Genomic DNA, 230,686 nt, shown 5'->3' on the forward strand with positions numbered 1-230,686 from the left:
GAAAATTTATGAAGCAAATTATCATTATTCTTTAGCTTCAAATTTTCCGCACCTCGCCATTTATAGTTTAGTCATTTTGGTTATTTGGCTTCCCATCTTTAATACCTATTATCTAGTAGAAAACAATACCTTAATTATTAGGAGTTTAGTGTTTCGATGGAAAATTAATATTAATGATATTACTCGCATAGAACCTACTCATAATCCACTTTCCTCTCCAGCATTATCGCTAGATCGGCTTAAAATTTATTATATGAAAGATGGCAGAGTGGCTACAGTAATGATCTCGCCAAAAGATAAAGAGGGTTTCTTAAATATGCTACGCAATAATCCTAACGCTAAGTATTAATGTGTCGTTGATAAATAGAGTCTTTTAAATGTCTAGAAAACACTAGTTATGTATTAAAATTTTGAAAATATAGACGGTAATCCTTAGTTTGGTTAAATAAATAAACTATAAGTCTTTCTTCTAAAGCATTACTCTGTGCTTATTGCGAAAAAATAAGAAATGGAGATAAAAGATGCTTACACGTTTTTTAATGCCAATTTTAGGCACTACAGTTGTAGTTCTTGTGGCAGGATGTGCTTCATCCTCTCAATATCCAATTACTGATAGTTATGGGCCAGACCCAAAACTTCCTGAACCTAAATCAAGCCTATTACCAACCGTTAATATAGCCCCAGCAGAAGGCTGGCCGAGTGGGGTAATGCCAAAACCAGCAGAAGGTTTAAAGGTTAAAGCATTTGCCAAAGGACTTGAGCACCCGCGTTGGCTTTATGTGTTACCAAATGGCGATGTATTAGTTGCTGAAACAGATGCACCGCCTAAACCAGAAGACAGCAAAGGTATTAAAGGTAAAATCATGTCTTTTGTGATGAGACGAGCAGGCTCATCTCATCCAAGTGCAAACCGTATTAGCTTACTTCGTGACACTAATGGAGACGGCGTCGCTGACCAGAAAACGGTATTTCTTCAAAACTTAAATTCTCCATTTGGTATGGCATTGGTCGGTAACAACTTATATATCGCTAATACGGATGCACTGGTGCGTTTTCCTTACCAAGAAGGAGAAACTCAAATTACAGCCAGTGGAACCAAAGTATTGGACTTACCGGGTGGTGCCTTAAACCATCATTGGACAAAAAATGTAATTGCTAACCCAGCTGGAACCAAGCTGTACATTACCGTTGGTTCTAACAGTAACGTTGCTGAAAATGGTTTAGATCAAGAAAAAGGTCGTGCACAAATTACAGAGTTTGATATTGCAAGTGGTCAGTCACGCCCATTTGCAACAGGACTGCGTAATCCTAATGGTATGGCTTGGCAACCTCAAAGCGGTAAACTTTGGACGGTGGTTAATGAACGTGATGAAATTGGGAGTGACCTAGTACCCGATTATATGACATCGGTTCAAGACGGTGCTTTTTATGGCTGGCCTTACAGCTACTATGGCCAACATGTTGATGTGCGAGTAAAACCGCAAAATCCGGAAATGGTTGCTCGTGCAATTAAACCCGACTATGCGCTAGGCAACCATACGGCTTCTTTAGGCCTCACATTTTATACAGCCGAACTCATGCCGCAATTTAGAGGAGGGGCATTGATTGGTCAGCATGGTTCTTGGAACCGTAAGCCTCACAGTGGTTATAAAGTCATTTTTGTACCATTTAGAAGTGGGCAACCCTCAGGTCCACCGCAAGATATTTTGACTGGATTCCTCAGCGATAAAGGCAAAGCATATGGGCGTCCGGTGGGTGTGGCAATTGATTTCTCAGGTGCTGTGTTAGTTGCAGATGATGTGGGTAATACGATCTGGCGCGTTTCACCAGTTGCTGAGACGACTTATGAGACTCCATATAAAAAATAAATGGTCTAAATCTCATTTCATGACTTCATTATTTTTATCTTATTTCAACAGTATGAGATAAATAAATATTTTGAAATAACTAACTAATTTGCCTGAATTTTAGTGAATTAGTTAGTTTTCTTTATCTATCTATTTTTAGTCTGAGTTAAATCTGGTTCTTTTTACAATTTATTATTAAATTTTGATAGCATTCGCGTTATACACAATAAGAACTGTATATGAATTATGACTGATCAATTAAGAGCAAAATTTGAGAATTTAGAGCTTAACGCAGGTTTAGGGAAAATTAGCGCCTTTATTTCCATGTCACTCAGCTTACTTTGTCTGTTTGGTGCATTATGTTTTTTATTTCCCAGTGTATTAACCACTCCAGAACTCCGTCCTCTTTACGCAAAACACTATCACCTTTTTTATTATGGCCTGATCACAGGCATTGTTATTAGTGCTGGTTTCGGTGCTTTTAGTGCCATTATCCGTCAAAACAGATATGGGTTTTACGGGCTGTGTTTTTCACTTGTGGCAGCGGTTTTGGGTTGTGGTGTTATTGAGGCACCTGTTTTACCAAGTGTACCGTTTTATGCAGGTATCGATTATTTTGTACTAACTTTATTTATTTTAGCGTTCATTTTTATTCCACTTGAAGGCTTTTTTGCTAAGAATCCTGAACAAAAAATATTAAGAGTAGGATGGGTGACCGATATGAAATATTTCATGGTCAGTCATATTGGGATTCAATTATTCAGCTTTTTAACGGTTATGCCAATTCAATATTGGATTACACATTTGCCCGATAATCCAATTGTACCTTATGTACAAGCTCAGCCAATTTCGCTGCAATTTATTGAATTACTTATTGTGGTCGATTTTACGGTGTATTGGTTACATCGTGCCATGCATGAGGTTAATTTCTTATGGCGCTTTCATGCGATTCATCATTCGACTGAATATATGGATTGGTTAGCATCTTCTCGTTTGCATGTCATTGAAGTGCTCATGACCCGTTTTATTGCGACTTTACCGATTTTCCTGTTAGGTTTTCATACTTCAGCTGTTTTTGCTTATTTAATCTTTATTTCATTTCACGCTATTTTTATTCATTCCAATGTGCGTTTTCGTTTTCCATATTTGCGCTGGATTATCGCTACACCAGAATTCCACCATTGGCATCACTCTTCAGAAAAACCAGCCATTGATAAAAATTACGCTGCTTTTATTCCTCTATATGATGTCATCTTCAAAAGTGTATATATGCCAAATCATTTGGCAAGCGTGTATGGCACGGTAGGTTATAAAATTCCAAATAGTTTTATAAAACAATTTACATGGCCATTTAAAAAGTATGTAAAGCGGTTTTTAAAACCTTGGCGTGATCAATGAAATAAAAAATAGCCTCAATAGAGGCTGTTTTTTAATCCTTATTTACTTTTAAAGTTTTTAAAAATCAGAAGAAGGGCAACAAGCGATAGTAAGATAATAAAACAAATATAATTATTTGCTGTATGCATGAGTCCAACTTTTCCAACAAAATAGCCAGCTAAAATTGCAGGAATACTAAATGCCAAGTAACTTTCAACAAAAAATGCAGCCATAAGACCTGCACGTTCTTCTGGTAAAGCTAGAGGCATTACTGTGCGGATTGCGCCCATAAAAGCTGTACCAAAACCCACTCCCGTAATAATAGAACCGAGAAATAAAACTACTGCACTTGTAAGATTAATTGCTAAAAATAAAACAGTTGAACCAATAGCAATTGAAAGAGTACCTGTTAATAAAATACGGTAATTTGTCGACTTCCTAAGCGTTAATATACCGGCTGCACCTGAGAGTGCTAGCGCCATGAAGGTGATTCCGTTTAACCACGCTGAAGATGTCTCGAAAATTTTTGCCAGTAAAGAGGGCATAAGTGATAAGAAGAAACCACTGACCATCCAAAGAGCAATATTAATTGGACTAATACTCAATAAAGCGCTTTTTGTTTGTGGCGGAATAGCCATATTGGGTTTTAAAGAGGCAAGTGCACCCGATCTTTTCTGGGCTGTCTCTGGAGTAAAAAAACTTAAAATGAGTTCACAAATAAGAAGAAGACACAAGAATTCAAAAACAAGCTGTAATGGTTGGGCAGAGAATTGCAAAATAGAACAAGTTAGAAATATACCAACAGCCATGCCGACCATTGGTGCGATACTATTAATAAGCGAACCCTGAAGCTTACTAAAATCTAAAATTGCTGCGCCTATAGCCGAGACAGCAAGCCCTGTTGCAATTCCTTGTAAGCCCCGTGCAATAAATAACATCGAAACATCTGAAGCAAATAAGAAAAAGTTCATCGAAATAATTTGCAGAAAAATGGCTGCAATAATGACAGGACGGCGTCCAATATAGTCAGATAAAGAACCAATAATCAGTAATGAACCCAGCAGAGTAAAAGCATAAGTTGCAAAAATTAAAGTCAAAGTGACAGGTGAAAATTGCCAAAGCTGTTGGTATAGACGATAAAGTGGAGTCGGTGCACTAGACGCCGCCATAAAAGTCATGAGCGTGATTGTATTGAGTGTCAATGCACTTGCACTATCTAACTGAAAAACTGATCCAGACCGTTTTGAACTTGAATTGTTCATATAAGATGAATAACATAAAAGCGAATATTTAGCTTTTATACATTATTTTTACACTAAAGCAAATCCTTAGCTTTAGTGTATTTTGTATGTAGATATAAATATCTATAAATTTTTTGATCCCTTTACAGAGTTTATAAATGGCAAAAGTTGTTACTGGCTTACGTCCTGGTGGTCGTAGTGAAAGAATTCAAACTGCGGTGCATCAAGCGGTAAAAGAGCTTCAAAAAACCTTTGAACAGAGCCAAATTACTATACCGATGATTGCTCATGAGGCAGGAGTAACACCTTCAACAATTTACCGCCGTTGGGGGGATATTAATCAGCTATTTTCAGATGTAGCCCTAAATGAACTTAAACCTGATATGGAACCAAAAGATTTAGGTTCATTTCAGCGGGATATTACTGCATGGATTGAACAATATTTTGAGGAGTATTCTTCTGAAGTAGGGCAAACATTACTACGGGATGTACTATATACAACTGATTCTTCAAATGCTCGAAAATGTGAAACTCTAATTATGCAGCAACTCGATATTATTCAAGAAAGAGCTAAATCGCGTAATGAACCTACTATAAGTAATGAAGAAATTATCGAGACTGTTATTGCACCTATGCTATTTCGAATTTTATTCACTGATCGAGCTTTAAGCCTAGACTATGTTCATAGTTTATTAGCACAGTTATTTAAAGCACATTCTGATTTTATTTAATAGAAAACAGCATGTGAATCTAACTGTTTTTTAAAATAGTTAAAATCTTATGTTGATTATAAAATCATATATCAATTTTGCTTATTATTTTTAAATTAAATCCTCATAATTTATAATTTATATGTTTTTTATAAAATCATTTATTTAATAAATGATAGTGCTCTAAGGCATAATTAAGTATCTATAGCTGTTTTTGTGCCTAATTTTAATTAAAATATTTAACTTAAATAATAACTTATGGATAATTTTTGTTGGATCCTTAATTTAAAAAAGGGGAGAATGAACATGATATTTATATGATTTATTACATGATTATTGAATTTTACATTTTTTAAATTTATAACACAGCCTGTTTTTTATTCTTTACAATGGCTTTTCCTTGATAAGGCGGCTTGTGGTGCGCGCTTTATATTTTATTTTTTTATCCCCATCGAAAAGGTATTTAGATAATGGATTTCAATACCCTTGACCAAGAAACGGTACAGAAAAAGCAGAAGTTTCACCAAATTTTGTATGTACAGGTCATCTTTGCAATTATTTTGGGCATTTTAATTGGTCATTTTTACCCAGAACTTGGCGAAAGTTTAAAACCGCTTGGTGATGCATTCATCAAGATCGTTAAAATGATTATTGCTCCCGTCATCTTTTTAACTGTTGTTACAGGCATTGCCAGTATGACAAACATGAGTCGAGTTGGCCGTGTAACTGGTAAAGCTATGCTTTATTTTCTTACCTTCTCAAGCTTGGCGCTTGTGGTTGGTATGGTTGTGGCAAATATTATTCAACCGGGTAAAGGTCTCAATATTGACCCAGCTACTTTAGTCAACGATAAAGTCAATACTTACGTTGAAAAAGCGCATGCGACAAATATTACCGACTTTTTTATGAATATTATCCCGCAAACGTTAGTCAGCCCTCTTGCTGGTGGTGAGATTTTGCAGGTTCTATTTGTAGCGGTGTTATTCGGTATTTCGTTAGCTGCATTGGGCGACCGTGCACGTCCGATTACTGATTTCTTAAATAACTTAACAGCGCCTGTTTTCTACCTTGTTGGTATGTTAATGAAGCTTGCTCCAATTGGTGCTTTTGGTGCAATGGCTTTTACTATTGGTGCATATGGAATCGAATCGATTGGTAATTTATTACTGTTAATTATGACGTTCTATATTACGGCAGTGTTATTTGTCATAGTGATCTTAGGGGCGGTAGCTCGTTATAACGGCTTCTCAATTATTCACTTAATTCGCTATATCAAAGATGAACTTTGGTTAGTTTTAGGGACCAGTTCTTCTGAAGCAGCTTTACCATCTTTAATGGATAAAATGCAAAAAGCTGGTTGTGAAAAATCGGTGGTAGGTTTGGTTATTCCAACAGGTTATTCATTTAACCTTGATGGTACAAATATTTACATGACTATGGCGGCTTTGTTTATTGCACAAGCATGTAATGTAGACTTATCAATTACTGAGCAAATTGCGTTGCTTCTTGTTGCAATGGTAAGTTCAAAAGGTGCAGCAGGGGTGACAGGTGCAGGCTTTATTACTCTGGCTGCCACTTTATCGGTTGTACCCGCTGTTCCTGTAGCAGGTATGGCCTTAATTCTTGGTATTGACCGTTTTATGTCTGAATGTCGTGCATTAACAAATTTGGTTGGTAATGCTTGCGCAACAATTGTTGTAGCACGATGGGATAAAGCTTTAGATAAAGATCTTTTAGACAAAGCTTTAAAGAACCCTAAAGCAGAATAATCTTATAAAAAATCTGTAGCTGAGGGCAATTTGGGAGAGTAGCCCTGCTACAGATTTTTTGTTTAATATCTAACAATATATTTTAATTAAACCAATCTAAAGTTTTGCAATATTACTTATCTTTCAAAAAAGACAATACTGTAATTAAAATCGAGTCGTAAAAATTATGCTTTTAAGTGATCCTCAAACTCTTCACCTAATTGCATCGCTAATGAATTACCTGCTAAATCACAGGTCACTAAACCATATTCTTTTTTAAAACTAAAAGTAAAACCTTTTCCATCAGCAAGATTTTTAACTGAATACCCTAACTTTTCTAACCAAATACGAAACGCAATCAAATTTTTAGCTTTAACAACCTTTTTCACGTGAGAACTCCTTCTATCCGTGGCATTACATCTCATTTATTAATAGGGTTTTAATTAGATTTTTTAAAGGGGGAAAACTTTGTTTTATTTTGCAACTTGTAAAAAAAGTAAAATAGAGAAAGAAATATTTTTAATTTTATAAAAATATGAAGGTGTTATGTAACTAAAAAATAAGATTTTTTTTAGTTAAGGTGTTGTTTGTTTGAGCATTGTTTAGAAAATATGGAATGAATAATATTTTTTAAATAAGGACGAAATTAAAATAAAGTAAATGTAAAAAATAATTACGATCAACAACCCTATGCAAAAAAGATACAGTTTTTTAAATGAAACTGTATCTTTGTATAAGAAGCTTAATTTTAAAAATTATCTTTAAGTGACCGTAGATGAGCAAAGTCTTCAGCGCTTTCTGCACGAAGAAAAGGATTGGTTGCTAATTCGAGTTCAATGGTACTTGGTAGAGTGATTGATCCTTTATTACGTAGCTCACGGACTTCTTCAACTCGTTCAGATAAGGCGTGGTTATGTGGCTCTACCGTTAAGGCAAATTCGGCATTTGAAAGGGTGTATTCATGCGTACAATAAACTTTGGTTTGTGTTGGTAATGCTGCTAAACGACTAAGTGAGTGATACATTTGTTCAGCCGTACCTTCAAATAATCGACCACATCCCATTGCAAACAAAGTGTCACCGCAGAATACAGCTTCTAACTCTTCAATAAAATACACAATGTGCCCTAAGGTGTGACCTGGGGTCGCAATAATCTCTACTTTTAATTCATTAAACTTTAGATGGTCATTGTGCTGTAAGGGGTGAGTAATTCCCGGAATCTTTGTGAGCTCATCACGTGGACCATAGACATTAATATTTTGGGCAGCCGATAAATCCGCAACACCACCGATATGGTCTTTATGCCAATGAGTGAGCCAGATTTGTTTTAAAGTGAGTTGATGATTTTGACAAAATTGAGTCACAAGATCAGCTTCTGTTGGATCAACTGCAACAGCTTCTTGGGTTTCCGTGTCTTCTAAAATCCAGATATAGTTTTGGAGGGCATTTTGTACATCAATAAAATGAATTCTATAACGCATTGTTTTATCCTAAAACCAAATCCAAAGAGTAAGTAATCACTATTTTTGATAATAACAGAAAATGGTATTAATCCACTCACTCAACCTTTTTATGAGAATGACTTATATGAAACAAAAAAGCCCCCATTTCGGGAGCTTTTTATATAAATAATTTAACGGATCTTAGAGAGCCAGTTACCTAGCGTCTGTACAATCTGTACTAAGAGCAATAGGATAATCACTGTTAAAATCACAACGCTTGTATCAAAACGTTGGTAACCATAAGAAATCGCTAAATCACCAATACCACCTGCGCCAACTGCACCAGCCATTGCTGTTGCGCCAATTAGGCTAATTGTTGCTGTGGTCAAGTTTAAGATGAGCGAACTGCGTGCTTCTGGCAAAATAAAGCGATAGATAATTTGCCAAGGTGTAGCACCCATAGCCTGAGCAGATTCAATAATTCCTTCATTTACTTCAAGTAATGAAGTTTCAATCAGACGTCCCATATATGGACCAACGTAAATCGTTAAAGGAACGATCGCTGCCCAAGTACCAATTGAAGTGCCTACCAATAGCTTGGTAAGAGGAATAACTGCAATAAGTAAAATAATAAATGGGAGAGAGCGTAGCGCATTTACAATTGGATTGAGCAAATGGTAAATAAATTTATTTGGTAGAATGCCTTCTGGGCGAGTTACAAGCAGAATAACACCTTGGATGAAACCCCAAATACCACCAAATAAAAGCGCAAAAAACACCATATGAAATGTTTCTTGCAATGCTGTTACAAACTGATCTATTGAAAGGGAACTGTGCCAGAAAGGCTGAGTAAGTTCAGTTAACCACTGTACGATTAAATCTCTCATACTTGATCTCCTGATTGAACTACACTCACTTCATTTTTTTCTAAAAACTCGATAGCCTGTTTAATCAACTGAGGCTCACCTAAAAGTTGCACAAACATTTGACCAATGACAGTACCGTTAATTTCAGTCATGTTGGCGAATAAGATATTTAAACTAATATCAAATTGTTTAATCAGTGACTGAATTACAGGTTCTTGAGCAGAACGGCCCAAAAACTGTAAACAGTAGATGCTATGGTGATGCTGATTTTCGAGTTGATTTAAAATATTCACAGGCAACTGTTGATGTAACACAGTTTGAATAAAGTTTTTAGTCGTCGGATGTTGAGGATTACTAAAGATGTCAATCGTTGAGCCTTGCTCAATCACTTTACCAGCTTCCATCACAGCTACATGATCACAAACAGTTTCAATGACATCCATTTCATGGGTCACCATAACGATTGTGATTTTTTGCTCTTGATTGATTTTCTTGAGTAACTCTAAAACAGACTTGGTTGTTTGCGGGTCTAGGGCAGAGGTTGCTTCATCACACAAAAGAATTTTTGGATGATTTGCCAAAGCACGAGCAATACCGACACGTTGCTTTTGGCCGCCAGAAAGTTCATCAGGATAAGCATCTTTTTTATGCTTAAGATCAATGAACTCCAATAACTCAATTAAGCGCTTTTCACGTTCTGCTTTATTGTAATTCAGCAGACGCATTGGCATTTCGATATTTTGAGCAACCGTTTTGGTTTGTAGCAAATTGAAGTGCTGAAAAATCATACCAATATTTGCACGTTCCTGACGTAATGAACGCGCATCCAAAGCAGTGAAGTCCTTTTGATTAATGATAACCTGACCTTCATTTGGTCGTTCAAGTAAGTTAATCAGGCGGATTAAAGTACTTTTACCTGCACCACTATAGCCAATAATACCAAAAATACTCCCTTCAGGAATTTCCAAATTAATTTGGTCCAGAGCTCGTATGGTTTGGCCTTTAAGCTGATAGTGCTTTGAAATGTTTTTAAATTGAATCATGTCGTCAAAAACTATGCTGAAAAGAAAAAACAGGCAAAGAGTTTTTGCCTGTTTCGCGTTGCAGCTATTATATTACTATTTAGCTTCTGAGAGATAGCTGATTGGTTTGTCTACGTCAACTTTTGTTCCACCAAAGTGTTCTTCAACGTATTTTTTAACAGCTGCATTGTGGTAAAGCTTACCAACTTTTTGCAAGACAGGATCATTTTTACGTGATTCAGTAGTTGCTAGAACGTTTACACTAATTTTTGAGATTTGATCAATAGGTTCATAGAACATAGAATCTTTGAGTACGTTTAAACCTCCCTCGAGTGCTATGGTATTATTTAATACAACTGCATCAAATTCATTTTTAAGACGTAATGCAGTTTCCATTTTGATTGGTTTGATGTTGATCTTTTTGGGATTTTCGATAACATCAATTGGACTGCCCTGAATAGGATTAAAGTCAGCTTTAAGCTTGATTAAGCCAGCAGTTTGTAACAAGAGTAGCGCACGAGATTCGCTGGCAGCATCATCCGGGATTGAAATAATTGCACCTTCAGGAAGTTCTTCAATTTTTTTGTATTTACTTGAATAAATCCCCATTGGCTCAATATAAGTGGTAGAAACCGCTGCAATCTTATCGGGGTTTGAATTATTAAATGCAGTAAGATAAGAATAAGCTTGAAATGCGTTCAGATCTACTTCTTTATTTGCAATTGCAGTATTCATTGAAACGGAGTCTGAGAAGTTTTTTACTTCTAACTTCAGTCCAGCAGCTTGGGTTTCAGGTAAAGTTGCGATATAACGCCAAATGTCAGCATCCGAACCTGTAGAGGCAATTACTACCTTTTGTACTTTAGAGCTATCATTGTTTTGTTCGGCTTGTTGAGCATTTTCTTCTTTACTGCATGCTGTCAATAATACTACTGACATACTTAAAAAAAGACTGATCAGCTTTTTCATTTAAAAAAGTCCTGATTAAGATATAGAACAATAAGGATTGATCTATATCAATATGAAAAGAGAGGAGTTGGAATTACAACTAGTCTAAACTCTGTTATCTTTTTCTGGGGTTCCATAATTTGCTTGCATATTTTGGCTATAACAGAGGGTAATTGTTTAATAAACAAAAACTGTTTCCCCAAACAGTTCATCCCCAACAGTAGCCAAACGAGCATTCATAAATTTAGAATATTAAAAAACTCTCTACAGGCATAATTTGTAGAGCAAGTCTTTATGGAATTTATTAAAACAGCAGTGTCTGATGACAGTTACAACTTTGTGCTAATGATAGCAATAAAAATGTAGTTGATATAGAGGGCTTTTTTCTATTTGTAGATATCTTAATTAATCTTATAAAAAAATTTATATCATTTTCTTATAGTGTGGCAAAAAATAAAAAAGCTCCCTAAATAGGAAGCTTTTTTATTAACTTTTATTCAGCTTTTTCTCGTGCAATTGCTCGATAGCCAATGTCACTACGATATTGCATACCTGTAAAGGTTACTTGTCCGCATACTTCAAGTGCATTAATTTGTGCTTCAAGTACGCTGTCGCCTAGTGCGGTTACACAAAGAACTCGACCACCAGAAGTCACGATGTGACCATCTTCACGAGTTGCAGTGCCTGCATGGAAGATTTTAGTATCTTCTGGTGATTGTCCAATACCAGAAATTACATCGCCTTTACGTACACTATCAGGATAACCTTCGGCTGCAAGTACGATACCGATTGACTTACGTTCATCCCATTCAGCTTCTTTTGGTAAGTTGCCGGCAATACCAGCTTCTACCAATTCAACAAGAGATGACTTTAAGCGCATCATGATTGGTTGAGTTTCAGGATCACCAAAACGACAGTTGAACTCGATTACACGTGGTTGACCTTGTTCATCAATCATTAAGCCAGCATATAAGAAACCAGTGTAGACATGTCCGTCAGCAGCCATACCTTCAACAGTTGGACGCATGATTTCAGTCATAACACGTTCGAAAATTTCAGAAGTTACCACTGGAGCAGGAGAGTAAGCACCCATACCGCCAGTATTAGGGCCTTGGTCCCCTTCAAAAATACGCTTGTGATCTTGTGAAGTTGCCATTGGTAAAATGTTTTTACCATCAATCATACAAATGAAAGAAGCTTCTTCACCTGCGAGGAACTGTTCAATTACAACACGTGAACCAGCATCACCAAATTTGTTGCCTGCAAGCATGTCATCAATTGCAGCAAAAGCTTCTTCGTTGGTCATGGCAACGATTACACCTTTACCAGCAGCGAGACCATCTGCCTTAATTACAATTGGTGCACCATTTTTTTCAACATAAGCTTTAGCTGCATCAACTTCTGTAAATACTTCGTAAAAAGCAGTTGGAATGTTATGACGCTTTAAAAAATGTTTAGCGAATGCTTTTGAGCCTTCAAGCTGTGCAGCATATTGAGTCGGTCCCCAAATTTTTAGACCTGCTTCGCGAGCAGCATCTACCACACCATTCACTAAAGGTGCTTCTGGACCCACAATAATAAGTTCAACATTATTTTCTTTAGCAAAGGCGATAATTGCTGGGTTGTCTAAAATATCAAGCTGAACATTAACGCACTTGTCTTCAGTTGCAGTTCCCGCATTACCAGGTGCAACAAAAACTTTAGTAACTTTGGTATCTTGCGCGATTTTCCATGCTAAAGCATGTTCACGACCACCACTACCTAAAACTAAAATATTCATTTTTAATTTGTTCCTTAACTTTAATCCTTTTCATCCCCCTCTATCCATCAAGGTGGAGTTTAGCTCCATTATTGTGGAAAACCCTCCTGAATAAAAGGAGGGTTAGGGAGGACTAAATTTAAATTAGTGGCGGAAATGGCGCATACCAGTGAAGACCATTGCAATACCAGCTTCGTCTGCTGCTGCGATTACTTCTTCATCACGCATAGAACCACCTGGTTGAATAATGCATTTAATACCAGCTTTAGCCGCATTATCAATACCGTCACGGAACGGGAAGAATGCATCAGAAGCCATTACCGCACCTTCAACAACTAAACCAGCATGTTCAGCTTTAATTGCAGCAATACGAGCTGAGTTAACACGGCTCATTTGACCTGCACCTACACCAATAGTTTGGCGGTTTTTAGCATAAACAATTGCGTTTGATTTTACATATTTCGCAACTTTCCATGCGAAAATAAGGTCATCAATTTCTTGCTCAGTCGGCGCACGCTTAGTGACTACTTTAAGATCATCTTTAGTGATCATACCTAAATCTTGATCTTGAACAAGTAAGCCGCCATTAACACGTTTGTAGTCAAGTTGCGGTGCGCGTGCATCAATTGCAGGTAACTCGCCACATACTAAAACACGTACGTTTTTCTTAGCGCCAGTTACTTCAAGTACGCCATCAGCGATACTTGGAGCAATAATCACTTCAACGAATTGACGCTCTACAATTGCTTGAGCAGTTGCAACATCTAATTCACGGTTGAATGCAATGATACCGCCGAAAGCAGATTCAGGGTCAGTCGCATAAGCTAAATCATAAGCAGCTTTAATGCCGTCTAAAGAAACAGCAACACCACAAGGATTAGCATGTTTTACAATGACACAAGCAGGTTTTGCGAATGATTTAACACATTCAAGTGCTGCATCTGTATCTGCAATGTTGTTATAAGACAATTCTTTGCCTTGTAACTGTTTTGCAGTAGAAACTGATGCTTCTTTTGCATTTGCTTCAACATAGAAAGCAGCAGATTGATGTGGGTTTTCACCGTAACGTAAATCTTGTGCTTTGTTCAATTGAGTATTGAACGTACGAGGGAATAAGTCAGCTTCGCCTTCGGTCTTACCAACGCGAGCGCCTAAGTAAGAAGCGATCATGCCGTCGTATTGAGCTGTATGTTCAAATGCTTTAACAGCTAAATCAAAACGCGTTTCATAAGAAAGTGAACCAGCTGTTTTTAATTCATTGATTACAGTGTCGTAATCGGAAGCATTAACTACAATACCTACTGAAGCATGGTTTTTAGCAGCCGCACGAACCATTGTAGGACCACCGATGTCGATATTTTCGATTGCATCAGGAAGAGTACAGTCAGGTTTTGCAACAGTTGCAGCAAATGGATAAAGGTTTACAACAACAAGATCAATCGGATCAATGTTGTGTTCTTCCATAACTGCTTCGTCTAAACCACGACGAGCAAGAATACCGCCATGAATTTTTGGATGTAAAGTCTTAACACGGCCATCCATCATTTCAGGGAAGCCAGTATGTTCAGATACTTCAACAACCGCGATATTATTATCTTTAAGCAACTTATATGTGCCGCCTGTAGATAATAGTTCTACCCCTAAAGCTGCAAGGTTTTGAGCAAATTCGACAATTCCTGTCTTATCAGATACAGAAATCAAAGCACGTTTAATAGTCATGATGTTTAATTCAACAATTTCAAGTCTACGGATTAAAACCAATAAGCATAAAAAAATGCCCACGACGTCGTGAGCATTTTATCATTTATTCACTCATTAAACCGTGAGCTTTTAACTTTTTACGTAAAGTGCCACGGTTGAGTCCAAGAATTTCTGCAGCACGTGTTTGATTACCACGTGTATATTCAAGAACTACAGATAAAAGAGGTTTCTCCATTTCTGCTAGCACCATGTCATATACCTGAGATGGTTGCTCACCTTGCAATTGTGCAAAATAATGACGAACTGCGCGATCCACGTGGATGCGAAGAGCAACATCAGATTGTGCAGTAAAAATAGGAGATTTGCTATTCATGCGAGTTAATCCGAAAATCAAATACTAACTTGGGTAAAGTAGTATATAAATGTGGTCTAAAAATACGGAGTCCTGTTTTAGATCCTAAAACAGTGACTCTAAAACATAAGAACAATTAGCTTGCCATATTTCTTCGTATTGAATAAAAAATAAGCGTAACAATAATTAAATATTTGTTACAGCCCCCTCAAAAACAAAAAAAGTTAGGCTATGTGCTTAAAGTAGAAAAGCACACATGCTTAACAGTATTTTTTTTGGATTGAGAGCGAGGAGTATATGAGTCAAAGCTTTCGTGGCGCGTATAATACCATTGTCTAGGAAAAAGTGAGCAAATTAACTGCATTTTTTTTTGTTTTTTTTTCACTTTTTTTACATTTTAGGGGTGGACAATTTCTAATCGATAATTTACTAGCCTTTTTTTGCTTTTGTTTAGCTCAAATTGAAATCGAAAAGGAGTATTGGATGGAATGCGTTGAATACCCCTTAAGTTTTCAACTAGATATTGTTGAGGAGTTAATATGATTTCCTCTGTTTTGTCTGGCTCTGTTGCAAAAATCAACTTTAGATTAGGAAGTTCAATACTTTTATCATTCTGGTTGAGCAATATGCCTGAGAACTGAGTATGGTCTGCATTAATTCTGCGAACTTTTAACTTTTCTATATAGATAAGTTGATAAAGTTCGGCTGATTTATTGCAGTGCAGTATTTGACAAACATAATTAAATGCATGGCTGACGGTTGGGCTTGCATGCATGAGTTTAGGATTAAACCAAAGAATTTGAAAAGTAAAAACTAAAATTAAAATAAGGTTGGCAGAAATCCATAGCGTGTAGTACAGCCAACTATGCTTTTTATTGTTGTCTTGTTCTTGTGATGATGCCTGCTCAGCTAAATTAAGATTTGGTAGAGCATTAATAGGTTCGTTGTGAAAGTAATTTAAGTTGTTGAGATAGGTTAAAAGATCAATATTAGAATTCTCAACTTTTTGATCAAATATATCTAATACGTGAGAATGCGTCATATACTTTGTTTGCATTGAACCATTAGCTAAAGTATTGGAATTGACCATAACTGGCTGTTCAATATTAATCAGATTGGTTAGTGCATTAAAGTTTGAATCACATTTAGGACAACAAACCATACCCTGAGCAACAGTCAATTGAGTAAGAGATACTTTATAGACTGTTAAACACTTAGGGCAGCGGGTTTGTTTTTCATTCATGAGTTAAAATCTCAATTTATTTTTTACGTTTTCCTGAAATGCGACACCAGTTTTCTTCGCGTTTTTCGACATCTAATATATCAAAAAATTCAGAATAAACACCTGAAACATCAGCAACTTGCTCTTCGATTACGCCGGCAAGTGCAAACTCGCCCTCAGATTTAGTTAAATTTGCAAACTCAGACGCAAGTGCCATCAATGGGCCAGCTAAAATGTTTGCAACTAAAACGTCTGCTTGTTGAGGTTTGAATTCTTGATCGAATTCTTCAGGGAGACCTACATATAGTCGATCTAATACCCCATTAAGTTCAGCATTTTGTTTTGTTGCTAAAACAGCTTGCGGATCAATATCAGTGGCATATACTTTTTTAGCGCCTAATAATAAAGCGGCTACACCTAAAATGCCTGAACCACAACCATAATCAATTACGATTTTATCTTTAACGTCAGTTTTGCCCAACCATTGTAAGCATAGGAACGTACTTGCATGGTTACCTGTACCAAATGCAAGACCTGGATCTAGCTTAATATTAGTTGCTTCTGCTTCTGGAGGTTCTAGCCATTCAGGTACGATCCAGAACTTTTCCCCAATTTGGATTGGCTCATAATAATCCATCCATGCGCGTTCCCACACTTGATCTTCAAGTTCTTCATGACGCATAGGAACATCTGGAAGTTGAGCTTTTAAGAAAGCTTCTAAAGTGTCGACATCAATTGGGTCTTGTTCGTCTTGTTGATAGATGCCAGTCACAATAACTTTGTTCCATAAAGGTGTTTCACCCGGTAATGGTTCAAGTAAAGCCTGATCTTCAGCATCATCCAGCGTTACGCTTACCGCACCTAGAGACATTAAAAGTGTTTCTGTGAACTCAACTTGTTCTTGATCAACGGTAATGTGTATTTGTAACCACTTCACGAAAAGGACCTAAAAATTTTATTTAAAGGCGTATTGTAGCGGACTAGACCATTTTAAAAAAGAAAGCGGCCCATCTTTAATGGACCGTCTTTGAAAATACTGATGAGATATAGCGGAAAATAAATGACTTCTTCTATACCTATATTAAAACAGATTAAGGAGCAGGGGCCTTGAATTGTAACTTGCCATTTTCGTTTGGTTGGCAAGTACCGTTAAAGGTCACACCGTTGTGATTGTAAGAAACCCATTCACCTTGCTGTTTTTTTGCACAGACTCGAATTTGTTTTTGCATTTCGGCTTTGCTCGTGTCAGCAGCATGGGTAAAAGTTACGCCTGAAAAACAAATTAGAGATGCAGTTAAGATTTTTAACATGGTCGTTTTCATTTTGTATTCCTTCTCGTTGCGTTAATTTTAAAGTCATAGAAGTGCTGTACATTTTTTATTCTAAGATGAAATAATTTTAAAAACATTCACTTTGTATTGAATTCATGAAACAAAATGTCAAATCATGTGGCATAGCGTAAATTATGTGAAGACAATTTTGTAATTATGTACATCAATAAGCAGATAATTTTGCTATAATGTTCCGTCTTTTTTTTCTGGTGTTTTTGTACTCATGCACTATCCTAAAGTTTATGATGTTATCGTTATCGGTGGCGGTCACGCAGGTACGGAAGCGGCCCTTGCTGCTGCGCGTATGGGACGACAGACTTTGCTTTTGACCCATAACATTGAGACTTTGGGCCAAATGAGTTGTAACCCAGCAATTGGTGGTATTGGTAAGTCGCATTTAGTACGCGAAATTGATGCTCTTGGTGGCGCAATGGCTTTAGCTGCCGATAAAGGCGGTATTCAGTTCCGTATTTTAAACTCGCGTAAAGGTGCTGCAGTACGTGCAACACGTGCTCAGGCGGACCGCGTGCGTTATAAAGCTGCTATTCGTGATACTTTGGAAAATCAAGCAAATCTTGACATTTTCCAGCAAGCAGCTGATGACCTGATTGTTGAAGGCGATACCGTTAAAGGTGTTGTTACCCAAATGGGTATCCGCTTTGATGCTAAAACAGTTGTGCTGACTACAGGTACATTCTTGGGTGGTGTAATCCACGTTGGTTTAGAAAAATCAAGCGGTGGTCGTGCGGGGGATCCTCCTTCTATTGCACTTGCTCAACGTTTACGTGAATTAAAATTACCAGTGGGACGTTTAAAAACGGGTACTCCACCACGTATTGATGCACGTTCAGTTGATTTTTCAGTCATGATTCCACAGCCGGGTGATTTTCCATCTCCGGTGATGTCATTCATGGGTGATGCTTCTATGCATCCTGAACAAGTAAACTGTTATATCACGCATACAAATGAAAAAACCCACGACATTATTCGTGGTGGTTTAGACCGTTCACCAATGTACACTGGTGTTATTGAAGGTGTAGGTCCGCGTTACTGTCCATCAATCGAAGATAAGATTCACCGTTTCGCTGATAAAGACTCACATCAAGTATTCTTGGAGCCAGAAGGTCTAGATACACACGAGCTTTATCCAAACGGTATTTCAACTTCACTTCCATTTGATGTGCAGTTTGAACTTGTTCGCTCTATTCGTGGTATGGAAAATGCGCATATTTTGCGTCCAGGCTATGCGATTGAATACGATTATTTCAACCCGCAAGCTTTGAAATTTACCCTCGAAACTAAAGCGATTAATGGCTTGTATTTCGCTGGTCAAATTAATGGTACAACAGGTTACGAAGAAGCTGGTGCTCAAGGTTTACTTGCAGGTTTAAATGCTGCACGCCGTGCGTGGGAGCAAGAAGAGTGGACACCTAAACGTGACCAAGCTTATATGGGTGTGCTAGTTGATGACCTCATCACGTTAGGTACTAAAGAACCGTACCGTATGTTTACTTCACGTGCTGAATATCGTTTGATGTTACGTGAAGATAATGCGGATCAGCGCTTAACTTCTATTGGTCGTGAACTTGGTTTGGTTGATGATGTACGTTGGGCTGCTTATTGCGAAAAAATGGAAGCGGTTGAACGTGAAACCTCTCGTCTACAACATTTATGGGCAGCACCAAATAACCCTATGGGTAAAAAATTCGTTGAAATGACGGGTGCTGATTTGAGTAAGGAATGTAGTGCGATTGATTTGCTTAAGCGTCCTAATATCACCTTTGGTCAAATTGCTGAACTTACTGGTTCTGAAGTTTCAGAACCAGTGGGTGAGCAAATTGAAATTGCTGTGAAATATGAAGGTTACATTAACCGCCAGCATGAAGATGTTGCTCAATTAAAACGTCTTGAAGAAACCAAAATACCTGCCGATTTTGACTATGATGTAGTGTCAGGCTTATCACGTGAAATTACACAGAAGTTAAAAACAGTTCTTCCAGAAACTTTAGCTCAAGCAAGCCGTATTCCTGGTGTTACGCCAGCTGCCGTTCAGCTTGTAATGATCACAATTCGTAAGAACAATATGATTAAGAAAACAGCTTAATTATTTAAATGTAAAAAAGCCCAGTTAAGACTGGGCTTTTTTATTTCTGTTCAAAAAATATATGGAAACTTCCTAAGGAAGAAAAGAGATTTCGCTTCCTTTTTTTCTTATTTCACATATTTTGAGTCGCCAGTTATATTAAATTCACGTTCAAACAAGAGGGCTTTAATGATGACAATGAAATCAATTCGCTACAATGGATATGAAATGGCATGCCAAAGCTCATGTTCAAAATAGCGCAAAAGAAAGAGCAGGTCAGTTTTGGTGGGGGAGAACATCTTGATCTGAAAACAAGTAAAAATATAAGAACAATATAAAATTAAGAAAATTACAATTCAAAATCTAAAGAGAACCTTATGGTTCTCTTTTTTTATATCTATTTACTCTCAGTTTCAATTTCTCGCACAGCATTGTGTACTTGTACTGGTTCAATATGGAGTAATTTCTTACCAAAACTACGTAACCACCATACCAATTGAGATGTAAAAGGTACAGTTGCTGTGACTTCTACAATATTTTCCTCAAGTGGAGTAATTGTTTGATCTTTACTTAACTGACTTTCATAAAAAGTTTTAGCAGTTTGCTCTGTCATGGTTAAGGTGAGCTGAATTGATTCAGTTGGCTGGTTGTAGTCCACTCTAAAGCCTAAAGCACCTGAATCAATATAATGATCAATATCAAAATTAACAGGATGTAGTGCTCGACTGTCTAATACTTTTGCTGATTTAAAACGGTGCAGAGCAAAAGTTTGAACTTCAGTTTTGTCATGTCGTGTGCAAATTAAATAAATTACTGCACCTTTTTGTACCAATGCTAAAGGATTTAAGATATACGTTCGGTCTTCACCCTGATTGACTCGTGCTCGATAAATGCATTCTATTTGCTTGTCTTGGAGCAAGCCTTCATAAATTGCTTGTTGAGCATTTCGATCGACTACAGGTGGAATAAGAGGTTGACTTGCAGGAACAATACGTACACGGTTAATCCACTGTCTCACATTATTTTGAGTAGAAAGACTTCGTTTGGCTAAATCAAACCATGGTCCCATCTCATCAAGCAGGCTTGGAGGGAGTAAGTGCTTAAGGTGTTCCTCAACCATCATAAAGGTTACTGCTTGAGAACTTGTCATGTGAGGTAAGCTTTGAATAGGAGCATCCGATTGCCACCGCCACCCTTGAGGCACGGCTTTATTGCTCTCTATCGGGAAGCGTTGAGCAATTTGATTTAAGTCACGTTGAATAGTCCTTAAACTAATATCAATACCTTCACGTTCAAGCATTTCTTGTAATTCTCGAGTTCCGATCCATTTACCGGTCGGTAGGCGAGATAAAATCTGCCATTGGCGATATAAACTATTCGAAGTTTCTTTTTCTATTACAGACATAAGCGTAATACATCTATATCCAATTGCTTTGGTGTCAACACAATAAAAAATCTTTACAGATTTAGCAAGTTTGTCAGTTTCGGTTTATAGCCCGTTGCGCAAACGATGTTAATATTTAGAAGAAAGTTAGAACAATAATGCCGTAAAAGTACTATAGATATATAAGTGGCACTGAAATTGCTTATTTAAAAATGAAATATAGATAAATGATAAGACGAGGTGGTTATGTCAGAACAAGAGCATGAATTACATATTGATAATGATTTTTTTATACAAGAGCAGACAACAACGGCACTCATTAACCCAACCTCTTTTTTAGAACATATTTCTGTGCAAACTAATCTCTTTGAGCAACTCAAATCACAGTTCTTTAATGAGATGCTTGATGATGTAACGTCAAATGGAGCAGCTTCTAAAAAGATTGAACAATGGTTGAGCATCCGTACTTTAGATGAGCTAAAGGAGCTAAATACCCAAGCAAAACAACATTTTCTTTACCATGGGATCACTTTTAATGTTTATGGTGATAAAGAAGGGACGGAACGCACTATCCCATTTGATTTAATTCCAAGAGTAATCGAAAAAAAACAATGGGAAAAGATTGCCTCAGGCTGTGCGCAACGTGTTAAAGCATTAAATTATTTCCTGGACGATATTTATCATGGACAACATATTTTAAAAGAGCAAATTATCCCTGAAGAACAAATTATGGGGAATGATGCTTTCCAGCCTCATATGCTTAAACATTCTTTAAAGGGGAAAATTTATTCACAAATTAGTGGAATTGATATTATTCGTGACGATGAAGGGGAGTTTTTTGTATTAGAAGATAACTTGAGAACACCTTCCGGTGTGTCTTATATGATTGAAAGCCGAAATATTAGCCAGAAATTAATGCCTGAGCTATGTACAGCCAATAATTTACAAGGAATTGAGCATTATCCAAAACTTTTAAAAGAAATATTGCAAGAGAATTCACCTGCCGATCAACCTTTTATCGTGGTACTAACACCAGGACGTTTTAATAGTGCTTATTATGAGCATGCTTTTTTAGCGCGTGAAATGGATGTGCCCTTAGTTACAAATCGTGATTTATTTGTAGAAAATGATCAAGTTTTTGTCAAAACTATTCGTGGGCGTCAAAAAGTAGACGTAATTTACCGCCGTTTAGATGATGATTTTCTAGATCCTTTAGCATTTCGACCAGATAGTGCTTTAGGTGTTGCAGGACTTATGTCTGCTTATTTGCAAAAAAATGTTGTGATTGCAAATGCACCTGGAACTGGTGTGGCCGATGATAAATCTATTTATCCTTATGTAGATCAAATGATTCAATATTATCTGGATGAAACACCAATTCTAAAAAATGTACCTACTTATCAGTGCCGTAAGGAAGAACACTTAGATTATGTACTCTCTAATCTTGATCAATTAGTCGTTAAAGAAGCACAAGGTTCAGGCGGATATGGCATGTTGATTGGGCCTAAAGCAAGCTCATGCGAAATTGATGACTTTAGAAAAAAATTAATTGCTATGCCACATATGTATATTGCACAGCCTACATTAGCTTTATCCGTTGCTCCAACTTTAACGACAGGCGGCGTAGCTGAGCGTCATATTGACTTACGTCCATTTGTATTAAGTTCACCTTATCGTACCGAGATTGTACCTGGTGGCTTAACCCGAGTTGCAATGCAAGCTGGCTCCTTGGTCGTAAATTCATCTCAAGGTGGCGGTATAAAAGATACATGGGTTGTCGAAACGTTACATTCCTGATTGTGGGTTAAAGAGGAACTTTATGGTTTTACTCAATTCGAGTGCGCATCAAATATATTGGTTGGGCCGATATTTGATGCGAGTTAAATTTGCAGCCTCTCATTTACCCTTTACAGAAGATGAGAAAGCAACAAAATTTGCAGCAGCATTTGGTTTGGTTATAGAAAATGCAGAATTACTAAATCACTATATGTTAGACAAGAAGCAAACATTTTCATTACTGAACCAGCTCATTATTGCTAAAGATAATATTCAGGAACTAAGAGGTATTTTGTCATCACATGCTTATGCAGAATTAAATAATGTTATTAATACACTTCAACCTCAACCTGATGCATTAAGTAAAGCTGTCGAACAATGCACACAAATACTAGAAGCAGAACATGAGGATGTACGTTTATTTTTGCATTTAGGCCAAAAAATAGAGCAATTTGATATAGAGCTGCGTTTTGGAGAAGATTTATCTGTTCTTGTATTAGAACTAGATTTGGTGGTGCAACAGCTTGCTAATTTGAATTGGGAAAATATAGATGAAAATTGGCAAGTATTAAAGCAGCAACTTACTTGGGATGCTTACTATACTTTTACACAGCAGTTAGAAAATATGTTTGAGGGCTGATTATGAAATTGATGGTTAATCATCAAACGCATTATAGCTATACTGAAACTGCTCGGAACAGCATTCAGTATATTAAAATGATGCCTCAAACATCACCGCATCAACATGTTATAAATTGGGCAATTAGCGTGCCGGGTGATAAGACAATAAAGAGAGATATATTTAACAATGTATGGATGACGGCTAGTCAGCGTTATCCATATCAACATCTGACATTTATGGCTCAAGGCATTGTTGAGCTTCAAAATGTAGAATTGGGTTGTGTTGATCTCTCTACACCTACAAATTTGTTTTTGCAGATGACAGGTGCAACTCGATGTGATTCGGAAATGTTGGACTTTGCCAAAAATATTGTAGTGGCTAAGGACCGACAGCATATTGCGTTATTAAGCGAATATATCTTGCAAAAAATACTTTACCAACCTGAAAGTACTTCGGTTCAGACAACTGCGATTGAAGCATTTCATGCAGGTCAAGGAGTATGTCAAGATCATGCTCACATTTTAATTGCGATGTGTCGTGCGCTACAATTACCTGCACGTTATGTCTCTGGTTATCTATTTGATCAAAACTATCCGCACCTTGCCAGTCACGCTTGGGCGGAGGTATTTTTAGAAAATCAGTGGTATTGTTTTGATGTAAGCAATCAATTGTTTACACCCAAACATCACATCTACCTTGCTGTAGGACGTGACTATCTCGATGTGGCACCTATTCGTGGCGTAAGAGAGCAAGGTGGAGTTGAGAACATGATGTCTGTGGTTCAAGTGTTGGCATGTTGAATGTAAAGAGAATGAAATGACCTATTGTTGTGCGCTAAGATTGGAACAAGGTTTAGTGTTTATTAGTGACACGAGGACCAATGCAGGAGTTGACCATATTTCTGTGTTCCGAAAACTGCATACTTTCGGCGTTACCGGAGAACGTTTTATTGCCTTGCAAACTGCAGGTAACTTAGCAACAACACAAGCTGTTATAGGTCATTTACAAAATGCCCTTACTTTGCAGCAAGAGCCTAACCTATATAGTGTTAATACGATGTTTGAGGCGGCTGAACTGATTGGTAAAACCTTAAAAACTGTTTTAGAGGATATTAGTTCGGACACCCAAGAACAAATGAATTATGCCTGTAGTATTTTGGTAGGTGGGCAGATTAAAGGTGGGGATATGCAACTCTATAATGTCTATCCACAAGGCAATTTTATTTGTGCAACTACAGATACACCTTATTTTCAAATAGGTGAAAGTAAATATGGAAAGCCTATTCTGGATCGAGCTTTATATTATGCAATGCCACTAGACGATGCATTACGTTGTAGCCTGATTTCTTTTGATTCAACTTTGCGTTCAAATGTTTCTGTTGGCTTACCACTTGATGCATTGGTCTACATTAAAGATAGCTTTGTTATTCCCATGGGAAAACGAATTACTGAAGATGATCCTTATTTCTCACAGATTAGTAAACAATGGTCAGATACTCTTCGTCGGGGATTACAGGAAATGCCAAAGCCTACAGATGATTACTGGCGATAAATTTTGCGTGTTTAAATAAAAAAATCCAAGCATGCTTGGATTTTTTTTTATATTTATTATTTAACTGCTTTTACGAGTGGGGCGATTACTTAAGCGACAGAGTAATTCATATCCTATCGTTCCGTTTGCATCCGCAACATCATCAACTAAGCGATGTGGACCCCAGAGTTCAACTGGAGTGCCTAATTTTACTTGCATGCCTGTCACGTCGATTGCAATCATATCCATGCTCACTTTTCCTACAACTGCACAGAGATGTTTATCAATAGCGACATAGTTTTGTTTAACATAAGCTCGTGGATAACCATCACCGTAACCTATAGAAACAATCGCGATATCCATTGCTTGCTTGGCGCAAAAAGTAGAGCCGTAACCGACATGTTCATTAGTTTGAATATGATTAAGTGCAATCACTTCTGCTGAGAAAGTCATCACTGGTTTTAAGTCAAGATCATAGACTGTTTGATCTGCAAAAGGTGAGGCGCCGTAAAGCATGATACCCGGACGAACATAATCAAAATGTAACTCTGGCCATTTATAAATGGCAGCTGAGTTACAGCAAGAAGCTAAAACTGGATCACAAGCTTGTTTAACTTGTAGAAATTGTTGTTTTTGTTGCTCGTTAAGTGGATGGTCTACATCTGCATTTGCGAAATGCATCGCAAGTACACAAGTAAATCCTTCAGATTTTAAAGTTTTAATAACTTCAATAATTTCTGGATTTTTAAAACCTAGACGATTCATGCCGCTGTTAAGCTTAACCCAGACTTTTAAACCTTGGTTGATGTACGCTTGTTTGTGTTTAATCAACCATTCAAACTGTTGTTGATGGTGAATGACACATTCAAATTTTTGTTTAATTGCAATTGGCATTTCATCTTCAGAAAATACCCCTTCAATTAAAGTAACAGGCTGCTGAAATCCGAGTTCACGAATTTCCAAACCTTCTTGTAGGCAGGCGACACCAAAGGCATCTGATGCATTTAAGGCTGCTAAACAGTCTTTGATTCCATGTCCATAAGCATTAGCTTTTACCATACTTACAATTTTTGAATTTGTTGCGAGTTGTTTGACACGGTTTAAGTTATATTGAAGTGCATTGCGGTCAATATAAACTGTTGCTTGGCGCACCCTCATTTACTCCTTTGGGCTAGAGATAGAGCTTATTCTTCATCATCATATTGGCTGTAATACTCAGGAGAGAGATTACTAAATCGAGTATATTGACCTTCAAAAGCAAGACGAACTGAACCAATTGGACCGTTACGCTGCTTACCAATAATAATTTCTGCAGTGCCGGCTTCTTTTGACTCTTTGTTATAAACCTCATCACGGTAAATAAACATAATTAAGTCGGCATCCTGCTCGATCGCACCGGATTCACGTAAGTCGGACATTACAGGACGTTTATTTGGACGGTTTTCCAGACTTCGGTTAAGCTGAGAAAGTGCGATAACAGGGCATTGCATTTCTTTCGCTAACGCTTTTAAGCTACGCGAAATTTCTGAAATCTCGCCTACACGGTTATCACCCATGCCTGGAACTTTCATGAGCTGCAAGTAATCGACCATGATGCAACCAATTTTACCATCATGCATTTTGGCTACTCGGCGAGCACGGGCACGAAGTTCAGTTGGAGGTAGGGCAGATGAGTCATCAATATACAAATGCATTTGTTGAAGCTGCAAAATTGTGCCAGTTACTTTGGTCCATTCATCTGCATCGAGGTTACCAGAGCGTAAATGTCCTTGATGGACTTTACCCATTGCGGAAATAAGACGCATCGCAATCGAGTCCGCTGGCATCTCCATTGAAAATACCAGAGCAGGTAACTTGTTATATTGCAAAACACTCTCAACCAAATTCATGGCAAATGTAGTTTTACCCATCGATGGACGTGCAGCAACAATAATTAAGTCACCAGGTTGCATACCAGATGTTTTATTATCAAGTTCTAAGAAGCCAGTCGTTAAACCTGTAATATTGCCATCTAATTTTGAAAGCTCATCAAGCTTACTAATTACGTCTGCGGTAACAGAACTAATAGATTTAGGACCAGCATCTTTTTTATTATTATTGTGCTGTTCAGCTAAAGAGAAAATACTTGTTTCAGCCAAGTCTAAAATTTCACTAACACCGCGACCTTTTGTGTCATAAGCATTTTGTAAAATTTCAGTACTAACTTTAATCATGCTACGTAGGGTAGAAAATTCTTTAATTTTCGTAGCATAAGTTTCTAAGTTATAGAAACTTGAAGGTGAGTCAGCCATAAGCTGCATTAAATATTCTTCGCCACCGATAGCATCAAGTAAATTTTGTTTTAAGAGCCAGTCACTTACTAAGACAGCATCATAAGGTGAGTTTTCTTGTGCTAATTTCTCGATTGCACGAAAAATATATTTATGACGAGTCGCGTAAAAATCATTTTCTTTTAGTACATCGTTGACTTGCTCAAAAGATTCAGCAACTGTCATCAAAGCAGCCAGAACAGCTTGCTCAATGGCTAAGTTGTGCGGGGGAGTGCGAAACTCTTTAAGTTGGCTTGATTCACTCGTTTTATTTTCTGTTGGAGATGAAAGCGCTAAAGAAGTGGCATTCGCCTGAGACATAATTAGACCTGATGATAAAGAAGAGTGTACACAACGAGGCTCTAAAGCCGAGAACTATCTTAAAACAAAATTAAATAAACTACCTAATTAAAAAACCAATTAAACTAAAGAACTGATCAGGAATTAATATATCTTATTTTAAAATTTGAAACATAAAAAAAGAGCATGCAAAAGCATGCTCTTTTTTTGATGAGAAATTACTCAGATACGATAGTAACGAGAACTTCTGCAACAACATCATGGTGCAATTGGATTGCGATGTTGAATTCACCAGTGTGACGAAGCGCGCCATTTGGTAAACGAACTTCTGCACGGTCAACTGTAAGACCAGCATTCGTTAATGCGTCAGCGATGTCACGAGTACCGATAGAACCGAACAGTTTACCTTCGTCACCAGCTTTAGCAGTGATAACGATGTTAACTTCGTTCAATTGTTCAGCACGTGCTTGAGCAGCAGCTAAAACTTCAGCTTCTTGCTTCTCAAGTTCAGCACGACGAGCTTCAAAAGCAGCAGTGTTAGCTTCAGTAGCTGCAACTGCTTTACCTTGAGGGATAAGGAAGTTACGGCCGTAACCAGCTTTAACTGATACTTTATCGCCTAATTTACCAAGGTTCTTAATGCGTTGTAATAAGATAACGTCCACAGATCACCTCACTTATGGTTGTCAGTGTACGGAATCAAAGACAAATAGCGAGCTTGTTTGATAGCAAGTGCTAATTGACGTTGATAACGAGCTTTAGTACCAGTGATACGGCTAGGAACAATCTTGCCGTTTTCAGTGATGTACTGTTTTAAAGTGTCGATATCTTTGTAGTCGATGTACGCAACATTCTCAGCTGTAAAGCGGCAGAACTTGCGACGACGGTAAAAACGTGCCATTGATGTTCTCCTTATTCAGCTTCTTGAGCAACTTGCTGTGCTTCTTCGCGTTGAGCTTTACGCGCACGCTTTTCTTCAGCACTCTTAGCAAGCAATGACTCTTCAGTGATTGCGTGTTCACGACGGATGATAAGGTTACGAATGATCGCGTCGTTATAACGGAATAATTCTTCTAACTCATCAAGCGTAGTTTGACCACATTCAACATTCATAAGAATGTAGTGCGCTTTGTGAATTTTGTTAATTGGGTAAGCCAATTGACGACGGCCCCAATCTTCTAAACGGTGAATTTGACCTTCAGCTTCTTTGATCTGAGAGATATAGCGTTCAACCATACCTACAACTTGATCGCTTTGGTCTGGGTGTACCAAAAGTACGATTTCGTAATGACGCATTGTCAGCTCCTTACGGTTTAAACAGCCCCTAATAAAAAATTAGAAGCAAGGAGTCATAACTTAATAAGTTATGCCGCAAAATTTGCGAAGGCTGAATTATAGGTAAAAGTTCGACTAAAAACAAATCTTTTGATCAGAAAAGTAAAACTTCTTTACTATAAAGAGGAAATCCTCTCTTGTTTAAAAGAGAGGAAGATTTGGAGCAGGGGATTGATAGGTAAAGCTAAAGCTTAAACTTAACAGGGTAATTAATATGACCGAGTACAGGAAAAAACGTTTAGCCCACAATTGATCATTTTCGGCTTTAAATCCAATAACTGATAAATATAACCAATATGCAGTCAGAGCATTAAAGGTAATTAAAAAGAATACATTGGTATAGCCAAAACAATATAACCCATTCAAAACAGCTGCAAATAATAGGATATAGATTACACATTCAATTTTCGTACGATAAATAGAACGTGCTACAGGCAAAATTGGAATTCCCGCATTTTTGTAATCATCAAAACGATAAATTGCAATTGCCCAAGAGTGAGGCATTTGCCATAAAGCGTATGCTAAAAACAAAAGCAAGGCTGCCACATCAAATTGATGAGTTACTGCTGTATAACCAATAACAGGAGGGCTCGCCCCGGAGATACTACCAATGACGGTTTGATGGATTGAGGTGCGTTTGGTCCACAAGCTATAAAAACCGACATAGACAATAAAACCAATCATTGCAAACAAAAATGCGTAACCATTTACACCAAACCATAAAATGCTAAAACCAATTACCCCAAGCACTAATGCATATATCAGCGCAACAATAGGAGAGATTGTTTTTTTTACAAGTGCACGGTTTTGTGTGCGCTGCATCTTTGTATCAATATCTTGATCTATAACATTATTAACCACGCAACCAGAGGCCACAACTAAAGTTGTTCCAAGTAAGGTGAGAAGTAATAATGAGATGTCTATAGAGCCTTGGGCGGCTAAGAAAAAGCCGCCCAAGGTGGTAATGAAATTACCGAAGAGAATTCCTGGTTTAGTCAGGAATAGATATTTTTTCAACATGACAATCAGTTTAGATCATCATATTGTAGTGAAGGTAATTCATAATCCACACAGAACCGATTAAAAGCACGGCGATACATAGGATTGTGTAGATGAATGCAATCATATTCCAACGTTGTTCAGATGATGTATTCATGTGTAAGAAGTACACAAGTTGTACAAGAACCTGAGCAACCGCAGTGATTGCAATCACTGTAACTAAAAGACCACGACTGAAACCACCCGCCATCACCATTCCGAAAGGAATGATGGTGAGGATAACAGAAAGGATAAATCCAACAGTGTATTGCTTAAAGTTACCGTGTGACGCACCAGCAGCATTATGCTCATGACTACTCATTAGAGAACTCCCAGTAAGTAAACGACGCTGAATACACAGATCCAAACGATGTCAAGGAAGTGCCAGAACAAGCTTAAGCAAGCAAGACGACGTGTATTCGGTAAAGTCAAACCTTTAGTCTTGATTTGATACATTAATACAAGCATCCACACTAAACCAGAAGTTACGTGGATACCGTGTGTACCAACCAAAGTAAAGAACGATGATAAGAATGCACTGTGAGTTGGACCGTGGCCTTCATGTACAAGGTGATGGAACTCATAGACTTCCATTCCAATGAACGATGCACCAAAAAGGAATGTAATAAATAACCAAGTGATAACTTGATTTACATTCTTTTTATAAGATGCAAGTACAGCAAAACCAAACGTTACCGATGAAATCAATAAGGCAAATGTTTCAGTTAACACGAAGCCTAATGAGTCATGGAATAGGTCATATGCACTTGGAGTTCCTGGTGGCACATGGCTGCTTAATACAGCGAACGCAATGAAGAGTGATCCGAAAAGAATCAAGTCACTCATCAAGTATGTCCAGAAACCAAAAACCGTTAAATCAGTATCATCATGTTCATGATGACCGTCATGGCCGTGGTTGTCGTGATGAAGTACTTCAGCCATTTCCTTAGTCCTTCTTCAAGTGTTTTTCAAGTAAAGCATAGCGTTCGTTTTCAATACGCTCAACTTCAGCAGCAGGAACGTAGTAGTCAACATTCTTAGTGAATGAGCTTACGATCAAGCTAACAACAGCTGCAACGAATGAAACAACAACGAGCCACCAAATATGCCAGATGAGTGCAAAGCCAAGAAGAGTAATGAACATTGCAATGACAAAACCAGCAGCACGATCGGTCGGCATGTGGATGTCTTCATATTTAGTGTTACGTGCGTATGCTACACCATTTTCTTTGTCAGTCCAGAAACGGTCGATACCGCTTGCATCTGGTTCATGCGCAAAGTTATAGAATGGGGCAGGAGAAGAGGTTGCCCATTCAAGCGTACGAGCATCCCATGGGTCGCCAGTAAGGTCCATGTTGTCTTTACGTTGTAAGAAGCCAACGATGATTTGCATTAAGAAACATGCAATACCAATCGCAACAAGAACAGCACCAAATAATGCAATTGCAAGGTACGGATCCCATTCAGGGTTGTCATATGTATTCAGACGACGAGTCATACCCATGAAACCAAGGATATAAAGTGGCATGAATGCAAAATAGAAACCGAAGAACCAGAACCAGAACGCAGCTTTACCCCACGCTTCGTTGAGCTTCCAACCAAACATTTTTGGCCAGTAGTAAATGATGCCGGCAAACATACCAAACACCACACCACCGATAATTACGTTATGGAAGTGAGCGATCAAGAATAGTGAGTTGTGTACCAAGAAGTCCGCAGGTGGAACAGCCATAAGTACACCAGTTAAACCACCGATACCGAATGTTACAAGGAAGCCAAGCGTCCATAACATTGGAGTAGTAAAGGTGATGCGACCTTTATACATGGTGAATAACCAAGAGAAGATTTTCACACCAGTAGGAATCGCAATAACCATGGTCATGATACCGAAGAACGCGTTAACGTTCGCACCAGCACCCATGGTGAAGAAGTGGTGAAGCCATACAACAAACGCAAGAACAGTAATCGCGATAGTTGCATACACCATAGACTTGTAACCGAACAACGCTTTACGCGAGAAGGTTGCAACGATTTCTGAGTATAGACCAAATGCTGGTAATACCAAGATATATACTTCAGGGTGACCCCATGTCCAGATCAAGTTCACATAAAGCATTGGGCTACCGCCAAGCTCATTTGTGAAGAAATGGAAACCGAAGTAACGGTCAAGTGTAAGCATTGCAAGAGTACCTGTTAATACAGGGAATGATGCAATGATTAATACAGCCGTACAAAGTGAAGTCCACGTGAAAATAGGCATGTCCATTAACTTCATGCCAGGCGCACGCATTTTGATGATGGTAACAAAGAAGTTAACACCAGATAAAAGCGTACCTAGACCAGAAACCTGAAGTGCCCAGATATAGTAGTCGACACCTACACCAGGAGAATATTGAATGCCAGATAGAGGAGGGTAAGCCATCCAACCAGTCGCAGCAAATTCACCTAATACAAGTGAAAGCATCATCAAACCAGCAGCACCAGCGAATAACCAGAAGCTTAAAGAGTTCAATAATGGGAAAGCAACATCACGAGCACCAATCTGTAAAGGTACAGAGATGTTCATCATACCAACAACGAGACCCATTGCTACGAAGAAGATCATGATTACACCGTGTGCGGTGAAGATCTGGTCGTAGTGGTCAGGATGTAGATAACCTTCGCCGCCGCCTTTAGCGAGGAAAAGTTGTAAACGCATCATGATCGCATCGGCGAAACCACGCAGAAGCATGACAACAGATACGATGATATACATGATACCAATCTTTTTATGGTCTACCGTAATAAACCACTCATTCCACAAATATCCCCATTTTTTGAAATAGGTGATACCGCCAAGCACTGCAATTGCACCAATTGCCATAAGGACCATGGTGACAAGTACGATTGGCTCTGTCGGGATAGAGTCCCAACCCAGTTTACCAAAAATCATATCCATGTCTTATTCCCCTTGAGCAGCGTGTTCAGCTGCAGCATGAGTGTCAGCTGTTGCGTGTTCAGCAGAGTGGTCAACACCATGATAGTTACTCATATAGTGGTTGATAATTGTTTCAAACAATTTAGGCTCAACAGTAGAGTAATAAGTCACAGGGTGTGGCTTAGTCGGGAACGGTTTCATAGCTTCAGCTTCAGCAACTGCTTTTTCATCACCAGCAGCTTTAGCACGATTTACTAAATGCTCGATCTGATGCTTAGAACGGTTACCATCACGTAAGGTTGCCAATTCAGCTTGGTCAAGCGTAGTTTTTTGAACTGCTTCTGGGTTAATGGTTGAACCATTACCTGCTTTAACCGCTGCTACCCATTCGTTGAATTGTTGCTCTGTAACACTATGCGCCTTGAAACGCATTTGAGAGAAACCGTAACCTGAGTAGTTAGAAGAGAAACCACGATATACACCAGTTTCATTTGCTAATAAATGAAGGTGAGTTTGCATACCTGCCATTGCATAAATCTGGCCGCCTAACTGTGGAATGAAGAATGAGTTCATTGTAAAGTTAGAAGTGATTTTAAAGCTTAACGGAGTTTTTTCAGGGAAACGTACTTCGTTAACTGTTGCAATGTTTTGTTCAGGATAAATAAAGATCCACTTAAACTGTTCAGCAATAACTTGAATAGTTAAAGGTGCTTTATCTGATTCTAAAGGACGGTATGGGTCATACTTGTGGGAACCCCACCAAGTTAACCAAGCTAAAATACCAATAATAATGACAGGGATACCCCATACTACAACTTCAATTGCAGTTGAGTGTGCCCATGTAGGTTTATAGTCTGCATCTTTATTTGACGCGCGATATTTCCAACCAAACCATAATGCCATGATGATTGAAGGAATCACCACAAGTAACATTAAATAGATCGCAGTCATCATAAGGTCACTTTGACCTTGACCAACTGGACCTTTAGAGTTTAGAAGTACCATATCACCACCACACCCAGTCAAAAGTGCGGCAAGCGTTGATAAAGACAATACAGCTAAAATCGTTTGTCTCATTTTACAACCTCGGTGAAGAGTCCCATTCCCTAATTAAATATGGGATAGCGATTAAAGTGTCGCATGATTGAGAACGCTAATCCTTAAATTTAGACTTCTCAATTATATGACACCGCTACGTTGTAGGGCATTATGCCTCATATCGACAAACTAAGCTATACATAAAGTAGGCTGAAATAATTGTTTTAAAACCCGATTTTTTTTGTAGGGTATCTAATTTCAATAGAGCTTTTATTTAAATATCAACTCACTATAGAAAAAAGGAGGCAGGGCGCCTCCTCTTTTTTTAGACATTAAATGAATGAGTCATTCACTATCATTTGATCACTTTTGTTCTTGCAATTTTGTCATGTAAAGCTTGTCGCTTTTGTCCTAATGCAAAAGCATAGTCAATAATTGTACTGATCGGCATAAACAGTAAGTTTAATATGATAAAAACAATACTTCTTAATAAGAAGATGCGAGTTAAATTAACCTTGCTATTGTCCTCAGCATCTACAATTTTAATTCCAACGATTTTCTTACCTATACTCTGACCAAACTTTGTTAAAAGAACGGCTTGAATTGCAAGCATAATAACGACGTAAAGAAGCATTGAATGCCAAGCTTCTATTGGAATTAAAGTAAAAAGTTGCTGTTGCAATTCTGCAGCTTTAGTCGATGCGACTTCGGCAGATTGCATCTGTTTTTGTAGCTCGAATAATTGCTTATATTGAGCTTCATTAAAGAAAAAAGAAGGAATTGCAGCGATTGGTAACCAAAGCAATAAATCAATAATTTTTGCTAAAGCCCGAGCTGGAATAGACGCAAGTTCATGAACTTTAGGTTCTACACGAATTTGACGAATAGTTTCATTAGTTGATGTATTCGTATTTATTGTAGGTACAGAATAACCGATAGGTTGATATACAAGTTTACCTTGGGTTAATTCTCCTAAAGCTTTCCATTCTGTCATGCCTTCATGCCAAGCTAAATCAGTTAATAAAATTTGTTGGCTAGCCAACATTTGATTTACTTGTTCTAAAGTATAAGGCCCAGCTTGTTGATTATTACGTGCCAAGTAAATTTGCATAAATAAAAATTCTCTATTCTAAAGATGAAAAAAGACCCACGGATGGGCCTTTTTTTATAACATATTAGATTTGCTTGATTTTTTCTTCAGCAAGGAAGAACCATGTATCTAAAACTGAGTCTGGGTTAAGAGAGACAGATTCAATACCTTGTTCCATTAACCATTTTGCAAGATCTGGATGGTCTGAAGGACCTTGACCACAGATACCTACATATTTACCTGCTTTACGGCAAGCATGGATTGCCATTGAAAGAAGTGCTTTAACAGCTGCATCACGTTCATCAAATAAGTGTGAAACAATACCTGAGTCACGGTCAAGACCTAACGTTAACTGAGTTAAGTCATTAGAACCAATAGAGAAACCATCGAAGTGTTCTAAGAATTGTTCAGCTAACAGGGCGTTAGTTGGTAATTCACACATCATGATTACTTTTAAACCGTTCTCGCCACGTTTCAAGCCATTTTGTGCAAGTAATTCAATAACGCGTTTCGCTTCAGATACGGTACGTACAAAAGGAATCATGATTTGAATATTGGTGAGACCCATTTCATCACGAACTTTCTTAAGTGCGCGGCATTCTAGTTCGAAACAATCACGGAAGTTATCAGATACATAACGGCTTGCACCACGGAAACCGAGCATCGGATTTTCTTCTTCAGGCTCGTATAACTTACCACCAATTAAGTTTGCATATTCATTTGACTTGAAGTCAGACATACGAACGATAACTGGCTTGTCACCAAATGCAGCAGCAAGAGTCGCAATACCTTCAACCAATTTTTCAACATAGAAATCCACAGGTGAAGCATAACCCGCTGTACGAGTTAAAACGGCAGCGCGAGTTTCACGAGGTAGGCTGTCAATGTTGAGTAGAGCTTTAGGATGCACACCGATCATACGGTTAATGATGAACTCAAGACGAGCAAGGCCGATACCTTCGTTTGGAATTTGAGCAAAGTCAAATGCACGGTCAGGGTTACCTACGTTCATCATAATTTTGAACGAAAGCTTAGGCATAGATTCAATTGAGTTGCGTTGAACTTCGAAATCTAATGCACCTTCGTAAATGAAACCTGTATCACCTTCGGCACAAGAAACAGTCACTTCTTGACCATCAGTTAATACTTCTGTTGCGTTACCACAGCCTACAATCGCTGGTACGCCAAGTTCACGTGCAATAATTGCTGCGTGACATGTACGACCACCACGGTTAGTGATAATTGCAGCAGCACGTTTCATTACCGGTTCCCAATCAGGATCGGTCATATCAGATACAAGAACGTCGCCTTCTTGAACTTTGTCCATTTCTTTAATTGAGTTAACAATACGGACTTTACCAGAACCAATACGTTGACCAATTGAACGACCTTCACAAAGAACAGTACCTCTTTGTTTAAGAAGGTAGCGTTCCATAGTACCTACATTTTGGCGGCTTTTTACAGTTTCAGGACGAGCTTGAACAATATAAATTTGACCATCATCACCGTCTTTTGCCCATTCGATATCCATTGGCGCACCATAATGCTGCTCAATGATAAGCGCTTGTTTAGCTAACTCTTGTAATTCATGGTCATTTAATGCGAATTGTTGACGATCTTGTTTTTCAACATCAACAACAACAACAGATTTACCCGCAGAACCTTCTTCACCATAAATCATTTTTTGGTGTTTAGAGCCAAGGTTACGACGTAAAACAGAATGTCTTCCTGCATTTAATAATGGTTTAGATAGGTAAAACTCATCTGGGTTAACGGCACCTTGTACAACCATTTCACCTAAACCGTAAGATGCAGTGATAAATACAACATCACGGAAACCAGATTCTGTATCAAGTGTAAACATTACACCCGCAGCGCCAGTTTCAGAACGAACCATACGCTGAACACCCGCAGAAAGTGCAACGATGTCATGATCAAAACCCTGGTGCACACGGTAAGAAATTGCACGGTCATTATATAAAGAAGCAAACACTTCTTTAATCGCAATAAGTACGTTATCAATACCGCGAATATTCAAGAAAGTTTCTTGTTGACCCGCGAAAGAAGCATCTGGTAAATCTTCAGCAGTTGCAGATGAACGAACGGCAACCGCGATGTCAGGGTTGCCGTTAGAAAGTGCTGTAAAAGCGGCGCGAATTTCTTGTTCTAAGGTTGCAGTGAGTGGAGTCTCTACAATCCATTGACGAATTTTTGCACCTGTTTCTGCAAGAGCATTTACATCATCGACGTTGAGTTGAGCAAGTTCTGCTTGAATTCGAGCGTTAAGACCACTTTGGTCTAAGAACTCACGATAGGCAGCAGCAGTAGTTGCAAAGCCACCAGGTACCGATACACCAGCATTTGATAAATGGCTGATCATTTCACCCAAAGATGAGTTTTTCCCACCTACGAGTTCGACATCGTGTTTCCCTAATTTTTCTAGACCGATTACGCGCGCTTCCAAAGTTTTCACTCCACTTTTGCAGTATTAATGTCTATCTTGGCATGAAATTATAAAAATAAAGTGCTTAGTTGAGAATTATACTAAGCGACAGTCATGTAAGATCAGTTTACTATAAAGATTATATAGCACTAAGACAAATGTTTAAGGAGAATTTTAATGTCAGAAAGTAAACAATTTAAGCGGAGTGTTTTTTTTATTTCTGATGGAACTGCAATTACTGCCGAGACTCTTGGACATTCGTTATTAGCACAATTTCCCAATGTAGATTTTGATATTCACATCATGCCGTATATTACAACTGAAGAGGCGGCAATGGATGTGGTGGTTGAGATTAATCGATGCCAAACCAAAGACGGTTGCCTACCTTTAGTATTTGATACTTTAGTCGATCCGCATGTACGGGAGATTATTAATACGGCTAAAGCAGTTAATCTTGATGTCTTTGAAGGCTTAATTAGTAAACTTGAGCAAGAGCTTGGGACACCACCAACAACATTGGTCGGGCAGACCCACGCGGTAACCGATTCTGAATATTATAAAGCCCGTATTGATGCTGTTCATTTTGCGCTTGATAATGATGATGGAGCACGTACTCGTCATTATGACAAAGCCGATTTAATATTAATTGGAGTTTCCCGTTCGGGTAAAACACCGACTTCTATTTACTTATCTCTTCAATTCGGTATTCGTGTTGCAAACTATCCATTAACTGAAGAAGATTTAGATGATAACCGGTTACCAGCAGTATTAAGAGCTCATCGTAGCAAGTTATTTGGTTTGATGATTGATGCTGAGCGTTTGGTCGCAATTCGTAGTGAACGTAAAGCGAATAGCCGTTATGCAAGTTTTAGCCAATGCCAAATGGAGCTAAGAGCAATTGAAGGGATTTATATTTCAGAAGGCATTAAATATTTAAACGTGACCGAAATGTCGATTGAAGAGATTTCAACACGTATTTTACAAATGACGGGATTAAAACGTCGTATTGGTTAATTTAATCAAATGCTTATTTTAACCATTCAATTTTTGTATATTAGTTATAGATAAGTTGAATGGTTTTTTTATACATATATCTTAGTGAAAAATAAAAGTTTTAAATATAAAACAAAATGTTATTAAAAGGTTTTTATTGGTTATAAACCCGTGGATATTTTGAAACTCATTTGTAAATTTAAATAACACTATTGAAAAGAAGTGTATATTTTTTATTGTGTTAAAAAATAGTAATTATTTAATTTTTCTAAATATTTTAGAAAATCATCCATAAAAAATCCATAATTTATAAAATGTTAAATAGCTCACACTTTTTTTGTGTTGTGTGATTAATCTTTTATTTTAATTATACTTTCCCACCTCGATATGGGACTATCTGATTATCAAAATGCTAAAAAAATGTGTTTTTTCATTGGTATATATCTTGCCACTTAATTTATATGCCGCTCAAGTGGATGAATTGCGAGAGCAAGCTATTCATACTTACAAAACTGGACAAACTCAACAAGCAATATTGAAATTAGATCAATTGCTAAATAAATACCCACATGACCAAAAATTGCTAGCTGATTATTTAGTTGTAATGTCAAGTGAAAAAAAAGATCTACTGACTTTTTCTCAGCATTTAGCAAATATTAATTATGTGACTTTTCCAGAATATGGCCAATTACCATTAATACGTAATTTGCGTGATTTTAAACACTTTAAAGATGCAATTGAGTGGTCGAACAAATTTAATATTCACAAGACATCTGATGGGCAGATTTTATTAGCAGTTTTATATGCTGAAGCTCAAGATCCTGTAAATGCTAAGGTACATTTAACAAGTATTAAGAATAAAAATCTTACAGCTGAGCAATTTGTTCAAATTGCTTATGCATATCGACTCATTAATTCACCAGTAGATGCTTTATCTGTAATTGAGCAAGCTTATCAACAGCAACCAAACTCTTTTGCGGTTTTACAAGAATATAGTTATGACTTAGCGGCTGTAGGTTCCTATAAAAAAGCTCAGCAGTTATTGCTTGCCAGCGATAAAAATGCACAAACAGAAGCGCTAGAGCACTGGCTAAAAGTCAGTGAGTTTTCTCAACGTGTAAATAATGCAATTACTCGCTATAAATATCTCAATCGAGAAGGGATGTCGGATAGTGAAGGCTTTGCTGAGCTTGATGCTGTGTTGAAACAAGGTGAGCAAATACAGCCTTTGATTCAACCGTCAGACTCCAATTATTTAAGATTTCATTATGACTATTTATATGCTTTGGACTTTCGTGGGCGTAGCCGTACGGTATTAGATGAATTTACTAAATTAAATGTACCGTTAGAAAAGCTACCAGCTTATGTACGTCATGCGATTGCGGATAGTTATTTAGCAGAAAGACAACCGCAGCAGGCTGAAATCGCTTTTAAAACCTTACTTACCGAAAAAAACTATTCAGATATGACGGTATATACGGGGCTTTATTATTCTTATATTGAACAAGAAAAATATAAACAAGCTGAGCAACTTTTGAATGATGTTGATCGGTTGATCCCTACGTATAAATACAGTCAAGCCAAAGGGGTGGATAAATCAAGTCATCCTGATCGTGATGATTATATCGCTTTACAAGGCATGCATTTAGCTTATGCAAATCATTTGGATAAATCAGAAAAGCATTTTCAGAAACAAGTAGATCTTGCACCTGCTAATCAAAGTTTAATTAATAACCTTGCTCGTGTTGAGCGCTGGAGAGATAAGCCATTACAGGCGAAGCAAACAATTGATCGTTTAAATGGCTTAACGCCAGTTGCTAAAGATACGCGTATTAACCAAATGCAAAATGCCCAGGCTTTAGGGAATATTCCTGAGTGGCGCAAAAGCACAGAAAGTCTTTTGCAATATTATCCTGAAGATAGTGGTGTAGTTAAAAGTCGAAAAGAATTAGATGATCGTGATAGAGCAACCATTTCGCACTCAACAACTTGGGGGCAAAGTAAAGCAGAGAACAGTGATTCTGTGAGTGGGCAAAATGGTTTGAAAGACCGAGAAATGGAAACTCGTATTAATAGCCCTTGGATTAAAGATAATTATCGGCTATTTGCTTGGCATCAAGATCGTTACGGAGAATACCGTTTTGGTGATGTGCATGATCAACGTTATGGTGTTGGTGCTGAGTGGCAAGCAAACCGTAAGGCATTGTCGGCAATTTTGTCGCAAAGTACAGATGGTGGACAAGCAGGCGTTCGTCTTGATTGGTCACAATGGCTAAACGACCACTGGCAATATCAATTGCAATATGACAGTCAGGCTAATATTCCATTACAAGCAATTGATGCTGGTGAGGATGGACAAGCTTACCGTGCCGCTTTGACATGGCAAAAAGATGAGTCACGCCAAATTGGGGCAAGTTATGGCTTAACCGATATAAGCGACGGTAATAAACAACAAGAATTTTCGACCTTTTGGCGTGAACGACTATTTGATGCGCCTCATCATATTACCTATGGAACGGTACGTGGCTTTTATGGCAGCAATAGCCAAGATGAGACCGCTTACTTTAGCCCAAGTAATCATTACAGTGCTGAGTTGAATTTAAGTCATGACTGGGTCACTTGGCGAGAATATGAACGCTCATTTAAACAGCATTTTGAAGCTGGAGTCGGGCTTTATAAACAAGCAGATTACTCAGCTCGACCAACATATTCTTTGCAATATCAACATCAATGGCAGCTCTCACGGACTTGGCAACTTAATTATGGAGTTGGTTGGCAATACCATCCATACGATGGTCATGATGAACAACATACCTACGGTATTTTTGGATTTGAAGGGCGTTTTTAATGAATAATATGAAGTCAAAGATGTTGAGCTGTGTGTTTGCTTCAACATTATTACCCGTACAATTTTCCTATGCCCACATTGAAACTGAATTACCAAAAAATCATACGGTTTCTTTAACTTTTCATGATGTACGAGATGACGTGCTAAAGGAAGGTGATCGTGATATTTATGCGATTCAGACCAATAATCTGGCGCAGTTTCTCGATTGGCTTAGTCAGTCGGACTGGAAACCAATTCGTTTAAAAGACATTGAAGAGGCGCGTAAGCAAGGTAAGGAATTACCTCATAACTCTATTCTACTCACCTTTGATGATGGTGCTTTGAGTAGTTATAGCCGAGTATTTCCTTTACTTAAGCAATATCAGATTCCAGCAGTTTTTGCACTTCCAACCAGTTGGTTAAATGGTAATACAAAAGCGGGTTATGAAGCCTATGGTCAAGGTAACTTGGTGAACTGGGCTCAAGTTCGTGAAATGCAAGCATCTGGCTTAGCCGAGTTTGCAAGCCATAGCGATGATTTACATCATGGCGTATTGGCCAATCCTCAAGGCAATGAGCAACCGGCTGCGACTTCTTATGCATATTTAAAATCGCAATCACGTTATGAAACCGATGCAGAATATCAACAACGCATTTTGCAGGACTTAAAAAAATCTTATGCAGTTTTAAAAAAAGAAGTAGGGGTTAATCCTAAAGCAATTATTTGGCCTTATGGCGCCGTGAATGAACAGTTAGAGAAGCTAGCACAACAGGCAGGTTTCCAGTTTTCATTCAGTTTGGGACGTGATGGTATGAATCGCGTAAGTGACTCAACTTTTAAACGTAGCTTAGTCATTGATAACCCAACAGCTGAACAACTGACAGAGGGTATGTTAAATATCCTGAACTTCGAAGAGGCAGATTTATTTAAGCAACCACGTCATTTTGTGAGTATGGATTTAAAGCACTTAGCAGCGCAACAAAACTCTCAGACTGATGAAAAATTAGGGCAGTTGCTATCAAAACTGTATAGCTTGAAAAACAACGCTTTAATCTTAAAGCCTTTGGAAGACAAAGATGAAGATGGGCAATATGATGTTGCCTATTTCCCTACAAATAAAATGTCTGTTCAACAAGATATTTTAAATCGTAGTTTATGGCAGGCTCAAACCCGTGCAGGCCAATCTGTAATATTAGAATTGCCTGCTTATCCGCAAAAGGATAAACCATTTTTAACTTCAGATTTGGCTAAAGATATTGCACGCTTTAACAGTAATTTAAGTGGTATTCAGCTTAATGCAGGATCATCTTTAAATTGCGCAATGCAAAAAGTAACAGTGCAAGAAAGCAGTTGCATTGAACAATCAAAGCAACTCGAACAACTGAGTCAATTGACTAAAAAAGCGGTCAAGCCTTATTTAAATATGAGTAATCAGGCACAGTTTAGTTTATTACTTATACCTGATTTAGACCATATCGAAAATCTACCTGAGCTTATAAAAACGCTTTTATTGCAACATGATTTAGTTAATTTGAAGTTCGATGTGATTGGCAAGAAAAAACAATTTAATCAGTTGTTAATGCTTTTAAATACACTTAATGAAAATGATAAGCAAAGAATAATGCTGACTTTAGTATTACCAGAAAATTCTCAAAAAACTGCTTGGGAAGAGGTTCAGCAAGGGCTCTTTTCTATTCAGCAAATAGGAATCCAGAAGTTCGGTATTGATGGCTATGATTTTGAAAAATCAAAAGATGTTCATCAATATTTATATAATCCGCTTAGTCTGAATGCTAGCCCTGTGATGTATCAGCCTTTTGTTGGATTGGTAGAGGGGAAAAAGTAATGAGAGTATTACTCGATATTCTGTTTGCTTTTGCCTTTTTATACCCTTTACTTATGGCTTGGACATGGATGGTAGGGGGGCTTTGGTTTTTCTTTAAAAGAGAATACCGTGAACAAGCACTTCCCGAACCGACTAGCGAAGGATGCAGTATTATTATTCCGTGTTTTAACGAAGAAGCCCAAGTGCGGCAAACAATTCGTTATGCGCTACAAACCAAATATCCGAATTTTGAAGTGATCGCCGTCAATGATGGAAGTAGTGACAGGACCGCCGAAATTCTCGATGAATTGTCAGTGCAAGATTCACGACTTCGGGTTGTACACTTAGCAGAAAATCAGGGTAAGGCCGTAGCTTTAAGATCGGGAGTACTGGTTAGTAAATACGAATATCTTGTGTGTATTGATGGAGATGCGTTGTTACATCCGCATGCGGTACTTTGGTTAATGCAGCCATTTATTAACTTCCCGCGAATTGGTGCTGTAACGGGTAATCCACGAATTTTAAATCGATCTAGTATTTTAGGAAAATTACAGGTTGGTGAGTTTTCTTCGATTATTGGTTTAATTAAACGTGCACAACGTACATATGGTCGTATTTTTACTGTGTCTGGTGTGATTGCTGCATTCCGTAAAACTGCACTTGTTCGAGTCGGGTTTTGGTCTGACGATAAAATTACCGAAGATATTGATATTTCATGGAAGTTACAACTCGACCATTGGGATATTCAGTATATTCCACAAGCGCTTTGTTATATCTATATGCCAGAGACATTCAAGGGGCTGTGGAAACAGCGTCTTCGTTGGGCGCAAGGAGGGGTGGAGGTTCTTATAGAATATATTCCACAGATGTTTAAATTGCGTGTTCGTAGAATGTGGCCGGTCATGATTGAGGCGCTAGTCAGTATTATCTGGTCTTATGTCATGATTATGATCTTCACGCTATTTTTTGCTGGATTATTTGTTGAACTACCTCAGCAATGGCAGATTAAAACGCTTATGCCACAGTGGTACGGTGTGATACTAGGTGGAACATGTCTGATTCAGTTTTTGGTTAGCTTGTGGATTGATCAGCGCTATGACCGCAGCCGCTTCTTTAGAAATTATTTCTGGGTCATTTGGTATCCGTTGTTTTTCTGGTTACTGACTTTATTTACAAGTGTTGTTGCAGTACCAAAAACTTTATTTAACACAAAAAAACGTGCCCGTTGGGTAAGTCCAGATCGAGGCTTCCGTGGAGATAACCCATGAAACCAGAGGAAAATAAGGATATAGAGACATTAGATATCCCTGAATATATTGACCAGCCGGAATACGTCAAAAATAAAACAGCAAACTATACCTTACAAACGATTGGTTGGTTTTGTTTAATGTGGTTGCTTTTTCCATTGGTTTCCCTGTTTTTATGGGTTTTTGAAGGGCACTTAATTTATGATTATGTTTGGGTTGATCATCTATCAGAAGTTAAGACTTTACTTCATTTAGCCCTACTGATCGGAATTAGCGCGCTCATTTTAATTTTGTGGGCAAGTTATAACTGGATTAGGTTTAGTGGTGAGGATCGACGAGCTAAAGCGCCTAATAGTTCTGTTGAATTATTAGCTGCGCAATTCTTGGTTACTCCCGAAATGTTAACTGAGTTGCAAGAAAAACAGCGAATCATTTTGCATTACGATGATCATGGTAATTTGCAAAAATATGAGTAAATAAAAAAGCATGGCTTAAAACCATGCTTTTTTTACTTTTATGGGATTGCTCTGATAATAATATCAACGGGTTGTTCTATACCATCCATGCTGTGAATAGATCTATTGGTAATTTTAACAATTGGCCATGTTTGCAATTTACAGTTGGGTTTCTGAAGTGCTGCATAATAGCTATCAGATTTGAAAAATACTTTTTTCGTGGTTGCAGTATTGGGAGTCAAAAGACGCTTGAGCCATGGTTCGTTTACTTGAGTTTCTAGAAAACGTAATGCCAGAATGCTTTTAACACGATTGTTAAATAACCTGCGGTTTTTGATAATAAGTGGGTGGGTAATTAACTTATGTGTACCCACCTGACTATGGGGCAAAATAAAATGAGGGGTGATTTGGAAGACAGTCACAAATTTTGCTTGCTGACAGATTTTTTCAAGATGAGTCACGCTATCTTGATTTGTACCAATAATCGCGACAGATGAATGTGAAAAGTCAAACTCTTTAATTGATGTTGATGAAATCACTTGACCAGTAAAATCTTCGAAATCTTGAGAGATATTCTGAAAAATCACTGATTTTGAAGTGTTATTTTTAATATTAATACTCATTTTCCAAAAGTCCTTTTGGTTTTTTAAATCATGATGTTTTTATCGTTTTAATATAAATAACCAAGCAGGAAGTTGGGGTAAAGTCTTTTCAGATAGATGGTCATCCCATACTCGAAATCAATTCAAGTATGGGAGCTTGAAGTAGAGTTTAATGTTCTGTTTTTACATTCATGAGTTGTGTGAAGCTTTCTAAACGTTTAGCTGTATCGTATACATCACATGTAAAAATAAATTCATCAACATCGTATGTAGCTAATAACTTTTGTAAGCCAGAGCGAACCGTATCTACAGAACCAATTTGCGCCATTGCATAGAAGTTTTCGACAGAAAGTTGTTCTGCTGTATTCCATAATCCCTGCATTGATTCAACTGGAGGTTTAAGCTTTAAACTGTCCCCACGAATTAAACCTAATACGCGTTGGTATGCGCTGGTTGCTAAAAATTGTGCTTCCTCATCTGTATCTGCCACAACAACTGGTACACCCATTGAAACATAAGGTTTATCTAGGTACTCGGAAGGTTCAAAGTTCTCTCGATAAAGTTGAATGGCTTGACCTAGCATACGTGGTGCGAAATGCGAGGCAAACGAGTAGGGAAGTCCAAGTTTTGCCGCGAGTTGTGCACTAAATAGGCTAGACCCAAGTAACCAAACAGGAACATGTGTGCTTTGTCCCGGTGTTGCAATAATTTTTTGTCCAGCTTGAGGTACATCGAAATATTTTAAGATTTCGACAACATCTCTAGGAAATTGATCTTCGGTTTCTTGATGGCCACGACGTAAAGCTCGCATAGTGAGTTGATCTGTACCAGGAGCACGACCTAAACCAAGTTCAATACGATTTGGATATAAAGTAGCAAGTGTTCCAAATTGTTCGGCGACAACTAAAGGAGCATGATTTGGCAGCATGATTCCGCCTGAACCCAAACGAATATGCTGTGTATGAGCGGCAATAAAACCAAGTAAGACAGCTGTAGCAGAACTCGCAATACCATCCATATTATGATGTTCAGCAAGCCAGAAACGTTCATAACCAAGCTTTTCTGCATGTTGTGCTAATTCTAGAGCGTGTCGTAATGAGAATTCGATGGTTTTATCATTACGAATGGGAGCAAGTTCCAAAATAGAGAACTTGGTATCTTGAAGTGATCGCATGCGATATTCTCGAATAAGGATATATCGAAATAATACGATATATAGGGTGTGATGTATATCGTTTTTTTTCGATATTAAATTTTATCAATTAATAAAAAAGCACCCGAAGGTGCTCTTTTGCTTCATATTTGAATTAACGGTTTTTATACCAGCCACGGTGTAGACCATTGTCATGACGGTGACGGCTACCTTTTTTATAGTAGCGACGATCACCATCGTAATATCTACGGTCATCACGATCATAACGGCCGCGGTCATAGCGGTCATCATAATTACGATCTTCAGCAACTTTACGACCAAGTGCAGAACCACCTGCTGCACCGACTGCTGCACCAATGTAACCACCGTTGGTACCGCCCATATTTTTACCTACGGTGTAACCAGCACCACCACCTAAAGCACCACCAATTGCAGCTTCGGTACGATTACGACGGTCACTTGCTGCAGCTGCACCACCAGCACCCCCTAAAGCAGCACCTATTGTTGCACCAGATGTACCACCAATACTTTTACCAATTGCTGTACCCACTACACTACCTAACGCAGAGGTTGCAGCAACACGGGTGCCGTTATCTGCATGTGCAACTGTAACAATTGAAGATGTTGCAATTAATGCACTAGCTAACCAAATATTCATTTTCATCTTGGAACTCCATGTCCTTTTACTGAAAGGACAGTATTTTTATCTTGAGGTAAATGTAATAAAAAATTTCGTAATAATTATGGAGAACCCAAAAGGCGGTACGATAGTTTTGTGTCTGTTTGTAGTGTTTATATTAATTTATGGATAAACCATGAGCACGTGACAGATTAGCTTTTAATAGCTCATAATAAAAAAGCACCCGAAGGTGCTTAGATTTATTTCATCAAATTCGATTAGTGATGACGACGGTGTTTTTTCTTCCAGTGTTTAGAAGATTTAGTTGTATAGCGGTCTTTAGAAATTTTATTACCTAAAGCAGAACCACCCGCAGCACCTAAAGCAGCGCCTACATAGCCACCATTTGTACCACCCATGCTTTTACCAACGGTATAGCCAGCACCACCACCTAAAGCACCGCCAATCGCAGATTCTGTACGGTGACGACGGTCACTTGCAACAGCTGCACCACCAGCACCCCCTAAAGCAGCACCGATTGTTGCACCAGATGTACCACCCATGCTTTTACCAATTGCAGTACCAGCTACACTACCTAAAGCAGACGCAGCTGCTACATGTGTTGTATTGTCAGCATGTGCCACAGTAACCATAGAAGTTGCTAGAACAGCGCTACATAACCAAGCATTTAATTTCATTTTTGACTCCGTGTCCCTAGTTGCAGGACGCTATATCTTTTGTTAGAGCAAATGTAACAAAAGACTTCTTCTTAAATGTGGAGAACCTTGATTCGATTATTGGAGTTTAGTGTCTGGTTTGTATGCTTTCTATTAAAATAGAGTATTTAATGCCCATGTAGAAAAAAGTGATTCTCATTTAACTGGCCCCAAGTTCATCTATTATCAGTTGAACATAAGAAATCTATAAAAGCTCTTGTGGCAGAAGACATATGCTTATGCTGTGCGTAAAGTAAGGAAAAGGGGCGTGTATGACCTGCATAACCCTCAAGTAAAGGATGTAGTTTTCCTTGTTGAATTTTTTCATCAACAATAAAGCTGTAACTTTGACATATTCCTAATCCACTTTCGGCAAGTGATACTACTCCTAAAATATCTTCTTTTACCAAAATCCTATTTGTTGGTGTCCACTGAATTTCTTGATCTGCATTCTTAAAGAACCATGGAATGACCTTACCACTGCTCGGTAATTCAAAAGCAATACATTGGTGATTATTTAATTCTTGCAAGGTTTTAGGAACACCCATACGTTTTAAATATTCGGGTGAGGCAACAAGTTGAAGAGGTGCAAGTTCCAGAGGTCTGGCAATAAGTGTGCTATTAGGAAGCTGACCTTGACGAATAGCTAAATCAAATCCTTCAGCAATTAAATCAACGTTTCGATTAGAAATACTAACTTCAATTTGAATGCTGGGATATTGCAAAAGAAATTTCTGTAATAAGTGTGGGAGGCGATAATGCCCATAGGTGGTAGGTACACTTAATTTAATTTTGCCAGAAATTTGCAGTTGTTCACCCTGAATATCACGCTCTGCATGATCAATTAACTGAAAGGCGTACTGCATTTTCTCATAATAAAGCTGACCTGCTTCAGTAAGACTCAAATGGCGAGTTGTTCTTCTAAAAAACTGGATACCTAACTTTTTTTCCAGTCGCGTAATTGTTCTACTAATGACTGAAGGAGTCGTGGATAAATAGACTGCAGCCGCACTAATAGAAAGTTTCTCAGCCACAATTAAAAACACTTCTACATCTGCAAGATGGTCAAATTGACGAGACATTTTGTCCTCAAACGCAAAAAAGATTTGTGTATATGGTTGTTTTTCTACCTTACTGGCAAAAATAGAATATATCCATCCCAGTTATAAATCCAGCAAATGGTTGGAATGAAGGTTGAATGATGAAATCTCTAAATAAAATAATGCTTGCAATAGTTACCGCTTCAGCAGCATTAAGTGCAAATGCTGCTCATGTATTGGTTGTATTGTCTGATGAAGGACAGCTAGAGCTAAAAAATGGTCAAATTTTTAAAACGGGCTTTTATTTAAATGAATTGATGCAGCCTACAAAAATGCTTTTAGATGCAGGCCATACAGTAACTTTTGCTACTCCAAAAGGTAAAGCTCCAACATTAGATGAATCATCAAATAATGCGATGTATTTTAACCAAGATGAAAAAACATTAAAGCAATATGCAGGTTTATTGCATGATCTAAAATTAACATCTACTCAAGATTCTCCAGTTGTGAGCCTATCTCGTATTGAGCAAATTGGCCTGGGGCAGTTTGATGCTATTTATATGCCAGGTGGACACGCACCTATGCAAGATCTCTTAAAAGATAAACAACTTGGAAAAGTACTTACAGCTTTCCATAAAGCAGGTAAACCTACTGCGTTGGTTTGTCATGGCCCTATTGCGTTGATGTCTACTTTACCTAATGCCTCGGAAGTAGTTGGTCAACTAGAACAAGGTAAAACAGTGAAAACTGGCGAATGGATATATAAAAATTATCGGATGACTGTAATTAGCAATCAGGAAGAAGAGCAGGCTAAAGCTTTATTAAAAGGTGGAGAAATGAAGTTTTATCCTCAAACTGCATTACAGTCACTTGGCGGTAAGTATCAAAGTAATACAACTGCGTGGACTCCAAACATAGTGGTGGACCGTGAACTTATTACAGGACAAAATCCAGCATCGGCTGTTTTGGTAGGTCAAACTTTATTAGAAAAATTAAAATAAGTAGGCTGGGCAAAGAGGTTTTTCAACAAAGCCTCTATTGTCATATAGAGAGAAAAAGATGACTTATTATTTTCTACAGAACAGCCAAATTATAGGCAAGTAAATAAATCTTATTCGAAATCATTATATTTATACGCCTCTAGTTATTGGGAAAGTTGATGAATTGGCTGATTATATATGTCATTTAAGCAGCATAATCTGTAAACTATGCGCTATTTTTACGATTTTGCTTATCTTCTATACTTACATAGCCTTCGATAAGCTTTTTGGACTTTTGAGATATTTCCTCTTATGAAAGCGTCACTCCGTTTACGACTTGATCAACTCTGTGATCGACATGAAGAACTTACTGCATTGCTTGCAGATGCTGAAGTGATCTCCGATAACAAACGTTTCCGTAAATTGTCTCGTGAACATAGTGATTTATCTGAAATTACCGAAGTTTGGGGCAAATACCGTCAAGCAGAAGAAGATATTGAAACTGCTGAAATGATGAAGTCGGACCCAGACTTTAAAGATATGGCAGAAGAAGAAATTCAAGCAAATAAAACATTGCTTGAAGAATTAGAAAGCCAACTCAACATTTTGATGATTCCAAAAGATCCAAATGACTCTAATGCTGCGTATTTAGAAATTCGTGCCGGGACAGGCGGTGATGAAGCTGCGATTTTCTCTGGTGATTTGTTCCGCATGTATAGTAAATATGCCGAGACACAAGGCTGGCGTATAGAAGTTCTTTCTGAAAATGAAGGCGAACATGGTGGCTTTAAAGAAGTTATTTGCCGTGTAGATGGTGATGGCGTTTATGGTCGCTTAAAGTTCGAAAGTGGTGCTCACCGTGTGCAACGTGTGCCAGCCACTGAATCACAAGGTCGTGTGCATACCTCAGCGTGTACAGTTGCGATCTTGCCTGAAATTGATGTTGATACCAACGTTGAAATTAATCCGGCAGATTTACGTATTGATACTTACCGTGCGTCAGGTGCGGGTGGTCAGCACATTAACAAAACCGATTCGGCCGTGCGTATTACTCATATTCCAACTGGTACAGTCGTTGAGTGTCAAGAAGAGCGTTCACAGCATAAAAACAAAGCTAAGGCGATGGCATTGTTAGTATCGCGTTTAGAAAATGCTAAACGTGCAGCAGCAGATGCAGCGACTTCTGAAATGCGCCGTGATTTGGTCGGTTCTGGTGACCGTTCTGAACGTATCCGTACTTATAACTACCCACAAGGGCGTATGACGGACCATCGTATTAATCTAACTTTATATAAGTTAGACGCGATTATGGAAGGTGATTTAACTGAATTGCTCGATAGCTTACATCGTGAATATCAGGCAGATCAACTTGCGATGCTTGCACAGGAAAATGGCGGCTAATGAATATTGCTCAAGCGCTTGCAATTCGTGGTGAGCCTGACAGTTATGAACGACAGGAAAATGCTTGGTTACTTGAGCATTTTCTAAAAATTAATTCGCTTGAATTAAAGTTTAGACTTGAGCACGAGTTAACAGCCCAACAAGAGCAAGATTACTTGGCTGGTCTTGAACGTATCCAAAATGCTGAGCCTTTAGCTTATGTGACGGGTTCACAACCATTTTGGACGCTCGATTTAAAAGTAACATCTGATACTTTGGTGCCACGACCTGATACTGAAATTCTAGTTGAAACTGTTTTAAATCTAAATTTGCCAAAGAATGCAAACATTGTTGATTTAGGAACGGGGACAGGTGCAATTGCGCTTGCATTAGCGAGTGAACGTCCAGATTGGCAGGTAACTGCAACCGATATTTATGCGCCTACTTTAGAAGTTGCGAAAGAAAACGCACAAACACATGATTTACAACGTGTGAAATTTGCTTGCGGCGTTTGGTTTGAAGCACTCGAACCACAAAAGTTTGATTTAATTGTTTCTAATCCGCCGTATATCGACCCTGAAGATGAGCACATGCAAGCTTTAGCAACAGAACCGCGCCGTGCATTGGTTGCAGATCATCAGGGACTAGCTGATATTGAAATTATTATTGCTCAAGGGAAAAACTGGTTAGAACTACAAGGCTGGATTGCGCTAGAGCATGGCTATGATCAGGGGCAAGCTGTTCGAAAAATATTTGCTGAGCATGGTTTTAGTGAAATTAAAACTATTCAAGACTATGGCCAAAATGATCGGGTCACATTAGCATCATTACTAATAAAATAAGAATAACTTAAACTGTAGAATTCAAGGTAGCTTCTCGATAAGCGCCGGGGCTGACACCTGTCCATTTTTTAAAAGCACGGTGAAATGCACTTGGGTCATGGAAGCTTAAATCTTCACTAATATCTTGAATTGAGTCATTCGTTTTGCTTAAGCGTTCAACAGCAATATCACAGCGGATTTCATTTTTAATTTGTTGATAGCTTACACCTTCATGTTTCAGTCGACGTTGAACGGTGGCTTCTGAAATATTGAGTTGGTGAGCTACATCTTTGAGTTCAGGCCATTGTGCAGGGTGGAGTTTCAATAAATGGCGACGAATAAGTACACTCAAGGCATTTTCATTTTTAAAGCGAACTAAAAGATTTTGCGGAGTTTGCTCTAAAAAATCATAAAGCGCTTTTTTATCTTTTTTAATTTTAATATCTAAATAGTGGGCATCGAACTCAACTCGATTTGCCTCAGCATTAAATTGAATGTCTTCACCAAAACGTACGAGATAATCCTGAATATCCTGAGGTTTAGCACAACGTACCATAATAGTATTTAAACCAATTCGCTGGTCTACCAACCAACACATCAGTCCGTGTACTAATATTAAAAAGGTTGCATAGGTAAACATACGTTTAGGTTGTTCACGATCATGAATCACTAAATAAGCTTTTTCTTGTTCTCGAATGAGTTCTCCGTGCATATCATCTAAAACAAAGTTAAAAAACTTCAAAATATCGTAAAGTGCTTTTTCTAAAGTTTCAGCCGTACTGACGAGTTTAGTCAGTAATTTATAGCTTCCACGACGCATAGGGTGGCTATCCATCCCAAAAAACTCATCGTTCATGGCATTTGCAAGCTCTATCCACAATTGGGCATATGTTGTAACAGGCACACGTGCTTTTGGAGACATCAGTAATTCAACGGGGATACCTGCTTTATTTAGAATTATTTGTGTATTTAGGCCTTTGGCATAAGCCGCACTCAGTGCTTCATGTACTAGTGCAATCGAAATTGTGCCTTTACTTAAAGAAGATTGGACAACCATGTCAAAGACTCATATTTTCTTCATATATTTCAAGTGAAATACTACATATTTAAAATTTGGATTGATCAAAAGCTGCAAACATTTTGAGGCTTTTTGAAATTGTATCGGAAAACAACAACTTTTACTCTCACTACTAAGTGTAAAGAACATTTCTATAGGACATTACATAATGAAAATTCAAGGGAAACATTTCGTCATTACAGGTGGTGGCTCAGGTTTGGGTGCTGCAACAGCTGAGTATTTGGTCCAGCAAGGTGCTTCAGTTACCTTGGTAGACATGAATGTAGACGCAGGCGAGCAACAAGCGAAACAGTTGGGGCCAAAAGCTGACTTTGTAAGTCTTGATGTAACCGATGAAGCTGCTGCTGAACAGTTCTTTAAAGATGTGTTGGTCAAACATGGTCATTTGCATGGTTTGGTTAACTGTGCGGGTATTGGCCCTTCTGCAAAAGTGGTTGGTCGTGAAGGCGTACATGATTTGGCATTATTTTCAAAAACGCTGCAAATTAATGTTACAGGTACATTTAACATGCTGCGTTTTGCAGCAGATGTAATGAGTAAAAACACGGTTGAAGAAGGTGAAGAAGACCGTGGTGTGATTGTAAACACTGCGTCTGTGGCTGCATTTGACGGCCAAATTGGTCAGGCAGCTTATTCAGCTTCTAAAGGCGCTATTGTGGCGATGACATTGCCGATTGCTCGTGAGCTTGCGCGACATGCCATTCGTATTATGACCATTGCACCGGGAATTATGGAAACCCCAATGCTTAAGGGGATGCCACAGAATGTACAGGATGCTTTGGGACAAATGGTGCCATATCCATCTCGTTTAGGAAAACCAGAAGAGTTTGCCCGTTTGGTGGCACATATTGCTGAAAACTCTTACTTAAATGGTGAAGTCATCCGTCTAGATGGTGCAATTCGTATGGCAGCAAAATAATAAAAATAAGGATGCGGAAATGATCTTAAATGCTGAGCAAAGTATGGTTCAGGAGATGATGCGTAACTATGCGCAAAATCAGTTAAAACCAACAGCTGCACATCGCGATAAAACCCATGAATTTCCTGCTCAGGAATTAAAAGATTTAGGTGCACTAGGTGCTATGGGGATGACCGTGCCCGATGAGTGGGGCGGTGCCGGAATGGACTATGTATCTTTAGTGCTTGCAATTGAGGAAATTGCCGCAGGCGATGGTGCTATTTCGACTATCGTAAGTGTTCAAAATTCCTTGATTTGCGGCATTACACTGGCGTATGGTTCAGATCAGCAAAAACAAACATATTTACCAAAATTTGCATCTGGCGAATGGCTAGGATGCTTTTGTTTAACTGAACCACATGTAGGTTCTGATGCAAGTGCGATTTTATGTAAAGCTGAGCGCGATGGCGACCATTGGGTTTTGAATGGCGTAAAACAATTTATCACCAGTGGTAAAAATGCCCAAGTGGCTTTGGTGTTTGCGGTAACCGATAAACAAGCAGGTAAAAAAGGGATTTCGTGTTTTCTTGTACCGACCAATACACAAGGTTACTTTGTGACTCGTATTGAAGATAAAATGGGACAACATGCTTCAGACACAGCAACCATTACTTTTGAGGACTGCCGAATTCCTTTAGAAAATTTGGTGGGACAAGAGGGTGAAGGTTATAAAATTGCATTATCTAATTTGGCGGCTGGACGTATTGGTATTGCCGCTCAATCGGTGGGTATGGCAAGAGCGGCTTTTGATGCAGCGGTGCAATATGCAAATGAGCGTAAAGCTTTTGGAGTCGAATTAGTTCAGCATCAGGCGGTTGGTTTCCGGTTAGCCGATATGGCGACCCAGATTGAAGCTGCGCATCAGTTGGTTTTGCATGCTGCAACTTTAAAAGATGCTGGGCTGCCTTGTTTAAAAGAAGCCTCAATGGCAAAGCTATTTGCGTCTACTATGGCTGAGCGAGTATGTTCGGATGCGATCCAGATTCATGGTGGTTATGGCTACGTGAGTGATTTCCCTGTAGAGAGAATTTATCGTGATGTTCGTGTAAGCCAGATTTATGAAGGTGCATCGGATATTCAACGCTTGGTGATTGCTCGCGAAGTGGCTCAAGTTTAAATATTAGATTTTAAAAAAGAGTCACTGGCTGCAAAAAACCGCAATTGTTATGCGGTTTTTTGCAATTAAATGAAACTCACTTTTTAATGATTAAATTTGAGCTTTGACTTCCTCACCAATTAAATAAAAGGTTCCTCCAGCAATATAGTGCAGACTTCGAAGTTCTTTCGGTGCATCTTGAAAATGCCAGTGCCCATCTCTAAAGACACGGCTATCTGCCCATGCACCTACAACAGAACCAATAAATAAATCATGCGCTGACTGATTATGCGGTTCAGAAATAAGTTTACATACAAGCCATGCGACGCAACCTGATACAAGTGGGCTGGTAAGACCTTCTTGATAAAAGAGCTCAACACCGCAATGCTCAAGTTTTTCTGGATCATCCAACTTACTAATGGTACCAAGTTGATGAGTTAGATCGAGCTGTGCATAGCAAGGAACTTGTAGTGTGAAATAGCCACTTTGCTCAACGAGCTGTCGTGTTTTAGTGCTTTTGTCGAGAACAACGGACACTTTGGCTGGCTTGAATTCTAAGGCACATGCCCATGCGGCAGCCATTACATTACGGTCGTCACCATGTTGTGCGGAAACAAGGACAGTTGGACCATGATTTAACAAACGATAAGCTTTTTCTAACTCTACAGGTGCAATATATGATTGGGACATATTTAGCCTAAGTAATACAGAAAACAGATAGCGTTATTGTTGCAGAAAGTGTGAGAGAAGTAATGTGATAGGGTATTAACCGAATAAAAAAGTTGTTTCCATTTTATAGCTTTCATAATAACGAACTTAGTCATAAAATCATTTCGCTTCTAAGTGAAAGGATTAACGCGTGACCGAGCTTCAAGATATCGATTTTGTAGAGTTAAGTGATGAAGAAATGTATCTCTATAGCCGTCAAATTTTACTTGATGGATGGGATATTGAAGCTCAGGAAAAACTCAAACTTGCTAATGTGCTGATTGTCGGTGCCGGTGGAATAGGCTGTACCAGTGCGGAGTTACTAGCGCGAGCAGGAGTTGGGAAAATTACACTGATTGATGCAGATATGATCGAGATAAGTAATTTACAACGACAAATCGCATTTGGTCATGAAGATATTGGTCGGTACAAAGCAGAAATTTTGGCTGAACGTTTACAGAAAATTAACCCTTATATCTGTGTTGAATACTACAACGAACGGTTAGACGAACATAACATTGATAGACTTGTTGAACATCAAGATGTGGTTTTAGATGGCTGTGATAATTTTACAACTCGCTATTTAGTAAATGCAGCTTGTAAGAAACATCAGGTCGCATTAATTAGTGCTTCAGCAATTGGTTTTCAGGCACAAATGTTTATGGTTGAAGGTGATTCAGCTTGTTATGAGTGCCTTTTTCCGAAAGAACAGCATAGCAATGAAGGGCTGCGCTGTGCAGAGTCAGGAGTACTTGCAACCACCCCTGTAATGATAGCGTCATTACAATCACATCACACTTTGCTGTATTTAGGTTTAAATCGTGTACCTTTAAAGCAGAAACTATTATTGTGGGATGGTTTAAATATGACACAACGTATTGTTAGTTTTGATAAAGATGTAAATTGCCCACTTTGTCAGGCAAGCTAATCAGTAAATTAAACAAAATTTGCTACACTCAACCTGAATGATTTGGTTTTGAAGAAATATGAAAAAAAATATTTTGTTTGATGGGCTACGTTCAGTCGCCCGCATTGGTGAAACAGCAGTGGTTGCCGCCAAAGCTGGAATTAAATACGCAACTGAAAAACCAAGTAATGCCAAACTCATGCGAGAGACTTTTGAGTCCCTTGGTTCAACTTATATTAAGCTTGGTCAGTTTATTGCGAGTACGCCATCGCTTTTCCCACGTGAATATGTAGAAGAATTTCAAGGTTGTTTAGACCAGACACCAACACTACCATTTAGTTATATTCAAGGTGTGCTTGCATCTGAGTTTGAAGGACGTGATTTAAGCCAGATTTTTAGCTACATCGATGAAAAGCCATTAGCTTCTGCGTCAATTGCTCAGGTTCATGCAGCTAAGCTGACTACAGGTGAAGATGTTGTTATTAAAGTACAAAAGCCTGGCGTTGAAACCATTTTATATACGGACTTAAGTGTGGTGCATTGGGCTGCCAAGCTGCTTGAACGCGCAGTACCAAAGATCAAATTCGCAGCTCTTTCAGAAATTGTAGATGAAATTAAAAGCCGTATGGTCCGTGAAGTCGATTTCATTGAAGAAGCACAAAACCTAGATGATTTTGTGGAATATCTTAATATTTCACAAAATAAAGCAGCGACAGCGCCTAAAGTTTATCATCAGTTTTCTACGCGCCGTGTCTTAACTATGCAGCGTTTATACGGTGTGTCTTTGACAGATTTTAGTGTCGTAAAACAATATGCTAAAGATCCATCGCAAGTACTGATTACTGCTATGAATACATGGTTTGGTAGTCTCATGCTATGTAAGAGTTTCCATGCTGACTTACATGCTGGGAACTTAATGTTGCTTGAAGATGGGCGTATTGGTTTTATCGATTTTGGTATCGTGGGACAGTTAAAACCTGAAGTTTGGACTGCATGTATTGCATTTATGGATGCCTTACAAAAAACTAATTATCAGGCAATGGCTGAAAATATGCTGAAAATGGGCATGACCCATAACAAAATTGACGTTCAGGTGTTGGCTCAAGATCTAGAGCGTTTGTTTAATGGCGTATTAATGGCCGATCCGCAACAGATCTTGTCTTCAAATCCAGCCGATTTAAATGACATTATGATGGATATGGTAGGTGTCGGCGAGCGCCACGGGATTAAATTCCCACGTGATTTTGCCTTATTATTTAAGCAAATGCTTTATTTCGATCGTTTTATGCGCGTACTCGCACCATATACTGATATTTATGCAGACCAACGTTTGAAAATGGTTCAAAATATGGAACCTGCTTCGTTATTAAAGCACTAAGGTCAGTTTAAATTTATGGATGCCATTATTATTGAAGGCTTGAAAGTTGAGACAGTGATTGGCTGTTTCAACTGGGAAAGACAAATCATTCAACCTTTAATGTTGGATTTAACCATCCATAATGATTTGAGCCGAGCAGCAGAGTCTGACAAGCTTGAGGACACTCTCAACTATGCGCAGATTTGTGAGTTATCGGCTCAAACCATTCAACAAGCTAAACCTGAATTAATCGAGCATGCAGCACATCTGGTTTTACAATGTTTGTTTGAAACCTTTCCATCAATTGAAAAAATTACCATAACCATCCGTAAGCCAGCCATCATTGCAGAAGCAAGTGCTGTAGGAATTCGTCTTGAACGCACCAGAAACAATTTTTGCGCTCGCCTTAGCGAGTAATTTAGACGCAGATCAGCACTTTACTTTTGCTTATACGCAATTGGCAACATTGGGGAAAGTGCAGTTTTCATCTGTTTATCAAATTCCATGCCGAGATGGTATTGGAGATGATTATTGGAATTCGGCATGTCTATTAAAAAGCACTTTATCGTGTGACCAAATTGAATCTTTTTTAAAGAAACTTGAGTCAGATTCGGGACGTGTTCGTCCGTCGCATCATATTTCTTTAGATGTAGATTTGATTGCATGGGGTAGTGATCTGGACTATATGCAATTTAATTCTAAAAAGCTACCTTTGGCACTCGATGTAAAAATTCCTTTATATGAACTTTGGCATTGTGAAACCTTAAAGGCTGATAGCATGATTTATCCAGTCGTTAATTTTACAGTTTAATACCCTTCAAACTAAATTTTACGCAAACTTTACGCGGGCTTTGATTTCCTCAATAGAGAATTTACGGGCATTTTATCGATACTGAAATTCACTAAATTAGTGTTATTTCAGGACAATAAAGATGCTTATAAATTCTCAAATGCGCATCTTGCATCAGTCTGGCATTGTCTTATGCGGACTTAAAACAAATGATATTTCTCTATCTCTCCTTATTTCCAGTTTGGCAAATCAAGCCAAGGGGTATAGAGGAGAATAGCCATGTTAGAACTTATACTTGTTTTATTTATTGCTATTTTTCTAGCATGGTGCCTCAGTAAATATCTATCCAAAGTGATGGCAAATCAGCCGATATGGGGTGATGGATTATTTCGTTGGATTGAAAATCCTGTATACCGCTTATTAGGTGTATCTCCACAACAACAAATGAATTGGAAACAATATTCTCTAGCATTTGTTGTGAGCTGTATTTTTCTTGCAGTGGCTATTCTTGCTATTTTTATGACGCAAGCATGGCTACCATTAAACCCTAACCATGCACCAAATATGAGTTGGGATTTAGCGTTACACACGGTTATTTCATTTTTAACTAATACCAACCAACAGCATTATTCTGGTCAAGCTCAATTATCTTATTTGTCGCAAATGACAGGTATTGTAGGTTTGCAAGTCATTACTCCAATGATGGGGCTGGCTTTGGTTGTTGCGACCTTAAGAGCTTTTTTTTATCAGCGTCCAAGCCATATTACGGCCGATGTTGCCGAGCAGCCAGATCAAATTTTAATTGGTAACTATTGGGCAGATGTAATTCGTCCTACAGTTCGCTTTTTGCTTCCACTCTGTTTTGTCTGGTCATTGTTGCTTAACAGCCAAGGCGTGCCAGCAACTTTCCAAGGTGGGCCGGAAGTACAGCTTATTGATAAAGCCAATAGCGTTGAAACTCAAAAAATTCCTTTAGGGCCAGTTGCGCCAATGGTAGCGATTAAGCAATTGGGTAGTAATGGTGGCGGTTGGTATGGTCCAAATAGTTCTGTGCCTTTAGAAAATCCAACACCGCTTTCTAATTTATTAGAAATGATTGCGATATTACTTATTCCAATCACAGTCATTTTTATGGTCGGGCATTTTACCCAGCGTAAAAAGTTTGCTTACTTTGTCTTTGGTAGCATGCTTTTCATGTCGATTATTTCAGGTGCAGCGGCTGTTTGGTCTGAGAGTATGTCATCGACAGCATCTCAGCTTGCTGTAATGGAAGGTAAAGAACAACGATTTGGACCAGCAGCATCAGCAGTTTGGGCAGCGCTTACTACACAGGTGAATAACGGCTCAGTCAATATGATGCATGATTCCTCTGCACCGCTTACCGGTTTGGTCGAACTCATTAACATGCTGATTAATGCGATTTGGGGTGGTGTGGGCTGTGGTCTGCAACAGTTTATGATTTATCTATTACTTGCAGTATTTATTGCAGGTTTAATGACAGGCCGTACCCCTGAATTGTTTGGGCGCAAGATTGAAGCAGCAGAAATTAAATTGCTCGCGATTATTATCTTGATTCAACCTTTAGTCATTCTTGCATTTACCGCATTAAGCCTCAGCGTTCCAGGCATATCTGGAATTAGTAATCCGGGACCACATGGTATTAGCCAAGTGTTCTACGAATATGTTTCTGCATTTGCCAACAATGGTTCAGGTTTTGAAGGTCTTGGAGACAACACTGTATGGTGGAATGTTACTTGTAGTATCGCTCTACTGTTAGGACGTTTTCCGACCTTAATTTTGCCATTAATGATTGCAACACGTTTAGCAGCAAAAAGAAAAGCACCGGAAACAGCAGGTAGTCTTCAAGTTGAAACTCCAACCTTTGCTTTAACGCTGATTACGATTGTTGTGTTGCTTACCTTATTACAATTTATGCCAGTTCTTGTCCTTGGGCCTATTGCTGATCACCTTTTGTTGGTTAAAGGCTAAGGAGGGGAGTGAAAATGAATACACAAACTCATGTAAATAGCCATAAACAAACCATGGCAGTGCCAAATTTTGAAGTTTGGAAAAATGCATTTGTGAAACTGCTACCCCAGCATGCAATTAAAAATCCTGTGATGGCAATCGTATGGCTTGGAACAGTAGTTACAGGCATTAGTACAATCTTGGGTTACACCACGCTGTTATTTGGTTTAGTGGTTACAGCAATTCTGTTTATTACCATTTTATTTGCTAACTATGCTGAAGCAGTTGCAGAGGCCAGAGGTCGTGGGCAGGCATCTTCATTACGGGCAGCAAGAGAAAATTTAACGGCTCGAAGACTCAACTCTTTGACAGACCGTCAAGCGACTCAAGTTGCAGCTACTGAACTTCATTTAAATGATTTTATTGAAGTACATGCAGGTGAGCTTGTTCCAGCCGACGGTGAGATTGTAGAAGGCTTTGCCACTATTAATGAATCAGCTGTTACAGGTGAGTCAGCACCTGTGTTACGTGAAGCTGGAACAGACCGTTCAGGTGTTATTGGCGGAACCAAAGTTCTTACAGATCGTATTGTTGTGCAAGTGACTGCTGAATCTGGTCAAAGTTTCTTAGACCGTATGATTGCTTTGGTTGAAGGCTCAAATCGCCAAAAAACTCCGAATGAGATTGCGCTTGGCTTCTTGTTAATGGTGATGACAATCACGTTTTTAATTGTCGTGATTAGCTTGCCATTTATTGCCAAGTATTTGCATATTGAACTTGATCCAGTGGTGCTTGTGGCGCTGTTGGTCTGCTTAATTCCAACAACCATTGGTGGCTTGTTACCTGCGATTGGTATTGCGGGGATGAACCGTGCACTCAAAGCCAATGTTTTGGCAAAATCAGGTAAAGCGGTAGAAGTTGCGGGTGACATTGATGTGCTTTTACTCGATAAAACAGGAACCATTACCTATGGTGACCGTCAAGCGACTTCTTTTTATCCTTTAACTTCGGTAACCGAGTCTGAGTTGAGAGCTGCTGCTTGGGTAAGTTCACTTGCGGATCCAACACCAGAAGGGAAATCGATTGTTAAGTTAGCAAAAGAGCAAGGTCTAAAACAGCAAGAACCTGAGCAAGCCGAATTTATCTCTTTTAGTGCTTCGACTCGAATTTCTGGTGTGAATTTACCGAGTGGTGACCAAATTCGTAAAGGTGCTTTAGATGCAATCTTGAAGTTTGTAGATGAAGATTATTCTCAAGATTTAGAGTTAAAAGCGCGTGTTGAACAAGTTGCTAAAAAAGGTGCAACACCTTTAGTCGTCGCTAATCAACATCATGTGTTGGGTGTGATTGAACTTTCAGATGTGATTAAACACGGCATTAAAGAACGTTTTGCCCGTTTAAGAGAAATGGGCATCAAAACCGTCATGGTTACAGGTGATAACCCATTAACTGCTGCCGCGATTGCTGCTGAAGCTGGTGTAGATGATTATATTGCTGAAGCAAAACCGGAAGATAAACTGGCCTGTATTCGCACCGCACAACAACAAGGCCGTTTAGTGGCGATGGTTGGTGATGGAACCAATGATGCACCTGCTTTGGCTCAGGCCGATATTGGTTTAGCCATGAACTCAGGTACACAAGCTGCGAAAGAAGCCGGCAATATGGTTGATTTAGACTCTGACCCAACCAAACTACTTGCTGTGGTCGAGATCGGCAAACAGCAACTGATTACCCGTGGTGCTTTAACAACATTTTCGTTAGCAAACGATGTGTCTAAATACTTTGCCATCTTGCCTGCATTGTTCGCTGCTGCGATTCCACAAATGCAAGTATTGAATGTAATGCACTTAGCAAGTCCAAACAGCGCGATTTTATCTGCATTAATTTTTAACGCGATTATTATCCCGCTATTAATTCCGATCGCACTCCGAGGCGTGAAATTTAAACCTTCAACTGCAACTCAGTTACTATGTCGAAATATGTTGATTTATGGTGTGGGTGGTGTGGTTCTACCATTTATTGCCATTAAAGCGATTGATGTAGTGATTGTTCAATTATTTGGTTTGTAATCTGGAGTTTGAAATGAAAACTTATGTACAAAATTCAGAAGCAAATTGGGGTCAGACCTTAAGAGCATCTTTCGGACTTCTAATTTTTACCCTTGTCGGATGTGGTGCTGTTTACAGTGCGATTGCTACAGGTGCGGGACAGGTGTTATTTAACAATCAAGCGAATGGTAGTTTGGTTGAAATAGACCATAAAGTTCTAGGCTCAAAATTAGTCGCTCAGCCATTTGTTGGAGAGGCTTATTTTCATCCGCGACCTTCAGCAGTCGCTTATGACCCGATGGCTATGGCAGGTACAAACTTAGCGCGCACTAATCCTGAGCTACAGCAACAAATTGATGCTCAGATTCTTGACGTGAAAAAACAAGATCACACGGGCAATACACCTATTCCAAGTGATTTGGTGACTAAATCTGGTAGTGGTATTGATCCGCATATTAGTCCTGAATCTGCTCAGTTACAGGTTGCTCGAGTGGCTCAAACGCGTCATTTAGAACCTAAGATTGTGGAAGAGCTTTTGCAAAAGTATGTTGAACCGAAGCAGTTTGGTGTACTAGGGCAAGCTCGTGTTAATGTATTAGAGCTAAATATCGCTTTAGATCAATTACAATCTACACATTAACTTAAAAATAAAGTTGTTAGTTTACCGGATGATATCAAGTGCAAAGCAATCGCGAAAATCAGGCTGAGGCCTTATTAAATCATGTCAACAGATATCAAGCCGGTCGACTAACGGTCTTTTTAGGTGCGGCACCAGGTGTAGGAAAAACCTATGCCATGCTTGCCCGCGCCAAAGAATTATTTCAACAGGGCACAGATGTTGTTGTTGGTATTGTTGAAACCCACGGAAGAATAGAAACTCTAAAAATTTTGGAAGGCTTACCTCAAATTGCTAGAAAGGAAATGCAATATCAGGGGCATACTTTAGAAGAAATGGACTTGGATGCTATTTTACTCAGGCATCCAGAAATTGTTTTGGTCGATGAGTTGGCTCATCGTAACGTACCGAATAGTCGTCATGAACGACGTTGGCAAGATGTCAATGAATTGCTAGACGCAGGTATTGATGTATTCACCACCATTAATATTCAACATTTAGAAAGCCTAAATGATGTGGTCTATCAAATTACAGGCATTCGAGTAAATGAAACGGTTCCAGATCGGGTATTTGACCGTATTCGAGACATTCGCTTAATTGATTTACCAGTCAGTGAGCTTATCGAAAGGCTTCATCAAGGGAAAGTCTATGTACCAGAGCAAGCAAATCTGGCATTACAAGGTTTTTTTAGCATTTCAAATTTAACAGCATTACGTGAACTCGCAATGCAATGCGTTGCTGAGCATGTCGATTCAGACTTAAAAGAGAGTTATGCCTCTAAGGGTTTGAAATCTATATCGTTGCAAAATGAATTGATGATTGCGATAGATGGGCAAGGCTCTTCTGAATATTTAGTGCGAGCAGGCTGTCGTTTAGCAGAACGTAATGGTGCTACATGGACTGTAGTGAATGTTGCTAAAAGTCTGGACTTTGGACAGAGTTCAGGAAATTCATATAAAAAGGAATATATTGAAATCGACCGGGCATTTGAGCTGGCTCGACAACTCGGTGGTCGAACAGAAGTTTTATATGGCCATCGAGTTGCGTCAGTATTAATGGATGCGGCTGTTGATCGAGGTATTTCCAATCTGGTCATTGGCAAAAGTATTTCACCGTGGTGGTTAAAGTTATTTAAGAAAAATTTAGCTCAGCAATTATTAAATCAAGAAAACTCAATTGCTTTAACCATTTTGCACCCAGAACAGGGTACTAAAAAGATCAATCAGATTGAAAAACCATCATTTTTATCATTAAAAGAAAGTATTTTTGTTTTAGCGGTTACATGCGCAAGTATTTTTATAGCTCACTTTGCCGAAGTTCTCTTAGGTATTGAAGACTTTTCTGTCATTTTCATTATTTCAGTTTTAATTGTAGCGACGAAAACTAGAATGCTCGCTGCTGTAGTCGCAGCTTTAATCTGTTTCTTGGCCTATAATTTTTTCTTTATTGCACCACGTTTTACCTTACAAATTTCAGCACACCAAGGCGTGGTCACTGTTGTTGCTTTTTTTGCGGCAGCTTTAATTGCTGGACGGTTGGCCTCTCAATTACGTCAGCAGGTTTTATCCTTAAAAGCTGCAAATGCTTACACTATGGTAATGCAAGACTTAGCACGTAAACTTTCTAGTGCAGTAAATCTTGAAGAAGTTATGCAAACAGGACGAATGACTTTAGAAACCCAACTTCAAACTAAGGTGTGGATTTCTATTCAAGATAGAGTCATTTCATCGGATATAGAGTTAAACGATAAAGAAAAAGTCGCGGCAGATTGGTGCTTAAAACATCAACAACCGTGCGGACGTTTTACCGATACTCTGAGTCAGTCAAACTGGTGGTTTTTACCACTTTTAGAACAAAAAAATAGCCTAGGTATTGTAGGAATTTACTTTAATGATGAAGTGGTTTCCTTAAATTTTGAGCAAAAGAAATTGACTGAAAGTGTAATCGAATATATTGCGCAGGCAGTACTTCGAACCCAATTGGTCAATGAACTTGAACAAGCAAAAGTAACCAGTGAAACAGAGCGCTTACGTTCTGCTTTATTATCTTCGGTATCGCATGATTTACGCTCGCCACTCGCTTCTATTATTGGGGCAGCAGACACACTTGCGAATTTTAAAGCTGAAATGACAGAACAAGACCAACAAGATCTACTTGAAACAATTCATTTAGAAGGTGAGCGCTTAGACCGCTATATTCAAAACTTGCTTGATATGACTCGTTTGGGACACGAAGGTCTAACTTTAAAAAGAGACTGGATTGGGGTAGATGAATTAATTGGTTCGGCAACTCGCCGTTTAAAGCGCTATAAACCAGATACACAAGTGGTCGTTCAGTTACCTGAGCAACAAATTAGTTTATATGTTCACCCAGCACTGGTAGAACAAGCTATTTTTAATGTTTTAGAAAATGCCGCAAACTTTTCACCTCCAGATGAACCAGTCATGATTCGTGCTCATCTTGTGTCAGAAGATGAAGTAAAAATTGAAATTGAAGATAGAGGAGCGGGAATTCCTGAAGACGAAAGACATCGTATTTTCGATATGTTTTACACGATGGAACGAGGAGACCGTGGAAAGTTTGGTACTGGTTTAGGGCTTACAATCGTAAAAGCGATTATTGGTGCTCATATGGGTACAATAGAAGCATTTTCAGGGCGCCAAAATAAAGGTACTTTAATTCAAATCAGATTACCCATTCACCCAGTAAAAGAATAAGTTGTAAATTCATGATAAGTTCCGAAACCTCACCTGTAGAAACACGTATTGTGATTATTGATGATGAGCCTCAAATTCGTAAATTTCTAGACATTGCTTTAAGAACTCAAAAATATAAAACCACGCTCTGCGAAACGGGTTACAAAGGCCTAGAGGCTTTGGCAACCCAAGGGGCTGATTTGGTTATTTTAGACTTAGGCTTACCCGATTTAGATGGAAAAGAAGTGCTTCAAGAATTACGTAGCTGGTCGAACGTTCCCGTTATTGTGTTATCTGTACGTGCTGATGAATATGAAAAAGTTGCCTTGCTAGACGCAGGCGCAAATGACTACATGACTAAGCCTTTTAGTGTGCAGGAGCTTTTGGCGCGCATTCGTGTCATTTTAAGAAATCAACCGATTCAGCAAGAAGCTCATGTGTATGACGATGGTTATCTTAAAGTCGATGTCACGCAACGTTTGGTTTGGGTCGAGCAACAGCCAATTACTTTAACTCGAAAAGAGTTTCAACTTTTGACGTTATTAATGCGTTATCAAGGGCAGCTTTTAACACAGCCACAGCTTTTAAAAGAACTATGGGGGCCAACTCATCAGGAAGATACGCACTATTTACGTATTTTAGTGGGCAAGTTACGCAGTAAACTGGGGGATAACGCGATTCAGCCACGTTATATTGCTACTGAACCAGGTGTTGGGTTACGTTTTTTAGCTAAACAGAAAAATCATTAATTAGATATAAAAAAAACCTTAGGGTATTTCTCCCTAAGGGTTTGCAAAGTGGTTTATAGTTTTTTGCTCTTTTTATTTATATATCCCAATGTTGTTCTGCTTCAGTCATTTGACTGTAAATATTTTGATATTCAGCCTGTTTAACCGTGTACCAATGTTCTACAAAGTCTGCCCCTAAATATCCTTTTAAAATAAGACTTCCTTTAAATATTTTTAAGGCTTCCGGCTGATTGTTGGCTAATAAAATGTGCTCGTCTGGAAATTTTAAAAGATGTGTAGGTTTTGGTAGCGGTAACTTATGAGATAAGCCATAAGACGCGCCCGCTAAAATAGTCGCTATAACGAGATAGGGGTTACAGTCAGCTCCAGCAACACGATATTCTAAGCGTTGATTTTGTAAATCCGAGCATGGAATACGGATTGCGACATTTCGGTTGTTAGTATCCCAATTGGCTTCTAATGGCACGTGATGACCAATTTTAAAACGTCTATAAGAATTAATATTAGGCGCTAAAATCGCCATAGATGCAGGCATTAACTCAATGAGTCCGCTAATCGCGCTCAATAATTTGGCTGAAAGCTCATCTTTTACTACTTCTGAACTAAATATATTTTTATGGTATTGATTAAGTATGCTCATATGAAAATGCATGCCACTACCAGCCTTTGCCAAGTTTGGTTTCGCCATGAAACAAGCGGTTAAGTCATGCTTTCTTGCGACTTGTTTTACAATTCTTTTTAAAGCATTAATTTGATCGCAGAGCTTTAAAATATCATGGCTGTGTTGAAGATTTAATTCGTATTGTCCAGGGGATGATTCCGCAACAATAGCGGTAATTTCAATAGATTGAAGTAGGGCTGCTTTCTCAACTTCATCTAGGACTTGCTGATAGTTATTCGGTGCATCTATATCGAAACATTGGTTTTCTATGCAGGTTTCAGACTGATGCTGAGGTGAGAAAAGGTAAAACTCTAGCTCGGCAGCCATGACAGGGAAATAATTATTAGTATGTAACTGATTTAATAATTTTTTTAATATATTGCGTGGTTCATAGCGACAGTCTGAACCATCTTCTTCTCGCATTGATAGGTAAAGCTGAGCATTTAATTCTGGGGATAAGGCACTTGGTTGCAAGCTGCCTAAAATGGGCAGGCAAAGTCTATCTGGTTCACCAATATATTTTCCCAAGCCTGTTTCTTCAATCACTTTTCCATCCAGACTCATGGCATAAACAGAAAGAGGAAAATAACATCCATTAGATAAATTTTTCAGACTCTTAACATCAATACGTTTGCCACGAATATGCCCGTTTAAGTCATGTAGACAAATATCAATGTGCTGAGTGTGAGGATATAAACTTAAATATTCATCAACTTCTTTTAAAAAAAGATCTGACTGGAAACTACCAGATTGTGTCGGAGGAATAAAATTATCTGATATTTTAAATGCCTTAAAGTGAGGATCTTTTAAGTTTAAATTTGGGTAAATAAGCGTACTCATTATAAAAAACCTTGGTGGTTATTTAGCTAAAATCCTAACGTAGCCTTTGACTTTAATCTCGTAAAAAAAGAGTAAAATGATGAAAGGTTTTTTTATGGGTTTTATTGTTTTTATTTATTAATAATCAATGCATTGAATCTAATTCTTATTATCAATTTTTAAAGTAAAATTAGCGTATAAGAGCAGTCAGCGCATTATAAAATTCTACTGATTTCTCTTTTTAAAATTAAACAAAGCTAAAAATTTAAGCTTCTCATTTGGTGAGATGGTCAAACTGTTTTAAACTTAAATGCTTATCCAGTTAAACATTTATTTATAAATCTTGAATTGAGCAAGGCTTATATAGCACATGTACTGGAATTTTATTTTTTGCGTTTTTTAATTTTATTTTGAGTTTTCTTAATATGAAAAATATCGGTTTAGCCATTCTGGCCATCAGCCTTTCAGGTTGTGCTGCAATGAGCGTAGAAGAATGTAAGACTGCGAATTGGTCATTAGTGGGTGAGAAAGATGGTTCAAAGGGATCTTCGCCACGTTTAGATCAATATTATAAAGCGTGTGGAAAAGCCAATATTGTTCCAGATCAAAAGTCATATGAACGTGGGTATAAAGAGGGCTTAGGGTATTATTGCCAGCCATCAAATATTTTTTATAATGCTTTAGAGGGTAACGGCAATATTAATGTATGCCCAATCGAGCAGCGTAATCGTTTAAGACCTTATTATCGAGCAGCTTCCGATTACTACAATGCAAAAAATGAATATGACCGTTATGATGAAAAGTTTAAGCAATATTCTGATAATGCTTACAACGAAAAATTAAAGCCAGAAGAGCGCGAACGCTATCGTAAACTTTTAAGAGAATTACAAATTGATCGTGACCGTATTAACAGAAACTATTGGAACTCAATTCGAGATATCGAACGTTTCAAATATGATCATGGATTAAAATAATATTTTAAAAAAGGATTGATCTGAATGAGATCAATCCTTTGTTTTTTTAAAGATAATAACTGGTTTTTGTCATTAACTTTGAAATAGCAGTCATTGTAATTTTTACTGCATATGGTAATTCAACACCGCCTGCTTCAAGTGCAGTATGACGGTGATGTAATTCATCTTCATTCATTTGCTCTAAAATTTTACGAGAGCGTTCATCTTGAGCAGGTAACTGGTTTAAGTGATCTTGTAAATGCAGACTAACCTGACGTTCAGTTTCAGCAACAAAACCTAAGCTATATTTATCACCAGCAATACCGGCAAGGGCACCCATGCCATATGACAACCCGTACCAGATTGGATTTAACAAACTTGTATGACTGTTTAATTCTTTTAAACGATCTTCACACCAAGCTAAATGATCTTGTTCTTCAATCGCTGCTTGTTGCATTTCTTGGCGTACATTTGGCAATTTCGCCGTTAATGCTTGCCCATGGTAAAGTGCTTGAGCACAGACTTCACCACTGTGGTTAACACGCATTAAACCTGCGACATGGCGAGCATCTTCTACGCCAAGTTTTGCTTCTACTGTTTCAGCTGGATTTTGGCGCTGTGCTGCTGTTGCACCCGGAACAAGACTACGCAATGCTTGATCAAAAGAGTTAATAAGTTGATCAATTCCAGTATAGTGGCGCATAAATTAGTCCTCTAAAGAAAGGTGGGCTGTGGCAAGCATTGGTTTTAGTCGGGCAAGAAGCCAGATACTAAAGATTGCACTAAGTACAGCTGTAATAATAAATAGTATTTTAATATCAATTTTTAAAACACTTAAGATTAAGATTGAAAAAATTGCAGAAGAAACCATAAAAACGGCATTTAGGATGTTATTCGCTGCAACAACACGTGCACGATGTGAACGTGGTGAATAAGCCTGCATCATGGCATATAGGGGAACAATATAAAAACCGCCACTAATACCCAATAAAGTCACCGCTAACATTACGTGGTAGTAAACCCAGCCTTGGGTAAAAACGTCCTTTAACGTAAGTAATGCCCCAGTTTTTTCTGGTACAAAAGCTAAACTGGCAGCAAGGTAGAGCGCAAAAACAGTAAGGCCAACTGCACCAATCGGCACCATTTTAATATTAATTTCTGAACCACCAATTTTACGGCAAAGAAGAGAACCCACACCAATACCGACTGAAAAGAAAGTCAGTAACAGGCTAACGACATTTTCTGATGCATGAAGGTTTTGCTGGGTAAGCTGCGGAATTTGAGTTAAATAAGTCGCGCCATAAAACCAGTACCATGAGTTGCCTAGCAAAATTGTGAATACTAGCGGTAAGCTTTTGGCATATTTAATAGTTTGAAAGCTGGTACGGATGAAATTCCAGTCAATCTTTAAGTCAGGTGCAGCAACTTTTTGCGGCAAAATGAAGCGACTAAATAAATAGCCTATGCAAGCAATAGCCACTACGGTGATACTAATCCACAATAAATTACCATCTGATGAGGCAATTACTGCGCCACCTAAGATCATCCCGAACAAGATCGCCATGGATGTGCCGGATTGAAATAGCGCATTACCGGACATTAACTCGTTCGGTTTTAAGATTTCAGGCAAAATTGCGTATTTAATCGGGCCGAAGAACGTCGAATGTGTACCCATCAAAAATAAAGCAAAAAGAAGTAGCCATAAGTTTCCTAACAGGAAACCTGCAGTACCGATGAGCATAATGATGATTTCTAAAATTTTAATACCACGGACGAGTTGAGATCGTTCGTATTTGTCGGCGATTTGTCCAGCTGTGGCTGAAAAAAAGAAATATGGCAGAATAAACAAGAGGGCTGCCAAATTATTAAGAGTACTTACGGGAGCAGATTGTTGCTGAATCCATCCATAAGTAATCACCAATAATAAAGCTTGCTTAAAAACGTTATCATTTAATGCGCCAAAAAACTGGGTAAAAAACATCGGTACAAACCGACGTGAGGTCATCAGGTGCTCATCTTGTTTCATCATGTGCAAACTTCATTGTGTTTTATAAAAAAATGTGACCGAGTGTTAATTTGCATCGAAAACCATGTATGATATTTTTAACGCTTGATTAAATGAAAAATCAATGGTTTTGAGTGAGTTTTACACTCACATTGGTGCGTTTTATTAAAAAATAAGTCTAGAGTTTTCTATGCCTTCTAAAATTAAGTTTAAACAGTCAACTCTCTCACATTCTATGCATTTAATTTTAAAAATGCAGGGCATTCCTAAACTTATTTGTAGCAGCTTGTTGTTAAGCGTTTGCGTAACGCCAAGTTTTGCTCAAACTTCTGTTGAGAATAGTTCATCAACAACTTTAAACCAGACAGTATCTGATGAGTCAACTGAACAATCAGCTCAGGTTAACGAGCAATATACTGCTCCAGTTACAGATATCGCTACACTTGTAACCCAAGCTCAGCAGCAACAAGATAGCTTGGCTATATTGCAACAACAAGAACAATTTCCAAATCAAATTGATGAATTTAAGCCAATTACTCTTGATAATCTTGAAGATTTACCCGATATGCCTGTTGATCAAAACATGGCAAATGAAATTTATAGGGTAGCGGAAGAAGCGAAGAATGAAGCACAGAACTTTCAAAATGGGACTCAGAAACTCCCTGAAGTTACTGTAAGCGATGCAACTCAATCTGAATTAAATCAAATTAATCAGGCACCTGTAAATATTGATCAGCTTATGCAAGAGATTAAGTCTGATAGTAAGATTGTAGTTGAAGCCAATGAGACTGGAAAAACACTACCTGAATTGACACCAGAGGCCGAAGAACCTCCTGAGCAAGCTGGTTTCTTTAAGCGTATTTTAAATAAAGTACGTCCGCCGCGTGCAATTCCGATGGAACAAGTACCGCGTATTAGCGCAGAGGTAGAAGGCGCTTCAGATGTGTTAGCTAAAAATATTAAAGGTAAGCTTTCAACATTTACTCAAGAATCTTTTGAAGACTTTAATGCTGCTTTACCGCAGCTTAGAACATTAAGTAATCAGGCTGCTCAAGCTGTTGGTTACTATAATGCTGAGTTCCGATTTGAAAAATTAAGTCCGAGTCGTGTTCGTGTCAGAGTGACACCAAATGAACCAGTACGAATTAATGAGCAAAATATTGAGTTTTCAGGTCCAGGCGAAAAGCAGCCGCAATTTCAGGTTATTCGCTTAGTTCCCGATCAAGATGTGGGTGATATCTTTAATCACGGTTTATATGAAACCACTAAAACCCGTATTGTCGACGCAGCATCTGATAACGGTTATTTTGATGCTTATTGGCGATTGCATGATGTAAAAGTAAGTCAGCCAGAAAATAAGGCCGATATCAATTTACGCTACGAGACTGGTGAGCGCTATAAATTAGACAAGGTCGAGTTTCGTATGAGTGATCCTTCGAAACCTTTGCCATTAAACCAAAATATCTTAGAAAGTATGGCGCCTTGGAAAGAAGGTGATGACTATGCCTTCTGGCGTGTAAACGTGCTCGCAAATAACCTAACCAACTCACGTTATTTCAATTACACTTTGGTTGATAGCATTAAACCAGACCCAATTGAAAAGCCACTTGAGCTACCACCAGATTTACAAGCTTTGGTGGATGAACAAAATATTGATGTTGATGAGTCTAATTTACTTTCACCAGAGCAACGACAACTTGCGAAAGCACGTCAATTAGCGACATCAAATAAAGAAGTTACGCAAAACGTAGTCGATGAAAAACAGTTTGCCGGAACACAAAATGCAAAACAGGCAGAGCCTCAAACTGCGATGTTGCAAAGCGCCGCAGCTCAGCATGATGAACAGGAAACTGAACAGGATCATTTACAAGCTCAAGCACGTGAAACAAAAAGAATTCCAGTTATTGTGACTTTAAATGCTGACAAGCTAAATAGTTTGGAAACTGGTATTGGTTATGGAACCGATACGGGTGCACGTTTACGTAGTCAATATCGCCGTTCTATCGTAAATAAATATGGTCATTCATTTGATGCCAACTTGGAAGTTTCTGAAATTCGTCAATCGATTGATGGTCGATATAGTATTCCCTATAAACATCCGTTAAATGACTATTTCAATATTGTGGGCGGTTATGAGCGTGAAACACGGGATGATATTGGTCCAGATGTAAGCCTGTTAACCGAATCTGCTGTTGTGGGTGGGGAGCGCGTAATCAAACGTCCATTAGGAAATTGGCAGCATACTATTGGTGTTCGTTATCGTTTAGATCGTTTGACCCAAAAAGGTAATGTTGATATTTCTGAATTACCAGATGCGTTTAAAACAGCTGCATCTGAGCAAGAAGCATTATTGTTTAGTTATGAAACATCTAAAACCTCAAGTAATACACGTTTAAACCCAACTAAAGCTTTTAAACAAACTTATAAATTAGAATTAGGCAGCGAGAGTTTACTCTCAGATGCCAATATGGCAATTGCGAGTGCAGGCTGGAGATTTATTTATTCTCTAGGTAAAAATGATGATCACCAATTCGTCGGAAGATCTGACCTCAGCTATATCTTTACAGATGACTTTGACAAAGTTCCATACAATCTTAGATTCTTTACGGGTGGTGACCAAACGATTCGTGGATTTGACTATAAAAGTCTTTCTCCAGAAGTAGATGGATATAAAATTGGGGGCCAGGCTTTAGCTGTAGGCTCTTTAGAATATAACTATCAGTTCAAAGATGGATGGCGAGCAGCCGTTTTCTCTGACTTTGGTAATGCTTACGATAAAGACTTTAATAATCCAGCAGCTTATAGTGTTGGGGTCGGAATTCGCTGGAAGTCTCCAATTGGGCCAATCCGTTTAGATGTCGCTTCGGGTATTTCAGATGAGAACCATCCGATTCGTTTACATTTCTTTATAGGCCCACAACTTTAAAAATAAAATTTTATTAGGTTTATTTTATGGCGGAAGTAGAACAGCAGCCCACTTCGGCACCAAGCTCTCCTAAGAAGAAGCGTCGCATTTTGCGTAGCTTCTTACTGACGATATTGATCATATTGTTATTATTGGCTTCTTCGTTAGTCATCATGATGTCAACGGATCGTGGAAGCCGTTTTTTATTAGATCGAGTTTTAGAAGCTCAGAAAATAATTAAATATGAATATGAAGGTGGCAACTTATTGCGGGGCATTATTCTCAAAAATGTGTTGGTGCAATTAAAAGATGTGGATGTTTCATTAGATCGAGCTGATGTAGGCTTAGGATGGCGCTCTTTATTATTAGAAAAAGAAGTGCATTTGAGCCATGCTGATGTACGCAACTTACGTATTATTAATAAAACTCCGCCTTCTGGTAAACCGTTTGAATTTAAACCAATCAAATTACCGTTTGTTCTACGTGTAGATGAAGGTGATGTTGACCATTTAGAGCTTAAATTGTCGAGCTCAGATGTAAGTTTCTATAATGTCCATTTGCAAGATGCGCTCTGGTCAGAGACAAAACTAGAATTTGAAAAATCCAGTATGGATATGGGCTATCTTTCAGTTCACAACGCAACTGGTAAAATGGATTTCAGTGGTAAATATCCATTAGATGCCACAGCAGATTTAAGAATCCCATCTTTAAAAAGTTTAAATATTCAAAATATTAAAGTTGCTGCTCGCGGAAGTTTAGATACTTTAAAAGCTGGAGTTGCAACAACTACTCCTGATTTATTAACAGGTTGGGTAATCTTACATCCTGTTCGTGATGAAGTTCCAATGCAAGGTGAATTATTATTAAAAAACTATCATTTACCTTTGCTACAAGAACAAAAACTCTTTGCAAAAAATGGTGTGATCAAGTTTCAAGGTGATATTAAACAACTTAATTTAACACTTGATACAGATTTAAAGGGTGAAAATTTACCTGAAGGCCAGTACAACGCTTTAATGAATACTGATTTAGTTCATCAGCTTAATATTACTGATTTCAACGGCCAAGTTATGAAAGGTGCCGTTAATCTTAAAGGTTTGGTAAATTGGAAAGATCATGTTACTTGGGACATCAAAGGTCGTTTAGATCGTATTAATCCTAAAGACAAAGCGATTCCTCAGGTGGTTCAAGACTTTTTACCTCCAAGTTTAGATGCTGCTATTGCTTCAACTGGGTCTTTGGAAAAAGGTACAGAAGTATTTGCTAACGTTGATTTTGACCGTTACGAGTCTTGGAAACTCAAGCTTAATCAGGCACCTGAAAAAAATAATAAACCTCAGCCAATGCTCATGAATGTGGCGTGGGCGAATATAGACCGTGCAATGCCTTATATTGGATGGTTAAGTAGTGACAATGGTCAAGTCGATTTAACATTACGTGATGGTCAACAAGATATTAAGGTTGCTACAAAAGTATATCAGCATGAAAAAACTTTATTGCCAGCAGGACAATATCTAGCCAATCTGAATGTTAAAGATAATATCTTAAATGTCCCTAATTTTAGTTTTGCTGCTGAAAAAGGTAGCTTAACAGGTCAGGCCAAAGTTTTATTACCTACTGAAAAACGTCAGCTCGCTTGGAATGCTTTATTAAATGCAAAAGATTTTAATCCGCAAAGTATTCATGCAGCAGCGCCAGTCAATCTACTAAATGGTTCGATTAAGGCAAATGGTTTTGCTAAACCAAACCAGCAAATTATTCAGTTTGAGAAAATTGACTTAACTGGTCGATTGGCTCAAGCAGGTCAAGAAACTGTAAGTTTAGGCGGGAAAAGTACAGCAGCATTATTATTTCATGACGTGAAAGCTGGTGGTGGCTTTAAAGGCTTTGCGGTTAATTATGATGGATCTTTAAAAGCCTTAAAGCAGGCAAATGGTTTGTTGAAGTTTTCTATAGCCGGCACGCCAGATTTTATTCGAATTAGCCAGTTACAACACGATGGGGTGGCTGGAAAAATCTATGCTACTGGTTCTGTAAATTTAAAAGACCGTATCGCATGGGATATTAATAGTTCATTAGTGCGCTTTAAACCTCAATATTTTGCCTCAACTGTTAAAGGTGAAATTTCAGGGAATCTGAAAACCCAAGGGGTTTGGTCTGATCACTTGAAGCGAATTAATATTCAGCAATTGAATCTTGCAGGCTTTTTAAATAATAAACCTGTTCGAGGTAAAGGTAATCTATCTCTATTGATGGATTCCAATCAAAATGGCTTTTTACCACAACAGTTTGAAGCAAATAACTTATTTTTAGTGTATGGGCAGAACCAGCTACAGGCTACTGGCAACGCACAAAATCTAAAAATTAAGCTGAATGCACCAGCCCTATACGAGTTATATCCTGGACTGCGTGGTCGAGCTTATGGTGATTTGAATGTTCAATCGCAACCGCGTTTAAAAGCAACAGCAAATATTGCAGTAGATAATTTTGCTTTTAACACATTAGTAAGTGTGAAGAGATTGAGTATTCAGGGTGAACTTCCAACATCGGAAACAACACCAACTCAATTAACCGCAAAATTAGATAATTTGCGTAGTGGAAATAGACAAATTCAATCTGCTGAAGTGAATTTAACAGGAACAAGAAAAGCCCATTTATTGAAAGTGCTCGGCAATAATAGTATTTCCAAGTTCTATGTTCAGCTGGCAGGCGGGTTTAACCAAAATAATGATTGGTTAGGACAAATCCAGAAAGGAAGTTTTGATTCACGACGAATCCGTCTGGCACAAAATCAAAATGCTCCGGTAATTTTTTCTTCGGCGAAATCTGAGCTATATGTGGGTCAACATTGCTGGCAAAGTACCAACAGTCAGCTCTGTTTTGATCAGCCTGTACGGGTGAGTAAAGCGCGAGGTAATATTTCCTTTGTAACTCAAAACATGGATTTAAGCGACTTTGCGGCATTTATGCCAGAAGGTTTGGCAATGACCGGACAATTAAATGGTTACGCTAAGGCATCGTGGGTAAATGGAGGCAATCCAAAACTTGATGCACGTTTAATTACACGTAAAGGTGAAATTGGTTTAGCTGCTGAGGATCCACAAGATCCTGCAACTACTCTGGCTTATGATGAGTTAGGGGTGGTTGCAAAAAGTGTATCAGAGGGTCTGCTATTCCGTGTAGATGTTAAAACACCAGATATTGGTACGGGTTATGCGAACGTTATTATCAACCCATTCCAGTCTTCAATGCCAATGCATGGTGAAGTGGCCTTTAATGATGTCCAATTAAAAGTTTTGAAACCATTTATTCAAGATGTTCGCTCAATGAGTGGGACGTTAGCTTTGGCTGGTAAAGTCAACGGTACATTAACTCAACCTCAGTTTACTGGTGAAATGCGTCTGAAAAATGGTGCAATCAGCATGATTTCTCTGCCAGTAAATTTAACTAATGTTCAAGTGTATTCATCAATTCGTCAGGATATGGCAACAATTGATGGGGCATTTAACAGTGGGCAAGGTGTAGGCTTGCTTAAAGGTAGTTTTGAATGGAAAGATGCGCCGCGCCTTCAATTAAATCTTAAAGGTGATAATTTACTAGTACGCCAAGCGCCATTAATTACTGCAATTGCCAATCCGAATCTGACACTTGATATGTATCCTTTTGATAAGCGTTTAAGCTTAAAAGGATCAGTAGATGTTCCTCGTGCGCGTATATCAATGCCAGAAACAACTGCTCCTATCATTAATACGTCATCAGATGTCCGTATCGTACGCCAAGGTCAAGACCCACTTGCAATTTTACGGGCAGCTAAACCTTGGGATATTCGAGCTGACATTGCTGTTAATATTGGAAAACAAGTCATCTTCCAAGGCTTTAATAGTAATATTCCTTTAGTTGGTCGTCTCAACTTAAGCCAACGTGGTTATGAAACTGCGATGAGAGCTAATGGGGCAATTGGTGTCAGCCAAAAAGTGAAAATTGAAGCATATGGACAAAGTCTAGACTTGAACCGAGCAATTGCCCGTTTTAATGGACCATTGGCTAATCCGACTTTAGATATCGATGCGAACAAAAATGTTCAGGGCAGTATGGTTGGGGTACGTGTTACAGGTACTGCGACATCACCAAACATTCAGGTCTATAACGATGCAGGCTTATCTGAGCAAGAAGCATTAAATGCGCTTGTTACTGGTCGTATTAATGAAGGTTCGAGTGGCTTGAGTAATGCAGAAGGTTTTAAATCTGATGTAAACAACACCATTGCAGCTGCAGGTATTAGTATGGGCTTGGGTGGTACACGTGCTTTAACTAACCAGATTGGACGTACGTTTGGTTTGAGCGGTTTAGCTTTAGATGCACAAGGTACAGGTGATGATACGCAAGTGAGTTTAACGGGTTATATCACACCAGATCTGTTTATTCGCTATGGTGTTGGGGTGTTTACTCCTGTAAATAAACTCACTTTACGTTATCAAATGAATCGACGTTTATACCTAGAAGCAAGTCAGTCTTTAGAAAGAGCGATCGACTTATTCTACAATTGGCGCTTTTAGTTGATTGAAACCAATAATGAATGAATTAAAAGCTCACTATTGTGGGCTTTTAATTTAATAACACCTTCATAACATTTAAAAAAGGTGAGCATTTATCATCTAAAGTATCGTTTATCTTAAATGTAAAGAAACCTTGGATAGGTATTGATTAAAGAAAATTCACTTGAAAATTGTTGTTTTATAAATTAGTTTTCAGAAACATTAAATGAAATTAGATTGATATACCTTGTTGATAAGTGCAAATAAGGTGGGTTTTTTCAAGGATATACTAGTGAATATAGATACTTATGTTGAAATTAAAAATGGCAAGGAAAACGATATAAACGTTAAATATCGTGGCCTAATTCAAAAATTAACAGCAACATTGTCATTGACGCTTTTGTCATTTGGATGGTGCTCCACCGTAAATGCTGCACAACAACAAATTGCTTTAGTAGGAACATGGACATCAATTCCTAATGCACCGCTTGTGCAAAAACCAAAACAAGCTAGTGAAGGCTTATACCAGCTTCAAGTGAATAAAGATGGAACTTTAACTCCTGTTAAAGTGTTGAAAATGAAAAGTCCTTCTTGGATTGTGAAATCGAAAGATAGCCGTTTTGCATATACCACAAATGAAGAAAACGAAGGTGCGGTGACTGCATTATCTATTCAAAACGGAAAGGTGGAAGTGTTGAACACAGTAGATAGTCATGGTGGACATCCAACACATGCAACAATCAGTTTAGATGGTAAATTCCTGTTTGTGTCGAACTATTCAGCGTTCGATAAAGGGCGAGGTGGTGTGGCTGTTTTACCAATTTTGTCAAACGGTCATTTAGGTGAAAAAGTACAAAATATTGTTTTTGAGGAAGGTTCTGGTCACGTCAAGGGCCGCCAAGAAAGTGGACATGCTCATTCCACAACTTTTAGTCCAGATGGTAAGTATTTATATGCCAGCGATCTCGGTAATGACAAAATCTATGCATTTCGTTATAACCCGAACAAGGCTCAGCCACTCGAAGCGGATACCAAGCGCGATGTGACTTTTACTCATGGTTCTGGCCCGCGCCATATGGTTTTTTCACCAAATGGAAAACATGCGTATGTTACCGCAGAAATGCGAAGTGAGATTGTGACATTTAATGTGCAGGATGGCCATTTGAAAAAAGTGGCTGAGCTGAAACTGATCCATGAGGACAAAACACCTGAATTTAAGAGTGCGAGTGGAATTATCCTTAGCCCAAATGGTAAATATGTGATTGCTGCCAATCGAGGTGCAGACAACAAACTTTTAGTATTTAAAATCCAACAAAATGGATTGCTAGGTAAGCCAGTTGTTTATAAAGCGAATGGTATTGAACCACGTGCTTTCTCATTCGATGCATCTGGTAAATATCTATATGTAACCAATGTTTATAGTAATAATATAAGTTTATTCCGTTTTGATGAAAAAAATGGGACCTTAAAACCAGCTGGTGATGTAGCAAAAATATCAACACCTACGGATATCAAATTCTTTAATTAATCCAAATCATGAAACTGGCATTTCTAATGCTTAATATAAAAGACCGAGATTTTGTTATCTCGGTTTTTTATAGCAGTTTTGGCAAAAATGATGATTTTCCGTATGATATAGACAGCAATAATTAGTGTAGTGAAATGATGAAAAAGATTTTATTGATTGCAATGAGTTTGCTCTTTGTTGGTTGTTCAGAAAAGAAACCATTAACACCAGAAGAGCAGTGGCATGGCTTTTGTACTAGCGTAGGAAATGCTGCAAGAAGTATTGTTTTTGATCGTCAGCAAGCAATTGAAAAAACACAGGCAGTTGAGCATGCAAATAAAATTGAAGATGAGATAACTAAAAAATTCATTCTTAATATTATTGAAAAAGTTTATGCGATTCCAAAAGAAGAACTGACAAAAGATCCTCAAGCAATTCAAGAAAAAGTTAGAAAGCAAATGACGGATGAATGTTTGGCAACACCTCATGACAAAATGCCAAAATATAAATCGTTCTAATTGCGGTTGCGATTATTGAATTTTCATCTAGCAGAAGCTCTTTTTGTTTAAAAAAAGCTCAATTTAGCCCAATATGCTCATTATTTAGACACAGGTATTTAGATACAAAATAATGGGCATCACGGAGAAACACCCCGCGCTCATTAACTTTTACCTTGAACTCTAGTAAACTTTTGTAGTCCATATTACTTGTGAAGCTTTTAAGAAAGCTGGAATTTGCAAGTAATTTTTCAAAAAAAGAGGAATGAACACCGTGCTAGAAGCTTACCGCCAACACGTTGAAGAACGTGCCGCACTCGGAGTCCCACCGAAGCCACTTGATGACGCTCAAACAGCTCAGCTTGTTGAACTATTAAAAAATCCACCAGCAGGCGAAGAAGCGTTCTTGGTAGATTTGCTTGAAAACCGTGTTCCTGCAGGTGTTGACCAAGCAGCTTACGTAAAGGCAGCATTCTTGGCAGCGATTGCAAAAGGCGAAGCAACTTCACCACTCGTTTCTAAAGAACGTGCAGTTTACTTACTTGGCACTATGCTGGGTGGTTATAACGTAGCACCACTTGTTGAACTTCTTGACAATGCCGAACTTGCAGGTTTAGCTGCTGAAGCATTAAAGAAAACACTTCTTGTATTTGATGCATTCCATGACGTAGCAGATAAAGCAAAAGCTGGTAATGAAGCCGCTAAAGCTGTTTTACAATCTTGGGCTGAAGCAGAATGGTTCACCAGCCGTCCTGACGTTCCAGAAGAAATCAAAATCACTGTGTTCAAAGTAACTGGTGAAACAAACACTGATGACTTGTCTCCAGCTCAAGATGCTTGGAGCCGTCCAGACATTCCATTACACGCAAACGCAATGTTGAAAAATGAGCGTGATGGTATCAACCCTGAAAAACCAGGTGAAGTTGGTCCATTAAGCCAAATTAAAGAGCTTATCGCGAAAGGCAATCAAGTTGCTTACGTTGGTGACGTTGTTGGTACAGGTTCAAGCCGTAAGTCTGCAACTAACTCTGTACTTTGGTTCTTTGGTGATGAACTTCCACACATTCCTAACAAAAAAGACGGTGGTGTGTGCTTAGGTTCTAAGATCGCTCCAATTTTCTTCAATACTATGGAAGATGCAGGTGCATTACCTGTAGAAATCGACGTTGCTAACATGAACATGGGCGACGAAGTAGTATTGAAAATTGACCATGCTGCTGCAAAAGTAACTGCTTTTAAAGATGGTGCTCAAATCGCAGAAGCTGACCTTAAAACTCCAGTACTTTTAGACGAAGTACGTGCTGGTGGTCGTATTAACTTGATCATTGGTCGTGGTTTAACTGCCAAAGCACGTGAAGAATTAGGTCTTGCACCTTCTACATTATTCCGTACTCCAGTACAACCTGCTGACACTGGCAAAGGCTTCACACAAGCTCAAAAAATGGTTGGTCGCGCATGTGGTTTACCAGAAGGTCAAGGTATCCGTCCAGGAACTTACTGTGAACCTAAGATGACAACTGTTGGTTCTCAAGATACTACAGGTCCAATGACTCGTGACGAGTTAAAAGACTTAGCATGCTTGGGCTTCTCATCTGACTTAGTAATGCAGTCTTTCTGTCACACTGCTGCGTATCCAAAACCAGTTGACGTAACAACTCACCATACATTACCTGACTTCATCATGAACCGTGGTGGTGTATCTTTACGTCCAGGTGACGGTATTATCCACTCTTGGTTAAACCGTATGTTACTTCCAGATACAGTAGGTACTGGTGGTGACTCACATACTCGTTTCCCAATCGGTATTTCATTCCCGGCGGGTTCTGGTCTTGTTGCGTTCGCAGCAGCAACTGGTGTTATGCCACTTGATATGCCTGAGTCTGTACTTGTTAAGTTCAAAGGTAAAATGCAACCTGGTATCACTTTACGTGACCTTGTACATGCAATTCCTTACTACGCAATTCAAGCGGGTGATTTAACTGTAGAGAAGAAAGGTAAGAAAAACATCTTCTCTGGTCGTATCCTTGAGATCGATTTATCAGAAATGGAAAATGACTTGACTGTTGAGCAAGCATTCGAACTTTCTGATGCTTCTGCTGAACGTTCTGCTGCTGGCTGTTCAATCACACTTTCTGAAGAGAAAGTTGCTGAATACCTACGTTCTAACATCACGATGTTGAAGTGGATGATCGCAGAAGGTTATGGCGATGCACGTACACTTGCTCGTCGTGCTGAAAACATGCAGAAGTGGTTAGATAACCCAAGCTTGTTAAAAGCTGATGCTGATGCTGAATACTTAAAAGTTTACGAAATCGATCTAGCTGACATCAAAGAACCGATTCTTTGCTGCCCGAACGATCCAGATGACGCGAAACTTCTTTCTGATGTTCAAGGCGACAAGATTGATGAAGTATTCATCGGTTCTTGTATGACTAATATCGGTCACTTCCGTGCAGCTGGTCAGTTACTTGACAAAGTACCTGGTGGTTCATTATCTACTCGTTTATGGTTGGCTCCACCAACTCGTATGGACGAGCACCAATTAATGGAAGAAGGCTTATATAACATCTATGGCCGTGCTGGTGCACGTACAGAGATGCCGGGCTGTTCATTATGTATGGGTAACCAAGCACGTGTAGCGCCGAATACAACTTGTGTATCGACTTCTACTCGTAACTTCCCGAACCGTTTAGGTCAAGGTGCAAACGTTTACTTAGCATCTGCTGAGCTTGCATCTGTAGCTGCGGTTCTTGGTAAATTACCAAGCCCAGAAGAATATCAACAGTACGCGTCGCAAATCGACAGCGCTTCTGCTGACATCTACAAATACTTAAATTTCGACAAGATGAGCGAATATACTAAAGAAGCTGATCAAGTTGATACTAAGAAAATCCAAGCTGCTCAATTGACTTAATACGTCAATTTAGTACAAAAAAGGAGCTGATTATTCAGCTCCTTTTTTATTTAAATGAGACTTTATACTTAATAAGACTTGAAAAATAATAAATAGATCAAATTTTATTTAATGAAAGTGTAAAAATAAATATTACTCTAGATATTAAAACGTTTTTTGCTTTAAAATAATTGCACGAACTTAATAATAATTAAAAAAAATACGAGTATCTTATATAGGGAACTTAAGAATGCTAAAGACAATTGTTGAATTTAAATTTGATGATTATCAATTATATGACCAAAAAACATATGCAGATGAAGATGGTATTTTAGTTCAAAAAACTGAAGATATTGCTCAATATATTTTTAGTATATTAAAGAATAGATATCATTTAAATGTAGAGTTATATAGTGAAAGTTGGGGGTGGGAAATTGAGATTCCACTGCCTGAAATAACAATGTACCTTGGAATCAGTGTTTATGAAGAATATAGCAATGGATTCGCAATTTTTATTTCTCCAAATACTCCGATTTTAAGAAAATTTTTATTTAGAAAACTTGATATTACTCATCATATTATGGTGCTGCAAAATTATATAAATATTATCTTAAAATCGCATCCGGGCATCTATGATGTGATGTGGTGGGAAGAAAATGAATTCCGATGTGTAGCAGCGAATTGAAAAAATTGTGAAGTCTAACTTTTAAATATTGAAGTAAGTGAAACAAAAAATTGTTAGAGACAATATTGGTGAATAGAGGCGATGAGCTTACTATATCTACAATATTAAGTGGTCAGATCAATATGCATAATTCAGTTTGGAAGGGATTGCGTAAATTTTTTTATAATAATCTTCACAACCATGACTATGAAACGACGGTAAGTAAATGCATTAACTATTTTTTAGTTATTTTAATTATTGGTAACGTTGCTGCTGTTTTATTGGAAACAGTAAATGATTTGTACTCAAGTTATCGTATTTGGTTTGACTACTTTGAGAATATTTCAATCGCAATTTTTAGTATTGAGTATTTATTAAGAGTGTGGAGTGTTGTAGATCGAGATACGACAGAATCCGCATGGAAAACCCGTTTGAATTGGATGAAAAGTGGGGAAGCAATTATTGATTTGATGGCAATTTTGCCAGCTTACCTGAATTTCTTTGTACGAATCGACCTTCGTATGCTTCGGATTTTACGTTTACTTCGTTTATTAAAATTAACGCGTTATTTCATCTCACTACAGATATTGTTATGTGTGATTAAACGCGAAAAGGGATCTTTTCAAGCGGTTATTTTTATTTTAATTATCATGATTATTATGACTGCTTCTGGAATTTATGTGGTTGAAAACAAGGCTCAGCCAGAAGCTTTTAGTTCAATACCTAAATCTATGTGGTGGGCTGTAGTTACCTTAACTACAGTGGGGTATGGCGATGTCACTCCTGTAACTAGCCTAGGAAAGTTATTGGGGGCACTCATTACTATTTTGGGTGTGGGTATTGCGGCTTTACCAGCTGGTATTTTGGCGTCTGGACTTGCAAATGAGCTTAATCAACGGAATCAGAGACTAGAGCAAGAGTTTCGTGAGTTACTTCAAGCACGAGGTATTGATATTTTACATGATGAAATTGAAATAGAGCGAGTCCGTCAAAAAGTAGGATTGCCAAAAGAGCAAGCGCATAACCTGATTATTCAAATTATGCGTGAAAAAGTATTAGAGGAAGAAGAGTCGGTCCGAGAGAAAAAATGTTATTGCCCACACTGTGGTGGAAAGCTAACTGATTAGAAGTAATAGTTAGCCTTTTCTTTAATTAAGCTTTTTTGTTGGCTTTTTCTACTGCAAATGCGATAAGTAAAATAATCAGACCGCCAAGGCTTAAGACAAAACCTACCCAGATTGGTGCGATCCAACCCATTTGGTGACTGAGTACCCAGCCCCCTAAAAATGCACCTAATGCATTGGCCATATTAAAGGCAGAGTGGTTGAGTGAGGCAGCTAATGTTTGGGCATCACCTGCAACATCCATTAGACGGGTTTGTAATGCCCCGCCTAACCCCATTACCGTGAGCCCAATTAAGAATAAAGATGCAATGGCAGTATAGATATTACTCATTAAAAAACTAGCGACAACAAAAGCGATGGCTGAGCTAATTAATACACCCACTATAGTTTTGTTGAGGTTCTTATCTGCAAGCCATCCTGCTAGTAAACCTCCAATAACCATACCAATACCCCAAATCGCTAAAGCGATAGGAACGATTTGGATATTAACTTCTGTGTATTCAGTCAAAATTGGTGAGACATAACTATAAACTGAAAACATGCCTCCAAAACCGATTGCACCCACTGCTAGTGTTAACCACATATTGATATTTTTAAGGCCAGCTAATTCAGTTTTTATACTGGCACTAGCTTGAACTGGGATATTGGGTACAAAGAAGCCAACAGCAATTAAAGTGACGAAAGCAATAGTTGCTGAAAACTCAAAACCTGCTCTCCAACCAAAGTTTTGGCCTAACCAAGTTGCTAGAGGAACGCCAATTACTGTTGCCACTGTAAGGCCCATCATCATTTGGGCAACTGCAGAAGCTCTTCTTGACGGACCCGCTAGTTCAGCTGCAACTAACGCACCGACTCCAAAATATGCTCCGTGGGGTAGACCTGCAATGAAACGTGAGACTAAAACAGTTTCAGGTGTATGAGCTAAAGCAGTACAGGCATTCACAACACCATAAAATAGCATTAAGCCGAGCAATAAAGTTTTCCTAGGTACTTTAGCTCCAAGAATAGCGATGATAGGAGCACCAATAACCACACCCAATGCGTAGGCACTAATAAAGTGGCCAGCTTCAGGTACTGTAATATTTAAATTATTTGCAATTTCCTGAATTAGTCCCATTGCGACGAATTCAGTGGTTCCAATACAAAAACCACCTACAGCGAGTGAGAAAATTGCTAAAAAGAGAGAGTAATGTCGAGGTGTGGAAAGAGGAGATTGCGAGGACGCCATAATAAGTTAAGGGAAGATACAAAAAGAGAAGTATAAGGGAAAAGAGAACAGAATAATAAAAAACTAAAATATTGAGAAAAAGATTACGTATTTCTTTTTAAAGTAAAATTAAATCCATTAATGATAATAAGAATTATTTTTATTTATGTATACTGTATCCGCTTATATTTTGTCTGAAATTTTTAACTTTTTATACAACAGGATTTTTTAATAATGAATAGATTTTTAATGACGTCACTTGCATTGATATGTACAACAGGCTTTGCTCACGAACCTTATGTAGCTCCTGTAGCTTATAAAACAGAACAAACCCAAGTGCTGGTAATTGCTGGTTATGCTGAAGAAGCGTTAAATAGTGAATATGCTTTAAAAGACGCGAAACTTACTGTAATCACCCCTAAAAATGAGTTTAAAACTGTCAACTCAGAAGCTCTGCATAAGTCTGCAACTCTTTTTGATGTAGAATTACCTGAAGAAGGCACATATATTGTTCAAACTCAGGCGAGTTACCCTTTAAAATATGTATATGATCAAAAAGCATGGCATTTATTTTTTGATATGCCAGCTGATAAAGCTCCACCGAAAGCAGAACGTGAATATTTGATTCCGACTGACCTTAAAACAAAAACAATTAAAACAGAGCAAGTAACACGAGAGTGGACATTACAAAGTTATCTTTCTAAGGGAAAAGTTTCAGATATCCAGCTCCCGAATACACCGATTAAAGTTAGTTTCTCTGTACATCCTAACCAGATTAAAGCTGCTCAACCTGTAAAATTAACCATAACTGAAAAAGGACAACCTTTAGCTTATGCTGAAGTGAATTTAAGAGAAAAGGGTGCAACTGACAAGCAAGCGCAGCAGTTTAAGGCAGAAAGCAACGGTCAAGTTGAGCTTACGTTTCCAAAAGCTGGAGAGTATTTAGTAGAAGTAACAGCTCCTCTAAATTTGAAATTAAAACCTAAAGATCAGAGCTATACGATTATTAGCTTAAATGTTTTAGCACAATAGTTTTTAGTGTTTAAAAAATAGGCCTTTATTAGGCCTATTTTTAGTTTTAATCTTCTCACTCATTAAAAAATTTAATTTCTCTTAGATCCTGAAGAAACAAAAATTCATCGCCAATAAAAATAGTGAAATAAAATTCATGTTGAGACAAACTAACTAATTTTATGTTAAAGTGAATAAAATTCATTAATAAAGATTTATCGAAAGTTTTATGGAAAAGCAAATATGAGCTTTTTCCATTTATAGATAAATCTGTTTTTTAGGCATGGGCCCATGTTAGAAATACGCCACCTTAAAACTTTAGTTGCTTTACGTGAGCATGGTTCATTAGTTTCAGCAGCTAATGACCTTTGTTTAACGCCATCTGCTATTTCCCATCAATTAAAAGAATTAGATCATTGGTATGGGGTAGAAGTTGTTAATCGTCGAAGTAGACCAGTTAGTTTTTCTAATGTTGGACAGCGCTTATTAAAGTTAGCGGATGATGTTTTGCCACAAATCCAGATTACCCACAGTGATATCACGCGTATTGTGCATGGGCAGACAGGCAGAATTATTTTTTCATCGGAATGCCATAGTTGTTTTGATTGGTTAATGCCTTTATTAAATCAGTATCGCCAGCAATATCCAGATGTAGATTTAGACTTCGCTTCAGGTTTTGAAGCCAATCCGCATGAACTCTTACAAAATGCAGAATTTGATTTACTAATTACAGCTGACCCAATTGCGTTAAAAGGAATTGAGTATTTTCCAATTTTTGAATACGAATCACGTTTAGTCTTATCAAATACTCATCCTTTGGTACGAGCTGAAAATATTACAGTTCAAGAGTTGGCCGAAGAAGTTTTAATTACTTATCCGGTTGATAAGCACCGTTTAGATATTATGTCTAAACTTTTCATCCCTGCGAATATTCAGCCTAAACAAATACGGACAACTGATTTAACCCAAATGCTTATTCAACTCGTTGCAAGTGGACGAGGTATTGCTGCTTTACCTGATTGGGTAGTGAATGAGTATGAACAAAAGGGTTGGGTTACTAGTCGTCGTTTAGATTGTGTTTCTCCTATAGGTTTAAGACGAACTTTATATGCGGGTTATCGAACTGAAGAAAAAGAGAAAAGTTATTTTGAAGGATTTTTAAAGCAGTTAGAAAAGTTCTCTTTAAAACGAAACGCTTATTATTCTGGCTAAAAATAAAAATTTAGCCTAAGTGTTAAAAAGGTGCTTAATTGCACCTTTCTTATATCGACTTCTATTTACCAATAAATAAAGAGAGTAAACCTGCCGCAATCAGAGGGCCGACTGGTACACCACGTAGTAAGGCGACACCAGCAACTGTACCAATGAGTAAACCTGCAACTACGTCAGGTTGGCTCGACATTAGTTTTACTCCGCGACCACCTAGCCAGGCGACTAATAGGCCAATTGCGATAGCCATAAGGGATTTAAAACTAATAAATGATTTTAAAATACTCTCACCACTGAGTTTCCCACTGGCAATTGGTGTCAGTACGCCAATGGTTAAAATAAGTATGCCTAAATTAAGACCATGTGCTTGAATATAAGGGAAAAACTCATTTAAGGGGGTGATTTTAACGACAATCAGTACACCTGCTGCAATAGTTACAGCTGCATTTTGACTTAATAAGCCGCAGACAAGCAGAACGAGTAGAACAACTAAATTAACATCAAATTGGGCAAGCATGGCGAGCGGAGGGCATTATAAATAAATGGAATTGTATAATATTTAAGAGTTGGAATGTGAAAGCTTTAAAAGATACAGCTGATTTCATCTCTTCTTAATTAAAAATTGAGTGTATATCTCTCAATGATAAGGAATTTTAATTTTTAGTTACGCTTGGACACAATGTTATATAAATTAACAAGTTAAAAATTATACCGTTTAAAAATTATGATATAAAAATAGTCATTATTCATGAGTACGGGATATTTTTATGGACATTATAGATATCAAGATCAAAGATCAGTTTGATAAGATTCATGATGCAAAAGCACAACTAAAGAAAAATTTAGTGGAACATGAAAATGAATCTTTAAAACTAAGTCAACGTATTGAGCATATTATTGTTGACAATGAAATTATTTTGCCTACTACCGAATTATTATTTGAAAGCGAACAGAACGAAAATATTTATCGAGTCGTTGAAGAGTGTATATCACACTCAAAATCTGCCACCCATTTCACCTTAAAATCTACCACTCTTAAAGAGTGGTAGTTGTATCTAGCATTACAGTTTTCCTCATTGAGTCACCATCTATTTCCAGTGTATAAGAGTTATGGATAATGCGATCTAGAATTGCATCAGCAATGGTAGGATCTTGGAATTTTGTGTGCCAGAAATCGTAAGAGAATTGACTTGTAATAAGTAGGCTACCGCATATTGAATAATTATCAATGAATTCCAATAAAAGATTTTCTATTTTAGGAGGAATATTACTAAGACCAAAATCATCGATTACAAGTAAATCATATCTAATTAATTTTTTAATAAAAATCTTTTCATTCGATTGATCTATAGCTTGTTCTAATATTTCAAAAAACTCCGAAGCTCTATAAAAAATAGCTTTATAACCTTTTTTACATGCTTCAGTCGCGAAAGCACATGCAAGCCATGTTTTTCCTACCCCAGTTGGACCTTGTATACTCATGTTCTTATGTAAATTAATCCATGTGCACTCTGAAAATCTATTAACAAATTGCTTTGATAAGCCACGACGTTCTATATCAAATTTAATTTCATCAATACAAGCATGAGAATATCTTAGACGTGCATTTCGTATTAATCGTTCAGTGAGCTTTTGCGCTCGTGTTAATAACTCTGTTTTACAAGCATCAATCATAGCTTCTTCAAAATTGATTTCGCTTGAATAGACAGCATCAATATTAGAATTCAATGATTGAGTAAAACTATGCAATTTCAACTGTGCAAGTAATGTTGATAAATGAGGATTTAACATTTATTTACCCCCTTTATAATAACTGGAACCACGTAGATTTTTATGTTCTTTTACAACATCTTGTTGATCAAATTCCAAATATGATCTTGATTCAATAATGGACTTTAATCTAGCCAAATTTTCTATTTTTAATTTATAGGCATAACATAAGGCCTGTTCAAGTCGATCAATGAATTGTTTATTATTAACCCAACTTCTGAAATCAAATAAATAATTTAAGTTATTGTATAAATTTGAGTTTTTACAAATAATCATATTGCAGTAATTGAACGTGTTAGTGCCAATTGATTGGGACCAATTTAAAATACTTTCCTTTGATAGATAATCTGTAGTTCTATGATTCTCCGTTTTATGTTCATAAAATGTAGAGATTTTTCCTTCGCCTTGAAGAAGCGTATGTTGAGCGATTAGTTTTTTATCTTGATAGATATATAACTGATTATCTAAAATTTTTAGCTCAACTTTTTCTCTAATATACTGATGAGGAACAGAGTAAGAGTTGTTCAAATATTTCACATGATAATCAGAAGGTACTATTGTTTTCGAATATTCATTCAATACTTTGTATTTGATTAAAGGTAAGGGTCTAAGTAATTTTTTTTCATGCTCAAGAAAAATAGCCATTCGACCCTGCGAAAAAGTTTTAGTTTTTTTATGATTATAACAATCCACCATATATTCAAGTCTTTCATTCAAAGCCTTTATACTTGTAAATTTTTCATGACGTATTCTCATTAAAATCTGCTTTTGTACAATATTCACGGCATTTTCACTGACTGCTTTATCTCTTGGTTTCCGTGGTCGAGCTGGAAGAATATTAATTTTATGAAATTCTAAAAATTCTTGAAAATATGGATTAACTTCAACGATTCGATTTCTATGTTTGGTAATTAATGCTTTAGCATTGTCACAAACAATAGTTTGAGGAATACCATCAATTTTATAAAACATCTGAGAGCATCCTCGAATCCAATCTTCGGTTTTTTGTGATTCCGTGGCATAAGCAAAAATTAAACTAGAAAAAGGTAAAGCCCCAACAAAAATATTGGCATTTATTACATCACCATTAAATAAGTCAATATCTACAAGATCTCCACTGTAATCAATTTGTACTATTTCACCCGGATAATATTCTTGCTTCATTGGAATGTCTTTTTGTTTTTGTGCTTGTTTTATTAGTTCACAAAACCGTGTGTATCCAACACCATTGCCATGAGTTTTCAATCTATATTCTTCCCAAAGAATAGCCTTTGTAAGCCCTTTATACGTAGCTAACTCACTACATATCGCTTCGCAATCAGGTTGTGACTTTTTGATACGTTTTATTGAGCGATTAATTTTTAATTTTTGTTCTAATTCTGAATTGTTTAGTTTAGTAAAATCTTCATAAGTTAATTCTGTCAAAATTAGTAAGGACTTGATTTTGGATACAGTTTCACGAGAGATTTCTACAATTTTAGCTATTTCTCGATTGCTTTTATGACTAAATATATAGCTAATTACTAGCCTAATTTTTTCAATAGATGTGTTCATAGACACTACCTCAGAGTAAGAAAATGAGGCAGAAAGCAGTCTAGACATTGATAAAAATATCAATGTCTTTTAGAATAAATCTGTCTTGGACCTGCAAGTTAAAGACAAATCCATAAAGACTCATACATTAGTTTGTACGGGTCTTTATGCTTTCTGCAATTAAATTATAAAACCAAATAAATCAGTCCATATTCTTTTGCTCCTTAATACCTAATTTGACTGCAATTTTGTGGCTCTCACCGCGTACAGGTACTTTATTAGTTTTTAAAATTCGATATACAAGATCAGGTGAGAAATTATTAATTCTAGCCCACTCAGCTATTGAAGTTCCTGATTGATCGAAATCATCTCTAACTTGTTTGATAGTCTTGACCATATTGAATTAAATTTGAATAAGTTTGACGAAAAAATATAGAACAACAAAACTTTAGTCAAGAATAAAAATATTAATTTAATATTATGATTTTATTATATTATTTAAGTTTTTAATTTAAAATATTATCCATTAAATTAATGTTTGATTGAATATTTTTAATTTCAATCTCAATTTTATCTTTATGTTTAATGAAATATTTCTCTAATGTTTTATTATCTTCAAGTAATGATTTTATAAAATTAATATTATTCTCTTTGTCTTTTATTAGATCTGATAACTCTATTTTTTTAGAATTAAAAATTTTTTCAAGCTTCTGTTTTTTATGTTGTTCTCTGAGTTCATTTAAGCGAGAAGTTTCATTATAACTGAATGAGTTTTTGGTTGATTTTTCCTCATCAATTTCCAAATATTTACATTCTAAGAGAACTTTCAAACCTGCATACATCTGGTTTTTGTAACGTTTATTGTTATAGCCGTTTTCAAGTTTGATGTTTTCCCAAAAGTGTCTTGCGCGCCAACTCTTGATTTGATGGTTGTCAAAAATTTCTAAGAATTCATCATACAGAGGTAATTTAACGTTTTTCTTCACAACTTAACTGCCTAACCATAAAAGAGGATTATAGTCCGTGGATATATAGTCCTCAATTGGTGATATTTCTGTTTTTTGAGCAATTAGTTTCAAATGTCAGAATTATCAGTGGTAATTGGTCAATTAATCCGCAATAGACGAACACAACAAAAAATCACTCAAGAATCTCTTGCACTTCAATGTGGGATTGATCGTAGCTATATGGGACGTATAGAACGCGGTGAAGTTAACTTAACTGTTGAAAAGCTTTATGAGATTTCAAATGCTCTAGAGATATCAGCAAAAGACTTACTCCCTTGAGGACACTGTTTTTCAGGACATTGATTAATCATATCTAACTTTTCAAGAGAGCTATCGATTACTATTGTTTCGCTAACAAATCACTTAGTACATCTGAAAGGTTTTGCATTTTGTTCCGTTCAATTAATCTGGCTGACATGCCTAAAGAAATGGGGACTTCCACATCTAAAATAGGATTATCACCTATGAATAAGGCCTCATACATTTGGCAATCTAATTTCGTTCGTAATGTTTCATAAATACTGATTTCTGGTTTTATTGCATCAACCTCGTAGCTTAAAACAAGTACATCAAATAAATTTTGTGGAAGAATAGTTTTGAGCTGATCACCATACGGTTTTGCTAAGTTTGAGCATAAGGCAATCTTAAAACCAAGATCCTTAAGTTTTTGAAGAGTTGGAATAACATCTTCAAACAACTTTATCGTATTCAATTCAAATTGAAGGTCATGATTTATTTCTTTTAATAATTCTGTAGGAATAGCCTTTTCAAAGATCACTCCCAGTTCCTCAATATCCACATTATTCGACATGATGATATTGGCGTCATTTGTAGTTGGTTTTCTTCCATTGTCTTTCAACCAATTCATAAGTTTACGATACGGATGTCGGCTTTCACCAATTTTTACAAGTGTTCCAAATGCATCGAAAATTATTACTTTAGGTGTTTGATTCATAGTATTAAGCGACCACAATAAAAATGAAAAAAGTAAGTTGGTTATGATTTTGTTTTAAATTTCACATAAACGCCAGCTTCTGTCGCACTTTTCTGTTGTTTTGTAGATTTTCTTTTTGTTTTCAAACACAATACTCTCAAAGAAATTTGAGAGTCATCTAAGTGATTACAGGCGAAATTAAAAGCAAAATAGACCAGATTTGGAACGCATTTTGGAGTGGTGGTATTTCAAATCCTCTAGAGGTCATGGAGCAGATGACCTATTTACTGTTTATTCGCCGACTTGATGAAATTCAGATCACTAAAGAAAAGAAAGCCAATCGTTTAAAGAAAAACGTAGAGCATCCTATTTTTACCCCTGTGCAAGATCATTTACGTTGGTCAAAGTTCATTACTTTGGGTGATGCTGCGACGTTGTATAGCACCGTTGCTAATGAAGTCTTTCCATTCATTAAGAACTTAGGTGCTGAAGACGAAACCACCTATAGCCATCACATGAAGGATGCTCGTTTTACTATTCCTACGCCTGCGCTACTCACTAAGGTGGTGGATTTGGTTGCCGATGTACCAATGGATGATAAAGATACCAAGGGCGATATTTACGAATATATGCTTGGTAAAATCGCTTCAGCAGGTCAAAACGGTCAGTTCCGTACCCCTCGCCATATCATCAAAATGATTGTGGAGTTAATGCAGCCAAAGCCTACCGATACCATTTGTGACCCTGCGTGTGGTACAGCGGGCTTTCTTGTCGCTGCAAGTGAATATCTAAACGAGCATCACAGCACTGAGATTTTTGCCAATCCCGAAGCCGCAAAGCGTTTTAGTGAAGAAACCTTCTTTGGTTATGATTTTGATAGCACCATGCTTCGTATTGGTTCGATGAACATGATGCTACACGGTGTAGAAAACCCACGAATTGAAAACCGTGACTCTTTAAGTGAAACGCATTCACATATTGCTGAAAAATACAGTTTAATTCTTGCCAATCCACCTTTTGCAGGCAGTTTGGACAATGAAAGCTGTGCTAAGAATATTCAGGCTGTAGTAAAAACTAAAAAGACTGAATTGCTATTTTTAGCCTTGTTCTTACGTTTGTTGAAAACTGGTGGTCGTGCTGCGGTGATTGTGCCTGATGGGGTGTTATTTGGCTCATCGACTGCGCATAAAGAACTTCGTAGGAAGATTGTTGAAGAGCAAAAGCTTGAAGCAATTATTTCGATGCCGTCTGGTGTGTTTAAGCCTTATGCAGGGGTTTCTACTGCCATTATGATTTTTACCAAAACGATGTCTGGCGGTACGGACAAAGTGTGGTTTTATGATATGCAGGCAGATGGTTATTCTCTAGATGATAAGCGTAATGAGCTAGACAGTTCTAAGCATGAAAATAATAACATTCCTGACATTATTGCTCGTTTCCATAATTTAGCATCGGAAGCAGATCGTAAAGCCACAGAGCAAAGTTTCTTGGTGGATAAAGCCGATATTGCTGCTAATGGTTATGACCTGTCGATTAATCGTTATAAAGAAGTGGTGTATGAGCAAGTGGAATATGAATCACCAAGTAAAATTTTGGCGGATTTAGAAGTTCTTGAGCAAGATATTTTAAAAGGAATGGCTACGCTTAAGGAGATGGTTAAGTGACTTATCCTCAAGTAAATTTAGGCTCAGTTGTTGATCTTCAGGCTGGTATTGGATTTCCAACACGGTTGCAGGGTAAAACATCTGGAAAGTTTCCATTCGCAAAAGTTGGTGATATTTCTCGTAATGGTAGAACAGGTAAACCAATACTATCAACAGTGGATAATTATATAGATCAAACAGATGTTGAATCTTTACGAGCTAAGATAATACCTGAAGGTAGTATTTTATTTGCCAAAATTGGTGAAGCAATCAGGCAAAATCATAGAGTTATTTCTCATCGAAGTTTGTTGATAGATAATAATGCTATGGCAGCAATACCATCAGAAAAAATTGATAATCTATATCTGTATTATTTTTTGAAACAAGTTGACTTTTATCGTCTAGCTCCTGCTACGACAGTGCCAGCATTACGTAAAAGTGATTTAGAAAAAATAAAAATCCCACTCCCACCACTTGCAGAACAACGCCGAATTGCGTCTATTTTGGATCAAGCGGATGATCTACGCCAAAAACGTCAGCAAGCGATTGAAAAGTTAGATCAGCTTTTACAAGCCACGTTTATTGATATGTTTGGCGATCCTGTAAGCAATCCTAAAGGGTGGGAAATAGGATCTTTAAATAACTATGGATCATATAAAAATGGTTTAAATTTTGGTAAGGGTGAGTCAGGAAATCAAGTTTTATATATAGGTGTTGGTGACTTTAAACAACTTTCAAAAATTGATGATGTTTCAAAATTATCGACAATTGATTTGGATGAATTACCATCAGTTGATTACTTTATAAAAAATGGCGATTTATTATTTGTTAGATCTAATGGTAATAAAGAGTTAGTTGGACGCTGTATAGCAGTATATCCTAATGAGAAATTAGTAACTTACAGTGGATTTTGCATCCGATACCGAATTGAAAAATCTGAATTAACTAGCTCTTATTTAGTTCATTTATTTAGATCTAAATCGTTTAAACAAACTATTTTTGATGGTGGACAAGGGGCAAATATTCAAAATATTAATCAACAATTACTATCTAGATTGCAAATTCCTATTCCACCAAAAGATTTGCAAGAAAAGTGGTCAAACATTGTATTGAAGATAGAAGACCAAAAGTTAAAATTCGATCAACATTTGAAAATGCAAAATCAATTATTTGCATCACTACAAAACCAAGCATTTAACGGCACTTTATAACATTTAATTTAAGATTTAGAAGTGGTATTCATAGGAATATCACTTTTATGAATTTGATTTTATTGGGAAAAATTATCAAAATGGTTGTATTTGTAGATTCGAATTCAAACAACTAATTTTATAATAGTTGATCTAAATATCATATTGATATTTAATAAGTTCTTTAGAATTAATCACTGCATAAACTAATGATTTATAAGATTCGATCTGCTTTAACAAAATTTTTTGGATGGATAGCATTTATATCAATTGCTTTAATCATACTCTGCGTATCAATGTTTAGCTATGTTGGTGTCAAAATACAGTATGTCCTCGTACCTTCACCATTGATTTCAACAATTTTATGGTGGCTTATTCACCCAGATAAAAATAATACTTATGAAAACTGAGCGAATAATTTCACCACCTAAAACAGATTGGGATAAATTGAAACAACCCCTAGAAAGTGGTGAAAAGAAATTTATTGACTATCTAGACCAGCATCTTCCCAAAGAATGGGAAATCTATATTCAACCGCATTTAAATGGATTATGTCCAGATGTTGTAATACTACATCCAAAAATTGGCATTGGAGTATTTGAAGTAAAAAATTGGGATTTTTCAGCCATGGAATATGGCATTGAAACCAAAAATAATGGAAAAGTTCACTTATATGCAATTAATCATCAAGGTGAAAAAATCTCCTATGTAAAGAAAAACCCTGTTGATCAATTACTTCTATACCGTAAAGAAATTTTAGATTTATATTGTCCAATTTTGAGCAGACCTAAACATTCGATAGTTGTCTCATGTGGTCTGATACTACCTTCTGCAACACAAGAAAATGTAGAAACATTGTTTCAACCTATATTTCAAAGTCGAAATAGAAAAGTATTTGCATCGAATAATGATGATCAACACAATAGCTATATCATATTTTCAAAAGAAAGCTTTACCAAAAATTTAGCCGAGAATTTTCCTTCAGGTATAAATCGAATATCATCAAATTACATGAATCCAGTAATTGCTCAACAATTGAGAGTTTGGCTGATTGAACCTGAATCAAGCAAAGAACAACGTGAGCCATTAAACTACAATGTACAACAACAAAAATTTATAAAAGAACGTACAGAATCAGGTTTTAGACGTTTAAAAGGACCCGCAGGTTCTGGTAAGTCTGTAGTTGTAGCAGGTCGTGCAGCAAATTTATTAAGAGAACATCAGTCTGTATTAATTGTGACCTTTAATATTACATTAATGAACTATTTACAGGATTTAGCCGTCAGAGAGTATCCAAAAATTAGAACAGATGCGACATGGTTAAACTTTCATTACCTCTGTAGAAGATTATGCTATGACGCCAGTTTAGATAGCGAATACGCTGAACTCTTTCAGACTGCAAAAAAACAAGGGCTATCTTTTCCTGATAATGATGAATTTTGTGCTGTAATCAATCTAGCATTAGAAGAAAGTGAACCTGAAAAATATGATGCAATTTTGGTGGATGAAGGACAAGATTTTAATCCTAAGTGGTGGGATATTTTAAAAAAATTATTGGCTGATGGCGGTGAAATGCTATTGTGTGCTGATACAACCCAAGATATTTATTCATCTGCAGATTTGTGGACTGATGATGTGATGAAAAATGCTGGCTTTAGAGGTGCATGGGCTGAGCTAAAGCAAACCTACCGACTACCTGATAATTTAATTCCATTGGCAAATAAATTTGCGGAAATGTTCTTGCCACAAGAAAAAGTTATTAAATCAGAGTCAAAAACATCACAACAGGATTCATTTGATTTTGGAACAATTGAAGAGTCAACCTTAATTTGGGAAAACGTTGAATCTATAAATACATCTACATTTTTAAATGAGTTTAATAAATTCAGAAATGAGGTTATTAAACTTGGACTTAGTCATTCTGATATTACAGTATTAGTCCAAACGCATGAAATTGGTATGACTGTTTGCCAAGCTTTAGATAAGCTTAAGTTCAAATATATTGACATTTTTTCAAAAGATCCGATTGAATCTCGTCAGAAAAAAATGTGGTTTTTTAAAGGTGATACAAGAATTAAAGTTTGTACTGTACACAGTTTTAAAGGTTGGGAAGCCAAAGCGCTTTTAGTTGTTTGGGATCAAATGTATTTGGATAAAGAATATGCCCTATTATATACAGCAATTACCCGACTAAAATCAGGTCGAAGCAGCATTTTATACGTGGCAAATGCAGAACCAAGTTTGATTGAATATAGTAGATTTTGGAAAATATGACTTAGAAGATGTTTGATTTATCAAAGACTCAATAAAAAATCTATTCTAACTTATTCTATATAATCAGAAGGAAAGTTATTAAGACTTTAGATAATCAAGTCTTAATTCAGCAGTTTAATTGAGATATAGTATGCAAATAATGAATACTTTAAAAGAAACTATTTGGGGGAATAATGAGCAACTTTCAGTTTTTAGAGCCTGAATTTAAAAGTTTGGCAATCACTGCTAAAGAAGCTGAAAAGCTCGTGTATATTTCCCCTCAATTTGCCCTTGCTGCTGCTCGAAGCTCGCTTGAAAATCTTGTGCTATGGCTCTATCAATATGACAAGAAACTGACTCAACCTTATGATGCTTCATTGCATAACTTACTCAATGACATCAAATTTAAAGACCTGATCCCACCCTATATTTGGGACAAAATGGACAACATCCGCATGGTCGGCAACAGTGCCGTACATGGGAAAAAGTTCAAACAACTGACTACTGAAGAAACTGTAAAGCACATCAGTCACTTATTCCTGATGTATGTTTGGTTTGAGCGTAACTATGGCTCACCATCAAAAGACCGTTCTCAGTCGATTTTATTCAATCCCAAACTCATTCCAAATACTGATAACACTCAGCAAATCACCGCCAATAAAGAACAACTTCAAAAAGAAACTGAAGCTAAAGAAAAACAATTTGCAGAACAACACAAAGCCCTACGTGAACGTGAACAAAAACTCTTTGAGTTGTCTGCAAGTTTAGAAGAACGTGAAAAATTATTAGCCAACATAGATGCTGAACTTGCACAGAAACGTGCAGACGTTGAACAAGCCAAAATAGCCAATAGTAAAATCGAAGATCATACCGACTATAAAGAAGACGAAACTCGTAAACTTAAAATTGACCTCTTACTTGAAGAGGCAGGTTGGGAAATTGGCGCATCAGCACGAGTAGAAATACCCGTTACTGGGATGCCAAGCTCATCAGGTAAAGGTGCTGTCGACTATGTGCTATATGACAGCAATGGTTTGCCTTTGGCTGTGGTTGAAGCAAAACGCACATCGACCGATCCAGATATTGGTCAGCAGCAAGCCAAACTCTATGCAGACTGCCTAGAAAAACAAACAGGACAACGACCTGTTATTTTCTATACCAATGGCTATAAAACTCGAATCTGGAATGATGTTCAAGGTGGCCCACCACGGTTGGTACATGGCTTCTATACTCAAGCAGAACTGAAACGCCTGATAGAACGACGTAAAAACAATCCTGATATGAGTAGCTTCCCGATTAATGCGGAAATTGTTGAGCGTTATTATCAAACTCGTGCCATCAAAGCCATGCTTGCAGCTTACCAACGTAAAGAACGTGCAGGCTTGCTCATCATGGCAACAGGTACAGGTAAAACTCGTACTTCAATCGCATTGGTCGATGTGCTGATGAAAGCCAATGTAGTGCAAAAGGCGTTATTTCTTGCAGATCGCACATCATTGGTCAATCAGGCGCACAATGCTTTCAAAGCCAATTTAAAAGATGCTTCATTCGTCAACTTGCTTGAAGATAAAAATCAGGTTGGTCGTGTGTATTTCTCTACTTATCAAACCATGATGGGGTTAATAGATGAAATGAATGCCGATGGCACACGAAAATTTGGCACAGGTATGTTTGACCTGATTATTATTGATGAAGCACACCGTAGCGTTTACCAAAAGTTTGGCGAGATTTTTAAATACTTCGATAGTTTGCTTGTTGGTTTAACCGCAACGCCACGAGATGAAGTTGACCGTGATACATACGCACTGTTTGGTTTAGAAAGCGGTGTACCGACTGATTACTATGATCTTGACCAAGCCATTGCCGATGGTTATCTCGTACCACCCAAAGCCTATTCTGTTCCGCTTAAATTCATGCGTGAAGGTGTGAAATATGACGAACTCTCAGAAGAAGAAAAACAACATTGGGATAGCCTAAATTGGGGCGATGAAGATGCACCTGAAGAAGTCTCAGCATCTAAAATCAACAAAGAACTGTTTAATACAGGTACCATTGATTTAATGCTCAAGCATTTGATGGAAAATGGCATTAAAACCGAAGGTGGTGATCGTCTTGGTAAAACCATTATTTTTGCTGTGAATCAAAAACATGCTCAGTTTATTGCAGACCGCTTCAATGACAACTATCCGCAATATGATGGTAAGTTCGCTCGTGTGATTACCCATGCCACCAAATATCCACAAAGCCTGATTGATGACTTTAGCAAAAAAGACTTCGCTGAACCGCAAATCGCCATTTCAGTGGATATGCTCGATACAGGGATTGATGTACCTGAAGTCGTTAATCTCGTGTTCTTTAAAGCTGTGCGCTCTAAAGTAAAGTTTATGCAGATGATTGGACGTGGTACACGACTCTGCAAAGAACTGTTTAGCCCTGAAGATGATAAAAAAGAATTCTTTATTTTCGACTATTGCTCTAACTTTGAATACTTCAATGAAAATCCAGATGGTGCGCCTGTATCTACGACAGAACCATTAGGACAACGTCTGTTTAAGACTCGTTTAAATATTCTCAGTCTGCTGAATGCAAAGGACGATGCCACCGAAGAATTGAAAGCGGTACAGCAAGATATACGTCAAAGTCTACAGACTGAGGTGAAGTCGATGAATAATGATAATTTCATTGTGAAGTCTGAACTTGAGCATGTTGAGCGCTTTAAGAATGACGATGCTTGGAACAATTTAGATGACCTTGCTATTGGTACATTACGAGAACACATCTCTAAACTACCGAATCAGCTTGAGCCTGAAACCCTAGAAGCTAAACTGTTCGATATGTTGTGCTACAACTTGGAACTTGCTGTATTGGAAAAAAATAATACAGTGATTCAGGGGTATGCCAATCGAGTGATTGAAATCGCTTCTAAATTGGAAAGCAAAGAAAATATTCCTGTGGTTGCTGAACAGATTACGCTGATTCAAGACATTCAAACCGTTGAATATTTGAAAGGCATCACCTTGCCAATGCTTGAAGCGATGCGTAAACGTATTCGTGGCTTGGTCAAACTGATTGAAAAATCGACCTCAACTATTGTCTACTCCATGCTAGATGATGAAATTGGAGATATGCAAGCAGTCAATATCCCAGTCGTTTCAAGTGGCGTAAACCTTGCTCAATACCGTAAGCGAGTAGAAAGCTTTATTAAGGCCAATGAAAACCATATTACTATTGCCAAACTCAAGCGTGGTTTGGCTCTTACACCGACTGACTTAAGCGAGCTAGAACGCTTTGTTTTTGAAGCGCAAGAAGTTGAAAGCCGAGATAAGTTTGAAGAATGTTTTGGGACAGAAAAGTCACTACCATTATTCATTCGATCTTTGGTGGGGTTGGATCGTCAAGCGGTACAAGAAGCATTCTCAAAGTATCTACAAGGATCAACGTATAACGAGAAGCAAATTCGCTTTGTGGAAATGTTGATTGAGCATTTGACACAAAATGGTGTGTTAGAAGCAGCGCAGTTATATGAACCACCTTTTAATCAAATCCATTTTGAAGGAATTGATGGTGTCTTTAGTGATGTAGACGCTGACAACATATTTGGGGTTGTGGAAGCGTTTAATGAAGCGGTGGCTTAAAGTTATATTTTAGGGGGAAAGAATATGGTTGCGCCTTTGGTTTTAGCAGCAGTATGGTTAGGCGGTGCTACATTAACTGGTATTGCTGGTTATTTAGCATATGAAAACTGGGAAACTATAAAAAAGAAGGTTTCTGGAAAATCCATTGTAATTTTAGGACAACGAGCAACTGGTAAAACAACGTTACTAAATTATTTACTTAAAGGTGAAATCACATTAAAACATGAAGCTACTATTGGTGTAAAAAAAGTTAAAATTAGCAAAAGAAAACTAGCAGATCTTGGCTGGGATGTTCGTTTGAAGAGTATTCAAAATGATTATAGTGGGGTTACTTCTAATTATGAACAATGGTTAAAAGCACTTAAAAATTCTGATATTTTTATTTACCTATTTAAAATTGATGAATGGATTTTAGATGAGGGTTCTGTAGAAAACCAAATTGAAAAAGACATAAAAAATATTCAAAAAGTGTTAAATGGTAAAAATATACCAATGTTTATCATTGGTACTCATTTAGATCTACTTGAAGGTATTGAATTTAATGATGAAAAAGAAAAAATTAAATTGATCGATGATCTTCAAGATGAAGTATTTTTTAAAAATATTAAATCTAGATTAAATGTGGATAATTCAAAAGCATATTTACATTTTGGGAGTATGAAAGATGAAATGGGGTTAAATGAAATTATTCATTTCATAATCGGCCATATGGGAGAATAAATGTGGAAGATATGAAAATCTATCTTTTTGCACAAGCATTAGATAATAATAGCTCTGATGATTGGTATGAATATACCTCAAGTTCTATTGAAAAAATAACCAAAGAAAATGATCAGTCGTGGGTTAATAATTTAATATTTGAACTGACTGATAAGGGGGAAAGAGAAATTTATCATGATGTGGAGTGTTATTATAAACTAAATCCTAATGAAATTTTTGATTTTATGTTGCTAATTGAAAATCAGCAGGAAGATAATATTGGAAGAAAATCGAAAACAGCCTTAATAGTTAAAGGCTATAAAAATACTACGTTAGAATTTGGAAAAGTATTAACTTTATTTTGGACAAGGACTAATAGAAATTCATCTAATTCAGACTTGTTAGCTAAGCAATGCGACCACATTTTTGGAATAATTAAAAAAAAAAAGAACAAGCGATGGTGGCTCCTTCCACTAGCATTGATAAGTTTAAGCATAATATTAGTATTTTTATTTCAAAAATTAAGCAAAGGATAGAAGATGAGTCTTAAAAGCTTTCCTAATAATATTGATGAACGTCGAGTTGTATGGTGTTTGTCCCAGGATACAATTGATACGGCTTTAAATGATAAGTCTACCTCTGAATTATTACTTGTACCCAATGTTACCGTTATTCAGCTCCCTTTAAGTCGAATTGCAAAAAGGAAGTCGGATAAACTCTGTGAATTAGACAAACTAAATTTATTGAAAGTAGATCAAGTTCTAGTATGTTCAGATGAAGGGGTTAATACCAAAGAAAAGTATCTAAACTTGGAAGAAGTTATAGATGACTTCTTAACTTACAATTTAAAAAAGGCAAATGCCTATGCCAGATTTTTTGCGGCATTAGGTGCAACCTCATTTGAGTTTGAACATAAAAATTTTGATTTTTCTAATTCCAAAGTTGATTTTTCAGCATCACTTGATGGAGCTGCATCTAGGGTTGCTAAAGCTAATACAGATTTGACAGCTAAAGCTGAAAAAACGCTCAATCAAATTGCTTCAATTATGAAGAGTTATACTCAGAATGAATATCCAACTGAACAAAGAATATTGTTAGCAGAAAAAATACTGGAAGAATATGGTTTAGAAAATGACGAAATTTGCCATCATGAATTAGCTACACTTAAAGATGGTGCTGCGCATTTAAGTGATCTTAATATATCTATGTCATCAGCAAGCGATAGTAATAGAAGTATGAATATTCTTATTGATGTTGGACTTAATTTTCCAAAAGCTGAAACAGAAGGTAAAAACAGTTCACTTATATCCTTTAAGTCTAAACTTGAATTAGCATCTATAGTTAAGAACAGCTTCGATTTTAATTTAAAGGTCAAATTTTAGTAAGTATTGGATGAAACACTGCTACTAAAATAAATAATTAATGCCTATGGGGTACAGCTCAGTTATATAAACCACCATTCAATCAGGTTTATTTTGAAGACATTGATGGTATGTTTATAGATACTGATAATATATTTTGGATGTTTGAAGTATTTAATCAAACAGTGGCTTAATTTATATAATTTTGAATTAATGAGATAAAAATGAATCAAATTGAATTACCTGAATTAAAGCAATTAATTTTCAAAAACGTTGACTGTAAAAATAAAGTTGAGCACTTAATTATAGAAAACCATACGGTTGATTTTACATGGATAGAGTCAAATCGAAGCTATGATGTAATTCAAGTTCAAAGTATAAATATACTAATCACTTCCAATAAAAAAATTGAGACATCAGAATTTGATTACGTAATTTATTCTAATCTTAAATTTAGTCAAAGTAATTTTTCACAAGGTAAGGTTCAATTAAAGGGTTGGATAAAACACCCTAGTTTCAGAGATTATAGTAGTAGTGAAATTATTGACTCTTGGGATAATAACTTCAACTTCAAAGAAGAAAACCTTATAACAAATTCTTATGGACTGCGTGAACCCCAAATTGCAGCTCTATATTCAATTTTAAGTCATTTAAAAAGCAAAGAAGATGTTATTGGGACTGTAGTTATGCCTACAGGAACGGGTAAAACTGAAACAATGCTTTCAACATTAATCGCAAATAAACTAAATAAGATTATTATTGCTGTTCCTTCAGATGCATTACGAGAACAAATATATAAAAAATTTATTAAATTAGGTTTGCTAAAAAAATTTGGTATCATAAGTAATGATGTTTTGTATCCAAGAGTTGGCATTTGGTATGAAAATTTTAAAACGCCAGCAGAACTAAACAACTTTATTGATTCAAGTGATGTAATTGTTACAACTATGAATGTTTTAACAAACAATCATAGTGAAATTTTAGATGAAATTAATGAAAAAATAAGCAATATTTTTATTGATGAAGCGCATCATGTGGAAGCTGATACATGGAAAACGGTTAGCAATGCTTTTGATAAACACAAAATTCTACAATTTACAGCAACACCATTTAGAAATGACCGAAAACGTCTAGATGGTAAAATTATCTATAATTTCAGCCTAAAGAAAGCTCAAGAGCAAGGCTACTTCAAGCCGATTCATTTTAAATCTATTCGTGAATATGATCAAAAAAAAGCTGACCAATTGATCGCTCAACAAGCTGTTGAAATTTTAAAAGAAGATTTGTCTCAAGGATTAGATCATATTTTAATGGCAAGATGTGCGGATAAAACTAGAGCCAATGAAGTCTTTGAATTTTATAAACAGTTTACCGAATTTAATCCTGTATTAGTCTATTCAGGAATTCCTAAGAAAAAAGAAATTCTAGAATCTATTGTAAAAAAAGATCATAAAATCATTGTTGCTGTGAATATGTTAGGTGAGGGTTTTGATCTTCCTCAATTAAAGATCGCAGCCTTTCATGATATTCGCAAAAGTTTACCCATAACCTTACAGTTTGCAGGTAGATTTACAAGAACATCAATAGACTCAACTTTAGGAAATGCGACCTTCATTGCTAACATTGCAATAGCAGAAACTGAAGATGAACTAAGTGAATTATATGCTCAAGATTCTGATTGGAATTTACTATTATCGAATTTAAGTAGCGGACAAATTAATGAACAGATTGATCTAGGCGATTTTATCAAAGGATTTCAAAATTTAGAAAATTCTAAAATACCTTTTCAAAATATTAGATTTGCTCTCAGCACTGTTGTTTTTAAAAATACTGGGAACTCATTTAGTCTTTCTCGATTTAAAAAAGGAATAAAAGGATATGACGATTTTGAGTATAAATTTTATGATATCAACAATGATGCAAATACAGCCGTAATTATTACAGCTTCAAAAGCTGAAATAGAATGGGTTAATTATAAAGAAGTATATGGTTTAGATTGGACTCTTTATGTTATTTATTATGATGAAATAAATAAACTACTTTTTATTCACAGTTCGGATAAAAGTAGCCTATATCATGAGTTAGCTAATGCAGTTTTGTATAGAAATGCAACTTTAATAGAAAAACTAGATGTTTTTAAAAGTTTCTATGAAATTAAAAGAGTTTCTTTACAGAATGTTGGACTTAAAGAGTATTTAAATAGAAAAATTCGCTTTTCTATGAAGGTTGGAACTGATATACAAGATGCATTATCTATTGCAGAACAACAAAGAGGAGAAAAAGCTTTTGTTTTTGGTACTGGATACAGTGAAGGAAAAAAAATTACTTTAGGTTGCTCTTATAAAGGACGTATATGGAGTTATTTAAAAAATGATATTAAAGAATTTATTAAATGGTGTAATGTAATTGGTGGAAAATTAATTAATCCTTCCATTGATCCAAATCAAATTCTTAAACATACATTGATTCCAAAAACAATAAGTAAACTTCCTGATATTCAACCAATATATATTGATTGGAGTGATAGTTTTTATTTAAATACAGAATTTAAAATGGATATCAGAGATGAAAATGATGAGACTAATATTGCTTTTTGTGAGCTGAAACTAATTAGCTATGATTTGATTAATGGCATTGGCTTTGAAATTATCACGCCATCCAAAAGTTATAAGTTCAATAAATTGTTATTAGACATTACAGATCCGAATGGTAACAGTATTCCTGACTTCAATATATCTAAAATTGACTCTGAAAATGCACTTATAAAAATTGGAAGTAAAATTTATAGTTTAGAAGATTATTTAAATAGTAATCCTCCTATTGTTTGGTTTGCAAATGGTTCATCACTACAAGGTAATGAATTTGTTGAAATTAAATCTGTCATACGTCCATATCCGGTAGAAGCCTTAATTCCATGGAGTTGGATTGGCATTGACTTAAGTAAAGAAGCTCAAGGTGTTAATCCAATCCAAATAGATTCTATTCAATATAAAACTCTTCAAATTTTGAAGCAGCAAGACTTTGATATCATTTATGATGATGACTATTCAGGAGAAATTGCCGATATTATTACAATCAAAGAAACTACAGATAGTATTGATGTACAGTTTTACCATTTAAAGTTTGCAAAAGATGGACTTGTGAGTGCCCGAGTTGATAATTTCTATGAGGTTTGTGGTCAGGCACAAAAATCGATTCATTGGAAACATAAAAGTGGGTCGGAGTTTTTTCAACACTTATTACGTCGCGAAGAGAAAAAGAAAAATGGTTTTTCACGAAGTCGTATTGAAAAAGGTTCAAAAGAAGATCTCGAAAGATTATTGAGAATTGCAAAAAACAATAAACCCATGAATTTTGAAGTATTCATTGTTCAGCCTAGTTTATCCAAACAGGCAACTACTACTTCAATTATGACTTTACTTGGAGTCACAGAAAACTATCTCAAAGAAGTTGCGGATATCAATCTTAAGGTGATTGTTAATGAATAGTATAGTCTTTATCTTGCTGGATTTGCGCGAATTCGATGGACTACTTTTAAGTGTAATTGGTGGATCATTATTACTGATATAGTCAAAGAGTAAGGGGGCTAATTCAAATAGTGAAAACAGTAGAGAGTAGTGTTTAGTAAAAAATGGAAACTACGTTAAAATAACAGCTTAGTTCTAATGAGAAAACTTCATGCTGCTGGAAAAGATCTTACAATCACAAGGGTTTGGTTCTCGTAAATATTGTCAGCAGTTAATAAAAAATGGATCTGTAAGTATTGATGGAGAGGTTGTAAGTGACCTGAAAAAGCAATTCTCTCCAGAAAATTTAGAATTTTCTCTTTTTGGGAAAACTTATCAATATCGAGAAAAAGTTTACCTTGCTCTAAAAAAACCAAAAGGTTTTGAATGTTCACACCAACCTCATCATCATCAAAGCGTATTTAGCCTTCTACCAGAAATCATGATTCAACGTGGTGTGCAAGCTATTGGTCGTTTAGATCAAGATACAACGGGCTTACTTTTACTTACCGATGACGGTAAATACCTTCAAGCTTTAACTCATCCCCGTAAACATGTGCCAAAGGTTTATCATGTTACGACTATAGATCCGGTTACACCTGAGCAAATTGAAATGCTGAGCCAGGGTGTGAGCCTACATCAAGAAAAAGGTGTTTTCGCTGCAACGAATGTAGCGATATTAGAAACGCATCAATTAACCATGACGATTCATCAAGGTGTTTATCATCAAGTAAAAAGAATGATTGCAGCTGTGGGAAATAAGGTAGAAGCATTACATCGCCATCAAGTAGGGCAATTGGTTTTACCTGAACTTGAAGATGGAGAATGGGTTTATTTATCTGAACAACAAAAACAGCTCGCTCAAAATATCATTTGAGAAAACAATGGAAGGTTTGGAACTCGCTATCTCGAATAAATCCCATTTGTTCATATAAACGATGAGATTCATGGTTGTTGCTTTGAGTTTCCAAACTAATCCGTAAAGCATTCTCTTGTTTTGCAAATAGGATTGCTGTATCGATTAGCTGTTTAGCAGAACCTTGACGACGGAAAATAGGCGTAACATATACATCATCTAAGATATAGTATGTTGAACATGCAACTGAAGAAAAACCTAAATAGAGTAAAATAAAACCCGTAATTTTGTCGTCTTTAATATGAATGAAGAACACACTTTCTCTATTCTCAAAACGTTGTTTAAGGAAGTGAAGTGATTCATTAAAATTAGAAGAGGCCCCATAAAATTGGCGGTATTCATCAAATAAAACGGCGAGTTGCTCTAAATCTTCAAAAGTCGCTCGTCTAACGATCATTTGGCACTCCTTGTAACTTATCATTATGTTTTTACAAAGAGAGCATAACGAAAAAAAGAGCTTTTTGACGTTAAAACTTGTTTATAAATGCAACAGTGTTAAGTTTTGTCGCTTTCACCAAGAAGTGCATTCAATTCTTCAAATAAATCTTCATGGTCATCATCTTCAGCTAAAGTCGATGAAGTTTGGTTTAATGACGATGCTTTTGCTTTTCTCAGTTTTAATAATTGTTCCATATTAATATTCTGATTTTCGATAGCAAATGGAATAGATTTAGTTAATACGACCTGTTTAAAAAAAAGTCGTACCGCTTGGGCAGGGGTAATTCCCAATTGCTTAAAAACAGCAAAAGCCTGTTTTTTCTCTTGGGAGTCAAGTCGAACCTGATAAACTTCTGTTTTTCGCATGAATAACAAAACCAAATGATTTTAATTTTTAGGAATTCATTTTAAACCATCGCAATGTAATTTCAATGTTTTTTGGCATAAAAAATAATCTTTTTGTCATTACGGTTACATTACAATGTCAATTCAAACTCAGAATTGAAAGACATTCCCTCTTTTGTGAGGGGATCTGTAAATGAAATATGCTTAGCCAGAAGCTGTAATGGTTTTGAAAAATCGTCTTCAGTTTTGTGCTGAACTACGGGATAAAATGGATCATTTTTAATCGGGATTTCTAAATAATTAAGATGCACGCGAAGTTGGTGCTGTTTGCCCGTTGTAGGAGTTAAGCGATATTTTGCCCAAATCTGGTTGTGCTCGATAAGCTCAATATCAGTCTGGGTATTGGCTTTCACATTTTCTATAACCTGCATCGTATAAAAAGGATGGCCTTTATCTAAATGCAAATATAAGGTTTGAGGAAAATTTAAATCTTTTTTATAAGGTGCAATAGCGTGATAAATTTTATTGACTCGGCGCTCTGCAAATAATTGTTGATAAATACCACGCGATTCAACACGTTTGCAAAATAGAACAACACCCGCGGTTTCGCGGTCTAAGCGATGAATAGGGGTTAAAAATTCATTGCCTGTTTGTTTTTTTAGCCGTACTAAAAGCGTTTCTTGAACATATTGTCCTGTCGGGCTAATTGTTAAAAAATGTGGTTTATCGACCACTAATAAATCATCATTCTCAAATAAAATCCGATGTTCAAATGGAACGTGGACTTCATAAGCAAGAAATCGATAATAAAAAATATGACTATTACTTTGGTATGGACTATCTAATGTTAGTTTTTGTCCATTTGCCCCATAAATAAGCCCGTCTTGAAATCTTTGTTTCCACTCATCTGTTCTAATATGTGCAAAGTGACCACAGAGATACTCATAAATTGTTTGAGTGTCTTTTTGTTGAGGAAGATAAACTTGGCTTGCGCTTACACCATCAATCATAGGTGGCAAAAAATCGTTCGGACTAGACATAAAAAAGTGTGAATATTTAAGAAAATTGATATAAAAAAAGCCAACTTCTAGGGCTTAAGTAGGCTTTTAAGGCAGGGCAATGTTATCATATCGATTATTTCGAATCATGTTATGTGTGCTATGTCGTATTCATTGAAATTGGTCTTAAATCATGAAGAAGATACTGAGCGTCTAGCTCAAGCTTTGGCGCAGCATGTTCAGTTGGGTGTAATTTATTTAATTGGGGACTTAGGTGCGGGTAAAACCACACTTACGCGTTATTTCTTGCAAGCTTTGGGCCATAAAGGTTCTGTTAAAAGCCCAACTTATACGCTCATTGAGCCATATAAAATTAATGATAAAGAAATTTTTCATTTTGACTTGTATCGTTTAAATGACCCGTATGAACTTGAATTAATGGGAATTCGTGATTATTTAGATATCACAGATGCATTATTTCTATTTGAATGGCCATCTAAAGGTGGCGATGAAATTCCACAAGCAGATATCATCATTGACATTCAAAAGTCAGATGATGAGTTGAGCCGTTTGGTAACGTTAACTTTACCAACAGAAAATTTGTATCAGACTTTGCAGGAACAGCTTCATGACTGATGAAAAGCTGAGACAACGTCGTATTCATACATTAGACGCAGCGTTAGCGAACCAGATTGCAGCAGGTGAGGTGATTGAGCGTCCTTCTTCTGTGGTCAAAGAATTATTAGAAAACTCAATTGATGCAGGTGCAACTGAGCTGATTGTACGGATTGCTCAAGGTGGTTCGACTTTAATCGAAATCATTGATAATGGGCATGGTATTCATCCGGATGATTTAGCCCTTGCTGTCATGCGTCATGCCACAAGTAAGATTAAAACTGCTGAAGATTTACATGCGATTGTGAGTTTGGGGTTCCGTGGGGAAGCTTTAGCTTCGATTGCTGCGGTTTCAAGATTGACTTTGACCAGTAGCCAAGATGAAAGTGGTATTGGTCATCAAGTTGAAGTAAACGGTACAGCATTTGATCATCAAGAAGTACAAGCTGTTGCTGCTCAAAAGGGTACCCATATTCGAGTTCAAGACTTATTTTTTAATGTTCCTGCACGCCGTAAATTCTTAAAAAAACCAACCACTGAATTTGGGCATATCGAAGAGATTGTTCGCCGTTTGGCTCTAACGCATTTCGATATACGTTTTGTGCTTGAGCATAATGATAATATAAGAATTAATTTACCTATAGCGGATAGTGGAGAGCTACGTTTTCAGCGAGTTCAGCAATTATTAGGCTCGCAATTTGTACAAAATGCATATTGGATTGATGCTGAAAGTATTAGCATGCGTTTATCAGGTTGGCTTGGTCATCCTTCAGATGCACGTGCACAGGCTGATATGCAATATGTCTATGTAAATGGTCGTATTGTCAAAGATAAAACGATTTCGCATGCGCTACGCATGGCCTATGATGGTATTTTACATGGTCATCAACATTCATCTTATTTACTTTTTTTAGAAGTCGACCCTGAAAATATTGATGTCAATGTCCATCCTACTAAACATGAGATTCGATTTTTAAATCAAAGAGAAGTGCATGAGTTTGTAAGACATTATGCAAAAGAAACTCTCGCACAATTTCAGACAGCGAGTGCTGATCTAGCTCAAGCGATGAAAGCGGATGAAAGCTCAGATTATTCAGTACAACCTCAGCCCAAATATCAAGAACAATTTTCATTGCACCGTGCAAATGAAACTTTAAATTCAGACAGTGAAGCACGAACTCAGTCTGCACCGACAGAATTATTAACCGATTTTAACGCTAGTCGTCCGCAAGCTGTTCACTATGCAGATCAAATACCAAAATATAGTGGTTCTGCTCAATTAAATAATGCTTTAAAAACTTATTTAGCCCCACTTCGTGACCAACCTACTAATTTTTCGGTAAATGAGGAGGCTGAGCCAGTTGCTAAAGTAGATGAATTTCCATTAGGTATCGCAATTGCTCAACTGCATGGAATTTATATTTTAGCGCAGAATACTGAAGGGCTTATTATTGTTGATATGCATGCGGCACATGAACGTATTTTATTACAGCAAATGAAAAATGCTTGGGATAAACCTGAATTTTGGACATCTCAGCAACTGCTTATACCTAAGGTGATTTCCATTAGCCGTATGCAAGCCGTTAGAGTTGAAGAATTAAAACCTCAGCTCGAGCGCTTAGGTTTGGAAATTGATTTATATGGTGATGAGCAAGTTATTGTTCGCGGTGTGCCAGCTATATTACAAAAAGCTGATTTTGAAAATCTTATTCCAGAGCTTTTAAATGATTTAGATCCAAATGATGAAGCACAAGGATTACTTCAAAAAAGAGATGAGTTGTTAGCTGGAATGGCATGTCATGGAGCAGTACGTGCACATCGACAACTCAGTCTTTCAGAAATGAATGCTTTACTTCGTCAAATGGAACAAACCGAATTTGCGAGCCAATGTAACCATGGGCGGCCAACCTGGCGTGCATTCCCCTTATCTCAATTAGATAAATTATTTGCTCGAGGAGAGTAGTTTTACATGTCAAATCAATTGCCCGTCATCAATTTAATGGGACCAACTGCGAGCGGAAAAACCGCTTTGGCATGTGAATTATACGAGCGTGGAAATTTTGAGCTAATTTCTGTTGATTCCGCTCTTGTCTATAAAGATATGGATATTGGTACGGCTAAACCAACTCGTGAAGAGCAAGAACTCTATCCTCATCGTCTTATTGATATTATTACTCCTCTGGAAGTCTATTCAGCTGCTCAGTTTGTTGAAGATGCATGTAAATTGATTGATGAAATGCATTCACGTGGCAAAACTCCTATTTTAGTAGGAGGGACAATGTTATATTTCAAGGCACTGTTAGAAGGGTTATCTGGTAATTTACCAAGTGCTAATGCTGAAGTTCGAGCTGCAATTGAAGAAAAAGCTCTAAACGAAGGATGGCAGGCAGTTTATGATGAGTTGGTTTCTGTAGATCCTGCTGCCGCTATAAAGTTTAATGTAACTGATAAGCAAAGAATTATTCGGGCACTGGAAGTTTATAAAATTACGGGTGAACCAATTACTAAATTGCAGGCAGAACAACCAAAAAACGTACCATATCGATACATATTTCATAACTACGCTTTACTTCCGGATCGGGTAGAATTACATCAACGCATTGAGCAAAGATTAAGCAAAATGTGGGATATCGGTTTTTTGAGTGAAGTTGAAGCTCTAATTGAAAAATACGATTTAGACGAAAATTTACCCTCAATGCGTTCGGTGGGTTATCGACAAGCACTAGAATTTCTATTAAAAAGTGATCTAAGTCTCAAAAGTAAACGTGAAATGGAGGATAAAGCTTTATTTGCAACACGACAACTTGCCAAACGTCAATATACGTGGTTACGTTCTTTGCAAGAAATACACGATTTTAAAACTTACTTGACGATAAAGCAGGCGAAAGAAGACTTGCGAAACTCTTATGGATAAAGCAAAATTTGCACACTGTCTTTTTATAATTTTTAGTTGAAAAATAAAGATAGTTTTTTTGCGCTGATTTAAAAATTTTTTTTGGAGTTAAAAATGTCTAAAGGTCAAACTTTACAAGATCCGTTCTTAAATTCTCTCCGTAAAGAACGTATCCCTGTTTCTATTTTCCTTGTGAACGGTATTAAATTACAGGGTCATATTGAATCTTTTGACCAATATGTTGTTTTATTAAAAAATACTGTAAGTCAAATGGTTTACAAACACGCGATTTCAACTGTTGTTCCAGCACGTAACCCTCGTCCAGCAGGCGCACAAGGTACAGGCTTCCCAGCACAAGGCGGCGCTCAAGGCGGTTTTGGTGGTCAAGGTAGCGGCTTTGGCGGCGGTCAAGGCGGTGGCTTCGGTGGTCAAGGTGGCTTCGGTGGTCAAGGCGGCTTCGGTGGTCAAGGCGGCTTCGGTGGTCATCAAGGTGGTTTTGACAACGATTCTAAATTTGAAGATGGTCAAGACGACGAAAATAATCGTTAATTGAAATCTTAAAAAAAACCAGTCAGACAATGACTGGTTTTTTTATGTGTATTTAAAAGTTGATTCAGAATATTTAACTGGTCATGGAGAATGATTTGCCATGATGACTAATTTTATTTAAATAAATAGGGCTTTAATGAATGCTATTAATATTAGCTGCTGCTTTTAGCAGCGTCTTGGTATCTATCCTATTAAAAAATTTAAAGAGAAAAGGTTGTCAACCACTACAAATGATTGCATGGAACTATGCAAGCGCAAGTCTTCTTTGTTTTTGGTGGTTTCAGCCTGATATTCAACATGTTTCAATACAACATACGCCTTGGTGGTTAATCTTTGCTTTAGGAATAATTTTACCTAGTATTTTTTTATGTCTTGCTAAATCATTAGAATATGCAGGAATTGTGAGAACCGAACTTGCACAGCGTCTTTCAGTTGTTCTTTCTTTATTTGCCGCATATTTCTTTTTTCATGAACAATTTAATACCTTAAAACTGTGGGGTGTAGGCCTAGGGATTTCTGCGGTCTTACTCGTATTATTTGGGCAAATCAATTCTTCAGCAAATCACCAATCTCGAAAAGCGATCTTTGCTCTTTTAAGTGTATGGTGTGGTTATGCTGCAGTAGATATTCTCTTGAAATATACAAGTAGTTTAGGTCTGCAGTTTACACTCACTTTAAATCTTATTTTTATTACTGCTTTTATATTGTCGATTTCATATTTATTGCTACAGAAGACTCAAAAGTGGCATTTTAAAAGTACGATAGCTGGGTTAATATTAGGAATACTCAATTTTTCAAATATTGCTTTATATGTAAAAGCTCATATTCTTTTAAAAGACTCTCCTGCTATTGTTTTTGCAAGCATGAATATTCTTGTTGTGTTATTGGGAATTTTAAGCGGAGTGATTTTATATAAAGAAAAATTAAAATGGCCTACCATTTTGGGGATTCTTTTAGGAATAAGTGGGGTAGTTTGTTTAGCTAGCGCAATGGTTTGATAGTTCAAGAGAATAGAATCTCTTGAACTATAGAGATTTTTATAAATATGTGAAAATCACTTCATCTGGCAGACGTGATTTAGGAAGCTTAGCATTAAAGTCATTTTCACTACGATAGCCTAGAGAAACAATCACAGAGCTTCGTAAGCCTTTTTCAGTTAACCCGAGCTCAGTATTTAGAACTTTTTCATCAAAGCCACCCATTGGAGTCGCATCAATGCCTTCTAAGCCAGCAGCAAAGAGTAGCTGTCCTAAAGCAATGAATGTTTGATTTTCCATCCACCCGAATAAATTCTTCTGTTCATTTCGGTAGAACTCGACGTAGCCATGGCGAGTATCTTTTTGGCCTAATTTTGCTTTTTCATCTTTAAAACGGCCACTTAAATCATCTTGCTCAAGTAGTTGATTTAAGTACTCAGATGTAATATCCGTTTTTGTACAGAATACAAGTGTATGTGATGACTCAAGCACTTTAGGAGCATTGTAAGCATACTTTCCTGTTAATGCTTTTGCGATTCGTTCTTTAGCTGCAAGATTGTCTGCAACTACAAAGTGCCAAGGCTGAATATTTACTGAAGAAGGGGTAAAACGTAAAATTTCTAATAATTTATTAATTTTTTCTTGAGGAATTTTCTTTTCAGAATCATATGCTTTTGTTGTATAGCGGCTTTTAACCGTATTTAATAAATCCATACTTTACTCCATATCAGTTTTATAGCAATTGAGAGAATTTAATCTTTGCCATCATACGCTATTTTATTCAAAAACATTTCCTGTGTAGTTTGATAAAGAAATATAATTTCATATAAAGTTTTAGTAATCTATTGAAAATGATTGATTTAATACCAACAGATGCAAAGAGTAAGCTGCGGGAAATTAGAATTGTGAAAGCCTTTATCATTTTTGCATTTGTTTTGAGTCTTTTGATTTTATAGATTGAGTATCATACTCATGCATATATAAGCTGGAAATTTGTATTTATTGCCAGTCTTTGTGCGATTTACGATTTTGATTTAAATAACAAAATTAAAGAATTGAAAGTTCAAATAAAAAGTTACTAACTTCATAACTAATAATTCCAGATAATCAATTCAAGCTGTTGCATATTTGAAGAGGGATCAATTTCTAAAATATAAGCTTGATCTTCACGCCAATCGCCAAGAACAATTCGTTGTTTAGCTTGTACTTGGTGAATTGCAGGGCGATGGGTATGCCCATGAATAAGTGTATCTACATCTGTTAAAGCAGAAAGTACAGCTTGTTCATTTACATCCATAATTTCATAGCTTTTTTGCTGTTTATCAGCGGAGCTTCTTTTTCGAAAGCCATTAACCAGTTTGGTGCGAAAACTCAGGGGCGTACGGCGTAAAAAAGCCACTAAAAGTGGATTTCGAATAATTTTTCTAAATCTTTGATAGGAAACGTCATCTGTACATAGTGCATCACCGTGTTCTAGACGGTACTGATGTCCAGCAATATTAAGATAATAAATGTCGGGTAGTAATACACCGTTAAATTTATTAAGGAAAATCTGATTTAAAGCAAAATCACGGTTACCTACTTGGAAGTAAACCCGATTTCCTTTTTTGTTAAAGTCTTTTAATGCCTCAATAATTTCATCGAGCCATGGTGCCGAGTAATCATCGCCAATCCAAGCGTTAAACCAGTCACCTAAAATATAAAGCTGTGTTTGTTTATTTTGATAATGCACCAATAAATCTAAAAACCCTCGAACAAGTCGAGGGTGTTCAGGTGACAAGTGTAAATCAGAGATAAACAGATAAGTCACAGCTTATTCCTAAAATTATTCAGAAATAATTTTAGCAGATTCGATTACAACATTTTCTAATGGAACGTCAGCGTGGTAACCACGGTTGCCAGTGCGAACACCTTTGATCGCTTCAACAACATCCATACCTTCAACAACTTTACCAAATACAGCATAACCCCAGCCTTGAGCAGTTTTAGAGGTATGGTTTAAGAAAGAGTTGTTTTTTACGTTAATAAAGAACTGTGCAGAAGCAGAGTGAGGTGCTTGAGTACGTGCCATAGCAATCGTACCAACATCATTGCTTAAACCGTTGTCAGCTTCGTTTTCGATAGAATCACGAGTTGCTTTTTCTTTGAAGTTTTCATCCATCCCGCCACCTTGGATCATGAAACCATCAATGACACGGTGGAAAATAACGCCGTCATAAAAACCGTCACGTACATATTCTAAAAAGTTTGCTACTGTTTTTGGTGCTTTTTCAGTATTTAGTTCAAGAACAATACGACCTTTATTGGTGTTTAATTCGACTTGAGGAAAACTCATTACATTAATCTCCTAAACATGGGCTTATGACCATGGGTTTTTGGTTGAGAGAAGCATAAGCAAACTGTAAACTACAAGGCAAGTAAAAAACGTTAAAATCTTTGTGAAAAATGAAGATAGCGTTTAAATTTTTCGAAATTTATCTACAAAGAAGTGATTGATACACTATGAAGCCTAATGATGTTGTCTCGAGCCTGCCTAATAACCCGACACCGAATACTCATGCCTCTGTCGATTCTGCGCAGCAAGAACAACAGGCTGGCTTAGATTTTGTTCGCCAAGTCATTACTGATGATTTGGCTACGGGACGTGCAAAGCAGATCGTAACGCGTTTTCCACCAGAACCAAATGGTTATTTACATATTGGCCATGTAAAAGCGATTTGCTTAAACTTTGGTGTGGCTGAAGAATTTGATGGTTTGTGTAATTTGCGTTTTGACGATACAAACCCTGATGCTGAAGAACAAGAGTATGTTGACGGTATTGCTAACGATGTGAAATGGCTTGGTTTTAACTGGAATGGTGAACCACGCTATGCATCAGGTTATTTTGATCAATTATATGCATGGGCAGTTCAACTTATTGAACAAGGCGATGCATATGTAGATTTACAATCTCCAGAAGAAATTAAGTTAAACCGCGGTAGCTTTGTTGAGCCAGGTAAAAATTCTCCATACCGTGATGCTTCTATTGAAGAGAATCTTGCTCGCTTTGAAAAAATGCGTAGCGGTGAGTTTAAAGAGGGTGAAGCGGTTTTACGTGCCAAGATTGATATGGCAAGTACAAATGTACATATGCGTGATCCGATTTTATATCGCGTATTACATTCAGAGCATCATCAAACTGGCGATAAATGGAAAATCTACCCAATGTATGACTATGCTCATCCATTGTCTGATGCCATTGAAGGAATTACCCATTCGCTTTGTACATTAGAATTCCAAGATCACCGTCCGTTTTATGACTGGATTGTTGAAAAAGTAAAATCTAAAGCTGTTCCACATCAGTACGAATCTTCACGTTTAAACGTGGATTACACCATTACGTCAAAACGTAAATTACGTAAATTGGTGGAAGGTGCGTATGTAAATGGTTGGGATGACCCACGTATGCCAACCGTAGTCGGTATGCGCCGTCGTGGCTTTACTCCTGAAGGCTTACGTGATTTCTGTAAACGTGTAGGCGTGTCAAAAACTGACGGTATTGTTGATGTTGCAATGCTTGAGTTCTGTATTCGTCAATCTTTAGAAAATACTGCTGCACGTGGTATGGCTGTTTTAAGTCCACTTAAAGTGACTTTAACTAATTTACCTGAAGATATGGATCTTACGCATGCTCGCCATCCTAATGTCGATATGGGTGATCGTGTGATTCCTTTAACCAAGGAAATCTATATTGATCGTAAAGATTTTGAAGAAGTACCGCCAAAAGGCTTTAAACGTTTAATTCCTGACGGTGAAGTGCGTTTACGCCATGCTTACGTGATTAAATGTGATGAAGTCATTAAAGATGCAAATGGTGAAGTGATTGAATTGAAATGTTCAATTGACCCTGAAACTCTAGGAAAGAATCCAGAAGGTCGTAAAGTTAAAGGCGTGATTCACTGGGTATCTGCGACTAAAGGTATTCCTGCTGAAGTACGTATTTACGATCGTTTGTTTACTGAAGCCGCACCTGATGCAGATGATGACTTCTTGGCAAATCTTAATCCTGAATCATTAAAAGTGGTACAAGCTGTCATTGAGCCAGCTTTAGCACAAGCGAATCCTGAAGATCGTTTCCAATTTGAGCGTGAAGGCTATTTTGTCGCTGATCAATATGATCATTCACCAGAGAAACCGGTTTTCAACCGTATTCTAGATTTGAAAGATAGCTTCAAGCCTGAGAAAAAGTAAGAGATTGATTATCTCTTACTTTTTCGCAAGACGAACAACATGTTGTGAGTAAACAACAGATATAAAAAAGCCCAACTCAGTTGGGCTTTTTATTTAGATGTCTTCTCATATTTTCTTTTTCTTTATGATTAATATCCTTGGCAAATTAGCTTAGGTTGGATTAATCACATAAAAATAAAGAACCAAGATTATAAGGAGAATACATGAAAGCAATAAATAAGTATTGACCGTATTAAAGCTTTTAAGAAATTTCCAGATATCCATAGTAAATCAACGTATATTTTGTGTTACAAATTAATAATACACTGAAAATTTTATTAAATGTTTGTTAAAGGTGAATATAGCACTCTCTTTGTTTGAAAAATAAGCAAACAATAATACCAAATGGTAAAATTTAATATTCGCTCACATTCGAGTCTTTATAGTTTATCCACTATAACCAATTCTTTTTAAGAATTTTTGAATAACCTCAAATGCAGCATGTTCAAGTGCTTGAGCATATTGTAAGTTTTCTTCGCGAAGTTTCTGAATCGAAATCTTGGCATTACGAAGTTCGCATGTATGGCCAATTAACCATTTCTCAAAATTTTCTTCTGTTGTTTCAATATGAAACTGCAACGCGAGAATATTATTTCCAACTTCAAATGCTTGATTGGTATAAATCTCTGAACTAGCTAATAACACCGCGTTTTCAGGGAGGTCGAAAGTGTCACCATGCCAATGTAGAACATGGACATTATTAAGCAAAGCAGATAATACCTGATTAGGACGTAAACTTAAGCTGAGTGGACCCCAGCTAATTTCTTTTTGATGTCCTGCATATACTTTTGCACCAAGCGCATGAGCAATAAGCTGTGCACCCAAACAAATACCAAGTGTAGGTTTATCTGCTGCTAGACGTTGTTTAAGTAAAGCAATTTCGTCTTTTAAAAATGGATAATCTTCAGTTTCATAAACCCCGATTGGTCCACCTAAAATAATAGTTAATCCATCATGTGCAAAAGCAGCAGTTAAATCATCTACACCTGCCTCAAAATAACGAACGCGAAATCCGAGTTGATAAAAGACATCTTCTAATGAACCTAAGTCTTCGAAAGCAAGATGCTGAATGGCATAAATAGTTTTAGGGAAGGCGTTTGTTGTGTTCATACAAATGATTCATAGAAGATCAATAGGTGGAGTATAGCGATAAATATAAAGAAGAAAATATCTGTATAAATCGTCAATACCTGAAAATTGATATTTTTCGTTAAGATAATATTGTTATACAAGGGATTATCTATTTTCCAATAAATCTCTTTGCATATTCCATTGCTTAAAATAATAGCTTTTGAGTTTCTTCAAAATCTATATTTGAAAGTTGATGCTCATCTTTTAGATTAACTCCTGAGAAACCAAGTTGTTTGGATTTTTTCATTAAAGCGATTAACCGTTGCACTGCAACTGGAATACTTAAGCCTGCTGAACGGACATTGGAAATACAATTACGTTTAGCATCGAGGCAGCCTGAATATGCATTCAACGTGTAGTAAATTCCCATACTATCAGGAGAGCTTAAACCTGGACGCTCACCAATGAGCATCACAAGCATGGATGCTTTAAAGATTTCTGCGACTTCATCGCCTAAAGCAACACGACTGCCTCTCGCAATTGCAATTGGTGCAAGGCTCCAGTTTTCTTGCTGAATTTGTTCATTCAGCATTGTAATGAATGAGATAGCATTCGCTTCAATCGCTCTTGCGGAGAGACCGTCACCGACCACAATACAAACATCATACTGTTGCGTGTTTTCTGCATACTTCTTAATTAAGGCTTCTTTTGATGGGTTTGAAAGCTGACGGCCTAAATCTGGACGTTTAAGATAAATTTCTTTATTAGGTGCATTACTTTGTACATGAAGACTTTGCAGCTGCCGTTGTGCTAATTGCTCCGAGAGGTAGGAAACATCCATCTCTTGATAAACCGCATCTTTTGCTTGCGCATGAGACAACTGGAACTCAAGTAAGGCACGTGTTGGGATGCTACAACCAGCGCGTCCTAATGCAATGCGGGCATCAGTAAATTGTTTAAGTTTTTCCCACTGATCCTGATGGGTAGAGGATGGATATTCAATATCACGATTAAGTTTCATGGGGTTCTCCCTAGTTCATGAGCAGACGAGAGAATTGGTCAGGCATGTGGTCTGCCCAACAGATTTGAGAGTTTTGTTGTTTAAAAATACCTTGCTGTTCAAGCCAAGCTGAAAACTCAGGAGCGGGTTTTAAACCGAGGAGTTGTCTTAAATAGAGGGCATCATGGAATGATGTTGTTTGATAGTTGAGCATGACATCGTCTGAACCCGGAATCCCCATTATAAAATTAATGCCAGCGGCACCAAATAGAGTAAGGAGAACATCCATATCATTTTGGTCAGCATCGGCATGGTTGGTATAGCAAATGTCGCAGCCCATTGGTACTCCGAGTAACTTGCCGCAGAAGTGGTCTTCTAGACCTGCACGTATAATTTGTTTGCCATTAAAAAGATATTCGGGACCAATAAAGCCAACGACTGTATTCACTAAAAGCGGATTGTATTTACGGGCGACTGCATAAGCACGCGTTTCTAATGTTTGCTGGTCAACGCCGTGATGTGCATTGCTGGATAATGCACTGCCTTGACCCGTTTCAAAGTACATGACGTTTTGTCCAATGGTTCCGCGCTTGAGTGCGAGTGTGGCTTCATATCCTTCTTGTAGTAAATCGAGTGAAATTCCAAAACCTTCATTAGCTAGTTGGGTGCCGGCAATTGATTGGAACATTAAATCAATTGGCACATTTTTTTCAGCAAGTTGAATGCCTGAGCTGATATGTGTGAGAACACAAGATTGCGTTGGAATCTGATATTCCTGAATGACATGATCAAGTAATTTTAGTAGCTCTGATAAATTATGTAAGTTATCTGTCGCTGGATTAATCCCAATTACGGCATCTCCATTGCCATACATTAAACCATCTAAAATACTGGCAGAAATACCGAGCACATCATCGGTCGGGTGATTGGGTTGTAAACGGGTAGAAAGATGACCTTTTAAACCGATTGTGTTGCGAAATTGGGTGACCACTTCGCATTTGCTGGCGACATAAATCAAATCTTGATTGCGCATAATTTTGCTGACAGCAGCTACCATTTCTGGAGTTAAACCTGATGCTAAGGCTTTTAAACTTTGAGCAGTGGCTTCTTCTCCAAGTAACCAATTTCGAAAATCACCTACTGTAAAGTGTGAAATAGGGGCAAAGGCTGCCAGATCATGTTCATCAATAATTAGTCGTGTAATTTCATCAGTTTCGTAATCGACCACAACTTCATTTAAAAAAGTTTTAAGTGGTACATCGGCCAAAGTCATTTGTGCCGCAACATGTTCGGTTGCATCTCTGGCCGCTACACCTGCTAATTCATCACCTGAACGTAACGGCGTTGCTTTTGCCATCAAGGTCTTCAAGTCAGCAAAGTGATACTGTTGATTGGCGACAATATTCCGATAACTCATAGTTGCATCCTTTTTTATAGTTCTTGTTCTGCGGCTTTAATATTTGCAAACTCTTCTTCTGGTGTACCTTTCACTAAATGATAACGGCTATAGAATAAAAAGTAAGCAATAAATACGATATAAATAGCGGCAGCAATAAACCAAACTTTCGGATTAACAACAAAGCCTGCGACCACAGCTGTGACTGCTAAAATCAGTGCAATGCTTGAAGTGAAGATTCCTCCAGGAGTTTTATAAGGACGAGGCATGTCGGGTTTAGATAGGCGTAGTTTGATGTGAGATAAAAGAATCAACACATACGAAATGGTTGCACCGAACACGGCAATTAAAATCAGTGAATCGCCTTCTTTGGTGAGTGAAAGCAAGAACCCGATAATACCCGGAATAATAATTGCGAGATAAGGGGCTTTATTTTTATTGGTTAAAGAGAGTGAAGTAGGTAAGTAACCAGCACGAGAGAGTGCAAAAATTTGACGCGAATAGGCATAGATAATTGAAAAGAAACTCGCGATTAAACCTGCTAAACCAACAAAGTTAACAAAAGTCGCAAGCCAAGTATTGGTGCCATACACTTTAACCAGAGCATCGACGAGGGGAGCGCCAGAGTTTTGTAAAGTACTTGCACCCGCTGCACCTGCACCTAAGAATAAAATGAGCATGGCAAAGGCCGTTAAGATGAGCATTGCTCCGATTAAACCGCGTGGCAGGGATTTGGCTGGATCTTTTGCTTCTTCGGCTGCTAATGGCACACCTTCAACTGCTAGGAAAAACCAGATAGCAAAAGGAACTGCAGCCCAGATACCCAAATAGCCATGAGGTAGAAAATGACTTGCACCAGCTGCTGTGCCAACAGTAATATCAAATAAATTTTGTGCATTAAAGTGTGGAATCATTGCCACAATAAAAACAACAAGAGCAACTGCTGCGACAAGCGTAATGGCAAACATGATTTTTAAGGCTTCGCCCGCACCTTTGAGGTGTATACCCATAAAAATGGCGTAGCAGGCGAGGTAAATCATCCAGCCATTAATGCCAAATAGAGATTCGCAATAACCGCCAATAAATACGGCAATCGCCGCAGGAGCAATTGCGTATTCAATTAAAATAGCTGTTCCTGTTAAATAGCCTCCAAAAGGACCAAAAGCAGCACGCGCAAAACTATAACCGCCGCCTGCTGTCGGCATCATGGTGGACATTTCTGACATAGAAAGACACAGGCACAGATACATGATTGCAGCGAGTGCAGTGGCAATAAACATCCCGCCCCAGCCACCTTGGGCTATGCCGAAGTTCCAGCCAGCAAAATCACCTGATATCACATACGCTACGCCTAAACCAATCAGGAGTAACCAACCAACGGTACCTTGTTTAAGTTGACGCTGAGCAAAATATTCTGCTGACGAGACTTCTGTCTTTGAGGAAATAACGGAAGCTGTTTCTGGTTGATTCATACAATACTCCTGCGAGTTAGTTTGTATGAATTAATGCAAAAGCAATGCCTAAATAAATTGCTTTAAATATTAGCTGACGGTTTTTTATTCCACATAGTAAAAACTTGAGAACTAACAGTACAAAATAAAGAAGCCAGTAATCTAAATTACTGGCTTCTTGTATCATGAATGACCTTACTTCTTTCTAGTGATGATAGTTTGGTATCAACTTGGTGCGAAACTTAGAAGAAGCCCATTGGTTTAGTTGAATAACTCACCAACAAGTTTTTAGTTTGTTGATAATGATCTAGCATCATCTTATGGTTTTCACGACCAATACCTGACTTCTTGTAACCACCAAATGCAGCATGTGCAGGGTAGATGTTATAGCAGTTTGTCCAAACACGGCCAGCTTCAATAGCACGACCAGCACGATAAGAAATGTGAGCTGAACGTGACCATACACCTGCACCTAAACCATACATGGTGTCATTGGCAATTTTAATTGCATCGTCAAAGTCTTTGAATGTTGTCACAGCAAGTACAGGTCCAAAAATTTCTTCTTGGAAAACTTGCATGCCATTGTGACCTTTAAAAATAGTCGGATCGACATAGTAACCATCGCCTACTTCTTTACGGCCGCTACCGCCAAGTAAGAGCTCTGCACCTTCTTCACGACCAGTGTTAATACAACGTAAGATTTTCTCTTGTTGTTGCAAAGATGCTTGTGCGCCAATCATCGTTTCAGTATCAAGTGGATGACCAGTTTTAATACGTTTTACTCGTTCGACAGCCATTTCTAAGAACTGATCAGCAATGCTTTCTTGTACTAAAGCACGAGAAGGGCAAGTACATACTTCACCTTGGTTTAAGGCAAACATAGCAAAACCTTCAAGTGTTTTTTCTAAGAAGTCATCTTCTTTATCCATGATATCTTCAAAGAAAAGGTTTGGTGACTTACCGCCAAGTTCTAATGTCACTGGAATAATATTTTCGGTCGCATATTGCATCACCATTTGTCCAGTTTGAGTTGAACCTGTGAATGCGATTTTTGCAATACGTGGGTTGGTAGCTAAAGGACGGCCGACTTCTGAACCGAAACCATTGACAATATTAAGTACACCCGGCGGTAAAATATCTTGGATGAGTTCAGCCACCAACAAAATACCTACTGGCGTTTGTTCAGCTGGCTTAATCACAACACAGTTACCAGCCGCTAAAGCTGGTGCAAGCTTCCATGCAGCCATTAAAATCGGGAAGTTCCATGGAATAATTTGACCAACTACACCGAGTGGTTCATGGAAATGGTAGGCAATGGTATCTTCATCAATTTCAGAGATTCCGCCTTCTTGAGCACGTATACATCCAGCGAAATAACGGAAATGGTCGATCGCGAGCGGAAGGTCAGCTGCTAAAGTTTCACGTACCGCTTTACCATTATCCCAAGTTTCGGCAACAGCAAGCATTTCAAGATTTGCTTCTAAACGATCGGCAATTTTTAAAAGTATATTTGAGCGTACTGTTGGTGATGCTTTATTCCATGTTGCTTTCGCTTTATGTGCTGCATCTAGAGCGAGTTCAATATCTTCGGCACTAGAGCGTGGAATACGTGTGAAAGCTTTTCCATCAACAGGAGATACATTATCAAAATATGCACCCTTTATAGGTGCCACCCATTCACCGCCAATAAAATTTTCGTATTGTGATTTAAATTGAACTTTTGAGCCTGGTTGATTTGGATCGATATAGCGCATATAAATATTCCTTTGCTTTTTAGGACTAAAGACTAACAAGAACCCTGTCAGTAGGTACTTTCGTACTTTGTATAATTAGGATATAAAGAAGAAGGTTGGAGAAAGGTTGGAATAGAAATGTGGATATATAAGGAATTTACAAATGTTCACAAAAAAGGATTTATTGCAGCAACGGACGTTGATTGATCAACTGCGCACGCAAAATAGTCTCTCTCCTCAGAACGCTGCCAAACTCGGCCAAAGTATTGCAAGCTCATGGGAACGATCGGCCTCTGCCGCGATTCCTAAAGAGCGTTTTGCTGCTCCATTAGTCGAGAAAAAAACTGCTTCACAGAATGCTTTAGATATGGCTTTAAGCCAATGTGCCGATGATTTACGTCATATTGCAGAGCAATCTTCAATGGTAATTGCTGTCGGTGATATCGGCAGTACTATTATCTGGACTGCACCCAGTGCACAAATGCAAAGTGCTGCTGAGCGTGTACATTTTGTACAAGGTGGTCAATGGCGTGAAGAATTTGTTGGTACGAATGCCTTGGCTTTATCTTTAAAAACTCAACAATCAAGCTGTGTTTTTTCAAACGAACATTACATGGAGTCGATTCATGATTGGGTGTGTTATGCCGCACCGATTATCGATCCATACTCAAAACAAACGCTAGGTGTTGTTGATTTATCAACCACATGGAAGAACCATAATAGTTTAGGAATATTAGCCGCTGAACGTTGCGCATCCATTATTCAATCTGCTTTGCTAGAGCAGCAGCGTCAGCAGTTACATATTCGTGCTTTTTCGACGCCACAAGTTAAATTTAACGGCAAAAGTTTATTATTAACGCCGCGTCAAATTGAAATTTTAACCATATTGGCACTATGTCCGCATGGTTTAACTTTAGAGCATCTTTATCAGGCGCTCTATGGCGAACGTAAAGTCAGTATGGGTACGCTTAAAGCTGAAATGTCTCAACTACGAGATATTTTGGGTGGTTTACTTGGTTCACGCCCATATCGTCTGCTTGTGCATGTTGAAGCCGATTTTTTACAAGCTGAACAAGCACTCGATGCGGGATATGCGGCCTCTGCTTTACAGCTTTACACAGGTGTATTTCTGGCAAAAACTGAAAGTCCGTTTTTGTGTGCATGGCGCGATTGCCTTGAGTCACGCTTGAGCGATGCAATTTTTAAAACCCAAGAAACAGATTTACTGTTAAAGCATCTAGCTCATTTCCCTGAAGCAATTGATGCGGTAGAGCGCCTTATGGAGCTTTTACCAAGTGAACATCCTGCGCATCAACTGCTGGTGAAATACCTTGACTCACCTAAGCTTAGTTAAGTAATTTTTTGATCCAGCCACTGGAACAATTGTTGATAGACTTGTTCTCGTACTGGCTGGGCCGAAAGGACTAAGTCATGCAATCCATTGTGAATAGAGACAACCGAGACATCACCTTTAATTTTTTTACCATGTTTTTCAATGTCATTAACATCTAAAATCACGTCACTTTGAGTTGCATCGGGTCCCCATTTTTTTGGGTTTTTAGTTTGATGCGAATGCATAATCAGTGCGGGAACGTTCAGTTTAACCCCACGGTGAATCTCTTTTTGTGCCGTATGAATCGCATGTACAAAGCTGAGCTGAACTGTAGGGGCAGAGGTTGGTTTCCAGTCAAGGTTGAACTCCCATTCGCCTTTGAGCTGCTTGTGAAGACTGGTGGTGTACCATTTGTTGAGTTGGCTTGGAAATTTAACTTTTGGTAGATATTTTCCTACTCGACTGAGCATTGGAATACCAAATTTCTTTTCGACTAAACTTAAATTAAAGTCATAAAACGGACTATTTGCCCAGAGTGCTTTAATGAGGGGATGATCTGGATGATGGGCAGCATAAAGTGTTGCCGTTAAACCACCAGTAGAATGTCCTGCGAGTAAAACTTGTGTATGTTGTTCTTCGCCAATAATCTCTAATGCTTGAGTAATTTCGGCATCATATTCATTTAAATCGAGCACATTATAGAAAATTTGATGAGGCAGTTTTGAGCGGCCATATTTTCTTAAATCAAGTGCATAGAAGTCATAACCATGAGCATTGAATTGCTCAGCCATTTGGGTTTGAAAGAAATAATCTAAAAAACCATGAATATACAGCACGGCTTTTTGAGTCGATTGAGCGGCCTTTTTACGCACTAAGGTAGCTACAACTTCTCCTTCGTAATCATTAGGAAGGTTGAGTGTAAGCTGTTCGTAGCCAGTACCTAAAATATCTGGAACATAATTTTGATTAGCTGAAGATGTATTCATTTTTATCGAGCTATTGTAATTAAGACATGCAGAGTATCCTTCAATGAAATGGGCGAATTGTCAATTAGGTTTGGAAAAGGTTGGAGTATAGATTCTAAAAAAAGGGAATACCGCTGGAGCTAAGTATTCCCAAAAAAGTAAGTCAACGGTCGGAGGGATTTGACTTACTAGAGGGATATGCCATTACATCGGTATTAAAGTGCTGCTTTGAAAATCTCCACAACTTGTGCATGATTTGCTTTACGAGGGTTGGTGAGCATACATGCATCTTTTTGAGCATTATCTGCCATCACCGCAAGGTCTTCAATTTTCACACCAAGCTCTGTTAAACCAGATGGAATACCAATTGATGAAGACAGTTTACGAATGGCATCAATTGCAGCATAGGCAGCTTCTGTTACAGTGAGTCCGTGAGTATTTACACCCATTAACTCTGCGATTTTTGCGTAGCGATCTGGGCAAGCAATTAAGTTAAATTCACAGACGTGCGGTAACAAGATTGCATTACATACGCCGTGCGGGAGGTTGTAGAAACCGCCTAACTGGTGCGCCATTGCGTGAACATAACCTAAAGATGCGTTGTTAAATGCCATGCCAGCCAAATATTGTGCATAGCTCATTGCATCACGCGCTTCGATGTTTTCGCCATTTGCGACGGCAGGTTGTAACCACTGACTAATCATCGTGATGGCTTTTTCTGCACACGCATCAGTAATTGGGTTTGCTGCCGTAGAAACATATGCTTCAACTGCATGGGTTAATGCATCCATACCTGTTGCAGCGGTTAAACCAGCAGGTTTTGCAATCATGAGTTTCGGGTCATCAATCGCAATAAGTGGGGTACAGCGCCAGTCAACGATTGCCATTTTTACGTGAGTATCGGTATTGGTGATAATACAGAAACGAGTCATTTCAGATGCAGTACCAGCCGTTGTATTGACTGCAATCAATGGGGTCATCGGTACTTTACTTTTATCGATGCCTTCGTAGTCACGAATATGACCACCACCCGCAGTGACTAAACCAATCCCTTTTGCACAGTCGTGAGATGAACCGCCACCTAAAGACACAATAAAGTCACAGCCATTGTCGTTATAGGCATTTACGCCATTATGAACATTAATATCGGTTGGGTTAGGTTCTGCGCCTGGGAATATATGGCTTGCAACGCCTGCTTCAGTTAAATAGTTTGCGATAAGATCTGCAACACCAAATTTAAATAAGCCTTCATCGGTCACAATTAATGCTTTTTTTGCGCCGAGGTTTTGTGCCTTTGTACCAATTTCTTTAGCACATCCTGGTCCAAAGAGTGATACGCATGGAATATAAAAACCGTTTGTTTGATCTGCAATATTTTTAAAAGCCATGGAGTGATTCCTTCTTCCATAAATCCATTGTTTGTTATTACAGGTGAGCCTCACCATGGCCTTAGTATTGTGATGTGAAGTTTATTTTCCTACCTACCAAAAACCTACCAAATATTATTTTGTTTTTAATTATTGATTTATATGTGCTTTTTAGAAAGTTTGGCACATTCATTTAATTTTTTCGGGAAAATCGTTAAGCTATGGGCTGTTGAAGATGTACATATGAGATTATGAAACAGGAAACTGCGCTTAAACTGCTTAAAGCAGGTGAAAATGTCTTTTTAACCGGTTCGGCTGGTGCAGGGAAAACCTATACACTTAATCAGTACATCCAATATCTAAAAGCACGTAAAGTGCCTGTGGCAATTACGGCCTCTACAGGTATTGCAGCAACACATATGAACGGTATGACCATTCATACATGGGCTGGCATTGGCATTAAAGATCTGTTAACTGACGACGATCTAAAACGCATGAAAGAGCGTAAATATCTCAAGGAACACCTTGAAAATGCGCAAGTTCTTGTGATTGATGAAATCTCAATGCTACATGCGAAACAGCTTAATCTGGTCAATCAAGTTCTAAAATATTTTAAAGAAAGCGATGAAGCCTTCGGTGGTATTCAAGTCATTGTGGCTGGAGATTTCTTCCAGTTGCCGCCTGTAGGACGTAATGGTGAAGCCAATCGTGACAAGTTCTGCTTTATGTCAGATGCATGGGTCGAAGCCAAATTCCGCGTATGTTATTTAACAGAACAGCACCGTCAAGACGATGAAATTCTTAACCAGATTTTAAACGCTATTCGTGCGCAAAATATTCAACCCGATCATTTGCAAGCACTGCGTCAATCACGCTCGCATGATATTGGTGAGACCTTTACTCGTCTTTATACACACAATATGGATGTCGACAATATCAATTATCAGCACCTAAATGAAATTGATAATGAAGGGCATCAATTTAATGCTGTTTTAGATGGTAATGAAAAGTTATTAGAAACTTTAAAATCCTCAGTGCGTACGCCAGAAGAACTCACACTTAAAAAGCATGCCAAAGTCATGTTTGTAAAAAATAACTTTGATATGGGTTATATCAACGGAAGTTTAGGTGAGGTGATCGGTTTTGAAGAAGATGATGAAAATGGGTTATTGCCAAAGGTAAAATTAACCGATGGTACAACTTTGCTGGTAGCGCCTGAAACATGGTCAATTGAAAATGAAGCAGGAAAAGTCATTGCAAGTTTCCAGCAAATTCCACTTCGTTTGGCGTGGGCGATTACCATTCATAAAAGCCAAGGTATGACTTTGGAAGCTGCTGAAATTAACCTGATGCATACCTTTGAAAAAGGGCAAGGTTATGTTGCGCTCTCACGTTTGAAGTCTTTAACAGGGTTAAAATTATTAGGTTTTAATGAACAAGCTTTGGAGTTAGATAGTCTGGCGGTAAAAGCTGATCGCCGTTTTCAAGAACTTTCTAAAGAAGCCGAAGATAATTTTGCTAATGTCGATTTAACGGCTCAACATAAAGCCTTTATTCGTCATTGTGGTGGAACCTTAAATGAAACTGAAATTTCAAGAAATGAGAAAAAACTAGCGAGAGGCGAGAAGCAAAATTACGCCTCAGCGACTTTGGATGAAACTCGTGCATTGTTTGAAGAAGGCTACGAAATTGAAGATATTGCACATGAACGTGGTCTAACACCTGCAACCATTATTAATCACTTGGCTCGACTGCATAAAGAACAAAAGCTAGATATTTCGGTTGCCCATCCTGGTGAAGAAGTGGTCGAAGAAGTGCGTAAAATTTATAAGAAGTTGAAAAAACGCCAAAATCCGGATCATTTTTCTGATGATGGTTCGATCAAACTAAGACCAATTGTTGAAGCAACCAGCCCTCGAATGGGATATGATCAGGTTCGATTAGCTTTATTATTTATTGAATAAAGTTTAATTGGCTTAATGACTTATTATATAAATTGAGGTGGCTATGCCGCACGTTGTAGTTGATTATTCAGATAACTTAACTGGACTAAATGCAAAACAATTACTTGAAGAAATTAATACCACGTTGATTGAAACAGAGTTGTTTAGTCCAGAAGATATTAAAAGTCGTGCGCGTAGAGATGAGGTTTTTCTGATTGGCTTAGGGGTTGATCAAGCCTATATCCATGTAAAAGCCTATATTTTGTCGGGAAGAACTGCTGAACAAAAACAGCTTGTGGGTGAGCAATTATTAGCGGCGCTCAGCAACAAAAAATATCTACCACAAGAGTTTAATAAAGAAATTCAATTGTGTGTTGAGATTATCGACATGCCAAGAGAAGATTATTTCAAACAAGTTGTATAACTCTAAAAAGCGCAATTTCGATCAAGAATAGCAATGAGTACTATGTAAAAGTAGTCTGATCTTATTACCGACATCTACTTACTTTTAAAGTGAGTCTAGTGTAATTCAGGCATAGTTTAGGTTATGCCTGTTTATTTAAAAGTTTGATATCTGCGTATTGCTCAATCAGATTAGCATCTAACATATGGATATAATCCATAAATATACTACTAAAACTACCCATCGTTTGAGCTTGATTTGCAGCAAGTTTACCTGCAATTGCAAAATGAATATGAGCTGAAAGAGCTGCAATGGTTGGTGTCGTCACAGCGCTATATGCTGCAATTAATGCACCCAAAGCGCAGCCAGTTGCAGTAATTTTGGGTTGTAACAGGCTTCCGCCGTTTACTTGAATAACTACATCTAGCTCTTTAGATAAAATGTAATCTGACTCACCTGAAATTGCGATACAGTCGGTATGTACTAATAGCGCGTAAGCTTGTCGATAGGCATCATCACTACTTAGGGTACTATCAACACCTTTAGATTGAACTTGATTACCTGCAAGTGTACTGATTTCTGATGCATTACCACGAATAACGCTAGGCTTAAACTGTAAAAGCTCATCTGTCATTTGACTGCGCCAAGCTAAAACTGGCCCATAACCCACCGGATCAAGTACCCACGGAATGTTATTAAGCTGTGCTGTTTTTGCAGAAATTTGCATGGCTTGCATTTGTTCTGAAGTCGGGGTGCCCAAATTAATGCTTAAAGCCGATGAAATTTTGGTAAAACTTTCTGCTTCATAAGGATTATCAATCATGGCAGGTGAAGCACCAGAAGCAAGTAAGACATTGGCTGTATAGTTGGCTGCAACGCTATTGGTAATGCATTGCACAAGAGGCGTTTTTGCCTGCATGTTTTGCCAAGCGTCAATTACCTGCTCAATCAAAGTCGATGCTGATGTCATGTTACTATCCTTATTAAGCCAAAGTGATTGTAGATTTAGTGAGTAAAATAATGATCTTGATGCTTACATCTTTGGCAAATCAAAGAAACATAATCTGCCGCGTCATAATCAACACTTAAATCATTTGAACCACAATGCATACAGCGTTTAACTGAATAAAAGTTTAATCGAGGTTCAATTTTCCGCCATGCTTTCCAGACAGGTTGTACAAAGATCTGTTCGTCGTAGCCTAAGAAGCGATTAAGTAAAATATAACTCATTTTACTGTAGGGAATATTGTGAGGGCGAGGCAACATTGAGGTTTCCCACTTTTCAGCTAAGGCTCTCTCACGATATTGCTCTAAGGTTTTCTTTAACAAATTGGTGTTAATAAATTTTTCATTACGCGGCTGTAGGGCTTTTTGTTTATAAAGGTACTCAAGCGCGGTTTGAATTAAATAATAAATTTGACCAATTGCCAATGAATCCATTAAACGATAGCAAAAAGTTTGGAAATTAGAGCTTCCTGCAATTTGAATGCCCCAAGTTCGGCAATAGAACTGCATAAACTGAATAATCTCTTGGTAGAGAACCTGAAAAAGTACGTCTTTTACTTCATCGGCACTACGAAACGGAATACCAAGACTTAAATTTTCATAAAACCAGTAGCGTAATTGCTGGGCAACACTAAATAAACTTGGGTCACTATAACCATCCAAGCGAATGTTTAAATAAAAGCACTGAGGTTCATCAGCTTGATCTTGGGCGTTTAAAATTCCATCTTTATGGAGTTGCTTAATCAGATAGTTTTGAAAAATCCAGTTTGGTGTAATGGACTGATATTTAATCTGATCCCAGTGAATGTATTCGTCATGTGCAAGATCATCACGAGCATAGTCATCAAGTAGGCTGACTAAAAAAAGTTTATGTAAAAAACTGAGCTGTTCCAGACTACGTTGTGGTTGCTCTTTTGACTTGAATTGGCGTTGTTCTTGTAGGCGTGTTTGCTGTAAAAGCTTTTTCCGTTGTTTTGTGCATGTTTCACAATGACAAGTCATTTTCGTATCTTTAAATATACGGTGCTGACAATGACTGCATTCATGAAACTGAATGTCTTGTTCAAATTGCTCGGCATCTACCCAGTACATTGAAGCTTGGCAGAGAGGACAATGGCTACTTTCATCTAGCTGTTTCTGTAGAATTTGTAAGGCCATTTCGCTCCGAATGCATAAATTAGTCAGGATAGAGCTATTATACACAGCCGCATTGCCGATAGCTGAGATTGTCTTTTTGTTTGGTGCAAAAATAGAAAACCTAAAATCTTTATTATGATTTTAGGTTTTCATAAGGGGTTAAAATTTAAAATTAAACAGGGCACGGCAAGCTCTCATCATTCTGTCCAAGCTTTTTGGCATTGATAAGTGCCTGCACTTTTTTACTTGGTAATTTTACTTTACCTAAAGCGTCGTAAGTATTGACGATAGAAGTTACCTCCTGAGCAGTCATTGAAATACCTTCTGCAGATAAAAACACCGCAATCACATGGTGATCGAGACCAGCTGCGTTTAGATCATGAATCGCTTTAATATTTTCTAAACGATGAAAATGTGCTTTTAATTCCATACTGACACCTCTTGTTCTGATTGAAATATTTATATTGGTGTATTAATTAAGGCAAGAACTATGCCCAAAATGTAAGCTGACTCTAAAAAATGTTAAAAGCTGAAGTTGTTTTATTTTTATTGTATAGATTGATTATATAAGCAACGATTATCGTAAATTTGGTCTAATCTGTGCTAATAAAAGACGATTCTAATTTGAAATGTATAAATGAAGTCCCATTAATTTTATAAAGGTAAACAAACACGGTATGTATGAATGTGTATGATCAAGTTCATAAAATTCGTACAACGGTTTCCGAAAAGTATATAAGGAATAAAGATGAATATTGCGGCACAGCCTCCAGTTCAGGCAGATCAAACAGTTTATTTAAAAGATTATCAAAAACCTTCGTTCTTGGTTGAATCCATTAATCTTGATATTCAAGTATATGACGATAAAACAATTGTTGATTCAACATTAGTCATGAAGCGTCAAACTGCTGGAGACTTGGTATTATTAGGTCGTGATCTTGAGTTGCAATCTATTCAGCTCAATGGTCAAGAGCTTACTCCTGCACAATATTCACTCGATAGTGAACAACTGGTGATCACTGATGCACCAGATGAAGTCATTTTACAAACTCAAGTGATTATTCATCCTGAAACCAACACTCAGCTTGAAGGTTTATATAAAGCAGATGAGTTGTTTGTAACCCAGAATGAACCTGAAGGCTTCCGCAAAATCACGTTCTATCCAGACCGTCCAGATGTACTTTCAGTTTTTACGACTCGTGTAGAAGCCGACAAAAAATATCCAGTGTTACTTGCCAATGGTAATTTGCTTGAAACAGGTGAGGTAGGTGAAAACCGCCACTTTGCGATCTGGCAAGACCCGACCAAAAAACCAAGCTACTTGTTTGCTTGTGTTATTGGTGATTTAGCTGTTCTTAAAGACCGCTATACGACTTCGGAAGGGCGCGATGTTGCTTTAGAAATCTATGCAATCGAGAAAGACATTCCAAAATGCCATATCGCGATGGAAGCATTAAAGCATTCAATGCGTTGGGATGAAGAACACTATGGCCGTGCTTATGACCTCGACAACTATATGATTGTTGCGGTGAGCCAGTTCAACATGGGTGCAATGGAAAATAAAGGTTTAAATATCTTTAATACTTCATGTGTGCTTGCCGATGAAGAATATACAACTGACGCAGCGATTATGCGAGTACAGTCTGTAATTGCGCATGAATATTTCCATAACTGGACAGGCAACCGTATTACCTGCCGTGACTGGTTCCAGCTGTGCTTAAAAGAAGGTTTAACGGTATTCCGTGATCAGTCTTTCTCTGAAGATTTACAATCTGCTGCGGTTCAACGTATTGATGATGTCGCTGTACTTAAATCGCATCAATTCCCGGAAGATGCTGGTCCATTATCCCATCCACCACGCCCAGATCACTTTGTAGAAATTAATAACTTCTATACAGCGACAGTCTATGAAAAAGGTGCGGAAATTAACCGCATGATGTCGACCTTACTCGGTAAAGAAAAATACCGTCAAGGAACCGATGAATATTTCCGCCGTCATGATGGACAAGCCGTAACAGTAGAAGACTGGGTTGCTGCATTATCTGCAGGTTCAGGTGTCGATTTATCTGCATTCTTAACTTGGTACAACCAACCAGGTACACCAAAGCTTGAAGCAAAAGGTGAATATAATGCAGCGGCACAAACATACCGTTTAAGCTTTAAACAAAGCCTAAAAGCGCATCCGAAATATCCAAACTTAAAAGCTGTTCCAATTCCTGTTGCTTTAGCGCTTTTTAACGCTCAAACAGGGGAGCAATATACATTGCACAGTAACAGTCTATTCGTAAATGATGTTAAAGATGGCGTGTATTTGTTTGACCAAGATGAGGCAACTATTGAGTTTACAGGGGTAACTGAGCAACCTGTTGTTTCACTACTACGTAATTTCTCTGCACCTGTAAATCTGGTATTTGATTACAGTGATGAAGAATTAGCATTCTTAATTCAACATGAAACAAACGGTTTCAACCAATGGCAAGCAACACAAACCTTACTTGAACGTATTTTGCTAGAAGACCATTCTGCAGATGCTTACATTCAAGCTATTCAAAGCACATTGCCTGAGTTGGTTGGCCGCGACCCGCTTTTAGCATCACGTTTGTTTGATGTTCCAAGTGAAGGTTATTTGGGTAGTCGTATTGATCAGAACTATGCACCAGCCGATATTCATGTAAAACGTGAAGCTTTACTAAATCGTTTAGCACAAGAGTTGGGTGTGTTTTGGAAAGATACCTACCTTACACTTGACCCTGACTTGCAAAAAGAATTCTCTTTAGCCATGGGTGTTCGCGCATTAAAAAATATCATGCTGATGATGATGGCTCGTCAGGGTGATCAAAGTGCATTTGAATTAGCACATGTTCAATACCAAAACACAGGCAATATGTCTGAGCGTTTAGGTGCGCTACGTGTATTGGTTTGGCAAAACGCACCTCAAGCTCAAGAGGCACTTGCTGATTTCTATGACCGCTTTAAAGATGAAGCTTTATCTTTAGACCAGTGGTTTATGATTCAGGCTGCAAACCCAAATGCCACAACAGAAACAATCGAGTACTTAACTCAACATCCCGACTATGATTTAACAACTCCAAACCGTATTCGTGCGGTAAGTGGTGGCTTGTCAAATAATCCTGAAAATACTTGGGGCTTTGGTGTAGCTCACTTTATTAACCTTGCAGAATATCTTGACGAGAAAAACCCGATTTTAGGTTCACGCCTATTACAGGTGTTATCTCGCTGGTATACGCTTGCAGAGCCTCAGCGAACACAAGTTCAACAAGCTTTAAAAGCATTGCAGCCTAAAGTGAAATCGAAAAATGTTTCTGAAACTTTAAATAGCATGCTGAGCGTTTAATTATTTAAACTTACTAAATAAAGGTCTCTAAAGAGGCCTTTATTTTTTATATCTCATAGCTCTTCAAGATTTAAAAGAAATAAAACTATTCTTGTTATAGTTCATCTGTAGATCAAGTTTGATCATTTTATTTTTATATAAATTATAATCTTGAATACTTTATTGGAGATAAACTTTTAAGTAATAATATAAAATTACCATTAAAAGTATAGTCAGGAAATAACTAAGTACTTATGTAAATAGAATTTAATTTCATAAAGTTTGATAATTTTTTGACATATTTATTTAAATTTAAATAAATAAATTTTTTTTAAATTTTATTAAAGTTATTTAAATCAAAAACTTAAATTTTGTAATTATTGTTTTTTTGTATCCGTAAGATAGGTTTAGGTAAATTTGTTTTATTGATTAGAAATTAAAATAATAACGTGAACATGCATTTTATTTATTTTTATGTATTATGTTGGAAAGTAGGATAAAAAAATAAGCTTTAAAAGAGCAGTCAAATAAAAATGATTGTAAGAATAAGGGTTAAATTTTTTATATCTATTAATTCGATAATTTAGTTTAAAAGGTTTTGGCCATGAAAAAGACTTTTATTTATTTATCAGCAGTTGTTGCAGGAGTATTTTCTCTCAATGCGGCAAATGCAGCTACAGCAACAGGTACATTAACTGTTAGAGCAACAGTAACCAATAGTTGTGTATTGAATACCTCTGCAACCGGTACGACAACAAATGCCGTTTTAGACTTTGGTACTTTAAGTTCGCTGGCTAGCAATGTCGATGCAGATACCACAACGACAGGTGGTACTTCAATTAAAGTCCTTTGTAATAATACTGTGCCATGGACTTTGTCATTTGATGGTGGTCAGAATGTTTTATCAACTCAACGTCGTATGATCGGTGGGGCGACTAGCGACGAATATATTCCTTACAACCTTTTCTCTGACACAGGGCGTGCCACAGCAATTGGTATTGCAACGACTGCCTACAGTGGAACCGGAACAGGTAATGTTCAAACTGTAAATGTGTATGGTCGTATTCCTGCAGGAACAAGTTTACCAAGTGCTGGTAGCTATGTTGACAGTGTGACTGTCACAGTAACTTATTAATTTGCATAAATTAGAATTACGTTAGCCCTTTTGAAAGGGCTAATACATTAAAAAAGTTATATTTGAGCAAATCATGAAAAAAAATATTTTTATTATTACGGGATTATTCTTATCTTTATCTAGCTCTATTAACGCCGCAACAATCCGTCTTTCACCTGTAAATGTAGAAATATTAAGTAATCAAAATGCTGCTTCAATTAGTTTATATAACCAGTCAAATGAAAGTGCTGATTTGCAGGTGCGTGTATTTGAGTGGAGGCAAAATGCTGGACAAGATCAATTAGTCCCTACGGATGAGATTGTAGTTAGTCCACCATTTTTAAAACTACAACCTAATGATTCTTATAACTTGCGTGTAGTTAGGATTAATCCAGAACCTATTTCTGGTGAAAAAACTTATCGTATTATTATTGATGAGTTACCAAAACCAATTGATAGTCGTAAAGCAGCTCAGGGAGTAAATGTATTACTTCGCTCATCATTACCTGTATTTGTAGTCAATAAGGATGCAATTACCAAACTGAGTTGGAAAATTGATGTTAACCAGAACACACCTTCTTTAAATATTAGCAATATAGGTAACCGACATGCGCTGTTAAATAGTCTAATGCTTGTTGATACAACTGCGAATAAAAGTTATCCGATTAAAGTAAATACTGTGAATGGTTATATTCTTGCTGAGAAGTCGAAAAGCTACTCGATTAGTAACTTTACCTACCAACCAAATCATAAATACAGCGTATCTCTAACAGTTAATGGTAAGAAAACCACACTTTAAGAGGCTTATATGAAATACATTATAGGTGTCTTATGTGTTGCGTATTTTCCTGCATATTCTTTTGCCGAACAGTTACTAGATCATACCAATACTGCAGTTCCCAGTGTTCCTAAATCTGTAGGTAGCAATAGTGAATATACACAAGTAGGAACGAATGAGCAGGAGCAAGATCTTAATTTCATTCATCTATTTTTAAATATTTCGATTAACTCAAATGCTTCTGAAGATTTGGTTGCTGTAAAGCAATCTAAGGATGGAAAACTATATATTCGTTCTAGTACCTTAAAAAATTTAAGAATAAAAATAGATGAAGATATCCCAGATAACCAGTGGGTGTGTATTGATGATCTAAACGGAATCCAGTTTAAATATCTTGAGAATGAGCAGTCTTTAAACTTAAAAGTTCCATCGAACATGTTAACGGGTTACTCAGTTGACTTAAGTGGCCAGCAGATCACTAGCCCACATTTGCTAAGAATGAAACCCTTAAACGCAGCCATTTTGAACTACAGTCTGTATAACACCATAACCAATGACGAGAACGTTTTCTCAGGTACAGCTGAGGGGATCTTTAATAGTTCAATCGGTAACTTCTCATCAGGGGTTTTATATAACGGTAGTAATGAAAATAGCTATAGTCATGAAAAATGGGTACGACTGGAAAGTAAGTGGCAGTACGTAGACCCTGAAAAGATCAGGATATATACCCTAGGGGACTTTATTTCCAATAGTCCTGACTGGGGCAGTAGTGTCCGTCTTGCCGGTTTCCAGTGGTCGAGTGCTTATAGCCAACGCGGTGATATTGTCACCTCGGCACTCCCGCAATTCTCCGGTTCGGCAGCATTGCCTTCGACCTTAGATTTATATGTCAATCAACAAAAGATTTATTCAGGATTAGTGCCTTCAGGCCCATTTGATATTAAACAGCTCCCATTTATTTCAGGAAATGAAGTCACCCTGGTGACTACCGATGCAACCGGAAAGCAGAGTATTACCAAAAAGCCGTACTATTTTTCATCTAAGATTCTCGCAAAAGGCATAAATGAGTTTTCAGTAGATGTCGGTATTCCACGTTATAACTATGGGATGTATTCAAACGATTATGACGATGCCACTTTTGCCTCAGGTGCGATCCGATACGGCTACAGTAACTCACTGACTTTAAGTGGTGGTGCAGAAGCTTCAACAGATGGCCTGTCGAACCTCGGTACAGGATTTGCCAAGAATATTTTTGGTATTGGGGTGATCAATGCTGACATTGCAGCGAGCCAGTATAAAGATGAAAACGGTTACTCTACCTTGCTGGGTTTAGAAGGGCGCATCAGTAACAACATTTCATTTAACACCAGTTACCGCAAAGTATTTGATAACTATTTTGACCTTGCCCGTGTGTCTCAAGTTAGATATTTAAAAGATAATCAGATCAATGCCGAGTCACAGAACTATCTGAACTACAGCGCACTGGCAGATGAGATTTTTAGGGCAGGGATTAACTACAACTTTTACGCAGGCTATGGGGTTTATCTGGGCTATAACCAGATCAAATATAGCGATAACTCCTATAAGTTAGTGTCTACCAATTTAAGTGGAAGTCTGGACAAGAACTGGGGTTTTTATGCATCAGCGTATAAAGATTATGAAAACCATAAGGACTATGGAATTTACTTTGCACTGCGATATACCCCATCTAGTAAAGTGAATGCGATCACGAGTGTATCTAGTGACAGCGGTAGCCTACGGTACCGCCAAGAAATCTTCGGTTTGTCAGAACCCCAAATTGGTTCATTTGGCTGGGGTGGTTATGTTGAGCGAGATGAGGATGCGAATGAAAACAATGCATCGGTCTATGCATCTTACCGAGCACGGGCAGCTTACCTGACGGGACGCTATAACCGATTTGGAGACAACGATCAGGTTGCACTTTCAGCGACGGGTTCATTGGTTGCGGCGGCGGGACGCATCTTTGCGGCCAATGAAATAGGAGAGGGCTATGCGGTCGTAACCAATGCAGGGCCGCAAAGTCAAATTATAAATGGCGGTGTTAATCTGGGAGAAACTGACAAGTCTGGAAGGTTTTTGATTCCTAGTCTCATGCCATATCAAGTGAACCATATTTATTTAGATCCATCGTATCTTCCTCTGAATTGGAATGTTAAATCTACAGATCAAAAAACAGTGGTGGGTTACCGTCAAGGAACTTTGGTTGACTTTGGTGCTCATCAGGTCATTTCAGGATTAGTGAAACTGGTTGATCAAAACAATTCACCGTTAATGCCGGGTTATACCGTTCGAATTAATGGTCAGCAAAATGGGATGGTTGGCTACGATGGTGAAGTGTTTATTCCAAATCTTTTAAAGCAAAACAAACTTGAAGTCGATCTTCTTGATCATGGCTCCTGCCAAGTTGACTTCACCTATAACAGTAATCAGTACTCAACTAAAAAATTGGGACCTTATGTATGTCATTAAATATTATGAATAAGGCTCAAATAGAGAGCTATAAGTTTTTTCCATTTTTTTTAAAATATTTTGTAGGCATTTGCTTATTTTATCTCGTTTATGCATTTTTTAGTCCGGCACATGCAGCTTGTACGGTAAGTGGGACCACAAATAACACTTTTACCTACACTGCAGCAAATATTAATAGTGATGCAACCGTAAACCTTTCAGGAACAATTACTTGTACGAATTTAGGACTTCCCCAGATTTCTAATTTCATGTGTATGAAAACCGTATTTACGGGAACCACAAATGCAATTAACAGTGTTTCATTACCCTATACAGTTACTGCAACTGTAGGCGGAGCTGGGTCTTCTACCACAAATCAAACCTCCAATGTGTGGTATGGCCCAGTAGCAACAGTCGCATCAAATAATATTGTGAGTTACTCGATAAATATAAAAGTACCAGCTCGAATGGGGTCTCTCATTGCATACCCTCAAGGAACATATACGGCTTCGGTTCGGTTGTATTGGGATATGGATCTTTTGGGTTTGTCATGTGGTGATTTACTTGGTGGCTGGGATTCAGGCGATACATTGCTAACAGCAAACTTTGTGGTCCCAAGTCTTTGCCAATTAAACTCAACCTCAACTGTTGATTTTGGAAATATCAATGATATTAGTACAACGAGTCGTGATTACACAGCGCAAGGAGCAGTGAATACGACCTGTAATTTTGGAACGCCATATAGTATTTATTTAGGGGATGGAAACAACCGTATAGCTGGGGGCTTTAGGCGTATGATCAATAGTAATAATGAATTTATTCCCTATCAGCTATATAAAGATTCTAACTATAGTACGGTATGGGATGCCACGGGAGGCGTAACCAATGTTGGGGGAACAGGGGGAGTCTCAAAAACAGGTACAGGAAGCGCTCAAACGACTACAGTTTATGGAAAGATTCCGCAAGGTACCGCCATTGCAAGTAGACCTGGCGTCTATTCTGATAGTGTTGTTGTTACAGTGACTTATTAATTTTCTAATCTATTATGTAGGAAGTTCTTTTTAAGGCAGAGCTTCCTATAATTCAAATTATATCGCTTGAAAAATGTTCTGAAATAAGTAGTAAAAATCAAATAATTCTTAGCTTTCGGAACTTATTCGTCATCAAAAATAGTTTGACTTAAAAAAACATTCTGTATATTTATTGATTAGTTCTAAAAGAGAACTAGATAAAAGGCAATTAAAAATAAAGGTGAATAAATGTCGAATATTATTTTGCATCAATGGGAAATTTCTCCATTTTGTCAAAAAATTTCAAGGGCTTTGAGATTTAAGGGAATTCCATTTGACACAGTTAACTACAACGGCATTCTTGGAGCGAAAGTTCCTCTGCTAAGTAAGGTGGGTAAAGTACCTGTCATTGACCATAATGGTCAGCGAATTCAAGACAGCACTCGGATTGCACGCTATCTAGATGAAGCTTTTCCAGACACACCTCGGCTTTACCCTGAAGATCCAAATCAAAGAGCACTTGCAGAGCTGTGGGAAGACTGGGCGGATGAATCTCTTTACTTTTACGAAATCTATTTACGTGTAAATGACTCAGAAGCTTTAAAAGAAGCGATTCGCATTAGTAGTATTGGTCGTCCAGCGTATGAAAAACCATTGGTAAAAGGTTTTATTTTGGCTGAATTAAAAACGCAGCTTTTCTTTCAAGGCTTAGGACGAATTAAAGCTGAAAATGTTGAAGAAGAGTTTATAAGACACCTCGACCGTATTGAGCAAGTTTTATCAAAAAGTGAATGGTTAATTGGAGACAGTCAAACTATTGCAGATATTGCCGTAGTTGCTCAACTCGGTGAAGTGATTCGCACAAGTAAAAAATTTGGTAAAGAAATTTTGGATCGTCCCTTTATTGCAGTATGGTATAAAAAACAAACAGGATGAAACGTCTATGACATCAGCAATATTAGATAAAAAGCGAGATTGTGCAGTTGTTATTGGCGTCGGGGCATCACAAGGTATTGGTGCAGCCGTGAGCCGTCTTTTTGCAAAAGAAGGCTTAAAAGTCTATGTCGCTGGACGTACATTCCAGAAAATTGAAGCAGTCGCTGCCGAAATACATGCAAATGCAGGGGAAGCTGTCGCGTTCCGTTTAGATGCAGAAGATATACATCAAGTACAGGCCTTATTTGACACAATCACGAGTCAAAATGAGCGTATTAGTGTTGTTATTCATAACGTGGGAGGAAATATTCCCTCGATATTTTTACGCAGTCCACTGTCGTTTTTTACTCAAATGTGGCAATCCACTTTTTTATCGGCCTATTTAGTTTCTCAAAGCTGTCTAAAAATCTTTAAAGATCAAAATCACGGTACGCTTATTTTTACTGGAGCAAGTGCATCTCTACGTGGTAAACCTTTTTTCGCTGCTTTTACGATGGGGAAATCTGCTTTAAGAACCTATGCATTAAATCTAGCTCAAATCTATAAGACACAAGGCATACATATTGCTCATGTGATTATTGATGGAATGGTCAATGGCGATAGAGTGAATAAAGCATTATTCGGTTTAGGGCGGTTAGCCCGTCTTACCCGTGGAACTGGTGGACTCAATATTGATGCAATAGCAGAAAACTATTGGATGCTTTACCAACAAACTCCACAACTCTGGACACATGAGCTAGATTTACGCCCTTATCAAGAAAAATTTTGAGAGATTAAAATGCTAAAAAAAATATTTCAAAGATTTCAAAAAAAGCAGGGCTGTGTTGTCGTTGCTGGTCATGACCTTCAACTGATTGAGCATGATTTTGTAATTTTAGATAAAAATGGGCATTTTCCCTTACATCTTTATCAAGTTGTACATGATTCAGCTGTAAAAAAAATACAAGTTCATTCTTTAAATGATGGTGTGACAGTAGTTCACTTAAATTTAGTGAATGTAGATCATTTAAAATGCTTGTTGCGTTATATTTCAAGTCATGGACATATCATTGAGCTTTGTGTATTTCAGCCGAGTTTTTCATCTTCATCAAATATCGAAGCGTTATCTTTAGAAGAGATTGAACACAGTTGGCAGACCACAGGTTTAAGTGCCGTGAGTGTCGCTCAAGCTGTGATTAAGCCTATGCTTAAACAACAGCGAGGCACAGTTATTTTTCTTGGAGCTCCATTTAATAACTCACCCCATTACGATGTGTTAAGTCAAAGCATGTTTGCAAGCATTCGTGCTTTAGCGCAGTCATTGGCGAGAGAGTTTCAACCTAAAGGCATTCATATTAGTTATTGCATGGTTGAAAAATGGGAGGGGCAAGACCAGCACTTTAGCTCATCTCTCAAGCAAGTATGCCAACACATCTATCAACAACCTGATTCTGCATGGAGCCAAGAGCTCAGCCTATCTTAAAGTTTTACTTTAGCATGTTCTTGAAATACAGTACTGAGCTGAAATGATCATAGAACAATAATTTCGGTAGGTTTTAAATGGTGAATATAAAGAGTTTTCAGCGAACTGCTCAGATCGTGTCGACCTTGGCAGCTTTTATGTGTATTGCTTCACTCGCCCAAGCATATCAATATGATCAAACTGCTCGTTTAGTTAACGAGCGTTTAGCTTATATGAAAGATGTAGCAGGTTATAAAGCAGAGCAGCATTTGCCGATTGAAGATTTAACTCAAGAAAAGAAAGTTCTCGATCAATCGCTTTCTGAAGCTGAATCTTTTGGCTTAAACAGCGAAACAGTAAAGCCATTTATTGTGACCCAAATGAATGTTGCCAAGGCCATTCAATATCGATATCGCGCAGATTGGTTGTCGAGTCCTGAAAGCAATTGGAAGCCACAAGATTTAGCTGAAGTACGTTTAAAAATTAGTTCTCTAAACACTGAGCTTCTAAAAAATATCGCTTATGAACTTAAGAAAAATCATAACAAAGCACCTCATAGTTGTAGCTATATGTGGTCTGTTCAACATCCTCAACTTAAAGAAGCTGACAAAAAAGCTTTATGTGTGGCATTAAATAAAATTCAGTTAAAAAACTGAATTTCTTAAATATGAGTATAAATTGCTGATTCAATCCATATTAAATCAGCAATCTTTTCAAGCTTATGTTTACCAGCCAATAGTTAAACGTGTGCTGATATTATTTAACTAAAACACGGTTTCTTGAATTTTTATTAATCTCTATTCAACACCAACGACAGTCGTGATATAGCTTGTTGTTAAAAGGATGGCTAGGCCTAATGACATTTCAAATAAAATAGCGTAACTCAACTGCTTTGCAAATTTTGCATGCTGTAAGCGAGGGGTGAAATACCATTTATTAAAGGCAGCTAGTAAGAAAATAGATAGAACGAAGACTATTTTTATAATGAAGCCATGTCCATAAGGTGTATTGAGCAATGTATTAAAATCTTTAAGCAAGAGCAGGGCAACACTAGCACCACAGACAATTAACACCCCTACAATAAATGCAGCGATTTTTCCAAACAGATGCATGCTTTCTTTTAATGTCAGACCGTTAATTATTTTGCTTGTTTTCCATAAGGGGTAGAGTGATCCCATCCATAAAGACATGGCTAATACATGTATTGAAAGCAAAATTTGAGCAAATAAAGATAAATTCGTGACATGGCCTAATTGAGAAAAACTAAAAACAATTGGGATGAGTAGAGTGGCAAAAATTGACCATTCAATTTTAGTAATCTGGTTAGCCCCACTGTTTAATTTTATAAGCATAAGGAACAATAAAAGTAAAAAGCTCACTGACCGAATGAGATGAGTATGTCCAATCGGTGTATTAATAAGTAGGTTTATATAATCACTATCCAACATACCGGATAGGCCAGTATTTGCGAAACTTCCGATGAGAATAAAGAAACCAAAAATACTTGAGAAAAGCCCTAAACCTGCCCCAACAGTGACGTATTTGATAATAATTCTTTTGAGCTCTATATGACTTTTAAGTAAGAGGTAGCAAAATGCTCCTCCAATAACAAATGCGGTCCCCAAATATAAAAACACTTTAACAAGCCATGTGGCATATATCCAAGTTTCAGGAACCATATACTTCTCCCTATACAATATGCCAGCTAATGACCGGCATATTGCTTATTAACAATTTATTTTTATTTTTATTTTGTTGATTGGATCGTGAAATTATATTCACCACTCATATGGTGGCCATCAGTGCCCATGGTCGTCCATACGACTGTATATTTTCCGTTTTTTAGTTTTGGTACAGCGACTTCAAATGATTTTTTTAAATCATGACTAACTTGGTAGTTTAAAGGGATATCTCGACGTTGGGCATCGAGCAATTTAACATTCATCAGCATCACTTCACCGCCAAAATTAAGCGTAATACTTTTTGGCTGGCTAGCTATAGAAGCATTAATAGTGGGGGTGGCACTTTCAAGTTTCACATGTGCGAAAGCACTTGAAGCTGTAACAACTATCGTTGTACCCACTAAAATATTTCGTAGAACTGACATTTTGTTGTGAAAAAGCTTCATGTTTTCATCCTCGTAAAACTGATTAACTAAAATAAGAGACTTGCTTTATTGGTCACACCTTTTCTATGCCTATTATTAAAGATAGAGAGAAACGCGTTGATGACTTCAAAATTACATTTTTGTCATTATTAAAATTGAAAACGTACAAGTGCTACACTTACTCTAAATAAGATAGTGGCTACTAAATAGACAATTAAGAAAAAGTTAATGCATTTATAACTTTAGAATTAAACATGCAAGAGGTTTTTATGGACCATCATCATGAAGATAAAAATGGCAATAATACCCATATTGATCCTGTCTGCGGTATGGAGGTAACAGAAGCAAGTAAATTTACTGAGAAAGTTGATCATAAAACTTTTTACTTTTGCAGTGAAAAATGCCACATAAAGTTTAAAAATGATCCTGCTTTTTATATGAATAAAGTCGAAAAAACGAGTACAGCAAAAGAATCTCAAAACATAAATAATATAAATTCAATTGAAGTTAATCAGTTAGCAAATGCGAATACTTCTACAATTTACACATGTCCAATGCATCCTGAAATTCGACAGAATCACCCAGGAAATTGTCCTATTTGCGGTATGACATTAGAACCTTTACTTCCAAACTTAGATGAAGCAGATGAAAATCCTGAGCTCAAGGATTTTAAAAGAAGATTTTGGTATACCTTACCGTTGACCCTGATTGTAGTATTTTTGGCGATGTTTGGTCATCAGCTCAATTGGTTTGAAATGGGAGTACAGAGTTGGATTGAACTCGTGCTTACGTTACCTATTGTTTTGTGGGCAGGGTGGCCTTTTTTCGTTAGATGTTGGCAATCAATTTTAAATCGCAGTCCCAATATGTGGACTTTGATTGGCATTGGTACAGGGGCGGCATTTATATACAGTCTTGTTGGGACTTTGTCACCACAAGTATTTCCAGATTCTTTTATTTCTATGGGGCGTGTCGCTGTATATTTTGAAGCTACAGCTGCCATTATTTCTCTAACATTATTAGGTCAAGTGCTTGAGTTAAAAGCTCGGTCACAAACCTCGGCAGCAATTAAATCTCTACTTGGACTGGCTCCCAAGACTGCAAGAAAAATTAATGATAATGGGCGAGAAGAAGACATTCCACTTTCCCATGTACATGCGGGAGATTTACTACGAGTACGGCCAGGTGAGAAGGTACCAGTTGATGGAGTTATTACCGAAGGTTCAAGCTCTATTGATGAATCGATGTTAACAGGAGAACCTGTTCCGGTTACAAAACGAGTAGGCGACCAAGTGATAGGTGCAACAATCAACATGAATGGTTCATTAGTAATGCGTTCAGAAAAGGTTGGATCTTTAACTGTACTTTCCCAAATAGTTCAAATGGTATCTCAAGCTCAACGTTCAAAAGCACCCATGCAAAGAATGGCAGACCAAGTGGCAGGATGGTTTGTTTTGGTTGTCATTGGTATTTCTATTCTTACTTTTTTCGGTTGGGGAATATTTGGACCAGAACCAAGTTGGGTCTATGGACTAATCAATGCGGTCGCTGTTTTAATTATTGCTTGCCCATGTGCGTTAGGCTTAGCTACACCTATGTCGATTATGGTGGCAACAGGGCGTGGTGCTTCAAATGGCGTACTTTTTCGGGATGCCGCTGCAATAGAAAATTTAAGAAAAGTTGATACTTTAATTATTGATAAAACAGGTACTTTAACAGAAGGTAAGCCATCCTTTGATAAGGTTATTGCTGTTTCAGGGTATGAAGAAAATGAAGTTCTTCGATTAGCTGCCAGTTTAGATCAAGGTAGTGAACATCCTTTAGCAGATGCAATTGTGCGAGCTGCCCGTGAAAGAAATCTTGCACTGACCAAACCGACATCTTTTGAGTCAGGCTCTGGCATTGGTGTTAAGGGCGAGTTAAATGGACAACAATTATCTTTAGGTAATACCGCATTAATGGAACAACTGGGTATATCCGTTGATTCATTTATACCTCAAGCTGAAGAATTAAGATCAGAAGGTGCGAGTGTTATGTATTTAGCTGTTGATGGGCAACTAATAGGATTATTGGCTGTTTCAGATCCAATTAAAATAAGTACACCTGAGGCTGTTCTTTCATTAAAAAATTCAGGTCTAAGAATCGTAATGGCTACAGGGGATGGCTTAACAACAGCTAAGTCAGTTGGTAGTCGCTTAGGGATTGATGAAGTTTATGGGGAAGTTAAACCCGCAGATAAACTGCAACTTGTGCATAAATTGCAAAAAGAAGGAAGAGTGGTTGCAATGGCGGGTGACGGAATTAATGATGCTCCAGCGTTAGCTCAAGCTGATATCGGAATTGCGATGGGAACTGGCACAGACGTTGCAATGAATAGCGCCCAAGTTACTTTAGTAAAAGGTGATTTACGAGGTATCGAGACTGCTCGTTCGTTGTCAGAAGCAACCATTAAAAATATGAAGCAAAATCTTATGTTCGCATTTCTTTATAATGCTTTAGGTATTCCTTTGGCTGCGGGTATTTTATATCCATTTACTGGCTGGTTGCTTTTCCCAATGATTGCAGCTTTGGCTATGAGTTTAAGTTCAGCATCAGTAATTGGTAACGCTTTAAGGCTACGGAGTCAAAACTAGTTGTTTCCGACTACTCATTGAGTTCAGCAAGTAAAAATGAGTAGTCATATATTTTTTACTATAAATTTTTAAAGATAATTTTAAAAATAATATGCCCATCATCATAGTTGGCTTGAATTGTAGCGCCATGTACATCAAGAATTGATTTGGTTATTGCTAGACCTAAACCTGTGCCTTCTTCAACACGCTGTCTTGAAGCATCTGTACGATAAAAACGATCAAATAATCGAGTGAGTTGTTCTTGTGATAGGGGCGAGCTTTCATTTTCAATTGTTAATACAGTCGCATCATTATTCTGTTGGCAATTAATTTTGATGATTGAATCTGATTTACCATATTTGATTGCATTGGATAACAGATTGCTAAGTGCACGACGCAACATTGAAGGATCGCCCTCGACGTAACCTTGACCGGTCTGTTCTAGGGACATGCCTTTTTCAGCAGCAATCGCATCATAAAAATCAAATAATGCTGAGACTTCTTTGACTAAATTCACTCGCTGTAAGTTTGCTCTATGTAAGCCATGTTCTGCTTTTGCAAGAAAGAGCATGTCGGACACCATTCGGGCTAAACGTTCAAACTCTTCTAAATTTGAAAATAGAATTTCCTGATAGGTGGTGATATCTCGAGTACGCGATAAACAAACCTGAGTTTGAGTCATTAAGTTGTTAATAGGTGTTCTCATTTCATGCGCAAGATCAGATGAAAAATCCGAGAGTTTACCTACCGCTGTTTCCAGTCGGTCTAACATATCGTTGAATGCAATAGCTAATGACTTTAGTTCAGTTGGTGTATTGTCGACTTCTAACCGCTCAGAGAGATGCTGAGCTGAAATACCTTCTGCAACCTTTGCCATTTTTTGAACTGGACGGAGTCCACGCCAAGCAGCAAACCACCCTAAAAGCATTAAACAAATTGTACCGATAATACCGATATATAAGAGTTGACGCCTAAACTCATTTAAGAAATGAATATGCTCCGATGTATCAACTCCCACAATAATTTGAGCTGTTGAAATGCTATTATTTTGATCAGAAGCTTTGTTGTAAATTAATCCACGATAAGTTTTATTTTCTATTTTCCATTCAATCCAAGAATTATATTTAGATTTAATGAGAGATTGAGAGTTAATAATTGCAGGGGCCGAGCTAAAAATAATTTGTCCGGTTGGACGCTCAATTTGAACGATTAGATCATGATGACCCACTAAGGCATCTTTTAAATAGAGATTTAAATCTTGAGAGTTGGATGGGTTTTGTTCAAGAAGGTTATGGAGAAGCTGAATTTTACCTTCTAATTGGGTACGGTCCTGTGTTTCGAAATGATGCATGACAAGTTGGTGAATCACCAATCCCATAATCATTAAAATAACTACAGTGGATAGCGTAAAGATAATTGCGATACGAAAGCTAATCGCATTAAACACTTTATGCGTCATCTTCGACCTCTAGTACATAACCCATTCCACGTATATTCTGGATTAGCTTAGGGGTGAAGTTACTATCAATTTTATTTCTTAAACGCTTGATTGCGACTTCTACCACATTGGTATCACTATCAAAATTCATGTCCCATATTTGAGAAGCAATGAGAGTGCGAGGTAAAATTTCTCCACGTCGACGCATGAATAATTCCATCAATGCAAACTCTTTGGCTGTTAAGTCAATACGATGACCAGCACGAGTGACACGTCGCTTACGCAGATCGAGTTCAAGATCGGCAATTGTAATAATATTGCTGTCTTCTTTTTGCTGCCCACGACGAAGTAGGCTCTTTATTCTGGCAAGAAGCTCTGCAAAAGCAAAAGGTTTTACTAGATAATCATCGGCTCCGAGTTCAAGCCCTTTAACTCTGTCTTCAATTTGATCACGGGCCGAGAGAAAAAGAATAGGCATGCTTTTGCCACTTTTTCTGATGTCGCTAATGATCGTCCAACCATCTAATTTCGGTAACATGACATCCAGAATAATCAAGTCATATTCTTCAAAAAGAGCTTGATGTTTACCTGATATTCCATCAGTAACCCAATCGGTAATATATCCAGCTTCAGATAGGCCTTGTTTAAGGTAATCACCCGTTTTTATTTCATCTTCAACCAATAAGATTCTCATGTATAAAAAATCTCATATCATCCATTTAGAATATAATAACGTTATAAACACATGATTCCGCGTAGATTACAAAAATGTCATTTTCAGGTCACATAGATGTCCGTTGGCAAGCGATAGGGTATTTATATATAGCTAATTTTGGAGCAAAAAATGAAAACTCTATTTCGTCGTAGTTTAACAACGCTTATGTGTGTTGGTGCTTTAATCACTGGAACCCAATCTTGGGCAAGCGATGCTAAGCAAACAACGGCTGCAAATGCTGAAATCAAGACTTATTCTAAAGCTGATGAAAAATGCTTAAAACCTTGTTGCATGAAGAGTGAAGGAAAAATGCAGCATGGGAATAAGGCAGATATGTCAAAAATGGATCATTCTAAAATGAGTGAAATGGACCACTCAAAGATGATGAATATGGATCATTCAAAAATGGGTGACATGGATCATTCCAAAATGATGGATATATCAAAAAAATAAAAGAGTGTAGAGCACTGTTTTAGTAAGTACGGTTAAACAGTGCTCTTTGCGGATGTTATTCTAACCCATTGAAAAAATTAATTAATGAGCTTTTTTCTAGCCCATATCACATTGACTCATCAAATCTCTCTAATTATTATCTGTGGTGGAACGGAAGGAGGACACTTTCGAGTGTGCTGATCCTTGGGCTATCAGTCTGTCAACCCTTCTAGTCTTGCCACCATTATTTGACAGTAATTGGTAAGACTCTTCTAAATCAAAAGGAGTCCGCCGTTATGCGTACTAGTTCTTTATTGGCCTCTGCCAAAATCTCTCTATTCATCCCACGTAAACAGTCTTTAAAACGGTTTAATCGACTCTAGGTTTCGCACCTTAAGAATCGTTACGACTAAAAATCATAGCAACAATAAATCTGAGATAGGCGAGCACACCATTATTTGTGCGGCTTTTGCATGCCTGTTTTTAGCGCTCATTTTAAGAGTGACGGCAATTCTATCTCTTTTACTTACAACAAAAAATTATTTTATACGGTATAAAAATGCCAAATTTAGAAGCATCATTTAGAGCACTTCGCGTACTACACGCGGCAAGAGATTTGTTTAATCAATATGGGTTTTACATCGGGATTGACCGAATTATTACGGATGCCAAAATTCCCAAAGCCACTTTTTATAACTATTTTCATTCCAAAGAAAGGCTCATTCAGATGAGCTTAACTTTTCAAACAGATGCATTAAAACATGAGGTGTTTTCAATTACTCATTCGTACCGTGAACTTATGATGTTTGATAAGCTCAAGAAAGTTTTCTTTTTACATGCAAACTTAGGGGGCTTTTATCGTTTGCCATTTAAAGCCATTTTTGAAATTGAAAAGCTTTATCCAGCAGCTTATAAGGTCGTCAGCGACTATCGAAAGTGGTTCATAAATGAAATTTATAAACTGCTTTTAACCGTAAAAGTTACCGCTACAGTTGAAGATGCCTACATGTTTTTGTTTGTGATTGATGGGGCAATGACCCAACTTTTAAGTGCAAATAAAATCGATGAAAGAGATAAATTATTAGAATATTTTATATCGATGCTCGCTTAGATAGGTTAGTACTCTAAAGTTTAATTCTTATAAAAAAGCCCTCCGAAGAGGGCTTTTTATTCAATTTAATTGGGCTTTAAAAATCAAAAGAGGTTTGTAGATAGAACGTACGTGGCAGTCCTACATACTTACCGCCTGTAGAGTCTGTTGAGCGAGTAAAATATTGCTTATCAAAGACGTTTTTGATTCCACCAGCGATTTTTAAACCTTTAACTTGTGAACTTAAGTCATAAGAGGTACGTAGCGCAAAAGTGGTATAACCTGGAATATCTCCATATTTACCATCAGCAGTTTCTTCTGTTTGATAGACATTACTATCTGGAAGATCTGGTGAATGCTGCTTAGATTGAGCAAACATATCCGCATTTAAAGACCATTTATCTACTGTGTAACCTAACCCAACATTACCGACATGACGTGAGTAAAACGGTAAGTCTTTATCTTTGAATTGACCAGCTTCAGCGACTGCTTTGGTGAAAGTATAGTTGCCATATACTTTTAAGCCCTCCAGTGCATCGGATAATTGACCGAAATCATAGCTAATACCTGTTTCGACACCTTTGTGACTGGTTGCCCCTAAGTCTGTCCAAATCCCGTTATTACCAGCATCGCGAACCAATGAAAGCTCTTTATCAAAGTCTAAATAGAACACGGTAAATTCGGCATTTAAACCATTGCCCAAATATTTGGTTCCAATTTCATAGTTGTTCGACTTTTCAGGATGTAACCCTTCGGTTGTAGCCGTTGCGGTTGTTCCTTCAAGACGAGCTAATTGACTGTATTGCTGTGGACCGAAAGATACGCCTGCGTTTGCAAATATATTCCAGTTTTCATTTGCTGAGTACATCACAGACAAACTTGGTAAAAATTCGTCTGAATCAATTTTTGGATAAACAGTATTAGCTTGTCCTTTGTTATAACCTGTGAAGTTATTATGGGTTTCCATTGATTCGAAACGGACACCCGGTGTGATTGTCCAACGGCCGAGTTCCATACGGTTGTCGATATATACAGCATGAGCTTTAGTACCGCCTTCGCTGCTACTACGCGGAGCAAAATCTGGCACTGATGAACCTGCTGCATAAGACGCAGTACGTCCCGCAAATTCAGAACTTTCTTCTTTTAAATAGCGATAACCAACCGTTACTTCATTTTGAGTATTACCAAGTTCATAAATGCGAGAGTAACGCGGTTCAATTGCATAGACTTTATAATCACGTGGAGCAGAGTCGAGGCGCTTGTCACCACTTGCTAAAGTAGTTTCAAGATTACTGGTACGGAAAGAGTCGATGTAGTAACTCAAAACTTCGAAGTTATTTTTTTCATCTTTATGGTTATAACGTAAAGAGACATCAGTACGTCGTCCTGCAAAATAGTTTTTTTCACCAGAAGATTGATAAGGGTTTTCAGCATATTGCGCCTGAGTTAAACCCTCTGGCATTTCGCCTCGACCTTCATAATGATGCAAATTTAAAGCAACTGAGTCTTTATCATTAAATTGATAAGCAGACTTTAGCATTACATCATCGATATCAATCTTGTTATTTGCTTCTCGATAACCGTTTCCTTTAGTCCCTGAATATAAGAGGGCAAGGCCTAATCCATTGTCTAAAGTTCCCCCCACAAATAAATTAGGGCTCAGTTTTACTTGGTCAGTACCAGAAGCATATTCTGAAGTTAGGCTAACAGTTCCGCTAAAATCTTGAGGAATTGATCGAGTAGCAAAGTTAATAATTCCGCCTACGTTTTGAGGCCCAAAACGAACTGACCCAGCACCACGTACAACGTCAACTGACTCAATATTTCCAATTGAAACAGGTGCTAAAGATAACTGTGGCTGACCATACGGTGCAAATGAAAGTGGAACACCATCAACAAGAACTGTTGAGCGAGGTGATAGGCGGGATGCTAAACCACGAACCCCAATATTGAGTGAAACATCACTACCACCTGTGCCACTACTGTCTTGAGCCTGAACGCCAGGAACTTGCTTTAGAGCTTCGCGCAGTGAAGTTGCCGCCGTTTCATCTAAACGCTTACGGTCAATAATAGTTCGAGCGCCAGCATGTTTGTGAACAGTTTCAGCGTTTGCTTCTTCTAACCAGTTACCTTGTGCCTTAATGGTAATAGTCGGTAATGCACTAGTCGTTGTATCTTCAGCATGTGCAGGAAGTGCGAGATAAGTACAAGCAATTCCGATTGCATAGCTAAGCGTAGAAACTTTGAACTTAAAATTTGGTAGTGAAAGAGGGGTTGAGCGGTCCATGTTTATGTATCGAAATCCTAAACGATAATTATAATCATTATAGCGAAAAAGTAACAAAATTTTATAAAATGGCTTATGTTTTTTCTTAGAATTCTAAACAATTTCTAAAATATTAGATTTCTACTCTCATAATTTTAATTCGCATCATCTAAGATAAGTTTGTAATAAAAGCACCTACAACAGAACTTTATGCTGTTCGATAATTTCCACTAACTTTTCACATGACTGATTTATTTTCAATATAGGTGATGTGGCAACACCGAGCATTAAACCTGAAACAGCTTTTTTAGGGTCTTGATACCAAAGAGATAATGGAACGGGAGCTAGATTGAAGGCTAATGCTTCATGAGCAATTTTTTGATCAGATAAAGAAGGCGGTAAATTAATAACTACTGATAAGCCAGCCGTATAGGTTGATAGATTAAATCGTTTTAAAGATTCAATTAATTGATCGCGCTGAGCACCATAATTTCTTTTTGTTCGTCTTAAATGTCTTAAAAAATGTCCCTCATGCATAAACTCTTGGATTGAAAGTTGTAAAGACGGAGATGGAGCGGGTACTAAAGTTGCTGTCGTTTCTGCAAAGTGATTAATCATATGAAAAGGCACAACTGCAAATCCAATTCGCAATTTGGGACTAATTGTTTTACTAAAGCTTCCCAGATGAATAACTCTTCCAGCAGTATCTAATGAAAATAAGGCTGGTGCTGCTCGGCCATCTAATTGCAATTCTCCTAAATAATCATCTTCAATAATCCAACTTTGATTTTTGTGAGCCCAATCTAGTAATTTTAATCTTCTAGCTAAAGAAAGTGACATTCCTAAGGGCGACTGTTGCCCAGGTGTGACTAGTGCGAGGGACGCATCTGGTACACTTTTTATTGCGAACTCTACATCAATCCCATCCTGATCAACAGGAATTGGACATATCTCCATTCTTCCGATTTCAAGAGCATGCTTAGAAAAAGGAAAACCTGGATCTTCAACCCAAGCTTTTTTCTCTGCTAATCCTAAAACGTGTAATGTAAGACCAAGTCCACCAGAGAAACCCGAAGTAATAAATACTTGATCTGGCGTACATTGAATTCCTCTTGATAAAGCCAAATAAGCAGCAATTTCTCGGCGAAGATCATATTCACCTCGAGGATCAGGATAATTGGGCCATCCACTTGACTCATTACGCACAGATCTAGATCTGATTTTTGCAAATAACTTTGCAGGAAAGATTTCCTTTGCGGGAATACCTAATTGAAAAATACCTTGCACAGATGTCATATCTAAATACATCTGTGTAAAAGAACTATTTTTATGACCTTCTTGAGTAGAGTGTAATTTAACTGCTTGATAAGCAACACGTGTACCTTGTGATCTAGATGCAACGATAAATTGACCATCGGCAAGTCTTTCATATGCAACTTTTACAGTACCTCTAGAAACGCCGAGCTGACTGGCCAAATCTATCCATGATGGTAAACGATCACCTTGTTGTAGTGTTCCAGAAATAATGGCTTGTTCAATCCCAAGGCGTATTTGTTCTGCTAAGGGTGTCTTCAATTTACGATCTAAATTAATTTTTAGATGCTGGTACATGCGTAGTACAGCCTTTTAGTACTTTTTTGGTTCATGAATTTATACCACGGATCTATAAAATAAAAACTACCCCCCTATCTTTATGTAGGTTTAATTTAAAATGGAAAAGATCAAAAACAGATTCTTTTTAGGTTTAGCTGTAATGCTTGCAAGCATTACAGCCTCTATGGCACATGAATTAGTTGAAAAAGTTACACCTAATTTTGAACACAAAATTCCTAATATACCGGGCAAGTCGCTTATTGCTTTAGAAGTCGATTACCCACCAGGTGGTGCCTCTATTCCTCATACTCATGCGAAGTCATCTTTTATATATGCCTATGTAGTAGAAGGCAGTATTGAGTCTAAAGTGAATAATGAGAAGCCAAAAATTTATCAAGCAGGTCAGAGTTGGTTTGAAGAACCGGGAGCGGTTCATTCTATTAGTCGTAATGTAAGTAAGACTAAACCAGCAAAGCTATTAGCAGTATTTGTTGTTGATACTGACGATAAAGAATTAGTTACCCCAATAAAATAATTGAAAGTGAATAGGTGTCTATTATGGTTCAACGTATTGATTATAATCAGGTCGCTCCAGCAGGTGTTAAAGCTCTAGGTGGTGTGTATAGCTATGTGATGCAAAGCGGTTTACCAACAGAATTAGTTGAATTGGTTTATCTACGAATATCGCAGATTAATAACTGTGCATATTGTTTGGATATGCATACCAGAGACCTAATCAAGAAAGGCGTAGCAATTGAGAAACTTGCCTTAGTTCAGGCTTGGCAAGAGGGTGGTCATCTCTTTGATGAAAGAGAAAGGGCAGCTCTAGCTTGGGCAGAGTCAGTAACTAAAGTGTCTACGACAGGAGTACCTGATGATGTTTATCAACTTGCTCATTCTGTATTTGAAGAAAAAGAATTGGTTGACTTGACGATAGCCATTAGTTTGATGAATGCCTATAACCGTATGGCGATTAGTTTTAGAAATCCTCCACAAGCTGCAAAATAATATTCAAAAGCCCTCCGAAGAGGGCTTCAAATCTATTTAAAAGTAGGTTGATTTAAGATTTTGTAGACCTTTTCTTTATATACATCATTAGAAATAACACCTTTATCTCGCTGTTGTTTTAGCGATCTAAACTGTTGGCCACGAATTTCTCTTTGAATACCCACATTATCATGATTTCTAATGTAGTAAAGGCTACGCTCATGATCACTCATATTCACTGTTTCATCAGTAAACGAAGAAGGCTTTGCTTCATTTTCTTGATATTGTTTTGCAATTTCAAAAAAATCTACGTTTTGAGAATGAGGAGAATTAAATGAATTTTGCTGTTCAGTCAGCTGATGGTTCTGAGTGTTAGCATTTACTTCAAGCATACTTTTATGCTGATTAAATTTAGGGCGGTTATATTCTTGTTTCATTTGAAATGTGTTTGTTTCAGCAAATGCGGAAGAAGAAAAAAGCCCAATATTTAAAAATAAAAAAGTTAATAAAAATCTATTCATTTCTTTGGAAGTCCAATTGAAATTGAGTAAATCACTGTATTATAACATTAAAATTTATTTTTTTGAAGGTTTGACTTCAAAACTGCTTGATCAACTGGTAAATAATAAGATCTGTAGCGGAGCGTAAAAGCCAATTTAAAAGGCTTTTTACACTCGTTTTTTTAATGTCGTTTTGAATATTCTTCTTTCAATTTATCCAGAAAAATAAAGAGGTTTTGATTCATTTCTTGATAGTCGTGATTTCGTAATTCTTCACGAGTATTCACAAATTTATAATTATGAGCGTCATTTAACTCGACTTCTGAATGTTGAATCAGCAATTCAACTACTTCTGAAGTTAATTCCATATGACATTGTAGGCCATAAACTAATTTGGAATATTCAATAATCTGTCTTGGACAGCCTGCACTAAAAGCAATAATTTTTGCGTTGGGAATTAAACCCGGCATGTCATTATGCCAATGGCCAACTTCGGTCATTTTTCCTAAGTGAGAAAACTTAGAATGTGTTATTCCGTATTCTGTAAGCATAATTGGAAACTTACCAATTTCTCGCTCAGGGCTATGTTCAAATTTGGCACCTAAAGCTTCACCGATCAATTGAGATCCTAGGCATACCCCAATAACCACTTTATTTGCTTCAATTGCTTTTTTAAGCATTGCTTGTTCAGCTAATGAATTAAAGTGAGGGCACATATCTAATGTAGTATCGGGACTTTGTGGGCCACCCATTACAATAAGAAAGTCGATGTCTTCAACAGAAGTTGGCAAAACTTCATTTAAATACACTCTTGAATAGGTAATTTTGAAGTTATTCATTTTGCCCCAAATTTCATATGCGCCAGGCGCTTCAAAATCTTCATGAACAATAAAATGTAACCGCATAACAATCCTTAAAATCTAAACATTAATAGGTAGATCATTGGTTAAAAATCAAGAAAATATTAAAAGTAGAATAGGGCCTTTAATACATCCAGTTTTGAAAACTTATATGGGCCAGCTTTATTTGTTTTTATCGAAGTTGAAATTAATTATTTGTTTTTAAAATACATGCGATATATTTATTGTTAAGTTAAACTAAATTATTCTGGTGTGACAATAGCAGTTCAATTTGTTAAATTGTGTAGTTTTATCAAAGTGGACAAAATTTATGAAGACATTTTTAGTTATATCTTTATTGGGTTTTGGGCTGATTGGTTGTGCTTCATCTCCATATAATTCTCAAGAAAATTATTTGAATAAACCTCCAATAGTTCCAGAGAATAAAGCTTTTAATAGTTTTAAAACACCTGAACACGGGATTTTTACTGATCGAGATGTCTATAATATAAATATATCAGAAAATTCGAATCTAAATTTTCGTTATGAAGTTCCTTTTTAAAGAAAAATAAAATATTAACCAAAAAGGACGGAGCAAAGGTGGCTTAACACCTTTGCTAACTCATAATAATCAATGATTAATACAATCTTTTGGGTGGTTTTTTAAATTTTAAACTGTTAAATTTTAGTTATTGAAAACAAGGTATTTTAAATGAAAAACTTCACTATTATTGCTTCTTTATTTTTATTGGTTGGGTGTACTACTAGTCACAAACAAATCACTCCTGTACAAGTGACTGAAAATAAAATTGCTTCAGAAGCTGAAAAGTATAAAAAACAATATCAAAAGAAAATTTATAAACTATGGGAGATTCCAACATCTTCTTCAGGGATGAGTGCAAGTGTTAAAATATTTTTAAGTGATCGTGGTGAAATTGAGCAAATCATCTTTTTAGATAAAGAAGAACAAAAATTTAAAACTAGTATTGAAAAAGCAATATGGCGTGCAAGTCCATTTGATTTACCTTCTAATCCTGAGGCAAGAAAGCAAGCAAGGAAATTTAATATGAAATTTCAAGTAAAATAAATGAGTTCTTTTTAAATGCTAAGAGCAAATTTATAATTTTAATGGAAATTAAATTTGCTCTTTAGAAGCTTTTTAGTATTGAAATAGTGGATTAGTATGGGCTAGAAAGCCTAAAAAGAAAATTTTTCCTCCCTCCGAAAAAGGCAACATTTCAGTCTAGAAATAGAGTATGACATTTTATTTATAAATTAAAAAAATATAAAAGTTTGTTACATTAATATCAAAAGGTAACATAAATAAAACTTTAACAGACTATGAAGTTATTATAGAAAATAAATAATTCAATAAGAGTTTTAAGAAAAATATGAGTGAATCAAAGAAACCTCATAATGAAAGTAAAGCTGCAAAGGTTGTAGCGTGGTGTGTAATTTTATTTGGAATTGTTTTGGGAATAGCCTTTATTATATCGTATGGGAAAGTCGAAACAAGAAATGATAATTTAGACATTATTCAAGTTTGGTCTACGCAAATGGTAACAATAGGGCTTTTTATTATATTTAATGGCCTACTGTTCGGTTATTTATTTTTAAAAATTAGTAGTATTTTGTACCATCTTGAAAATAATAAAAGATAAAATTTTTGAACAAAATCAATATCTATATTAAGTAGTGCTCAGATTTTATTTGAAATATTTTTAAATGGTATAAAAATTGAAAGTAAATTTTTCAATAACTCTTTCTATTTTGTGAAATAAAGATAATTGATTGGCATTTATTTGGTTAAGTGTGATGTGCTTCATTATGTAATTTCAAAAAACTTGTACTTCTTACATTTAGTTTATGAGTTTTACCCTATCTTACGTAAAAAAAGAATATTTTAAAAAAATATATGAATATACGCATGAGAAGATAGGAGGTTAAGATGCCAAAATATCTAGCTATAGCAGAGAAGGTTTATAAAAAAATTAAAAATGACAACTTGTTTTCTGATGATGTGATAGAAAATTTAAATTGTTTAGTTGGTCTTATTCGTAATGCGATAAAAGGTACTGAATTTAAATTAAAGTATAATTTTATCAATTTTGAAGATTGCTTAACCAAACCCCTTGAGCAATCATCGGTCAAAATTGATTTTAGCCTTATACCTAAGTTTGAAAATGAAGGTGAGTTTATTTTGTGGCTTGCTGGATTTATTGAAAGAATCACTGATGGAGGTAAAGCTCATCTTCCTCCCATTTCTCAGTTGATTCCTCAAGGTTTTAGTATGGGGAGTGAAAGCATTCCAGTAAATCCTTTACCCGCAAAAGAAGAAAATGCAGAAATGATTGTTAATTATTTTAAATCAGATGACTACATTAAAAATAATAAATTACTTTCTTAAAATATAAACAGTTATAAGTTCACTGTACTTTTATTTCTAACTGGTTAGAAATAAAAAACCGCCTTATAAAGGCGGTTTTTTTAGTGATATGTAACTTAAAATGTCTGTTACATAAATGATGATTGTTTCGTGTTGAATGTATCAGCCAATTATCTGAGCATGGAATAACACAAGTTAATAAATAAAGGATGAATCTCATGATAGATGAAGAAAAACCCTTGAATTTTGACGATGAAGAAGAGCCTCTTGATTTTTCAGATGAAGAATTTATCGATGATAAAAAAGAGGATGAGTTATATAACAGCATTACCAAAGATGGTTCCAGTGTAGATCCTGCCGATGATGGTGAGCGACACATTCGCCCTGAGGATGGTGATCCCATAGAAATTGAAGAATAATTCATAGCCCAATTTTATATTGGGCATTTTAATCTTTAGTATCTTAAATAGTTACCTAACGGTATGAGTGTAAATTATGCTGTCTATAGAGCGGATGTACGCTCCCTATTTCAAGAGGATATACGCTTTGGGTTACCGAAAAAAATAAAATAGTAGGGCATTAAATGCAAAAAATATTGAATTATCTCCGCAAGATTTTTAGTGCCAAATCTAGGTCAACTGTTGCGACAAATAGCTCGATTGCTACAGCAATAGACAATAGCGATGAGGAAATTGGTTTTGCAAGTGATGAGTTGTCTCTCAGTCAAGTTGGCTTAAATCAAATCTGTAATTTTGAAGGTTTAAGGCTCAGTGCTTATGATGATGGCGTAGGTGTCTGGAGTATTGGTTATGGTACAACCAGATACCCAAATGGGTCGAGGGTTCAAAAAGGCGATACATGTACTCTTGAGCAGGCACAGGCATATATGAAACATGATTTGAAAATATTTGAGCGTGCAGTCCACAGCGCTGTAAAAGTTCCTTTAAAACAGAATCAATTCGATGCCTTGGTTTCTCTGACTTATAATATTGGGGTTGGTGCTTTTAAAAACTCGACTTTACTAAAAATGTTAAATTCAGGAGATTATAAAGGGGCTGCGAACCAGTTTGATGTATGGATAAACGCAGGGGGTAATCGTTTGTCTGGGTTGGTTAGACGCCGAGCAATTGAAAAGAAATTGTTTTTAGCTTCGTAGTTTTTTTAATTCTTTATAGGGTTTTATCAGAAAAGCCATTCCGATCTTTAATAAAATATAGGCATAAAAAAGCCTGATGCTACGAATCAGGCTTCAGTATTCATCAACAATAGGAGTTGGTGAACAAGACCAATCTAACAGACCTGCTCAGTAAAGGCAAACCGAGGGCTGAATTGCTGAGTCAGATAAAAGTAATTTTCCAAATCATACACATTAAAAAAGCCCTTGCTCGAAAGCGAAGGGCTTAGTCATTCATTGATCTACCAATGAACTATATAAGGCTCATCTCATACTCAGGTCAGTATATCTGAAATTGGAGCAACAGAGAAGGAAAGGGTAGAAATACCTTTCTTATTTTACCTAAACTTAATTTATTCAAGCATGTAGTAAGTTACATCATTGGTAAATCAAGACACAAAACTTGCACTTTGCATTCTTAAGTATGTGGTATTTGTGTGTAGGCCTGATTGGATTGGCTTTGAAAATAGAACAATAGCCGCCTCTAAATTATTCAAGATAAAGTTTTGAACGAACATATTGAAGAGTCTGGTGCTGAATGTAAGCAAGGAAGTAGATATGAATTTGATTAGATTAAAAGAACTTTCATTGATGAGTAATGCTGTTTTGACACCTCAATTAAATAATTGGCCATGTGTTCAATCAGCAAATACAGACGATGCTTGCTCTCACAAGCAGAGAGATAGTTTTTCAGAACAATCTGATAAAAATTTTTATAAAGAATGGCGTAAAGAACAAAAGAAAATACTTAAAAGTATTCCGAGTAATGCTGTTTTACTCAGCATAAAAGATCCTATTTAGTTTAGATGTAAGGCAAGTTTGTAAATATATCCATTTCAGAAATTAGCTTTACTTTATAAAATTTTATAGTGTTAACTAAATATACACACTTAAACAATTAGTTGAAAAAAAAATCCATAAGCTATCCGGATAGCATGCTAAGTTTTTCTCAATCATAAAAATTTAGAAAGGATAAAAACATGAAATTTTCCTACCAAGATCTTGCCGGAAATAATATTGAAGTGGAATGTGAAAGTTATATTCATATACCTTCAGGAACAGCAATAAAATCTACAGAGGGTGGTAATTATCATCTTAATGAAAACTTCAGTTTTTTTAAGAAAACTGAAGCTGATTCTATGCCCGTCTATCGATTTGCTATTGATCGTAATTCTAATGTTTTTAATAGCGATGAGCTTCCAGCATTAGCTCAAATTGGTAAAGATTGGAAAAGTTTAGACTAGTCTTTAACTCAGCATAAAGCCCTCAGTCGAGGGTTTTATAATGTACCTTAAATGAGTTATTTCTTTTTAAATACAAGCGTTAAGCCTATTAAAATTGCAATCATTCCTATTAAGCCTGCAAGCGGCAACTTGTTTTTTAAAATTAAAAAATCTAAAAGTGCAGTAACAACAGGGACTAAATAAAATAGGCTTGTTACATTTACAAGATTGCCCTGATTTAGAAGACGGTAAAGTAAAAGTTGAGCAACCACAGAAATTAAAATTCCAAGAAATAACACCGAAATAATGAGTTGTGAATTCCACGTTATTTCAAAATGTTCAAATGGAACTATAAATAAACAAACTAGAAGGCTAACTACATATTGGAGCGGTAAAACATCTGTAGGGGCTTGTTGAATGTTTTTTTGCATGATGGCACCAAAAGTGATACAGATCAGTGCTGCTAAAGCAAAGAATATTCCGATTGGAGCGATAAAAGACATAGTTAAGCTTTTCCACACTAAAAGTATGAGTCCGGCTAAAGCAATCAATAGACCTAATAATTTCTCTTTTTGTAAATTCTTTTCTAAAAGACAAAGCGTCAAAATTGGCTGTATTCCCATGATTGTGGCCATTAAACCAGGGGTGACTCCGTGAGCCATGGCTTTAAAATAACAAATTGAATAACCTGCAATAATGAGGAGTCCAGTTAATAAAACTTGCTTTCGAGTTCCACGCTTAGGTAAAAGTCTTTTTCTAAAAATAGCAATTAACAACAGAACAAACAAAGCTGTGGCAAAGCGTAGAATTAATAATGCTATAGGTGAGGCACTGTCGAGTCCCCATCGAGTAAAAATCGCAGCACTTCCCCAAAGTAAAACGAAAGTGGATGTCGCACTTTGTGACGCAAGCATCTGTTTATTTAGGCGCATAAAACCTCCTCCTAGTGCGTAATACCTAAGAAATACGAAGTGATAAAATTGTTAGTAAGGACAGTGATTAACGAGTTATTCAGTTGTTAATCAATTTACTGTTAGCGACGTTAAAAAATGAATTGTTTTAACTTCTTATAAGTTCAGTATGAGAGAGACAATAAATAAAGAAAAGCGCATAATTCTTTTATATACTATTTGAAAATCGAATAGATAAATACTAATGACTTTAAAAAATTTACAGATTGATTGGCTAAAGTGTTTTGTCACCGTAGTAGATACAGGCTCGTTATCAAACGCAGCACCGGAGTTATATCGGTCACAGTCAGCTGTTAGCATGCAACTAAAAAAACTTGAAGAAGCTCTACATTGCCAACTTTTAATACGAACGCACCGACAAATTGAATTAACGTCTCAAGGACAGCTACTTTTAGGTTATGCGCGCCGTATTCTCGACTTACATGCAGAAGCCCAAATGGCATTTCACGGAGATGAGCTGAAGGGGCGTATACGCCTTGGGGTGCCCGATGATTATGCTGCAAAATATTTAACGCCTGTACTTAAGCGTTTTGCTCCACGTTATGGAGGTGTTGAAATTGAATTAATTTGTGAGCAGTCTACTTCGTTAATACCACGGGTAGAAACTGGGGATATAGACTTGGCATTAATTTCGAGAGATAACGCTCGTCAAGGAACACTTTTATTTCATGAACCAATGGTGTGGGTAGGCTCTCCACAGTTTGAACTCTGGCGAGAAGATCCACTCCCAATTGCAGTTTATGAAAGTACTAGTCAAGCCAAAAAGAGCGCTATTAATTCATTGGCCTTACAGGGACGCCGTTATCGGGTGGTATACAACAGTTCAAGTTTAGCTGGTCAAATTGCAGCGGTGGAAAGTGGTTTAGCAATTGCCGTGTTCACACAGTGTAGTGCGCCTGAGCATTTAACTATTTTAAGTGCTGATCATGGCCTAGGACCTTTAGAACCTATGGAGGTCGCTGTTTATCGGAGTCGGGCATCTTTGGAGTCTAAAGCTGTAGATCACTTATATGACTTACTCCTCAAAACGCTCAGGCATTCAGTTAATATTTAATTTAAGTTTATGTTAGGTGCTCGGTTTTGAACTTGTTGAGTTAAATTTAAATGAGCGCTTAAAGTCAAAACTAAATAGCTTTACATTTTTGCGCTAAATCTACAAAAAAGCCTAGAAACCTATGCTGATCGTAAAACTAATAAAAAGTATTTATTAACTCATCAATCTAAACAATTCATGAGGTGAAACATGACAAAAATTATAGCGACCTTGGGTTTAGCCGCCTTTATTTCTTTGAGTGTGAGTGCTTGCCAAGGTGAAAACGACACAAAACAGCAAGATAAAACCACAACTCCTCATTCAATGGATAAAGATTCATAATCTAGTTGAATGCCCAAAGCCCATCGTAAGATGGGTTTTTTATATCTTTTTATTTTTGTCTTAAAGTGTGATTTGTAACTCAAAATATTTATTTTTAATGGCGCTGTTCAAAATATGTTGACTAATACACTTGGTTTTAAATATATTTAAATTAGAAACTCATTATTTTAAATAGAACTCTATATTTAAAGTAAATTGGTTCAAATATCCTCAGATCAGAAATTTAACCTTTAAGTTTGATTATAAAAATATTAACTAATCAAGGAGGTAAGTATGGACGCTAAATTTCATTCTGAAAATGAATATGGTTTTATTTTAAGTATATTGAACAACTATGTTGTTATAAAGAAGACATTAAAAGATGATCATTATCCTTATGATTCATTCGGTTATCTTCTTGCTCTTTATCAACCACTAAAAGTCTATATTCCTCAGCTTCCACATCCAAAAATTTATATTGAAGTTGGTGGAATTTCTTATGACAGAATGATTGTTATGCAAACCGAGGACGAGACAGAAGCCATAAATATTTTATTGAGTTTAGGACAACTTGTTGCCTAACAATGAAATGATATTTAAATGCTGAGTTTAATTTACTTAAGAAAAAGCTTTCTTAAGTAAATTCACGAAAAAATAAAGGCCATAAAATAGTTGTTGGAAAAGAGAACTTAAAGAAATTTTTTAATGTTACTATTTATTCTCATTAAACAAAGAACTTAATAAGATACAAAAAGCCACAAAAGCTAAATCTATAACTTTAAAAGAATTTGTTTATATAACTAAGAATATTAAAAAGTAGGTAATCGTCATGAAAAAAATACTTTTAACAGCATTGGCTGGATTTGCTTTATTAGGAAGTAGTGCTGTGATAGCTAAACCAGATGCTGCTTTATTAAAAGAAGCAACAAAAAATGTAGTCACAGTGTCCAAAGTAAAAACTTTGGCTGATGAATCTGGAGTAACTTTAACTGGTACGATCGTAAAGCATATTGCTGGGGATCATTTTGAGTTAAAAGACGCTACGGGTTCAATCATAATTGATATCGATGATGACTTATGGAAACCTCTTGAACTAAAAGCAGGGGATAAAGTACGTGTCGTTGGTGAGGTAGATAAGCATAGAGTTAAGCCTACCGATATTGAAGTTTTCCAAATTGAGCGTGTTAAATAAAAGGTAATATTTTAAGTAAATATTGTTCAAAACCAATGAAAAAGAAAACTCCTATTTTTAGGAGTTTTCTTTTGAAGATAGTAAGTTTTTATTATTGCGTTGCATTAAAAGCCTCATGGTATTTGACATTAGCTTTTGGAATATTGCCCGAGAAAGTTAGAGCCTGAAAATATTCACTCGGTACATCAGGCAAAATTAGCTGAGGATAATTTTTAAAACCAAATCGGCTGTAATAATTTGGATCACCTAATAAAACACATCCTTGAGCGCCAAGTTGTTTTAATTTTTCTAGTGATTTATTGATGAGAAGAGAGCCAACACTGCATCCTTGTTTATTTGGATGAACTGAGATAGGACCTAAACCATACCAACCTATTTCGCCTGAGCTAATCTCAACCGGAGAAATAGCAATATGTCCAATAATAGACTCATCTTCAATTGCAACTAGAGAAATAGTAAGTTGTCCGTGATCTCTTAGACTATTAACAATAAAATGCTCGGTATGACTTGTATGCTCAGCATTTTGAAAAGCTGCTTTTGTCAATTTTTCAATGGCTTCAATATCTTCGGCTTGCTCATCACGAATAATAATATTCATTAAAAATTCTTCCAGACTTATAGATTATCCATATACTTTAACTTTTAAATAATTATTGAAAAGAAAGATAATTAAGATTTCTAAGATACTTTATTTGTTACTGGTTATAAAAAGCAACTACTACTCATCAAAATCATACATAAAGTAAAATTTTATAAAAATTATTTTTAATATAATCACTTTAAAATAATTTTGAGGGTCAATAAGTTGAGAAAAATCATTAAAACATTATTACTATCTACGCTTATTTCAGCTACTTCGTTCACTATCTATGCCAAAAATAATGAGCAAAAAGTTAATTTTTTACAAAGTTCACCACATACCATTTTAACTGGAAAATTTCAGGGCTACGATGATGTAAGGTATAGAGTTTATGCAAAAAAAGGCCAAATATTAAAATTTGATATCAATAGTCTGGGGAATTTAGCCTACATAAATATTTTTGCACCTGGTAAAAAACCAGGTAAAGATAATGCACTATTGATTGGCTCAACTATAGGTTTTAAAGGAGAGCTTACTTTACCAGTTGACGGTGACTATATTATTCAAGTTTATCAAATGCGTAATAGTGCTCGTAAAAATAAAACTGTGAAATATACTTTAGACCTCGAGTTATTAAGCAAAGTGAAACAATAATAATTGATAAAATTTACTAGCTCTCGAGAGCTAGTAAATTTGAAACTTGGTATATTACTAACTATTATATTAAAGAAAATGACTCATGAATGCCTGAGCTTTCAACAAACAGTTGATCATGTGAAACGAGCAATACCGCACCTTCATAACTCTGAATAGCATTAGCAAGTAGCTCTCTAGATTCAATATCCAAATGATTTTCTGGTTCATCTAATAACAGAAGTTCAGGTGCAGGTTCTATCTGGCTAAGGGCCAATAAAGCTACTTTTAGTTTTTCACCACCACTTAGCTGAGACAATAGTTGGATACCTTTATCTCCACGAATTCGAAGTTGACCTAGCAAATTTCTCCATTCGAGTTCTGAAAGTTCATTATTCAGGTGAGATAAATTTTCAATAACAGTCATTTCATCGCATAAAAAGCTAAAGTTCTGGTCGAGATAGAAACACTCTACAGATAGGTGAATGCTGTCACAGGGTTGATTGTTCTGTGCATGAATTGCCTTAAGTAAAGTTGATTTTCCAATACCATTTTGTCCTGTTATATGAATTTTTTGAGCCGCTTGTACTGCTAGATCGATGGGTTTTTGAGTTCCATGTTTCAGTTTCAATTTTTTAATCCGCAGAATTTCACCAGATTTCTTATGAAAAGACGGGAAGACAAACTGTTGAGGTTTAACGGTTTCGAGAAGCAATTTCTTATCTTTTAAATCATTTTGACTGTTTGAAATTTGTCGCTGATGTTGAGACTGTATAGCAGCAATGCTTTGGCCTGCTTGTTCCTTTTTAAAGTCGAGCAAAATCTTGGCTTGAGAATTTGATTCTCTTAATTTATTGCCAGCACGCTCTCGTTTTTGAGCTTTCATTAATACATCATGTTGCTTTTGCTTCATGTGCTTAACTTCACGTTGGCTCTGTTGAATAGATTGCTCTAGAGCTGCAATATTGGTTTGATACGGCCCATAAAATTTTTCATAATTTCCGGTGGTGTGATGTAGACCATGTTCATTTAAATGATAAATATGGTCGACTTCATTTAATAAAGTCCGATCATGGCTAATGATAAGACTACCTGCTGGGTGTTTTTTTAAATGATCGATTAACCATTGTCTAGACTGCTGATCTAGATGATTGCTAGGCTCATCAAGTAATAGATAGTGGCCTGATTTTAAAAATAAACAGCTTAGAGCCAATTTGGTTTTTTGACCTTCACTTAAATTTTTAACTGGGAAATCTAAATCTGTTGGTAAACCAGCTGATTCTAAGAGGTTGTTCCATAAAGTGGGCAGGTCCCATTTACCTTCCAATAAATCATAATCATCGAAGTCGGCATTACCTTGTTCAACTCTTTTAAAAGCGTCGTAAATATCTAAAATATCTAAGGCTTCAGCAATTGTAAGTGCTGTCAAACGATGCGATTGAGGTAAATACGCATGTTTTACATGCCAAGATATTTGCCCTGATGTAACAACTGAATCTAATGCAAGTGTCTCATTTAACATTTGCATAAGCAAAGATTTGCCTTGGCCATTACGACCAATTAGGGCAGAGACCTGATTCGATTCAAGACTAAAATTTAGATGCTTAAACATTACCTTTGAAGGGAACTCTAAGGTAAGGCGCGATATTACACATGCCTGCTGAGTCATAAAAAACCTCATAAATACAGGATGTACAAAATAGGAGAATGATAATTTTTAATAGAGACGGTAAATCACAAAAATAGTCTATTTTGCACATCAAAAAAAGAAAAAATTGATGAGAAAAAAGACTTACTTCATTGGCGTGACTCACGAAATTGATGGAATAGTGAACTATTCTATAGAGTTTTTTACTGGGTGTAAAATTTCTATAAGTTATTTTATTAAAAAGCCCAATCTAATGATTGGGCTTTTATCTTTCAAGAATTTTACTCTTTTACGACTAAAACTTGAATCTTGGTGCTATTTAAAACATCTTGAGCAAAACTTCCCAAAATTAGTTTTTGGAAACCTTTACGGCCATGCGAACCAATCACAATCAAATCAGAACCTAAGTCTTCTACGGCTTTCAAAATACCATCTGAAGAAATTTCACCTTGAATGATTTGAGTTTCTGCATCAATGCCTTCTTCAGCACATAAAGCTTTAACTTTTGCGAGAGTTTTTTCTGCATTAGCACGTGCTTCAACAAAATAATCTTTTACAACAGGTGAGATGTAATAAAAATCTACGCCACTAAAAGGATCTACCGCAACCAAACTAATGGCGGTCAATTTACTACCAAATGCTTTTGCAATATGAGCTGCTTGTCGAGCTGCTGCTAAAGAAATCTCGGAACCGTCTACTGGTACAATAATATGTTGGTAATTCATGATGTTATTCCTCTTATTTACAGTTGTTATATGTATGAAGCTTTATTAATTAAAGATTAACATATTTCATTCTTTGGAGACATCTATTCAATTAAAAGTAATTGAAATTAAATAAAATAAATATAAATCAAATAATTGAGTTGATTACTTTGCTAGTTTTGAACTGGTAGGTAAGCTATAGACCTATAATTATTAATATTTACATGAAAATTACAAAAAATTACGGTTCATATTTCTGTCACAAAGAAGCCGTATAACAAAATAGTGAATTAAGGGGGGACTAAGGAAGATGGCAGATTTAACAGCAAAGAAAGTCAATAAACTCATTGAAGAATTCCGTCAAACAGGTAACGAACCGCAAAAGTTAATTATTGGTTACAAAACATATGCCAGACTGATGACTGAAGATAAATTTGCAGAAAAAGTTGTACCTTCACTAGAAGATTCAAAAGAACGCTTATATAAAAACCTAAAAATTAAACTTGTGACTGAAAAGCATTACTTTGAAATTAAATAAAAGTTATGTGAATTCCATCACTGTTTATTAAACTAAAGTAACATTAAATAAGTTTAATAACATGATTATTGTATGAAGATACAAATTAATAGTGTAATCAACATTTGAAAACAGCAATCGTTTATAAACTCGATAGAATAAATTGCTTTTATTTTAAGTAGTGGAATAAATTGAAATGCCAACATTCAGTGTAATTATATTTTATATTTTAGCTATATTAGGCACCCTAGCTATTATTGGTGGAGTAATCAGTTTAAGTGTTTTTTTAATTATTATTGGATTAGGTCTGTTATTTGCAGCACTTTTATTAAAAAAAGAGTTTAAGATAGATGTTTTATTTTGGAAATAAATATAATATTTATTTGTAATTTAATCTATTTATAAAATTATTTAAATATAACTGACATAAAAAATGTCAGTTTTAAAAATTAAATTATTTTTCATCCTAATAGAATATTTAATAGCCATTATTTGATCAAAATAATTACAAAAAAATATCTGATTAGAATATTTTAATTTCATTTAAGTATTTAAAAATAAAAAAGTTTCAATTAGGATAAAAGTAAAGTAGTAAGACCATTTTAGCTATTAAACAATAACAAAGTGAGGTAGGCATGACTTATAAGTATGAGTATGCGGGGTTCTGGTTAAGATTTGGCGCAATGATTATTGATAGTCTTATTCTTTGTTTAGCAATTATTCCAGCCGCATGGATTTTTTATCGGGGAGATTACGACTTAGTATTTGCTACAGGCTTAAGTAGTCAGCCACAAAATTATTGGTTCGACTTAATTGTGAACTACGCATTTCCTTTTTTATATTCAATTTTATGTTGGTTGTATTTTGCAGGTACACCTGGCAAACGGTTGATGCGATTAAAAGTTTTAGATGAAAAAACAGGTAATAAGCTCACAGTTATGCAGAGCATTATTCGATATATTGGCTATATTCCATCAATTTTAGTATTTGGTATTGGTCTTTTTTGGGTGGCATTTGACGCTAAAAAACAAGGCTGGCACGACAAAATGGCAAAAACAGTCGTAGTAAGAGAGTTATAAGAAATTATACTAAAAAGCGTTCATAGCATTGAAAATAGGGAGCTATGAACGCTTTTTTTATTAGCTTTTTTTGGCTTTAAATTTGAGCACAACAAATACAATAATTCCGACAACCAATCCCCAAAATGCTGAGCCGATCCCGAAGAATTGAATACCCGAAGCGCTACATAAAAAGGTAAATAATGCAGCTTCACGTTCTTCAATTTGAGCAAAAGCAATCGCAATGTTGTGGCTGATCGTACCAAGTAATGCAATACCCGCTAAAGCTACAATAAAAATATGAGGGAAAGACATTAATAAACTTGTAAGTGTTGCGGCAAACAAACCCATTAAGATGTAGAAAAAACCACAGCTTATACCTGCAATATACCGTTTGCTTGGGTCAGGATGAACTTGGTCGTCTAAGCTTACGGCAGCACTAATCGCAGCAATATTTACGCTATAACAACCAAACGGTGCAAGCACAACTTGGGTTAAACCTGTCCAGCCAATGAGTTGATTCACGTGTGGTTTGTAGCCATAACTTTTGATCATGGCAATACCTGGTAAATATTGAGAAGCCATACTAATCACAAACAGTGGCAGTGCTAAGCCCAAAAGTGCTGACCAGCTAAAGTCAGGGCTAATCCAAACAGGTTTTGCTAAAGACCACTGAATTGTAGGCATATGAAATTCTAAAAAGACAGGACACAGGGCAATACCTGCAATTACGGTAAATACAATGCTATAACGCGGCCATAATCTTTTTGTAATGACATAAATACTAAGTAACGATAAAACGAATGCCCAATCATTTTGTAAACTTGCGAAAAGTGAAATACCAAATTTGAGTAGGACGCCGGCCAGCATGGCACTTGTTAAACTTTGAGGAATGTATGACAGCGCTTTTTGAAAAATACCTGAAAAGCCTAAAATCGCTGTTAGTAAACCACCAACTAAGAAAGCACCAATCGCTTCATTTAAACTATATCCACTACCTGTTGCCATAATTAAAGCAAGACCTGCGGTTGACCACGCCGTCGCTACAGGATATTTAAATTTCCAAGAAAGAATGAGTCCTGATAAGCCAATACCCAAACCCAAAGCCCAAAACCATGAAGTGATTTGTTCAGGTGAAGCACCTAAAGCTTGAGCCGCCTGAATCACTAAAACGGCCGAAACACTAATACCAATGAGAAAGGTAATAAAACCAGCAAATACTGCTGGAATTGAAAAATCTTGAAGAATTTTTTGCATGATACGTGTTCTAAATCCAAGAAAAATTAATAGGCTTCTGCCATTGCTTCCAGTTGGGGTGAATTTAACAATTTTTTTTAAGAAGGTGCTTTCTATTTTTGGGTTAAAAAATAAATAATATTTTTAAATTATTAAATAATGCTATTATTTATTTCATAAATAACAATGGATCAAGAATATTATTTTATGGATGATAAGGCTGAAAATTTGACCCCATTAGAGCTGAAAATTATGCGTGCCTTACAGGAAAATGGGCGTTTAAGTAATGCTGAATTGGCAAAACTAGTAGGTATTAGTACATCATCTTGTTGGAATCATACTCAGCGTCTTTTTAAGATTGGAGCAATCTTGGATGTTCGTGCTCGGATCAATCCCAATACGGTTCAACGTGGTACTGTGGTGTTAGTTGGTGTAGTTTTGGACCGTTCAACTCCTGACAGCTTTCAAGCATTTGAACAAGCGTCGGGTGATTTGGAAAATGTTTTAGAGTGTTATCTGGTGGCGGGAGAAGTCGATTATTTTCTAAAAATTCGTGTTAAAGATTTAGCAGCGTTTAATCGATTTCATAGTGAAAAGATTATTGCCTTACCTGGAGTAAGACAAGTCAGAACTTTTTTTGTACTTAATGAAGTTAAAACAGATGGCATGCTGGACTTTTAGCAGTTCATTATGTTTTAACTTTCTAATGCAAAAGTTATTAGATTAAAATAATTAAATTGTAGAGGTTGCTAGTTTTAAACCAAATCCGAAAAATAGAATTCCGACTAAAAAGATTCCGCTTGCTGCAATTTTATGGTTCTCTTTAAAAAATGCCGAGAGTTTAATTCCAGAGAAGATTAATGCAGTTAAATAACTAAAGCTAATGATCTGTAAAATAATTGCTAAAATTAAAAAGCTTAGAGCGGGGTAGGCATAGTCGGGTTCAACAAATTGAACAAAGAAAGATAGGAAAAATAAAATTGCTTTAGGATTGAGTAAACTAATACTGAGTGCTGTTTTATAAGGATGAATTTTATCTAAAGCGGGTAAATCGGCCATTTCTGGTTGACGTTGATTAAGTTGTTTCCAGCGTTGAATACTGCCTTGTAACAGTTTAAAGCCTAAGTAAGAAAGATAAAGTGCACCTGTTAATTTAAGAATAACAAATACCCATGGGAATGCCTTAAGTAGAGAAGCAGCTCCGAGTACTGTACATAGCATTAAAATAAGGTCACCGGTGAAAATACCGAATGCACCCATATATCCGGTTTTAATCCCGTAGCGCGAAGCGATTGACATCACATAAAGAGAATTGGGTCCGGGCAATAACACAATTAGGAATGTACCAATAATATATGTTGTTAAATCTGTTATGCCGAACACGAGAAACCCAATAAAAAACCGATTTTTGTCATGATAACAAAAATCGGCAATTTTGTATGAAAAGTGCAGTTTTTTAAGATTTTATTTCCGCATCAATTCCAAAAGACTGACGTAACAAAAGGCTTAATTGGTCACGTGCTTTAATAAAGCCATCGACACCACCTTGTAAAAGTTGGAATGCCATTAAGTCATGGTTAAGTTCATCTTTAAAACTTTGCTCATCTTGAGCTGGTCTAACAATGGCTTCTGCTTGTTTTGCTTGAGATGCATCAAGTGCCGCATCAACTGTACGGGTATCTTGCTCAAGCTGGGTAAGTAAGCTTGGCGAGATCGTCAGTAAATCACATCCAGCTAGACCAAGCACTTGATCAATACTACGGAAGCTCGCACCCATCACTTGAGTTGGAATGTTTTGCTGCTTGTAGTAAGTGTAGATTTTCTTAACTGAAACCACACCTGGGTCTTTTTCGATTGGGTAAGCGTCTACACCTTCAGCTTTTTTGTACCAGTCTAAGATACGACCTACAAATGGTGAGATTAAAGTCACTTTTGCATCTGCACACGCTTGGGCTTGATGTAAACCGAAAAGGAGAGTGAGGTTACAAGCAATCCCTTCAGCTTCGAGCACTTTGGCAGCTTGAATACCTTCCCAAGTCGATGCAATTTTAATAAGAATACGTGACTGATCAATACCATAACCTTTGTAAAGTTCACATAATTCATGCGCTTTTTTAATGGTCGCTTCAGTATCATATGAAAGTGCAGCATCAACTTCTGTAGAAACACGGCCTTCAATCAGTTTTAAAATTTCTACACCAAATTTTACAGTTAAAATATCAATGGTTCTTTCGATTAACTCATCGTTGCTATAGCCTTCTTCTTTGGCTTGATAATAAGCATCTTCAATCAGCTCTTTGCTTTCTGGTTGTTCTGCTGCTGCCGTAATCAATGAAGGGTTAGTCGTTGCGTCTAATGGACGGAATTTACGAATTGCATCAAGGTCACTACTGTCGGCAACAACGGTCGTTAATGTTTTTAATTGGTCAAGTGCTGTATGAGTCATTGATATTCAACATCTTCGGTAATAAATCTTATCTTTTCTTTATAGCACAAAGTCTATTCATGCTGTCGATATATCAATTGTTATATTTCAAAGAAAAACGTTTAGGTTCTGCATCTAATTTGAAATATTTTTAAGGTAGTGGTTGCATTCGTTGCTTACGGATATGTTCAATCAAAAATCTAGCAGCGGCACCGAGTTCACTTTCTCGACTCCATACCAAGTCGACATAATATTCAAATCGGGGAGTGAAATCTAATAAATCCAATACCTTAAGTTTATTTTTTAATTCAGGATTTTCTTTAAACATTTCTTGAGGAAGTACACCCCAACCTAAATTGCGCAAGATCATTAAACAAGCAGAGTGGTGGTTGTCGGTGCGCCAATAGTGTTTTGAAAATAATAATTCTGGTTTTAAAGTCTCATCTCGGCTTGCAACTACTATTTGTCGTGTAGTGAGAATCTGCTCATAAGAAACCTGATTTTGGCTTGCGAGAGGATGGCTATTTGAAATAACTGGAATTAAAGCCTCACGTTTAAGCTCTACAAATTGTTCTCTGTTATCTAGATGCTCACGTTCAAACATCAGTGCAAGTTGTGCAGACCCATCTAATAACATTTGCAGAGCATCTTCTTGTGGAGCAGACACAATATTAATTTGTAGGTCAGGGAAACGACTCTCTAAAAGACAAATATAGTCGGTCCAATTGGTATGTAAAAGTTCAGACACAATCACAATAGTTAAATTAGCTTCTAACCCTGTACTTAAGGCGTGAGCATGCTGTTTCCATTGATTCATCTCAATCAAAAGCTGAGAGGTCTTTTCATATAAAACCCGTGCTTCATCAGTAGGGATAGGTTCGCGGCCTTTACGGTCAAATAAAGTTAAGTCCAAATCAATTTCTAAGTTGGCAATAGACATGCTGACAGCCGAAGGAACTTTGCCAAGTTTACGGGCTGCTGCAGAAAAAGAGCCGGTCTCAATCACGGCTTGAAACATGAGTAGTTGTTCTTGATTAATGTTCATCTGTCAAAAAAACTGAAAGAACCTGATTGGATTAATCAATATTATAAAAATAAAATGCACATTATCCAAGTTATTATTGAGTATTTAAAAATGTTGATTTCCAAGAGAAGACTCATTCATGCAATCAGTTATGAAGGAATTTTATTGGTCATCATTGCGATTGCATTAAGTTTTATTTTTGATATGCCGATGGAAGTAACAGGAATACTCGGTGTGTTTATGGCAGTGGTTTCAGTTTTCTGGAACATGATTTTTAACCACTATTTTGAAAAAGTAGAGCATAAATATAATTGGGAAAGAACGATCCCTGTACGGATTTTACATGCGATTGGTTTTGAAGGTGGGTTGTTGCTTGCAACAGTACCGATGATTGCCTATATGCTCCAGATGAGTGTCATTGATGCATTTATTTTAGACATTGGCTTAACTTTATGTATTTTGGTTTATACCTTTATTTTCCAGTGGTGCTATGACCATATTGAAGATAAATTTTTCCCAGATGCAAAAGCTGCATCACTTCATTAAGCCAATATACTGAAATGAAAATAAGCACCCAAATGGGTGCTTATTTTATTAGGTCGATAAATAGAAATTATTTTTCTACAATCGCAACCACACCTTCACCACCTGCTGTACAGATAGAGATTAATGCACGGCCTGAACCTTTTTCATTAATCAATTTAGCAGCAGTTGCTAAGATACGACCACCAGTTGCAGCAAATGGATGGCCTGCACCTAAAGATGAACCATTTACGTTTAGTTTAGAGCGGTCAATTGAACCCAAAGGTGCGTCTAAACCAAGACGTTCTTTACAGAATTTTTCATCTTCCCAAGCTTTCAAAGTAGATAACACTTGAGATGCGAATGCTTCATGAATTTCGTAGAAATCGAAATCTTGAAGTTTAAGGTTAGCACGCTTAAGCATACGAGGTACTGCATAAGCAGGAGCCATTAACAAACCTTCTTTAGGGCCGCTCTTACCAATAAAGTCAACAGCTGCTGTTTCAGAGAAAGAAAGATAAGCTAAAACTTCATGACCGTTTTCTTTTGCCCATTCTTCAGAAGCAAGCAATACAACAGAAGCACCGTCAGTTAACGGAGTTGAGTTACCTGCTGTCATTGTTGCAGTTTCGCCTTTACCGAAAACTGGTTTTAATTTAGCAAGTTTTTCAACTGTACTGTCAGGACGTAAGTTGTTGTCACGGTTAAGACCTAAGAATGGAGTCATTAAGTCATCAAAGAAACCACGCTCATAAGCAGCAGCAAGTTTTTGATGGCTGCTTGCAGCTAGCTCGTCTTGTGCTTCGCGAGTGATACCCCATTCTAAAGCAGTGATTGCTTGGTGCTCACCCATTGAAAGGCCAGTACGCGGTTCACCGTTGCTTGGTGCATCAAGAAGCTTCTTAAAATCAATTTTTGTTAAAGCTTTAAGGCGGTCTTTACCTGTTTTAGCTACATTGAGCTCAAGTAAAACTTTACGTAAACCATCACCTACAGCGATTGGTGCATCAGAAGTTGTGTCTACACCACCTGCAATACCTACATCGATTTGACCAAGCGCAATTTTGTTTGCAACTACAAACGCTGCTTGTAAACCTGTACCACAAGCAATTTGAATGTCATAAGCAGGAGTTTCAGGAGCAAGATCTGTGCTCAATACAACTTCGCGAGTCATATTAAAGTCACGGCTGTGTTTTAATACAGCACCAGCAACGACTTCACCAATACGCTTACCTTGTAAGTTAAAGCGTTCAACCAAACCATTCAATGCTGCTGTCAGCATGTCAGAATTTGACGCTTTGAAATAAGCAGTATTTGAACGTGCAAATGGAATACGGTTGCCACCAATAATTGCAACGCGGCGAACAGTGTTTTGGCTCATGGTTTTATCCTGTTGAACAGAAGTTTTGGTTTTTGTTGCTTTTGGTGCTGCAGCTACATTTGAAGATGTAGACGAGGTTTCTGAAGCAGCGCTCTTGGTACGAGGGCTACGTGCAGGTGCAGTCGTTGAACGAGTACGTGTCGTTTTTGATGTATTAGTTGCTGCTTTAGGAGTAGTGCTGTTACGCTTAGCCGTGTTAGAAGCCGACTTTGATGTATTTGACACTTTTTCCTGAGCAGAATTCTCGACTGCTGGATTTTCTTGAGTTGTTTTGCTCATAAGGCTTTTCCAAGCATAATAACGATATTCTTGTAAGCTACCTTAACACAATTCAAATAGACCTGTATTGACTAGAATGACATTGTAGATAGCATTCAGGTCAAGACATCCAAAGATGAAGTCAAGTATGATTTGGAGTAACTCTAATGAACGACTGCTTTCATATTGTTTCTATCCATCTCATAACATAATGAAGCCTGTCGTAGAAAATTCATTTCTTTGAGAGATAATAATCATGACTGATCAATACCAAGCATTTACACAATCTCCTATTGGTAAATTCGTTGTTAAAAATCTGGGTTTACCATCGCCAGTTGTATTAGAGCGTTTTGAAAGTGCTCAGCCAGTAGTGAATGGTGCAGTATTGGTTGGCGCAGCGCCGTCAAGTGTATTGTCTGGTGCGATTGCACAAGTACTTAGCAATGTTCATGCAGATAGCTATGTAGGCAATAACGTTGCTTTGCAACAAGAAGCTGCAAAAGTTGGTTTAAATTTACGTCCATTCAATGCAGGCGATAAAGAATCAAAATTCAAAGCAGTTGTATTTGATGCATCTGGTATTCAAAACTCAGAACAGTTAAATGAACTTTATAAATTCTTTAACCCGATTGCACGTCAAGTTGCGACTTCTGGTCGAGTGATTGTGATTGGTACAACTCCTGAAACTGCGAAAACTGTAAAACAAGCGATTGCTCAGCGTGCACTTGAAGGCTTTATCAAATCTGTAGGTAAAGAATTTAAAAAGGGTATTACCGCTCAAGTTGTTTATGTAGATGAAGGTGCTGCTGCAAACCTTGAATCAACATTACGTTTCTTACTTTCACCACGTTCAGCTTATGTATCTGGTCAAGTGATTCGTGTATCTAAAGCAGATGTAGTGGATGTTGATTGGGCAAAACCGCTTGCTGGTAAAACTGCGTTAGTAACTGGTGCAAGCCGAGGTATTGGTGAGGCAATTGCACATGTGTTGGCACGTGATGGTGCGCATGTTATTTGTCTAGACGTACCACAACAACAAGCTGACCTTGACCGTGTAGCTGCTGACATTGGCGGTTCTACATTGGCAATTGACATTACAGCTGCCGATGCAGGTGAAAAAATTAAAGCTGCTGCAGCAAAACAAGGCGGGTTAGATATTATTGTTCATAACGCAGGTATTACACGTGACAAAACTTTGGCAAACATGAAGCCAGAGCTTTGGGACTTGGTAATTAACATTAACTTGTCTGCTGCTGAACGTGTAAATGACTACTTGTTAGAAAACGATGGTCTAAATGCAAATGGCCGTATTGTTTGTGTATCATCAATTAGTGGTATTGCTGGTAACCTTGGTCAAACGAACTATGCTGCGTCAAAAGCTGGTGTGATTGGTCTAGTGAAATTTACTGCGCCTATCTTAAAAAATGGTATTACCATTAACGCAGTAGCACCTGGTTTTATCGAGACTCAAATGACTGCTGCGATTCCATTTGCAATTCGCGAAGCTGGTCGCCGTATGAACTCAATGCAACAAGGTGGTTTACCTGTTGATGTAGCAGAAACGATTGCATGGTTTGCATCAACTGCTTCTACAGGGGTAAATGGCAACGTTGTGCGTGTATGTGGTCAAAGCTTGTTGGGCGCTTAAGCACTTTTAGCTAAATAGGGGTGCTTGTGCATCCCTTTTTTATTCAAGAATCTATAAATTATAAAAGGTTAGGTATGAATACTCGTCATTTTAGCCAGCTACCAAAAGCGGCATTGGCTTATCCAAAAGTTGTGCAAGGTTTAATTTTTAAAAAGCCGAAAGGTCCAAAAATATTACCGCAAGTTGAATATGTGGTAGATACTTTAGAAATTGATCAGAATCACCTCAAAGCTTATAACGAAGTATGTGGCTTTCAAAATAATGGCTTTGTACCCGCAATTTATTTGGCGGTGCTTTCTCAAAGTTTGCAAATGCACATGATGACAGCAGAAGCCTTTCCATTTCCAATTTTAGGTTTAGTGCATATCCGTAACCAGATTAAACAAACCAGACCAATTGGTGTAACTGAAAAACTCACTCTGTCATGTAAATTTGGGGAACTAAAACCGCATGATAAAGGTGTTCAGTTTGACTTTATTACCACGGCAAAAGTTGGCAGTGAAGTGGTGATGGAAGGTTTAACGACTTATTTATCTCGCCAAAAAGTCGAGAAAAGAGTAGGTGAGAAAGCCAAAGAAGAACAAGCACCAGCTTATGTTCCAAAGGCAGAGTGGAATATTTTAGAAAACACAGGTCGCCGTTATGCGAAAGTGTCTGGTGATTTTAATTTAATTCACATTCATGCCATTACTGCAAAAGCATTTGGCTTTAAGCAAGCCATTGCGCATGGTATGTGGAGCAAAGCTAAAGCATTAGCAAACCTTGAATTACCAGATGCTTATGAAGCAGATGTGTGGTTTAAGCTGCCAATGTTCTTGCCATCAAAAGTTGAGTTTTTAACTGCCAATACAGATAAAAAGACTGATTTCTTGATTCGTAATGCCAAATCACAAAAACCGCATGTTGCAGGAACTGTAAAAGCGTTATAAAAATATCAGCAGCCTGAACAGAGGTTTGGGCTGCTTTTGAGCAAAATAACAAAAAATGCAAGGAACTTCATGTGATTAAAGAGATTTTACTGGCCGATACCCATAACTATCATGGTATTTTGGATGAACGTTTTATTGATTTAGCACACCAGTTTAGCCGTCTTCAAGATGCTAGAACGGGACAAGGTGGAGCTGCTTTAGCGGTTTATTTTAGAGGTCAGAAAGTTGTAGATATCTACACCGGTCTAAAATCACAAACTGAAGCTTGGCAACCTGATACATTGGCAGTTTGCTATTCTACAGGTAAGGGCATACTTGCAACTTTAGCGCATATTTTAGTAAGTGAAGGTTTTTTAGAATACGACAAACCAATTTCGACTTATTGGCCTGAGTTTGCTCAAAATGGAAAAGAGCAAATGACATTGCGTCATGTGCTAAGCCATCAAAGCGGCATGTTTGATGTGCGAAATATCATCGAAAGTGCGCGAGAAATGCTCGACTGGTCACATATGTTAGATGTGGTCGCGGCGACTAAGCCAAGATTCCTTGCAGGAGAGGGTAATGCTTATCAAGCTTTAACATTTGGTTGGCTTGTGGGTGGTGTACTTGAAAAAGCAACTGGTCAATCTTTAGATCAACTCATGCGCAATTATCTTGTTGAACCGTTACAGTTAGATGGAGCATATTTTGGAACGCCTGCAAATGAGTTGGAACGTGTAGCACGTTTAATAATTCAACCAAAACCAGAAAAACCAGCGTCTACTCAAGTTGAAAAACCTAAAAAGCCACAGAAGCGCAAGAGCTCACTCTCTGAAAAAATGATTACTTGGACTGGACAAGACCCTCAAGATTTTCAAGATGCAATGATTCCAAAAGGAATGAAACATCTTAGTTTCTTTAGTGACGAGGGGTTGCAAGCAGTCATTCCAGCAGCAAACGGCACATTTACTGCAAATAGTCTTGCTAAAATTTATGCGATGCTGGCAAATCAAGGTGAATGGGACGGACAGCAAATCATTCGCCCAGAAGTATTTAAAGAGCTTAGTACCATTCAAAGTTATGCACGTGATCGTGTTATGCCAATTCCGATGAATTGGCGTTTAGGCTATCACCGTATTATTACTATGGGTAAACGCGCTAAAAATGGCTTTGGACACATTGGTTACAATGGTTCAGGCGCATGGTGTGACCCTGAGCGCGACCTGAGTTTTGCCTATACTCATAACTTCCAAATTGGTTCAATCACAGGCGATTATCGTTTGTGGGGCCTGACTCAAGAAGCCTTACGTTGTACCGATCAAATTTTAAAAGGTCGTAAAGGCTGGTTCTAATTTTAGTATTTTAAAGCTGGCATTCTAATCAATGCCAGCTTATACATTTATAACAATTCTAGGCGAATAATCGCTTCGGTATGGCGTTTGAAATCTTCCTCAGCTAAACCTTGTAAACCAAGTTTATAAATACCTTCTAAGCCACAAACAAAGGCAATGAGTCGCCATGCAATGTCTGTGGAATTTGATCTGTTTTTAAGTTCGCCTTCTTTCTGACCACACTCAATCGCTTGCACAATCGTTTGATGCCAATTCTGCATAGCAAGGTTATAAGCCTTTCGTATTTCAACATCTTGTTCAATCAAGAGTTCAGCTTCATTCCATAAACGTAAGTAGGGCTGAAGTCTATCGATGTTTTCTGCGCCTAATAAGATGAATAGCCTTTGAAATTGGCTAGTTGTTTCTAGGGTTTTTTCAATTTCATCAAGCTGTTCCATCAGCTGTAAAAAAGCTTCAGCTTTTAAATGAGATGCCGAAGAGAAATGGTGATGAACTTGTCCGGTTGAGGTTTGTGCCTCCGTTGCGATTCTACGTACCGTCATGGCAGTAAAACCTTCAGCCAAAGCAACTTGCATGGCAGCTTGCAGAATCATTTCTCTGCGTTGATCGCGATTAAGATAGGCCATGTTTCTTTCACCTGACTGAATTCGACACAAATTACATTAAAACTAAAAGTTGGACAAGTGTCCAATTGTGTATATAATAACCATGATTTGAACACATGTCCAAGTTTTGGATATTGAAGAGCGTTATGCAAAAAAAATGGTTAATCCTGACAATTATCGTCCTTATTTATTTACCCGTTACGATTGATGCAACGGTGATGCATGTTGCAACACCATCTTTAAGTGCAGCATTGAATTTAACTGCCAATCAGCTTTTATGGGTCATTGATATTTATTCACTGATTATGGCGGGTTTGATTTTACCGATGGGTGCACTCGGTGATCGTATCGGCTTTAAAAAATTATTATTTATTGGAACCGCAGTTTTTGGTGTTGGTTCGTTAGCTGCGGCTTTTTCTCCAACTGCCTATGCCTTAATTGCTTCTCGTGCTGTCTTAGGGCTAGGGGCAGCCATGCTTATTCCTGCCACTTTATCCGGCATCCGTAATGCCTTTACCGAAGAAAAGCAGAGAAATTTTGCACTTGGTCTTTGGTCTACAGTGGGTGGTGGCGGAGCAGCTTTTGGTCCATTAGTGGGTGGGTTTGTGTTGGAACACTTCCATTGGGGAGCTGTATTCCTCATCAATATCCCGATTATTTTAGTGGTTCTGGTTATGATTGTAATGATCATTCCTAAACAACAAGAGAAGACTGATCAGCCAATTAATTTAGGACAAGCTTTAATCTTGGTTGTAGCCATTTTAAGCCTGATCTATTCAATCAAATCGGCGATGTACAACTTCTCGGTACTTACAGTCGTGATGTTTGTGGTAGGCATAAGTACTTTAATCCACTTCATTCGAAGCCAAAAAAGAGCTACGACGCCAATGATTGATCTAGAGTTATTTAAACATCCAGTGATTTCTACCAGCATTGTTATGGCTGTTGTTTCCATGATTGCTTTGGTTGGCTTTGAATTACTCTTGTCTCAAGAGTTGCAGTTTGTACATGGGTTTTCACCATTACAGGCAGCCATGTTTATAATTCCATTCATGATTGCGATTAGTTTAGGTGGTCCATTAGCCGGAATTTGTTTAAATAAATGGGGGCTTAGACTTGTATCTACTGTTGGTATTTTAATAAGTGGATTCAGTCTCTGGGGGCTTGCCCAGCTTAACTTTTCGACCGATCACTTTTTAGCATGGACATGTATGGTCTTTTTAGGATTTAGCATTGAAATTGCCTTACTTGCTTCAACTGCTGCGATTATGTCATCTGTACCTCCGCAAAAGGCGAGTGCAGCAGGTGCTATTGAAGGGATGGCTTATGAGCTTGGGGCTGGTTTGGGCGTTGCTATATTTGGGTTAATGTTATCTTGGTTTTATAGCCGCTCAATTGTTTTGCCAGCCGAGCTTCCGTCAAACTTAATTGAAAAAGCGAGTATCTCGATTGGTGAAACCATGCAATTAGCCTCTAACCTTGAAAATCCTTTAGGAGGGCAATTAATTGCAGTTGCGCAGCAAGCTTTTAGCTATGCGCATAGTTGGGTGCTTACTGTCTCAGCTATTTGTTTCTTCCTTTTAACTGTATTTGTCTGGTTTAGCTTTCCAAAGAAAGTAAATTAAAACTAAAGGATAAAAAGAGAGACTACCTTTCTTTTTATCCTTAAATATCTTTTTAATATTTTCTACATATTAAAAATTGGTTATTTAATTCTCATAAACAAACTATTCTTTAAAAAGGTTCATATTTTTATTTCAAAATGATTCAGTAGTCATGTAATTGAAATTTAATAAAAAATTAATTGTTGTGAAATTGACTGCGTAAAAATGGTTTGCTAACCTGCTATTCGAAAAATCTAAAAACAAATAAAAGAGGCTGCTGTGAATTTTAAATTAAAAACATCACTCATTATTGGAGCAATTGTTGCATCTTCACTTGTATATGCCGCAACTGTACTTTCACCAAATCAGAATAATAATAGTGGATCAATTCCATCCGGTTATTCAGATTTAGAATTTAATCTAGCAAATGGGAATTGGGTCAAAAACCTTACTTTACCAACAAGCGCTAATAATTTGGACAAAATTACAATTCGTTCTAGTGCTGCTTATAGTAGTTATTTAGATACTTCTAATACCAATATTCCGTTAGAAGTATTAAAGATAAATAGTGGAGATGTTTATCAATTCATCTTTAATAGCAGTCAAAATAAATGGATCGCTCAGTTAGCGACTGTGAGTCCTACTAATGGTGCGACCTATGAAGTCGTTCCATTAACAACTGCATCTATGCAAAAAGTAATCATTCAAAATGACAAATGGGCACAAACCATTGCTTTACCGAGTGACGTACGTGATGGAACAACCGTACAAGTTGTTTCTACAGCAAGTACAAGCTCGGACATCGATAAAACAAACTTACTATTCCCGAGCAGTTTTATATTAAAAAATGGCTCTGAATATTGGTTTAAATATTATTCTGCTTTAGGAAAATGGGTTCCAGAATATATAAAACCACAGAAGCGAAATGTTCAGCAAATTGGAACATCTTTAGCGGCAGTAAATAGTCCACTTACCGAAGTTTCATTTGGAGATGGAAATTGGGTTTCCAATTTCACTTTGCCGACCACTGCAAGTGATAGGGATAGAATTATTATCAAGTCTACAGCGACTTGGTCTGCAAAAATTAATAATACCAATATTAATAGCCAAGCGACTTTAACGCTTAAAACAGGTGATCAATATGAGTTTATGTATGTAAGTGACAAAGGATATTGGCAGCTGATCTCTTCACCAACAAAGGTGATTGATTCTACAGCAACAATCCCTGCAACTTTACCGAATATGACTCAGCCCACTTTAAAGGTGAAACTGTCTACATCAAATTGGCAGCCGACCTTGCAGCTACCTGCTAAAGCTCAAGTCGGCGATAAAGTTGTTATTGTGTCTAATGCATCGGCAGACACCTATATTAATGCCGCTAATGGCTTGTCTACTGCAATTAAAAATGGTGAAAATCGCCGTTTTATTTACACCGCTCAAGGCTGGACAGTAGATAGTTATACAATTGATATGTTGTTGGTTTCTAGCCCAGAGGTAAACTCAATTTTAGGAGAAAGCGCTGCAAAACTTAGAATGATTGAAGGCGTAAATTTAACGAATTTAACTGCTGAAAATTCGAATGCGCGTTTTTACTTAAGAGATGTAGGTTACCTAACTTACAAAATTCCTGCTGCCACGTTAAAAGAAGCAATCTCTATTGGACGAGATGACACGACGGTACAAAATGAGCGAAAACGTGTATTGGCAGACGGTGTCTATTATCAAGGTAATGAACCAGGTGATGGCGGTTGTGGTTGGGCTTGGATTAATGCTTCTGCATATAACATGATTGGCGCAAATGATATTGCAGGTTGTTCTTTCGCGGCCATGCGTCATGAAGTCGGGCACAATCTTGGTCTGTACCATAATGGTTCAACTAATATTGGCTCAGGTTTTGCCCATCCGTTAGGAAGTACTGCAATGGGTGGCAATAATATTAATTTCTATTCGAGTCCATATCTATACAACCCGAAATATGGTGTACGTTTAGGTGTAGAAGGAAAAATTGATGCGGTCAGTGTTATTAACCTGAATGCACTGAAAATTTCTCTATATAACTAATTTCTATTTTTAGCTCTAAATAATGAAGAAAAATAAATTGTTAATAGGAACTGCTATCGCTTGTGTGGCGTTAGCAGTTTTAATCTGGTTTGCCTTTTCACAGCAAAGCTCTTCTGCTTTAACGTCGTCTTCAGAAAATGGGCAAGGGACTGGGCAAAAACTGGCAGATAATCAGAATGAATTGGCTCGTCAAAATATACTGAATTTGAGTCCGTCCGAAAAAGAAAGATTGTCTCAGCAACAGATTATTTTTAATGAAATAGAAAAGGATCAACTACCTTCTAATGTTAATTTTCCACTAATTAAAAATGCAGAAGGTATGGTCATTAAATATGATCCAAATGTGATTGAGCTTAAAAAAGTGGGTGACACTGTTAAGTTTCAAATGTTGGAATATGGCATTAATCGCACGGGTAAAATTGTAGAGATCGAACCTGTTGACCAAGATATTGTTCGGTGGACCGGTAAATTTGATCAGGGCGATCCGAATCAAAATTTCTTTACCATTACTCAAAGTCAAAAAGACCACTATACAATCATGCAAATTTTTACCGAGAAGGGGAATTATTCGGCTGAAATTAAGGATGGTGTGGGGCTCGTGCAAACGATGGATGAGGGTGTTACAGATCAGGAGTTACACCATGATCATCCTTAGACAAATAAACGGCTCTGGTAGAGAAAAGAAGCCAGTTCGCAGTTTATCTGTACGGATATGAGCTTTATGCGTTCACACTCTTTTAAAAACAAAGTATGCTTATGCCTGTAACAAGGAGCATACATGTATCAAGTACTTGCTAGAAAATACCGTCCACGTAATTTCAATGAGTTAGTGGGGCAAAACCACGTTTCTCGTGCATTAAGCAGTGCATTGGAACGCGGTCGTCTTCACCATGCTTATTTATTTACAGGAACGCGTGGTGTAGGTAAAACTACAATTGCACGTATTTTAGCCAAGTGTTTGAACTGCGAAACGGGTGTGACTTCTACTCCATGTGAAGTCTGTGCAACCTGTAAAGCAGTAAACGAAGGGCGTTTTATTGACCTGATCGAAATTGATGCTGCTTCAAGAACAAAAGTAGAAGATACACGTGAACTTTTAGACAACGTTCCTTATGCGCCAACGCAAGGTCGTTTTAAAGTTTATCTGATTGACGAAGTACATATGCTATCGACGCATTCTTTTAATGCGTTATTAAAAACACTAGAAGAACCACCGGAACACGTTAAGTTTCTGTTTGCTACGACTGATCCACAAAAGCTACCGATTACAGTCATTTCACGTTGTTTGCAATTTACTCTACGACCTTTAGCCGTTGATGAAATTACAAAGCATCTTGGCGCTATTCTTGAAAAAGAGCAAATTAATGCTGATCAAGATGCAATTTGGCAAATTGCTGAATCTGCCCAAGGTTCACTGCGTGATGCATTATCTTTAACTGATCAAGCCATTGCTTACGGGCAGGGTTCTGTACATCACCAAGATGTTAAAGAAATGCTTGGTCTAATCGACCGTACGATCATTTATGATTTGATTTTAGTGATTCATCAAAATCAACGTGAGAAAGTTAGTCAGCTTTTATTGCAATTTAGACATCAGGCGTTAGACGTTTCACTTGTGCTTGACCAGCTCATTTCGACATTGCATGAATTGGCAATTTTGCAATATCTACCTGATTTGAGTTTGAAATATAGCGATGAAATCAATCGCAAGATCATGCAACTGTCTAAGTTGATTTCTGCTCAAGATTTACAGCTATATTACCAAATCGCATGTAAAGGTCGTTCAGACTTGCAACTTGCCGTGACGCAAGAGCAAGGTTTTGAAATGTGTGTTTTACGTTTGTTGGCGTTCCGTCCTTTAGCACCAAATGAAATTGTGGTGTCAGAGCCTGTTCAACAAAATGGACAAGCAGAAGTAGGTCTAAATTCACAAGCTCAGCCAACGGTCCAAGAGATTACTCCAGTAAATACGGTTCAACCTGTTGAAGTTATTAACCAGCCAGCTATGGTTGAACCTGAACCTGAACCTGAACCTGAACCTGAACCTGAACCTGAACCTGAACCTGAACCTGAACCTGAACCTGAACCTCAGTCTAATCAGGATTTAATGGTATTTGACCCAAATCATCATGAGTTGATTGGGCTTGAGTCAGCAGTTGTTCAAGAGACTGTTAGTGTTCTGGAAGAAGATTTCATTCCGGTACCAGAACAAAATTTAGTACAAGCTCAGGCAGAAACCCAAGCAAAACAAATTGAACCAGAACCAGCTTTTTCTGCTGAGCCTCAAGGTTTGTTTGAGACATCTAGCGCTGAATTTTCCCTTGATCAAGATGCGCCTATAACTCCTGATTTGTCTTCTGAACCTGTTGTTGAACAACAGTCATTTGTACAAGCCGAAGTAATGGTTCAAACAGAAACAGTTGCCGTTGTAAAAGAGCCTAGTGCAGCTGATAACGGTCAGTTGATGCCTCAAGATATCTTGAAGCTGGCTCCTCAAGTTTTAGAAGGTGAGTGGACACTTGAAAAATGGGAATACTGGTTTAGAAACAGCCAGCTTTCACCAGCCGTCCAAGAACTTGCGCAACATGGTGTAATGACCGGTGAAATTGGCGGCAATACTATTTTCCATATTCCTCAAGAATATGAAAATATGCTGACCCAATTGCAGCAAGGCCTTATTGATGCATTAAATGAGCAATGGCCGAATACTCAATTTACAGTTGAATATGGTGCTTTGAATACATCTACACCCTATACCATTCAAAGTGCGCGTAAAGAAAAAGCCTTTCACCGAGCAGCCGAGCTGTTACAGCAACAGCCAGTTATTAAGAGTCTTATAGAGACCTTTGATGGCGAACTACAAAATATTCAATTAAAGCCTTAAATTTAACTGAGTTTTGATCTGGTGCAGAATATGAAAATAATAGAATTTTCATATTTTTCACTGGATTGAAATATTTGGGTCATGTCACTGTCATTGTACTTTTCTATGTTAGCCATTTTAGATTTTAAATGGATTGTACATAGCAATGAAAAGGCAATGCTCAGGAATAACTTCCTTTAAATATTCATATTTTTTATTAATCGGCGCGATTCTGCTGAGTGGTTGTAACGACTCGGCAAATGATAATTCAAATACACCAGATACAGGGAAAAAACCTGTAATGCGCTGTGCTCCATAAGCTTAAATAATAAAAAGAACCTAATCATGATTACACGTCGTAAATTTTTAAATTACTCTTTAAATATGGGTTTTGGTGCTGCGGCATTGGCAGTGTTCCCATCTAGTATTCAAAAAGCTTTAGCAATTCCTGCAAATAATAAAACTGGAACCATTCAGGATGTTGAACACGTTATTATTTTAATGCAGGAAAACCGATCTTTTGACCATTACTTCGGAACATTAAAAGGCGTTCGAGGGTTTGCTGATCGTTTTACGATTCCTTTGCCAAGTGGTCGCCGTGTTTGGGAGCAGCTTAGAAGTAATGGGCAAGTTCTAACGCCTTTTCACTTAGATGGTACAGCCAATAATGCACAGCGTGCAGAGGGTACGCCTCACACATGGGATGACAGTCAGCTGGCTTGGGACAATGGGCGTATGGCGAACTGGCCAGCCCATAAAACTGATATATCTATGGGTTATTTTAAAGAAAAAGAAATTCCATATCAGTTTGCACTTGCGAATGCTTTTACGATTTGTGATGCCTACCATTGCTCTATGCACACTGGAACAGATGCAAACCGTTCTTATCATTTAACGGGTACTAATGGTGCAACACCGACCAAACGTTCATTTGTAAACAATGAGTGGGACTGGATTGATGGTAACCCAGCGACGGCAGACCGGGGTTATACATGGAAGACTTACGCTGAGCGCTTAGAAGAAGCTGGAGTAAGTTGGATTTGTTATCAAAATATGCCGGATGAATGGGGCGATAACATGCTTGGGGCATTTCGTTCATTTAGAAAGGCCAACATTGCATCTGGTTATCCGGTTGCAAGTGGCGGCGAACCGAATAAACCGTATGCGGATACGGGTCAAAAACTACCGTATAAAGCCTATGATGCTGAAACGGATAATGCCAAAAATCCATTATATAAGGGCATTGCAAATACGCTACCGGGCAATAAACCAGAAGAATATCTTGACGCTTTTAAACGCGACATTCGTGAAGGGAAGTTATCTCAAGTCTCTTGGATTAACGCGCCATCGATTTATTGCGAACATCCAGACCCTTCAAGCCCAGTTCAAGGGGCATGGTTTATTCAAGAAATTATTGATGCTTTAACAGCCGTGCCAGAGGTTTGGAGTAAAACAGCACTTATTATCAATTTCGATGAAAATGATGGTTACTTTGACCATGTACCATCACCGTCAGCGCCATCTCGACTTAAAAACGGCCAGTACGCAGGTAAATCGACATTAAGTAGTGCCGATATGCAGGACGAATATTTCGATCATGCTGCACCTGAAGGAAGCCATTCTCAGCCTACACCTGATGGACGCGTTTATGGTCCAGGTCCTCGTGTTCCGTTATATGTGATTTCTCCATGGAGTCGTGGTGGTTGGGTGAACTCGCAAGTTTTTGACCATACTTCCGTGCTCATGTTTTTAGAAAAACGTTTCGGTGTGAAAGAGCCGAATATCAGTCCATACCGCCGCGCAGTATGTGGCGATTTAACCAGTGCATTTAACTTTAAAACACCAAATGCAGATGTTTTACCTCAACTGAATGGTAAACAAACACGTTTGCAGGCAGATACACTAAGAGAAAATCAAGAAACTCTGCCAGCTGTTCCTGTACCTACGGATGTAAAGTTACCGATCCAGCAAAGTGGTATACGTCTTTCGCGTGCGCTACCTTACGAGTTGCATACCAGTGCACGCTGTAAAGCCAATGGCAAAGTACAATTGATTTTCTCTAATACAGGTCAGCAAGCAGCGGTTTTTCATGTATATGACAAGCTCAATTTAGACCGTATTCCAAAGCGTTATATTGTCGAGCCGAATAAAACTCTAGATGATGAATGGGATGCTTTAAACGATAACTTAGGCCGTTATGACCTATGGGTACTTGGCCCTAATGGTTACCATCGCCATTTCAAAGGGGATACTCAACGTATTCTCGATAGTGGTATTAAACCCGAAATTCGAGTGTGCTATGACATTGCAAACGGTGATGTTTATGTCGAACTCATGAATGAAGGAACCAAAGATGCAGTTTTGACGGTAAAACCTTGTGCCTATCGACAAGATGCGCCGTTACAAATTACCGTAAAAGCGGGACAGATTGTTAAGCAACATTGGGCTTTGGCTGATGTAGGGCATTGGTATGATTTTGAAATCACCAGTCAGAGTGATCCATATTATTACCGACGTTTTGCTGGTCGAGTCGAAACGGGTGAAGACTCCTTTAGTGATCCTGCAATGATGTAAGTTTAGGTGGGCAAAAAGAAAAGATCATTTTCTTTTTGCCCCATTTTTTATAATAAATAACTTTTTAAAGCTTCACGAACTGACTCAGAAATTGGCACAGTCTTACGTGTTTCGCGATCAACAAACACATGTACAAAATGTCCTTGAGCTGAGGCTTGATCTTGACCTTGTTTAAAGATTGCCAATTCATAACGTAGTGAAGTCGTACCGATTTTACCAATCGCCACACCCACCTGAATAATTTCTGGAAATGATAACTCTTGAAAAAAGCTACACGCTGAATCAACCACTAAGCCAATTGATTTTGCTTCATGAATATCAAAACCTGTTTTTTGAATAAGCAAAGCATTGGCGGCTGTATCGAAGTAGCTATAGTAAGTCACATTGTTAACATGACCATAAATATCGTTATCTGCCCAGCGAGTTTGGATGTCTAAAAAGAACTTAAATTGATTACGGGTTTTTAAAACTGGTTTAGTCATTAATGAATCGCCTGATAAATTGCCAAAGCAGCGGCTTCTGTCATGTCTCGTGGGTTATTTTGTAGTAAACGGGTTTGCAACATGGCATCTTGAGCAAGCCTTGGTAAGCTAGACTCTTCAATACCCAAATCACTAAGTCTTAAAGTCAAACCACTACGGTCTAAATGATTCTGCATATGGTCAATAAACAGATCGCATAAACCATCGGTGCTGCCATTACTATATGGATCAAGCCATTGCATAAGCTCTGCATAGTATTTTTTTGCATTTGGTGCATTAAACTTTAATACTTCAACCAGCACCAAGGCATTAGTATGTCCGTGCGACAAATGAAAATGACCACCTAGTGGGTAAGCTAAAGCATGCACCGCGGCAACTGGCGAGTTTGCAAAGGCTTGACCCGCGAGCATTGAACCAAAAAGCATGTTTTGACGTGCTTCTAAATCGTTACCATCTTTAAGAACTTTCGGTAAGTTATGATTTAACAACTTTAAAGCATGCTTGGCTAAAATATCCGTATAAATATTTTTTTTATGTTTAGAGGTATATGCCTCAATAGCATGGACCATCGCATCAATACCTGTGGCGGCGGTAATATGTGATGGAAGATTTTGAGTAAAAGTAGCATCAAGAATTGCAGTGTCGGCGTACAGTACTGGAGAGACAATCCCCATCTTTGTCGTTTCACCTGTGGTGACAATCGAGATAGGTGTTACTTCTGAGCCTGTTCCGGCTGTTGTTGGAATTAAAATAAGCGGAAGACGAGCTGTAGTGACCTGATTCACGCCGTACATCTCTTGCAAACTTTGGGTTTGGTTAGGGTGTGCGAGTAAAGCAATAACTTTTGCAACATCTAGAGAACTACCACCACCAAAACCAATAATGGCATCAACATTTTGTTGTTTTGCATAATTGGCTGCATTTAGTACTACTTGTTCAGGCGGATCAGCTTGCACATCGGCATAGATGACATATTCAATATTGAGGTTATCTAAAATTTGAAGAATGGGACGGTGTAATTGATTTTTAACCATGCCTGCATCGGTGACTAGCAATAACTTACGGTAAGCTTTTGACGACAAAACATTTTGTAATTCTTGTATAGAGCCTAAGCCAGAGATGATATTTGGAACGGTTTGAAATTGAAAATGGCTCATATACATTATTTCCTTTTTTTTGAACATTATTGTTGAATGGTTCTACAAGATTCGATCTTCAAATAACTTAGCATAAGACACCTCAAAATAAAGTAGTTCTGAAGTGATTATGTTTTCCTTGATGCTTCGTGCTGTGCAAAATAAACTTCTTTAGATTGTAGGATTCGAAATGTAAGTAAGGCCGTCAAGATATTAAAACTCTGTTTGAAAGGTGGGCTTTTTGTTATTTATAGGGTTCTACAGATTTTCTAACAAACTTCTAATTTATATAATACTTTAACAATTTATAATTTTATTCGGTTCTAAAAAGTGAAAATTTCTAAAATTTTACTCAGTGTTGTTGGATGTGCTTGCTTCATGGTTAGCTCGGCAGCAATGGCGAAAACTAGCTCTAGCATCTATTCGCCGAAAAAGGGCGTAATTTGTGATAAATATATTTGTGCTGACAAAAAAGGTGTATCTAAAAAGCTTACAGCTAAATACTTAGGCACTTATAAAGCGAATAAAGCATTCTCTCAAGGTGATTTTGATACATCCGCGTTTACGCTCTCAAATGGTGTGTTCTGTGATACTAAAACAAAACTATGCCATGTTGATCGCTACTTTGAGAATGGGCATCGCAGTAAAATTGATAGAACTATGACAGATAAGCTTTTTAAAAATAAATAATTTTTCTATTGCAGAAATGAGGTAAATATCTCTGATAGATGAGTCTATAAAAGTAAAATTAAATCGCAAAAGCCCCCGCTAACTATCGACTAATGGCGGGGTTTTTTATTATTAAGTATTTCTGTAATATCAATTTAATAGTATAAGCATAAAAATGCTGAATTATCGGGGTAAACAATTAATAAGGGAGAGTTTAGTTTTTTTGAATGCACATATTTTAAAGGGATTCTTAGCTTTTAAATTATTGAATTAATGTGTTTTTAAATTTTATTTATATTGAGAGGTATAGGCGTTATCCAATCATAAAGTTGGAAATATGACTGCATATATATTTCCAGTTTTACAGTTAGATGCCTTTTTTCACTAGAACCTTTTCTGATTGAGAAGGTAAAAAGGATCTTTTTATCATTAAGAAAAAACATAATTTTTGAGGTGGAATTTAAATAGTGATGTACACAATTAGATATGTTCATCGGAACAACACTTACTATATTGCTTCTAACAACGAAGGAAATTTTATTATTCTTGAGTCACTTGATTCAGAGTTTCGAATGGGGCATCAAATTTCATATGATGGTGAAAAAGTATTTAACCTGACACTAAATGATGAAACAGATGCAGTCATTAAGTTGGAAAGTAATGAAAAAGGAGCCTATGAATACTTACATTCAGTTAAGTAAATAAGCTTTTTTATTCTTAAGTATTTCTGTAAGATCCTTCCGTTGCTTTAAACAACAATAAACCTTAATGATCAGCGCAAAAGTCATAAGGGGAAAGCCTACTTGAAAGAGTAGGCTTTTTTATTTCTTTATAAAAGTATGCTGAGGACTTTATGATCAGTGTAGCTAAGTTATAAAAATTTATTTTTTGCAATGAATGAGCTTAAGTTCCAAATTCTTAAAATCTATAACTTGGTTAAAAGAATCAACAAGTTTTAATTTAAGTTCATCATCAGTACTCTTATTAAAAACTTTCACCACATCTTTACCAGCTTCAATAAAATTAGCGCCAGATTCAAGCATGGCGAGTAAAACAATATTTAGACTTTTACCTTTTTTAGTAAGTAAGTATTCTTTACGCTCTCTCACACCAACGTCTTTATAAATTGACAGTTCAAATATTTCTAATTGGATGAGGTGCTTTAGACGATTAGATAAAATTTGCTTTGATATACCTGTATTTTCTAGAAAATCATTAAATTTTGTTACCCCATAGAAGGCTTCTCTTAACAAGAGGATCGTCCATCTGTCATTCAATATTTCTGTAATTTTAAAGATCCCGCATACATCTACTGGAAATTTTTGATCCGGAATAATTTGATTTGACATCAGAGGGAGCTCCAATTAGTATGAGTCTATAATTTAGACCTAGCATTAATTCAGGTAGCATTATGCCATTTATAAATATACAAACTATAGAAGGTTTACTAGATAAAGATAGTAAGGCTGAGCTTTTTAAGCGAATAACAGATTTATTTGTAGAAATTGAAGGAAAGGGAAATCCTGCTTTTCGAGAACATGTATGGGTCAGAATTGACGAACATCCTCCTGAGCATTGGCAACTAGGTAGCTTAAGGCCTACGAAGGAAATGATAGAATTAATCACCGCATCTAAGTGATGTAAAGCCCTATAAATTAGGGCTTTATTTTTATTTAATAGACATTTTTTTAATTTATCCAGTCTAATGAACTTTAGGTTGCAATCAAAAGAACACTCTTTGGATAGCTTTATTTAATTACTGCAAAAAATACAAGATTAGCTAATTTATCGCCTGATTTATCAACTTTTAATCTATTGATAAACATTATTTTCCTTTTCAACCCAAGTGAGTTTTGACAAAATGCAACAAGTCACAATGGTCAATTCGGTTCTCACAAACTTATAGTCTGTTAAGATTGTGCATGATCCTGTTTATTTTTATGTAATTCAAATGTTTGGAAGTAATTTCTAATGGAAACACAATATAAGGTGTTATGTGTCTGTTTAGGAAATATTTGCCGTTCTCCCACGGCTGAGGTGGTTTTCAGACATTATTGTGACGCACATCAACTCAATGTCATTGTCGATTCAGCTGGAACGAGTAATTATCATCCAAATAAATCGCCAGATCAGCGTAGTCAGTTGCATGCTCAGAAAAGAGGCTATGACCTATCATCTTTACGTGCAAGACAACTTTCAACCCAAGACTTTTTAGAGTTTGATTTGATTTTGGCAATGGATCATCAAAATTTTGAAGATATTCATGACGTGTTGCAAAGAGCCGTTTCTCAATTTGGCGCAGACCAAATTCGTGCAAAAGTAGCTTTAATGAGTGAGCATGATCCTGAATATCCACAACAAGCGTTGCCTGATCCTTATTATGGCGGTGCTGATGGTTTTGAACGTGTACTCAATCAATGTGAGTCCAGTAGTTTGGCGTGGGTTAATATTTTAAAAAAACAATTGAATGTTTAAGAATAGGTTTTTCAATACAATGCAAATTCAGAATCAAGTACAGCTTAAGCCATTCAATACTTTAAGTTTAGATGCAACTGTTTCTCACTATACTAAAGTTGGCAATATTCAAGATATTGAAGCAGCTTTAGAGTTTGCTGAGCAGCATCAGTTAAACGTACTTGTACTATCGGGCGGTAGTAATATGCTATTGCCGCAGCAGATCAATGCTTTGGTGATTCATCTTGATATTCAGGGAATTGAAGTTTTATCAAACGATCATGATTTTGTGCGAGTTAAAGTAGGCGCAGGCCAAGTCTGGCATGATTTTGTTTTATACAGCACTGAACAGAACTGGTTTGGTTTGCAAAATTTAGCCCTTATTCCAGGCTTAGTCGGTGCTTCACCCGTACAAAACATTGGGGCGTATGGGGTAGAGGTAGGCGAGTTTATTGAGTCAGTACAAGTGTATGACCGTAAATTGAAGCAAACTCAGACAATTTTAGCGGCTGACTGCCATTTTGCTTACCGCCATAGTATTTTTAAAGATGATCCGAACCGTTACATTATCACGCATGTCACTTTTAAATTGCTTAAACAGCCGCACTTAAAACTAAACTACGGCGATTTGAAACAAGCAGTTGGAGACAATCAGACTGCCGAAAATTTACAAAATCAGGTCATCCATATCCGCCAAAGTAAACTCCCTGATCCAAAAGAATATCCAAATGTCGGGAGTTTCTTTAAAAATCCGATTGTTAAACCTCAAGAGTTTGAACGTTTAATCACACAATTCTCAACAATTCCACATTATCCTCAAGCTAACGGAAACGTTAAAATTGCAGCAGGATGGTTAATTGATCAGGCGGGTTGGAAAGGGAAGCAACTCGATATGGTAGGGATGTTCCATAAACAGGCATTAGTTCTGGTGAATTATGCCAATGCATCTCTAGCTGATGTAAGGAAAACTTATCAGGCTGTACAACATGATGTTGATCAGCTTTTCCATATTATGTTAGAACCAGAGCCTGTGCTTTATAACAGTTTAGGTTTAATTGAAAATCATACGGAATAGTTTTATGCCAAAAGTACACTTAATGGTACGTTTAGTACAAGTAGTCACCGTGCTATTTGTACTATTAGGCTGTTTCGTGGTTTTTTTATATTCGCCATTTTATTCAAAACTTATTGTAGCTGGGCTTAACTATTTTGTACCTGTTGATGTTAATCAAGTCGCTGCTGAGAGCCAGAGACAGGCTGCATTAAGTGAGCATGATAATTTAGAGCCGGGTTCAAATTTATGGATCGCTCGTCAGGCTTATTTAAAACTGACAGAGCAAGCGTTACGTGAAAAAAGAACGTCTGATCTGACCTATATTCAAGAGAATTATAAAGCCTTGCAGCAAATTATTCTTTTAGAAGAAAAGGAGCAGGATTCGGAAGAGCAAGCAGCATCTGTAACGGTTCCTTTAGTCGCTAAAAACTCAGAAATTGATGCCGCAGATGAGGCGAGTAGTCCTGTTGACGAAGCACTTTTTATTAATAGTTCTGAAAATAAAGCGCTTACTGAGCAATATACAGAGTTTTTAGCAAGAAAACCTGTGGTGCCAGAGCACCAGAAAGCTGTTAGTGAACCTGAACAAAAAGTCGAGTATGTGCGTAAAAATCCATTACCTGTACAACCTAAAAAGTTATCAGAGCCTTATGCAATTGTTGTGTTGGGTGGCGGATTAACCTTAGATAAAAATGGTAAGGATATTGTTGTTAATGGCTATACGCGTTTGCGATTAGAAAAAACTTTAGAAGTTGAAAAACAAAATCATCTGCCTATTGTGCTTAGCGGTGTAGAAGCACCTTATATGCAAGCTTGGTTAAAAGAGCGCGGTGTTGATGCAAAGCTATTAGAAAAGCGTAGTATGAATACCTGTGAAAATACCCGTTTTAGCTCTTTATTGCTTCAGAAAAAAGGCGGGGCACCGACAGTCATGTTGGTTACAGATGAATATCATATGCCGCGTACACGCCGACTTTTTGCTTTAAATGGTATAGAAACTATTCCTGTTGTGGCTCCAATGCCAACTCCACTGACACGCTGGCAACCAAGTGTGCAAAATTACGATCATAGCCGCCGTGCAAATTATGAATTACTTGCGACAATTCGTGACATGTTGTTTGGCTCAAGTGATTGTCGAGAGGTTCCTTAATGTCAGATATTCCATTTCTCAATCCTGCCGTATTAAAACAATTAGATTTACCGGTTCCTAATCGTGATCTTACGCCGCAGGTTTTGAGTCCACTTAATTTAAACACATTAGAAGAACCTTCTCGTGATTTGCTGGCCTATCGCAAATTGTATGGTTTACATTTACTTGAATGTGACCATTGGCAAGGCTATGTTCAAATGCCTTTATTCCGTTTGCATGTGCAAGTTTTCAAACCTAAAGTAGAAAAAATACAAGGTACAGTTTGTCTATTGCATGGCTATCTTGAGCATAGCGGTATTTACCAGCCAATTATTCGTGAAATTCTTGAGCAGGGCTTTAGTATCATTACTTATGATTTGCCGGGGCATGGATTAAGTGATGGTTCACCAGCCAGCATTAAAAACTTTGATCATTACCAGCAAGTTTTGATGGCTGTTTATCAATATGTGAAACATGCAGATCAGTTACCTAAACCATGGGTCGGTATTGGTCAAAGTACGGGTGGAGCAATTTGGATGCATCACTTATTAGAATATGCTGAAAAACGCCAAGATCCGATTGTAGATCGTGTACTTTTACTTTCTCCGCTAATTCGCCCTGCAAAAACCGCGTGGTGGCATAACCCCGTTGGATTAGGCATTATTCGCCGTATTAAACGTCAAGTGCCAAGGCATTTTAGACGTAATAATCATAATCCTGAATTTTTGCGTTTTATTCGTTTAAAGGATCCTTTGCAACCCCGAATGATGGGCATGGACTGGATTTTGGCCATGTCAAAATGGATGCAAGAAATGGAAGAGCGACCTGCTTGCCGTATCCCAGTCTGGCTTGCACAAGGTGCTCTCGATCAGACTGTTGATTGGCGTTACAACATTGAATTTATTCGTCGTAAATTTAGACTCCAAACGTTGTTAATGCTTGAAGAAGGCTCTCATCAATTAATTAATGAACGTGCAGATATACGTGCGGCATTAACAGGATTGATTCCAGCCTTTTTGCATGCAAAGCCAAAACATTTTTATTATTAGAAAAATAATGCATCTATCCAAAATTCTAGATAGATGCATTATTTAATCTTTGTAGTTTATTTTGAATTTTGATAAAGCTGCATAAAGTTTTTATAAACCGAAGACTGCTTTTGTGGGCTATACATATTGCGCTCGATTGTTCCTTTATCTGTTTTGATTAAAACATTCACATTTTGAGCATTTTTAAATTCTTGTAGGAATTGACTTGGAATAACAAAGTAAGTGGTTGAATGTTTAGGTACTAATCGGCTCACATTGGTTTTTTCAGTGGCTTGAGCTGGTTCATAATTGAATCGTTTGCCATCAATATCAAAAGTCAAAGCATTAATATCATAAAAGTTATAACTACTACTTAAATGAACATCTACTCGAAGCTGATTTTTTTGATTTTCGTTCCATTTAACCAATAAGCTTGGGCATAGTTCAGTTGGTGAGCAGTTTAGTTGACCAGCTGTCTTTACCTCTTTAGGAGCTGGTGTACTAACCTGTGTGGTGCTACAAGCCGCAGTAAGTAGACATGAACCCAATAAGAGTAGAGATTTCTTCATCATATAAATTCCAAGATAGTATGTTTAATATTATTTATGCTAAGAGTAATAAATTTTGACATAAATTAACGCGTAGTTGGACCTAAAAATACAAATGGTTTTGCAATTTTAAAGGAAGAGGTGGCATCACCTGCATAGATATGGCTTTGATCGGGTCCTAAATCAAGTCTACGTGTTTTACCATCTTTAAAGTTAATCTTTTTCAAGTCGACCCAGAATACATTTGGTGAGAGGGCAGATTCAAAAAAGTAAAGCATTTGTTTGTGATCGGCAACAGTTCGCCAGCGAGTCGAGGAGATATTAGGTTCTTCTTGAGTATTCAATCCGTAAGGAACAGATGCATTGCGAATCACACTAAATACAGAGGCTTGTGCTTGTTTTGTATTATCGTTTTTAGGAATAGCGTTAATGTAAAAAGATGCCCGTGCAAAGCGATCAGATGCTCTGTTAGTACCGGGTAGCATAATCGTTCCGCCAATTTGCTTCCAATATTCAGTAAGTGCGAGTTGTTTATCGAAAGTAGGCGAGTTGGTCATGACCTGATAGCTTCTGCTATGGTGAATCACTTGTTTTCCACCAATATATTCAATAATTGCACTATCACCTGTTTTATCAGAAATAGATAAATGTAAGGTAGTCAAGCGTGTTTCGCCGGGAACATTGTCGGTAATAATAGTGTAAGGTTCTTTTTCTAAGGCCTTGACGGCCTCATCTACAGTTGCAAAATTATCAAGTACATATTGAGCCCATGCTGCAATACTTAACAAAGGTTTATCCGTCTTTTTTGCATCTGGGTATTCAGATTCCACTAACCATAAAATATTAGCAACTAAACCTGCTTCATTCATTCCATCTGTTGTAGAAACTTCATAGCCTGTAGCAATCACGCTTCCATATTTAGATGTCCATTTTATTGAATTTGGGCCTGCGCTACCATCACGGCTAACTCCGCTTGGCATAATCCATAAGTTTGTACCCGTATCAACTTTCCAGTCCATTGAGCGAGCGGTAATAATATGTTGGTTATTACCTAAATAGACAGCGCGTGTACAAGCAACAGCATAGCTACTTAAGCCTATAGCGATTGCAACAAAAGAAGAGATGAATGTTTTTTTCAACATGATGAGGTACCTTCTTGTTATAAGCATTAAAAAAATTTTTATTAAATAAAATTAAAATGTGTACGTTATTTATACTTTTATATTAGGTGAAAAATCTATTAAATACAAATTAAAAGGGGAGTGAAATTTAAGCAAAAATCACATATTAGGTTTAAATATGGAAGAGCATCACACTATAAATGTAATGCTCACGTTATAAAAATTAATATAAATTAAAAATGATTGGCATCGGCCATGTTCCACATCCGATAATAAAAATTATCATCGTCATTATTAAGTTCAGCTTGTAAAAGCTCACCTTCTTTCAAGAAAAAATGCAATTGAGCATAGTTCTTTATTTCGCGATCATTCACTCGCTGAGCCAAATGATGAGCTTTAATATCAGAAGGATGACGTAAACCAGCAGCAGCAATCATTTCTGATAACGCATGCAAAGTATTTTTATGAAAATTAAACACTCGTTCTGATTTAGTCGGTACATCAATTGCTTTTTGACGATCTTTGTCTTGAGTCGCTACCCCTACAGGGCATTGATTTGTATGGCAACTTTGTGCCTGAATACATCCAACCGCAAACATGAAACCACGTGCGGAGTTAACCCAGTCTGCACCTAGGGCAAAAGTACTAGCAATGTCAAAAGCACTAATGATTTTACCACTAGCACCAATTTTAACTTGATCTCTCAGCCCTGCACCGACAAGAGTGTTATGGACAAAGCGTAAGCCCTCTCGTAATGGAGTACCAATATTGTCACTAAACTCAATTGGTGCTGCACCAGTACCACCTTCAGAACCATCAACTACAATAAAGTCAGGAACAATTTTTGTTTCAAGCATTGCTTTAACAATACTCATAAATTGCCAAGGTTGGCCAATACACAGTTTAAAACCAACAGGCTTCCCGCCAGATAATGTTCTCAACTTCTGTAAGAAATGCATCATTTCAATTGGGGTAGAAAAACTTGAATGCTTAGCAGGAGAAATACAATCATGGTCGCGTGAAACGCCACGGATCTGGGCAATTTCTTCAGTAATTTTATGCTTAGGTAAGATACCGCCATGGCCCGGTTTTGCACCTTGTGAAAGTTTTAGTTCGATCATTTTGATCTGTGGCAATTGAGATTGTTTAGCAAATTTTTGCTCGTCAAATTTTCCATCTAGGGTACGACAACCAAAATAACCACTGGCAATTTGCCAAACAATATCTCCACCATTTTCGAGATGATAAGGACTTAAACTACCTTCACCAGTATCGTGATAAAACCCACCTAATTGTGCTCCTTTATTGAGTGCACGAATTGCATTGGCACTTAAACTACCAAAGCTCATGGCGGAGATATTCATAATGGATGCGCTATAGGGTTGAAGGCATTGCGCATTACCCACCTGAATGCGGAAGCTTTTTGGATCAGCTGGTGGACAAGGGCTTATTGAGTGGACAATAAAGCGGTAATTCTCTTGATAGACATCAATGATTGAACCAAAAGGCTTATCTGCATTTTCGTTTTTAGCGCGTTGATAAACTAAGCTTCGTTGCATGCGAGAAAAAGGTAGAGCATCTTGATCTGCTTCAATAAAGTATTGACGAATTTCGGGGCGTATATCTTCAAACAAAAAACGGAAATGTCCCATGATTGGGTAATTTTTTAAAATAGAGTGTTTATTCTGCAAAACATCATAGAGGCCTAATAAGCTTAGTGCACCTGTAACTACCCATAAACCATTAAGGAGAGTATCAGAAATAAAATAATAGATACTATGAGGGGTATATACAGTTCGAAACCATGTGATGCTGAGCGCGGTAAAAATACATAAAAACCAGAGAGAATGGCGTGAAAAGAATGTATTGAGAAATTTATGTCGAATGATTTGTGCTGGACTCGCCATATTGGAACAAATTCCTAATGTTTTACTGGTACATACATTGCCAAGAAGGAGCTAAAACCACAAGTATGGAATTGTTAGCTTAAGGACGGTATAACAAAATCCAAAGATTATTACGTTTGATTTTTCATTTAATTTTTAGAAATAGTTGAGGTAGAGATACATGGTGTTATTTATAAAGATTCGTCTCTAATCACTGAAATTTCTAAGAAAAAAAGGAAAGTGTGATAGAGGGCTTAGATTTCTTATTCATAAAATATTATTTTCTTATTCATTTAAAATATATAGAGTAATTAATAGCTTACTTTTTTGTACTTATTTTTTTGACCAAACTTTAAAAAAATATAAAATATGAGAGTCTATGGTAAATTTTAACTAATGAAAAAATATTATTTTTTTAGAAAAACTAATAAAAATGGAAAAGAAATTATCAAAAAAACATTTAACAAGGAGGCAAATCATAAAAATTTCTATAATTGAGAAATTCATCAGAACTTGAATTATTAATTGATATTTAGAATGAAATCAATATTAGTATTTTTGTTGTTTTTTTGTATGATGCGCGACTAGTAGAGTAAAAAAATAACGCTTTGAAAAAACAGTCAAAAAAGCTAGTGATTGGATTGGGGAAGGCTAGTTTTTACATCTATTAATTTTATTGGCGTAATGTAAAAAGGTTTTTTAACCATGAATAAGTCTCTCATTTGTTTATCAGCAGTTGCTATGGGTTTAATGTCGATGAATGCTGCAAATGCAGCTACAGCTACAGGCACATTAACTGTTAAAGCAACAATCACAAATAGTTGCGTACTTAATACGTCAGCTACAGGCACAACAGCTAATGCAGTTCTGGATTTTGGGACATTGAGTTCTCTTGCTAGCAATGTCGATGCAGACACTACAACGACAGGTGGTACGGCAATTAAAGTTTTATGTAATAACACTGTGCCATGGACTTTAGCTTTCGATGCCGGGAAAAATGCGCAATCGACACAACGCCGTATGATTGGTGGGGCAACAAGCAACGAATATATTCCTTACAACCTTTTTTCTGACACAGGGCGTGCCACAGCAATTGGTATTGCAACGTCCGCTTACAGTGGAACTGGAACGGGTAATGTTCAAACTGTAAATGTGTATGGTCGTATTCCTGCAGGAACAACTTTACCAAGTGCAGGCAGCTATCTTGATACTGTGACAGTAACAGTGACTTACTAATTTTTAATAAGTTTTATTGTGTCATTGCTAGCTCTTGCTTAATAGAGCTAGCCCAATTTGAGAAAAGTATTGTTGGGCAAATCATGAAAAAAAATATCTTTGTTGCTACAAGTTTATTGTTGTTTTTGCCTAGTATGCTAAATGCTGCATCAATTCGCCTTTCACCTGTAAGTGTTGAGATGTTAAATGATCAAAGCGCATCCTCAATTAGTTTATATAACCAGTCAAATGAAAGTGCTGATTTACAGGTGCGTGTATTTGAGTGGAGGCAAAATGCTGGACAAGATCAATTAGTCCCTACGGATGAGATTGTCATTAGTCCACCATTTTTAAAACTACAACCTAATGATTCTTATAACTTGCGTGTAGTTAGGATTAATCCAGAACCTTTTTCTGGTGAAAAAACTTATCGTATTATTATTGATGAGTTACCAAAACCTGTTGATAGTCGTAAAGCATCTCAAGGGGTAAACGTACTTCTACGCTCATCATTACCTGTATTTGTAGTGAATAAAGATGCGATTACTAAACTGAATTGGTCAATACAACAAGAGCAAAATAATGCTTATCTGACGATTAGTAACATTGGTAATCGACATGCGCTTTTAAATAATTTAATGCTTGTTGATACAACTGCGAATAAAAGTTATCCGATTAAAGTAAATACTGTGAATGGTTATATTCTTGCTGGCAAAGCAAGAAATTTTAATATTAGTCCTGATTTTAAATTTCAAGCGGAACATAAATATAATATTTCATTGAATATTAACGGTAAGCAAGCATCTCTTTAAAGAGGCACACATGAAATATCTCGTAAGTGCCTTATGTCTTACATACTTGCCGACCCATGCTTTTGCTGAATCTTTACAAGATAGTACTAATGCTGTTTTGCCAAGTATTCCAGAAATCACGGACTCTTCTTATCATGCATTTGGTTCTGATAAAGGATATATACAGCTATTTTTAAATATTTCTGTTAACTCAAATGTTTCAAAAGACTTAATATCTGTACGGCAAGATCAAGATAGAAAATTATATATCCGCTTTCGTGACTTAAAAACTTTAAGACTAAAAATGGATGAAGATATCCCAGATAACCAGTGGGTGTGTATTAATGATCTAAACGGAATCCAGTTTAAATATCTTGAGAATGAGCAGTCTTTAAACTTAAAAGTTCCATCGAACATGTTAACGGGTTACTCAGTCGACTTAAGTGGCCAGCAGGTCACTAGCCCACATTTGCTAAGAATGAAACCCTTAAATGCAGCCATTTTGAACTACAGTCTGTATAACACCATAACCAATGACGAGAACGTTTTCTCAGGTACGGCTGAGGGTATTTTTAACAGTGCAATTGGTAACTTTTCATCAGGGGTTTTATATAACGGTAGTAATGAAACTAGCTATAGTCATGAAAAATGGGTACGACTGGAAAATAAGTGGCAGTACGTAGACCCTGAAAAGATCAGGATATATACCCTAGGGGACTTTATTTCCAATAGTCCTGACTGGGGCAGTAGTGTCCGTCTGGCTGGTTTCCAGTGGTCGAGTGCTTATAGTCAACGCGGTGATATTGTCACCTCAGCACTCCCGCAATTTTCTGGCTCGGCAGCATTGCCTTCAACACTGGATTTATATGTCAATCAACAAAAGATTTATTCAGGGTTAGTGCCTTCAGGTCCCTTTGATATTAAACAGCTCCCATTTATTTCAGGAAATGAAGTCACCCTTGTGACTACCGATGCAACCGGAAAGCAGAGCATTACCAAAAAGCCGTACTATTTTTCATCCAAGATTCTGGCAAAAGGCATTAATGAGTTTTCAGTAGATATTGGTATTCCACGCTACAACTATGGACTCTATTCAAACGATTATGATGATGCCACCTTTGGCTCAGGTGCGATCAGATACGGCTACAGTAACTCACTGACTTTAAGTGGTGGTGCAGAAGCTTCAACAGATGGCCTGTCGAACCTCGGTACAGGATTTGCCAAGAATATTTTTGGTATTGGGGTGATCAATGCTGACATTGCAGCGAGCCAGTATAAAGATGAAAACGGTTACTCTACCTTGCTGGGTTTAGAAGGGCGCATCAGTAAGAACATTTCATTTAACACCAGTTACCGTAAAGTATTTGATAACTATTTTGACCTAGCCCGTGTGTCTCAAGTGAGATATTTAAAAGATAATCAGATCAATGCCGAGTCACAAAACTATCTGAACTACAGTGCATTGGCAGATGAGATTTTTAGGGCAGGGATTAACTATAACTTTTATACAGGCTATGGGGTTTATCTGGGCTATAACCAGATCAAATATAGCGATAACTCCTATAAATTACTGTCTACCAATTTAAGTGGAAGTTTGGATAAGAACTGGGGTTTTTATGCATCAGCGTATAAAGATTATGAAAACCATAAGGATTATGGAATTTACTTTGCACTGCGATATACCCCATCTAGTAAAGTGAATGCGATCACAAGTGTATCTAGTGACAGTGGTAAAACAACCTTTAGACAAGAAATCAATGGATTTACTGATCCACAAATTGGTTCATTTGGCTGGGGTGGTTATGTTGAGCGAGATGAGGATGCGAATGAAAACAATGCATCGGTCTATGCATCTTACCGAGCACGGGCAGCTTACCTGACGGGACGCTATAACCGATTTGGGGATAATGATCAGGTTGCACTTTCGGCGACGGGTTCATTGGTTACAGCAGCGGGACGTATCTTTGCGGCCAATGAAATTGGAGAGGGCTTTGCTGTTGTCACTAATGCTGGGCCACAAAGTCAAATTATAAATGGTGGAGTTAATTTAGGTGAAACTGATAAGTCTGGCCGATTCTTAATTGCGAATTTGAGACCGTACTTATCTCATCATATCTACCTAGACCCATCACTCTTACCTTTAGAATGGGATATTACTTCCACGAATCAGACAGCATTTGTAGGGTATCGCCAAGGAACCTTAGTTGATTTTGGTGCTCATCAGGTTATTTCTGGATTAGTGAAACTTGTTGATCAAAACAATTCACCGTTAATGCCGGGTTATGCCGTTCGAATTAATGGCCAGCAAGATGGTGTTGTGGGCTACGATGGTGAAGTGTTTATTCCAAATCTTTTAAAGCAAAACAAACTTGAAGTCGATCTTCTAGATCATGGCTCCTGCCAAGTTGACTTCACCTATAACAGTAATCAGTACTCAACTAAAAAATTGGGACCTTATGTATGTCGATAAATATTATGAGTCATGATTTTTTGGTAAAGGGTAAAATTTTTTCATTGGTTATAAAGTACATTCTAGTCACAGTGCTAGTTTTTATTATCTATGCATTTTTTAGCTCGGCGCATGCCAGTTGTACGGTAACGGGCACTACTAATAGTACTTACACCTATACAGCAGCCACCATTAATAGTGATGCAACCATAAACTTTTCAGGAACGATAAGGTGTTTTGGTGGGCGTGCTACGCCGGAAATTTCAGGTTATATGTGCATGAAAACTGTATTTACAGGAACCACAAACGCAATTAACAGTGTTTCATTACCTTACACCGTCACAGCAACTGTAGGTGGAGCTGGGTCTTCTACCACGAATCAAACCTCCAATGTTTGGTATGGGCCCGTGAGAACAGTCGCATCAAATAATATTGTGAGCTACTCGGTAAATATAAAAGTACCGGCCCGAACAGGATCGCTCATTGCCTACCCTCAAGGCACGTACACTGGTACGATTCAGCTATTCTGGGACATGCAAGCAAGTTCTAGCACGGTATGTGAAGGAAATAGTGGTGGAGGGTGGGACTCGGGTAATACCACTATAATTGCTAATTATGTTGTACCAAGTTTGTGTCAATTAGATTCAACATCAAATGTCGATTTTGGAAATATCAATGATATTAGTACAACGAGTCGTGATTACACAGCGCAAGGAGCAGTGAATACAACCTGTAATTTTGGAACACCATATAGCATTTATTTAGGGGATGGTAACAACCGTATAGCTGGGGGCTTTAGGCGTATGGCAAATGCTAGTAGTCAGTATATTCCTTATCAACTCTATCAGAATTCAACTTATAGTACGGTATGGGATACTACAGGTGGTGTGATCACGGTTGGAGGTGCAGGCGGTGTTTCTAAGACAGGATCGGGGACTGCTCAAAGCACAAATGTCTATGGAAAAATTCCACAGGGGACCACCATTTCAGCCATACCTGGGAATTACTCGGATACTATCGTTGTTACAGTGACTTATTGAGGGATGTTTTGAGTGTGAATATTTAGCTCTGAAAGCATCCTTTCTATGAACTTGATTTTAATTGTTTTGATTTAAAAGCAGTAGATGAACTTGTAATAAAAAGAGGCTCGCAAAAGAACGGTTAACGGTAATGTTGTTTTAGGATGAGTAAAAACAGAAAAAGACAAATTAAAAAAATAAGAAAAAACATCTGATAAATATATACCTTATGAATATTAAATGTATTTTTACATAAGTTAACAGATTGTACAAATTAAATTACAGTTATCTTTGCTTTATTTATTCTTTCTTATCAATAAAAAAGCTTTTAGAGGAAAAGTTGCTTATTAATAATTTAGTTATTTGTATTGGAAAACAAAGTGTTAAAATTGTAGGGTTGGGATGTTTTGAATATATAATTATCTCGAATTTTAACCTATTGAAAATACTAAGGTTTACAACTTGTTCCAACCACTTACAATCCAAACTAGACTTGGCGGATTCTACTTTTTCTACTATTCCATTGTGGGTACATTCATGCCTTATTGGAATTTATATCTACAAGATCAAGGATTTAATTATCAAGAAATTGGTGTCTTATCATCAATTGCTATTGTAACGCGTTTTTTTGCACCTTTAGTTTGGGGGTGGATTGCCGATAAAACTGGTAAGCGAATGTTACTTGTTCGGCTGGCAACTTGGATGGAGTCGTGTATATGGTTGGCTATTTTTATAGTTCCAAATACTTTTCAATCAGTTGCTTTGCTTATGCTTATTTTTAGCTTTTTCCAAAATGCGATATTAGCTCAATTTGAAGGGGTAACTTTATTTTGGTTGGGTGATCAAAAAGCCAAACTTTACGGCAAAATTCGTAAGTGGGGATCTGTCGGGTTTATTGTTGGGGTATTCACTATTGGAGCAATTTTAGAAATAGTGCCTATTTCAATGCTTCCAATTTTATTATTAATTATTGCTTCACTGGCATTCATCTGGTCTTTCACCATCCGCGAACCTGATAGTGCGCCTAGCTCGCAAAAACATTTAGAGCCTTTGCTTCCTGTTCTTAAGCGGCCAACAGTGGCTGCTTTTTTTGCAATTGAATTTATTCTACTTTTTTCACACGCCCCTTTTTATAGTTTTTATAGTAATTTTCTGAAATCTTTAAGTTTTAGTACCACACAAATTGGCTTCTTATGGGCTATGGGAGTTTTTGCTGAGATTTTTATGTTTTCAATAGCTGCAAAAGTTTTTCAGCATTTCTCATGGCGTATTCTAGTGATTGTGTGCCTCATATTAACGAGCATACGCTGGATGTTAGTTGCAGTATTTTCACATCAGTTTATGGGTCAACTTTTTGCACAGTGTTTGCATGCTTTTAGTTTCGGTTTATTTCATTTAATTGCTATGCGGGTTATTTTTCAAAATTTCTCTGCGGGACAACAGGGGCGTGGGCAAGCACTTTACAGCACGATGTGGGGATTAGGGGTAGCTTTTGGTAGTATTTTAGCTGGGCATTTTTGGAAAACTCTTTCTGGTGAAGTCATCTTTATGTGTGCAAGTTTAGTTGTGCTATTAGGCTTAGCCTTTGTAATGTGGCTTCCTAAACGAATTGATACTTCAGCATAAGTTGGCGTTACGCATCAATAAATTGGTATTGAAAAAAGCAAATAAATATAAAAATTGTTTGATGAGATATAGTCACTTGTTACGGTTGAAAAATATTGTTTTTATATGGTTATGGAGCAATGATTTTCTAAAAAAATATGCTAACTTAACTCCATGCGTTTAATGATTAATAAATCTATGAAAAATATTTATATTATTGGATTATTGTGGGCTTGTTCTGGTTTAGCTGTGGCAGAAACAGTAACAGAGAAGCCAGTCGAACAACCAGTTCGGACTGCAAGTAATCCTAATGCTATACGTATTGTTACGCGACCTGAAATTATGGGATTATGGGGAATGGAAATTCCAAATAATAAAAAATGTGTAGAATATTATAACTTTCGTAGTAGTAATGATGTAGTGATCAAAAGTGGTCAGGAATGGTCTTATGGTATCTATGAATATCAACCATCTGATGATCCTAAAGAACAGCTAGCTGCTTTAGTGATGCAAATTAAATTTGATAATAATAAAGTAGATTGTTCTGGTCAGAAACAAGACCAAACAGGTGATGTATCACAATATTTTGTACAATGGAAAAACGACCATACAATCAATTTTTGCTCGACAGCTAAAGGTGAGCAGTGCTTTGCGACTTTGCGTAGAGTGTTACCATAAAATTATAGATATAAAAAAAGCCTCTTAAAAATAAGAGGCTTTTTTATTATGCAGTTTCAGCTTTCTTTTCTTCAACTTGCTTTAACAAGTGTTTTTCAAGGTAATGGATATCCATTGCTTGAGAGCAGAAGCTCTTATCTTGCAAAATAAGATCTTTATGCAGAGGAATATTTGTTTTAATTCCTGTAAGGATCATTTCATCTAATGCTTGACGCATACGAGCAATTGAAGTTTCACGGTCTTTACCATGAGAAATCAATTTAGCAATCATAGAGTCATAGTAAGGTGGAATGCTGTATTCTGGGTAGATATGAGAATCTAAACGAATACCAGCACCGCCTGGCGCATAGAAGCTTTCGATTTTACCTGGTGAAGGTAAGAACGTGGTTGGATCTTCTGCATTGATACGGCATTCAATTGCATGTCCTTGAACTTTGATATCTTCTTGTTGAAGCTCTAGTCCTAGACCGCCTGCAATACGTAACTGTTGTTCAATAATATCAACACCAGTAACCATTTCAGTTACAGGGTGCTCTACTTGAACACGGGTATTCATTTCAATAAAGAAGAATTCACCATCTTCAAATAAGAATTCAAACGTACCCGCACCACGATACTGCATCAACTGACATGCATGAACACAAGCTTCTAAGATATCAGCTCGAGCTTGCTCTGGTAAGTTTGGTGCAGGTGCTTCTTCTAGTACTTTTTGATGACGACGTTGTAATGAACAGTCGCGGTCATATAAATGAATTGCATGACCATTACCATCACCAAGAACTTGAACTTCGACATGGCGAGGTTTCTGCAAGAAGCGCTCCATGTAAACTGTATCATCACCGAACCACATTTCTGCATCGCGCTGAGCTGCTTGAACAGATTCAAGGAGTGTATCTACCCGCTCAACAATACGCATACCACGTCCACCACCGCCAGAAGCGGCTTTAACGATAAGCGGAAAGCCGATTTCTTTCGCTTCTGCCAAGGCATTGTGGATGGTTACCGCATGGTCGCAACCTGGTACAGTAGGTACGCCTGCTTTTTTCATGGCAACAATCGCAGAAACTTTATTTCCCATAAGGCGAATATGTTCTGGACGTGGACCAATAAAAGTGAAGCCTGAGCTTTCTACAATTTCAGCAAACTCAGCATTTTCTGAAAGGAAACCATAACCCGGGTGAATAGCATCAGCACCGGTAATTTCTGCAGCAGTAATAATTGCCGGGATATTTAAATAGCTATCACTACTTGCGCCCGGACCAATACATACTGCTTCATCAACAAAACGTAAATGCATCAAATCCTTATCGGCATCTGAATAGATACCAACAGTCTTGATTCCTAATGTTTTACAAGCCCGGGTAATACGTAAAGCGATTTCACCACGGTTTGCAATTAAAACTTTTTGCAACATAGACGTCCCCGGGGTAATTACGCGCGATAACGGAATAAAGGTTGACCGAATTGGATAACTTCACCATTTTTCACTAAAATTTCTTCAATCACGCCACTTTGAGTTGCTTCAATTGGGTTCATGATTTTCATTGCTTCAATAATACCCAAAGTTTCACCAGCAGATACTGTTTGGCCTACTTTAACAAATGGTGCTTCACCTGGGCTTGGAGCAGCGTAGAACACGCCAACCATTGGAGAAGTTTCAACTGCTCCACGCGGTGTTTTTGCAACTGGTGCTTCTGCAACAGGAGCAGCCGGAAGTGCTACACCAGCCGCAGCAACGACAGGATTGCGACGAGTTAAAGCGATTGATTGATCACCTTCTTTAACTTCGATCGCTTGCAAGTCAGACTCAATCATTAAATCGATGAGTTTCTTAATTTTGCGGATATCCATGGGCGACTATTCCTAAACTAGTTTGGGTTAGATGGTTGAATTTTTTCAATAGCGTAATCGAGTGCAAAACGATAGCCTTTTGCACCTAAACCACAAATCACGCCAATTGCTTTATCAGATAAATAAGAATGATGTCTGAACGCCTCTCTTGCATGGACATTCGACAAATGTACTTCGATGAATGGAATCGCAACGCCAAGAAGAGCATCACGTAGAGCAACAGAAGTATGGGTGAGGGCTGCAGGGTTGATAATAATAAGTTCTACGCCTTCAGTTTGTGCTTGATGAATACGATCAACAATGGCACCTTCCCAGTTGCTTTGAAAAGTATCTAATGTGATTGAAGCTTGTTGAGCTTGGTTAATAAGTTGTTGGTTAATATCATCTAAGGTAAGATGACCATATACCTCTGGTTCGCGTTTTCCCAGCAAATTCAAATTCGGTCCATGAATCACCAAAATGGTCGAACTCATTCAGATTGCTCCAGCTCTAAAGTTGCAAATATTCTTTGCAAGATGTCTGCAAAGTTTGCTTATTATGGCATATGTTTCTACAAATTTTTTATAATTTGTTTTTATTGTCGCAGAAAGGGTACACCAAATTCGGCTTATATATTGTAAATTTTGCGATGATTTAGCAATGTTAAAAAATGACAAAATTTCAAGTAATTTAATGGAGCTTATTTTAAACCGAATTGACAAAAACAGTTCATGTATTTTGTGTAACGGCTATAGAGTTCTCTCCAATCACTAATAGCTCATTCCATCGAGTTAGATAATTTTTTGAACGGTGGCATTGTTTCATATGCCAAGATGGATTACGGGAATGATAACCGACTTGTAAATAGTGACTGCCAAATCGGTTACGAACTGTGCTGAGTGTTTGCATTAATTGTTGTCTTTGCTGAATCAACTCAAGAGGTTGCCATAAATCATCAATGTGATGTTGACGGGGATGCAAACCACAAAATAAGACTCCAATTTTAATGTATTTTTTATTTTCTTTATATAAAACATCAATTTGTTGCATAGCTGCTTTTGTTAATATGCATAAATCATCTGTTGCATAATTTAAGCCTATCGCCTGAGAAGATGCTTTTTTATAAGGTGGTTTATCTGTTTTTTCATAAAGCATGACTTGAACGCAGGCGCACAGCTGTTCTTGTTTCATTAAGCGGCGATGAGCTCGGTTAAGATGAAAAATAAGCGCTTGCTTAATAATTTCAATACTGGATAAAGCTTGAGCGAAACTACGTGATGCCAAAATTCGTTTTGTGACGATAGCAGGATCGTCAAGTTGAATACAGGATTGGCCTTTTAGCTCACGAATGGTACGCGCCATAACCACAGAAAAAGCTTTTGCTAGATGATGCTCATTGGCAAAAGTTAAGTCTAGGCATGAATAAATTTCATAGCTTCGTAATTGTTTGACCAATTGGTAGCCAATTCCCCACACTTCTTTGACGGAAGTTTGTTGCATGAGGTCTTCAAGAAGCAGGGGATCTAAGGTAGTAAAATTACAAATTCTATTAAAGCTTTTAATTTTTTTAGCATAGTGATTGGCTAACTTGGCCTGAGTTTTTGAATATCCGATGCCAATACAGCAAGGTAAGCTTAACCATTTTTCTAGGATTTCTACTGCTTTGGCACAATGAGAATGAATATCTAGAGATTGAAGATAAGGGGTTAGACGGATAAAGCATTCATCAATAGAATAAGCTTCTAAATCATCGGGCGAGAAAAATTCACCAAGAACTGAAAAAAAGCGACGCGACATTTCAGCATACAAAGTGTAGTTGCTTGAATAGACATGTACGCCTGCTTGGAGAGCTTCTTCTTCAATTTGGTACCATGGGATTGCCATTTTGATACCCATGTTTTTTGCTTCTTCACTGCGTGATACAACACATCCATCATTATTAGAAAGCACGACAACTGGCACGCCAATAAGTTTTGGGTTAAATAGTCGCTCACAACTGACATAACAGTTATTAATGTCTACAAGCGCATAAATTTCGCGGTGTGAGATTTCCATTATGATTCGCCCCATTAAAAATATTGGTAAAGCTACATATTTGTATGGGTTTTCATAAACACAGCGATGTGGAGTGTGAAATGAAAAGTTGGATTTTGAATATGTAACAAAATCAAGTTAACAAAAATTTTAGCAGAATGCTAGGGTAGTTCTGTGGGTTTAACTTAGGTTAACCATGGAAAAAATAGATAAGGTTTTAATATTTTTAATAAAAAAGGAGATCGCATCGATCTCCTTTTTTTATGACACATTCAACGTCAGTTTTTAATTACCACTTATGACTATAAGTTACTTTAAGCGTTGCACCATTTGCCACTAAATGGCTAGTGTTATCGCTAGTTCGTAATAATTGGCTATAGAGAGGATAATACTTGCGGTTAAACATGTTCTCTAAACCAATCGTCACAGTGTCTTTTTTGTTAAGCGCAAAGCTACTGATTAAATCTGCTGTTGTATAAGATTTTACATCATAGCGACCAAAACTATTTTTGCCATTTAAGCGGTAATCTTCTGAACCAAAGTAAGTGGCTTGTAGACGATTTGTCCAAGTTTCCGTTGGACTATAAGAAATATAACCTGTGAGTTTTAATGGTGGAATACGGAAACCTGTCATGTCTTGTTCAGCACCGTTTTGCGGCTTTTCACGACCTTTCATCCACGTAACACTACCACCAGTTCCCCAAACATTGGCATCATCAAGATAATCAAAAGTTGCTTCAACACCAGTGACTTTTTCTTTGGTTCTAGCGAGTACTAAACCATTGTTGAACGATTGCACAGCACCTAGGTCGGAAGTGGAGTGGAAGACCGCTAAACTTGAAGAGAAATTGTTGAAGTTTCCTTTCCAGCCTAACTCGTAGTTATCTACTTTTACGGGTTCTAAGAATGACGAACCAAGGTTAAAACCTTCACCAGCATTACGAATAATCAAACCAACATCAGGTAATTGGAAACCTTGGTTAAAAGATGCATAAATCGAGTGTTGGTCATTTGGAGAGAAAGTCACGTTAGCATTGTACAACCATGCATCAGCTTTCACTTTTCCGCCCTCAACGGTGTAAGGGTTGGGCTTACCTAATTGTGATAAAGGAACAAAGCTATCAATTTGGGCATAGCTGTCTTCATAACGCGTACCAGCTTCTGCTGACCATTGGTCATTAAAGCGGTGTTTTAACTGTATAAAACCACCTATACTTTGCGTGGTGAGTTCAGGTAAATAAATAAGTTTGCCAATTTTTACAAACTCTAAGCCACCAGATTGATCATAAATGTCAGGATCGAAAATATCTAAAGGCATTTCGCTTTTTTCGCGGCTAAAGTCACCACCCCAAACCAATGATGTATCACCTAAAAATTCAAGTGGTGTGGTCACAGTTAAACGGCTACCGAGTACGTTATTTTCTTGATAAATCTGATCGACTTGCTTACCACGATTCGCATTTCCACGCGCATCAAACGGTGAAAAACGTGTAAAGAAGTCGCGGTAATAAATTTGAGCATCAACCTTATTGCCAAAAAAATCTTTATGGTTGTAAGTCAAATTGTATATCTGGTTTTCATTCTTATTTTGGTCTTTAAGCTTTAAGCCTTTAATTGCTTTTGCTGGTACAGTTCCAGCAGCGGCATTCTTAACACTTGGATCAGATGCATAGTCTGAATCTTGCTCAGCATTATAGTAATTTGCAGCGAATTGTAGATATTGGTTGTCATCAATATGGTAACCAAGCTTACCGCCTACGCTGTAGCCATCGGAGTCATATAAATCACCCTGACTTGGTTCTGGTGCAACACGGTCACCACTTGCATCGTACGGGCTACCAATACGTTGATAACCAAAGTCGAACGCGTAATCAAAGGCATTAAAGCTACCTGTGAAATATTGGTGAATATCGCCACTTAAAGCATTAGAACGGAAATTTGTTAAAGGTGTTTGAAGCCCAACCACGGTTTTAGCTGTAGGTTCACCGCCCGCAGCTTTTGTAGTAATTGAAATAATACCGCCCGCAGCACCGCCACCATAAATTGCGTTACTGCCGCGAATCACTTCAATATTTGCAATACTTTCAGGATCAATTGCTGAAAGTCCGCGTGATGTGTCACGTGTAAGGTTCATCGGCACGCCATCGACTAAGATGAGGGCATTACGACCACGTAAGGTTTGACCGTAATCGGTAATGGTGCGGCTTGAATCGGACAAACCCGGTACGGCTTTTGCTAAAACAGTTGCAATACTTCCAGATGAACCATTTCTTAAAAGTTCAATTTGTTTCTCATCTAGCTTGGTGACTTGTTTGGCAGAGGTAGAGAGTTCATCTGCGCGTGAAGCAGTAATTGTAATTGTCGGGAGAGCTTCAGGTTTCTTTTCTGTTTCTGTGGTTTCAGCAGGTGAAGCAGCAAAAGCTGAATTGGAAAGAATGATGGCCCCACTAAGTGAAAGAAGTGGAATGATATTTTTAACTTCAGACTTCCTCGTAAAAAGCTTATTACTTTTTATCTTATTTCTCATTGTCTCGCCCTGAGAGTGATTTTAAATTGAGCGAATTATAAATGAGAATCATTGTAATTAACAATATTGTTCATTACTTTAAAATAATATATTTGAAATTTATTCAATTAATTAGGGGGATAAGTGTTTATTCCCCCAGAAAATTGAATAGTGATTAAATTTCTTTAAACGCATTTAGGTGATTTTGATGGGCACGGCGAATAATGCTTCGATCATCTCCAAGTACAAAAAGCTGAACAGACTGTTGTTTCCAAGCAGCAATATCTTCAGGTTGTCGGGGAATAGCACAGAAATGCTTTTGGCTGTTTTTAATCTTTGCATACATCTCTTGAACTTTTTCTTTGACCTTTGGATGGCTGGTTTGCCACGGCATTCCCATAGATTGAGAAAGGTCGGCAGCACCTTCCAGAATAATATCAATACCTTCAACTTTTAAAATTTCATCAAGCTGTTCTAATCCTTCCAAGCTTTCAATCATAGCAATGACAACCGTTTCGCTTGCTGCGTGTTGAGCAAAACTCGCTAAATCGTCCATGCCGTATCGATTTAACCTTGTCGAATTCAATCCTCTTTGACCAAGCGGCATATAGTGGCAATAGTTCACGGCCTCTTGAGCTTGCTGAGCATTTTCAATACGTGGAAACACAATACCCGTTACCCCTGCATCAAGCAGAGGTAGAACTAAATGGTTGGCGTTTAACGGTACCCTCACAAAGACATCAAGATTCATGGTTCTAGCGGCTAAAATCATGGTCTCGACTTGAGAGGTACTAAATAAAGTATGTTCCAAGTCGATAATAATAAAGTCATAGCCCGCAAGTGCTAGTTGCTCGACATTAATCGGAGAAGCTACGGAACAAAATATTCCGTAGAGCATCTCTCCATTTGCTATTCGTTTCTTAAAAGAAATCGAATACTTATTCATATTCAATTTCCTTAATGAGACTGAGCGGGTTTGGTGTGGTTTGTACTCTTAAGCGAATTTCCGGAAGGAATCGGCGGCTTGCGAGTTGTTCAATATCGATGGTGTCATCTGTAAAGTTAAATAATTCATATCGCTCAGCAAACTCTGGGTGAGCTTCTTTATGCTGATTAATAATGCTTCTTAACATGGTCCAGAATTTGATTTCATCGAAGTCATAATGTTCATTTAAGAAAATCGCTAACTCTGCGAGATTTACAAACCAAAGCGCATCTTGGGTAAAGTCTCTTAACTCATTTGGAGAGTGGGTTTCCAAGAATGAGTTTGGGTTAATCTTGGCATGTTCTTTTGGCGCATCTTGCAAGTTAGGTAAAAGCTCTGGCTCACGTAAAAGATGACGGCTAAAACGGATACCATCGTGGAAATCTTTCAATGCAGCTTTAATTGGTAGACCATTTTTATGAATCAGTACCATGTTTTGTGCATGTGACTCTAAAGCCAGACCGTGGCACCATAAAATATGCATGATAGGTAAATAAGCGTTGGTAAGTAATTTTTCTAACCAGAACTCAATACCGTACTCTTGAATCCACTCATCGATTAGTGGTTTTTGGTCCGTATCAACTTGCATTAGACCCGTTACTGGTGTTGCTGATTCGCCTTCTTTTAAGTAGCTGTAAATACTTTCGCGCCAAATGCAGGCGAGTGCGCCGTATTGAACAGGTAGCGCAATTTGCTGGTTAACTGAAAGACCGCCAATCTCTCTTAAAATAACAGGCTTACGCTGTTTTTCTAAAATATGGTCTTGTTCAACAATGTTATAAAGCCAGTCACTCATTTTGGCTGCATTTTGAACAGTATGTGGTGCCAATACACGAGAGGTAGAAGTATTGACCAAGTTCATTGCCAACTTGAGAGAAAGCGCTGATATATCACTAATGTTCGATAAGGTCCGAATCGACTGTTGCGGTAAGTAAGTCGGACCTTCAATATCTAACGGGATGATCAGTTGGTTGCTAATCGCATCTTGATAATATAATTCAATAATTTTATCCCACTGCCATGGATGAATTGGGGTCAGGATATAATCTTTAAAATCTACATTTTGCTCTTTCAATTGATCATTAATAGTTTGTAGATCTTTTTCTGAAAAATGCTGCTTATAAAGCTGCTCTAAGTTAATGGTTTCACTTAAAACCAGTTTGCATAAGCTGTTGTGAGTCGCTACCCATTTAACCGTAAAACCTTCAGAAAGCTCGGGTGCATATTTTTGATTTTCTTTTAAATCGAAGCCGATACGAGACTTAAAACTCGGATGATATAAATGTGCATTGGTAATCCGTGCTTCTTGTTCTAGGTAAGGCAAGGTTCTTAAAGGTTGAGCAGGGGCTTGGCTCAAAGTTTGCGCATGTTTAACGTATGTTAAATTGAGTTCATCATTAAAGTTTTGCCATTTAACTGGGTCAGCTTCAATAATATTTCTTAGATCGGTAAGTAGCGTTTTTAGGTTAGGGCGAGTTTCAGTGTCTAACGTAATATCAGAACGAATTAAGCTTAAAGGATCTAACTTAATTCGTTTAAAACTAAAGTGTCGTTTAGCCGAGCAAGTATAAAAAACGGTATCGGAAATATAAAACTTGATCTGACCTTTAGAAAACTCGTATTTAAAAGTATTTTCAAAAATGAGTGCTTCTAATAATTGGCCTATCACGCGATTTTCCGCGAGGGTTTTATAATTGGTTTGTTGTGTTGGTTGAAGAGGGCAAAGCGCTTCTGCGCCGCGATATTTATAAATAGGGTTTTCAACTTCAATCCAGATTGGATTGCCACCACTGTGGTAGAGCGTATTTAACATATTTGCCTTAATTGGTAATGTGAGTGAATTAATTAATAAATCGCGATATTGCTGACCTTTGGTGGTAAATTTTTTTTGTGTGAGCGTAAGACGTGTTGCTTGCCAAAGTTCAGATTCTTCAATCACGGTAACTCGCGCAATTGCACTGATGAGATGAGCAATGTGATTAATTACGAGGTAGTATTTTAAAAAGATCCATGCATCTTTCTGAGAGAACCAAACCGTACTATCTTCAGAAATAGATGAGTCATCTTCTATCATTTCTGGAACAATGCTAATGCCTTCCATGTCTCGAAGAATAAGGCGATGGGGATAGCCATTTTTAAATTCCATTAAACTATTTTGCATGTGTGCTTCTACGCTAATGCCTTTATTTGCAAACAACTCAATTAATGGAATAAGCGAAACCTTAACGTACTGTTTCCACCAGAAAGTAATGAAGTCTTTCGCGTCTTTCGATTGTAAGTTTTGATTCGGTGCCGCTTGCTGAATAAAGCTTAATAGAGGAATTTCATGGTTTTCGTTTTCTTCAACCAAGCCGCCGAGCATTCGGGTGTTATCTAATACCTCTGGCGTAAGACCTGCTCTATAAATAATGCCAAATGAACTTTCTAACTCTGGAATTTTGACTGTTTTTGCCTCTAACTCCGGCAGAATTACAAGGTCAGGATATTGCTCATTAATCTTGTGATTAATAATAATTTTGCTCGCATCAATCGCGCGTTCCATCTCATCCATTGGGTTATTACGAATGAAACTGGTAATTCGCACATCAATAGAGAGTTTTAAGAATAGGTTCGATTGAGGTAACCACACCGTGCGAACAGATGAGGTCGGCCATACCGTTTGACCTAACGCTCCCAGATAGATCACGTCTTGGCTATCTAAATGTTTCTTTAAAGATGGATGTTGACGTAAGAAATTGGCTTGCCAAGGGTGGGTTGGCATGAGCTCATAGTTTGTGAAGTTCTCTCGCAAATGATCTTTTGCTGCTTCTAAAACTTCATCTTCAATACGGTGAGAGGGCTGTTCTTCACTTACGAGCTTTTGGATTAAAGAAGAATGAACCGCGAAGTAATGGAGTTGGAAACTTGCGCCTAACTCAGGGCTATACTTTTTCATGTCCTCTTTAGAAAAACCTAAATTGGCTTTAGAAGTCACATGAAAAGGGTGCCCATATAACATGCCTTGTTCAGTTGCCTGAAAACCGCTTAACGCTTTAGTTGCTGTTTGAGATGGCTTGTTTTCTAAAAAGAATTTTGTGTTCTCGATACTATTGGCAATATCAGAGTACAGGTTTTTATTTTGGTTTTTATCTTTAAATAGACTATTCAACTCATCTGTAATCAGCTTCACTAACTGTTTAGGGTCAGTGAGTGAGTCAAATCTATTGTCGTTTAAGTTTTGCAGAACAAAACCACGTTGATATCTGTGATAACCCGTAGTTGAAAGATGCTGAACTGCGCCATAAACAGTTGTGTTAGATGCATTAAATGTATAAGCAAAATACAGTGTGGCTGATTGCTCCGCATACAGTGTAAATAAAGGAGAGTCTTGAGAGGGAATAATGCATTCTTCAAGATTCACTTTAAGTTCACGAAAGAAAGTATTTAGGTACTGTTCGAAAAGTTTATAAGACCATGCATCTGTTGTAATAATTGAGTTCATTCTTGTGCCTCTTCTAAAATTGTATCCATTAAGAATCTGTTCAAAATCACCACTAATCCCGCACCTATAAAAAATAGTGAGGTGCAGATTAATGCCGCGGTAATATTGAAAAATGAGTAGGTGAGCGTGATCGTGATTGGGCCAATAAGTTGTCCTAAGACAAAGGCACTGTTAGAAATACCAATCACTTTTCCTTGGCTTTGAGCGCCAGCTTTTAGAGAAATGGTGTGTAAGATCGAAGGAATAAGGGCTGCAAAGCAGAAGCCTTGTATGAGTCGTAATACAAGAATCAGCCAGAGATTAGAAACCCAGATCAATGCGAAAATCGTGATGCCGCAAATTAAGGATGCGTAAATGAAGTTATTAAAAGAATCTCCTTTATCATCATTTCTTTTTCCCCAATAGGTTGCAGCAATAAATGCTGCTCCCCATGAAAGCGCATGAATGGTGCCCGTTAAACTCGCAGCAGATAACAATGAATGAGTGCTTTGGCTTATTTCACTAATGTATAAAACAAAGCATGACACCAAACCAAAGCCGCCCGCTTGAACCAAAATGCCGGCGCTTAACCATGAAAAAATCGTTCTATCAAAGAAAGCTGGAAGCTTAGATTTCTCTTCGGTTTTTGTGGTTTCGGTTTTAACGGGATTGGTTAATACAAATGACGCAATCACAATGAGTGTCATCACAACAAATGCTGTCGCGTTGAGTAATATTTCAACCCGCCATTGATCCATAAATATCCCGCCGAGCACGGGACCACATAGGCAAGCTAGCGCAACACTACTTTGTAATTGCCCCAAAGCGGAGCCACGTTGTTGTTCATTAGAAAGATATGAAACATAGGCATTTAAAATCACGGAAAGACCGCAAAAACCGAGTAAAATTCGCGCGAAAATAAACAGGTATAAATGCTGGGCGCTCGCCATGAGCAGTATTGAAATACAGAAACCAGCCAGAGAAAGTAACAAGGCTTTTTTATGGCCGAATGTGTCGGATAGGTGACCCACAATCGGTGCGGTAAATAAACTGCCAATAGCCGGAGCCGCGAGTGCCAAACCTGCCCAGATAGTGGGAGCACTCATATGCGCCGTCAGTTTTTCCATATAGAGCGGCATGATCGGAATAAGTACCATGAGCCCAAAAGTGGAAAAAAACTGACAGAGCAAAATAATAAAATGATCTAGGCGAGATGAGCGCATGATTTAGATATCCATGGTCTCATAGCTAGAAACAGATAAGCTGTGATAAGGGTTTGGCGTATTTCCGATTTTACTTGGCATGCCTGTAGAGTCGCTTTCTTGCGCAAGTAAAGGCGTAAGTAACTGTTTGAATGGCCAAGTCCTATTGTCGAAAAGATAGGTTTGAATTTGCGATTTTGTTCGCTCTGAAATGGGTTGGGTTTCTACAAAATCTTGAATAATGTCTTGAACCATCTCCCAAAAATCGCTTTCTGTACGATCCGTATATTTCAAGGTGGCTAAAGCAATTGGGTAGAGGTTAATTTGAATCCCTAAAGTAATGAAGTAATTAAATAAGTCTTCATTTTTACTAAAGATAAGATTGTTCGGCGTGCTGGTATCGATGGTATAAACCGGAGGTGTAAAACCATTTTCTTCAATGGCTGTGGTACATATTCTTAAGGTGTCGTGGTCACGCAAAATAAAGCATTTCAACTTATTATTTTCATAACACACCATGGTGTTTTGCCCGTGGCATTCAGGCATGATTCCTTTTGCCCAAAGCGTTAAGAATGTTTGAATAAAATGAACACTTAAGTCTTTTAGTAATGACCATTTGTCACCTTCAACGCCTAAAGCTTCCCATGGGTCGACATAGGTACAGCTTAAAGCTGACATAGTGATTGGCGTGACATTTTTGTCTCGGCAAAAGTCAGGTAAATGTCTGACTTGGCAGCCAATCACCCCTAAATTTTTTACAATCGGCTCTTGTTTACCCAGCACCCACCAATGCGTTTCATTACTCAAAAAGAGGCGATTTTTGATTAAAGCAGTTTGATTAATGACTTCATTTAAAAAATCGTAAGCCGTATGCCCATTCATTAAATAACGGCCTGGCATAGAGCGGATTGCACCTAATGTCTTGGCATTTGTTGAGAGTTTTAAATGCAAAGTAGGGTTTGCATTGTGAATAAGCGTTCTTAAAGAAGAAGTCGGTAAACCAATTCTGGTGACATGGTTTAGGTCAATACCGTCGTACTTATTTTCTTCAAGTTTTAAATAGCGGTGTTGAGTCTTTAACAAAGGTAGGGCTAAGTAATCATCTGAAAGCTCAGCCATTTTGTCAGCAATAAGACTTTCCTCAACTTCTGTTAACAGAAGCTCTTTATGAGGAATCGACTCCATATTATTGATCACGTCATCTTTCTTAAATGCCCACCAGTACACCTCAATTTCTTTTTGAGTTGTGAGTGGTGTAAGTTCACCTTTTGAATGAGCGAATGGATGAAATGGACGATCAGCTACCAGCGATAGCAGTTCACTCGTAATTAAAGGTGAAGAAAATGAAAGGGCTGACTGTAAAATTTGAGGAATTTTTTCAGCCGTTACTAAGTTATCTAGCCAATAATTAATCGCTTTTTGATGGTGTGGTGAAGGCCACCAAGTTGCTTTAGTTAAATAGTTAAAAACTTCAGAGATCGAAATTTTAGAAGTTGTATTACTTAAGAGGTTATGAAGCAAAACTTCGGGTTGGGTAACATAGAAAGGATTTACACCATCTACTTTTAAACAGCTGAAATAGAGTTCCAACTCATCATTGAGAGTAATTGCCAGATAAGGCTTTTTATAGGAAATATGATCTTTAAAATCTCCATAATTCTCCATGTAGAGTGCATCTATCGTTTTTTGTAGTTGTGCTGTGTAAATCCGATCTAACATTTTAATTATTCCTATTCTTATAAAAGCGGTAGAACCGTGCCAACGTTTTGTTCTTGTGCAGCATTGAAGAACCATTTAGCGCAGACAATATCGTCAATCGCCATGCCCATTGGGTTGAGCAAAATGATTTCATCTTCGTGTTCGCGGCCGTTTTTATGACCAATAATGATGTCGCCAAGTTCAGCATGTAGTTTTTCACGGCTGAATAAGCCATCTTCAACCAGCACGTTGATGACTTTCTTTTCTCGGTTTGATTGGTCCCAGTCATCTACAATCACTTTGTCAACTTTTAAGAAGACTTCGGGCTCGATATCCATAATTGAAATGTTTGAAACAAAGCAGCCTTTTTTAAGCCACTCAAATGGAATGTAAGGTTTATCTGAAACTGTGCAGGTAATGAGGACATCGGCTTGTTGAATGGCAGACTTAGCACTGTCATGAATTTCAATTTCTAGATGTGGATATTCCGATAAGAACATTGCTTTGAGTTTTTCAGCTGCTTCAGGGTTCACATCAAATAAATGGATTTTTTTCACTTGAGCATATTGTTCAAGCACAGTCTTAATTTGCATTTGAGCAATCGGTCCGCAGCCAATCACGGTAATGTCTGAAAAGTCTTTTTTTGCTAAATACTTAATAGAAACACCGGTAATTGCAGCAGTTCGCATGGCACTGATGAGGCTGCCTTCCATCACCGCAACTGGATAATTTGTTTCTGAGTCATTTAAAACAATCAGTGCGCTGGCACGCGGAATATTGAATTTTTTAGGGTTATGTTGTCTTGAACCAATCCATTTGATTCCGGCAATCGGGTCGTTGCCGCCTAAATAACAAGGCATTGCGATAATACGGTCTGCAATATGGTCTGCACCTTGCCAGCGAAGATAAGGTTTTAAGGGTTGTACAAACTGTTTATTTGCATGCAGGGTTAAACCTTCAGTAATCGCTTCAATAAATGAATTACTATGATTTGCGCCCAGATTTAATAAATCTGATTGACTTAAGTAGCGAAGGGTAGCCAAATTGCTCATGAATATGTCCTAAGGAGAAGGTTAAACAACATTTTGTAAAGTAAGGTTTTCTTGGCGTCGTACGTTTCGATTGAAGTGCCGCTTCTTGATCATTTCGAACCATTCATCTTCATAAACCAGATCGAGATAACGATCACCGCGATCGGGTAACAGCGTTAAGACGCATGATCCAGCGGGAATGGTTGGAATCAGTTTTTTGATGGCTGAAATAGATGAGCCGCTCGAACCACCTGCAAAAATTCCTTCATGTTCAAGTAGTTCTCTGCAACCGAGTGCCGATTCATAGTCATCTACATAAATGACATCATCAATTTCATCGGGGGAGAGCAGCGGTGGGACTGTACTTGCACCAATACCGGGAATTTCGCGTGGACCAGATGTACCACCGAACAACACAGAGCCGACGATATCGACTGCGATTACTTTTAATTCTGGAAATCTTTCTTTAAGGCGACGAGATACGCCCATAATCGTGCCAGAGGTACTTGCCCCAATCACGAGGTAATCAATCTTGCGATCAATTTGATTTAGGATTTCTTCTGCTTCTCCAAAATAATGGCTTTTCCAGTTATTTGGGTTTGCATACTGATTAATCCAAACAGCATTTGGAAGCTGTTGGCAGAGTCGTTTTACAGTGTCAATTCTGGTTTTTAAATAACCGCCGTTTTGGTCTTTTTCAGAGACCATCTCGATATTGGCCTTGTAGAGCTTCAACATTTGTAAGTTTGCTGAGGCAATTTTTGGGTCAATAACGGCAGTAAATTTTAATCCATATATTTTGCAAGCCATTGCAAGCGCAATAGCTAAGTTCCCTGATGAACTTTCAACAATATGACTGTCTTTATTAATCACTCCAGATTTCAGACCTTCCTGTAGCATGAATAATGCCGGACGGTCTTTAATGCTTCCTCCTGGGTTTAACAATTCCATTTTCGCAATCACTGAGATCGATTGATGCGTGAATAGCCTTGATAATTGTAGTAGTGGCGTTTTACCTATGCAGTCGAGAATATTTTCATGGATCATGGTAGATCTTCTCAGGTTTTTATGTGGTGTGAATGATAATGATTATTAATTTAATTATTATTACCATTTGTGCCATGATTGTTGCGGTTTGTAACTAAAAACAGGAGGGACTTAGAGGATTTTTCACTAATTTTTTTTATCTAATTATTTGAATCGTAATATTTAAGTTTTACAAAAGGATTAATAAATAAATCTTTTTAAATATAATGACATAGGCAATAAATTACTTTAGAGCTAAAAAAATTAATTTAATTAAGACAGATGCGAGAAATTATTTTGAAGAAATAAAATGAAATTTATGACCTCATCCGCGTAATTGATGCATCACTATTCTGTCTTGAGCATGGGTAGATTTAAGGCTTAAAGAAGAGATAAATATTTAAAGACTGACTTAAGATGCTTTGAATAATGAACTGAAATTGATCAAGTGGCAGTTATTGATATGAAAATGTCTGAAAATGATACGCTTAGATAGATATGATCATTTCCATAAGCGCTATATTTTCAACGGATCAGTTGAGCCTAGAAAATATAGTAATGCGTGTTTCGCATTTTGTCTTATGGGTCTTTCAAGCTGTCTTTGTCATAAAAGACAGCTTTTTTTTATGGCGATTTAATAAGTAAAAAAGTTATGAACGATAGCGATGTTTAGCTTGTTCATAAGCCTCAAGATTAATGCATT

The 230,686-nt window shown here is 37.3% G+C and carries 206 protein-coding genes and 3 pseudogenes (2 of these 209 only partly in view); 115 read left to right on the top strand and 94 right to left on the bottom strand.

The genetic code is table 11. From position 1 onward, the window contains the following. The 3 genes from KTJ10_RS06245 to KTJ10_RS06255 all read left to right on the top strand — a co-directional run. Positions 1 to 349, top strand: the 3' portion of a protein-coding gene (locus tag KTJ10_RS06245) for a PH domain-containing protein (protein WP_262441600.1). The gene continues 71 nt to the left of window position 1, outside the view; the window shows 349 of its 420 coding nt (coding positions 72-420); its start codon lies beyond the left edge, outside the window; the stop codon is at positions 347 to 349. Positions 350 to 521: 172 nt separating this feature from the next. Next, entirely contained in the window at positions 522 to 1,868 is a 1,347-nt protein-coding gene (locus KTJ10_RS06250) for a PQQ-dependent sugar dehydrogenase (protein WP_262441601.1), read from the top strand. Positions 1,869 to 2,093: 225 nt separating this feature from the next. Then, the gene (locus KTJ10_RS06255; protein ID WP_262441602.1) at positions 2,094 to 3,245 is read left to right on the top strand and encodes a sterol desaturase family protein; all 1,152 of its coding nucleotides are present in this window, start codon (positions 2,094 to 2,096) and stop codon (positions 3,243 to 3,245) included. Between the two features lie 38 nt (positions 3,246 to 3,283). Here the strand turns inward: KTJ10_RS06255 and KTJ10_RS06260 are convergent, their stop codons facing one another. Continuing rightward, positions 3,284 to 4,486 (bottom strand): MFS transporter, encoded by a 1,203-nt coding sequence (locus KTJ10_RS06260; RefSeq protein ID WP_262441603.1) that lies wholly within the window; start codon positions 4,484 to 4,486, stop codon positions 3,284 to 3,286. Between the two features lie 137 nt (positions 4,487 to 4,623). On the opposite strand from KTJ10_RS06260, the gene KTJ10_RS06265 reads away from it, so the two are divergent. Both KTJ10_RS06265 and KTJ10_RS06270 read left to right on the top strand, forming a co-directional pair. Continuing rightward, a complete protein-coding gene (locus KTJ10_RS06265) occupies positions 4,624 to 5,196 on the top strand; it encodes a TetR/AcrR family transcriptional regulator (RefSeq protein ID WP_262441604.1) in 573 nt (190 codons plus the stop codon). A 449-nt stretch (positions 5,197 to 5,645) separates the two neighbouring features. After that, positions 5,646 to 6,944, top strand: a complete 1,299-nt coding sequence (locus tag KTJ10_RS06270) for a dicarboxylate/amino acid:cation symporter (RefSeq protein WP_086265895.1) — start codon at positions 5,646 to 5,648, stop codon at positions 6,942 to 6,944. Between the two features lie 164 nt (positions 6,945 to 7,108). Here KTJ10_RS06270 and KTJ10_RS06275 read toward each other — a convergent pair whose 3' ends face one another. From KTJ10_RS06275 to KTJ10_RS06325, 11 genes are all read right to left on the bottom strand, one after another. Continuing rightward, positions 7,109 to 7,312, bottom strand: a complete 204-nt coding sequence (locus KTJ10_RS06275; RefSeq protein ID WP_002119766.1) for a hypothetical protein — start codon at positions 7,310 to 7,312, stop codon at positions 7,109 to 7,111. Positions 7,313 to 7,671: 359 nt separating this feature from the next. After that, positions 7,672 to 8,403, bottom strand: a complete 732-nt coding sequence (gloB, locus tag KTJ10_RS06280) for a hydroxyacylglutathione hydrolase (protein ID WP_151282935.1) — start codon at positions 8,401 to 8,403, stop codon at positions 7,672 to 7,674. Positions 8,404 to 8,555: 152 nt separating this feature from the next. Beyond that, entirely contained in the window at positions 8,556 to 9,251 is a 696-nt protein-coding gene (locus tag KTJ10_RS06285; RefSeq protein WP_086265897.1) for a methionine ABC transporter permease, read from the bottom strand. Then, the gene (locus tag KTJ10_RS06290) at positions 9,248 to 10,273 is read right to left on the bottom strand and encodes a methionine ABC transporter ATP-binding protein (protein WP_262441605.1); all 1,026 of its coding nucleotides are present in this window, start codon (positions 10,271 to 10,273) and stop codon (positions 9,248 to 9,250) included. Before KTJ10_RS06290 ends, KTJ10_RS06285 begins: the two co-directional genes overlap by 4 nt. A 75-nt stretch (positions 10,274 to 10,348) precedes the next feature. Beyond that, positions 10,349 to 11,221 (bottom strand): MetQ/NlpA family ABC transporter substrate-binding protein, encoded by an 873-nt coding sequence (locus KTJ10_RS06295; protein WP_262441606.1) that lies wholly within the window; start codon positions 11,219 to 11,221, stop codon positions 10,349 to 10,351. A 472-nt stretch (positions 11,222 to 11,693) separates the two neighbouring features. Then, positions 11,694 to 12,980, bottom strand: a complete 1,287-nt coding sequence (gene purD, locus KTJ10_RS06300; RefSeq protein WP_262441607.1) for a phosphoribosylamine--glycine ligase — start codon at positions 12,978 to 12,980, stop codon at positions 11,694 to 11,696. Positions 12,981 to 13,103: 123 nt separating this feature from the next. Continuing rightward, a complete protein-coding gene (gene purH / locus KTJ10_RS06305; protein WP_025465553.1) occupies positions 13,104 to 14,678 on the bottom strand; it encodes a bifunctional phosphoribosylaminoimidazolecarboxamide formyltransferase/IMP cyclohydrolase in 1,575 nt (524 codons plus the stop codon). Positions 14,679 to 14,763: 85 nt separating this feature from the next. After that, positions 14,764 to 15,033, bottom strand: a complete 270-nt coding sequence (gene fis / locus KTJ10_RS06310; protein ID WP_001086304.1) for a DNA-binding transcriptional regulator Fis — start codon at positions 15,031 to 15,033, stop codon at positions 14,764 to 14,766. A gap of 376 nt (positions 15,034 to 15,409) precedes the next feature. After that, entirely contained in the window at positions 15,410 to 16,255 is an 846-nt protein-coding gene (locus tag KTJ10_RS06315; RefSeq protein ID WP_086265900.1) for a zinc-ribbon and DUF3426 domain-containing protein, read from the bottom strand. Positions 16,256 to 16,271: 16 nt separating this feature from the next. Next, on the bottom strand, positions 16,272 to 17,171 hold the full coding sequence (gene prmA / locus KTJ10_RS06320; protein ID WP_086265901.1) for a 50S ribosomal protein L11 methyltransferase: 900 nt from the start codon (positions 17,169 to 17,171) through the stop codon (positions 16,272 to 16,274). A gap of 154 nt (positions 17,172 to 17,325) precedes the next feature. Beyond that, positions 17,326 to 17,556 carry a hypothetical protein gene (locus KTJ10_RS06325; RefSeq protein ID WP_002119672.1) on the bottom strand — a complete coding sequence of 77 codons (231 nt, stop codon included), beginning with the start codon at positions 17,554 to 17,556 and terminating at the stop codon, positions 17,326 to 17,328. Positions 17,557 to 17,788: 232 nt separating this feature from the next. Here KTJ10_RS06325 and mnmG point away from each other — a divergent pair, with 232 nt between their 5' ends. Further along, positions 17,789 to 19,669, top strand: a complete 1,881-nt coding sequence (gene mnmG, locus KTJ10_RS06330; RefSeq protein ID WP_262441608.1) for a tRNA uridine-5-carboxymethylaminomethyl(34) synthesis enzyme MnmG — start codon at positions 17,789 to 17,791, stop codon at positions 19,667 to 19,669. Positions 19,670 to 20,045: 376 nt separating this feature from the next. Here mnmG and KTJ10_RS06335 read toward each other — a convergent pair whose 3' ends face one another. Next, positions 20,046 to 21,053 (bottom strand): helix-turn-helix transcriptional regulator, encoded by a 1,008-nt coding sequence (locus KTJ10_RS06335; RefSeq protein ID WP_199976093.1) that lies wholly within the window; start codon positions 21,051 to 21,053, stop codon positions 20,046 to 20,048. A 225-nt stretch (positions 21,054 to 21,278) separates the two neighbouring features. On the opposite strand from KTJ10_RS06335, the gene KTJ10_RS06340 reads away from it, so the two are divergent. From KTJ10_RS06340 to KTJ10_RS06355, 4 genes are read left to right on the top strand one after another with little or no spacing between them, the layout of a single operon-like run. Continuing rightward, positions 21,279 to 22,829: a circularly permuted type 2 ATP-grasp protein gene (locus KTJ10_RS06340; protein WP_262441609.1), complete on the top strand. Its 1,551-nt coding sequence runs from the start codon at positions 21,279 to 21,281 to the stop codon at positions 22,827 to 22,829. Positions 22,830 to 22,851: 22 nt separating this feature from the next. Beyond that, positions 22,852 to 23,448 carry an alpha-E domain-containing protein gene (locus KTJ10_RS06345; protein WP_086265903.1) on the top strand — a complete coding sequence of 199 codons (597 nt, stop codon included), beginning with the start codon at positions 22,852 to 22,854 and terminating at the stop codon, positions 23,446 to 23,448. Positions 23,449 to 23,450: 2 nt separating this feature from the next. Next, entirely contained in the window at positions 23,451 to 24,230 is a 780-nt protein-coding gene (locus KTJ10_RS06350; protein WP_086265904.1) for a transglutaminase domain-containing protein, read from the top strand. 16 nt (positions 24,231 to 24,246) lie between these two features. After that, the gene (locus tag KTJ10_RS06355) at positions 24,247 to 24,981 is read left to right on the top strand and encodes a proteasome-type protease (protein WP_002119721.1); all 735 of its coding nucleotides are present in this window, start codon (positions 24,247 to 24,249) and stop codon (positions 24,979 to 24,981) included. Positions 24,982 to 25,041: 60 nt separating this feature from the next. Here KTJ10_RS06355 and alr read toward each other — a convergent pair whose 3' ends face one another. The 12 genes from alr to ppsA form a co-directional block, all read right to left on the bottom strand. Beyond that, positions 25,042 to 26,112 carry an alanine racemase gene (gene alr, locus KTJ10_RS06360; protein ID WP_262441610.1) on the bottom strand — a complete coding sequence of 357 codons (1,071 nt, stop codon included), beginning with the start codon at positions 26,110 to 26,112 and terminating at the stop codon, positions 25,042 to 25,044. 32 nt (positions 26,113 to 26,144) lie between these two features. Further along, entirely contained in the window at positions 26,145 to 27,590 is a 1,446-nt protein-coding gene (dnaB, locus tag KTJ10_RS06365) for a replicative DNA helicase (protein ID WP_086265906.1), read from the bottom strand. A gap of 197 nt (positions 27,591 to 27,787) precedes the next feature. After that, positions 27,788 to 28,234 (bottom strand): 50S ribosomal protein L9, encoded by a 447-nt coding sequence (gene rplI, locus KTJ10_RS06370; protein WP_000382591.1) that lies wholly within the window; start codon positions 28,232 to 28,234, stop codon positions 27,788 to 27,790. A gap of 8 nt (positions 28,235 to 28,242) precedes the next feature. Next, positions 28,243 to 28,470, bottom strand: a complete 228-nt coding sequence (gene rpsR, locus KTJ10_RS06375) for a 30S ribosomal protein S18 (RefSeq protein WP_000090661.1) — start codon at positions 28,468 to 28,470, stop codon at positions 28,243 to 28,245. Positions 28,471 to 28,481: 11 nt separating this feature from the next. Further along, on the bottom strand, positions 28,482 to 28,865 hold the full coding sequence (rpsF, locus tag KTJ10_RS06380) for a 30S ribosomal protein S6 (RefSeq protein ID WP_002119610.1): 384 nt from the start codon (positions 28,863 to 28,865) through the stop codon (positions 28,482 to 28,484). A gap of 180 nt (positions 28,866 to 29,045) precedes the next feature. Beyond that, positions 29,046 to 29,924, bottom strand: coding sequence for a heme o synthase (cyoE, locus tag KTJ10_RS06385; protein ID WP_262441611.1), 879 nt, complete (start codon positions 29,922 to 29,924; stop codon positions 29,046 to 29,048). Positions 29,925 to 29,934: 10 nt separating this feature from the next. Continuing rightward, a complete protein-coding gene (locus KTJ10_RS06390; protein ID WP_000094534.1) occupies positions 29,935 to 30,264 on the bottom strand; it encodes a cytochrome o ubiquinol oxidase subunit IV in 330 nt (109 codons plus the stop codon). Further along, positions 30,264 to 30,884, bottom strand: a complete 621-nt coding sequence (cyoC, locus tag KTJ10_RS06395) for a cytochrome o ubiquinol oxidase subunit III (protein ID WP_086265908.1) — start codon at positions 30,882 to 30,884, stop codon at positions 30,264 to 30,266. The genes KTJ10_RS06390 and cyoC overlap by 1 nt, the downstream gene beginning before the upstream one ends. Positions 30,885 to 30,888: 4 nt before the next feature. Further along, positions 30,889 to 32,880: a cytochrome o ubiquinol oxidase subunit I gene (gene cyoB, locus KTJ10_RS06400; protein ID WP_005068497.1), complete on the bottom strand. Its 1,992-nt coding sequence runs from the start codon at positions 32,878 to 32,880 to the stop codon at positions 30,889 to 30,891. 3 nt (positions 32,881 to 32,883) lie between these two features. After that, the gene (cyoA, locus tag KTJ10_RS06405; protein ID WP_002119579.1) at positions 32,884 to 33,936 is read right to left on the bottom strand and encodes a ubiquinol oxidase subunit II; all 1,053 of its coding nucleotides are present in this window, start codon (positions 33,934 to 33,936) and stop codon (positions 32,884 to 32,886) included. Between the two features lie 316 nt (positions 33,937 to 34,252). Further along, a complete protein-coding gene (locus tag KTJ10_RS06410) occupies positions 34,253 to 35,008 on the bottom strand; it encodes an RDD family protein (protein ID WP_002119677.1) in 756 nt (251 codons plus the stop codon). A 64-nt stretch (positions 35,009 to 35,072) separates the two neighbouring features. Continuing rightward, positions 35,073 to 37,460 (bottom strand): phosphoenolpyruvate synthase, encoded by a 2,388-nt coding sequence (ppsA, locus tag KTJ10_RS06415; RefSeq protein ID WP_005803576.1) that lies wholly within the window; start codon positions 37,458 to 37,460, stop codon positions 35,073 to 35,075. A 147-nt stretch (positions 37,461 to 37,607) separates the two neighbouring features. On the opposite strand from ppsA, the gene KTJ10_RS06420 reads away from it, so the two are divergent. The 5 genes from KTJ10_RS06420 (at position 37,608) to pgaD (ending at position 44,799) form a co-directional block, all read left to right on the top strand. Next, positions 37,608 to 38,444: a pyruvate, water dikinase regulatory protein gene (locus KTJ10_RS06420; RefSeq protein ID WP_002119749.1), complete on the top strand. Its 837-nt coding sequence runs from the start codon at positions 37,608 to 37,610 to the stop codon at positions 38,442 to 38,444. A 388-nt stretch (positions 38,445 to 38,832) separates the two neighbouring features. Beyond that, a complete protein-coding gene (gene pgaA / locus KTJ10_RS06425; RefSeq protein ID WP_262441612.1) occupies positions 38,833 to 41,271 on the top strand; it encodes a poly-beta-1,6 N-acetyl-D-glucosamine export porin PgaA in 2,439 nt (812 codons plus the stop codon). After that, complete coding sequence (gene pgaB, locus KTJ10_RS06430; RefSeq protein ID WP_262441613.1) at positions 41,271 to 43,097, top strand: poly-beta-1,6-N-acetyl-D-glucosamine N-deacetylase PgaB; 1,827 nt, start codon at positions 41,271 to 41,273, stop codon at positions 43,095 to 43,097. Before pgaA ends, pgaB begins: the two co-directional genes overlap by 1 nt. Continuing rightward, positions 43,097 to 44,344: a poly-beta-1,6-N-acetyl-D-glucosamine synthase gene (pgaC, locus tag KTJ10_RS06435; RefSeq protein ID WP_199976109.1), complete on the top strand. Its 1,248-nt coding sequence runs from the start codon at positions 43,097 to 43,099 to the stop codon at positions 44,342 to 44,344. Before pgaB ends, pgaC begins: the two co-directional genes overlap by 1 nt. After that, positions 44,341 to 44,799 carry a poly-beta-1,6-N-acetyl-D-glucosamine biosynthesis protein PgaD gene (pgaD, locus tag KTJ10_RS06440; RefSeq protein ID WP_086265913.1) on the top strand — a complete coding sequence of 153 codons (459 nt, stop codon included), beginning with the start codon at positions 44,341 to 44,343 and terminating at the stop codon, positions 44,797 to 44,799. Before pgaC ends, pgaD begins: the two co-directional genes overlap by 4 nt. 38 nt (positions 44,800 to 44,837) lie before the next feature. Here pgaD and KTJ10_RS06445 read toward each other — a convergent pair whose 3' ends face one another. From KTJ10_RS06445 to KTJ10_RS06465, 5 genes are all read right to left on the bottom strand, one after another. Further along, complete coding sequence (locus KTJ10_RS06445) at positions 44,838 to 45,401, bottom strand: flavoprotein (RefSeq protein WP_199976110.1); 564 nt, start codon at positions 45,399 to 45,401, stop codon at positions 44,838 to 44,840. A gap of 148 nt (positions 45,402 to 45,549) precedes the next feature. Beyond that, positions 45,550 to 46,554, bottom strand: a complete 1,005-nt coding sequence (locus KTJ10_RS06450; RefSeq protein ID WP_086265915.1) for an LLM class flavin-dependent oxidoreductase — start codon at positions 46,552 to 46,554, stop codon at positions 45,550 to 45,552. Between the two features lie 133 nt (positions 46,555 to 46,687). Next, positions 46,688 to 47,197 (bottom strand): hypothetical protein, encoded by a 510-nt coding sequence (locus KTJ10_RS06455; protein WP_086265916.1) that lies wholly within the window; start codon positions 47,195 to 47,197, stop codon positions 46,688 to 46,690. A 233-nt stretch (positions 47,198 to 47,430) separates the two neighbouring features. Beyond that, positions 47,431 to 47,850: a glycine zipper domain-containing protein gene (locus KTJ10_RS06460; RefSeq protein WP_057061909.1), complete on the bottom strand. Its 420-nt coding sequence runs from the start codon at positions 47,848 to 47,850 to the stop codon at positions 47,431 to 47,433. A gap of 194 nt (positions 47,851 to 48,044) precedes the next feature. After that, positions 48,045 to 48,950 (bottom strand): LysR family transcriptional regulator, encoded by a 906-nt coding sequence (locus KTJ10_RS06465; RefSeq protein WP_262441614.1) that lies wholly within the window; start codon positions 48,948 to 48,950, stop codon positions 48,045 to 48,047. 119 nt (positions 48,951 to 49,069) lie between these two features. Between KTJ10_RS06465 and KTJ10_RS06470 the strand changes: the two genes are divergently transcribed. The 3 genes from KTJ10_RS06470 (at position 49,070) to prmC (ending at position 52,110) form a co-directional block, all read left to right on the top strand. Further along, complete coding sequence (locus tag KTJ10_RS06470; protein WP_262441750.1) at positions 49,070 to 49,909, top strand: type 1 glutamine amidotransferase domain-containing protein; 840 nt, start codon at positions 49,070 to 49,072, stop codon at positions 49,907 to 49,909. A gap of 291 nt (positions 49,910 to 50,200) precedes the next feature. Beyond that, complete coding sequence (gene prfA / locus KTJ10_RS06475; RefSeq protein ID WP_002119588.1) at positions 50,201 to 51,289, top strand: peptide chain release factor 1; 1,089 nt, start codon at positions 50,201 to 50,203, stop codon at positions 51,287 to 51,289. Further along, positions 51,289 to 52,110, top strand: a complete 822-nt coding sequence (gene prmC / locus KTJ10_RS06480; protein ID WP_262441615.1) for a peptide chain release factor N(5)-glutamine methyltransferase — start codon at positions 51,289 to 51,291, stop codon at positions 52,108 to 52,110. The genes prfA and prmC overlap by 1 nt, the downstream gene beginning before the upstream one ends. 7 nt (positions 52,111 to 52,117) lie before the next feature. Here the strand turns inward: prmC and KTJ10_RS06485 are convergent, their stop codons facing one another. Next, the gene (locus tag KTJ10_RS06485; RefSeq protein WP_262441616.1) at positions 52,118 to 53,146 is read right to left on the bottom strand and encodes an AraC family transcriptional regulator; all 1,029 of its coding nucleotides are present in this window, start codon (positions 53,144 to 53,146) and stop codon (positions 52,118 to 52,120) included. A gap of 169 nt (positions 53,147 to 53,315) precedes the next feature. On the opposite strand from KTJ10_RS06485, the gene KTJ10_RS06490 reads away from it, so the two are divergent. Further along, positions 53,316 to 54,086, top strand: coding sequence for a 3-hydroxyacyl-CoA dehydrogenase (locus tag KTJ10_RS06490; RefSeq protein ID WP_262441617.1), 771 nt, complete (start codon positions 53,316 to 53,318; stop codon positions 54,084 to 54,086). 19 nt (positions 54,087 to 54,105) lie between these two features. Then, positions 54,106 to 55,242 (top strand): acyl-CoA dehydrogenase family protein, encoded by a 1,137-nt coding sequence (locus tag KTJ10_RS06495; RefSeq protein WP_262441618.1) that lies wholly within the window; start codon positions 54,106 to 54,108, stop codon positions 55,240 to 55,242. A gap of 90 nt (positions 55,243 to 55,332) precedes the next feature. Here KTJ10_RS06495 and KTJ10_RS06500 read toward each other — a convergent pair whose 3' ends face one another. Then, the gene (locus KTJ10_RS06500; RefSeq protein ID WP_170248100.1) at positions 55,333 to 55,911 is read right to left on the bottom strand and encodes a flavin reductase family protein; all 579 of its coding nucleotides are present in this window, start codon (positions 55,909 to 55,911) and stop codon (positions 55,333 to 55,335) included. Positions 55,912 to 56,080: 169 nt separating this feature from the next. On the opposite strand from KTJ10_RS06500, the gene KTJ10_RS06505 reads away from it, so the two are divergent. The 9 genes from KTJ10_RS06505 (at position 56,081) to KTJ10_RS06545 (ending at position 67,060) form a co-directional block, all read left to right on the top strand. Beyond that, positions 56,081 to 56,857 carry a HesA/MoeB/ThiF family protein gene (locus tag KTJ10_RS06505; RefSeq protein WP_262441619.1) on the top strand — a complete coding sequence of 259 codons (777 nt, stop codon included), beginning with the start codon at positions 56,081 to 56,083 and terminating at the stop codon, positions 56,855 to 56,857. Positions 56,858 to 56,915: 58 nt separating this feature from the next. Then, on the top strand, positions 56,916 to 58,214 hold the full coding sequence (locus KTJ10_RS06510; protein WP_262441620.1) for an ABC1 kinase family protein: 1,299 nt from the start codon (positions 56,916 to 56,918) through the stop codon (positions 58,212 to 58,214). Between the two features lie 15 nt (positions 58,215 to 58,229). Next, positions 58,230 to 58,610, top strand: a complete 381-nt coding sequence (folB, locus tag KTJ10_RS06515; RefSeq protein WP_262441621.1) for a dihydroneopterin aldolase — start codon at positions 58,230 to 58,232, stop codon at positions 58,608 to 58,610. Beyond that, complete coding sequence (locus tag KTJ10_RS06520) at positions 58,567 to 59,004, top strand: 2-amino-4-hydroxy-6-hydroxymethyldihydropteridine diphosphokinase (RefSeq protein ID WP_262441622.1); 438 nt, start codon at positions 58,567 to 58,569, stop codon at positions 59,002 to 59,004. Before folB ends, KTJ10_RS06520 begins: the two co-directional genes overlap by 44 nt. 258 nt (positions 59,005 to 59,262) lie before the next feature. Continuing rightward, the gene (gene kdpA, locus KTJ10_RS06525) at positions 59,263 to 60,972 is read left to right on the top strand and encodes a potassium-transporting ATPase subunit KdpA (protein ID WP_262441623.1); all 1,710 of its coding nucleotides are present in this window, start codon (positions 59,263 to 59,265) and stop codon (positions 60,970 to 60,972) included. Between the two features lie 8 nt (positions 60,973 to 60,980). Beyond that, positions 60,981 to 63,020, top strand: coding sequence for a potassium-transporting ATPase subunit KdpB (gene kdpB, locus KTJ10_RS06530; protein WP_262441624.1), 2,040 nt, complete (start codon positions 60,981 to 60,983; stop codon positions 63,018 to 63,020). Between the two features lie 13 nt (positions 63,021 to 63,033). Continuing rightward, positions 63,034 to 63,639: a potassium-transporting ATPase subunit KdpC gene (gene kdpC, locus KTJ10_RS06535; RefSeq protein ID WP_262441625.1), complete on the top strand. Its 606-nt coding sequence runs from the start codon at positions 63,034 to 63,036 to the stop codon at positions 63,637 to 63,639. A 38-nt stretch (positions 63,640 to 63,677) separates the two neighbouring features. Next, positions 63,678 to 66,332, top strand: a complete 2,655-nt coding sequence (locus KTJ10_RS06540) for a sensor histidine kinase (RefSeq protein ID WP_262441626.1) — start codon at positions 63,678 to 63,680, stop codon at positions 66,330 to 66,332. A gap of 11 nt (positions 66,333 to 66,343) precedes the next feature. Continuing rightward, complete coding sequence (locus KTJ10_RS06545; protein WP_000625750.1) at positions 66,344 to 67,060, top strand: response regulator; 717 nt, start codon at positions 66,344 to 66,346, stop codon at positions 67,058 to 67,060. A gap of 76 nt (positions 67,061 to 67,136) precedes the next feature. Here the strand turns inward: KTJ10_RS06545 and KTJ10_RS06550 are convergent, their stop codons facing one another. Continuing rightward, positions 67,137 to 68,561, bottom strand: a complete 1,425-nt coding sequence (locus KTJ10_RS06550) for a glutamine synthetase family protein (protein WP_262441627.1) — start codon at positions 68,559 to 68,561, stop codon at positions 67,137 to 67,139. 404 nt (positions 68,562 to 68,965) lie between these two features. Between KTJ10_RS06550 and KTJ10_RS06555 the strand changes: the two genes are divergently transcribed. After that, positions 68,966 to 69,514: a DUF2799 domain-containing protein gene (locus tag KTJ10_RS06555; RefSeq protein WP_017398502.1), complete on the top strand. Its 549-nt coding sequence runs from the start codon at positions 68,966 to 68,968 to the stop codon at positions 69,512 to 69,514. A gap of 46 nt (positions 69,515 to 69,560) precedes the next feature. Here the strand turns inward: KTJ10_RS06555 and coq7 are convergent, their stop codons facing one another. Together coq7 and KTJ10_RS06565 are read right to left on the bottom strand one after the other, a co-directional pair. Then, the gene (gene coq7 / locus KTJ10_RS06560) at positions 69,561 to 70,196 is read right to left on the bottom strand and encodes a 2-polyprenyl-3-methyl-6-methoxy-1,4-benzoquinone monooxygenase (RefSeq protein ID WP_044102222.1); all 636 of its coding nucleotides are present in this window, start codon (positions 70,194 to 70,196) and stop codon (positions 69,561 to 69,563) included. A gap of 3 nt (positions 70,197 to 70,199) precedes the next feature. Beyond that, positions 70,200 to 71,522 (bottom strand): MFS transporter, encoded by a 1,323-nt coding sequence (locus tag KTJ10_RS06565; protein WP_233733591.1) that lies wholly within the window; start codon positions 71,520 to 71,522, stop codon positions 70,200 to 70,202. Positions 71,523 to 71,688: 166 nt separating this feature from the next. On the opposite strand from KTJ10_RS06565, the gene KTJ10_RS06570 reads away from it, so the two are divergent. The 7 genes from KTJ10_RS06570 to KTJ10_RS06600 all read left to right on the top strand — a co-directional run bounded on the left by KTJ10_RS06570 (position 71,689) and on the right by KTJ10_RS06600 (position 85,626). Continuing rightward, complete coding sequence (locus KTJ10_RS06570; RefSeq protein WP_262441628.1) at positions 71,689 to 74,424, top strand: autotransporter assembly complex protein TamA; 2,736 nt, start codon at positions 71,689 to 71,691, stop codon at positions 74,422 to 74,424. Positions 74,425 to 74,450: 26 nt separating this feature from the next. Beyond that, a complete protein-coding gene (locus tag KTJ10_RS06575) occupies positions 74,451 to 78,959 on the top strand; it encodes a translocation/assembly module TamB domain-containing protein (RefSeq protein ID WP_262441629.1) in 4,509 nt (1,502 codons plus the stop codon). A gap of 271 nt (positions 78,960 to 79,230) precedes the next feature. Further along, positions 79,231 to 80,466 (top strand): lactonase family protein, encoded by a 1,236-nt coding sequence (locus KTJ10_RS06580; protein ID WP_262441630.1) that lies wholly within the window; start codon positions 79,231 to 79,233, stop codon positions 80,464 to 80,466. A gap of 134 nt (positions 80,467 to 80,600) precedes the next feature. Then, the gene (locus KTJ10_RS06585) at positions 80,601 to 80,963 is read left to right on the top strand and encodes a hypothetical protein (RefSeq protein WP_081309626.1); all 363 of its coding nucleotides are present in this window, start codon (positions 80,601 to 80,603) and stop codon (positions 80,961 to 80,963) included. 253 nt (positions 80,964 to 81,216) lie between these two features. Beyond that, positions 81,217 to 83,856 carry a bifunctional aconitate hydratase 2/2-methylisocitrate dehydratase gene (locus KTJ10_RS06590; protein ID WP_033848021.1) on the top strand — a complete coding sequence of 880 codons (2,640 nt, stop codon included), beginning with the start codon at positions 81,217 to 81,219 and terminating at the stop codon, positions 83,854 to 83,856. 229 nt (positions 83,857 to 84,085) lie between these two features. Next, positions 84,086 to 84,520: a hypothetical protein gene (locus tag KTJ10_RS06595; RefSeq protein ID WP_262441631.1), complete on the top strand. Its 435-nt coding sequence runs from the start codon at positions 84,086 to 84,088 to the stop codon at positions 84,518 to 84,520. A gap of 122 nt (positions 84,521 to 84,642) precedes the next feature. After that, positions 84,643 to 85,626: an ion transporter gene (locus KTJ10_RS06600; RefSeq protein WP_262441632.1), complete on the top strand. Its 984-nt coding sequence runs from the start codon at positions 84,643 to 84,645 to the stop codon at positions 85,624 to 85,626. A gap of 25 nt (positions 85,627 to 85,651) precedes the next feature. On the opposite strand, the gene KTJ10_RS06605 is transcribed toward KTJ10_RS06600, so the two are convergent. After that, entirely contained in the window at positions 85,652 to 86,851 is a 1,200-nt protein-coding gene (locus KTJ10_RS06605) for an MFS transporter (RefSeq protein WP_262441633.1), read from the bottom strand. A 213-nt stretch (positions 86,852 to 87,064) separates the two neighbouring features. Between KTJ10_RS06605 and KTJ10_RS06610 the strand changes: the two genes are divergently transcribed. Further along, positions 87,065 to 87,862: a DUF4198 domain-containing protein gene (locus tag KTJ10_RS06610; protein WP_199112847.1), complete on the top strand. Its 798-nt coding sequence runs from the start codon at positions 87,065 to 87,067 to the stop codon at positions 87,860 to 87,862. 270 nt (positions 87,863 to 88,132) lie between these two features. Beyond that, positions 88,133 to 89,053, top strand: coding sequence for a LysR family transcriptional regulator (locus tag KTJ10_RS06615; protein WP_262441634.1), 921 nt, complete (start codon positions 88,133 to 88,135; stop codon positions 89,051 to 89,053). A 61-nt stretch (positions 89,054 to 89,114) separates the two neighbouring features. Here the strand turns inward: KTJ10_RS06615 and KTJ10_RS06620 are convergent, their stop codons facing one another. Beyond that, positions 89,115 to 89,567 (bottom strand): DUF441 domain-containing protein, encoded by a 453-nt coding sequence (locus KTJ10_RS06620; RefSeq protein ID WP_086265940.1) that lies wholly within the window; start codon positions 89,565 to 89,567, stop codon positions 89,115 to 89,117. A 250-nt stretch (positions 89,568 to 89,817) separates the two neighbouring features. Here KTJ10_RS06620 and KTJ10_RS06625 point away from each other — a divergent pair. Further along, positions 89,818 to 90,033: pseudogene (locus KTJ10_RS06625) on the top strand (hypothetical protein); the annotation flags it as partial. A 52-nt stretch (positions 90,034 to 90,085) separates the two neighbouring features. Here KTJ10_RS06625 and istB read toward each other — a convergent pair. The 4 genes from istB to KTJ10_RS06645 all read right to left on the bottom strand — a co-directional run bounded on the left by istB (position 90,086) and on the right by KTJ10_RS06645 (position 93,339). Next, positions 90,086 to 90,841, bottom strand: coding sequence for an IS21-like element helper ATPase IstB (gene istB / locus KTJ10_RS06630; protein ID WP_262441635.1), 756 nt, complete (start codon positions 90,839 to 90,841; stop codon positions 90,086 to 90,088). Then, complete coding sequence (istA, locus tag KTJ10_RS06635; protein WP_262441636.1) at positions 90,842 to 92,374, bottom strand: IS21 family transposase; 1,533 nt, start codon at positions 92,372 to 92,374, stop codon at positions 90,842 to 90,844. It abuts the gene before it with no gap. 181 nt (positions 92,375 to 92,555) lie between these two features. Further along, the gene (locus KTJ10_RS06640; RefSeq protein WP_100291527.1) at positions 92,556 to 92,750 is read right to left on the bottom strand and encodes a DNA-binding protein; all 195 of its coding nucleotides are present in this window, start codon (positions 92,748 to 92,750) and stop codon (positions 92,556 to 92,558) included. Positions 92,751 to 92,859: 109 nt separating this feature from the next. Further along, complete coding sequence (locus KTJ10_RS06645; protein ID WP_262441637.1) at positions 92,860 to 93,339, bottom strand: hypothetical protein; 480 nt, start codon at positions 93,337 to 93,339, stop codon at positions 92,860 to 92,862. Between the two features lie 93 nt (positions 93,340 to 93,432). Here KTJ10_RS06645 and KTJ10_RS06650 point away from each other — a divergent pair, with 93 nt between their 5' ends. Beyond that, the gene (locus KTJ10_RS06650; protein ID WP_100291469.1) at positions 93,433 to 93,639 is read left to right on the top strand and encodes a helix-turn-helix domain-containing protein; all 207 of its coding nucleotides are present in this window, start codon (positions 93,433 to 93,435) and stop codon (positions 93,637 to 93,639) included. A gap of 61 nt (positions 93,640 to 93,700) precedes the next feature. On the opposite strand, the gene KTJ10_RS06655 is transcribed toward KTJ10_RS06650, so the two are convergent. Next, positions 93,701 to 94,315, bottom strand: a complete 615-nt coding sequence (locus tag KTJ10_RS06655; RefSeq protein WP_100291470.1) for an HAD family hydrolase — start codon at positions 94,313 to 94,315, stop codon at positions 93,701 to 93,703. A 161-nt stretch (positions 94,316 to 94,476) separates the two neighbouring features. Between KTJ10_RS06655 and KTJ10_RS06660 the strand changes: the two genes are divergently transcribed. The 9 genes from KTJ10_RS06660 (at position 94,477) to KTJ10_RS06700 (ending at position 109,458) form a co-directional block, all read left to right on the top strand. Then, the gene (locus tag KTJ10_RS06660; RefSeq protein WP_100291471.1) at positions 94,477 to 95,958 is read left to right on the top strand and encodes a class I SAM-dependent DNA methyltransferase; all 1,482 of its coding nucleotides are present in this window, start codon (positions 94,477 to 94,479) and stop codon (positions 95,956 to 95,958) included. Then, positions 95,955 to 97,148, top strand: a complete 1,194-nt coding sequence (locus tag KTJ10_RS06665; protein WP_262441638.1) for a restriction endonuclease subunit S — start codon at positions 95,955 to 95,957, stop codon at positions 97,146 to 97,148. Before KTJ10_RS06660 ends, KTJ10_RS06665 begins: the two co-directional genes overlap by 4 nt. A 378-nt stretch (positions 97,149 to 97,526) precedes the next feature. Then, positions 97,527 to 99,401 (top strand): nuclease-related domain-containing DEAD/DEAH box helicase, encoded by a 1,875-nt coding sequence (locus KTJ10_RS06670; protein WP_100291139.1) that lies wholly within the window; start codon positions 97,527 to 97,529, stop codon positions 99,399 to 99,401. Positions 99,402 to 99,574: 173 nt separating this feature from the next. Then, positions 99,575 to 103,015 carry a DEAD/DEAH box helicase family protein gene (locus KTJ10_RS06675; protein WP_262441639.1) on the top strand — a complete coding sequence of 1,147 codons (3,441 nt, stop codon included), beginning with the start codon at positions 99,575 to 99,577 and terminating at the stop codon, positions 103,013 to 103,015. 24 nt (positions 103,016 to 103,039) lie between these two features. Then, the gene (locus tag KTJ10_RS06680; RefSeq protein WP_262441640.1) at positions 103,040 to 103,735 is read left to right on the top strand and encodes a GTPase domain-containing protein; all 696 of its coding nucleotides are present in this window, start codon (positions 103,040 to 103,042) and stop codon (positions 103,733 to 103,735) included. 11 nt (positions 103,736 to 103,746) lie between these two features. Next, positions 103,747 to 104,250 (top strand): hypothetical protein, encoded by a 504-nt coding sequence (locus KTJ10_RS06685; protein ID WP_262441751.1) that lies wholly within the window; start codon positions 103,747 to 103,749, stop codon positions 104,248 to 104,250. 3 nt (positions 104,251 to 104,253) lie between these two features. After that, entirely contained in the window at positions 104,254 to 105,096 is an 843-nt protein-coding gene (locus KTJ10_RS06690; RefSeq protein WP_100291520.1) for a hypothetical protein, read from the top strand. A 203-nt stretch (positions 105,097 to 105,299) separates the two neighbouring features. Next, positions 105,300 to 108,563 (top strand): DEAD/DEAH box helicase, encoded by a 3,264-nt coding sequence (locus KTJ10_RS06695; RefSeq protein WP_262441641.1) that lies wholly within the window; start codon positions 105,300 to 105,302, stop codon positions 108,561 to 108,563. Positions 108,564 to 108,753: 190 nt separating this feature from the next. Next, positions 108,754 to 109,458 (top strand): pseudouridine synthase, encoded by a 705-nt coding sequence (locus KTJ10_RS06700; RefSeq protein WP_262441642.1) that lies wholly within the window; start codon positions 108,754 to 108,756, stop codon positions 109,456 to 109,458. Here KTJ10_RS06700 and KTJ10_RS06705 read toward each other — a convergent pair. From KTJ10_RS06705 to KTJ10_RS06715, 3 genes are all read right to left on the bottom strand, one after another. Continuing rightward, positions 109,451 to 109,894, bottom strand: coding sequence for a GNAT family N-acetyltransferase (locus tag KTJ10_RS06705; RefSeq protein ID WP_086265941.1), 444 nt, complete (start codon positions 109,892 to 109,894; stop codon positions 109,451 to 109,453). The genes KTJ10_RS06700 and KTJ10_RS06705 overlap by 8 nt on opposite strands. Positions 109,895 to 109,992: 98 nt before the next feature. Further along, positions 109,993 to 110,301, bottom strand: coding sequence for a type II toxin-antitoxin system RelB/DinJ family antitoxin (locus KTJ10_RS06710; RefSeq protein ID WP_087087975.1), 309 nt, complete (start codon positions 110,299 to 110,301; stop codon positions 109,993 to 109,995). 110 nt (positions 110,302 to 110,411) lie between these two features. After that, positions 110,412 to 111,320, bottom strand: a complete 909-nt coding sequence (locus KTJ10_RS06715) for a pseudouridine synthase (RefSeq protein ID WP_213062305.1) — start codon at positions 111,318 to 111,320, stop codon at positions 110,412 to 110,414. A gap of 120 nt (positions 111,321 to 111,440) precedes the next feature. Here KTJ10_RS06715 and tsaE point away from each other — a divergent pair, with 120 nt between their 5' ends. The 5 genes from tsaE (at position 111,441) to KTJ10_RS06740 (ending at position 116,333) form a co-directional block, all read left to right on the top strand. Beyond that, positions 111,441 to 111,914 (top strand): tRNA (adenosine(37)-N6)-threonylcarbamoyltransferase complex ATPase subunit type 1 TsaE, encoded by a 474-nt coding sequence (gene tsaE / locus KTJ10_RS06720; RefSeq protein WP_086265943.1) that lies wholly within the window; start codon positions 111,441 to 111,443, stop codon positions 111,912 to 111,914. Further along, complete coding sequence (gene mutL / locus KTJ10_RS06725; protein ID WP_126645825.1) at positions 111,907 to 113,856, top strand: DNA mismatch repair endonuclease MutL; 1,950 nt, start codon at positions 111,907 to 111,909, stop codon at positions 113,854 to 113,856. Before tsaE ends, mutL begins: the two co-directional genes overlap by 8 nt. Positions 113,857 to 113,862: 6 nt before the next feature. Beyond that, complete coding sequence (gene miaA, locus KTJ10_RS06730; RefSeq protein WP_005068602.1) at positions 113,863 to 114,807, top strand: tRNA (adenosine(37)-N6)-dimethylallyltransferase MiaA; 945 nt, start codon at positions 113,863 to 113,865, stop codon at positions 114,805 to 114,807. 93 nt (positions 114,808 to 114,900) lie between these two features. After that, positions 114,901 to 115,335 carry an RNA chaperone Hfq gene (gene hfq / locus KTJ10_RS06735; protein WP_262441643.1) on the top strand — a complete coding sequence of 145 codons (435 nt, stop codon included), beginning with the start codon at positions 114,901 to 114,903 and terminating at the stop codon, positions 115,333 to 115,335. Positions 115,336 to 115,475: 140 nt separating this feature from the next. After that, positions 115,476 to 116,333, top strand: coding sequence for a DMT family transporter (locus tag KTJ10_RS06740; protein WP_262441644.1), 858 nt, complete (start codon positions 115,476 to 115,478; stop codon positions 116,331 to 116,333). A 39-nt stretch (positions 116,334 to 116,372) separates the two neighbouring features. Here KTJ10_RS06740 and nfsB read toward each other — a convergent pair whose 3' ends face one another. Continuing rightward, complete coding sequence (gene nfsB / locus KTJ10_RS06745; protein WP_262441645.1) at positions 116,373 to 117,026, bottom strand: oxygen-insensitive NAD(P)H nitroreductase; 654 nt, start codon at positions 117,024 to 117,026, stop codon at positions 116,373 to 116,375. A 137-nt stretch (positions 117,027 to 117,163) separates the two neighbouring features. Here nfsB and KTJ10_RS06750 point away from each other — a divergent pair. Then, positions 117,164 to 117,394 (top strand): annotated as a pseudogene (locus KTJ10_RS06750) (hypothetical protein). 8 nt (positions 117,395 to 117,402) lie between these two features. Here KTJ10_RS06750 and KTJ10_RS06755 read toward each other — a convergent pair. Continuing rightward, on the bottom strand, positions 117,403 to 118,122 hold the full coding sequence (locus KTJ10_RS06755; protein WP_044099874.1) for a UDP-2,3-diacylglucosamine diphosphatase: 720 nt from the start codon (positions 118,120 to 118,122) through the stop codon (positions 117,403 to 117,405). Between the two features lie 15 nt (positions 118,123 to 118,137). After that, positions 118,138 to 118,647 (bottom strand): peptidylprolyl isomerase, encoded by a 510-nt coding sequence (locus tag KTJ10_RS06760; protein ID WP_002122280.1) that lies wholly within the window; start codon positions 118,645 to 118,647, stop codon positions 118,138 to 118,140. Between the two features lie 167 nt (positions 118,648 to 118,814). Here KTJ10_RS06760 and KTJ10_RS06765 point away from each other — a divergent pair, with 167 nt between their 5' ends. Further along, a complete protein-coding gene (locus KTJ10_RS06765) occupies positions 118,815 to 120,542 on the top strand; it encodes a glutamine--tRNA ligase/YqeY domain fusion protein (RefSeq protein WP_017385407.1) in 1,728 nt (575 codons plus the stop codon). A gap of 426 nt (positions 120,543 to 120,968) precedes the next feature. On the opposite strand, the gene KTJ10_RS06770 is transcribed toward KTJ10_RS06765, so the two are convergent. From KTJ10_RS06770 to KTJ10_RS06790, 5 genes are all read right to left on the bottom strand, one after another. Then, complete coding sequence (locus KTJ10_RS06770; protein ID WP_262441646.1) at positions 120,969 to 121,691, bottom strand: glutamine amidotransferase; 723 nt, start codon at positions 121,689 to 121,691, stop codon at positions 120,969 to 120,971. A 166-nt stretch (positions 121,692 to 121,857) separates the two neighbouring features. Further along, positions 121,858 to 122,673 carry an ethanolamine ammonia-lyase subunit EutC gene (gene eutC, locus KTJ10_RS06775; protein ID WP_057062405.1) on the bottom strand — a complete coding sequence of 272 codons (816 nt, stop codon included), beginning with the start codon at positions 122,671 to 122,673 and terminating at the stop codon, positions 121,858 to 121,860. A 10-nt stretch (positions 122,674 to 122,683) separates the two neighbouring features. Then, the gene (locus tag KTJ10_RS06780; RefSeq protein ID WP_005046422.1) at positions 122,684 to 124,069 is read right to left on the bottom strand and encodes an ethanolamine ammonia-lyase subunit EutB; all 1,386 of its coding nucleotides are present in this window, start codon (positions 124,067 to 124,069) and stop codon (positions 122,684 to 122,686) included. A 14-nt stretch (positions 124,070 to 124,083) separates the two neighbouring features. Then, entirely contained in the window at positions 124,084 to 125,520 is a 1,437-nt protein-coding gene (gene eat / locus KTJ10_RS06785; RefSeq protein ID WP_206216563.1) for an ethanolamine permease, read from the bottom strand. A gap of 221 nt (positions 125,521 to 125,741) precedes the next feature. Next, positions 125,742 to 127,253 carry an aldehyde dehydrogenase family protein gene (locus KTJ10_RS06790; RefSeq protein WP_002119354.1) on the bottom strand — a complete coding sequence of 504 codons (1,512 nt, stop codon included), beginning with the start codon at positions 127,251 to 127,253 and terminating at the stop codon, positions 125,742 to 125,744. Positions 127,254 to 127,395: 142 nt separating this feature from the next. Between KTJ10_RS06790 and KTJ10_RS06795 the strand changes: the two genes are divergently transcribed. After that, positions 127,396 to 128,586 (top strand): helix-turn-helix domain-containing protein, encoded by a 1,191-nt coding sequence (locus KTJ10_RS06795; RefSeq protein ID WP_005068630.1) that lies wholly within the window; start codon positions 127,396 to 127,398, stop codon positions 128,584 to 128,586. Here KTJ10_RS06795 and KTJ10_RS06800 read toward each other — a convergent pair. Both KTJ10_RS06800 and KTJ10_RS06805 read right to left on the bottom strand, forming a co-directional pair. Further along, positions 128,583 to 129,551 carry an alpha/beta hydrolase gene (locus KTJ10_RS06800; RefSeq protein WP_126645832.1) on the bottom strand — a complete coding sequence of 323 codons (969 nt, stop codon included), beginning with the start codon at positions 129,549 to 129,551 and terminating at the stop codon, positions 128,583 to 128,585. The two genes, KTJ10_RS06795 and KTJ10_RS06800, sit on opposite strands and share 4 nt — an antisense overlap. Before the next feature lie 194 nt (positions 129,552 to 129,745). Continuing rightward, complete coding sequence (locus KTJ10_RS06805) at positions 129,746 to 130,918, bottom strand: iron-containing alcohol dehydrogenase (protein WP_262441647.1); 1,173 nt, start codon at positions 130,916 to 130,918, stop codon at positions 129,746 to 129,748. Positions 130,919 to 131,148: 230 nt separating this feature from the next. Here KTJ10_RS06805 and KTJ10_RS06810 point away from each other — a divergent pair, with 230 nt between their 5' ends. Together KTJ10_RS06810 and KTJ10_RS06815 are read left to right on the top strand one after the other, a co-directional pair. Further along, positions 131,149 to 132,861 (top strand): AAA family ATPase, encoded by a 1,713-nt coding sequence (locus KTJ10_RS06810; protein WP_262441648.1) that lies wholly within the window; start codon positions 131,149 to 131,151, stop codon positions 132,859 to 132,861. 43 nt (positions 132,862 to 132,904) lie between these two features. After that, positions 132,905 to 133,264 (top strand): 5-carboxymethyl-2-hydroxymuconate Delta-isomerase, encoded by a 360-nt coding sequence (locus KTJ10_RS06815; protein ID WP_017816026.1) that lies wholly within the window; start codon positions 132,905 to 132,907, stop codon positions 133,262 to 133,264. A gap of 121 nt (positions 133,265 to 133,385) precedes the next feature. Here KTJ10_RS06815 and thiM read toward each other — a convergent pair whose 3' ends face one another. The 3 genes from thiM to KTJ10_RS06830 form a co-directional block, all read right to left on the bottom strand. Beyond that, positions 133,386 to 134,213, bottom strand: a complete 828-nt coding sequence (gene thiM, locus KTJ10_RS06820) for a hydroxyethylthiazole kinase (RefSeq protein ID WP_262441649.1) — start codon at positions 134,211 to 134,213, stop codon at positions 133,386 to 133,388. 35 nt (positions 134,214 to 134,248) lie between these two features. Next, complete coding sequence (locus KTJ10_RS06825) at positions 134,249 to 135,406, bottom strand: hypothetical protein (protein WP_262441650.1); 1,158 nt, start codon at positions 135,404 to 135,406, stop codon at positions 134,249 to 134,251. A 151-nt stretch (positions 135,407 to 135,557) separates the two neighbouring features. After that, positions 135,558 to 135,815, bottom strand: coding sequence for a hypothetical protein (locus KTJ10_RS06830; RefSeq protein WP_002119338.1), 258 nt, complete (start codon positions 135,813 to 135,815; stop codon positions 135,558 to 135,560). Positions 135,816 to 136,133: 318 nt separating this feature from the next. On the opposite strand from KTJ10_RS06830, the gene pepN reads away from it, so the two are divergent. The 9 genes from pepN to KTJ10_RS06875 all read left to right on the top strand — a co-directional run bounded on the left by pepN (position 136,134) and on the right by KTJ10_RS06875 (position 147,123). Further along, positions 136,134 to 138,740 (top strand): aminopeptidase N, encoded by a 2,607-nt coding sequence (pepN, locus tag KTJ10_RS06835; protein WP_262441651.1) that lies wholly within the window; start codon positions 136,134 to 136,136, stop codon positions 138,738 to 138,740. Positions 138,741 to 139,317: 577 nt separating this feature from the next. Next, a complete protein-coding gene (locus KTJ10_RS06840; protein WP_213034457.1) occupies positions 139,318 to 139,854 on the top strand; it encodes a spore coat U domain-containing protein in 537 nt (178 codons plus the stop codon). Positions 139,855 to 139,927: 73 nt separating this feature from the next. After that, a complete protein-coding gene (locus KTJ10_RS06845) occupies positions 139,928 to 140,632 on the top strand; it encodes a molecular chaperone (RefSeq protein WP_068562750.1) in 705 nt (234 codons plus the stop codon). A gap of 9 nt (positions 140,633 to 140,641) precedes the next feature. Beyond that, positions 140,642 to 143,101, top strand: coding sequence for a fimbria/pilus outer membrane usher protein (locus tag KTJ10_RS06850; protein WP_262441652.1), 2,460 nt, complete (start codon positions 140,642 to 140,644; stop codon positions 143,099 to 143,101). Further along, entirely contained in the window at positions 143,092 to 144,111 is a 1,020-nt protein-coding gene (locus KTJ10_RS06855) for a spore coat U domain-containing protein (RefSeq protein WP_262441653.1), read from the top strand. Before KTJ10_RS06850 ends, KTJ10_RS06855 begins: the two co-directional genes overlap by 10 nt. A gap of 228 nt (positions 144,112 to 144,339) precedes the next feature. Beyond that, the gene (locus KTJ10_RS06860; RefSeq protein ID WP_262441654.1) at positions 144,340 to 145,026 is read left to right on the top strand and encodes a glutathione S-transferase family protein; all 687 of its coding nucleotides are present in this window, start codon (positions 144,340 to 144,342) and stop codon (positions 145,024 to 145,026) included. A 7-nt stretch (positions 145,027 to 145,033) separates the two neighbouring features. Continuing rightward, positions 145,034 to 145,795, top strand: a complete 762-nt coding sequence (locus tag KTJ10_RS06865; protein WP_017398416.1) for an SDR family NAD(P)-dependent oxidoreductase — start codon at positions 145,034 to 145,036, stop codon at positions 145,793 to 145,795. Positions 145,796 to 145,804: 9 nt separating this feature from the next. Continuing rightward, entirely contained in the window at positions 145,805 to 146,488 is a 684-nt protein-coding gene (locus KTJ10_RS06870) for an SDR family NAD(P)-dependent oxidoreductase (RefSeq protein WP_262441655.1), read from the top strand. A 77-nt stretch (positions 146,489 to 146,565) separates the two neighbouring features. Beyond that, positions 146,566 to 147,123, top strand: a complete 558-nt coding sequence (locus KTJ10_RS06875) for a chorismate mutase (protein ID WP_262441656.1) — start codon at positions 146,566 to 146,568, stop codon at positions 147,121 to 147,123. A gap of 141 nt (positions 147,124 to 147,264) precedes the next feature. Here KTJ10_RS06875 and KTJ10_RS06880 read toward each other — a convergent pair whose 3' ends face one another. Together KTJ10_RS06880 and KTJ10_RS06885 are read right to left on the bottom strand one after the other, a co-directional pair. Continuing rightward, positions 147,265 to 148,146: a copper resistance D family protein gene (locus tag KTJ10_RS06880; protein ID WP_262441657.1), complete on the bottom strand. Its 882-nt coding sequence runs from the start codon at positions 148,144 to 148,146 to the stop codon at positions 147,265 to 147,267. Positions 148,147 to 148,214: 68 nt separating this feature from the next. Further along, positions 148,215 to 148,595 (bottom strand): copper resistance protein CopC, encoded by a 381-nt coding sequence (locus KTJ10_RS06885; protein WP_086264309.1) that lies wholly within the window; start codon positions 148,593 to 148,595, stop codon positions 148,215 to 148,217. A gap of 248 nt (positions 148,596 to 148,843) precedes the next feature. Here KTJ10_RS06885 and KTJ10_RS06890 point away from each other — a divergent pair, with 248 nt between their 5' ends. Next, on the top strand, positions 148,844 to 151,207 hold the full coding sequence (locus tag KTJ10_RS06890) for a heavy metal translocating P-type ATPase (protein WP_262441658.1): 2,364 nt from the start codon (positions 148,844 to 148,846) through the stop codon (positions 151,205 to 151,207). Between the two features lie 58 nt (positions 151,208 to 151,265). On the opposite strand, the gene KTJ10_RS06895 is transcribed toward KTJ10_RS06890, so the two are convergent. Both KTJ10_RS06895 and KTJ10_RS06900 read right to left on the bottom strand, forming a co-directional pair. Continuing rightward, positions 151,266 to 152,645 (bottom strand): heavy metal sensor histidine kinase, encoded by a 1,380-nt coding sequence (locus KTJ10_RS06895; protein WP_262441659.1) that lies wholly within the window; start codon positions 152,643 to 152,645, stop codon positions 151,266 to 151,268. After that, positions 152,635 to 153,318, bottom strand: coding sequence for a heavy metal response regulator transcription factor (locus KTJ10_RS06900; protein WP_233733660.1), 684 nt, complete (start codon positions 153,316 to 153,318; stop codon positions 152,635 to 152,637). Before KTJ10_RS06900 ends, KTJ10_RS06895 begins: the two co-directional genes overlap by 11 nt. Positions 153,319 to 153,468: 150 nt before the next feature. Here KTJ10_RS06900 and KTJ10_RS06905 point away from each other — a divergent pair, with 150 nt between their 5' ends. Together KTJ10_RS06905 and KTJ10_RS06910 are read left to right on the top strand one after the other, a co-directional pair. Beyond that, on the top strand, positions 153,469 to 153,792 hold the full coding sequence (locus KTJ10_RS06905; protein WP_262441660.1) for a hypothetical protein: 324 nt from the start codon (positions 153,469 to 153,471) through the stop codon (positions 153,790 to 153,792). Positions 153,793 to 154,330: 538 nt separating this feature from the next. Then, a complete protein-coding gene (locus KTJ10_RS06910) occupies positions 154,331 to 154,882 on the top strand; it encodes a TetR/AcrR family transcriptional regulator (protein WP_262441661.1) in 552 nt (183 codons plus the stop codon). Between the two features lie 76 nt (positions 154,883 to 154,958). Here KTJ10_RS06910 and KTJ10_RS06915 read toward each other — a convergent pair whose 3' ends face one another. Continuing rightward, positions 154,959 to 157,148 (bottom strand): TonB-dependent receptor family protein, encoded by a 2,190-nt coding sequence (locus tag KTJ10_RS06915; protein ID WP_262441662.1) that lies wholly within the window; start codon positions 157,146 to 157,148, stop codon positions 154,959 to 154,961. Between the two features lie 174 nt (positions 157,149 to 157,322). Then, positions 157,323 to 158,738, bottom strand: a complete 1,416-nt coding sequence (locus KTJ10_RS06920; protein WP_262441663.1) for a PLP-dependent aminotransferase family protein — start codon at positions 158,736 to 158,738, stop codon at positions 157,323 to 157,325. A 100-nt stretch (positions 158,739 to 158,838) separates the two neighbouring features. Between KTJ10_RS06920 and KTJ10_RS06925 the strand changes: the two genes are divergently transcribed. Then, positions 158,839 to 159,255, top strand: coding sequence for a cupin domain-containing protein (locus KTJ10_RS06925; RefSeq protein ID WP_262441664.1), 417 nt, complete (start codon positions 158,839 to 158,841; stop codon positions 159,253 to 159,255). A 23-nt stretch (positions 159,256 to 159,278) separates the two neighbouring features. Then, complete coding sequence (locus KTJ10_RS06930) at positions 159,279 to 159,728, top strand: carboxymuconolactone decarboxylase family protein (protein ID WP_199977842.1); 450 nt, start codon at positions 159,279 to 159,281, stop codon at positions 159,726 to 159,728. Positions 159,729 to 159,760: 32 nt separating this feature from the next. Here the strand turns inward: KTJ10_RS06930 and KTJ10_RS06935 are convergent, their stop codons facing one another. Next, complete coding sequence (locus tag KTJ10_RS06935) at positions 159,761 to 160,228, bottom strand: hypothetical protein (protein ID WP_199977840.1); 468 nt, start codon at positions 160,226 to 160,228, stop codon at positions 159,761 to 159,763. A gap of 161 nt (positions 160,229 to 160,389) precedes the next feature. Then, positions 160,390 to 161,112: a type 1 glutamine amidotransferase gene (locus tag KTJ10_RS06940; protein ID WP_086266366.1), complete on the bottom strand. Its 723-nt coding sequence runs from the start codon at positions 161,110 to 161,112 to the stop codon at positions 160,390 to 160,392. A gap of 265 nt (positions 161,113 to 161,377) precedes the next feature. Between KTJ10_RS06940 and KTJ10_RS06945 the strand changes: the two genes are divergently transcribed. The 8 genes from KTJ10_RS06945 to KTJ10_RS06980 all read left to right on the top strand — a co-directional run bounded on the left by KTJ10_RS06945 (position 161,378) and on the right by KTJ10_RS06980 (position 165,850). Further along, on the top strand, positions 161,378 to 161,608 hold the full coding sequence (locus KTJ10_RS06945; RefSeq protein WP_005068685.1) for a hypothetical protein: 231 nt from the start codon (positions 161,378 to 161,380) through the stop codon (positions 161,606 to 161,608). A gap of 150 nt (positions 161,609 to 161,758) precedes the next feature. Next, positions 161,759 to 162,133 (top strand): TonB C-terminal domain-containing protein, encoded by a 375-nt coding sequence (locus KTJ10_RS06950; protein WP_262441665.1) that lies wholly within the window; start codon positions 161,759 to 161,761, stop codon positions 162,131 to 162,133. A 304-nt stretch (positions 162,134 to 162,437) separates the two neighbouring features. Further along, entirely contained in the window at positions 162,438 to 162,707 is a 270-nt protein-coding gene (locus KTJ10_RS06955) for a hypothetical protein (RefSeq protein WP_262441666.1), read from the top strand. 287 nt (positions 162,708 to 162,994) lie between these two features. Beyond that, on the top strand, positions 162,995 to 163,453 hold the full coding sequence (locus tag KTJ10_RS06960; RefSeq protein ID WP_262441667.1) for a hypothetical protein: 459 nt from the start codon (positions 162,995 to 162,997) through the stop codon (positions 163,451 to 163,453). Positions 163,454 to 163,650: 197 nt separating this feature from the next. Next, positions 163,651 to 163,851 (top strand): hypothetical protein, encoded by a 201-nt coding sequence (locus KTJ10_RS06965; protein ID WP_262441668.1) that lies wholly within the window; start codon positions 163,651 to 163,653, stop codon positions 163,849 to 163,851. Positions 163,852 to 164,015: 164 nt separating this feature from the next. Continuing rightward, positions 164,016 to 164,588 carry a lysozyme gene (locus tag KTJ10_RS06970; RefSeq protein WP_262441669.1) on the top strand — a complete coding sequence of 191 codons (573 nt, stop codon included), beginning with the start codon at positions 164,016 to 164,018 and terminating at the stop codon, positions 164,586 to 164,588. A 576-nt stretch (positions 164,589 to 165,164) separates the two neighbouring features. Then, positions 165,165 to 165,407: a hypothetical protein gene (locus tag KTJ10_RS06975; protein ID WP_262441670.1), complete on the top strand. Its 243-nt coding sequence runs from the start codon at positions 165,165 to 165,167 to the stop codon at positions 165,405 to 165,407. Between the two features lie 179 nt (positions 165,408 to 165,586). Then, entirely contained in the window at positions 165,587 to 165,850 is a 264-nt protein-coding gene (locus KTJ10_RS06980; RefSeq protein WP_262441671.1) for a hypothetical protein, read from the top strand. Positions 165,851 to 165,906: 56 nt separating this feature from the next. On the opposite strand, the gene KTJ10_RS06985 is transcribed toward KTJ10_RS06980, so the two are convergent. Next, complete coding sequence (locus KTJ10_RS06985) at positions 165,907 to 166,761, bottom strand: DMT family transporter (RefSeq protein ID WP_262441672.1); 855 nt, start codon at positions 166,759 to 166,761, stop codon at positions 165,907 to 165,909. A gap of 223 nt (positions 166,762 to 166,984) precedes the next feature. Here KTJ10_RS06985 and KTJ10_RS06990 point away from each other — a divergent pair, with 223 nt between their 5' ends. The 4 genes from KTJ10_RS06990 (at position 166,985) to KTJ10_RS07005 (ending at position 169,346) form a co-directional block, all read left to right on the top strand. After that, positions 166,985 to 167,854: a LysR family transcriptional regulator gene (locus KTJ10_RS06990; RefSeq protein ID WP_005073761.1), complete on the top strand. Its 870-nt coding sequence runs from the start codon at positions 166,985 to 166,987 to the stop codon at positions 167,852 to 167,854. 189 nt (positions 167,855 to 168,043) lie between these two features. Continuing rightward, positions 168,044 to 168,175, top strand: coding sequence for a hypothetical protein (locus KTJ10_RS06995; protein ID WP_002114618.1), 132 nt, complete (start codon positions 168,044 to 168,046; stop codon positions 168,173 to 168,175). Positions 168,176 to 168,448: 273 nt separating this feature from the next. Continuing rightward, positions 168,449 to 168,736: a hypothetical protein gene (locus tag KTJ10_RS07000; RefSeq protein WP_032007430.1), complete on the top strand. Its 288-nt coding sequence runs from the start codon at positions 168,449 to 168,451 to the stop codon at positions 168,734 to 168,736. Positions 168,737 to 168,983: 247 nt separating this feature from the next. Then, positions 168,984 to 169,346, top strand: coding sequence for a NirD/YgiW/YdeI family stress tolerance protein (locus KTJ10_RS07005; protein ID WP_057070421.1), 363 nt, complete (start codon positions 168,984 to 168,986; stop codon positions 169,344 to 169,346). A 91-nt stretch (positions 169,347 to 169,437) separates the two neighbouring features. On the opposite strand, the gene KTJ10_RS07010 is transcribed toward KTJ10_RS07005, so the two are convergent. Further along, positions 169,438 to 169,944: a GNAT family N-acetyltransferase gene (locus KTJ10_RS07010; RefSeq protein ID WP_262441673.1), complete on the bottom strand. Its 507-nt coding sequence runs from the start codon at positions 169,942 to 169,944 to the stop codon at positions 169,438 to 169,440. A gap of 84 nt (positions 169,945 to 170,028) precedes the next feature. Between KTJ10_RS07010 and KTJ10_RS07015 the strand changes: the two are divergent. Next, positions 170,029 to 170,115, top strand: a pseudogene (locus tag KTJ10_RS07015) (hypothetical protein); the annotation flags it as partial. Positions 170,116 to 170,151: 36 nt separating this feature from the next. Beyond that, positions 170,152 to 170,580, top strand: coding sequence for a hypothetical protein (locus tag KTJ10_RS07020; protein WP_002115181.1), 429 nt, complete (start codon positions 170,152 to 170,154; stop codon positions 170,578 to 170,580). A 64-nt stretch (positions 170,581 to 170,644) separates the two neighbouring features. Here the strand turns inward: KTJ10_RS07020 and KTJ10_RS07025 are convergent, their stop codons facing one another. After that, positions 170,645 to 172,228: an ATP-binding cassette domain-containing protein gene (locus KTJ10_RS07025; RefSeq protein WP_262441674.1), complete on the bottom strand. Its 1,584-nt coding sequence runs from the start codon at positions 172,226 to 172,228 to the stop codon at positions 170,645 to 170,647. A gap of 260 nt (positions 172,229 to 172,488) precedes the next feature. Continuing rightward, the gene (locus KTJ10_RS07030) at positions 172,489 to 172,932 is read right to left on the bottom strand and encodes a universal stress protein (RefSeq protein WP_002115225.1); all 444 of its coding nucleotides are present in this window, start codon (positions 172,930 to 172,932) and stop codon (positions 172,489 to 172,491) included. A gap of 289 nt (positions 172,933 to 173,221) precedes the next feature. Between KTJ10_RS07030 and KTJ10_RS07035 the strand changes: the two genes are divergently transcribed. From KTJ10_RS07035 to KTJ10_RS07045, 3 genes are all read left to right on the top strand, one after another. Beyond that, complete coding sequence (locus KTJ10_RS07035) at positions 173,222 to 173,449, top strand: hypothetical protein (protein ID WP_017480910.1); 228 nt, start codon at positions 173,222 to 173,224, stop codon at positions 173,447 to 173,449. A gap of 175 nt (positions 173,450 to 173,624) precedes the next feature. After that, entirely contained in the window at positions 173,625 to 173,798 is a 174-nt protein-coding gene (locus KTJ10_RS07040) for a hypothetical protein (RefSeq protein ID WP_075384142.1), read from the top strand. Between the two features lie 265 nt (positions 173,799 to 174,063). Then, positions 174,064 to 174,507, top strand: coding sequence for an RDD family protein (locus KTJ10_RS07045; RefSeq protein ID WP_057086085.1), 444 nt, complete (start codon positions 174,064 to 174,066; stop codon positions 174,505 to 174,507). Between the two features lie 60 nt (positions 174,508 to 174,567). Here the strand turns inward: KTJ10_RS07045 and KTJ10_RS07050 are convergent, their stop codons facing one another. Further along, the gene (locus KTJ10_RS07050) at positions 174,568 to 175,743 is read right to left on the bottom strand and encodes a benzoate/H(+) symporter BenE family transporter (RefSeq protein WP_069124260.1); all 1,176 of its coding nucleotides are present in this window, start codon (positions 175,741 to 175,743) and stop codon (positions 174,568 to 174,570) included. Between the two features lie 186 nt (positions 175,744 to 175,929). On the opposite strand from KTJ10_RS07050, the gene KTJ10_RS07055 reads away from it, so the two are divergent. Then, positions 175,930 to 176,403 (top strand): Lrp/AsnC family transcriptional regulator, encoded by a 474-nt coding sequence (locus tag KTJ10_RS07055; protein ID WP_033847389.1) that lies wholly within the window; start codon positions 175,930 to 175,932, stop codon positions 176,401 to 176,403. 51 nt (positions 176,404 to 176,454) lie between these two features. Here KTJ10_RS07055 and leuE read toward each other — a convergent pair whose 3' ends face one another. From leuE to KTJ10_RS07070, 3 genes are all read right to left on the bottom strand, one after another. After that, positions 176,455 to 177,105 (bottom strand): leucine efflux protein LeuE, encoded by a 651-nt coding sequence (gene leuE / locus KTJ10_RS07060; RefSeq protein WP_075384140.1) that lies wholly within the window; start codon positions 177,103 to 177,105, stop codon positions 176,455 to 176,457. A 73-nt stretch (positions 177,106 to 177,178) separates the two neighbouring features. Beyond that, positions 177,179 to 178,168, bottom strand: coding sequence for a transaldolase (tal, locus tag KTJ10_RS07065; RefSeq protein WP_017387331.1), 990 nt, complete (start codon positions 178,166 to 178,168; stop codon positions 177,179 to 177,181). A 130-nt stretch (positions 178,169 to 178,298) separates the two neighbouring features. Then, entirely contained in the window at positions 178,299 to 179,192 is an 894-nt protein-coding gene (locus tag KTJ10_RS07070; protein WP_199112801.1) for a LysR family transcriptional regulator, read from the bottom strand. Positions 179,193 to 179,282: 90 nt separating this feature from the next. Here KTJ10_RS07070 and aceI point away from each other — a divergent pair, with 90 nt between their 5' ends. Continuing rightward, a complete protein-coding gene (gene aceI / locus KTJ10_RS07075; protein WP_262441675.1) occupies positions 179,283 to 179,717 on the top strand; it encodes a chlorhexidine efflux PACE transporter AceI in 435 nt (144 codons plus the stop codon). Between the two features lie 67 nt (positions 179,718 to 179,784). On the opposite strand, the gene KTJ10_RS07080 is transcribed toward aceI, so the two are convergent. Beyond that, positions 179,785 to 181,353 carry an acetyl-CoA C-acetyltransferase gene (locus KTJ10_RS07080; protein ID WP_199112799.1) on the bottom strand — a complete coding sequence of 523 codons (1,569 nt, stop codon included), beginning with the start codon at positions 181,351 to 181,353 and terminating at the stop codon, positions 179,785 to 179,787. 235 nt (positions 181,354 to 181,588) lie between these two features. Here KTJ10_RS07080 and KTJ10_RS07085 point away from each other — a divergent pair, with 235 nt between their 5' ends. The 3 genes from KTJ10_RS07085 to KTJ10_RS07095 all read left to right on the top strand — a co-directional run bounded on the left by KTJ10_RS07085 (position 181,589) and on the right by KTJ10_RS07095 (position 185,240). Continuing rightward, positions 181,589 to 182,980 (top strand): 3-oxoacyl-ACP reductase, encoded by a 1,392-nt coding sequence (locus KTJ10_RS07085; protein ID WP_016145715.1) that lies wholly within the window; start codon positions 181,589 to 181,591, stop codon positions 182,978 to 182,980. 74 nt (positions 182,981 to 183,054) lie between these two features. After that, the gene (locus KTJ10_RS07090; RefSeq protein WP_262441676.1) at positions 183,055 to 183,909 is read left to right on the top strand and encodes a MaoC/PaaZ C-terminal domain-containing protein; all 855 of its coding nucleotides are present in this window, start codon (positions 183,055 to 183,057) and stop codon (positions 183,907 to 183,909) included. 71 nt (positions 183,910 to 183,980) lie between these two features. Then, a complete protein-coding gene (locus KTJ10_RS07095; RefSeq protein ID WP_262441677.1) occupies positions 183,981 to 185,240 on the top strand; it encodes a serine hydrolase domain-containing protein in 1,260 nt (419 codons plus the stop codon). A gap of 47 nt (positions 185,241 to 185,287) precedes the next feature. Here the strand turns inward: KTJ10_RS07095 and KTJ10_RS07100 are convergent, their stop codons facing one another. Beyond that, the gene (locus KTJ10_RS07100) at positions 185,288 to 185,866 is read right to left on the bottom strand and encodes a TetR family transcriptional regulator (protein WP_262441678.1); all 579 of its coding nucleotides are present in this window, start codon (positions 185,864 to 185,866) and stop codon (positions 185,288 to 185,290) included. A 125-nt stretch (positions 185,867 to 185,991) separates the two neighbouring features. Here KTJ10_RS07100 and amvA point away from each other — a divergent pair, with 125 nt between their 5' ends. The 5 genes from amvA to KTJ10_RS07125 all read left to right on the top strand — a co-directional run bounded on the left by amvA (position 185,992) and on the right by KTJ10_RS07125 (position 194,947). Then, a complete protein-coding gene (gene amvA, locus KTJ10_RS07105; RefSeq protein WP_262441679.1) occupies positions 185,992 to 187,470 on the top strand; it encodes a multidrug efflux MFS transporter AmvA in 1,479 nt (492 codons plus the stop codon). A 258-nt stretch (positions 187,471 to 187,728) separates the two neighbouring features. Next, the gene (gene cpaA, locus KTJ10_RS07110; protein WP_130119961.1) at positions 187,729 to 189,510 is read left to right on the top strand and encodes a metalloendopeptidase CpaA; all 1,782 of its coding nucleotides are present in this window, start codon (positions 187,729 to 187,731) and stop codon (positions 189,508 to 189,510) included. Positions 189,511 to 189,532: 22 nt separating this feature from the next. Then, a complete protein-coding gene (gene cpaB, locus KTJ10_RS07115) occupies positions 189,533 to 190,165 on the top strand; it encodes a metalloprotease secretion chaperone CpaB (protein ID WP_130119962.1) in 633 nt (210 codons plus the stop codon). A 123-nt stretch (positions 190,166 to 190,288) separates the two neighbouring features. Next, positions 190,289 to 192,394, top strand: a complete 2,106-nt coding sequence (locus KTJ10_RS07120; RefSeq protein ID WP_262441680.1) for a DNA polymerase III subunit gamma/tau — start codon at positions 190,289 to 190,291, stop codon at positions 192,392 to 192,394. A 324-nt stretch (positions 192,395 to 192,718) separates the two neighbouring features. Next, positions 192,719 to 194,947: a phosphocholine-specific phospholipase C gene (locus KTJ10_RS07125; RefSeq protein ID WP_262441681.1), complete on the top strand. Its 2,229-nt coding sequence runs from the start codon at positions 192,719 to 192,721 to the stop codon at positions 194,945 to 194,947. A gap of 47 nt (positions 194,948 to 194,994) precedes the next feature. Here KTJ10_RS07125 and KTJ10_RS07130 read toward each other — a convergent pair whose 3' ends face one another. Continuing rightward, positions 194,995 to 195,429 (bottom strand): acyl-CoA thioesterase, encoded by a 435-nt coding sequence (locus KTJ10_RS07130; RefSeq protein WP_262441682.1) that lies wholly within the window; start codon positions 195,427 to 195,429, stop codon positions 194,995 to 194,997. After that, the gene (locus KTJ10_RS07135) at positions 195,429 to 196,586 is read right to left on the bottom strand and encodes an iron-containing alcohol dehydrogenase (protein WP_262441683.1); all 1,158 of its coding nucleotides are present in this window, start codon (positions 196,584 to 196,586) and stop codon (positions 195,429 to 195,431) included. The genes KTJ10_RS07130 and KTJ10_RS07135 overlap by 1 nt, the downstream gene beginning before the upstream one ends. A gap of 357 nt (positions 196,587 to 196,943) precedes the next feature. Between KTJ10_RS07135 and KTJ10_RS07140 the strand changes: the two genes are divergently transcribed. Next, positions 196,944 to 197,255: a YcgJ family protein gene (locus KTJ10_RS07140; protein WP_262441684.1), complete on the top strand. Its 312-nt coding sequence runs from the start codon at positions 196,944 to 196,946 to the stop codon at positions 197,253 to 197,255. A gap of 449 nt (positions 197,256 to 197,704) precedes the next feature. Continuing rightward, complete coding sequence (locus KTJ10_RS07145; protein ID WP_005068773.1) at positions 197,705 to 197,935, top strand: hypothetical protein; 231 nt, start codon at positions 197,705 to 197,707, stop codon at positions 197,933 to 197,935. 180 nt (positions 197,936 to 198,115) lie between these two features. Here the strand turns inward: KTJ10_RS07145 and KTJ10_RS07150 are convergent, their stop codons facing one another. Further along, entirely contained in the window at positions 198,116 to 198,583 is a 468-nt protein-coding gene (locus tag KTJ10_RS07150; RefSeq protein WP_262441685.1) for a winged helix-turn-helix transcriptional regulator, read from the bottom strand. A gap of 62 nt (positions 198,584 to 198,645) precedes the next feature. Here KTJ10_RS07150 and KTJ10_RS07155 point away from each other — a divergent pair, with 62 nt between their 5' ends. From KTJ10_RS07155 to KTJ10_RS07175, 5 genes are all read left to right on the top strand, one after another. Continuing rightward, positions 198,646 to 198,873, top strand: a complete 228-nt coding sequence (locus KTJ10_RS07155) for a tautomerase family protein (protein ID WP_199977784.1) — start codon at positions 198,646 to 198,648, stop codon at positions 198,871 to 198,873. Between the two features lie 332 nt (positions 198,874 to 199,205). Continuing rightward, positions 199,206 to 199,709: a low molecular weight protein-tyrosine-phosphatase gene (locus KTJ10_RS07160; RefSeq protein WP_057085672.1), complete on the top strand. Its 504-nt coding sequence runs from the start codon at positions 199,206 to 199,208 to the stop codon at positions 199,707 to 199,709. A 19-nt stretch (positions 199,710 to 199,728) separates the two neighbouring features. Beyond that, positions 199,729 to 200,763, top strand: coding sequence for a UDP-N-acetylmuramate dehydrogenase (gene murB, locus KTJ10_RS07165; RefSeq protein WP_262441686.1), 1,035 nt, complete (start codon positions 199,729 to 199,731; stop codon positions 200,761 to 200,763). Between the two features lie 4 nt (positions 200,764 to 200,767). Continuing rightward, positions 200,768 to 201,892 (top strand): YdcF family protein, encoded by a 1,125-nt coding sequence (locus KTJ10_RS07170; RefSeq protein ID WP_002115205.1) that lies wholly within the window; start codon positions 200,768 to 200,770, stop codon positions 201,890 to 201,892. Beyond that, the gene (locus KTJ10_RS07175) at positions 201,892 to 202,920 is read left to right on the top strand and encodes an alpha/beta hydrolase (RefSeq protein WP_002115207.1); all 1,029 of its coding nucleotides are present in this window, start codon (positions 201,892 to 201,894) and stop codon (positions 202,918 to 202,920) included. The genes KTJ10_RS07170 and KTJ10_RS07175 overlap by 1 nt, the downstream gene beginning before the upstream one ends. A gap of 56 nt (positions 202,921 to 202,976) precedes the next feature. Here the strand turns inward: KTJ10_RS07175 and KTJ10_RS07180 are convergent, their stop codons facing one another. From KTJ10_RS07180 to KTJ10_RS07190, 3 genes are all read right to left on the bottom strand, one after another. After that, positions 202,977 to 203,471, bottom strand: coding sequence for a hypothetical protein (locus tag KTJ10_RS07180; RefSeq protein ID WP_002115218.1), 495 nt, complete (start codon positions 203,469 to 203,471; stop codon positions 202,977 to 202,979). A 62-nt stretch (positions 203,472 to 203,533) separates the two neighbouring features. Beyond that, on the bottom strand, positions 203,534 to 204,589 hold the full coding sequence (locus KTJ10_RS07185; protein ID WP_057085676.1) for a linear amide C-N hydrolase: 1,056 nt from the start codon (positions 204,587 to 204,589) through the stop codon (positions 203,534 to 203,536). Positions 204,590 to 204,801: 212 nt separating this feature from the next. Beyond that, positions 204,802 to 206,475 (bottom strand): FMN-binding glutamate synthase family protein, encoded by a 1,674-nt coding sequence (locus KTJ10_RS07190; RefSeq protein WP_262441687.1) that lies wholly within the window; start codon positions 206,473 to 206,475, stop codon positions 204,802 to 204,804. Positions 206,476 to 207,159: 684 nt separating this feature from the next. Between KTJ10_RS07190 and KTJ10_RS07195 the strand changes: the two genes are divergently transcribed. The 6 genes from KTJ10_RS07195 (at position 207,160) to KTJ10_RS07220 (ending at position 214,211) form a co-directional block, all read left to right on the top strand. Further along, positions 207,160 to 207,690: a spore coat U domain-containing protein gene (locus tag KTJ10_RS07195; protein WP_199977771.1), complete on the top strand. Its 531-nt coding sequence runs from the start codon at positions 207,160 to 207,162 to the stop codon at positions 207,688 to 207,690. An 83-nt stretch (positions 207,691 to 207,773) separates the two neighbouring features. Continuing rightward, on the top strand, positions 207,774 to 208,481 hold the full coding sequence (locus KTJ10_RS07200) for a molecular chaperone (protein ID WP_262441688.1): 708 nt from the start codon (positions 207,774 to 207,776) through the stop codon (positions 208,479 to 208,481). A 10-nt stretch (positions 208,482 to 208,491) separates the two neighbouring features. Next, complete coding sequence (locus KTJ10_RS07205; RefSeq protein ID WP_262441689.1) at positions 208,492 to 210,930, top strand: fimbria/pilus outer membrane usher protein; 2,439 nt, start codon at positions 208,492 to 208,494, stop codon at positions 210,928 to 210,930. After that, positions 210,921 to 211,949 carry a spore coat U domain-containing protein gene (locus KTJ10_RS07210; protein ID WP_262441690.1) on the top strand — a complete coding sequence of 343 codons (1,029 nt, stop codon included), beginning with the start codon at positions 210,921 to 210,923 and terminating at the stop codon, positions 211,947 to 211,949. Before KTJ10_RS07205 ends, KTJ10_RS07210 begins: the two co-directional genes overlap by 10 nt. Before the next feature lie 441 nt (positions 211,950 to 212,390). Then, positions 212,391 to 213,554, top strand: a complete 1,164-nt coding sequence (locus tag KTJ10_RS07215; RefSeq protein ID WP_262441691.1) for an MFS transporter — start codon at positions 212,391 to 212,393, stop codon at positions 213,552 to 213,554. Between the two features lie 153 nt (positions 213,555 to 213,707). Further along, positions 213,708 to 214,211, top strand: a complete 504-nt coding sequence (locus KTJ10_RS07220; RefSeq protein ID WP_086265639.1) for a hypothetical protein — start codon at positions 213,708 to 213,710, stop codon at positions 214,209 to 214,211. Between the two features lie 46 nt (positions 214,212 to 214,257). Here KTJ10_RS07220 and accC read toward each other — a convergent pair whose 3' ends face one another. From accC to sbnA, 11 genes are all read right to left on the bottom strand, one after another. Beyond that, a complete protein-coding gene (accC, locus tag KTJ10_RS07225) occupies positions 214,258 to 215,625 on the bottom strand; it encodes an acetyl-CoA carboxylase biotin carboxylase subunit (RefSeq protein ID WP_002115704.1) in 1,368 nt (455 codons plus the stop codon). Positions 215,626 to 215,642: 17 nt separating this feature from the next. Next, positions 215,643 to 216,062, bottom strand: coding sequence for an acetyl-CoA carboxylase biotin carboxyl carrier protein (gene accB / locus KTJ10_RS07230; RefSeq protein ID WP_000354611.1), 420 nt, complete (start codon positions 216,060 to 216,062; stop codon positions 215,643 to 215,645). A gap of 17 nt (positions 216,063 to 216,079) precedes the next feature. Continuing rightward, positions 216,080 to 216,535 (bottom strand): type II 3-dehydroquinate dehydratase, encoded by a 456-nt coding sequence (gene aroQ / locus KTJ10_RS07235; RefSeq protein WP_262441693.1) that lies wholly within the window; start codon positions 216,533 to 216,535, stop codon positions 216,080 to 216,082. 235 nt (positions 216,536 to 216,770) lie between these two features. Continuing rightward, positions 216,771 to 218,096 carry a Y-family DNA polymerase gene (locus KTJ10_RS07240; protein ID WP_262441694.1) on the bottom strand — a complete coding sequence of 442 codons (1,326 nt, stop codon included), beginning with the start codon at positions 218,094 to 218,096 and terminating at the stop codon, positions 216,771 to 216,773. A 268-nt stretch (positions 218,097 to 218,364) separates the two neighbouring features. Continuing rightward, on the bottom strand, positions 218,365 to 220,602 hold the full coding sequence (locus tag KTJ10_RS07245) for a TonB-dependent receptor (RefSeq protein ID WP_262441695.1): 2,238 nt from the start codon (positions 220,600 to 220,602) through the stop codon (positions 218,365 to 218,367). Positions 220,603 to 220,756: 154 nt separating this feature from the next. After that, entirely contained in the window at positions 220,757 to 221,527 is a 771-nt protein-coding gene (locus tag KTJ10_RS07250) for an HpcH/HpaI aldolase family protein (protein WP_262441696.1), read from the bottom strand. Further along, the gene (locus KTJ10_RS07255; RefSeq protein ID WP_262441697.1) at positions 221,520 to 225,047 is read right to left on the bottom strand and encodes an IucA/IucC family protein; all 3,528 of its coding nucleotides are present in this window, start codon (positions 225,045 to 225,047) and stop codon (positions 221,520 to 221,522) included. Before KTJ10_RS07255 ends, KTJ10_RS07250 begins: the two co-directional genes overlap by 8 nt. After that, on the bottom strand, positions 225,044 to 226,249 hold the full coding sequence (locus KTJ10_RS07260; protein ID WP_262441698.1) for an MFS transporter: 1,206 nt from the start codon (positions 226,247 to 226,249) through the stop codon (positions 225,044 to 225,046). The genes KTJ10_RS07255 and KTJ10_RS07260 overlap by 4 nt, the downstream gene beginning before the upstream one ends. Before the next feature lie 3 nt (positions 226,250 to 226,252). Continuing rightward, the gene (locus KTJ10_RS07265) at positions 226,253 to 227,893 is read right to left on the bottom strand and encodes an IucA/IucC family protein (RefSeq protein ID WP_262441752.1); all 1,641 of its coding nucleotides are present in this window, start codon (positions 227,891 to 227,893) and stop codon (positions 226,253 to 226,255) included. Between the two features lie 71 nt (positions 227,894 to 227,964). Continuing rightward, a complete protein-coding gene (gene sbnB / locus KTJ10_RS07270) occupies positions 227,965 to 228,978 on the bottom strand; it encodes a 2,3-diaminopropionate biosynthesis protein SbnB (protein WP_262441699.1) in 1,014 nt (337 codons plus the stop codon). Between the two features lie 21 nt (positions 228,979 to 228,999). Next, positions 229,000 to 230,004 (bottom strand): 2,3-diaminopropionate biosynthesis protein SbnA, encoded by a 1,005-nt coding sequence (sbnA, locus tag KTJ10_RS07275; protein WP_262441700.1) that lies wholly within the window; start codon positions 230,002 to 230,004, stop codon positions 229,000 to 229,002. Between the two features lie 537 nt (positions 230,005 to 230,541). Here sbnA and KTJ10_RS07280 point away from each other — a divergent pair. Further along, positions 230,542 to 230,628 (top strand): hypothetical protein, encoded by an 87-nt coding sequence (locus KTJ10_RS07280; RefSeq protein ID WP_081038164.1) that lies wholly within the window; start codon positions 230,542 to 230,544, stop codon positions 230,626 to 230,628. Positions 230,629 to 230,633: 5 nt separating this feature from the next. Here the strand turns inward: KTJ10_RS07280 and KTJ10_RS07285 are convergent, their stop codons facing one another. Beyond that, a protein-coding gene (locus KTJ10_RS07285) for an ABC transporter substrate-binding protein (RefSeq protein ID WP_262441701.1) crosses the window boundary here: on the bottom strand, positions 230,634 to 230,686 show its 3' portion. Its footprint extends 970 nt past the window's final position; only the last 53 of its 1,023 coding nucleotides appear in the window; its start codon lies beyond the right edge, outside the window; the stop codon is at positions 230,634 to 230,636.

The organism is Acinetobacter sp. WU_MDCI_Abxc222 (genome assembly GCF_025514755.1).
Classification (GTDB): Bacteria; Pseudomonadota; Gammaproteobacteria; order Pseudomonadales; family Moraxellaceae; genus Acinetobacter; species Acinetobacter geminorum.

Bases quoted from the DNA above. Each gene is read 5' to 3' on its own strand.
- gloB (WP_151282935.1), bottom strand. From the start codon at position 8,403: ATGCGTTATAGAATTCATTTTATTGATGTACAAAATGCCCTCCAAAAC.
- KTJ10_RS06930 (WP_199977842.1), top strand. From the start codon at position 159,279: ATGGTTCAACGTATTGATTATAATCAGGTCGCTCCAGCAGGTGTTAAA.
- KTJ10_RS06740 (WP_262441644.1), top strand. From the start codon at position 115,476: ATGCTATTAATATTAGCTGCTGCTTTTAGCAGCGTCTTGGTATCTATC.
- KTJ10_RS06315 (WP_086265900.1), bottom strand. From the start codon at position 16,255: ATGAATGAAAAACAAACCCGCTGCCCTAAGTGTTTAACAGTCTATAAA.
- KTJ10_RS06620 (WP_086265940.1), bottom strand. From the start codon at position 89,567: ATGCTTGCCCAATTTGATGTTAATTTAGTTGTTCTACTCGTTCTGCTT.
- KTJ10_RS06585 (WP_081309626.1), top strand. From the start codon at position 80,601: ATGATGAAAAAGATTTTATTGATTGCAATGAGTTTGCTCTTTGTTGGT.
- KTJ10_RS06880 (WP_262441657.1), bottom strand. From the start codon at position 148,146: ATGGTTCCTGAAACTTGGATATATGCCACATGGCTTGTTAAAGTGTTT.
- KTJ10_RS07175 (WP_002115207.1), top strand. From the start codon at position 201,892: ATGTCAGATATTCCATTTCTCAATCCTGCCGTATTAAAACAATTAGAT.
- KTJ10_RS06900 (WP_233733660.1), bottom strand. From the start codon at position 153,318: ATGAGAATCTTATTGGTTGAAGATGAAATAAAAACGGGTGATTACCTT.
- sbnA (WP_262441700.1), bottom strand. From the start codon at position 230,004: ATGATCCATGAAAATATTCTCGACTGCATAGGTAAAACGCCACTACTA.
- KTJ10_RS06255 (WP_262441602.1), top strand. From the start codon at position 2,094: ATGACTGATCAATTAAGAGCAAAATTTGAGAATTTAGAGCTTAACGCA.
- istB (WP_262441635.1), bottom strand. From the start codon at position 90,841: ATGTTAAATCCTCATTTATCAACATTACTTGCACAGTTGAAATTGCAT.
- prfA (WP_002119588.1), top strand. From the start codon at position 50,201: ATGAAAGCGTCACTCCGTTTACGACTTGATCAACTCTGTGATCGACAT.
- KTJ10_RS07155 (WP_199977784.1), top strand. From the start codon at position 198,646: ATGCCATTTATAAATATACAAACTATAGAAGGTTTACTAGATAAAGAT.
- KTJ10_RS06325 (WP_002119672.1), bottom strand. From the start codon at position 17,556: ATGAAAACGACCATGTTAAAAATCTTAACTGCATCTCTAATTTGTTTT.
- KTJ10_RS06855 (WP_262441653.1), top strand. From the start codon at position 143,092: ATGTCATTAAATATTATGAATAAGGCTCAAATAGAGAGCTATAAGTTT.
- folB (WP_262441621.1), top strand. From the start codon at position 58,230: ATGGATGCCATTATTATTGAAGGCTTGAAAGTTGAGACAGTGATTGGC.
- KTJ10_RS06350 (WP_086265904.1), top strand. From the start codon at position 23,451: ATGAAATTGATGGTTAATCATCAAACGCATTATAGCTATACTGAAACT.
- KTJ10_RS06615 (WP_262441634.1), top strand. From the start codon at position 88,133: ATGTTAGAAATACGCCACCTTAAAACTTTAGTTGCTTTACGTGAGCAT.
- KTJ10_RS06655 (WP_100291470.1), bottom strand. From the start codon at position 94,315: ATGAATCAAACACCTAAAGTAATAATTTTCGATGCATTTGGAACACTT.
- KTJ10_RS06990 (WP_005073761.1), top strand. From the start codon at position 166,985: ATGACTTTAAAAAATTTACAGATTGATTGGCTAAAGTGTTTTGTCACC.
- KTJ10_RS06770 (WP_262441646.1), bottom strand. From the start codon at position 121,691: ATGAACACAACAAACGCCTTCCCTAAAACTATTTATGCCATTCAGCAT.
- accC (WP_002115704.1), bottom strand. From the start codon at position 215,625: ATGTTGCAAAAAGTTTTAATTGCAAACCGTGGTGAAATCGCTTTACGT.
- KTJ10_RS07035 (WP_017480910.1), top strand. From the start codon at position 173,222: ATGGCAGATTTAACAGCAAAGAAAGTCAATAAACTCATTGAAGAATTC.
- amvA (WP_262441679.1), top strand. From the start codon at position 185,992: ATGCAAAAAAAATGGTTAATCCTGACAATTATCGTCCTTATTTATTTA.
- KTJ10_RS06675 (WP_262441639.1), top strand. From the start codon at position 99,575: ATGAGCAACTTTCAGTTTTTAGAGCCTGAATTTAAAAGTTTGGCAATC.
- KTJ10_RS06485 (WP_262441616.1), bottom strand. From the start codon at position 53,146: ATGGTTGTCCAATCTTCTTTAAGTAAAGGCACAATTTCGATTGCACTA.
- KTJ10_RS06935 (WP_199977840.1), bottom strand. From the start codon at position 160,228: ATGAATAGATTTTTATTAACTTTTTTATTTTTAAATATTGGGCTTTTT.
- KTJ10_RS06760 (WP_002122280.1), bottom strand. From the start codon at position 118,647: ATGAGTTTTCCTCAAGTCGAATTAAACACCAATAAAGGTCGTATTGTT.
- purH (WP_025465553.1), bottom strand. From the start codon at position 14,678: ATGACTATTAAACGTGCTTTGATTTCTGTATCTGATAAGACAGGAATT.
- pgaA (WP_262441612.1), top strand. From the start codon at position 38,833: ATGCTAAAAAAATGTGTTTTTTCATTGGTATATATCTTGCCACTTAAT.
- KTJ10_RS07190 (WP_262441687.1), bottom strand. From the start codon at position 206,475: ATGGCGAGTCCAGCACAAATCATTCGACATAAATTTCTCAATACATTC.
- KTJ10_RS07080 (WP_199112799.1), bottom strand. From the start codon at position 181,353: ATGAGCAAAACAACTCAAGAAAATCCAGCAGTCGAGAATTCTGCTCAG.
- miaA (WP_005068602.1), top strand. From the start codon at position 113,863: ATGTCAAATCAATTGCCCGTCATCAATTTAATGGGACCAACTGCGAGC.
- KTJ10_RS06810 (WP_262441648.1), top strand. From the start codon at position 131,149: ATGAAACAGGAAACTGCGCTTAAACTGCTTAAAGCAGGTGAAAATGTC.
- cyoA (WP_002119579.1), bottom strand. From the start codon at position 33,936: ATGAGACAAACGATTTTAGCTGTATTGTCTTTATCAACGCTTGCCGCA.
- KTJ10_RS06490 (WP_262441617.1), top strand. From the start codon at position 53,316: ATGAAAATTCAAGGGAAACATTTCGTCATTACAGGTGGTGGCTCAGGT.
- KTJ10_RS06980 (WP_262441671.1), top strand. From the start codon at position 165,587: ATGAAATTTTCCTACCAAGATCTTGCCGGAAATAATATTGAAGTGGAA.
- purD (WP_262441607.1), bottom strand. From the start codon at position 12,980: ATGAATATTTTAGTTTTAGGTAGTGGTGGTCGTGAACATGCTTTAGCA.
- KTJ10_RS06680 (WP_262441640.1), top strand. From the start codon at position 103,040: ATGGTTGCGCCTTTGGTTTTAGCAGCAGTATGGTTAGGCGGTGCTACA.
- KTJ10_RS06965 (WP_262441668.1), top strand. From the start codon at position 163,651: ATGATAGATGAAGAAAAACCCTTGAATTTTGACGATGAAGAAGAGCCT.
- KTJ10_RS07135 (WP_262441683.1), bottom strand. From the start codon at position 196,586: ATGAGCCATTTTCAATTTCAAACCGTTCCAAATATCATCTCTGGCTTA.
- KTJ10_RS07010 (WP_262441673.1), bottom strand. From the start codon at position 169,944: ATGAATATTATTATTCGTGATGAGCAAGCCGAAGATATTGAAGCCATT.
- KTJ10_RS06870 (WP_262441655.1), top strand. From the start codon at position 145,805: ATGCTAAAAAAAATATTTCAAAGATTTCAAAAAAAGCAGGGCTGTGTT.
- KTJ10_RS06340 (WP_262441609.1), top strand. From the start codon at position 21,279: ATGTCAGAACAAGAGCATGAATTACATATTGATAATGATTTTTTTATA.
- KTJ10_RS06545 (WP_000625750.1), top strand. From the start codon at position 66,344: ATGATAAGTTCCGAAACCTCACCTGTAGAAACACGTATTGTGATTATT.
- KTJ10_RS06345 (WP_086265903.1), top strand. From the start codon at position 22,852: ATGGTTTTACTCAATTCGAGTGCGCATCAAATATATTGGTTGGGCCGA.
- KTJ10_RS07050 (WP_069124260.1), bottom strand. From the start codon at position 175,743: ATGCAAAAAATTCTTCAAGATTTTTCAATTCCAGCAGTATTTGCTGGT.
- mutL (WP_126645825.1), top strand. From the start codon at position 111,907: ATGACTGATGAAAAGCTGAGACAACGTCGTATTCATACATTAGACGCA.
- mnmG (WP_262441608.1), top strand. From the start codon at position 17,789: ATGCACTATCCTAAAGTTTATGATGTTATCGTTATCGGTGGCGGTCAC.
- KTJ10_RS06685 (WP_262441751.1), top strand. From the start codon at position 103,747: ATGAAAATCTATCTTTTTGCACAAGCATTAGATAATAATAGCTCTGAT.
- KTJ10_RS06715 (WP_213062305.1), bottom strand. From the start codon at position 111,320: ATGTCTAGTCCGAACGATTTTTTGCCACCTATGATTGATGGTGTAAGC.
- KTJ10_RS07245 (WP_262441695.1), bottom strand. From the start codon at position 220,602: ATGAGAAATAAGATAAAAAGTAATAAGCTTTTTACGAGGAAGTCTGAA.
- KTJ10_RS06600 (WP_262441632.1), top strand. From the start codon at position 84,643: ATGCATAATTCAGTTTGGAAGGGATTGCGTAAATTTTTTTATAATAAT.
- KTJ10_RS06260 (WP_262441603.1), bottom strand. From the start codon at position 4,486: ATGAACAATTCAAGTTCAAAACGGTCTGGATCAGTTTTTCAGTTAGAT.
- KTJ10_RS06940 (WP_086266366.1), bottom strand. From the start codon at position 161,112: ATGCGGTTACATTTTATTGTTCATGAAGATTTTGAAGCGCCTGGCGCA.
- tal (WP_017387331.1), bottom strand. From the start codon at position 178,168: ATGACTCATACAGCACTTGACCAATTAAAAACATTAACGACCGTTGTT.
- KTJ10_RS07120 (WP_262441680.1), top strand. From the start codon at position 190,289: ATGTATCAAGTACTTGCTAGAAAATACCGTCCACGTAATTTCAATGAG.
- KTJ10_RS06895 (WP_262441659.1), bottom strand. From the start codon at position 152,645: ATGACGCATAAAGTGTTTAATGCGATTAGCTTTCGTATCGCAATTATC.
- KTJ10_RS06885 (WP_086264309.1), bottom strand. From the start codon at position 148,595: ATGAAGCTTTTTCACAACAAAATGTCAGTTCTACGAAATATTTTAGTG.
- KTJ10_RS07280 (WP_081038164.1), top strand. From the start codon at position 230,542: ATGCGTGTTTCGCATTTTGTCTTATGGGTCTTTCAAGCTGTCTTTGTC.
- KTJ10_RS06450 (WP_086265915.1), bottom strand. From the start codon at position 46,554: ATGCGATCACTTCAAGATACCAAGTTCTCTATTTTGGAACTTGCTCCC.
- KTJ10_RS06565 (WP_233733591.1), bottom strand. From the start codon at position 71,522: ATGATGAAACAAGATGAGCACCTGATGACCTCACGTCGGTTTGTACCG.
- KTJ10_RS06285 (WP_086265897.1), bottom strand. From the start codon at position 9,251: ATGAGAGATTTAATCGTACAGTGGTTAACTGAACTTACTCAGCCTTTC.
- KTJ10_RS06975 (WP_262441670.1), top strand. From the start codon at position 165,165: ATGAATTTGATTAGATTAAAAGAACTTTCATTGATGAGTAATGCTGTT.
- KTJ10_RS07125 (WP_262441681.1), top strand. From the start codon at position 192,719: ATGATTACACGTCGTAAATTTTTAAATTACTCTTTAAATATGGGTTTT.
- KTJ10_RS07240 (WP_262441694.1), bottom strand. From the start codon at position 218,096: ATGGAAATCTCACACCGCGAAATTTATGCGCTTGTAGACATTAATAAC.
- KTJ10_RS07145 (WP_005068773.1), top strand. From the start codon at position 197,705: ATGTACACAATTAGATATGTTCATCGGAACAACACTTACTATATTGCT.
- nfsB (WP_262441645.1), bottom strand. From the start codon at position 117,026: ATGGATTTATTAAATACGGTTAAAAGCCGCTATACAACAAAAGCATAT.
- KTJ10_RS07255 (WP_262441697.1), bottom strand. From the start codon at position 225,047: ATGAACTCAATTATTACAACAGATGCATGGTCTTATAAACTTTTCGAA.
- KTJ10_RS06410 (WP_002119677.1), bottom strand. From the start codon at position 35,008: ATGCAAATTTACTTGGCACGTAATAATCAACAAGCTGGGCCTTATACT.
- kdpA (WP_262441623.1), top strand. From the start codon at position 59,263: ATGTTAGAACTTATACTTGTTTTATTTATTGCTATTTTTCTAGCATGG.
- KTJ10_RS07005 (WP_057070421.1), top strand. From the start codon at position 168,984: ATGAAAAAAATACTTTTAACAGCATTGGCTGGATTTGCTTTATTAGGA.
- KTJ10_RS06915 (WP_262441662.1), bottom strand. From the start codon at position 157,148: ATGGACCGCTCAACCCCTCTTTCACTACCAAATTTTAAGTTCAAAGTT.
- KTJ10_RS06355 (WP_002119721.1), top strand. From the start codon at position 24,247: ATGACCTATTGTTGTGCGCTAAGATTGGAACAAGGTTTAGTGTTTATT.
- KTJ10_RS06555 (WP_017398502.1), top strand. From the start codon at position 68,966: ATGAAAAATATCGGTTTAGCCATTCTGGCCATCAGCCTTTCAGGTTGT.
- prmC (WP_262441615.1), top strand. From the start codon at position 51,289: ATGAATATTGCTCAAGCGCTTGCAATTCGTGGTGAGCCTGACAGTTAT.
- KTJ10_RS06445 (WP_199976110.1), bottom strand. From the start codon at position 45,401: ATGAGTATTAATATTAAAAATAACACTTCAAAATCAGTGATTTTTCAG.
- KTJ10_RS06265 (WP_262441604.1), top strand. From the start codon at position 4,624: ATGGCAAAAGTTGTTACTGGCTTACGTCCTGGTGGTCGTAGTGAAAGA.
- KTJ10_RS06945 (WP_005068685.1), top strand. From the start codon at position 161,378: ATGAAGACATTTTTAGTTATATCTTTATTGGGTTTTGGGCTGATTGGT.
- KTJ10_RS06710 (WP_087087975.1), bottom strand. From the start codon at position 110,301: ATGCGAAAAACAGAAGTTTATCAGGTTCGACTTGACTCCCAAGAGAAA.
- KTJ10_RS06950 (WP_262441665.1), top strand. From the start codon at position 161,759: ATGAAAAACTTCACTATTATTGCTTCTTTATTTTTATTGGTTGGGTGT.
- KTJ10_RS06650 (WP_100291469.1), top strand. From the start codon at position 93,433: ATGTCAGAATTATCAGTGGTAATTGGTCAATTAATCCGCAATAGACGA.
- KTJ10_RS07185 (WP_057085676.1), bottom strand. From the start codon at position 204,589: ATGTTGAAAAAAACATTCATCTCTTCTTTTGTTGCAATCGCTATAGGC.
- cpaB (WP_130119962.1), top strand. From the start codon at position 189,533: ATGAAGAAAAATAAATTGTTAATAGGAACTGCTATCGCTTGTGTGGCG.
- KTJ10_RS06695 (WP_262441641.1), top strand. From the start codon at position 105,300: ATGAATCAAATTGAATTACCTGAATTAAAGCAATTAATTTTCAAAAAC.
- KTJ10_RS06805 (WP_262441647.1), bottom strand. From the start codon at position 130,918: ATGGCTTTTAAAAATATTGCAGATCAAACAAACGGTTTTTATATTCCA.
- KTJ10_RS06270 (WP_086265895.1), top strand. From the start codon at position 5,646: ATGGATTTCAATACCCTTGACCAAGAAACGGTACAGAAAAAGCAGAAG.
- eutC (WP_057062405.1), bottom strand. From the start codon at position 122,673: ATGAAACTTAATCGTGATATTGAATATCCATCCTCTACCCATCAGGAT.
- KTJ10_RS06795 (WP_005068630.1), top strand. From the start codon at position 127,396: ATGTTCACAAAAAAGGATTTATTGCAGCAACGGACGTTGATTGATCAA.
- KTJ10_RS06790 (WP_002119354.1), bottom strand. From the start codon at position 127,253: ATGCGCTATATCGATCCAAATCAACCAGGCTCAAAAGTTCAATTTAAA.
- rpsR (WP_000090661.1), bottom strand. From the start codon at position 28,470: ATGGCACGTTTTTACCGTCGTCGCAAGTTCTGCCGCTTTACAGCTGAG.
- KTJ10_RS07130 (WP_262441682.1), bottom strand. From the start codon at position 195,429: ATGACTAAACCAGTTTTAAAAACCCGTAATCAATTTAAGTTCTTTTTA.
- KTJ10_RS06605 (WP_262441633.1), bottom strand. From the start codon at position 86,851: ATGGCGTCCTCGCAATCTCCTCTTTCCACACCTCGACATTACTCTCTC.
- aroQ (WP_262441693.1), bottom strand. From the start codon at position 216,535: ATGAGTTCGACCATTTTGGTGATTCATGGACCGAATTTGAATTTGCTG.
- KTJ10_RS06920 (WP_262441663.1), bottom strand. From the start codon at position 158,738: ATGTACCAGCATCTAAAAATTAATTTAGATCGTAAATTGAAGACACCC.
- KTJ10_RS07250 (WP_262441696.1), bottom strand. From the start codon at position 221,527: ATGAATAAGTATTCGATTTCTTTTAAGAAACGAATAGCAAATGGAGAG.
- KTJ10_RS07025 (WP_262441674.1), bottom strand. From the start codon at position 172,228: ATGACTCAGCAGGCATGTGTAATATCGCGCCTTACCTTAGAGTTCCCT.
- coq7 (WP_044102222.1), bottom strand. From the start codon at position 70,196: ATGCGCCACTATACTGGAATTGATCAACTTATTAACTCTTTTGATCAA.
- KTJ10_RS07090 (WP_262441676.1), top strand. From the start codon at position 183,055: ATGAATACTCGTCATTTTAGCCAGCTACCAAAAGCGGCATTGGCTTAT.
- KTJ10_RS06960 (WP_262441667.1), top strand. From the start codon at position 162,995: ATGCCAAAATATCTAGCTATAGCAGAGAAGGTTTATAAAAAAATTAAA.
- eat (WP_206216563.1), bottom strand. From the start codon at position 125,520: ATGAATCAACCAGAAACAGCTTCCGTTATTTCCTCAAAGACAGAAGTC.
- KTJ10_RS06875 (WP_262441656.1), top strand. From the start codon at position 146,566: ATGGTGAATATAAAGAGTTTTCAGCGAACTGCTCAGATCGTGTCGACC.
- KTJ10_RS07055 (WP_033847389.1), top strand. From the start codon at position 175,930: ATGGATGATAAGGCTGAAAATTTGACCCCATTAGAGCTGAAAATTATG.
- KTJ10_RS07195 (WP_199977771.1), top strand. From the start codon at position 207,160: ATGAATAAGTCTCTCATTTGTTTATCAGCAGTTGCTATGGGTTTAATG.
- pgaC (WP_199976109.1), top strand. From the start codon at position 43,097: ATGAGAGTATTACTCGATATTCTGTTTGCTTTTGCCTTTTTATACCCT.
- KTJ10_RS06890 (WP_262441658.1), top strand. From the start codon at position 148,844: ATGGACCATCATCATGAAGATAAAAATGGCAATAATACCCATATTGAT.
- pgaD (WP_086265913.1), top strand. From the start codon at position 44,341: ATGAAACCAGAGGAAAATAAGGATATAGAGACATTAGATATCCCTGAA.
- KTJ10_RS06290 (WP_262441605.1), bottom strand. From the start codon at position 10,273: ATGATTCAATTTAAAAACATTTCAAAGCACTATCAGCTTAAAGGCCAA.
- murB (WP_262441686.1), top strand. From the start codon at position 199,729: ATGCAAATTCAGAATCAAGTACAGCTTAAGCCATTCAATACTTTAAGT.
- KTJ10_RS06610 (WP_199112847.1), top strand. From the start codon at position 87,065: ATGAATAGATTTTTAATGACGTCACTTGCATTGATATGTACAACAGGC.
- cyoB (WP_005068497.1), bottom strand. From the start codon at position 32,880: ATGGATATGATTTTTGGTAAACTGGGTTGGGACTCTATCCCGACAGAG.
- KTJ10_RS06250 (WP_262441601.1), top strand. From the start codon at position 522: ATGCTTACACGTTTTTTAATGCCAATTTTAGGCACTACAGTTGTAGTT.
- KTJ10_RS07150 (WP_262441685.1), bottom strand. From the start codon at position 198,583: ATGTCAAATCAAATTATTCCGGATCAAAAATTTCCAGTAGATGTATGC.
- fis (WP_001086304.1), bottom strand. From the start codon at position 15,033: ATGAATAGCAAATCTCCTATTTTTACTGCACAATCTGATGTTGCTCTT.
- KTJ10_RS06465 (WP_262441614.1), bottom strand. From the start codon at position 48,950: ATGTCTCGTCAATTTGACCATCTTGCAGATGTAGAAGTGTTTTTAATT.
- istA (WP_262441636.1), bottom strand. From the start codon at position 92,374: ATGAACACATCTATTGAAAAAATTAGGCTAGTAATTAGCTATATATTT.
- KTJ10_RS06825 (WP_262441650.1), bottom strand. From the start codon at position 135,406: ATGGCCTTACAAATTCTACAGAAACAGCTAGATGAAAGTAGCCATTGT.
- KTJ10_RS06845 (WP_068562750.1), top strand. From the start codon at position 139,928: ATGAAAAAAAATATTTTTATTATTACGGGATTATTCTTATCTTTATCT.
- KTJ10_RS07200 (WP_262441688.1), top strand. From the start codon at position 207,774: ATGAAAAAAAATATCTTTGTTGCTACAAGTTTATTGTTGTTTTTGCCT.
- KTJ10_RS07140 (WP_262441684.1), top strand. From the start codon at position 196,944: ATGGTTAGCTCGGCAGCAATGGCGAAAACTAGCTCTAGCATCTATTCG.
- KTJ10_RS07000 (WP_032007430.1), top strand. From the start codon at position 168,449: ATGGACGCTAAATTTCATTCTGAAAATGAATATGGTTTTATTTTAAGT.
- KTJ10_RS06865 (WP_017398416.1), top strand. From the start codon at position 145,034: ATGACATCAGCAATATTAGATAAAAAGCGAGATTGTGCAGTTGTTATT.
- sbnB (WP_262441699.1), bottom strand. From the start codon at position 228,978: ATGAGCAATTTGGCTACCCTTCGCTACTTAAGTCAATCAGATTTATTA.
- KTJ10_RS06670 (WP_100291139.1), top strand. From the start codon at position 97,527: ATGAAAACTGAGCGAATAATTTCACCACCTAAAACAGATTGGGATAAA.
- KTJ10_RS06640 (WP_100291527.1), bottom strand. From the start codon at position 92,750: ATGGTCAAGACTATCAAACAAGTTAGAGATGATTTCGATCAATCAGGA.
- KTJ10_RS07220 (WP_086265639.1), top strand. From the start codon at position 213,708: ATGCGTTTAATGATTAATAAATCTATGAAAAATATTTATATTATTGGA.
- KTJ10_RS07160 (WP_057085672.1), top strand. From the start codon at position 199,206: ATGGAAACACAATATAAGGTGTTATGTGTCTGTTTAGGAAATATTTGC.
- KTJ10_RS07180 (WP_002115218.1), bottom strand. From the start codon at position 203,471: ATGATGAAGAAATCTCTACTCTTATTGGGTTCATGTCTACTTACTGCG.
- KTJ10_RS06970 (WP_262441669.1), top strand. From the start codon at position 164,016: ATGCAAAAAATATTGAATTATCTCCGCAAGATTTTTAGTGCCAAATCT.
- KTJ10_RS06765 (WP_017385407.1), top strand. From the start codon at position 118,815: ATGAAGCCTAATGATGTTGTCTCGAGCCTGCCTAATAACCCGACACCG.
- KTJ10_RS06985 (WP_262441672.1), bottom strand. From the start codon at position 166,761: ATGCGCCTAAATAAACAGATGCTTGCGTCACAAAGTGCGACATCCACT.
- KTJ10_RS06815 (WP_017816026.1), top strand. From the start codon at position 132,905: ATGCCGCACGTTGTAGTTGATTATTCAGATAACTTAACTGGACTAAAT.
- kdpC (WP_262441625.1), top strand. From the start codon at position 63,034: ATGAAAACTTATGTACAAAATTCAGAAGCAAATTGGGGTCAGACCTTA.
- KTJ10_RS06780 (WP_005046422.1), bottom strand. From the start codon at position 124,069: ATGAGTTATCGGAATATTGTCGCCAATCAACAGTATCACTTTGCTGAC.
- KTJ10_RS06905 (WP_262441660.1), top strand. From the start codon at position 153,469: ATGAAAACTCTATTTCGTCGTAGTTTAACAACGCTTATGTGTGTTGGT.
- hfq (WP_262441643.1), top strand. From the start codon at position 114,901: ATGTCTAAAGGTCAAACTTTACAAGATCCGTTCTTAAATTCTCTCCGT.
- KTJ10_RS06460 (WP_057061909.1), bottom strand. From the start codon at position 47,850: ATGAAATTAAATGCTTGGTTATGTAGCGCTGTTCTAGCAACTTCTATG.
- KTJ10_RS07210 (WP_262441690.1), top strand. From the start codon at position 210,921: ATGTCGATAAATATTATGAGTCATGATTTTTTGGTAAAGGGTAAAATT.
- KTJ10_RS06495 (WP_262441618.1), top strand. From the start codon at position 54,106: ATGATCTTAAATGCTGAGCAAAGTATGGTTCAGGAGATGATGCGTAAC.
- KTJ10_RS06500 (WP_170248100.1), bottom strand. From the start codon at position 55,911: ATGTCCCAATCATATATTGCACCTGTAGAGTTAGAAAAAGCTTATCGT.
- cyoE (WP_262441611.1), bottom strand. From the start codon at position 29,924: ATGTTGAAAAAATATCTATTCCTGACTAAACCAGGAATTCTCTTCGGT.
- KTJ10_RS06705 (WP_086265941.1), bottom strand. From the start codon at position 109,894: ATGATCGTTAGACGAGCGACTTTTGAAGATTTAGAGCAACTCGCCGTT.
- KTJ10_RS07040 (WP_075384142.1), top strand. From the start codon at position 173,625: ATGCCAACATTCAGTGTAATTATATTTTATATTTTAGCTATATTAGGC.
- KTJ10_RS07070 (WP_199112801.1), bottom strand. From the start codon at position 179,192: ATGAACATTAATCAAGAACAACTACTCATGTTTCAAGCCGTGATTGAG.
- KTJ10_RS06995 (WP_002114618.1), top strand. From the start codon at position 168,044: ATGACAAAAATTATAGCGACCTTGGGTTTAGCCGCCTTTATTTCTTTG.
- KTJ10_RS06510 (WP_262441620.1), top strand. From the start codon at position 56,916: ATGAAAAAAAATATTTTGTTTGATGGGCTACGTTCAGTCGCCCGCATT.
- accB (WP_000354611.1), bottom strand. From the start codon at position 216,062: ATGGATATCCGCAAAATTAAGAAACTCATCGATTTAATGATTGAGTCT.
- KTJ10_RS06295 (WP_262441606.1), bottom strand. From the start codon at position 11,221: ATGAAAAAGCTGATCAGTCTTTTTTTAAGTATGTCAGTAGTATTATTG.
- KTJ10_RS06955 (WP_262441666.1), top strand. From the start codon at position 162,438: ATGAGTGAATCAAAGAAACCTCATAATGAAAGTAAAGCTGCAAAGGTT.
- cyoC (WP_086265908.1), bottom strand. From the start codon at position 30,884: ATGGCTGAAGTACTTCATCACGACAACCACGGCCATGACGGTCATCAT.
- KTJ10_RS06830 (WP_002119338.1), bottom strand. From the start codon at position 135,815: ATGGAATTAAAAGCACATTTTCATCGTTTAGAAAATATTAAAGCGATT.
- KTJ10_RS06700 (WP_262441642.1), top strand. From the start codon at position 108,754: ATGCTGCTGGAAAAGATCTTACAATCACAAGGGTTTGGTTCTCGTAAA.
- KTJ10_RS07030 (WP_002115225.1), bottom strand. From the start codon at position 172,932: ATGAATTACCAACATATTATTGTACCAGTAGACGGTTCCGAGATTTCT.
- KTJ10_RS06595 (WP_262441631.1), top strand. From the start codon at position 84,086: ATGCTAAAGACAATTGTTGAATTTAAATTTGATGATTATCAATTATAT.
- KTJ10_RS06690 (WP_100291520.1), top strand. From the start codon at position 104,254: ATGAGTCTTAAAAGCTTTCCTAATAATATTGATGAACGTCGAGTTGTA.
- KTJ10_RS07170 (WP_002115205.1), top strand. From the start codon at position 200,768: ATGCCAAAAGTACACTTAATGGTACGTTTAGTACAAGTAGTCACCGTG.
- rpsF (WP_002119610.1), bottom strand. From the start codon at position 28,865: ATGCGTCATTACGAAATCGTACTTTTGGTACACCCAGACCAAAGCGAT.
- KTJ10_RS06390 (WP_000094534.1), bottom strand. From the start codon at position 30,264: ATGAGTAGTCATGAGCATAATGCTGCTGGTGCGTCACACGGTAACTTT.
- KTJ10_RS06575 (WP_262441629.1), top strand. From the start codon at position 74,451: ATGGCGGAAGTAGAACAGCAGCCCACTTCGGCACCAAGCTCTCCTAAG.
- aceI (WP_262441675.1), top strand. From the start codon at position 179,283: ATGTTGATTTCCAAGAGAAGACTCATTCATGCAATCAGTTATGAAGGA.
- KTJ10_RS06420 (WP_002119749.1), top strand. From the start codon at position 37,608: ATGTCAGAAAGTAAACAATTTAAGCGGAGTGTTTTTTTTATTTCTGAT.
- KTJ10_RS06455 (WP_086265916.1), bottom strand. From the start codon at position 47,197: ATGAAAATGAATATTTGGTTAGCTAGTGCATTAATTGCAACATCTTCA.
- KTJ10_RS06850 (WP_262441652.1), top strand. From the start codon at position 140,642: ATGAAATACATTATAGGTGTCTTATGTGTTGCGTATTTTCCTGCATAT.
- KTJ10_RS06470 (WP_262441750.1), top strand. From the start codon at position 49,070: ATGAAATCTCTAAATAAAATAATGCTTGCAATAGTTACCGCTTCAGCA.
- pepN (WP_262441651.1), top strand. From the start codon at position 136,134: ATGAATATTGCGGCACAGCCTCCAGTTCAGGCAGATCAAACAGTTTAT.
- KTJ10_RS07205 (WP_262441689.1), top strand. From the start codon at position 208,492: ATGAAATATCTCGTAAGTGCCTTATGTCTTACATACTTGCCGACCCAT.
- KTJ10_RS06570 (WP_262441628.1), top strand. From the start codon at position 71,689: ATGCCTTCTAAAATTAAGTTTAAACAGTCAACTCTCTCACATTCTATG.
- KTJ10_RS07265 (WP_262441752.1), bottom strand. From the start codon at position 227,893: ATGGAGAATTATGGAGATTTTAAAGATCATATTTCCTATAAAAAGCCT.
- KTJ10_RS06550 (WP_262441627.1), bottom strand. From the start codon at position 68,561: ATGAGTACGCTTATTTACCCAAATTTAAACTTAAAAGATCCTCACTTT.
- pgaB (WP_262441613.1), top strand. From the start codon at position 41,271: ATGAATAATATGAAGTCAAAGATGTTGAGCTGTGTGTTTGCTTCAACA.
- KTJ10_RS07045 (WP_057086085.1), top strand. From the start codon at position 174,064: ATGACTTATAAGTATGAGTATGCGGGGTTCTGGTTAAGATTTGGCGCA.
- KTJ10_RS07260 (WP_262441698.1), bottom strand. From the start codon at position 226,249: ATGCGCTCATCTCGCCTAGATCATTTTATTATTTTGCTCTGTCAGTTT.
- KTJ10_RS06910 (WP_262441661.1), top strand. From the start codon at position 154,331: ATGCCAAATTTAGAAGCATCATTTAGAGCACTTCGCGTACTACACGCG.
- KTJ10_RS07085 (WP_016145715.1), top strand. From the start codon at position 181,589: ATGACTGATCAATACCAAGCATTTACACAATCTCCTATTGGTAAATTC.
- tsaE (WP_086265943.1), top strand. From the start codon at position 111,441: ATGTCGTATTCATTGAAATTGGTCTTAAATCATGAAGAAGATACTGAG.
- KTJ10_RS06925 (WP_262441664.1), top strand. From the start codon at position 158,839: ATGGAAAAGATCAAAAACAGATTCTTTTTAGGTTTAGCTGTAATGCTT.
- KTJ10_RS06800 (WP_126645832.1), bottom strand. From the start codon at position 129,551: ATGAATACATCTTCAGCTAATCAAAATTATGTTCCAGATATTTTAGGT.
- thiM (WP_262441649.1), bottom strand. From the start codon at position 134,213: ATGACATCAGCATCGACTTTGATTGAGCAGGTAATTGACGCTTGGCAA.
- KTJ10_RS07100 (WP_262441678.1), bottom strand. From the start codon at position 185,866: ATGGCCTATCTTAATCGCGATCAACGCAGAGAAATGATTCTGCAAGCT.
- KTJ10_RS06335 (WP_199976093.1), bottom strand. From the start codon at position 21,053: ATGTCTGTAATAGAAAAAGAAACTTCGAATAGTTTATATCGCCAATGG.
- dnaB (WP_086265906.1), bottom strand. From the start codon at position 27,590: ATGTCTCAGGCGAATGCCACTTCTTTAGCGCTTTCATCTCCAACAGAA.
- KTJ10_RS06860 (WP_262441654.1), top strand. From the start codon at position 144,340: ATGTCGAATATTATTTTGCATCAATGGGAAATTTCTCCATTTTGTCAA.